235 protein-coding genes, 2 tRNA genes, 1 other RNA gene and 1 riboswitch (1 of these 239 running past the window's edge) are annotated in these 226,676 nt (G+C 56.8%); of the genes, 111 read left to right on the top strand and 127 right to left on the bottom strand.

The window, feature by feature from the left end:
- On the top strand, positions 1-860 hold the 3' portion of the coding sequence (locus BC777_RS15380; protein WP_100369094.1) for a CapA family protein. It extends 358 nt beyond the left edge of the window; only the last 860 of its 1,218 coding nucleotides appear in the window; the start codon falls outside the window, past its left edge; its stop codon occupies positions 858-860.
- Positions 861-868: 8 nt separating this feature from the next.
- On the opposite strand, the gene BC777_RS15375 is transcribed toward BC777_RS15380, so the two are convergent.
- The 12 genes from BC777_RS15375 to BC777_RS15320 all read right to left on the bottom strand — a co-directional run bounded on the left by BC777_RS15375 (position 869) and on the right by BC777_RS15320 (position 14,721).
- Positions 869-1,741, bottom strand: a complete 873-nt coding sequence (locus tag BC777_RS15375) for a dimethyl sulfoxide reductase anchor subunit family protein (RefSeq protein WP_100369093.1) — start codon at positions 1,739-1,741, stop codon at positions 869-871.
- Positions 1,741-2,502: a 4Fe-4S dicluster domain-containing protein gene (locus BC777_RS15370; protein WP_100369092.1), complete on the bottom strand. Its 762-nt coding sequence runs from the start codon at positions 2,500-2,502 to the stop codon at positions 1,741-1,743. The genes BC777_RS15375 and BC777_RS15370 overlap by 1 nt, the downstream gene beginning before the upstream one ends.
- The gene (locus tag BC777_RS15365; RefSeq protein ID WP_100369091.1) at positions 2,499-2,681 is read right to left on the bottom strand and encodes a hypothetical protein; all 183 of its coding nucleotides are present in this window, start codon (positions 2,679-2,681) and stop codon (positions 2,499-2,501) included. The genes BC777_RS15370 and BC777_RS15365 overlap by 4 nt, the downstream gene beginning before the upstream one ends.
- Entirely contained in the window at positions 2,678-3,304 is a 627-nt protein-coding gene (locus BC777_RS15360; RefSeq protein ID WP_100369090.1) for a LysE family translocator, read from the bottom strand. The genes BC777_RS15365 and BC777_RS15360 overlap by 4 nt, the downstream gene beginning before the upstream one ends.
- Positions 3,301-6,123, bottom strand: coding sequence for a molybdopterin oxidoreductase family protein (locus tag BC777_RS15355; RefSeq protein WP_100369089.1), 2,823 nt, complete (start codon positions 6,121-6,123; stop codon positions 3,301-3,303). The genes BC777_RS15360 and BC777_RS15355 overlap by 4 nt, the downstream gene beginning before the upstream one ends.
- Before the next feature lie 12 nt (positions 6,124-6,135).
- Positions 6,136-6,900 (bottom strand): sulfite exporter TauE/SafE family protein, encoded by a 765-nt coding sequence (locus BC777_RS15350; RefSeq protein WP_100369088.1) that lies wholly within the window; start codon positions 6,898-6,900, stop codon positions 6,136-6,138.
- The gene (locus BC777_RS15345; protein ID WP_100369087.1) at positions 6,901-7,965 is read right to left on the bottom strand and encodes an acetate/propionate family kinase; all 1,065 of its coding nucleotides are present in this window, start codon (positions 7,963-7,965) and stop codon (positions 6,901-6,903) included.
- Positions 7,962-8,897: a phosphate acyltransferase gene (locus BC777_RS15340; RefSeq protein WP_100369086.1), complete on the bottom strand. Its 936-nt coding sequence runs from the start codon at positions 8,895-8,897 to the stop codon at positions 7,962-7,964. Before BC777_RS15340 ends, BC777_RS15345 begins: the two co-directional genes overlap by 4 nt.
- 1 nt (position 8,898) lies before the next feature.
- Positions 8,899-9,645: a sulfite exporter TauE/SafE family protein gene (locus BC777_RS15335; RefSeq protein WP_100369085.1), complete on the bottom strand. Its 747-nt coding sequence runs from the start codon at positions 9,643-9,645 to the stop codon at positions 8,899-8,901.
- A 2-nt stretch (positions 9,646-9,647) separates the two neighbouring features.
- Positions 9,648-11,420, bottom strand: a complete 1,773-nt coding sequence (gene xsc / locus BC777_RS15330) for a sulfoacetaldehyde acetyltransferase (RefSeq protein ID WP_100369084.1) — start codon at positions 11,418-11,420, stop codon at positions 9,648-9,650.
- A gap of 160 nt (positions 11,421-11,580) precedes the next feature.
- The gene (gene pdxR / locus BC777_RS15325; RefSeq protein ID WP_100369083.1) at positions 11,581-13,041 is read right to left on the bottom strand and encodes a MocR-like pyridoxine biosynthesis transcription factor PdxR; all 1,461 of its coding nucleotides are present in this window, start codon (positions 13,039-13,041) and stop codon (positions 11,581-11,583) included.
- 297 nt (positions 13,042-13,338) lie between these two features.
- Positions 13,339-14,721 carry an aminotransferase family protein gene (locus tag BC777_RS15320; RefSeq protein ID WP_100369082.1) on the bottom strand — a complete coding sequence of 461 codons (1,383 nt, stop codon included), beginning with the start codon at positions 14,719-14,721 and terminating at the stop codon, positions 13,339-13,341.
- A 481-nt stretch (positions 14,722-15,202) separates the two neighbouring features.
- Here BC777_RS15320 and BC777_RS15310 point away from each other — a divergent pair, with 481 nt between their 5' ends.
- From BC777_RS15310 to BC777_RS15300, 3 genes are all read left to right on the top strand, one after another.
- The gene (locus BC777_RS15310; RefSeq protein ID WP_100369080.1) at positions 15,203-16,210 is read left to right on the top strand and encodes a taurine ABC transporter substrate-binding protein; all 1,008 of its coding nucleotides are present in this window, start codon (positions 15,203-15,205) and stop codon (positions 16,208-16,210) included.
- A gap of 102 nt (positions 16,211-16,312) precedes the next feature.
- The gene (locus BC777_RS15305; RefSeq protein ID WP_100369079.1) at positions 16,313-17,116 is read left to right on the top strand and encodes a taurine ABC transporter ATP-binding protein; all 804 of its coding nucleotides are present in this window, start codon (positions 16,313-16,315) and stop codon (positions 17,114-17,116) included.
- Positions 17,116-18,450, top strand: coding sequence for an ABC transporter permease (locus tag BC777_RS15300; protein ID WP_100369078.1), 1,335 nt, complete (start codon positions 17,116-17,118; stop codon positions 18,448-18,450). The genes BC777_RS15305 and BC777_RS15300 overlap by 1 nt, the downstream gene beginning before the upstream one ends.
- Here the strand turns inward: BC777_RS15300 and BC777_RS15295 are convergent.
- A complete protein-coding gene (locus BC777_RS15295) occupies positions 18,447-18,917 on the bottom strand; it encodes a HugZ family pyridoxamine 5'-phosphate oxidase (protein ID WP_100369077.1) in 471 nt (156 codons plus the stop codon). The two genes, BC777_RS15300 and BC777_RS15295, sit on opposite strands and share 4 nt — an antisense overlap.
- Entirely contained in the window at positions 18,917-19,345 is a 429-nt protein-coding gene (locus BC777_RS15290; RefSeq protein ID WP_100369076.1) for an excinuclease ABC subunit B, read from the bottom strand. Before BC777_RS15290 ends, BC777_RS15295 begins: the two co-directional genes overlap by 1 nt.
- Positions 19,346-19,715: 370 nt before the next feature.
- Here BC777_RS15290 and BC777_RS19710 point away from each other — a divergent pair, with 370 nt between their 5' ends.
- Both BC777_RS19710 and BC777_RS15280 read left to right on the top strand, forming a co-directional pair.
- The gene (locus BC777_RS19710; protein ID WP_100369075.1) at positions 19,716-19,976 is read left to right on the top strand and encodes a DUF3800 domain-containing protein; all 261 of its coding nucleotides are present in this window, start codon (positions 19,716-19,718) and stop codon (positions 19,974-19,976) included.
- Positions 19,977-19,991: 15 nt separating this feature from the next.
- Complete coding sequence (locus BC777_RS15280; protein ID WP_100369074.1) at positions 19,992-20,549, top strand: DUF3800 domain-containing protein; 558 nt, start codon at positions 19,992-19,994, stop codon at positions 20,547-20,549.
- A gap of 17 nt (positions 20,550-20,566) precedes the next feature.
- On the opposite strand, the gene uvrB is transcribed toward BC777_RS15280, so the two are convergent.
- On the bottom strand, positions 20,567-22,768 hold the full coding sequence (uvrB, locus tag BC777_RS15275; protein WP_100369073.1) for an excinuclease ABC subunit UvrB: 2,202 nt from the start codon (positions 22,766-22,768) through the stop codon (positions 20,567-20,569).
- 115 nt (positions 22,769-22,883) lie between these two features.
- A complete protein-coding gene (locus tag BC777_RS15270; RefSeq protein WP_100369072.1) occupies positions 22,884-23,744 on the bottom strand; it encodes an aminoglycoside phosphotransferase family protein in 861 nt (286 codons plus the stop codon).
- 221 nt (positions 23,745-23,965) lie between these two features.
- Between BC777_RS15270 and BC777_RS15265 the strand changes: the two genes are divergently transcribed.
- From BC777_RS15265 to BC777_RS15255, 3 genes are all read left to right on the top strand, one after another.
- Entirely contained in the window at positions 23,966-24,364 is a 399-nt protein-coding gene (locus BC777_RS15265; RefSeq protein ID WP_133122575.1) for a DUF6636 domain-containing protein, read from the top strand.
- A 74-nt stretch (positions 24,365-24,438) separates the two neighbouring features.
- Positions 24,439-25,674: an aminopeptidase gene (locus BC777_RS15260; protein ID WP_100369070.1), complete on the top strand. Its 1,236-nt coding sequence runs from the start codon at positions 24,439-24,441 to the stop codon at positions 25,672-25,674.
- A gap of 98 nt (positions 25,675-25,772) precedes the next feature.
- Positions 25,773-26,084 carry an ETC complex I subunit gene (locus BC777_RS15255; RefSeq protein WP_100369069.1) on the top strand — a complete coding sequence of 104 codons (312 nt, stop codon included), beginning with the start codon at positions 25,773-25,775 and terminating at the stop codon, positions 26,082-26,084.
- A gap of 5 nt (positions 26,085-26,089) precedes the next feature.
- On the opposite strand, the gene BC777_RS15250 is transcribed toward BC777_RS15255, so the two are convergent.
- On the bottom strand, positions 26,090-27,040 hold the full coding sequence (locus BC777_RS15250) for a TIGR01777 family oxidoreductase (RefSeq protein WP_100369068.1): 951 nt from the start codon (positions 27,038-27,040) through the stop codon (positions 26,090-26,092).
- Between the two features lie 108 nt (positions 27,041-27,148).
- On the opposite strand from BC777_RS15250, the gene BC777_RS15245 reads away from it, so the two are divergent.
- The 4 genes from BC777_RS15245 to BC777_RS15230 all read left to right on the top strand — a co-directional run bounded on the left by BC777_RS15245 (position 27,149) and on the right by BC777_RS15230 (position 30,304).
- Positions 27,149-27,225: transfer RNA gene (locus BC777_RS15245), tRNA-Arg, on the top strand.
- 459 nt (positions 27,226-27,684) lie between these two features.
- Positions 27,685-28,344 carry a sugar transferase gene (locus tag BC777_RS15240; RefSeq protein ID WP_100369067.1) on the top strand — a complete coding sequence of 220 codons (660 nt, stop codon included), beginning with the start codon at positions 27,685-27,687 and terminating at the stop codon, positions 28,342-28,344.
- A gap of 95 nt (positions 28,345-28,439) precedes the next feature.
- Positions 28,440-28,697, top strand: a complete 258-nt coding sequence (locus BC777_RS15235; RefSeq protein WP_100369066.1) for a spike base protein, RCAP_Rcc01079 family — start codon at positions 28,440-28,442, stop codon at positions 28,695-28,697.
- A gap of 2 nt (positions 28,698-28,699) precedes the next feature.
- Complete coding sequence (locus BC777_RS15230; protein ID WP_100369065.1) at positions 28,700-30,304, top strand: hypothetical protein; 1,605 nt, start codon at positions 28,700-28,702, stop codon at positions 30,302-30,304.
- 30 nt (positions 30,305-30,334) lie between these two features.
- Here the strand turns inward: BC777_RS15230 and BC777_RS15225 are convergent, their stop codons facing one another.
- Positions 30,335-32,281, bottom strand: coding sequence for a GumC family protein (locus BC777_RS15225; protein ID WP_100369064.1), 1,947 nt, complete (start codon positions 32,279-32,281; stop codon positions 30,335-30,337).
- A 138-nt stretch (positions 32,282-32,419) separates the two neighbouring features.
- Here BC777_RS15225 and BC777_RS15220 point away from each other — a divergent pair, with 138 nt between their 5' ends.
- From BC777_RS15220 to BC777_RS15195, 6 genes are read left to right on the top strand one after another with little or no spacing between them, the layout of a single operon-like run.
- The gene (locus tag BC777_RS15220) at positions 32,420-33,682 is read left to right on the top strand and encodes a lipopolysaccharide biosynthesis protein (RefSeq protein ID WP_168769183.1); all 1,263 of its coding nucleotides are present in this window, start codon (positions 32,420-32,422) and stop codon (positions 33,680-33,682) included.
- On the top strand, positions 33,667-35,010 hold the full coding sequence (locus BC777_RS15215) for an oligosaccharide repeat unit polymerase (protein WP_245834404.1): 1,344 nt from the start codon (positions 33,667-33,669) through the stop codon (positions 35,008-35,010). The genes BC777_RS15220 and BC777_RS15215 overlap by 16 nt, the downstream gene beginning before the upstream one ends.
- Positions 35,003-35,572 carry an acyltransferase gene (locus BC777_RS15210; protein ID WP_100369062.1) on the top strand — a complete coding sequence of 190 codons (570 nt, stop codon included), beginning with the start codon at positions 35,003-35,005 and terminating at the stop codon, positions 35,570-35,572. Before BC777_RS15215 ends, BC777_RS15210 begins: the two co-directional genes overlap by 8 nt.
- Positions 35,569-36,705, top strand: a complete 1,137-nt coding sequence (locus BC777_RS15205) for a glycosyltransferase (protein WP_100369061.1) — start codon at positions 35,569-35,571, stop codon at positions 36,703-36,705. The genes BC777_RS15210 and BC777_RS15205 overlap by 4 nt, the downstream gene beginning before the upstream one ends.
- Positions 36,702-37,619 (top strand): glycosyltransferase family 2 protein, encoded by a 918-nt coding sequence (locus BC777_RS15200; protein ID WP_100369060.1) that lies wholly within the window; start codon positions 36,702-36,704, stop codon positions 37,617-37,619. The genes BC777_RS15205 and BC777_RS15200 overlap by 4 nt, the downstream gene beginning before the upstream one ends.
- Positions 37,616-38,371 (top strand): glycosyltransferase family 2 protein, encoded by a 756-nt coding sequence (locus BC777_RS15195; protein ID WP_100369059.1) that lies wholly within the window; start codon positions 37,616-37,618, stop codon positions 38,369-38,371. The genes BC777_RS15200 and BC777_RS15195 overlap by 4 nt, the downstream gene beginning before the upstream one ends.
- Here BC777_RS15195 and BC777_RS15190 read toward each other — a convergent pair.
- From BC777_RS15190 to BC777_RS15125, 14 genes are all read right to left on the bottom strand, one after another.
- Positions 38,362-39,303: a phosphatidate cytidylyltransferase gene (locus tag BC777_RS15190; RefSeq protein WP_100369058.1), complete on the bottom strand. Its 942-nt coding sequence runs from the start codon at positions 39,301-39,303 to the stop codon at positions 38,362-38,364. The two genes, BC777_RS15195 and BC777_RS15190, sit on opposite strands and share 10 nt — an antisense overlap.
- A complete protein-coding gene (locus tag BC777_RS15185; RefSeq protein WP_100369057.1) occupies positions 39,300-39,941 on the bottom strand; it encodes a lysophospholipid acyltransferase family protein in 642 nt (213 codons plus the stop codon). The genes BC777_RS15190 and BC777_RS15185 overlap by 4 nt, the downstream gene beginning before the upstream one ends.
- 86 nt (positions 39,942-40,027) lie before the next feature.
- Positions 40,028-40,306: a hypothetical protein gene (locus tag BC777_RS15180; RefSeq protein ID WP_100369056.1), complete on the bottom strand. Its 279-nt coding sequence runs from the start codon at positions 40,304-40,306 to the stop codon at positions 40,028-40,030.
- A gap of 36 nt (positions 40,307-40,342) precedes the next feature.
- On the bottom strand, positions 40,343-41,023 hold the full coding sequence (locus BC777_RS15175; RefSeq protein ID WP_100369055.1) for a PspA/IM30 family protein: 681 nt from the start codon (positions 41,021-41,023) through the stop codon (positions 40,343-40,345).
- 98 nt (positions 41,024-41,121) lie between these two features.
- Positions 41,122-41,721 carry a TetR/AcrR family transcriptional regulator gene (locus BC777_RS15170; protein WP_100369054.1) on the bottom strand — a complete coding sequence of 200 codons (600 nt, stop codon included), beginning with the start codon at positions 41,719-41,721 and terminating at the stop codon, positions 41,122-41,124.
- A gap of 114 nt (positions 41,722-41,835) precedes the next feature.
- Positions 41,836-42,240 (bottom strand): GNAT family N-acetyltransferase, encoded by a 405-nt coding sequence (locus BC777_RS15165; RefSeq protein WP_168769182.1) that lies wholly within the window; start codon positions 42,238-42,240, stop codon positions 41,836-41,838.
- Between the two features lie 25 nt (positions 42,241-42,265).
- The gene (locus tag BC777_RS15160) at positions 42,266-43,495 is read right to left on the bottom strand and encodes a mandelate racemase/muconate lactonizing enzyme family protein (RefSeq protein ID WP_100369052.1); all 1,230 of its coding nucleotides are present in this window, start codon (positions 43,493-43,495) and stop codon (positions 42,266-42,268) included.
- Between the two features lie 57 nt (positions 43,496-43,552).
- Positions 43,553-44,632 carry a zinc-binding dehydrogenase gene (locus BC777_RS15155; protein WP_100369051.1) on the bottom strand — a complete coding sequence of 360 codons (1,080 nt, stop codon included), beginning with the start codon at positions 44,630-44,632 and terminating at the stop codon, positions 43,553-43,555.
- Positions 44,633-44,708: 76 nt separating this feature from the next.
- Positions 44,709-45,926, bottom strand: coding sequence for a TCR/Tet family MFS transporter (locus BC777_RS15150; protein ID WP_100369050.1), 1,218 nt, complete (start codon positions 45,924-45,926; stop codon positions 44,709-44,711).
- Positions 45,927-46,006: 80 nt separating this feature from the next.
- Positions 46,007-46,795 (bottom strand): 3-oxoadipate enol-lactonase, encoded by a 789-nt coding sequence (pcaD, locus tag BC777_RS15145; protein WP_100369049.1) that lies wholly within the window; start codon positions 46,793-46,795, stop codon positions 46,007-46,009.
- Positions 46,788-47,987: an endonuclease/exonuclease/phosphatase family protein gene (locus BC777_RS15140; RefSeq protein ID WP_100369048.1), complete on the bottom strand. Its 1,200-nt coding sequence runs from the start codon at positions 47,985-47,987 to the stop codon at positions 46,788-46,790. The genes pcaD and BC777_RS15140 overlap by 8 nt, the downstream gene beginning before the upstream one ends.
- Entirely contained in the window at positions 47,984-48,955 is a 972-nt protein-coding gene (locus BC777_RS15135) for a threonine ammonia-lyase (RefSeq protein WP_100369047.1), read from the bottom strand. Before BC777_RS15135 ends, BC777_RS15140 begins: the two co-directional genes overlap by 4 nt.
- Positions 48,952-49,770, bottom strand: coding sequence for an alpha/beta fold hydrolase (locus tag BC777_RS15130; protein ID WP_100369046.1), 819 nt, complete (start codon positions 49,768-49,770; stop codon positions 48,952-48,954). The genes BC777_RS15135 and BC777_RS15130 overlap by 4 nt, the downstream gene beginning before the upstream one ends.
- Positions 49,770-50,447 carry a haloacid dehalogenase type II gene (locus tag BC777_RS15125; protein ID WP_100369045.1) on the bottom strand — a complete coding sequence of 226 codons (678 nt, stop codon included), beginning with the start codon at positions 50,445-50,447 and terminating at the stop codon, positions 49,770-49,772. The genes BC777_RS15130 and BC777_RS15125 overlap by 1 nt, the downstream gene beginning before the upstream one ends.
- Before the next feature lie 130 nt (positions 50,448-50,577).
- On the opposite strand from BC777_RS15125, the gene BC777_RS15120 reads away from it, so the two are divergent.
- On the top strand, positions 50,578-51,012 hold the full coding sequence (locus tag BC777_RS15120) for an FKBP-type peptidyl-prolyl cis-trans isomerase (protein ID WP_100369044.1): 435 nt from the start codon (positions 50,578-50,580) through the stop codon (positions 51,010-51,012).
- A 40-nt stretch (positions 51,013-51,052) separates the two neighbouring features.
- Here BC777_RS15120 and BC777_RS19705 read toward each other — a convergent pair whose 3' ends face one another.
- Genes BC777_RS19705 through fabA form a run of 4 tightly spaced genes read right to left on the bottom strand, consistent with a single transcriptional unit; the run spans position 51,053 to position 54,313 of the window.
- Positions 51,053-51,682 (bottom strand): YdcF family protein, encoded by a 630-nt coding sequence (locus BC777_RS19705; RefSeq protein ID WP_100369043.1) that lies wholly within the window; start codon positions 51,680-51,682, stop codon positions 51,053-51,055.
- Between the two features lie 56 nt (positions 51,683-51,738).
- Positions 51,739-52,530: an enoyl-ACP reductase FabI gene (locus BC777_RS15110; RefSeq protein ID WP_100369042.1), complete on the bottom strand. Its 792-nt coding sequence runs from the start codon at positions 52,528-52,530 to the stop codon at positions 51,739-51,741.
- A gap of 4 nt (positions 52,531-52,534) precedes the next feature.
- A complete protein-coding gene (fabB, locus tag BC777_RS15105) occupies positions 52,535-53,764 on the bottom strand; it encodes a beta-ketoacyl-ACP synthase I (protein WP_100369041.1) in 1,230 nt (409 codons plus the stop codon).
- 39 nt (positions 53,765-53,803) lie between these two features.
- Positions 53,804-54,313, bottom strand: coding sequence for a bifunctional 3-hydroxydecanoyl-ACP dehydratase/trans-2-decenoyl-ACP isomerase (gene fabA / locus BC777_RS15100; protein WP_100369040.1), 510 nt, complete (start codon positions 54,311-54,313; stop codon positions 53,804-53,806).
- 150 nt (positions 54,314-54,463) lie between these two features.
- Here fabA and irrA point away from each other — a divergent pair, with 150 nt between their 5' ends.
- Positions 54,464-54,880 (top strand): iron response transcriptional regulator IrrA, encoded by a 417-nt coding sequence (gene irrA, locus BC777_RS15095; RefSeq protein WP_100369039.1) that lies wholly within the window; start codon positions 54,464-54,466, stop codon positions 54,878-54,880.
- Between the two features lie 79 nt (positions 54,881-54,959).
- Positions 54,960-55,493: an REP-associated tyrosine transposase gene (locus BC777_RS15090; RefSeq protein ID WP_100369038.1), complete on the top strand. Its 534-nt coding sequence runs from the start codon at positions 54,960-54,962 to the stop codon at positions 55,491-55,493.
- Here BC777_RS15090 and BC777_RS15085 read toward each other — a convergent pair.
- The gene (locus BC777_RS15085; RefSeq protein ID WP_100369037.1) at positions 55,432-56,295 is read right to left on the bottom strand and encodes a hypothetical protein; all 864 of its coding nucleotides are present in this window, start codon (positions 56,293-56,295) and stop codon (positions 55,432-55,434) included. The genes BC777_RS15090 and BC777_RS15085 overlap by 62 nt on opposite strands.
- Before the next feature lie 113 nt (positions 56,296-56,408).
- On the opposite strand from BC777_RS15085, the gene miaB reads away from it, so the two are divergent.
- From miaB to trpB, 18 genes are all read left to right on the top strand, one after another.
- On the top strand, positions 56,409-57,716 hold the full coding sequence (gene miaB / locus BC777_RS15080; protein ID WP_100369036.1) for a tRNA (N6-isopentenyl adenosine(37)-C2)-methylthiotransferase MiaB: 1,308 nt from the start codon (positions 56,409-56,411) through the stop codon (positions 57,714-57,716).
- 146 nt (positions 57,717-57,862) lie between these two features.
- Complete coding sequence (locus BC777_RS15075) at positions 57,863-58,876, top strand: PhoH family protein (protein WP_100369035.1); 1,014 nt, start codon at positions 57,863-57,865, stop codon at positions 58,874-58,876.
- Entirely contained in the window at positions 58,873-59,361 is a 489-nt protein-coding gene (ybeY, locus tag BC777_RS15070) for an rRNA maturation RNase YbeY (protein WP_100369034.1), read from the top strand. The genes BC777_RS15075 and ybeY overlap by 4 nt, the downstream gene beginning before the upstream one ends.
- Positions 59,362-59,394: 33 nt before the next feature.
- Positions 59,395-60,282, top strand: a complete 888-nt coding sequence (locus BC777_RS15065) for a CBS domain-containing protein (RefSeq protein WP_100369033.1) — start codon at positions 59,395-59,397, stop codon at positions 60,280-60,282.
- The gene (lnt, locus tag BC777_RS15060) at positions 60,275-61,774 is read left to right on the top strand and encodes an apolipoprotein N-acyltransferase (protein WP_100369032.1); all 1,500 of its coding nucleotides are present in this window, start codon (positions 60,275-60,277) and stop codon (positions 61,772-61,774) included. The genes BC777_RS15065 and lnt overlap by 8 nt, the downstream gene beginning before the upstream one ends.
- 33 nt (positions 61,775-61,807) lie before the next feature.
- Positions 61,808-61,855: riboswitch (SAM-SAH riboswitch) on the top strand.
- A 7-nt stretch (positions 61,856-61,862) separates the two neighbouring features.
- Positions 61,863-63,044: a methionine adenosyltransferase gene (gene metK, locus BC777_RS15055; RefSeq protein WP_100369031.1), complete on the top strand. Its 1,182-nt coding sequence runs from the start codon at positions 61,863-61,865 to the stop codon at positions 63,042-63,044.
- 120 nt (positions 63,045-63,164) lie between these two features.
- Positions 63,165-63,878, top strand: coding sequence for a tRNA (guanosine(46)-N7)-methyltransferase TrmB (gene trmB, locus BC777_RS15050; RefSeq protein WP_100369030.1), 714 nt, complete (start codon positions 63,165-63,167; stop codon positions 63,876-63,878).
- Positions 63,879-63,984: 106 nt separating this feature from the next.
- Complete coding sequence (gene aroA, locus BC777_RS15045) at positions 63,985-65,337, top strand: 3-phosphoshikimate 1-carboxyvinyltransferase (RefSeq protein WP_100369029.1); 1,353 nt, start codon at positions 63,985-63,987, stop codon at positions 65,335-65,337.
- Positions 65,334-65,942: a (d)CMP kinase gene (cmk, locus tag BC777_RS15040; RefSeq protein WP_100369028.1), complete on the top strand. Its 609-nt coding sequence runs from the start codon at positions 65,334-65,336 to the stop codon at positions 65,940-65,942. The genes aroA and cmk overlap by 4 nt, the downstream gene beginning before the upstream one ends.
- Positions 65,943-66,028: 86 nt before the next feature.
- Complete coding sequence (locus BC777_RS15035) at positions 66,029-66,547, top strand: hypothetical protein (RefSeq protein ID WP_100369027.1); 519 nt, start codon at positions 66,029-66,031, stop codon at positions 66,545-66,547.
- 13 nt (positions 66,548-66,560) lie between these two features.
- Positions 66,561-67,187, top strand: a complete 627-nt coding sequence (locus tag BC777_RS15030; protein ID WP_100369026.1) for a chloramphenicol acetyltransferase — start codon at positions 66,561-66,563, stop codon at positions 67,185-67,187.
- A gap of 56 nt (positions 67,188-67,243) precedes the next feature.
- Positions 67,244-68,098: a class I SAM-dependent methyltransferase gene (locus BC777_RS15025; protein WP_100369025.1), complete on the top strand. Its 855-nt coding sequence runs from the start codon at positions 67,244-67,246 to the stop codon at positions 68,096-68,098.
- 232 nt (positions 68,099-68,330) lie between these two features.
- Positions 68,331-70,004, top strand: a complete 1,674-nt coding sequence (gene rpsA, locus BC777_RS15020) for a 30S ribosomal protein S1 (RefSeq protein ID WP_100369024.1) — start codon at positions 68,331-68,333, stop codon at positions 70,002-70,004.
- 356 nt (positions 70,005-70,360) lie between these two features.
- Complete coding sequence (gene ihfB, locus BC777_RS15015; protein ID WP_100369023.1) at positions 70,361-70,642, top strand: integration host factor subunit beta; 282 nt, start codon at positions 70,361-70,363, stop codon at positions 70,640-70,642.
- A gap of 72 nt (positions 70,643-70,714) precedes the next feature.
- Positions 70,715-71,071 (top strand): lipopolysaccharide assembly protein LapA domain-containing protein, encoded by a 357-nt coding sequence (locus BC777_RS15010; protein WP_100369022.1) that lies wholly within the window; start codon positions 70,715-70,717, stop codon positions 71,069-71,071.
- Positions 71,071-71,718 (top strand): phosphoribosylanthranilate isomerase, encoded by a 648-nt coding sequence (locus tag BC777_RS15005; protein ID WP_100369021.1) that lies wholly within the window; start codon positions 71,071-71,073, stop codon positions 71,716-71,718. Before BC777_RS15010 ends, BC777_RS15005 begins: the two co-directional genes overlap by 1 nt.
- Before the next feature lie 55 nt (positions 71,719-71,773).
- Entirely contained in the window at positions 71,774-71,986 is a 213-nt protein-coding gene (locus BC777_RS15000) for an N-(5'-phosphoribosyl)anthranilate isomerase (RefSeq protein ID WP_211095385.1), read from the top strand.
- A 143-nt stretch (positions 71,987-72,129) separates the two neighbouring features.
- Positions 72,130-73,353, top strand: a complete 1,224-nt coding sequence (trpB, locus tag BC777_RS14995) for a tryptophan synthase subunit beta (protein ID WP_100369020.1) — start codon at positions 72,130-72,132, stop codon at positions 73,351-73,353.
- Here the strand turns inward: trpB and BC777_RS14990 are convergent.
- The 5 genes from BC777_RS14990 to BC777_RS14970 all read right to left on the bottom strand — a co-directional run bounded on the left by BC777_RS14990 (position 73,350) and on the right by BC777_RS14970 (position 78,361).
- The gene (locus BC777_RS14990; RefSeq protein WP_100369019.1) at positions 73,350-73,733 is read right to left on the bottom strand and encodes a DUF2237 family protein; all 384 of its coding nucleotides are present in this window, start codon (positions 73,731-73,733) and stop codon (positions 73,350-73,352) included. The two genes, trpB and BC777_RS14990, sit on opposite strands and share 4 nt — an antisense overlap.
- 74 nt (positions 73,734-73,807) lie before the next feature.
- Entirely contained in the window at positions 73,808-74,848 is a 1,041-nt protein-coding gene (locus BC777_RS14985; protein ID WP_100369018.1) for a DUF2332 domain-containing protein, read from the bottom strand.
- Positions 74,845-75,519, bottom strand: coding sequence for an aminoacyl-tRNA hydrolase (pth, locus tag BC777_RS14980; protein ID WP_100369017.1), 675 nt, complete (start codon positions 75,517-75,519; stop codon positions 74,845-74,847). The genes BC777_RS14985 and pth overlap by 4 nt, the downstream gene beginning before the upstream one ends.
- Before the next feature lie 211 nt (positions 75,520-75,730).
- Positions 75,731-76,390, bottom strand: a complete 660-nt coding sequence (locus tag BC777_RS14975; RefSeq protein ID WP_100369016.1) for a 50S ribosomal protein L25/general stress protein Ctc — start codon at positions 76,388-76,390, stop codon at positions 75,731-75,733.
- A gap of 138 nt (positions 76,391-76,528) precedes the next feature.
- Positions 76,529-78,361: an autotransporter family protein gene (locus BC777_RS14970; RefSeq protein ID WP_133122574.1), complete on the bottom strand. Its 1,833-nt coding sequence runs from the start codon at positions 78,359-78,361 to the stop codon at positions 76,529-76,531.
- A 209-nt stretch (positions 78,362-78,570) separates the two neighbouring features.
- On the opposite strand from BC777_RS14970, the gene BC777_RS14965 reads away from it, so the two are divergent.
- The gene (locus BC777_RS14965) at positions 78,571-79,710 is read left to right on the top strand and encodes an MFS transporter (protein ID WP_100369014.1); all 1,140 of its coding nucleotides are present in this window, start codon (positions 78,571-78,573) and stop codon (positions 79,708-79,710) included.
- Between the two features lie 79 nt (positions 79,711-79,789).
- Here the strand turns inward: BC777_RS14965 and BC777_RS14960 are convergent, their stop codons facing one another.
- From BC777_RS14960 to trpA, 4 genes are all read right to left on the bottom strand, one after another.
- On the bottom strand, positions 79,790-80,068 hold the full coding sequence (locus tag BC777_RS14960; RefSeq protein ID WP_100369013.1) for a hypothetical protein: 279 nt from the start codon (positions 80,066-80,068) through the stop codon (positions 79,790-79,792).
- A gap of 226 nt (positions 80,069-80,294) precedes the next feature.
- The gene (locus tag BC777_RS14955) at positions 80,295-80,498 is read right to left on the bottom strand and encodes a hypothetical protein (protein WP_100369012.1); all 204 of its coding nucleotides are present in this window, start codon (positions 80,496-80,498) and stop codon (positions 80,295-80,297) included.
- A gap of 143 nt (positions 80,499-80,641) precedes the next feature.
- Positions 80,642-81,805 (bottom strand): alpha-hydroxy acid oxidase, encoded by a 1,164-nt coding sequence (locus BC777_RS14950; RefSeq protein ID WP_100369011.1) that lies wholly within the window; start codon positions 81,803-81,805, stop codon positions 80,642-80,644.
- An 85-nt stretch (positions 81,806-81,890) separates the two neighbouring features.
- On the bottom strand, positions 81,891-82,682 hold the full coding sequence (trpA, locus tag BC777_RS14945) for a tryptophan synthase subunit alpha (protein WP_100369010.1): 792 nt from the start codon (positions 82,680-82,682) through the stop codon (positions 81,891-81,893).
- A gap of 137 nt (positions 82,683-82,819) precedes the next feature.
- On the opposite strand from trpA, the gene ychF reads away from it, so the two are divergent.
- Genes ychF through BC777_RS14930 form a run of 3 tightly spaced genes read left to right on the top strand, consistent with a single transcriptional unit; the run spans position 82,820 to position 84,576 of the window.
- Entirely contained in the window at positions 82,820-83,917 is a 1,098-nt protein-coding gene (ychF, locus tag BC777_RS14940) for a redox-regulated ATPase YchF (RefSeq protein WP_100369009.1), read from the top strand.
- Between the two features lie 57 nt (positions 83,918-83,974).
- Complete coding sequence (locus BC777_RS14935; RefSeq protein ID WP_100369008.1) at positions 83,975-84,199, top strand: AbrB/MazE/SpoVT family DNA-binding domain-containing protein; 225 nt, start codon at positions 83,975-83,977, stop codon at positions 84,197-84,199.
- On the top strand, positions 84,196-84,576 hold the full coding sequence (locus BC777_RS14930) for a type II toxin-antitoxin system death-on-curing family toxin (RefSeq protein ID WP_100369007.1): 381 nt from the start codon (positions 84,196-84,198) through the stop codon (positions 84,574-84,576). Before BC777_RS14935 ends, BC777_RS14930 begins: the two co-directional genes overlap by 4 nt.
- On the opposite strand, the gene BC777_RS14925 is transcribed toward BC777_RS14930, so the two are convergent.
- The 6 genes from BC777_RS14925 to BC777_RS14900 form a co-directional block, all read right to left on the bottom strand.
- The gene (locus tag BC777_RS14925) at positions 84,573-85,421 is read right to left on the bottom strand and encodes an EamA family transporter (protein WP_100369006.1); all 849 of its coding nucleotides are present in this window, start codon (positions 85,419-85,421) and stop codon (positions 84,573-84,575) included. The genes BC777_RS14930 and BC777_RS14925 overlap by 4 nt on opposite strands.
- An 81-nt stretch (positions 85,422-85,502) precedes the next feature.
- Positions 85,503-86,339, bottom strand: coding sequence for a TIGR03915 family putative DNA repair protein (locus BC777_RS14920; protein WP_100369005.1), 837 nt, complete (start codon positions 86,337-86,339; stop codon positions 85,503-85,505).
- Complete coding sequence (locus BC777_RS14915; RefSeq protein ID WP_100369004.1) at positions 86,339-87,574, bottom strand: putative DNA modification/repair radical SAM protein; 1,236 nt, start codon at positions 87,572-87,574, stop codon at positions 86,339-86,341. The genes BC777_RS14920 and BC777_RS14915 overlap by 1 nt, the downstream gene beginning before the upstream one ends.
- A gap of 75 nt (positions 87,575-87,649) precedes the next feature.
- On the bottom strand, positions 87,650-88,570 hold the full coding sequence (locus tag BC777_RS14910) for a glycosyltransferase family 92 protein (protein ID WP_100369003.1): 921 nt from the start codon (positions 88,568-88,570) through the stop codon (positions 87,650-87,652).
- The gene (locus tag BC777_RS14905) at positions 88,567-89,715 is read right to left on the bottom strand and encodes a capsular polysaccharide export protein, LipB/KpsS family (protein WP_100369002.1); all 1,149 of its coding nucleotides are present in this window, start codon (positions 89,713-89,715) and stop codon (positions 88,567-88,569) included. The genes BC777_RS14910 and BC777_RS14905 overlap by 4 nt, the downstream gene beginning before the upstream one ends.
- The gene (locus BC777_RS14900; RefSeq protein WP_100369001.1) at positions 89,708-90,739 is read right to left on the bottom strand and encodes an N-acetylneuraminate synthase family protein; all 1,032 of its coding nucleotides are present in this window, start codon (positions 90,737-90,739) and stop codon (positions 89,708-89,710) included. Before BC777_RS14900 ends, BC777_RS14905 begins: the two co-directional genes overlap by 8 nt.
- Positions 90,740-90,869: 130 nt before the next feature.
- Between BC777_RS14900 and BC777_RS14895 the strand changes: the two genes are divergently transcribed.
- Positions 90,870-91,577, top strand: coding sequence for a phosphatase domain-containing protein (locus tag BC777_RS14895; RefSeq protein ID WP_100369000.1), 708 nt, complete (start codon positions 90,870-90,872; stop codon positions 91,575-91,577).
- On the opposite strand, the gene BC777_RS14890 is transcribed toward BC777_RS14895, so the two are convergent.
- Positions 91,574-92,287 (bottom strand): acylneuraminate cytidylyltransferase family protein, encoded by a 714-nt coding sequence (locus BC777_RS14890; protein WP_100368999.1) that lies wholly within the window; start codon positions 92,285-92,287, stop codon positions 91,574-91,576. The genes BC777_RS14895 and BC777_RS14890 overlap by 4 nt on opposite strands.
- A gap of 3 nt (positions 92,288-92,290) precedes the next feature.
- On the bottom strand, positions 92,291-94,012 hold the full coding sequence (gene metG / locus BC777_RS14885) for a methionine--tRNA ligase (RefSeq protein WP_100368998.1): 1,722 nt from the start codon (positions 94,010-94,012) through the stop codon (positions 92,291-92,293).
- A gap of 135 nt (positions 94,013-94,147) precedes the next feature.
- Here metG and BC777_RS14880 point away from each other — a divergent pair, with 135 nt between their 5' ends.
- The gene (locus BC777_RS14880) at positions 94,148-94,612 is read left to right on the top strand and encodes a hypothetical protein (RefSeq protein WP_100368997.1); all 465 of its coding nucleotides are present in this window, start codon (positions 94,148-94,150) and stop codon (positions 94,610-94,612) included.
- Here BC777_RS14880 and BC777_RS14875 read toward each other — a convergent pair.
- Complete coding sequence (locus BC777_RS14875) at positions 94,609-95,832, bottom strand: MFS transporter (RefSeq protein ID WP_100368996.1); 1,224 nt, start codon at positions 95,830-95,832, stop codon at positions 94,609-94,611. The two genes, BC777_RS14880 and BC777_RS14875, sit on opposite strands and share 4 nt — an antisense overlap.
- A gap of 546 nt (positions 95,833-96,378) precedes the next feature.
- Between BC777_RS14875 and BC777_RS14865 the strand changes: the two genes are divergently transcribed.
- Positions 96,379-97,422, top strand: a complete 1,044-nt coding sequence (locus BC777_RS14865; RefSeq protein ID WP_100368994.1) for an aldo/keto reductase — start codon at positions 96,379-96,381, stop codon at positions 97,420-97,422.
- A 38-nt stretch (positions 97,423-97,460) separates the two neighbouring features.
- On the opposite strand, the gene BC777_RS14860 is transcribed toward BC777_RS14865, so the two are convergent.
- Positions 97,461-97,904, bottom strand: coding sequence for a GNAT family N-acetyltransferase (locus BC777_RS14860; protein ID WP_100368993.1), 444 nt, complete (start codon positions 97,902-97,904; stop codon positions 97,461-97,463).
- A gap of 256 nt (positions 97,905-98,160) precedes the next feature.
- Between BC777_RS14860 and bcoG the strand changes: the two genes are divergently transcribed.
- Genes bcoG through BC777_RS14840 form a run of 4 tightly spaced genes read left to right on the top strand, consistent with a single transcriptional unit; the run spans position 98,161 to position 101,321 of the window.
- Positions 98,161-99,075 (top strand): 3-dehydrocarnitine:acetyl-CoA trimethylamine transferase BcoG, encoded by a 915-nt coding sequence (gene bcoG / locus BC777_RS14855; RefSeq protein WP_100368992.1) that lies wholly within the window; start codon positions 98,161-98,163, stop codon positions 99,073-99,075.
- An 11-nt stretch (positions 99,076-99,086) separates the two neighbouring features.
- On the top strand, positions 99,087-99,599 hold the full coding sequence (locus BC777_RS14850; RefSeq protein ID WP_245834401.1) for a lipocalin family protein: 513 nt from the start codon (positions 99,087-99,089) through the stop codon (positions 99,597-99,599).
- Between the two features lie 3 nt (positions 99,600-99,602).
- A complete protein-coding gene (locus tag BC777_RS14845; protein ID WP_100368990.1) occupies positions 99,603-99,857 on the top strand; it encodes a hypothetical protein in 255 nt (84 codons plus the stop codon).
- Positions 99,858-99,860: 3 nt separating this feature from the next.
- Positions 99,861-101,321, top strand: a complete 1,461-nt coding sequence (locus BC777_RS14840; RefSeq protein WP_100368989.1) for a carnitine 3-dehydrogenase — start codon at positions 99,861-99,863, stop codon at positions 101,319-101,321.
- Here the strand turns inward: BC777_RS14840 and BC777_RS14835 are convergent.
- Positions 101,318-102,166 (bottom strand): helix-turn-helix domain-containing protein, encoded by an 849-nt coding sequence (locus BC777_RS14835; protein ID WP_375342424.1) that lies wholly within the window; start codon positions 102,164-102,166, stop codon positions 101,318-101,320. The genes BC777_RS14840 and BC777_RS14835 overlap by 4 nt on opposite strands.
- 95 nt (positions 102,167-102,261) lie before the next feature.
- Here BC777_RS14835 and BC777_RS14830 point away from each other — a divergent pair, with 95 nt between their 5' ends.
- Together BC777_RS14830 and BC777_RS14825 are read left to right on the top strand one after the other, a co-directional pair.
- Positions 102,262-103,149, top strand: coding sequence for a fatty acid desaturase (locus BC777_RS14830; protein WP_100368987.1), 888 nt, complete (start codon positions 102,262-102,264; stop codon positions 103,147-103,149).
- Between the two features lie 23 nt (positions 103,150-103,172).
- Positions 103,173-104,075, top strand: coding sequence for a DMT family transporter (locus BC777_RS14825; protein ID WP_100368986.1), 903 nt, complete (start codon positions 103,173-103,175; stop codon positions 104,073-104,075).
- Here the strand turns inward: BC777_RS14825 and BC777_RS14820 are convergent.
- The gene (locus BC777_RS14820) at positions 104,072-104,782 is read right to left on the bottom strand and encodes an NUDIX hydrolase (RefSeq protein ID WP_100368985.1); all 711 of its coding nucleotides are present in this window, start codon (positions 104,780-104,782) and stop codon (positions 104,072-104,074) included. The two genes, BC777_RS14825 and BC777_RS14820, sit on opposite strands and share 4 nt — an antisense overlap.
- Positions 104,760-105,149, bottom strand: a complete 390-nt coding sequence (locus BC777_RS14815; RefSeq protein ID WP_100368984.1) for a DUF983 domain-containing protein — start codon at positions 105,147-105,149, stop codon at positions 104,760-104,762. The genes BC777_RS14820 and BC777_RS14815 overlap by 23 nt, the downstream gene beginning before the upstream one ends.
- Positions 105,150-105,327: 178 nt before the next feature.
- On the opposite strand from BC777_RS14815, the gene BC777_RS14810 reads away from it, so the two are divergent.
- The 4 genes from BC777_RS14810 (at position 105,328) to BC777_RS14795 (ending at position 107,290) form a co-directional block, all read left to right on the top strand.
- The gene (locus tag BC777_RS14810) at positions 105,328-105,795 is read left to right on the top strand and encodes an EF-hand domain-containing protein (protein WP_100368983.1); all 468 of its coding nucleotides are present in this window, start codon (positions 105,328-105,330) and stop codon (positions 105,793-105,795) included.
- A 74-nt stretch (positions 105,796-105,869) separates the two neighbouring features.
- Complete coding sequence (locus BC777_RS14805; protein ID WP_100368982.1) at positions 105,870-106,463, top strand: RNA polymerase sigma factor; 594 nt, start codon at positions 105,870-105,872, stop codon at positions 106,461-106,463.
- Positions 106,444-106,806, top strand: a complete 363-nt coding sequence (locus tag BC777_RS14800; RefSeq protein ID WP_100368981.1) for a hypothetical protein — start codon at positions 106,444-106,446, stop codon at positions 106,804-106,806. The genes BC777_RS14805 and BC777_RS14800 overlap by 20 nt, the downstream gene beginning before the upstream one ends.
- Positions 106,799-107,290 carry a periplasmic heavy metal sensor gene (locus BC777_RS14795; protein ID WP_100368980.1) on the top strand — a complete coding sequence of 164 codons (492 nt, stop codon included), beginning with the start codon at positions 106,799-106,801 and terminating at the stop codon, positions 107,288-107,290. Before BC777_RS14800 ends, BC777_RS14795 begins: the two co-directional genes overlap by 8 nt.
- On the opposite strand, the gene BC777_RS14790 is transcribed toward BC777_RS14795, so the two are convergent.
- A complete protein-coding gene (locus BC777_RS14790; protein ID WP_100368979.1) occupies positions 107,279-108,670 on the bottom strand; it encodes a diguanylate cyclase in 1,392 nt (463 codons plus the stop codon). The genes BC777_RS14795 and BC777_RS14790 overlap by 12 nt on opposite strands.
- Positions 108,671-108,766: 96 nt before the next feature.
- Here BC777_RS14790 and BC777_RS14785 point away from each other — a divergent pair, with 96 nt between their 5' ends.
- The 4 genes from BC777_RS14785 to BC777_RS14770 all read left to right on the top strand — a co-directional run bounded on the left by BC777_RS14785 (position 108,767) and on the right by BC777_RS14770 (position 112,158).
- On the top strand, positions 108,767-109,045 hold the full coding sequence (locus BC777_RS14785) for a DUF3572 domain-containing protein (protein WP_100368978.1): 279 nt from the start codon (positions 108,767-108,769) through the stop codon (positions 109,043-109,045).
- A 90-nt stretch (positions 109,046-109,135) separates the two neighbouring features.
- Positions 109,136-109,840, top strand: coding sequence for an HAD family hydrolase (locus tag BC777_RS14780; RefSeq protein WP_100368977.1), 705 nt, complete (start codon positions 109,136-109,138; stop codon positions 109,838-109,840).
- A gap of 83 nt (positions 109,841-109,923) precedes the next feature.
- Complete coding sequence (locus tag BC777_RS14775) at positions 109,924-111,483, top strand: trimethylamine methyltransferase family protein (RefSeq protein WP_100368976.1); 1,560 nt, start codon at positions 109,924-109,926, stop codon at positions 111,481-111,483.
- Between the two features lie 198 nt (positions 111,484-111,681).
- Positions 111,682-112,158, top strand: a complete 477-nt coding sequence (locus BC777_RS14770; protein ID WP_100368975.1) for a CAP domain-containing protein — start codon at positions 111,682-111,684, stop codon at positions 112,156-112,158.
- Between the two features lie 15 nt (positions 112,159-112,173).
- Here BC777_RS14770 and dtd read toward each other — a convergent pair whose 3' ends face one another.
- The 13 genes from dtd to BC777_RS14705 form a co-directional block, all read right to left on the bottom strand.
- A complete protein-coding gene (gene dtd / locus BC777_RS14765; protein ID WP_100368974.1) occupies positions 112,174-112,611 on the bottom strand; it encodes a D-aminoacyl-tRNA deacylase in 438 nt (145 codons plus the stop codon).
- On the bottom strand, positions 112,608-113,513 hold the full coding sequence (locus BC777_RS14760) for a carbohydrate kinase family protein (RefSeq protein WP_100368973.1): 906 nt from the start codon (positions 113,511-113,513) through the stop codon (positions 112,608-112,610). Before BC777_RS14760 ends, dtd begins: the two co-directional genes overlap by 4 nt.
- A 17-nt stretch (positions 113,514-113,530) precedes the next feature.
- Positions 113,531-114,625: a TFIIB-type zinc ribbon-containing protein gene (locus BC777_RS14755; protein ID WP_100368972.1), complete on the bottom strand. Its 1,095-nt coding sequence runs from the start codon at positions 114,623-114,625 to the stop codon at positions 113,531-113,533.
- Positions 114,626-115,048 (bottom strand): hypothetical protein, encoded by a 423-nt coding sequence (locus BC777_RS14750; RefSeq protein ID WP_100368971.1) that lies wholly within the window; start codon positions 115,046-115,048, stop codon positions 114,626-114,628.
- Positions 115,045-116,151 (bottom strand): SPFH domain-containing protein, encoded by a 1,107-nt coding sequence (locus BC777_RS14745; RefSeq protein WP_100368970.1) that lies wholly within the window; start codon positions 116,149-116,151, stop codon positions 115,045-115,047. Before BC777_RS14745 ends, BC777_RS14750 begins: the two co-directional genes overlap by 4 nt.
- Before the next feature lie 118 nt (positions 116,152-116,269).
- Entirely contained in the window at positions 116,270-117,106 is an 837-nt protein-coding gene (locus BC777_RS14740; RefSeq protein ID WP_100368969.1) for a hypothetical protein, read from the bottom strand.
- 41 nt (positions 117,107-117,147) lie between these two features.
- On the bottom strand, positions 117,148-118,077 hold the full coding sequence (locus BC777_RS14735; RefSeq protein ID WP_245834399.1) for a DUF2927 domain-containing protein: 930 nt from the start codon (positions 118,075-118,077) through the stop codon (positions 117,148-117,150).
- 36 nt (positions 118,078-118,113) lie between these two features.
- Entirely contained in the window at positions 118,114-119,307 is a 1,194-nt protein-coding gene (locus BC777_RS14730) for a toxic anion resistance protein (RefSeq protein WP_100368967.1), read from the bottom strand.
- Positions 119,307-120,203 carry a 5-bromo-4-chloroindolyl phosphate hydrolysis family protein gene (locus tag BC777_RS14725; protein ID WP_100368966.1) on the bottom strand — a complete coding sequence of 299 codons (897 nt, stop codon included), beginning with the start codon at positions 120,201-120,203 and terminating at the stop codon, positions 119,307-119,309. Before BC777_RS14725 ends, BC777_RS14730 begins: the two co-directional genes overlap by 1 nt.
- Positions 120,203-120,406 (bottom strand): hypothetical protein, encoded by a 204-nt coding sequence (locus BC777_RS14720; RefSeq protein ID WP_100368965.1) that lies wholly within the window; start codon positions 120,404-120,406, stop codon positions 120,203-120,205. The genes BC777_RS14725 and BC777_RS14720 overlap by 1 nt, the downstream gene beginning before the upstream one ends.
- Positions 120,407-120,461: 55 nt before the next feature.
- Positions 120,462-121,283 carry a TerC family protein gene (locus BC777_RS14715; protein ID WP_100368964.1) on the bottom strand — a complete coding sequence of 274 codons (822 nt, stop codon included), beginning with the start codon at positions 121,281-121,283 and terminating at the stop codon, positions 120,462-120,464.
- A gap of 65 nt (positions 121,284-121,348) precedes the next feature.
- On the bottom strand, positions 121,349-122,149 hold the full coding sequence (locus BC777_RS14710) for a pseudouridine synthase (protein WP_100368963.1): 801 nt from the start codon (positions 122,147-122,149) through the stop codon (positions 121,349-121,351).
- A gap of 9 nt (positions 122,150-122,158) precedes the next feature.
- Positions 122,159-122,902 (bottom strand): class I SAM-dependent methyltransferase, encoded by a 744-nt coding sequence (locus tag BC777_RS14705; protein WP_100368962.1) that lies wholly within the window; start codon positions 122,900-122,902, stop codon positions 122,159-122,161.
- A 59-nt stretch (positions 122,903-122,961) separates the two neighbouring features.
- On the opposite strand from BC777_RS14705, the gene BC777_RS14700 reads away from it, so the two are divergent.
- The 7 genes from BC777_RS14700 (at position 122,962) to rnpB (ending at position 127,839) form a co-directional block, all read left to right on the top strand.
- Positions 122,962-123,408 carry a nucleoside deaminase gene (locus tag BC777_RS14700; RefSeq protein WP_100368961.1) on the top strand — a complete coding sequence of 149 codons (447 nt, stop codon included), beginning with the start codon at positions 122,962-122,964 and terminating at the stop codon, positions 123,406-123,408.
- Between the two features lie 3 nt (positions 123,409-123,411).
- Positions 123,412-124,065, top strand: a complete 654-nt coding sequence (locus BC777_RS14695; RefSeq protein ID WP_100368960.1) for a ceramidase domain-containing protein — start codon at positions 123,412-123,414, stop codon at positions 124,063-124,065.
- Between the two features lie 33 nt (positions 124,066-124,098).
- Complete coding sequence (gene gatC / locus BC777_RS14690; protein WP_100368959.1) at positions 124,099-124,386, top strand: Asp-tRNA(Asn)/Glu-tRNA(Gln) amidotransferase subunit GatC; 288 nt, start codon at positions 124,099-124,101, stop codon at positions 124,384-124,386.
- Entirely contained in the window at positions 124,386-125,873 is a 1,488-nt protein-coding gene (gene gatA, locus BC777_RS14685; RefSeq protein WP_100368958.1) for an Asp-tRNA(Asn)/Glu-tRNA(Gln) amidotransferase subunit GatA, read from the top strand. Before gatC ends, gatA begins: the two co-directional genes overlap by 1 nt.
- A 40-nt stretch (positions 125,874-125,913) precedes the next feature.
- Positions 125,914-126,684, top strand: coding sequence for a hypothetical protein (locus tag BC777_RS14680; RefSeq protein ID WP_100368957.1), 771 nt, complete (start codon positions 125,914-125,916; stop codon positions 126,682-126,684).
- Complete coding sequence (locus BC777_RS14675) at positions 126,599-127,444, top strand: N-acetylmuramoyl-L-alanine amidase (protein WP_281251807.1); 846 nt, start codon at positions 126,599-126,601, stop codon at positions 127,442-127,444. The genes BC777_RS14680 and BC777_RS14675 overlap by 86 nt, the downstream gene beginning before the upstream one ends.
- A gap of 12 nt (positions 127,445-127,456) precedes the next feature.
- Positions 127,457-127,839, top strand: an RNA gene (gene rnpB, locus BC777_RS14670) — RNase P RNA component class A.
- Between the two features lie 90 nt (positions 127,840-127,929).
- Here the strand turns inward: rnpB and BC777_RS14665 are convergent.
- The 3 genes from BC777_RS14665 to BC777_RS19570 are packed head-to-tail and all read right to left on the bottom strand — an operon-like array spanning position 127,930 to position 128,888.
- Positions 127,930-128,529: a short chain dehydrogenase gene (locus BC777_RS14665; RefSeq protein ID WP_100368955.1), complete on the bottom strand. Its 600-nt coding sequence runs from the start codon at positions 128,527-128,529 to the stop codon at positions 127,930-127,932.
- Positions 128,526-128,702 carry a MerR family transcriptional regulator gene (locus BC777_RS19575; protein ID WP_245834420.1) on the bottom strand — a complete coding sequence of 59 codons (177 nt, stop codon included), beginning with the start codon at positions 128,700-128,702 and terminating at the stop codon, positions 128,526-128,528. The genes BC777_RS14665 and BC777_RS19575 overlap by 4 nt, the downstream gene beginning before the upstream one ends.
- Before the next feature lie 21 nt (positions 128,703-128,723).
- Positions 128,724-128,888: a MerR family DNA-binding transcriptional regulator gene (locus tag BC777_RS19570; RefSeq protein ID WP_245834397.1), complete on the bottom strand. Its 165-nt coding sequence runs from the start codon at positions 128,886-128,888 to the stop codon at positions 128,724-128,726.
- A gap of 300 nt (positions 128,889-129,188) precedes the next feature.
- On the opposite strand from BC777_RS19570, the gene rpmG reads away from it, so the two are divergent.
- Complete coding sequence (rpmG, locus tag BC777_RS14655) at positions 129,189-129,356, top strand: 50S ribosomal protein L33 (RefSeq protein ID WP_008233681.1); 168 nt, start codon at positions 129,189-129,191, stop codon at positions 129,354-129,356.
- 60 nt (positions 129,357-129,416) lie between these two features.
- Here rpmG and BC777_RS14650 read toward each other — a convergent pair whose 3' ends face one another.
- The 4 genes from BC777_RS14650 to BC777_RS14635 form a co-directional block, all read right to left on the bottom strand.
- On the bottom strand, positions 129,417-129,881 hold the full coding sequence (locus BC777_RS14650; RefSeq protein WP_100369340.1) for a cupin domain-containing protein: 465 nt from the start codon (positions 129,879-129,881) through the stop codon (positions 129,417-129,419).
- A complete protein-coding gene (locus BC777_RS14645) occupies positions 129,881-130,279 on the bottom strand; it encodes an MAPEG family protein (protein WP_168769181.1) in 399 nt (132 codons plus the stop codon). The genes BC777_RS14650 and BC777_RS14645 overlap by 1 nt, the downstream gene beginning before the upstream one ends.
- A 71-nt stretch (positions 130,280-130,350) precedes the next feature.
- Positions 130,351-131,088, bottom strand: a complete 738-nt coding sequence (locus BC777_RS14640; RefSeq protein ID WP_100368954.1) for a Bax inhibitor-1/YccA family protein — start codon at positions 131,086-131,088, stop codon at positions 130,351-130,353.
- Positions 131,089-131,241: 153 nt separating this feature from the next.
- Positions 131,242-131,463, bottom strand: coding sequence for a DUF1127 domain-containing protein (locus BC777_RS14635; RefSeq protein WP_100368953.1), 222 nt, complete (start codon positions 131,461-131,463; stop codon positions 131,242-131,244).
- A 114-nt stretch (positions 131,464-131,577) separates the two neighbouring features.
- Here BC777_RS14635 and BC777_RS14630 point away from each other — a divergent pair, with 114 nt between their 5' ends.
- On the top strand, positions 131,578-132,456 hold the full coding sequence (locus BC777_RS14630) for a LysR family transcriptional regulator (RefSeq protein ID WP_100368952.1): 879 nt from the start codon (positions 131,578-131,580) through the stop codon (positions 132,454-132,456).
- On the opposite strand, the gene BC777_RS14625 is transcribed toward BC777_RS14630, so the two are convergent.
- A complete protein-coding gene (locus BC777_RS14625) occupies positions 132,446-133,405 on the bottom strand; it encodes an NADPH:quinone oxidoreductase family protein (protein ID WP_100369338.1) in 960 nt (319 codons plus the stop codon). The genes BC777_RS14630 and BC777_RS14625 overlap by 11 nt on opposite strands.
- 270 nt (positions 133,406-133,675) lie before the next feature.
- Here BC777_RS14625 and BC777_RS14620 point away from each other — a divergent pair, with 270 nt between their 5' ends.
- The 4 genes from BC777_RS14620 (at position 133,676) to BC777_RS14605 (ending at position 136,823) form a co-directional block, all read left to right on the top strand.
- Complete coding sequence (locus BC777_RS14620; RefSeq protein WP_100368951.1) at positions 133,676-134,047, top strand: helix-turn-helix domain-containing protein; 372 nt, start codon at positions 133,676-133,678, stop codon at positions 134,045-134,047.
- A 75-nt stretch (positions 134,048-134,122) separates the two neighbouring features.
- Positions 134,123-134,932, top strand: a complete 810-nt coding sequence (locus BC777_RS14615; RefSeq protein ID WP_100368950.1) for an inositol monophosphatase family protein — start codon at positions 134,123-134,125, stop codon at positions 134,930-134,932.
- Positions 134,925-136,265: an 8-oxoguanine deaminase gene (locus BC777_RS14610; protein WP_100368949.1), complete on the top strand. Its 1,341-nt coding sequence runs from the start codon at positions 134,925-134,927 to the stop codon at positions 136,263-136,265. The genes BC777_RS14615 and BC777_RS14610 overlap by 8 nt, the downstream gene beginning before the upstream one ends.
- 78 nt (positions 136,266-136,343) lie before the next feature.
- Positions 136,344-136,823, top strand: coding sequence for a CAP domain-containing protein (locus tag BC777_RS14605; protein WP_100368948.1), 480 nt, complete (start codon positions 136,344-136,346; stop codon positions 136,821-136,823).
- Here the strand turns inward: BC777_RS14605 and guaD are convergent.
- Entirely contained in the window at positions 136,820-138,112 is a 1,293-nt protein-coding gene (gene guaD / locus BC777_RS14600; protein WP_100368947.1) for a guanine deaminase, read from the bottom strand. The genes BC777_RS14605 and guaD overlap by 4 nt on opposite strands.
- A gap of 102 nt (positions 138,113-138,214) precedes the next feature.
- Here guaD and mgtE point away from each other — a divergent pair, with 102 nt between their 5' ends.
- Both mgtE and BC777_RS14590 read left to right on the top strand, forming a co-directional pair.
- Positions 138,215-139,585 carry a magnesium transporter gene (mgtE, locus tag BC777_RS14595; protein ID WP_100368946.1) on the top strand — a complete coding sequence of 457 codons (1,371 nt, stop codon included), beginning with the start codon at positions 138,215-138,217 and terminating at the stop codon, positions 139,583-139,585.
- The gene (locus tag BC777_RS14590; RefSeq protein WP_100368945.1) at positions 139,585-140,124 is read left to right on the top strand and encodes a 5-formyltetrahydrofolate cyclo-ligase; all 540 of its coding nucleotides are present in this window, start codon (positions 139,585-139,587) and stop codon (positions 140,122-140,124) included. Before mgtE ends, BC777_RS14590 begins: the two co-directional genes overlap by 1 nt.
- Positions 140,125-140,429: 305 nt before the next feature.
- On the opposite strand, the gene BC777_RS14585 is transcribed toward BC777_RS14590, so the two are convergent.
- The 4 genes from BC777_RS14585 to rpmB form a co-directional block, all read right to left on the bottom strand.
- A complete protein-coding gene (locus tag BC777_RS14585) occupies positions 140,430-140,888 on the bottom strand; it encodes an NUDIX hydrolase (protein ID WP_100368944.1) in 459 nt (152 codons plus the stop codon).
- 68 nt (positions 140,889-140,956) lie between these two features.
- Positions 140,957-143,362 (bottom strand): ATP-dependent helicase HrpB, encoded by a 2,406-nt coding sequence (gene hrpB / locus BC777_RS14580; RefSeq protein WP_100368943.1) that lies wholly within the window; start codon positions 143,360-143,362, stop codon positions 140,957-140,959.
- A 93-nt stretch (positions 143,363-143,455) separates the two neighbouring features.
- Positions 143,456-144,304 (bottom strand): polysaccharide deacetylase family protein, encoded by an 849-nt coding sequence (locus BC777_RS14575; RefSeq protein WP_100368942.1) that lies wholly within the window; start codon positions 144,302-144,304, stop codon positions 143,456-143,458.
- A gap of 142 nt (positions 144,305-144,446) precedes the next feature.
- Positions 144,447-144,731, bottom strand: a complete 285-nt coding sequence (rpmB, locus tag BC777_RS14570) for a 50S ribosomal protein L28 (protein WP_100368941.1) — start codon at positions 144,729-144,731, stop codon at positions 144,447-144,449.
- Positions 144,732-145,063: 332 nt separating this feature from the next.
- Here rpmB and BC777_RS14565 point away from each other — a divergent pair, with 332 nt between their 5' ends.
- Complete coding sequence (locus BC777_RS14565) at positions 145,064-147,097, top strand: beta strand repeat-containing protein (protein WP_100368940.1); 2,034 nt, start codon at positions 145,064-145,066, stop codon at positions 147,095-147,097.
- Positions 147,098-147,155: 58 nt separating this feature from the next.
- Here the strand turns inward: BC777_RS14565 and meaB are convergent, their stop codons facing one another.
- On the bottom strand, positions 147,156-148,151 hold the full coding sequence (meaB, locus tag BC777_RS14560; protein WP_100368939.1) for a methylmalonyl Co-A mutase-associated GTPase MeaB: 996 nt from the start codon (positions 148,149-148,151) through the stop codon (positions 147,156-147,158).
- Between the two features lie 39 nt (positions 148,152-148,190).
- On the bottom strand, positions 148,191-148,865 hold the full coding sequence (locus tag BC777_RS14555; RefSeq protein WP_100368938.1) for an NAD-dependent deacylase: 675 nt from the start codon (positions 148,863-148,865) through the stop codon (positions 148,191-148,193).
- Positions 148,866-148,968: 103 nt separating this feature from the next.
- On the opposite strand from BC777_RS14555, the gene BC777_RS14550 reads away from it, so the two are divergent.
- A complete protein-coding gene (locus BC777_RS14550) occupies positions 148,969-149,397 on the top strand; it encodes a low molecular weight protein-tyrosine-phosphatase (RefSeq protein WP_100368937.1) in 429 nt (142 codons plus the stop codon).
- On the opposite strand, the gene BC777_RS14545 is transcribed toward BC777_RS14550, so the two are convergent.
- Positions 149,360-149,680 carry an arginine transporter gene (locus BC777_RS14545; protein WP_168769180.1) on the bottom strand — a complete coding sequence of 107 codons (321 nt, stop codon included), beginning with the start codon at positions 149,678-149,680 and terminating at the stop codon, positions 149,360-149,362. The genes BC777_RS14550 and BC777_RS14545 overlap by 38 nt on opposite strands.
- A 180-nt stretch (positions 149,681-149,860) precedes the next feature.
- Here BC777_RS14545 and BC777_RS14540 point away from each other — a divergent pair, with 180 nt between their 5' ends.
- Together BC777_RS14540 and lepA are read left to right on the top strand one after the other, a co-directional pair.
- A complete protein-coding gene (locus BC777_RS14540) occupies positions 149,861-151,447 on the top strand; it encodes a DUF4034 domain-containing protein (RefSeq protein ID WP_100368936.1) in 1,587 nt (528 codons plus the stop codon).
- 105 nt (positions 151,448-151,552) lie between these two features.
- Positions 151,553-153,352 carry a translation elongation factor 4 gene (lepA, locus tag BC777_RS14535; RefSeq protein ID WP_100368935.1) on the top strand — a complete coding sequence of 600 codons (1,800 nt, stop codon included), beginning with the start codon at positions 151,553-151,555 and terminating at the stop codon, positions 153,350-153,352.
- A 119-nt stretch (positions 153,353-153,471) separates the two neighbouring features.
- Here the strand turns inward: lepA and BC777_RS14530 are convergent, their stop codons facing one another.
- The 3 genes from BC777_RS14530 to BC777_RS14520 all read right to left on the bottom strand — a co-directional run bounded on the left by BC777_RS14530 (position 153,472) and on the right by BC777_RS14520 (position 155,769).
- Entirely contained in the window at positions 153,472-154,398 is a 927-nt protein-coding gene (locus tag BC777_RS14530; protein ID WP_100368934.1) for an RNA-binding domain-containing protein, read from the bottom strand.
- 162 nt (positions 154,399-154,560) lie between these two features.
- Positions 154,561-154,917, bottom strand: a complete 357-nt coding sequence (locus tag BC777_RS14525; protein ID WP_100368933.1) for a hypothetical protein — start codon at positions 154,915-154,917, stop codon at positions 154,561-154,563.
- A gap of 114 nt (positions 154,918-155,031) precedes the next feature.
- Entirely contained in the window at positions 155,032-155,769 is a 738-nt protein-coding gene (locus tag BC777_RS14520; RefSeq protein ID WP_100368932.1) for an alpha/beta fold hydrolase, read from the bottom strand.
- A gap of 91 nt (positions 155,770-155,860) precedes the next feature.
- On the opposite strand from BC777_RS14520, the gene BC777_RS14515 reads away from it, so the two are divergent.
- A complete protein-coding gene (locus BC777_RS14515; protein ID WP_168769179.1) occupies positions 155,861-156,217 on the top strand; it encodes a hypothetical protein in 357 nt (118 codons plus the stop codon).
- Between the two features lie 39 nt (positions 156,218-156,256).
- On the opposite strand, the gene glyA is transcribed toward BC777_RS14515, so the two are convergent.
- Positions 156,257-157,552 carry a serine hydroxymethyltransferase gene (gene glyA / locus BC777_RS14510; protein WP_100368930.1) on the bottom strand — a complete coding sequence of 432 codons (1,296 nt, stop codon included), beginning with the start codon at positions 157,550-157,552 and terminating at the stop codon, positions 156,257-156,259.
- Between the two features lie 185 nt (positions 157,553-157,737).
- On the opposite strand from glyA, the gene BC777_RS14505 reads away from it, so the two are divergent.
- Together BC777_RS14505 and BC777_RS14500 are read left to right on the top strand one after the other, a co-directional pair.
- Entirely contained in the window at positions 157,738-158,502 is a 765-nt protein-coding gene (locus tag BC777_RS14505) for an NAD kinase (RefSeq protein ID WP_100368929.1), read from the top strand.
- A 230-nt stretch (positions 158,503-158,732) separates the two neighbouring features.
- Positions 158,733-161,000: a polysaccharide lyase family 7 protein gene (locus BC777_RS14500; RefSeq protein WP_168769178.1), complete on the top strand. Its 2,268-nt coding sequence runs from the start codon at positions 158,733-158,735 to the stop codon at positions 160,998-161,000.
- 64 nt (positions 161,001-161,064) lie between these two features.
- Here the strand turns inward: BC777_RS14500 and prpE are convergent, their stop codons facing one another.
- Both prpE and BC777_RS14490 read right to left on the bottom strand, forming a co-directional pair.
- Positions 161,065-162,957, bottom strand: coding sequence for a propionate-CoA ligase PrpE (prpE, locus tag BC777_RS14495; protein ID WP_100368927.1), 1,893 nt, complete (start codon positions 162,955-162,957; stop codon positions 161,065-161,067).
- Between the two features lie 173 nt (positions 162,958-163,130).
- Positions 163,131-165,410 (bottom strand): NADP-dependent malic enzyme, encoded by a 2,280-nt coding sequence (locus BC777_RS14490; protein WP_100368926.1) that lies wholly within the window; start codon positions 165,408-165,410, stop codon positions 163,131-163,133.
- Positions 165,411-165,533: 123 nt separating this feature from the next.
- Between BC777_RS14490 and BC777_RS14485 the strand changes: the two genes are divergently transcribed.
- From BC777_RS14485 to upp, 6 genes are read left to right on the top strand one after another with little or no spacing between them, the layout of a single operon-like run.
- Positions 165,534-166,616, top strand: coding sequence for a cupin domain-containing protein (locus BC777_RS14485; RefSeq protein ID WP_100368925.1), 1,083 nt, complete (start codon positions 165,534-165,536; stop codon positions 166,614-166,616).
- A 59-nt stretch (positions 166,617-166,675) separates the two neighbouring features.
- On the top strand, positions 166,676-167,068 hold the full coding sequence (locus BC777_RS14480; protein WP_100368924.1) for a cytidine deaminase: 393 nt from the start codon (positions 166,676-166,678) through the stop codon (positions 167,066-167,068).
- Between the two features lies 1 nt (position 167,069).
- Entirely contained in the window at positions 167,070-168,371 is a 1,302-nt protein-coding gene (locus tag BC777_RS14475; protein ID WP_100368923.1) for a thymidine phosphorylase, read from the top strand.
- Positions 168,371-169,546 (top strand): phosphopentomutase, encoded by a 1,176-nt coding sequence (locus tag BC777_RS14470; protein ID WP_100368922.1) that lies wholly within the window; start codon positions 168,371-168,373, stop codon positions 169,544-169,546. The genes BC777_RS14475 and BC777_RS14470 overlap by 1 nt, the downstream gene beginning before the upstream one ends.
- Positions 169,543-170,532 carry an adenosine deaminase gene (locus BC777_RS14465; protein WP_100368921.1) on the top strand — a complete coding sequence of 330 codons (990 nt, stop codon included), beginning with the start codon at positions 169,543-169,545 and terminating at the stop codon, positions 170,530-170,532. Before BC777_RS14470 ends, BC777_RS14465 begins: the two co-directional genes overlap by 4 nt.
- Positions 170,529-171,161, top strand: a complete 633-nt coding sequence (gene upp, locus BC777_RS14460; protein ID WP_100368920.1) for a uracil phosphoribosyltransferase — start codon at positions 170,529-170,531, stop codon at positions 171,159-171,161. Before BC777_RS14465 ends, upp begins: the two co-directional genes overlap by 4 nt.
- Here the strand turns inward: upp and BC777_RS14455 are convergent, their stop codons facing one another.
- Together BC777_RS14455 and BC777_RS14450 are read right to left on the bottom strand one after the other, a co-directional pair.
- Positions 171,162-172,178, bottom strand: a complete 1,017-nt coding sequence (locus tag BC777_RS14455; RefSeq protein ID WP_100368919.1) for a hypothetical protein — start codon at positions 172,176-172,178, stop codon at positions 171,162-171,164.
- A gap of 322 nt (positions 172,179-172,500) precedes the next feature.
- Entirely contained in the window at positions 172,501-174,126 is a 1,626-nt protein-coding gene (locus BC777_RS14450) for an AMP-binding protein (protein WP_100369336.1), read from the bottom strand.
- 93 nt (positions 174,127-174,219) lie between these two features.
- On the opposite strand from BC777_RS14450, the gene BC777_RS14445 reads away from it, so the two are divergent.
- Both BC777_RS14445 and BC777_RS14440 read left to right on the top strand, forming a co-directional pair.
- Positions 174,220-175,113 carry a DMT family transporter gene (locus BC777_RS14445; RefSeq protein ID WP_100368918.1) on the top strand — a complete coding sequence of 298 codons (894 nt, stop codon included), beginning with the start codon at positions 174,220-174,222 and terminating at the stop codon, positions 175,111-175,113.
- Positions 175,110-175,745, top strand: a complete 636-nt coding sequence (locus tag BC777_RS14440) for a sulfotransferase family 2 domain-containing protein (protein WP_100368917.1) — start codon at positions 175,110-175,112, stop codon at positions 175,743-175,745. The genes BC777_RS14445 and BC777_RS14440 overlap by 4 nt, the downstream gene beginning before the upstream one ends.
- 36 nt (positions 175,746-175,781) lie before the next feature.
- Here the strand turns inward: BC777_RS14440 and BC777_RS14435 are convergent, their stop codons facing one another.
- The 7 genes from BC777_RS14435 to BC777_RS14405 form a co-directional block, all read right to left on the bottom strand.
- Positions 175,782-177,980 (bottom strand): 3-hydroxyacyl-CoA dehydrogenase NAD-binding domain-containing protein, encoded by a 2,199-nt coding sequence (locus tag BC777_RS14435; protein WP_100368916.1) that lies wholly within the window; start codon positions 177,978-177,980, stop codon positions 175,782-175,784.
- Between the two features lie 60 nt (positions 177,981-178,040).
- Positions 178,041-178,499: a DUF6841 family protein gene (locus BC777_RS14430; RefSeq protein ID WP_100368915.1), complete on the bottom strand. Its 459-nt coding sequence runs from the start codon at positions 178,497-178,499 to the stop codon at positions 178,041-178,043.
- A 5-nt stretch (positions 178,500-178,504) separates the two neighbouring features.
- Positions 178,505-179,716 carry an acetyl-CoA C-acetyltransferase gene (locus BC777_RS14425; RefSeq protein ID WP_100368914.1) on the bottom strand — a complete coding sequence of 404 codons (1,212 nt, stop codon included), beginning with the start codon at positions 179,714-179,716 and terminating at the stop codon, positions 178,505-178,507.
- Between the two features lie 26 nt (positions 179,717-179,742).
- Complete coding sequence (locus tag BC777_RS14420) at positions 179,743-180,363, bottom strand: glutathione S-transferase family protein (protein WP_100369335.1); 621 nt, start codon at positions 180,361-180,363, stop codon at positions 179,743-179,745.
- Between the two features lie 322 nt (positions 180,364-180,685).
- Positions 180,686-182,461, bottom strand: coding sequence for an acyl-CoA dehydrogenase C-terminal domain-containing protein (locus BC777_RS14415; RefSeq protein ID WP_100368913.1), 1,776 nt, complete (start codon positions 182,459-182,461; stop codon positions 180,686-180,688).
- 43 nt (positions 182,462-182,504) lie between these two features.
- Positions 182,505-182,906: a MerR family transcriptional regulator gene (locus tag BC777_RS14410; protein ID WP_100368912.1), complete on the bottom strand. Its 402-nt coding sequence runs from the start codon at positions 182,904-182,906 to the stop codon at positions 182,505-182,507.
- A gap of 324 nt (positions 182,907-183,230) precedes the next feature.
- Positions 183,231-183,599 carry a MerR family transcriptional regulator gene (locus BC777_RS14405; protein ID WP_100368911.1) on the bottom strand — a complete coding sequence of 123 codons (369 nt, stop codon included), beginning with the start codon at positions 183,597-183,599 and terminating at the stop codon, positions 183,231-183,233.
- Between the two features lie 134 nt (positions 183,600-183,733).
- Between BC777_RS14405 and BC777_RS14400 the strand changes: the two genes are divergently transcribed.
- From BC777_RS14400 to BC777_RS14390, 3 genes are read left to right on the top strand one after another with little or no spacing between them, the layout of a single operon-like run.
- A complete protein-coding gene (locus BC777_RS14400; protein WP_100368910.1) occupies positions 183,734-184,174 on the top strand; it encodes a PaaI family thioesterase in 441 nt (146 codons plus the stop codon).
- Positions 184,171-184,665, top strand: a complete 495-nt coding sequence (locus tag BC777_RS14395; protein WP_100368909.1) for a PaaI family thioesterase — start codon at positions 184,171-184,173, stop codon at positions 184,663-184,665. Before BC777_RS14400 ends, BC777_RS14395 begins: the two co-directional genes overlap by 4 nt.
- A complete protein-coding gene (locus BC777_RS14390) occupies positions 184,658-185,995 on the top strand; it encodes an MATE family efflux transporter (RefSeq protein ID WP_100368908.1) in 1,338 nt (445 codons plus the stop codon). Before BC777_RS14395 ends, BC777_RS14390 begins: the two co-directional genes overlap by 8 nt.
- Here BC777_RS14390 and BC777_RS14385 read toward each other — a convergent pair.
- On the bottom strand, positions 185,972-187,024 hold the full coding sequence (locus BC777_RS14385; protein ID WP_100368907.1) for a quinone-dependent dihydroorotate dehydrogenase: 1,053 nt from the start codon (positions 187,022-187,024) through the stop codon (positions 185,972-185,974). The two genes, BC777_RS14390 and BC777_RS14385, sit on opposite strands and share 24 nt — an antisense overlap.
- Entirely contained in the window at positions 187,021-187,353 is a 333-nt protein-coding gene (locus tag BC777_RS14380; RefSeq protein ID WP_100368906.1) for a DUF952 domain-containing protein, read from the bottom strand. The genes BC777_RS14385 and BC777_RS14380 overlap by 4 nt, the downstream gene beginning before the upstream one ends.
- Before the next feature lie 155 nt (positions 187,354-187,508).
- Between BC777_RS14380 and BC777_RS14375 the strand changes: the two genes are divergently transcribed.
- On the top strand, positions 187,509-189,071 hold the full coding sequence (locus BC777_RS14375; RefSeq protein ID WP_100368905.1) for a bifunctional metallophosphatase/5'-nucleotidase: 1,563 nt from the start codon (positions 187,509-187,511) through the stop codon (positions 189,069-189,071).
- 92 nt (positions 189,072-189,163) lie between these two features.
- Here the strand turns inward: BC777_RS14375 and BC777_RS14370 are convergent, their stop codons facing one another.
- Positions 189,164-189,871 carry a COG3904 family protein gene (locus BC777_RS14370; protein WP_245834395.1) on the bottom strand — a complete coding sequence of 236 codons (708 nt, stop codon included), beginning with the start codon at positions 189,869-189,871 and terminating at the stop codon, positions 189,164-189,166.
- Positions 189,872-189,918: 47 nt separating this feature from the next.
- Positions 189,919-191,175, bottom strand: coding sequence for a hypothetical protein (locus BC777_RS14365; RefSeq protein ID WP_245834393.1), 1,257 nt, complete (start codon positions 191,173-191,175; stop codon positions 189,919-189,921).
- Between the two features lie 227 nt (positions 191,176-191,402).
- Between BC777_RS14365 and BC777_RS14360 the strand changes: the two genes are divergently transcribed.
- The 4 genes from BC777_RS14360 to BC777_RS14345 all read left to right on the top strand — a co-directional run bounded on the left by BC777_RS14360 (position 191,403) and on the right by BC777_RS14345 (position 196,273).
- Positions 191,403-191,476 (top strand) — tRNA-Gly (locus BC777_RS14360).
- Positions 191,477-191,573: 97 nt separating this feature from the next.
- Positions 191,574-193,364 (top strand): ABC transporter transmembrane domain-containing protein, encoded by a 1,791-nt coding sequence (locus BC777_RS14355; RefSeq protein WP_100368903.1) that lies wholly within the window; start codon positions 191,574-191,576, stop codon positions 193,362-193,364.
- Positions 193,365-193,477: 113 nt separating this feature from the next.
- A complete protein-coding gene (locus tag BC777_RS14350; protein WP_100368902.1) occupies positions 193,478-195,364 on the top strand; it encodes an acyl-CoA synthetase in 1,887 nt (628 codons plus the stop codon).
- Between the two features lie 36 nt (positions 195,365-195,400).
- Positions 195,401-196,273 (top strand): NAD(P)-dependent oxidoreductase, encoded by an 873-nt coding sequence (locus BC777_RS14345; protein WP_100368901.1) that lies wholly within the window; start codon positions 195,401-195,403, stop codon positions 196,271-196,273.
- 268 nt (positions 196,274-196,541) lie between these two features.
- On the opposite strand, the gene BC777_RS14340 is transcribed toward BC777_RS14345, so the two are convergent.
- From BC777_RS14340 to BC777_RS14300, 9 genes are all read right to left on the bottom strand, one after another.
- Complete coding sequence (locus BC777_RS14340; RefSeq protein ID WP_100369334.1) at positions 196,542-197,063, bottom strand: chemotaxis protein CheD; 522 nt, start codon at positions 197,061-197,063, stop codon at positions 196,542-196,544.
- Positions 197,060-198,043 carry a CheB methylesterase domain-containing protein gene (locus BC777_RS14335; protein ID WP_133122573.1) on the bottom strand — a complete coding sequence of 328 codons (984 nt, stop codon included), beginning with the start codon at positions 198,041-198,043 and terminating at the stop codon, positions 197,060-197,062. Before BC777_RS14335 ends, BC777_RS14340 begins: the two co-directional genes overlap by 4 nt.
- A gap of 182 nt (positions 198,044-198,225) precedes the next feature.
- Entirely contained in the window at positions 198,226-198,609 is a 384-nt protein-coding gene (locus BC777_RS14330; protein ID WP_100368899.1) for a DUF8776 family protein, read from the bottom strand.
- A complete protein-coding gene (locus tag BC777_RS14325; RefSeq protein WP_100368898.1) occupies positions 198,606-198,992 on the bottom strand; it encodes a response regulator in 387 nt (128 codons plus the stop codon). Before BC777_RS14325 ends, BC777_RS14330 begins: the two co-directional genes overlap by 4 nt.
- Entirely contained in the window at positions 198,989-199,888 is a 900-nt protein-coding gene (locus tag BC777_RS14320; protein ID WP_245834391.1) for a CheR family methyltransferase, read from the bottom strand. The genes BC777_RS14325 and BC777_RS14320 overlap by 4 nt, the downstream gene beginning before the upstream one ends.
- A complete protein-coding gene (locus tag BC777_RS14315) occupies positions 199,885-200,352 on the bottom strand; it encodes a chemotaxis protein CheW (RefSeq protein ID WP_100368897.1) in 468 nt (155 codons plus the stop codon). Before BC777_RS14315 ends, BC777_RS14320 begins: the two co-directional genes overlap by 4 nt.
- Positions 200,339-202,417 carry a chemotaxis protein CheA gene (locus BC777_RS14310; RefSeq protein ID WP_100368896.1) on the bottom strand — a complete coding sequence of 693 codons (2,079 nt, stop codon included), beginning with the start codon at positions 202,415-202,417 and terminating at the stop codon, positions 200,339-200,341. Before BC777_RS14310 ends, BC777_RS14315 begins: the two co-directional genes overlap by 14 nt.
- Before the next feature lie 3 nt (positions 202,418-202,420).
- On the bottom strand, positions 202,421-202,789 hold the full coding sequence (locus BC777_RS14305) for a response regulator (RefSeq protein WP_100368895.1): 369 nt from the start codon (positions 202,787-202,789) through the stop codon (positions 202,421-202,423).
- Entirely contained in the window at positions 202,786-203,073 is a 288-nt protein-coding gene (locus tag BC777_RS14300; RefSeq protein ID WP_100368894.1) for an STAS domain-containing protein, read from the bottom strand. The genes BC777_RS14305 and BC777_RS14300 overlap by 4 nt, the downstream gene beginning before the upstream one ends.
- Before the next feature lie 220 nt (positions 203,074-203,293).
- Between BC777_RS14300 and BC777_RS14295 the strand changes: the two genes are divergently transcribed.
- Both BC777_RS14295 and BC777_RS14290 read left to right on the top strand, forming a co-directional pair.
- Entirely contained in the window at positions 203,294-205,270 is a 1,977-nt protein-coding gene (locus BC777_RS14295) for a YjbH domain-containing protein (protein WP_168769177.1), read from the top strand.
- Positions 205,267-205,929 carry a YjbF family lipoprotein gene (locus tag BC777_RS14290; RefSeq protein WP_133122572.1) on the top strand — a complete coding sequence of 221 codons (663 nt, stop codon included), beginning with the start codon at positions 205,267-205,269 and terminating at the stop codon, positions 205,927-205,929. Before BC777_RS14295 ends, BC777_RS14290 begins: the two co-directional genes overlap by 4 nt.
- A gap of 68 nt (positions 205,930-205,997) precedes the next feature.
- On the opposite strand, the gene gspD is transcribed toward BC777_RS14290, so the two are convergent.
- From gspD to BC777_RS14245, 9 genes are all read right to left on the bottom strand, one after another.
- Positions 205,998-208,349, bottom strand: coding sequence for a type II secretion system secretin GspD (gspD, locus tag BC777_RS14285; protein WP_100368891.1), 2,352 nt, complete (start codon positions 208,347-208,349; stop codon positions 205,998-206,000).
- Positions 208,350-208,434: 85 nt separating this feature from the next.
- Positions 208,435-209,073: a prepilin peptidase gene (locus BC777_RS14280; RefSeq protein ID WP_100368890.1), complete on the bottom strand. Its 639-nt coding sequence runs from the start codon at positions 209,071-209,073 to the stop codon at positions 208,435-208,437.
- Complete coding sequence (locus BC777_RS14275) at positions 209,070-209,903, bottom strand: type II secretion system protein GspK (RefSeq protein ID WP_100368889.1); 834 nt, start codon at positions 209,901-209,903, stop codon at positions 209,070-209,072. Before BC777_RS14275 ends, BC777_RS14280 begins: the two co-directional genes overlap by 4 nt.
- Entirely contained in the window at positions 209,900-210,562 is a 663-nt protein-coding gene (locus BC777_RS14270) for a hypothetical protein (protein ID WP_100368888.1), read from the bottom strand. Before BC777_RS14270 ends, BC777_RS14275 begins: the two co-directional genes overlap by 4 nt.
- Positions 210,559-210,951 (bottom strand): PulJ/GspJ family protein, encoded by a 393-nt coding sequence (locus BC777_RS14265; RefSeq protein ID WP_100368887.1) that lies wholly within the window; start codon positions 210,949-210,951, stop codon positions 210,559-210,561. The genes BC777_RS14270 and BC777_RS14265 overlap by 4 nt, the downstream gene beginning before the upstream one ends.
- Positions 210,948-211,370 carry a pilus assembly FimT family protein gene (locus tag BC777_RS14260; protein WP_100368886.1) on the bottom strand — a complete coding sequence of 141 codons (423 nt, stop codon included), beginning with the start codon at positions 211,368-211,370 and terminating at the stop codon, positions 210,948-210,950. Before BC777_RS14260 ends, BC777_RS14265 begins: the two co-directional genes overlap by 4 nt.
- Entirely contained in the window at positions 211,348-211,800 is a 453-nt protein-coding gene (gene gspG / locus BC777_RS14255; protein ID WP_100368885.1) for a type II secretion system major pseudopilin GspG, read from the bottom strand. Before gspG ends, BC777_RS14260 begins: the two co-directional genes overlap by 23 nt.
- Positions 211,754-212,989 (bottom strand): type II secretion system F family protein, encoded by a 1,236-nt coding sequence (locus BC777_RS14250; protein ID WP_100368884.1) that lies wholly within the window; start codon positions 212,987-212,989, stop codon positions 211,754-211,756. The genes gspG and BC777_RS14250 overlap by 47 nt, the downstream gene beginning before the upstream one ends.
- Before the next feature lie 4 nt (positions 212,990-212,993).
- Positions 212,994-214,688: a GspE/PulE family protein gene (locus BC777_RS14245; protein ID WP_168769176.1), complete on the bottom strand. Its 1,695-nt coding sequence runs from the start codon at positions 214,686-214,688 to the stop codon at positions 212,994-212,996.
- A gap of 308 nt (positions 214,689-214,996) precedes the next feature.
- Here BC777_RS14245 and BC777_RS14240 point away from each other — a divergent pair, with 308 nt between their 5' ends.
- Genes BC777_RS14240 through BC777_RS14220 form a run of 5 tightly spaced genes read left to right on the top strand, consistent with a single transcriptional unit; the run spans position 214,997 to position 221,107 of the window.
- Positions 214,997-217,648 carry a DUF1800 domain-containing protein gene (locus BC777_RS14240; protein WP_100368882.1) on the top strand — a complete coding sequence of 884 codons (2,652 nt, stop codon included), beginning with the start codon at positions 214,997-214,999 and terminating at the stop codon, positions 217,646-217,648.
- 32 nt (positions 217,649-217,680) lie between these two features.
- Positions 217,681-219,033 carry a DUF1501 domain-containing protein gene (locus BC777_RS14235; RefSeq protein ID WP_100368881.1) on the top strand — a complete coding sequence of 451 codons (1,353 nt, stop codon included), beginning with the start codon at positions 217,681-217,683 and terminating at the stop codon, positions 219,031-219,033.
- Positions 219,034-219,069: 36 nt separating this feature from the next.
- Positions 219,070-220,122, top strand: a complete 1,053-nt coding sequence (locus BC777_RS14230) for a PilN domain-containing protein (RefSeq protein WP_100368880.1) — start codon at positions 219,070-219,072, stop codon at positions 220,120-220,122.
- A complete protein-coding gene (locus BC777_RS14225) occupies positions 220,119-220,649 on the top strand; it encodes a GspMb/PilO family protein (RefSeq protein ID WP_100368879.1) in 531 nt (176 codons plus the stop codon). Before BC777_RS14230 ends, BC777_RS14225 begins: the two co-directional genes overlap by 4 nt.
- Positions 220,646-221,107: a hypothetical protein gene (locus tag BC777_RS14220; RefSeq protein WP_100368878.1), complete on the top strand. Its 462-nt coding sequence runs from the start codon at positions 220,646-220,648 to the stop codon at positions 221,105-221,107. The genes BC777_RS14225 and BC777_RS14220 overlap by 4 nt, the downstream gene beginning before the upstream one ends.
- Here BC777_RS14220 and BC777_RS14215 read toward each other — a convergent pair.
- A complete protein-coding gene (locus tag BC777_RS14215) occupies positions 221,086-221,523 on the bottom strand; it encodes a recombinase family protein (protein ID WP_100368877.1) in 438 nt (145 codons plus the stop codon). The genes BC777_RS14220 and BC777_RS14215 overlap by 22 nt on opposite strands.
- A gap of 299 nt (positions 221,524-221,822) precedes the next feature.
- Here BC777_RS14215 and BC777_RS14210 point away from each other — a divergent pair, with 299 nt between their 5' ends.
- The 5 genes from BC777_RS14210 to BC777_RS14190 form a co-directional block, all read left to right on the top strand.
- The gene (locus BC777_RS14210) at positions 221,823-223,889 is read left to right on the top strand and encodes a type VI secretion system Vgr family protein (RefSeq protein ID WP_100368876.1); all 2,067 of its coding nucleotides are present in this window, start codon (positions 221,823-221,825) and stop codon (positions 223,887-223,889) included.
- The gene (locus BC777_RS14205; RefSeq protein WP_100368875.1) at positions 223,882-224,484 is read left to right on the top strand and encodes a DUF4123 domain-containing protein; all 603 of its coding nucleotides are present in this window, start codon (positions 223,882-223,884) and stop codon (positions 224,482-224,484) included. The genes BC777_RS14210 and BC777_RS14205 overlap by 8 nt, the downstream gene beginning before the upstream one ends.
- On the top strand, positions 224,484-225,212 hold the full coding sequence (locus tag BC777_RS14200) for a hypothetical protein (protein ID WP_133122569.1): 729 nt from the start codon (positions 224,484-224,486) through the stop codon (positions 225,210-225,212). The genes BC777_RS14205 and BC777_RS14200 overlap by 1 nt, the downstream gene beginning before the upstream one ends.
- Positions 225,212-226,189: a hypothetical protein gene (locus BC777_RS14195; protein WP_100368873.1), complete on the top strand. Its 978-nt coding sequence runs from the start codon at positions 225,212-225,214 to the stop codon at positions 226,187-226,189. The genes BC777_RS14200 and BC777_RS14195 overlap by 1 nt, the downstream gene beginning before the upstream one ends.
- A gap of 2 nt (positions 226,190-226,191) precedes the next feature.
- On the top strand, positions 226,192-226,676 hold a 485-nt coding region (locus BC777_RS14190), incomplete at its 3' end, for a hypothetical protein (protein ID WP_133122568.1).

The following is a 226,676-nucleotide window of genomic DNA, read 5'->3' as shown; positions in this document are numbered from 1 at the left end:
CGATAGAAGATTTGCTTTTTGATGCCGATTTGTCGATTGCCAACTACGAATCTCCTGTCACGACACAGCCGCTGGTGGATGAAGTGATCGGCGATGCCGGGCCGCCCACAGAATGCGCCTCAGAGGTCCATTTCGAGGCGTTGACCAGCCACAAGGGTAAGTTCATCGATGTCTTGAATGTGGCCAACAACCACATTTTCGATATGGGTGCCGAGGGGGTGAAGACAACGCTTGCTGCCTTGGCGAAACGCAATATCACCCCCCTTGGTATCTTTGATGATCCATCGCAGCAGACGACTGCGAAAACGGTTGAAAAGAATGGTATCAAGCTTGGTTTTGCGAGCTGTACATTCGGGACGAATGGTCATCCGCCACCTGATGATACGCCGCATAGCGTGAACATTGCCAAGCTGACGTCCAAACATGCGGCACCTGATCTAGCCTTGCTCAAGGCGCAGATATCGCACGCCAAAGACGCAGGGTGCGATCTGGTCGTCGCTGTTTTGCATTGGGGGCATGAGTTCGAACTTTTTCCCCGCCGCGCGCAGCAATTGGCGGCGCAAGAGCTGGCTGATTTCGGGGCCGACATCATCGTGTGTCACCACCCCCATGTCGCCCAGCCCATTGAGCTGTATCGCACTAAATCCGGCGACCGGACGGTGCCAATCGCCTACTCACTTGGCAGCCTGTTGTGGGGCTTTGCGCATGAGAAAATTGCGTCCAGTACAATTCTGCAGGTCGATGTGCAAAAAACCAATGGTAAAACGGCGATTTCCAGTTTCACGGCAACACCCGTGCGGTGGCATGCCGAGAAACGGGGCGATACCGTGGCCCAGAGGGTGACTCGGGTTAACGTTTAACGCGCGTGCTATCGTTTTCCGTAGTACAGGCCGACCACATGTTCTGCCTGCGCAAAGAACAACCAGCGTAGTGTCAGGACACCAGCGATATGGCTCAGAACAGCGACGGCGGCCAGAATGTGACTGAACGGCAAAAGCAGCAGGATCACAGGCAGGACAAAGGCCAGTCCGATTGTGATGATCCGTAACTGGTCCGCGTGTTTGCGGCCCACCTGATGGATAAACTCGCGCATCAGATAGTTGGTGCCAGTGTGCGGCGGCTCAAATGCGCGGACTTTGCCAATGTGACCGAGGCCCGTCGCGGTGGCCATGTCGGTACCAGAGGTTTTGAACCGCGTATCGCCCACGCCCCATGCAAAGATTTGCAGGATACCACCTGCGATCAAAAGGACAGCGGCGATGCGGATTTGGCCTGACAACAGCGCGCCGCCGCTAATGGACAAAAGCAGGTACATCGCCGGGGTCGTCCAGTGCCGCCAGCGGGGCACTGTCTTCATCTGCGCGTAGATCATGGATGTGGTAAAGACCACGCCGAGTGATGCGACGCCACCGATGATGCCGACCAATGCCAAACGTGTACCGGCAAAAACCAGCCCCGCCCCGTAGATCGCCATGACGATGAGGGCAATAACAGCGCAGACCCCTTCTCGGCTGAGCCAACTGGTTTTCCATTGGCTGAAGGCTTTGACCGCACGCTCCGGGTGCCCGAGATGGAAGGTTGACGCGATCAGGCCGCCAACAGCGAAAAGGTAAGCGAGAGTGAACCAGATGAAGGCGCTCATGCCTGTTGGCACGAGTACGCCGAGACCGAGCCAGAAGAGCAGGCCAAAGCCCAGACCAGAGAAAGTGTTGAAGATGATAACGGATGCTGCGGGATGCATTACTTTGCTCCTCCAGGCAGTGATGAGAGGGCCTTGTCGAGCCAGCCGACGAAACCCTTGCCATCGCTGGCAACGGGTTCAAGATAAGGGGCCAATACGTCAAATTCCGGCATTTCATCCTTGGGGCGTGGTGGCAGGTATTTGTTGACCGGTTTCGTGCCTTGTTCCGGCATCAGGTCAAACCCGCCGCGTTCGGCGACTAGTTTGGAGACATCACTTTCTTCATCGCCCAAGTCGCCAAAGTGCCGCGCGCCAGCGGGGCAAGTCCGCACACATGCAGGCTGGCGGTCTTCTTCGGGCAGGTTTTCGTTGTAGATGCGGTCGACGCAAAGGGTGCATTTCTTCATGACCCCTTCTTTGGCGTCCAACTCGCGTGCGCCATAAGGGCAGGCCCAAGCGCAAAGGCCGCACCCGATGCAGTCACTTTCGTTGACCAGCACGATGCCGTCCTCGGCACGCTTATAGCTGGCCCCTGTGGGGCAGACGGTGACACAAGGGGCGTCTTCACAATGCAGACAGGATTTGGGGAAGTGGATGAGTTGGGCTTCGCCTTGGTCCGGCTGCACCTCGTAGGAATGCACACGGTTGAGGAATGTCCCTGATGGATCAGCGCCATAGGCCTGTTGATCTGACAAAGGCGCGCCATAGTTTTCGGTGTTCCAGCCTTTGCAAGAGACAACACAGGCGTGACAGCCAACACAGGTATCAAGATCGATCACAAGGCCGAGTTTCTTGGCGGATGGCGGGGGAAGTTGGGTCATAGCGCTGTTCCTTTGGTCAAGGCAGGAGCCGCCGCCATTGCCGACTGGATCAACGGCGCATCAGTTTGGATCAGGCCGGTGCGTTCTGCGGCATCCCATGTCGCGATATACCAGATGAAGCTGCCCAAGGTGAGAATGACGAAGGCTGCGATCATTAAAAGTGTGCGTTTAGTGTTCATTTTGCAGGCTCCGTTTCGCCGCGTGTCGCGATGGCAATCGCTGCTGCAATGAGGCCAAGGCCAGACAGGATACTAAGCCATCTTTCGAATTTATGTCCCAACGCGGTCACCAGTCGTGATGCGAAGGTGCCCATCGCCAGCAAGATTGCACCGTCGATGATCAGGTAGGTTAGGCCAAGAATGGCCACCTGTGCTGCGACAGGGGCGGCCGGGTCAATGAATTGCGGAAAAAGCGCTGCAAAGAAAACGACAGCATAGGGATTGGCAGCTGAGGTCATGAAACCGCGGCGAAACAATGCCTGCCCTGATGGCACTGGCTTGGCGTCCGCTGGCCGGGTCGCATCGCGGATCATCCGCACACCCATCCAGATCAAATAGGCGACACCGGCCCATTTGATAACCGAAAATGCGTTAGCGGATAGCGCGATAATGCTTGCCAGACCGAACCCTGCGATCATGATCTGGATCGCATTTGCAGTCAGGTCGCCTGCCATGATCGGTGTGGCCTTTTTCAGCCCATGCTGGACCGCACCCCCGATGAAAAGCAGTTGGCTGGGCCCCGGTGGGTGCGCGAAAAACAAAAGGACCGTTCCAAGGTAGATGATGTAGGTTTCAATGCTCATTTGCCGACCTTCCAGTCCAACTCGCTCGGTCCCTTGCCGACGGGTGACTTGATCGCAGGCATCGCCGGCTGCGCTTCATTGGGTATGGCGGATTTCTCGATCTTGACCCGTAGATCAAACCAGGCCGCTTGGCCTGTGACCGGGTCAGAGTTTGCCCAGCGCAGACCGTCGCCTTTGGGTGGCAGCAATTCGTGGATCAGGTGGTTCAGCAGGAAGCCTTTGGTGGCTTCCGTGGCCCCTTCATCCAGCGCCCATGTGCCTTTGCGTTTGCCGATAGCGTTCCATGTCCAGACCGTATTTGCGTTCAATGAGGCTTGGTGTGCGACGGGGACGACGATGGAACCGTGGGTCGAACTGACCTTGGCCCAGTCGCCATCCTTGAACCCGTTTTCTTCCCAGATTTTGGTAGGCACATAAAGCGGGTTATGCCCGTGGATTTGTCGCAACCATGCGTTCTGCGTGCCCCATGAGTGGTACATCGCCATAGGTCGCTGGGTCAGCGCATGGACGGGGTATTCGTCGAGATCGACTTGGTCGTCTTCCAGCGGGCCGTACCAGATCGGCAGCGGATCCATTGTCAGTTTCAGCCGTTCGCGCAGGTGTTCGGGTGGTTGTCGTTCGCCGATACCTTCGGCAGCCGCCTGGAACTTGCGCAAGGGTTCGACATAGAGTTGGAAGATGTAGGGCTGGACAACATCGTAAAAACCCATTTTCACCGCCCAATCCTGATACTCCATGCTGAAGGGTTTGTAGTAGGCTGCGTTTTCCGGGACGTGTTCCAGCCAGAAGCCACCGTTTTCGATGTAGCGGTCCAATTGGTTCGGGTTCACCTCACCACGTCCATGATCATCGCCGTTGCCACGAAAGCCGGCCAGAGGGCCCACGCCGGGACGACGGATATGGTTGGTGATATAGTCGGCGTAGTCTTGATACTTTTGGCTGCCATCCTCGTTCACAAAACCGGGCATACCCAGGCGTGCACCCAGATCACATAACACTGACTGGAAGCCGCGCACATCGCGATCAGGTTCCACCACGGGCCAGCGGATCGCGTCTGCGACGCCGTCAGCCTCGCAAATCGGGCGGTCGAGTAGCGAGATGCAGTCGTGCCGTTCCAGATAAGTGGTGTCGGGCAGGATCAGGTCGGCGTAGGCCACCATTTCAGAGGAATAGGCGTCAGAGTAGATGATGTTAGGGATCACGTAATCGCCGTTCTCATCTTTGTCGGTCAGCATCTTATGCACGCCGCCCACATTCATGGACGAATTCCATGACATATTCGCCATATACATAAACAACGTATCGATCTTGTAAGGCACGCCTGCATGTGCGTTTGAGATCACCATATGCATCAGCCCATGGGCCGACATTGGATTTTCCCACGAATAGGCTTTGTCGATGCGGGTGGGGTTGCCTTCGGTATCCAGCAGCAGGTCCTCCGGGCCATGCGTATAGCCAAGATGTGGACCGTCTAGGGCGGCACCAGGGGTCACTTTGCCGTGCGGCTTAGGATGTGCCGTTGCAGGCTTGGGGTAGGGCGGTTTGAAGCGCATCCCGCCGGGCACTTCGACCGAGCCGAGCAAGATTTGCAGCACATGCAGCGCGCGACAGGTCTGGAAGCCGTTGGAATGGGCCGAGATCCCGCGCATCGCGTGGAAGGATACCGGGCGTCCGACCATCTTGTCGTGCTTTTTCCCGCGGAAATCGGTCCATGGCCGGTCCAGTTCAATCGCCTCGTCAAAGGCGACGCGCGCAAGGTCAGCGGCAAGCGCACGGATGCGCTCGGCAGAAATGCCGCAGCGTTCGGCGACGGCTTCGGGTGCGTAGGCGTCCGAAAGGTAGCGGTCGGCCATCTGATGGAAGACCGGGCGGTGTGTGACGCCTTTGGCACGGTGTGTGGCGGCTAGATCGGGCTCTACCCCTTTGCCGTTCCAAGGGGCCAATTTGCCGGTGTTGCGGTCAATAACTTGCGGTTGCCCTTCGGCGTCACGCAGGAACAGACCGAATTGCTCGGACTTGGGGTCTTCGTTCACCAGCACGGATGCGTTGGTGAAACGCGCGAGGTAATCCAGATCGATCTTGCCCGCCCTCATCAGGCAATGAACCATCGCAAGGATGAACAAACCGTCCGTACCGGGTGTGATCCCAACCCAATCGTCAGCCACGGCATTATAGCCCGTGCGGATCGGGTTCACGCCGATCATGCGCGCGCCGCGTGCTTTGATCTTGCCGATGCCCATTTTGATGGGGTTGCTATCGTGGTCTTCGGCCACACCAAAGAGCATGAAAAGCTTGGTATGATCCCAATCAGGTTGGCCAAATTCCCAAAACGCGCCGCCCATGGTGTAGATCCCCGCGGCCGCCATATTGACCGAGCAGAAACCGCCATGCGCCGCAAAGTTCGGGGTGCCGAACCCTTGCGCCCAGAAGCCGGTAAAGGATTGCGATTGATCACGGCCTGTGAAGAACGCCAGCTTTTCTGGGTGTTTCTCGCGGATCGGTCGTAGCAAATCCGTGGCCATGGTTAGTGCTTCTTCCCACGAAATTTCTTCAAACTCACCTGACCCACGCGCGCCAACGCGCTTCAATGGCGCGCGCAACCGTGATGGCGCGTTGTGCTGCATGATGCCGGCGCTGCCTTTGGCGCAAAGCACACCTTGGTTGACGGGATGGTCCTTGTTGCCTTCGATATAGGCGACCTTACCGTCCTTCATATGTACGTTAATCCCGCAGCGGCAGGCGCACATGTAACAGGTCGTCTTGCGGACCTCGTCCGAAACCTTGGGCGATGTATCAAGTGGGGGCTGATCAAGGGACATCTAAAGGACCTTTCAGGCGAATTGCGTACGGACAAGGGCAGTGCCGGCCAAAGCGCAGAGCAACGACAGACAGAGAGGGCGATAGTAGGCGGCGAAACGTGGTATGAATAGCCGTTGGCCGATCATCACACCAATGGTGGTTGGTATCGCAAGGCTGAGGCCGCGTGCGACCGCTGTGCCATTCATAACGCCGAACCAGATAAGTGTTATAACCGTTGTAAGTGAGCTGATGAAAAGAAACAGCACTAGGGCTGCACGCATTTTTGCCGCCGAGGCGTCTTGGGACAGTACATAGATGGCAATGATCATGCCTCCAATGCTGGCTAGCCCGGTTACGACACCCGCCGCAAAGCCGGAGCCGTAAAGCCCAAGTTTTGTTGCGAGAAATGCAAGGCGAATCTTGGCCAGTTGGGTGATCGCCAGTACGATGATCAGGATCAGGACGATCAGTTGACTGGCTTCGACCGATATTGATGTCGTCAACAAAACGCCAAAGGGGACACCCAGCGTTGATCCGATAACCAAGCCCAGTACGACGCCGCGGTCTGCTTCTTGCCAGCCTCCCCTAGCCATCAGAAGCGAGGCGGTCATTTCCAGCCACCAGCAGATCGGGATCAATTGCACGGGGGGTAAGATAATCACAGCACTTGCCATTACGATAGCTGAGAGCGCAAAGCCCGAGAATCCACGCACGATGCCTGCGACCACAACGATGACGGTCAGGATCAAGAATTCCTGTCCTGTCAGATCAACGGCTGTGAGCAGGCTTTCAAACATTCAGCGCCCCTCTGCCATCAAGGCGAGTGCATCACGGGCGATTTGTTTTTCTTCGTCGGCGGCAATGACATGCACAGGTACATCACCAAAGCAGGACAGCAACGCCATTATCCGATCACGAATTGGGGCGGCGTTTTCTCCTATCCCACCGGTGAACGCGACCGCATCAAGGCCACCCATCGCAATGATGGCAGACCCGGCGTGACGTGCGGCCCAGTAACAGAAATGTTCGACTGCAAATCTGGCGGCGTCATCGTCACGCTCGAGCAACGTCTTCATGTTGTTGTCACCGGCAAGCGCTTGCAGGCCGCCATTTTTGTTGAGCATCCGATCGGTTTCATCCTCACCCAGTGATTTCGACATACGCAGGACGGCTGCACCATCGATGTCGCCTGAACGGGTCCCCATCGTTAGGCCAGAAAGCGGCGAATAACCCATAGATGTAGCAATCGACTTGCCATTGTGGATGGCGCAAAGGCTGGCCCCATTTCCCAGATGGAAGGCGAGCAGATGTTCGGGCAGCGCATCGCCAAAATCAGCGACCATGTTGGCATAGGACAACCCATGAAACCCGTAACGTCGGATGCCTGCGTCGTGGTGCGTTTGCGGGATCGCATAGCGGGTCGCGACCTTTGGGTTTGTCGCGTGGAATGCGGTGCCAAAGCTGCAATATTGCGGCAGATCGGGTGCGATTTTTTGCAGCGCATAGACACCGGCAAGGTTGTTGGGGTTGTGTAAAGGTGCCAGCGGGATCACGCTTTCGATGGTCGCAATCACCGGCGGGCGCAGCCGCGCTGGTTGAGTCATCACAGCGCCGCCATGCACGATGCGGTGGGCTGCAGCGGCGAAAGCGGTGATTGGATAACCTGCATCGGCCAAAGCCGCTAACATCAGTTCAAGCGCATGGGCGTGGTCGCGGGTGGTGATCGCTGTTGTGGTTGCTCCCAGCTTGAGTTCGCCTGCCGTGCCAAGGTTCGTCACGCGGCCAGAGATGAGAGAATTCAAGATTTCATCAAATACCTCGATTTTTAACGAGGAGGAGCCAGCGTTCAGAACAAGGATCATGTCGGCAATCCACAGCTGATTGCGGCAAGGGCCGCTGAAGCGATCCGGGCTGCCGGAGGATCAGCGCGCGAGGTTAGCAGGATTGGTACTTTGGCACCGGTCACGACCCCTGCGGCACAGCCGCCAGTCAGATAAACGAACGCTTTGAAAAGCGCGTTGCCAGAGACAATATCTGGTACGATAATTGCATCTGCCTGACCTGCAACGGGATCATCCGTCAGTTTCTTGGTGGCCACTGCACTGGGTGACATGATCAGGTCCAGTGCCAATGGGCCTGACACATCAGCATTCTCGATGTTCGCGCGCGCCCAATCCGCAAGGGCCCGTCCATCCACTGAACTTGGCACCGCTGGGATGACGCTTTCTGTTGCCGATAAAATAGCGATCTTAGGCCGTGCGTTGCCAAGCTTGGCCAGCAGCTTTTGTACTTCGATGATGGACGACTGGCGCGTTTCCAGATCAGGGACCACGTTCACCGCTGCGTCCGAAATCAGCATCGGTTTGCCGCCATCTGGGTGCGAGATATGGAAGATATGCACAAAGCGTTGCCCTGTGCGTAGTCCCGCGTCACGGCTGACGGCGGATTTCATAAAGACATCCGTGTGTAGCTGGCCTTTCATCAGGACGTCAGCTTCACCTGCACCGCAGAGGCCAGCGGCGGTTTTACCCGCCTCGTCCTCGCCTGTAGTGTCGTGCAGGGCGTAGCCTGAGATATCCCAATCCAGTTTGTCCGCCTCTGCGCGGATCATATCCGCCTCACCCACGAAGACCGGGATCATGATGCCTGCTTTGGTCGCGTCCTCTGCCGCTTCCATCGGCAGGGGCGATCCTGCGCGGGCGATGGCGACGCGCGGTGCGCCAAAACCTTGGGCGCGGGCAATCAGGTCGGCGGGGGCAACAGCTTCGCGGTTGGAAAGAAATGGGGAACTCATGTCATATCCTTATAATGGCGCGCATCAGTCCCAACAGGGATAGAGCTAACAGCAGCATCACCGCAAAGCGCCGAAATGTCGAAGGGGAAGCGGATAAAAACTGACGCCCGCCCAGCCAGACACCTAAGGCGAGCATCGGAAAGGCCAATACGATGCCGCGTGCGGTATCCCATGTGACCAGACCGCCCGCCCAAAGAAGAGGCATTGTGATCATATCGAGGCCGGTGAGATAGACGATCATGGTGGCGCGAAACACCGCCGCTTCCATAGGCTGTGCCGACATGAAGGCGGCGACCGGCAAGCCGCCGATCCCGGCGCTGTTGCAGATGCCCGACAGGACGCCGACACCGCCGTGCCCCAACGGGCCGATCCGCGCCCGCAACGTCCAGCCTGACAACAGAACAAGCGATAATACCAGAATGATCCCCGAGATGATGATGCGCACCGTGCCCTCGCCCACCGACAGGATGAACGAAACCGAGAAAGGGAGTGCGATTGCAGCCCCCACCAGCAGCCATAAAATCCGACGCCAGTCGATGTAGCCGCGAATGCCGCGGGCTTGAAAGACTGTCATCAACATTTCGCATGCAAAGACCACCGGAATGAGAGGGAGCGGGTTTGTCACAAGGGCCGCGAAGGCAATGAAGATCGCTGAGAACCCAAAACCTGAATAGCCCCGGACATAGGCGGCCCCCAGCAAAGCAATTGCAAGGGCCGCCGCTGTGCCGGGGCCGAGGTCGAATGGCAAGCTTACTCAGCCGCCATGTCGGATGCGTCGATGCCGGCCACTTCGACAGGTTTCTTCATCGCATCACGGCGGAACGGCTCACCCAGTTCCTGATTCAGGATGACTTCGATCAAGGTGGTTTTGTTGTTCTCCATTTGATCAACGATTGCTTGCTTGAGAACTTCGGTCAGTTCTTCCATGGAGCGGGCCTCGACGCCCTGCAGGCCACAGGCTTTGGCGATGCCAGCGTAGGATACTTGTGTGTCCAACTCGGTGCCGACAAAGTTGTCGTTGAACCAAAGGGTTGAGTTCCGCTTTTCAGCGCCCCACTGGTAGTTGCGGAACACGATCTGCGTGATTGCGGGCCATTCACGGCGACCAATCGCTGTCAGCTCGTTCACCGAAATGCCGAATGCGCCGTCGCCAGCAAAGCCGATCACAGGTACATCACGTTGGCCGATTTTCGCACCGATAATGGCGGGCAGACCGTAGCCACATGGGCCAAAAAGACCCGGCGCCAAATACTTACGACCTGTTGGGAAGCTTGGGTAAGCATTCCCAATCGCGCAGTTGTTGCCGATGTCGGATGAAATGATCGCATCCTCAGGCATTGCCGCCTGAATGGCGCGCCATGCCATGCGTGGAGACATCCAGTCAGGACGGGCTGCACGCGCACGCTCGTTCCATGTGGTGCCGGGATCGTCCTGCTCGTGATCGAGCGAGGTGAGTTCCTGCGCCCAAGCAGATTTGGTCTGCGCGATTGTGTTCTTACGCTCATCACGGCCTGCATCGCCTGCTGTGTCAGCCAGCTGTTCGGTAATACCCATCGCAACCTTTGCTGCGTCGCCTACGATACCAACGGTGACCTTCTTGGTCAGGCCGATACGGTCAGGGTTGATGTCGACTTGAATGATCTTGGCGTTTGTGGGCCAGTAATCAATGCCGTAACCGGGCAGGGTGGAGAATGGGTTCAAACGTGTGCCCAATGCCAGAACAACGTCAGCTTTGCTGATCAGTTCCATGCCAGCTTTCGATCCATTATAGCCCAAAGGACCAGCGAACAGCGGGTGGTTGCCGGGGAACGCATCGTTGTGCTGATAGCCAACGCAAACAGGCGCGTCGAGTTTTTCAGCCAGCACACGGGACGCTTCAATGCCGCCTTCGGCCAGAACAACGCCAGCGCCGTTCAGGATGACTGGGAACTTCGCAGAAGACAGCATTTCGGCCGCCGCAGAGATAGAGTCTGTACCGCCAGGGGAAACTTCAAAGTTAATTGGCTCGGGGATTTCGATGTCGACCACTTGTGTCCAGAAATCGCGTGGGATGTTGATCTGGGCTGGGCCGGATAAACGGTGCGCTTTGGAGATCACGCGGGCCAGAACTTCGCAGATGCGTGTCGGATCGCGGACTTCTTCTTGGTAAGCCACACAGTCAGCGAACAAGTTCATCTGTTCCATTTCTTGGAAACCACCTTGGCCGATTGTTTTGTTGGCCGCTTGTGGCGTGACCAGCAAGCATGGTGTGTGGTTCCAGTAGGCGGTTTTAACTGAGGTCACGAAGTTGGTAATGCCGGGACCGTTTTGCGCGATCATCATCGACATTTCGCCAGTCGCACGGGTGTAGCCGTCAGCCATCATGCCAGCGGTCATTTCGTGCGCGCAGTCCCAGAAAGTGATCCCGGCTTTGGGAAAGATGTCGGAAATAGGCATCATGGCAGAGCCGATGATCCCGAATGCGTTACGGATGCCGTGCGCTTGGAGCGTTTTGACGAAAGCTTCTTCAGTGGTCATCTTCATGGCGATGGGTCCTTCCCTAAAATTCCATAGAAAATCAGGGGCGCAGAATCCCCTTCTTCGTTGCGGTAACATTAAGTTCTGTCGGTTGCAGGCGTTAGGTCCAATTGTACATCGCCCCTAATGCCAGAGTAAATTTTTTTGAGACTTAATGTCTCAAAAATTAGCTTTGTCGGATTGCCTCTCCAATGAGCCGTATGCCTTCGGGGATGCGCGATGCTGGAATGGATGAATAAGCGAGGCGCAGATACTCTTGCGGCGGGGCTTCACCCGCAAAAAACGGCGCGCCGGGTTCCACCAATACGCTTTGCGGCTGTAGTTGGGCGGCCAAGGTGGTTGTATTGATGCCGGACGGCGCTTTGACCCAGACCGATGATCCCCCATAGGTGCCTTGCCCTGCGATTGTCAGCCCCTGCGCGGTCAGCGCATCCACCATGACCTTGCGCCGCTCATGATATGTTTTGCTCATCCGGCGGACCAGCGCGTCATAATGCCCTAACGACAGATAATAGCTGACGGTGCGTTGAATATGCCCCGGCGGATGCCGCAGAACCGTGGCCCGCAGCGCACGGGCCTCGCGGATGAAGGGCGCAGGTCCAACCAGATAACCAAGCCGCAGACCCGGAAACAGCGATTTGGAAAAGGAGCCGACGTAAATGACGCGACCATTTTTATCGAGTGACTTGAGCGAGGGAGACGGCGATTTGAGAAATGACATTTCAAACTCATAGTCATCCTCAACGATCACGAAATCCTCGGCCTCTGCCTTGTCTAACAGTGCTTGCCTGCGCGCGAGCGGCATTGTTGCGGCTGTTGGGCACTGGTGGCTGGGCGTGGTAAAGACAACATCGGTTTGGTCGGGCAGGTCCGCCGGTGGCAGCCCATCTTCATCAACCGGAATGACGCTTAATTGGCAACGAGACTGGGTGAGGATCGTGCGGAGTGCAGGATAACACGGATCCTCAATCGCTGCGCGGCGTCGGCTGTTCAGCAGTACTTGTGCCGAGAGCCAAAGTGCATTTTGCGCGCCCATCGTGACCAATATCTCATCTGGGTTTGCAAGGATGCCTCGGCGCGGCAGCGTTTGCCGCGCGATGAAGTCAACCAGTTGCGGATCATCGCCGTCAAAGTAATCCGAGGTCAACGCCCCGAAGTCACGCATCCCTAGCGCACGCAGCGCGCAAAGCCGCCAATTGGCGCTGTCAAACAACGTCTTATCGGTTTGCCCATAGATAAATTGATACCTGTAATCCGCCCAATCCGCAGGCTTGTCGAGGCTCAACCCCGGCGTAAAGCGTTGCCCGATGGTGCGTGTCCAGTCGACTGTGCCCGTCGTAAAACGCTGTGCCGGAAATGCTGGCGGTTCGGGTGCGTTCTCAGACACGAAATACCCTGATCGCCCGCGCGATGTCAGATAGTCGTCGGCGACAAGCTCTGTATAAGCGAGTGTTACGGTGATCCGACTGACGCCCAGGTGTGCCGCCATCTTGCGTGAAGAGGGCAGGCGTTCGCCCGGCCTGATGCGCCCTGCCAGTATCCCCTGCGCCACCATCTGTTGAATACGTGCCTGAAGGGTGCCTTCAGCAGAGGGGTCAAGAAAAAAAGTTTCGACGGAAATTGACATAGTCTGGCCTTAGATACGCTCGCAGATTGGACCTATGCGCTGAGAACTGCAAGCTATGCCGGACTGCCACTGCGCTTCTTTGCCGGACAAGCGGTTGTTTTTTGCGACGGAAAGGCGTCGCTGGTACGTTTGATGATCACACCAACCGGAGATCGTCCATGAAACTGTTGCAGATTGCGTTCATTGCTGTACTTGGCAGCCTTTGCCTTGCGACCTATGCAACGTCGAAGACGCTTCACGCACCCTGCACGGAAATAGAGCTGGTGCAGACATTCAGCCTGCCTGCACCATACGATATTAGCCCAGAACGCGGGTGATCGCTTCATCCACGCCAGCCGTGACCTGATCAAGATCATCGGCGGTGGCAATCAAAGATGGTGCGAATAGCAGCGTGTTGTTGTAGCCGGGCAATGACCGGTTTGTCGCACCGATGATGATGCCCTGCGCCATGCAATCTGCCACGATTGCGCCGACATACTTTTCATCCACAGGTTCTTTCGTTTGACGATCCTTTACCAGTTCAGCCCCAGCAAATAGGCCCATCCCGCGTACGTCGCCGATCCATTTGTGCTTTTCCATCAGACTGTGCAGGTTGCCTTGTAGATGCTCACCCATCGCAACAGAGTTTCCGCGCAAGTCTTCTTCTTCGATAATCTTCATGTTCTCAATCGCGGCGGCAGGGCCAGCGGTGCAGCCACCAAAAGTCGAGATATCGCGGAAATAACCCAGGTGATCGCTGTCGTCCTTGAACATATCGAACACGCGGTTCGTGGTGACACAGCAAGAAATCGCAGCATAGCCAGAGGCCACACCCTTGGCCATCGTTACAATATCAGGCTGCACGTCAAATTGCTGATAGCCGAACCAAGTACCGGTACGGCCAATACCGCAAACGACTTCGTCGATGTGCAGCAGAATATCATACTTTTTGCAGATTTCCTGTACCCGCTCCCAATAGCCTTTTGGCGGGACAATAATGCCGCCGCCCGCCGTGATCGGCTCAAGGCAAAGCGCGCCGATGGTGTCAGCGCCTTCGGCAAGGATGACATCCTCAATCGCCTGCGCAGCTTTTGCGCCATATTCTTCACCCAGTGACCCATCTTGCGACCGGTACTCAAGGCAATGTGGCACCCGGACAAAACCGGGGGTGAAGGGGCCGTATTGGGCGTTACGTTCATCCTGCCCACCTGCCGACATCGCCGCGATGGTCGACCCATGATAATCACGTTCGCGGTAAAGGATCTTTTGCTTCTTGCCGCCATAGTGTTTGTGACTGATCTGGCGGACCATCTTGAACGCCTTCTCATTCGCCTCAGACCCAGAGTTGGCATAATAAACGCGATCAAGGCCGGGCATTTTGTCGATCAGCATTTCCGCAAATTGCGCACCGGGGATCGTGCCTGCGGTGCCACCGAAAAAGCACATCTTGGTGACTGCATCTGCCATCGCTTGGCCGATGCGTGCGCGGCCATAGCCCACATTCACCGTCCAAACGCCGCCAGACACTGCGTCGATGTGTTCTTTGCCTTTAATGTCCCATACCCGCAGGCCTTTGCCTTCAACGATGATGCGCGGGTCCACAGTTTCGTAGGGCTTGTGCTGGCTTAGGTGATGCCAGACATGTGCCCGGTCAGCTTCGATCACGTTCTCGGGATCGTTTGCGAATGTCTGCGTCTCCATGTCCGATGCTCCATCAATGTGTGGGGGCGGGCTGCGCGAATCCAAATCTGCATCGCCCGATTTCTGACACCTTGCCTAAATCTCTGTCACTCCCAATAGGGCCAGTTTGATTGCATGAGTATAGCCAAAACAAGCGTCCAGATCAATGAAATTGGACCTGACAACACTATAAGTAGATGAAAAACAATATAAATACTTTGTACGGAAGGAACCGTTGCGCCGTTTCAGTCGGTAAGCGCCCAGATATCCATGATTGACCTATGCGCATGAATTTCTTTCGCTACGCATCGACTTGCCGCTTCTCTGAGCATTCGGAAAAGCGCGAGGCCAATCTGGCGTCAGTTTGCGGCGTCAAACAACCGGCTGCGCATGTTCTGACTTGGAAACCGGGATCATTCATGCTCAGCTATCACTGTAAGGCGGGCAAACCGTCGTTAAATGGTGGCCCTTTGATCGGGGGTCGCGACATGGGAGATCAAGAATGACTATGAAGAATGCACTGATGGGCGCTGCGGCTGGCGTCGCATTGATGACAGGGGCCACAACCGCGATGGCCGAAGGACACGGCGAAATCACTGTCGCCTACTTCCTTGAATGGCCGATGCCATTTCAGTTTGCCAAGGTCAACGGCACATATGACGAAGCGATGGGAGTGACAATCAACTGGGTTAGCTTTGATAGCGGCACGGCCATGTCTGCTGCAATGGCATCTGGTGATGTGCAAATCGCTGTCAGCCAAGGTGTGCCACCATTCGTTGTCGCAGCTTCCGCTGGTCAGGACCTTCAGATCCTTGATGTCGCCGTGTCTTATGCTGAGAATGACAACTGCGTCGTCTCGTCCGGCCTTGAGATTGACGCTGACAGCGCCGACGAACTGGCAGGCAAGAAAGTTGCTGTCCCGCTTGGTACCGCTGCCCACTATGGTTTCCTGCGTCAGATGGACCACTTCGGCGTAGATCTTGCGTCGCTTGACGTGGTTGACATGGCGCCAGCCGAAGGTGCCGCCGCCTTGGCTCAGGGTCAGGTTGATATGTCCTGCGGTTGGGGTGGTGCGCTGCGCCGCATGAAAGAGCACGGCAACGTGTTGCTGACAGGTGCTGAGAAGGAAGAACTGGGTATTCTGGTCTTTGACGTGACTTCTGCACCTGCAAGTTTCGTTGCCGAAAACGCAGAACTGGTTACAAAATTCCTTGAAGTAACTGCCGAGGCCAACGCGGCATGGAACGATGGGTCCGGAGTTGCTGAAATGCTGCCAGTGATCGCAAATGATGCTGGTATGGACGAAGACGCGACTGCCGAAACCATGGCGACATTCGTGTTCCCTGATGTGGCAACACAGCTGTCTGACGCGTGGCTTGGCGGCGCGGCACCTTCGTTCATGAAGGGTGTGGCTGATGTGTTTGTCGAATCCGGGTCGATCCCATCGTCGCTGGATAGCTACGAAGAAGCTGTGAACACAGGCCCACTGATGGCTGTTAGCGACATGTAAATCACCTAGGCTGGCGTCGCGGTTGCGCGCCAGCCTTTCTTTCCCATGATAATCCTTGCGGTCGCCAGGCAAGTATTTTCAAGGGAAATAACGGGATAAGCCATGTCAGGGTTACAAATAGATAGATTGTCGATGCGGTTCGACCTGCCCAATGGGTCTTCTGTGCAGGCGTTGAAAGACGTGTCACTCGACCTCAAGGCAGGTGAGTTGTTGTCGGTTCTAGGCCCCTCGGGCTGTGGTAAGACAACGCTTTTGAATATCGTAGCAGGTTTTCTGGCTCCGACCGAAGGGCAGATTATCCTCAACGGGCACAAGGTCACAGGACCGGCAGCCGAACGCGGGATGGTGTTTCAGCAAGGTGCTTTGTTCGAGTGGATGAGCGTGCGTGAGAACGTAGGCTTTGGTCCATCAATGAAGGGGATGCCCAAGGCCGAGAAGGCCGAGATTGTTGATCACCTGCTTGATGTCGTCGGCTTACAGGACTTCAAGGAAAAGGCTGTCTACGAACTGTCGGGTGGAATGCAGCAGCGAGTGGCCTTGGCCCGCTGCCTTGCCAATGAACCCGACGTGATCTTGATGGATGAGCCGCTTGGCGCATTGGACGCCCTAACGCGCGAGAAAATGCAAGGGCTGGTGCTTAAGCTGTGGAAAGAAACTGGCAAGACGATCATCCTGATCACCCACTCGGTTGAAGAGGCGCTTTTGCTGGGTGAACGTTTGCTGGTCATGGCACCGCGTCCGGGGCGTATTCACACCGAATACCGTCTGCCATTTGCTGAAATGGGTGTGGGTAAAGACCTGCGCGAAGTGAAGAAGCACCCTAAATTCGGGGAAGTCCGCGAAGAAATCCTCGGGATGATCTGGGACATGGAAGAGGAAATCATGGGCCGGACGGAGGACGCGTAATGGAACTTCTAGGAAACCTCTGGGGTGAACTTTGGGCCGTATTGACGACACTCTTTGCAGCGGCCCCCTATGTGATTGGTTATATCCTGATCATCCTGTTGATGATGGTGATCTGGAGCGGGGTGAAACGCCTTGTGACCCCGAAGAGTGACTATGGATCACTCAAAACAGTGACATTTGGCGACGAAAGCGCTGTGACGTCGAACACGGCTGCATCTGTTGTCTCGATCGTGCTGATCTTCGTGTTTTGGGGTGCCTTTACGGGATCCAAACTGCTGCCGGGGTTCTTGCATGCGCCCGGACCATTTGTGGGCGACGGAAGCTTTGAATACACCATCACGACGCCTGCGGGTGACAGCGATACGGCAACCGTATCGGTCGTGGTTCACCCCACAGGTGAAGAGGTTGATGCGCCCGAAGTTACAGAAGGTGATGGTATTGCCAAGAATGACGCGGTTGCGATCCCGGTCTACCGCAGTGAGTTGCTGCGCGTTGACAACAATGATGAAATGGGCCGCGACGAAGAGACATTTATCACCGCCGTTGATGGTGTCGCCATCGCACCCGGCGGGTCCGTTGATGTGGCCTTTGGGCGCGTTGCGATGTCTGACAAAGGCACGTTGAACATCATCCCGGCGACCGGCGTTCAGATGGAGCCGATCTGGCTGCCCTCGCCCGAAGCAGTATGGAGCCGTTTGGGTGAAATCGCGACCGTGGGCTACCGCAACTCGACCTTGGCCGAGCATCTTGGGTATTCTCTATTCCGCGTGATTGTGGGCTTTTTCCTTGGTGCTTTGGTTGGTATTCCCCTGGGCTATGCGATGGGTCTGTCGAATTGGTTCCGGGGCTGGTTTGACCCGATCGTGGAATTCATGCGCCCTGTACCACCCTTGGCGCTGATCCCGCTGGTGATCATCTGGGCTGGCATCGGTGAGGTTGGTAAAATCATCCTGCTATTCCTTGCAGCCCTTTGGATCATGGCGATTGCGGCCCGTTCGGGTGTGTCGGGCGTGCGGATTTCCAAAGTGCATGCGGCCTATTCGCTGGGCGCGTCCAAGTGGCAGATTATGCGCCATGTGATTATACCAAATTCCCTGCCAGAAATCTTTACTGGTGCGCGCGTTGCTATGGGCGTGTGCTGGGGTACGGTTGTTGCGGCTGAACTGGTTGCAGCCGAAAAGGGTGCTGGCATGATGATTATGGTGGCGTCGAAATTCCAATCCACGGACATCGTCCTGATGGGTATCATCCTGATCGGTATCATCGGCTTCAGCATTGATATGCTGATGCGGCAGGCCGAAAAATGGCTGGTGCCGTGGAAGGGTAAGGGCTAAGCGCCAGCCCTCAGATCATAAGGCAACAAATGATACGCCTTGCCGAAGCCCCCGTTCAAGTGGGCTTCGGTTGTTTTTAGGCGGTACATCTGAAAATCGGTGAATTCGTAGTAGAGTTTTGCCTTGGGAATAGCGGTCAGCCAGGCTGGTTTGATCGCGGCTTTGTCAGCGCATTCTGCGTTGCAAATCAAGGTCATACGCGGATGAGTGAGCGGGTCGCCCGTGTCTTCGGGCTCACCGATCAGGGCCGCGCAAGCGGGGTTGGTTTGGATGGCCTTTGTGTGGAGCGATAGCGTGGAAATCAGGCTGAGAAACGCACCATCATTCCAAATCATTGCAACGCGGGCAACGTAGGGCGCGCCTTCGTGCGTGACGGCCAATGCGCCGTAGCGCACTTGTTTTAGTAAGTTCTGCGCCAGTCGGCGGGCGTCATCATCTGTTGGATTTATCGGATCGCGCTCGGCCATCAGGCGAGGTTGGCCGCCGGGCAATCGCGGAATGCGATGATCGCCGGGCCGATCCCTGTGAGATCGACGCCGACTGTCGTATCGCCCAGCATCGCATAGGCGCGTGTGTTGAACTCTAACCCATCGAGGACATTGCCGAAACCACGGTCTTTGACGGTAATGCTGCGCCCATCCGGGCTGATGCTGTGGCGGTCGGTCTGGATGCTGATGGGGCGGTCATTGGCGAAGGCCATGCCAAAGATCGGGTCCGTGGGCCATCGCCCATCGGGCAGAGTGACGGTGATGGTGTATTCGGTAATCGCGGGGTCATAGGTGACGGTGATATCGCCGGTGTCCGACGTGTCCGTCAGGGTACAGATCGGGCTTGCCGAAAACTCCCACCCGGTGGCGGGGGAGGCGAGGAGGAGGCAGGCGAGTAAGGTACGCATGAGGGGGATGTAGCGGGATCGACGCTGCGGACAAGCAACGCGCGGTGGGGTCGGCGCGCGGCGGCGGCCTCGGCCCGGGGAATTATGTGTTAACGCTGGGTTTTGTGGGGGATTGGGGCGTATGCAGAGCGTACATATGCCGTACAGAACTTGTATGTACGCAGTATGCGGTTTGGGTGGGTTAAGGCGGCGCGCGGTGGATGTGTGAAAGGTTGGTTAAGGTTCTGGGCAGGCGTTGAGGTCCCGGATCAAGTCCGGGACAGTGAGGTAGGGTGGGTTGTACCCACCTTCGTGATGGCGAGTGGGTTTCACCCACCCTACGGTTGCATTGAACCGCGAATTATGAGGGTTGTCCGCACCTTAAGGTTGAATGACAATAGCTAAGTATTTGTTCCAGGACATAGCATTGGTTTGCCATATTTTCATAGATGAAAGCGGTGAAGCCGGTATCTCCAAGGTAAGAACCGACACTTCACATGGATCATCGCCGTATTTTGTCTTGGCTGCCGCAGTGATGCCGCAAGCTGTCAGGATTCAAGCTGAGAAGACGCTAAGTGCTGTCGAGTCAGCGATACCGAAAAAGTGGAGTCATGCAACCGATCTTACACATTCCCAAACCGTATTCTGGTAGCGAGAAGCGGCAAAAGTGAACTTGCGTTTCTTTGCTGTCATATCCAACAAAAGTACACTGGGCGCATACTCGGACCGGATCGAAAAAGACCCTGACAAGTTTTACAACAAATGCGCTGTTTATCTTCTGGAACGAATTGGGAAGTATCTTCTGGCTAAGGGTATGGCGGATGAACCGCCAGACGTTTTTTTTGAGCGCCGAAACCATGACTACGATGCAATGCGCCGTTACATTGGTAAGATCAAAGATAATCCGCTTCATAGCGACGCTAATTATCTGAAGATATTCAATCCATTTGCCATAGTTGCTCGAGCGAAAGGAGAAGAGCGACTTCTAAAGTATGCAGACTTGGCGGCACACGCCACATACCAGTGTTCCAACAAGACACCTTCAAATCACTTCATCCCTGAACCAAGATATCTTGAGGAAATCTCAGCAAGATTTGGTGCAGATGAAAAAGGCCGGATCATTGGGACCGGTATCAAGTGCATTCATAGCCTATCTGACTTGGAACTAGATAAAGACGTTGAGGCGAAAGTATCCAGACTAAGAGCTCTTCCGATGCAGCGCTGATCACACTCGGTAGCCGATCACCTCTTCTTCCCCCCATACCGGCTCTTCCCGCCACGCATGCCACCACGCCCACCGGTACTCCGCCCCGACGCTTTCTGCGCATCATCAACCGCCTTATCCACCGCCTGCTGCCGCGCCAGCGGGTCGTCCGCGACCGTCAGTTCCACCGTTTCCAGCCGTTTCACCTCGTCCCGCAGTCTTGCTGCCTCTTCGAACTCCAGGTTCTCGGCCGCTTTGCGCATGTCGGTCCGTAGGCCGTCCAGCACCGCTTGCAGGTTCGCTCCGGCCATCGGTTTGTCCACCTTTGCCGTCACCCGGTTCATGTCGACGTCGCCTTTGTAGAGGCCTGCCAGAATATCCTCGACGTTCTTTTTGACCGTCTGCGGGGTAATCCCGTGTTCTGCGTTATAGGCCAGTTGTTTGACGCGCCGTCGTTCGGTTTCCTTCATCGCTCGTTCCATCGAGCCGGTGATGCGGTCGGCGTACATGATCACGCGCCCTTCGGCGTTGCGCGCGGCGCGGCCGACGGTTTGGACGAGTGAGGTCTCAGAGCGCAGGAAGCCTTCTTTATCGGCGTCGAGGATCGCGACCAATCCGCATTCGGGGATGTCGAGCCCCTCGCGCAGCAGGTTGATCCCGATCAGCACATCGAAGGCCCCCAGCCGCAGGTCGCGCAGGATTTCAATGCGCTCGATCGTGTCGATGTCGCTGTGCATGTAGCGGACCTTGATGCCCTGTTCGTGCATGTATTCGGTCAGGTCTTCGGCCATGCGTTTGGTCAGCGTGGTCACTAGCGTGCGGTAGCCGTCGGCGGCGACTTTGCGCACTTCGTCCAGCAGATCGTCGACTTGCATGTCCACCGGGCGGATTTCGATTTCGGGGTCGATCAGGCCGGTGGGGCGGATGATCTGTTCGGTGAAGACGCCGCCTGCTTGTTCCAGCTCCCATGCCGCCGGGGTTGCCGAGACGAAGACGGATTGCGGGCGCATGGCGTCCCATTCTTCGAACTTCAGGGGCCGGTTGTCCATGCAGGAGGGTAGGCGGAACCCGTGTTCGGCCAGCGTGAATTTGCGCCGGTAGTCGCCTTTGTACATGCCGCCGATCTGGGGGACGGAGACATGGCTTTCGTCGGCGAAGACGATGGCGTTGTCGGGGATGAATTCGAACAGGGTGGGGGGTGGTTCGCCCGGCGCGCGCCCTGTGAGGTAGCGCGAGTAGTTTTCAACCCCGTTGCAGACGCCTGTCGCCTCCAGCATTTCCAGATCGAAGTTGCAGCGTTGTTCCAGCCTTTGTGCTTCCAGCAGTTTGCCTTCGCCAACCAATTGGTCCAGCCGCATCCGCAGTTCTTTTTTGATGCCGATGATGGCTTGGTTCATCGTGGGGCGCGGCGTGACGTAGTGGGAGTTCGCGTAGATGCGGACCTTTTCGAAGCTGTCGGTCTTATCCCCGGTCAGCGGGTCGAATTCGGTGATGGTTTCAAGTTCTTCACCGAAGAAGGAGAGTTTCCATGCGCGGTCATCCAGGTGGGCGGGCCAAACTTCCAAGCTGTCGCCGCGCACCCGGAAGGTGCCCCGTTGGAACGCCTGATCGTTGCGGCGGTATTGTTGTGCGATGAGGTCCGCCATGATCTTGCGCTGGTCGTATTCGCGGCCCACGTGGATGTCTTGCGTCATGGCACCGTAGGTTTCGACCGAGCCGATGCCGTAGATGCAGGAGACCGAAGCCACGATGATCACGTCATCCCGTTCGAGTAGCGCCCGCGTGGCCGAGTGGCGCATCCGGTCGATCTGTTCGTTGATCTGGGATTCTTTCTCGATATAGGTGTCAGACCGCGCGACATAGGCTTCGGGTTGATAGTAGTCGTAGTAGCTGACGAAATATTCGACCGCATTGTCCGGGAAGAACCCTTTGAATTCGCCGTAAAGCTGGGCTGCCAGAGTTTTGTTGGGCGCAAGGATGATCGCGGGGCGCTGTGTTTCCTCGATCATTTTGGCCATGGTGAAGGTCTTGCCGGTGCCGGTGGCGCCCAACAGGACTTGGTCACGTTCGCCGTTCAAGATCCCTTCCGAGAGCTCTTTGATTGCCGTGGGTTGGTCGCCTGCCGGCGCGAATTCGGTCTGCAACACGAATTGCTTACCGCCTTCCAGCTTTTCGCGGGTTTTGACGTCAGGGGCGGGGTTAGACAGGTAGATATGCTGATCAGTAGCGGCGTCGGCCATGGCACGCGGTCCTTTGAGTTAACCGTATATTTGACCTGTTTCGGTAAGGGTTCAAGGGTAGCTGCTGACAGGATTTGTCAGGAGCCGTTGCAGATGTGGTGTATCGTTCGTGACACTACAGCGCCGCCTCTGCCTGCATCAGGAGATCAATGCGTTGGATGCGCTGATCAATGGTTTCCGGTGTCAGGCCGGGCTTCATCAAGCTGGGGATCATGTTGAGGATGTTGAATTGCAGGATGATCTGACGATCGTACCCCAGTTCTTCGGTAATGATCGCAATCTGATGCTGTATTCGGCTTTCAAAACCCTTGAGATCGGTTTCTGATTTTGGTTCTGCAAACAGGTTGCGGCATTCAAAGAGCGGGTGCACCCTGATCCCTTTGGGATCAATGGCGCGGGGGCCATTGGGTGTCATGATGATGTTGCCATAATGCAAATCACCATGAATGATCCGTTCGGATTGGCGGTTATTGAACTGCCCGTCCAGCAAGGAAAGGGCATGATCCAGCACGCGTTCGATATCGGGGTTGAAATTGGCGCGTCGGTGAGACTGGAGCCTTTGTTTCAAAAGGGGCGCAAGTCTGCGGTAGGCGAAGGCCCAGCGGAACGGCACGTCGCTGATCTTCTTGACAAGCGCGCAGGCGTGTCGCGTTGCAGTGTCATAGTCGCCTGAATGGTACGTTTTGGAGAGCGTTGGCCCGCTGAGCCATTCGATGAGAATCGCGGCGCGGCGGAAGTCGCTTTTGAGGATGCCAGCACCGATGCCCGGTTGAAGTCCGTTTGAGAAAGCAACCGCTGCGCGTTCGTTTGCATAGCCGATTTCACTGTAAAGCTTGAACGCCGCCGGGCCGTTTGGGCTATCAACCTTGTATACGGTCGCGCGTTTTGATTGGCGCACCAATGTCGCATTGGTGAGGCCCCAACGCCGCGTCAGGACATCGAAGGTGTTTTTGGGGGGCGGAATTATGAGTTTCACGAAGTATCACTTATGTCGTTTGCAGCTTGCGTCAGCCTGGTCGCCGCAATTTTTGAATGCATAATCAGGGTCAGTCATGGGATTACCAAAGTCAATCTGCGCACGCTGCAGCGACCTGTGAAAAAATCAGATATCGCGATAGTTTGAATTTTCTATTGGTCTGAGATCGTGTTAATTCTGAGGGTATGTTTGGTCTGAATTTCCTCTTTTGTCTACGACAAATGATTTGTGCGTTCTTGCTGGGTGTCGCGAGCAATGCGGCGTGGGCGGTCGATATCTCTTTCCAATCGCCGTCGGGTAATATTCGCTGTGATATGTCGCGTGATGCGCCTCTTGCGGTCCGCTGTGATCTGGGTGTTGAGCGACAAAGTTATACCAACAGGCCTGAGTCCTGTGACGGTGTATGGGGCACGTCTTTTGGTCTGGGCCAAACCGGCACGGCCCAGCTCATTTGTGTGACCGGTGCTGACCTGACATCAGAAGGGCGTGCGGTATTGCCTTACGGAAGCCGTGCCATTCTTGATGGGATCACCTGTCGCTCAGAACCCTCTGGGGTGATATGTGTCAATATCGCGGGCAATGGTTTTGAAGTGCGCCGGGCGCAGCAACGGATGTTTTGATCGTACCGTATTGCGTTGACCATTGAACCTTCATACCTCACCTGATGTAGATCAAAACGAAAGAACCCAGCCCCATGTCTGACCATATTGACCCTGCAAAACTTGATCGTCTGGCCGAAGTCGCCGTACGGACCGGTGTGAACCTGCAACCGGGGCAGGATTTGGTGATTACCGCGCCGATGGCCGCCCTTGATCTGGTCCGCCGGATCACCGTGCATGCCTATAAGGCAGGTGCCGGGATTGTGACGCCGTTTTTCAACGATGATGCCATCACGCTGGCCCGCTATGAACATGCCCCTGATGAAAGCTTTGACCGTGCGCCGGACTGGTTTTTCGAGGGGATGGCTGCCGCGTTCAAAGGTGGGGCTGCGCGCATGGCGATTACCGGGGACGATCCGATGCTGCTTGCCGCACAGGACCCGGCAAAGGTGGCGCGGTTGAGCAAGGCAACCTCAATTGCGGCCAAGCCTGCGATGAACCCGATTGTCGGGTTTGAGGTGAACTGGAACATCGTTGCCTATCCGGGGGCGGCTTGGGCGTCCAAGGTTTATCCTGATATCCCGGTGGAAGAGGCGCAGGGTAAGTTGATGGATGCGATCTATGCCGCGTCGCGTCTGGATGGTGATGATCCGGTGGCGAATTGGGCAGCGCATACGGCGACGTTAAAGGAGCGGGTAGATTGGCTGAATGCGCAGGATTTTGCGGCGCTGCATTACACCGGGCCGGGGACCGACCTGCATCTGGGGCTGGCGGATGGGCATATCTGGAAAGGGGGCGCATCGCCCGCGCTGAATGGTGTGACCTGCCAGCCGAATATCCCGACCGAAGAGGTCTTTACCTGCCCGCATGCCTATAAGGTCGATGGGACCGTGGCCGCGACAAAGCCGTTGGCCCATCAGGGGAGTGTGATTGAGGATATCGCAGTACGGTTTGAGGCGGGCCGTATTGTTGAGGCGACAGCCAGCAAGGGTGCTGATGTGCTCAATGCGCTGCTGAAGACTGATGATGGGGCCAGCCGGATTGGTGAGGTGGCTTTAGTGCCGCATTCAAGCCCGATCAGCCAGTCGGGGACTTTGTTTTATAACACTTTGTTTGATGAGAATGCTTCTTGTCATATTGCCCTTGGACAGTGCTATGCAGATACCATTGAAGGTGGATCCGAGCTGTCGCCCGAGGAATTGAAGCAGAAGGGCGGCAATCAGAGTATTATTCATGTCGATTGGATGATGGGGTCTGATGCAGTGGATATCGATGGGATCACCAAGACGGGTGAGCGGGTGCCTGTCATGCGCAGTGGTGAATGGGCCTGAGGCCCCAGAATTTGCGAAGATCTTGCAGGTGAGACATGGCGAAGCTTGCGCAATGATCTGATTTTGCACATATAGAATGCAGCCAAGGGAGAGCCGTCATGCGCGCACGAATCTATAAGCCAGCCAAAACCGCCATGTCCTCTGGCACGGCCAAGACAAAGCATTGGGTGTTGGAGCATGTGGCTGAAACGGCACGCGAGGTTGATCCGCTGATGGGCTGGACGTCTTCATCCGACACGCAGGCGCAAGTGAAGCTTGAGTTTGATACCAAAGAAGCAGCTTTGGAATATGCCCGCGACAACGGGATTGATGCCGTCGTGCGTGAGCCCAAGTCGCGCAAGGCCAATATCCGTCCCGGCGGCTATGGCGAAAATTTTGCGACTAACCGCCGTGGCGCATGGACGCACTGAGGCGTCTAGAACGTAATTTCGACCAGATTTTCCATTGCACTGTCGATGGTGGGGTATTGGAATGTGTATCCCATAGCCAGCGTGCGTTTTGGCACGACATTTTGACCTTCGAGCAGAATTGATGCCCGCTCTGGCCCAATGACGGCGCGGATCAGGCTTGCAGGAATGGACCAGACGACCGGACGTCGGAGCGCCTTGGCAAAGGCTGCTGTGAAGGCCGCGTTGCTGACAATGCCCGGTGATACAGCATTGTAGCGCCCAGTGGCACTTTCATCGTCGATGACCTGCGTAAGAATACCGACCATGTCGTCTATATGGATCCATGGAAAGGGCTGCGTCCCTTTGCCCAAACCAGCCCCGAGGCCCAAGCAGAAAGGCAGTCTGACAATCGGCAATAACCCCCGGCTGCGCCCGATCCGCCACAGGCGGCCCCAGAACCCACCACGATCCACTTTGCCAAGAACGATCCCGATGCGGACCCGCACATGGCGGACCCGGTCATGGTCAAGGTGATCTGCGGCCTTTTCCCATTGCCCGACCAGCTCTGCCGGGAAATCAAGGCCCATTGGCGCGCTGTCTTCGTCAAGTTGGGGGTAATCAACGGCACCGGTTTGGGTGCCGTAGAAACACTTGCCCGCGGTCGAGACAAAGACGTCAGGAGCATTTTTGCTGGCATTTATGGCATCCACCAGTTGTTTGGTCGTGTCGGTGCGCGACGTGATGACCTCTTGCCGATAACGTTCGGTCCAGCGCCGACCCGGTTGCAGGATATGTTCGCCTGCAAGGTTTACAACTGCGTCGCAATCAGGAAGCCCATCTGCGAGGCTATCCCATGTGATCCGCTGATCACCGCCCGTGCGTGACAGTACCGTCACCCGGTCGCCGCGGTCCCGGAGCGCCTGTGCAAGAGCAGAGCCGATAAAGCCGCTCCCGCCGCCGACAATAATATGCTTCATTACAAAATGCCTTTTGCCGTTATGTTTTATGTGTAGACCTGCTGGTGCGATGTGGCAAACTTGGGTATTGCCAAAGCCCCTTGGCCCACGCCATACCAAGACCCGTGCGGTCCGATAGCTCAACTGGATAGAGCAGCTGACTTCTAATCAGCAGGTTGAGGGTTCGAGTCCTTCTCGGATCGCCAATTTCCTGATCGGCTTTCGCAGTCATTCATGTGACCTGTCACCCAATTACTCTACATTGCCGTTGCCGCAAGATTTCCCGTCATGCTGCTTGCTCCGCCGCATGCAAGTGTAGAAAGGTACAGACTTATTGAGCGAATATGATCCTTTTGCGGGGTATGCTGGTCCATCATATTTTGGATTTGCAGTATGTTGCGTCGGAACGAAGACCGGAATGACAAGAATGTTTGGTATGGGTTATGTCTTACGTTGTGAATTGCATATTCCATGACGTTACTGCTGGATCACTATGGTTTCATAGAGAGCCGTTCTAAATTTATAAAATATCTAAACTATACAGCATTTTGTGGTGAATTTTTGATGTAGCTTTTCGTCATTAATAGGACATTAACTGGTTCCGGTCAAACTACCCACGAGTGCGGGCCTAAGGTGGGTCCGTTATTTTTGGATCGTTTGCGGCAGTGTTACATTTTGATGAAAAAGACTTTCGGCGTGAAGCAGCGCATGGGCAAATTTTTGACAGTCCGCCGAACCGAACGACAGTTCCTGTTTCAAAGCGAGTCTTTGATGTGGGGGTTTCGATCCTATTGCTGCCGGTGCTGGCCTGTGTGGCGCTTGCGCTTTTCGTGATTAATCCGCTTTTGAATCGTGGCCCGCTGATGTATTTTCAGCGCCGCATGGGGCAACGTGGCCAACCGTTTCGCGCTTTTAAGTTTCGGACAATGAGGCCGGTCGCGGCATCGGCACGTGGTGCCTATGATCGTTTGGAAGAAGACCGTATTTCCCGGATGGGTCGTATTTTGCGCAAGGTCCGGATTGATGAGCTGCCACAAATCATCAACGTCCTGCGTGGCGAGATGAGCATGATCGGCCCGCGTCCTGATCTTTATGATCATGCCTGTGTCTATCTCGACTCGGTGCCCGGCTATGCGGCGCGCCAGCAGATGCTGCCTGGTATCAGCGGCTATGCGCAGACCGAAGTGGGGTATGTGGATGGCAAAGAAGGTATACAACGCAAGGTCGCGGCAGACCTTTATTATGCGATGCACGCCAGCTTTCTGTTTGATCTGTGGATTGCTTGGCGTACGGTCTGTGTGATCGTTGGGCGCAAAGGCCGTTAGATTGAGGCGTTGCGTCGTCTGACGTACGGTCGTCAAGGCGGTTGGTAAGGTCTGGCCTTTAGGCATTGGGGATCATTCCCAACCGGAGATTCCGAATGCCTGATCCCTTTGATACCGACTATGTAAATCTGACATCCCCCGCCGTTGCCCATTATGCGATTATACCTTCTGATGCGACGGATCTGCCGGTCCGGCCACGGGCGATTTATGTCAACACTGCGGGGACGGCTACGTTGCAAGACAATGATGGTGCGGCCGTCACGTATGATTTGGCGGCGGGTACGATCTTGTCTATCCGTCCAACCCGCGTGCTGGCAGCGGGAACGACCGCGCAATTGGTTGCGTGGTACTAAGCATGATCGGTTTTGAACTTTCGCCGGGGGTGGGGCAGGGCCGCAGGCCCGCACCGCGCCCGCTGGCGTCTTTCTTTGCAAATGGCGGGGGCCAATCCGTGGCCCTTGCCCCCGGTCTCGATGGCGGACTGACCTTGTGGACCGAAGTAGGCCCCAATCACGCCGCCCGCCTGCGCCTTGACCAGCAGGACGCGGGGACGCGCCTGTCCTGGCGCGAAACGCAATTGGCAGAGTTGCGCAATGTGTACACCGTCAGCATGATGACCCTGACGGGGAGTTGGTCGCAATTGCAAACCTCTGGCTCTGGTCGCGCGGCCAGCTATACTGGCAATCGCGCGATCAGCAGTGGTTCTGCCGGTGCGACTGCAACGGTGCAGGTTGATCGTGACCGTCCCTACGATCTGTGGATCAACTACACTGGCCGGACCAGCGGCGGCTATGTCAGGGTCGAGATTGATGGCGCGCAAACGCTCGTCAACGAAATCGCCGATCCTGCAGGTTTGGGTTTTAAGGCGTTCTCGAGCTACGCGCCCACCGATCTGACCCGCCGCCAGACAATCAAGGTGGCCAGCGGGCTGACCGGCCCGCATGACGTGAGCCTGCGCTTTGGTGGTGCTGCGACCCCCGGTGGTGGCGCGATCATGTTGGAGGCTGTGACCACAAGCGGATCTTTGGATGACCCCTATATCCTGCCCCCGGTCTGGCAGCCTAACACCACCTATCAGATGGGTGATGAGGTGCAGTTTGGTGGGATGTATTACGCCGCACGCGCCAATGGCAGCAGCGGTGCCACCGGACCAACCCACAGCGCCGGTATCGCTTCGGACGGTGCTCTTGACTGGCGGGCCGACAACCGCCCGACTTATCCTGAGTTCACGATCATCGACTATGCATCGGAACGTGAATATGCCGCCCGCGTTGATGTGGCCGGTGACGTGATTGAGGTGGGCGGGCAAACCCACGGACATGACGCGTTGGTATCTCAAACGATTGCTGTGGATGGCGTGCCTTGGGTGCCAGTGACCGGCGGTCATGGCCTTACCGTTGGTACGCAGATTTCCATTGTTGAGGAAACGATTTGGCAAACCGGCGGCAGCGGCCCGCTGGCCAATTGCCAGACCAGCCGCAGTATCACACCCGGCACGATTCAGCATAATATGCAGGTTGATATCACCGTGGCCTCAATGGATGTCGAATGGCTTTATGCGGGGATGTTACCCTTTGTCCGCTGGGAAGGCGAAACCGCATCAACCGTGGTCGATACGCTGGAAGCACAGGATGGGACGGTCGTGACGCTGGCCAACTATGCCGGGCAAACGGATGATGAGATTGATTTTCCAATGGTTCATAGGTTGGGTTTGGTTGGCACGACGCCAGTGGTTGATTTTGTCTATGGTCATGAAGCAGGCGCATTGCCGGTTGCGGGCAATAGGCTGGATCAATTTGAAGCATTTGTGCTGCCCAATATTGATGGTCGCACGGCAAGCGGGTCAACCGACTGGCCTGCCAAGGCTTATATCCGCGCCAGTCCGCAGAGTGGGCTGACCCTGCAAAGCGGCGATATTGCGCATTTCTACAATCGGCATGTTTTGGCAGCTGTGACGTGATGGGGTGGGGGCTGCAATCTGTGGCCCCCATCACACGGGTTGGGCGGTATGCAACAGGCTGACGCAAGGATCACTGGACAGTTTGCGCATCTTGCGTAGATGAACCTTGGACAGGATCAACCCAGTGGCCGGACAACCGACATCTTCCAACGCTTCCAACCCGCGCAGCAGGATATCCCGCGGGGTTTTGGACCAGCCGACAGCATAAAGGATGGCATCAGCATGGCTGGCGAACAGCTTTGCCAGAGGGCCGTGCAAGACAGGTGGCCCATCAATGATGATGTGATCGTAGTGTTCTCTGAGCATGTCCAACCGATCAGCAAGGTCATCGGCGTTCAGTGGTTGGTGCTGGTCTGAAATGCCCGGCATTATTAGAATATCCGCACCCAATGCGCTGCTATGGATCTCTGCCCCTTTCACATCAGCGTTCCCTATCAAGGCCCTGAACTGCCTGTCGTGATCATCCGCACCAAGCACCACGACGTGTTTTCCCGCCTGCGCCAGTGCATGCGCCAAAAACAAAGCATGTGCGGCTTTGCCTTCGGCCCCAATGCTGGATGTCGACAAGATTACTTGTGCGGGTTTTGTCCGAGTGACCAATGCGAGTGCTGTGCTGAGCGCATATGCGGTCTGTGATACCTCTGACTGGGGCGGTAATGGAAAGGCGTTACGCCCTTTGCGTAGCCGCTTCAGCGCGCTGGTCGAGAATTGGGCCAGCACCGGCAGCCCGGTTGCATCGCGCAGGCTGCGCGCATCGACGATGCCTTTGTGTGTTGTGCGCCGGATCACAACCAGCATCACGCCCAGCGTGCCGCCCAGCATTGCTGCAATCATTAGGATCAGCATCTTGCGCGGCCCAATATATGCGCCGCCGGATGCGGGTGCGATCCGTTGCGCGCTCGGCGTGCTTAGCCCTTGTTGCATGCGGTTTTCCTGCAGCCGTTCCAGAAATGTTTGATAAAGCTGGCGCGTTGCATCGGTCTGTAATTGCAGCTGATGCAGCTCCGCCAATCCTGCCGACTGCGCTGCAAGTTGGGTGCTGAGCCGGTCTTTGAGGTCTGCAATCGTGCTGATCTTGTCGCGTATCTGTCCGATCTCCGCCCTGTTGCGTGCTGTGCTGTTATCGGTGGCGTTTTCCAGTGTGGTAAGCGTGTTTTGCGCTGCTATCAGGTCCTGATCTGTGGCCAGCACTTGCGCACTCAACGCGTCCAACCCGCCGTCTTGCTGGAGCTGTGCCGTTGCAACCAAAGCAGCGATTTGCATTTCTTGTGTGTCGAGTTGATCGCGCAATGTCGCGACCTGTGATTGCAGCCAGATCTCAGCCTCGGCTTGTGTCTGGGCTTGCAGGGCTTGCGTCTGCGCAAGATAGAGAGCAGCCGTGGTGTTTGCCAGCAAGGCGGCCTTATCTGGGTCGCTGCTGCGCGCGGAAATTTGCAGAATGTATGTGTCAGGCCGGCGCGTGACCGTCAGTTGGCCGCGCAGGTTCTGGATTGTCTTTTCGTGGATTGCGGCCCTATCAGGTGTTTGTGCTGTCGTCCCTGCCAGAATGTGCCGCGCCTGCGTGCGCAGATTGCGCAAGGAAAGGGGCGATTGCGGTGACAGATATCTGTTCAGTTCAGGATCAGATAAAAGCCCCAGTTCTGCGATGACATCTGTTAACACTGCGTCTGATGTCACCAATGCGATCTTGGTGTTCAATGCGGCCTCATCGCTTTCAGGCTGTTGTGGTGTGCGTCCCGTTGGGTCGCCAGTCGTACCCATTTGCAATGTCGCCATGGCCACATACTGCGGGGTGGCGATGCGGAAGGCATAGTATCCTGCCAAGGTGATCGTTAGCGCCATTGTAAAAAGGATCACCCATTTACCATGCCAGAAAGCGCGTAGTAGGCCCGCAATATCCAACGTGGGGATGTGATCTGCCCCGTTTGCCCAACCGTTCTGCAGGCTCGGTCCGGCCACCTGGTCGTGTTGTCTCATGTCAAACCGCGCCTTGGTTGTTCTGGTCCGTCACCGGCAAGACACCACAAAGGAGTTAACCTTTAATTAATCACAATGAATGAGGACTAAAGCTGGCGTCATCTTTGGTTAATGGCGCACGCAGATGGTTATCGTGTGATGTCGGGATCAAAATTCGCAAATCTGGTAAAGCAAACGGCCGTGCATACGATTGGTTTGCGTACTGCGGTCGTGGCGGTCAACTTTGCTATCATGCTGGGTCTTGCCGGGCTTTTGGGGTTTGAAGCCTTTGGCCGTCTGGCAGCCCTTTGGGGGGCTGCACTGGTGGCTGGGACGGTGCTGTCACTGGGTGGGCCGGTGATCCTGCTGCGTCTGCTGACCGATGGAAAGGGTATGCGCGCCCGTGACATCTGCAAAATTGCGCTGATCTATCCGGCATTTCTTGCGCTGGTCATGTACGGTATCGCCACTGCGCTGTGGCCGCTGTGGCCATGGGCCGCGATCTTCAGCGCTGGGTTCGCGGCCAATGCACTGGCTTGTCTGGCCAGTGCGATGCGCGCGTTGGGAAGCGTGCAGGCATCAATGGCGCTGCGCGACGCTGGCCCGCAGGTTGCGCTGGGGCTGGCAGGTCTTTTCGGGTTTGACGCTGCGGCGGATCTGATTGTCGCAACGGCCGCATTGAGTATGAGCCTGCTGACCTTGGCTGGCCTCTATTGGGTGTGCCGGCACAGGGGCTTTTTTGTCATGCTCACAACGAAGGCGCGTCCTTATTGGAGTATGTCGCTTTGGGCATCGTCTGTTTTGGGGATGGTGGTCGCGCAGATTGATCTGATCATTGGCGGTGCGGTGATTTCCGCTGAACAATTGGGCGTCTATGCCGTTTTACGCCGCGTGGCTAATTTGGTTGCATTGCCTGTGACCGTGGCAACATGGGTCAGTGCGCCATCTGTTTCGGCAGCCCATGGTGCAGATGATACAAAGGCGCTTGCCCGCGCTAGTGCCGATGGCAGCAAGATCGCCATGTTGCCGGGATTGGCGCTGTTTGGTGTTGGCGTGCTGGCAATGCCATTGCTGCCATTGGTGTTGGCACAACATGTCGAGGCTGGGGTACGCATGATCTTTGCAATCCTGTTGCTTGGGGCGTTGGGGCAGGTTGTCTTTGCGTCCAGCTTTACGGTCGCCACCCTGTGTGGCGTGCCACGCTATGCCATGGCTGCGCGACTTGGGATGGTTGTGATGTATCTGCTGTGGTTCGCGTGGTGGGGCCCTGCATTGACGGTGACGATGAATGCCGTGGGTTACATCGGTGCGTTGACCTTGGGCGGTGCTGCCCTGTGGTGGGTCGTCTGGCGTCAGTTGGGCGTGGATACATCTGGCTTTGTCTTACTGCGGACGCGGAGGTGGGTATGGAAAACCTCTTGATTGTTGCATTGGCATTGGTCTGTACGGTCATCCCGTTTTGGATGGGCGGGCGCTATGGCCTGCTGCACCTTGTGTCGCCGATGCATTTTCTGGGCTATTTCTGCGCCTTTGGCTTTCTGGTGAAGGTCGCCGTTTACGGCGGACGACCAGAATATGCATTCTACAGCCGCTATATTGATACGCCGGGTGCCATGCAGATTGGTGCGATTTATCTGGCCGGGTTCATTTTGCTGATGTGTCTGGGCTACCGCTGCGCTGTGCGGCCGTTTGATCCGCCACCTGCCATAAGCGAAGCGCGCATCGTGGCGGGGGGATTGATAGGCCAAGGTTGGCTTTTCGCCGGGGCCTTTGCCGTGGCGGGACTAACTTTTGCGTTGTTGTTGCAGGCTCGCGGGATATCGCTGTTTTCGGCAGATTTGCTGACAGCGTTCAACGCGGACAAGCAGATCAACGTCAACAGCGATGGGGTCGGTGCGACGCTGGCGGGGATCAAGACATTATTTGTCGTGCCCAAGTTTGCCTTTGTCCTGCTGCTGGCCCAAGGTCTGGTGCAGCGCGCGCGGTGGCTTTTGGTCCAAGCCTTTGTGCTGGCGATGCTACTGGTCGGGATTGCGCTGATTTCCGGCGATCGGTTTGAACTGGTGGAGCTGTTGGTTTTTGGCAGCATTACCTATCTGATGCTGGGAGGGCGGATTGGGTGGCGCAGCTTGATCTGCATGACAGCTGCCGCCGGTCTGGTGTTGTGGCTAAGCGCTTATATGACAGCCTTGCGTGGCACCGATGCGGGGTTGCTGCATCAAATTGTCGGATCGACCTATTTTCTGGATATCAATGCGGCGGTCATGGTGACCGATCAAGTGAAACCGGTGTCTTATCTTTGGGGCGAAACCTATGGTTGGTGGACCTTTGGCTGGGTGCCACGGGCGATCTGGGTAGATAAGCCTGCGATTGATCTGGGCGTCTTCCTCAAGCGCGATGTGATGCAGGTGGCGACCGGCGGTGCGTTCAATGTCACGGGTCCGGGCGAAGCGTTCATGAATTTCGGCTGGGCAGGCAGCTTTGTTGGCTTTGCGCTGGGCTGGGTCTATCGCCGCGCCGAAGTGTTGCTTTTGTCGGCCAGATCAGGCCTGCGCCACGGCAGTTTCTATCTTTATCCGCTGACCCTTTATCCTTTTGTCCAAGCCACGCTGCATTCATCCTTCAGCGGTTTCATCGTTGGTGCCGTTGCGCAATTGGTTTTGATCTTTGCGATGATTGCCGTCTTTGTCCCCCGGTATCGCAGCCATCAGATGACGCGTTTCAGATCAACGGAGGTGGCGCATGTTTAAGCTATGGTTCTGGATGATACGCGTTGTCGCGGCCCTATACCGACGCGCAGGTCTGTTGATCGCCACCCGTTTACACCGGGCCAGTCTGGCGCGGGTCGGTGCGGGCACCCGGTTTCAGGCTGGCGTGCGTTTTGACCGCCCTGACCGGGTTGAGATCGGGGCAGACTGCTATTTCTGGCAAGGCGTCGGCGCGTCGGCCGAGGGGGATCATGCGTCGCTCAAGATCGGTGACCGGGTGCAGGTGAACCGTTGCGCGCTGCTTGATACGGTGGGCGGCCTGACACTGGCCGATGATGTGATGGTGTCGGAACATGTCGTTATTTCGACCCATGACCACGGACGTGACCCACGTGCGATACCTGTGCCGGTGCCCAAGACAATAGGTGCCGGTGTCTGGATCGGGATGCGCGCGGTGGTTTTGCCGTCTTGTCGTCATATTGGGGCTGGCGCGGTAATCGGTGCCGGGGCGGTTGTGACCCGCGACGTGCCAGCGGGCGCAATTGTGGCGGGCAACCCCGCACGGGTGATCGGCCAGCGCGACGTCAGCGAGGTTGCGGCATGAAAGTGTTGCATGTGGTGCCGACGTTCTATCCGGCAACCTATTGGGGTGGCCCTATCTGGTCGACCAAGGCGATTTGCGATGGGATTGCTGCGTTGGAGGATGTGGAACTGCGTGTTCTTACGTCTGACGCCGCCGGGCCAGCGATCCATGATCGCGTGGTGCCCGCCAACTTGCCTTACCCGGTGCATTATGCCCGCCGTTTTGCGGGACATTGCATTGCTCCGGGGCTTTTGGCGCATTTGCCCGCTGCGATCGGCTGGGCGGATATAGTGCATGTCACGGGCACCTATAACATGCCGACGCTGCCTGCCTTTGTGTTGGCGCGCGCTTTGGGCAAACCGGTGGTCTGGTCCCCGCGTGGCGCGTTGCAAGCGACCGAGGATTGGGCCGATGCGCCCAATTTGGCGATGAAACGCGGGTTTGAGCATATCGCGCATGTCCTGCGCCCGTGCAATGCGGTGCTGCACGTCACCGCCGCGCAAGAGGCACGCCACAGCCTGCGCAGGCTGGGTGCGATGGCCCATGTGGTTATTCCCAATGCCGTCGATGTACCTGCACATGTGCCAGACCGCAGGCCGGATGGGCGGGTCCATCGCTTGATGTTTCTCAGCCGTTTGCACCCCAAGAAGGGGTTAGAGGCGCTATTTGATGCGATGGCGCATTTGCCTGCTATGTTTACGCTCGACATTTATGGCACCGGGGACGCGTCCTATGTGCGGATGCTTAAGACGCGTGCACGGCTGTCCAATGGACGTATCCGCTTGCATGGCCATGTTGAGGGGGCGGCGAAGGCTGCTGCGTTTGCAAAGGCTGATATTTTTGTGCTGCCCTCACATTCCGAAAATTTCGGCATCGTGGTGGCCGAGGCATTGGCCCATGCCGTGCCGGTTCTGACGACGCAAACGACGCCTTGGCAGGACTTGGACCGATATGCATGTGGGCGCTGCATTGATTTACCCCGCTGCGACTTGGCCGCCGAGATCATGGCCATCGCGGCGGGTGATCTGGCGGATATGGGCCAGCGTGGGCGTGCATGGATGCGCCGCGACTTTTCGACCGCTGCGATGGTGGATGGGTTTGAGGCGCTTTACCGCGGTTTGGTTGCGCGAAAGCGGCAAGAGGCCGCCGCATGACGCAACTGACCGTGATTATTCTGACCTTTGATGAGGCTAAACATATCGCACGCGCAATCGCCTCGGTCCGGGATTTGGCCGATCGCATTTTGGTTGTCGATAGCGGCTCAACTGATGCAACTGTGCGCATTGCATCGGATCTGGGCGCGGAGGTGCTTTACCACCCGTGGACCAATCACGCCGCGCAGTTCAATTGGGCTTTGGACCAGATTGCAGGACAGCCGGGATGGGTTTTGCGGCTGGACGCGGATGAGGTTGTGACAACCGCGCTGGCGGTCGAGATATCGGCGGGACTGCCGGATGTGGCTGGTTGCTATGTCGGGCGCGGCATTAAATTCATGGGTCAACTGGTGCGTCATGGCGGTGTTTTCCCGGTGCCGACCCTGCGCCTGTTTCGCAACGGACGCGCAAGGTGCGAGGCGCGTTGGATGGATGAGCATATCCTGGTGGATGGTCCGACCGCGAATTTGCGGGGCCAAATCATTGATGACAATCGCAATCCACTGGATTGGTGGGTGGCCAAGCACAACGGCTATGCCAGCGGTGAGGTCGTGGATATTTTGAACCGGGAGCATGGGTTTCTGCCCGTCTCGCACGATTTGCCGGGACGCGGTAGTGTGGCTGCAAAACGCTGGATCAAGCTGCATCTTTACAGGCGTCTGCCTGCTGGGCTGCGCGCCGGGGCGTATTTTCTTTATCGCTACATCCTGCGCGGGGGCTTTCGTGATGGTGCGCAGGCGCGGGCGTTTCATGTGCTGCAGGGGTTTTGGTATCGTTACTTGGTGGATGTAAAATTGGCAGAGGTGAAACGCCATATGGCCGCGACAGGTGTTGCGCCAGCGGAGGCAATCCATGCTGTGCTGGACATTGATGTGACCCCACCCCGGCGTGCTTCAAAGAAGGTTGCCGCATGAAGATTTCGGTTGTCACCGCCGTCCTGAATGGCCGAGAGACGCTGCCCGCGATGTTGGGTAGCCTGACGGCCCAAACCTACGCAGATATAGAGCATGTGGTGCAGGATGGCGGCTCTGACGATGGAACCTTGGAGCTTCTTGAGGCGCAGGGGCATCCGGGTATGGTGCTGCAATCGGCGCCCGACAGCGGCCTTTACCATGCGATCAATCAGGGTATCCGCCGTGCGTCCGGTGATGTGATCGGGTTGCTGCATGCGGATGATACGCTTGCTGATCCCGACGTGCTGGCATGGGCGGCAGATGCATTGGCCGACCCCGCAATCGACGGGGTTTACGGTGATCTGCAATATGTGGCCCGTGATGACCCTTCCCGCATTATTCGGGACTGGCGGGCCGGTCCCTATGCTGTCGCCCATCTGAAACGCGGTTGGATGCCGCCGCACCCCACGCTTTATCTACGGCGCGAGGTGTTTGCGCGTTCCGGCCTCTATGACACCAATTACCGGATCGCAGGCGACTATGAGGCGATGTTGCGGTTCCTGACGGCGGGGCAGGTGCGGCTGGGTTATATCCCGCAGGTCATGGTGCGCATGAAAATGGGCGGCGTCAGCAACCGGTCTTTTGCCCATATGATCCGCAAAAGTCGCGAAGACTACCGTGCCATCCGGCGGCATGGTGTTGGGGGCGTAGGCACGTTAGTGGCCAAGAACCTTTCCAAACTACCGCAGTTCATCGGGCGTGATCAGGTGTAGAAATACTTGGTCAGGTGATAGAAAATCGGGGCAGCAAAGATCACGCTGTCGAGTTGATCCACAAAACCACCCTGACCAGGGATCAGGTGCGACCAGTCTTTCACGCCGCGGTCACGCTTGATCGAGGCGACAACCAGACTGCCAAACATACCAACCAATGATGCGGTGCCTGCCATCGCCATAGCCCCGATGACGCCGAAGGGTGTGATCCAGTTCAGCAGCGCACCGACCAGCATCGCGCACCCTACGGCGCACAAAACACCTTCCCATGTCTTGGGTGATAGGCCCGGTGCGATTTTGGTGCGCCCGATCCGGCGGCCAAAGAAGTATTCCAGCAGGTCACCGAACTGCACCACCATCACAAGGAAGGCCACTAGCAGCAGCGACCGGTCGCCGTATCCGGCGATATCAAGGTTCATCAATGCGGGTACGTGGCTGACACAGAACACCGCAATCATCAGCGCCCATTGTGTTTCGGCCACACGCATAAGGAAGCGGTCAGGGTTGCCGCGCAGAGCCGAGACGATCGGCAACAGCAGGAATGCATAGACCGGGATGAAAATGGCATAGAGCCCATCCCAGCCAAGCCCGACAAAGACATATTGCAACGGCAAGACGGCAAAGAATGCGAGCGCCAGTGACAGGTGATCGGCCTGCGCTTTGGTCGTGAGCGTCAAGAATTCGCGTAGTGCAGCGAAGGAGGCAAAGGCGAAAAGTACCATGACGCCGATGCGGCCCATCAGCAGGGCAAAGCCCACAAAGGCAACCATGCCCCACCAGCTTTGGACACGGGTCATGTAAGTATCAAGGACGGGGTTCACGAACCCCGGTTCCTCACGCGCCCGCAAGACTTCACCAAGGAATGTCAGGGCAATCAGGATCCCGAAACTGCCGATCGTCAACAGTAGGATGTCGGTCATCGTATCGGTCATGTCCGCACCTCTGGGCGCTGGGCCAGCAAGGCATCTGAGGCGCGTCTCAGAAAGTCATCTTTGCTTTCGCCCTCGCGCACGTGGATCGGTTCGCCGAAGGTCACCGTGCAGATCAGCGGCAGGGGGATGATTTCGCCCTTGGGCATAATCTCGGTCAGGTTGGCGACCCATGTGGGCACCAGATCAACCTCTGGCCGGGCCACGCCCATGTTATAGAGCCCCGCTTTGAACGGCAGCAGTGGGTCGTCGGTCATGTTACGGTTGCCTTCGGGGAAAATGATCAGCGACGAGCCTTCGTCGAGGGCCGCAATGATCTTGTCCATCGGCTTGTCTTTGACCTCTGGGCGGCGGTCGACCAACACGCAGTTGAAAACCTCGGGCCCGACAAAGGCGCGCACTTTGTTTTTCAGCCAATAGTCCGCCGCGGCGACCGGGCGGACGGTGCGCCGCATCGCGGGGGGCAGGACCGACCAGATCATCGGCATATCGGCGTTACTGGTGTGGTTGGCGAAATAGACGCGCTGGCGCGGAACCGGTTCGATCCCTTTCCAGTCGGCACGCACGGCGGTGATCGCGCGGGCAAAGATACGGATGGATTGCCCAAAAATCCGGGCTGCAAACTGACGCAAGAACTTCATGGGACTGACTTTGACGAAGGGTGGGGCGTTTGAAAAGGGAAAAGCCCCACCCCCGGGGAGAGGGGCAGGGCAATTATATCAGGCTATCAGAGGGGTTCGCCGACATAATCCTCAAGCAGTTTTTCGTTTTTGGCGGCTTCAAGGCGTTGGATGCGATCCTCTGACATACGTTCGTCGAAGCGGTATTTGACGAAGTTCACCAGTGACAGGGTCAGCATCATGACCGAGATGGCCCAGAACCCTTTGGTCGATAGCGGCACATCTGGTGACAGGTACAGCGACAAGGCAAGCATACCGTAGGAAACACCTACACCCAGCAGGTTGACGAACATGATCAGGCCGTTGTCGGAATTCTTATTTAACATTGGATTATCCTTTCAGGAGTAGGGGAGGAGGGGTGATTATTTCTTGGTTGATTTCAGGCGGGCGAGGACATCATCTGCCGTCGACCGTGTCGCGTCGCCAAAGCCTGCGTCGGCCATGCGGTTGGTCAGGCTGTCGCCATCCAGATCGCTGTTGATCTCGGCCAGGATCTCGGTCCGTTCAAACGGGTCGTCTTTGCCAAGAACGCGGTTGATCAGTTCTTCGGCCTCTTCGACACTGCCGTTTTGAACGCCGGTTTTGACCATCTGCACCTGAATATTCTGTTCGCGGCGCACCGCACGGGCCTGAATGGCACCTTGTTTCAGGTCGATGATTCGGCGATGGCCGCTTTCGATGGATGTGCGCAGGCGCATGACCTTATGCTCCAAACGGTCGAGCGTTTCGGTGCGGACTGTCAGTTCGTTTTCCATATTGGCAATCGCGCGAGCGGCCTCTGCCGCCATGTCGTCGCGGTCATTGTCCAGCGCATCCTTGGCGCGTTTGGTCAGGTCGCTGATGCGGGTCTTCAGGGCCGCGTGCTGCTTTTCCTCGGACCGCTGACGCTGGATCAGGCTGGCAAGGGTCGCTTTGGCGGCGCGCAAGCTGTTCTCGCTCTCGCGGATTTTTTGGTCGATCAGCTCGATCGCAAAGGCATCGCGGACCCGGTCTTCAGCGCGGGCGTTCTGACCGTTGATCAGTGTGGCAAGTGTTTTGAACATCGTTGTCTCCGTTTCATTTCAGTGAGTGAACACTGTTCATGAATTAGAGATAGCGAATGCGATTTCATATTACAAGGAAAAAATGAACATTGTTCAAATTATTTCGGATTGCCCGCGAACTGCCTTAAAACAAGGGCGATCATGCGGTCGATATTGTCGGTCGAGACGCCTGCGCTGGCTTCGTCCAGCCCCAAAAGTACAATGCCATGCACCGAAGAGAAGAGCGCGCGGGTTAAAAGCGCCAGTTCTTCGCCGTCCCGATCCGGGAAAATCACCGCCAGCGGATCAGAGATATAGGCAAAGAGCTGTCCCATCTCGGCCAAATACCAATCAGGTGCCGCTTCACCCGGCGCACGTTCCACATCAAACAGTGCGCGCCAGCTGAGGTGGTTGTCAGCTGCAAAGCGGTGATAGGCTTGCGCCATGACGACCAACTGTTCCACCGGGTCTTCGGGCGCGTCGGCAAGGGCTTCAGCCACGTCCGCGCCCAAGCGGTGGAAGGTACGCGCGTTCACCGCCAGCGTTAGGTCAGTCAGATCACCAAAGACGTTGTAGATAGCGCCGACAGCGCATCCAGCTTCCTTGGCCAGATCGCGGGCGCGTAGGGCGCTGAGGCCGGTTTGCGCGATGGTGCGTTCGGCAATGATGATCAAACTGTCGCGTAGTTCCTGCCGCCGGATTTCGGTTTTCGTAGCCATGTCATATCTACCTTGGATGAACGCAGTTCAACCATACGAGAGGAGACCGCTGTTGGAAAGAGGTCAGGAGCGGATGCTACACACGATCCACGAAGGTGCAGCCCGCAGTCCGGACTAGAGCGATTTCTGCATCTCAACCCGATAGTGACCTTCGGGGAAGTCAAACCGCGAAAACTCTGTGTAGCCGTGACGCCGATAGAAACCTTCTGCTTGCCAAGAGTAGGTGTAAAGCATGGCTTTTGTCGCACCGCGATTGCGCGCTTCGTGTTCGATAGCCTCCAGAAGCCCAGATCCCACGCGCTTGCCGCGCAAACTGTCATTGACCCACAATCCGCGCACCTCAAGCGCGCCAAGGTAAACATGACCGCGCCCGCCGGCGATGATGCAGCCCTTGTCACGCAAGACCATGCTGAAGGTCTGCATCTGCCAGCCGCTGTGGTCTTGATTGTACTGCGCAAACCGCGACGCATAATCCGCATATTCATCGGTATCGGGTTCGATGCATTCAAATTCCGTCAATTGATGCGCCCTTATGTCATAAGGTTTATCTCTTCACCGGCGCGCCACCAGCAAAGCTGTTCACATCATGATATCCAATGGGGTCTTCCTGCATTTGCAGATGCAGCCCATCGCCCTCATAGGGATGTGCCCGCGCGAGCTCCTCATCAAAGTCAATCCCTAGGCCGGGCGCTGTTGGGACCGGGATATAGCCATCCTCGACCGTAATACTGCCTTTGATCAGATCATTGTGGAACGGCGTTTCAATCGTTTCGGCCATCAGGATGTTGGGGATCGAGGCCGCCAGTTGAATGTTTGCCGCCCATTCGACGGGCCCTGCATAAAGATGCGGGGCCATTTGCGCGTTATAGACCTCGGCCATCGCCGCGATCTTCTTTGTTTCCCAAATGCCGCCGGATCGTCCCAGTGCAGGTTGCAGAATGGTGGCGGCACCTGACCGCAAAACAGGCGCGAACTCGGCTTTTGTTGTCAGGCGTTCACCGGTGGCGATGGGTATGCTGACAGCGGCTGCAATCTTGGCCATCTCGGCCACGTTGTCTGGTGGGATCGGTTCTTCGTACCAAAGCGGGCTATAGGGTTCGAGCGCCTTGCCCAGCCGGATCGCACCCCCGGTGCTGAATTGGCCATGCGTGCCAAAGAGCAGATCAGTCCGGTCGCCCACTGCCTCGCGGATCGCTTGGCAGAAGGCTGTGGACAGCGAGATATCATGCATCGACGGCATGTGCCCCCCGCGGATGGTGTAAGGCCCCGCGGGGTCGAATTTGACCGCCGTATACCCCTTTTCGACCATATCGAGCGCGACCTCTGCGGCCATATCGGGGCTCGCCCAGAAATCAGGCAGCGGGTGCGAGGGGCGGGGGTAGAGGTAGGTATAGGCGCGGATGCGGTCGTTCATGCGCCCGCCGATCAGGGCATGTACGGGGCGGTTGCGGTCTTTGCCCAAAATGTCCCAGCAGGCCATTTCAAGCCCGGACCATGCGCCGATCACTGTTAGATCAGGGCGTTGGGTGAAGCCCGCGGAATAGATGCGGCGGAACATCAACTCGATGTTCTCGGGGTTTTCGCCGGCCATGTGGCGTTCAAACACGTCGTTGATCACTGCCTTCATCGCCTCGGGGCCGATGGAAGAGGCATAGCATTCGCCGTAGCCCACAACGCCAGTGTCGGTCGTCACTTTTGGGATGATCCAATAGCGCCCGCCCCAGCCGGGGGCAGGCGGAGCAGTGATAATGATATCAAGATCGGCGAGTTTCATGAGGGCTGCCTTTCCAAATCGTAAGGTGGATCATGATCCACCTTACCTTTCGCGCAGTCAATCGAACACAATCACATTGCGCTTGGCTGATCCGGTTTTGGTATCCTCAATCGCTTCGTTGATCTGCTCCAGCGACCAACGCCCGGAAATCAGTTCGTCCAACTTCAATCGCCCTTGCTCGTAAAGGTCTACCATCCACGGAATATCCCGCGCGATCACTACATCGCCCATCTTTGATCCCACCATGCCTTGTCCTGTCGCGGCCAGCATCACCGGTTCATAGCTGGACATGGCACCGGAATGCGGCATGCCCACCATGATCACCTTACCGCCGTTGGCCAGATACTGCGGCGCCGTATCATAGGCGGGAATTGCCCCCACGGTGACAAAGACCGCATCAGCCCCGCGCCCCATCGCGGCTTTGGCCAGCCGCCATGGTTTCTCTGCGGTGGCAAGTACGCCGTCAGTTGCACCAAACTCTTGCGCAATCGCCAGTTTTTCTTCCGACATGTCCACCGCAATGATCCGCCGCGCCCCGGCAATCCGCGCGCCCTGGATCGCATTCAGCCCAACGCCCCCTGCGCCAATTACCACAACATCCTGCCCTGCACGCAAGCCAGCCGCATTTACCACAGCACCGACGCCGGTGATCACACCGCAAGCAAGCAGTGATGCCGCCTCCATTGCGATCCCGTCTGATAGCTTCACGACCTGACTTTGATCAACCACAACCCTTTCTGCAAAACCGCCTGTTTGCATTGCCTGATGCATCGGTTCATCATGTGCGCCCATGATCGGCCCGCTTGCCATATCGCTTTCGCAGGCCACAGGTTTGCCGCCCGCGCAGGATGGGCACGTCCCGCATGCCCGGATCAATGTCACGACGACCGGATCGCCCACGCCAACATCGCGCACGCCTGTGCCTACAGCACTGATGTGGCCCGCCGCCTCGTGCCCGTACACCGCAGGCAGTGTCCCACCCCATGCGCCATCCATATACGATATGTCCGAATGGCAGATCGCGCAGGCCTTCAGCGTCACCTCGACCTCGCCCATCGCGGGCGCTGCAAGTGTGACCGTCTCAATGGTCAGCGGTGCGCCAAATTCACGGCAAACGGCGGCTTTGATTTTCGTCATCATGGTCGTCCTTGGTTCATGTCGTATAGGTGAGACTGCGGCGCGGGTTGGGGCCATGCAAGTCTGAAAACGTCCTTTATGTCGCGCGGGCGCGCTTTGGCCGTGGGGTTTGCATAAAGACGGCGATACAGCCGATGGTCAGCAGGGCCGACAGCAGAAACGGTGCACCGGGCAAATAGAATGCTGCACTGTCTTTGGTAAAGAACCAGAATGTTTGTGTGACCAGCAAGGGTGCGATAATCGTGGCCACTGCGTTGATCGACGTGACGGTGCCTTGCAATTCGCCCTGCTGGTCGTCAGAGGCCGTGCGCGACATGATCCCCTGAAGGGCCGGACCAGCGATGGATCCCAGTGCCGTCAGCGGTGTCAACGCCAGCGCGACCCATCCGTTGGCAACGAAACCAAGAGCCACAAAGGCAAGCACATCTACCGATAAGCCAAGGATCACGGCCTTGCGTTCTCCGACCCGGTTCAGGATCGGGCGGATCAGCAAGCCTTGCACAATTGCAATGCCGATCCCGAACAGCCCCAATGATAGCCCGATCATACCCGGCCCCCAGCCAAACCGCTCGGCACCGAAATAGGCCCACACGCCCGGGTAGACAAAAAAGGCGATCGTATAGACGAAGGTGATCAGCAATAGCCGTTTCAGACCGGGCAGGGACCCGATGTTGCGGAACGCGCCAAGCGGATTGGCGCGCCGCCATTCAAAGGGACGGCGGATACGGTCAGTCACGGTTTCGGGCAGCACGAAGTAACCAAAGATGGCGTTTGCCGCAGCAAGGGCCGCCGCAGCCCAAAAGGGCGCGCGCGTCCCGTATTCTGCCAAAGCACCACCGATCAAAGGCCCCAGCACGAACCCCAACCCAAAGGCTGCTCCGATCAGGCCAAAGTTGGCCGCTTTTTCTTCGGGCGCGGAAATATCCGCCATGTAGGCCGCCGATGTTGATTGTGTCGCAGCCGTGATTCCGCCGATCAGCCGCGCGATGATCAACAGCCAAATCGTATGGGCCAGTGCCATCAGAACATAGTCAAAGGCCATGATGACAAGCGAAATGATCAGGACCGGTCTGCGTCCATATCGGTCCGAAAGGCTGCCAAGCGTCGGTCCAAACAAAAACTGCATCGCCGCAAAAATAGTTGCAAGAACACCGCCCCAGACTGCCGCGGCCCCCAGGCCCTGGCCTTCGACCTCTTGAATCAGATCAGGCATGACGGGCATGATCAGCCCGATCCCCATACTGTCCAGCATGACTGAGATCAGGATAAAGGTAACAGCAAGACGTTTATTCATCAGCGCAGGATTAAACCGAATGGTTCACTTTGCAAGCGCCGTGTGGCGGTGACGTAAAGTGGATCGACTTTACCTACTGCTTAAAGATGCCCAATGCTTTGAAGAAATGCTGTCAGATGCCCAGCGAAGGCCTCTGGCTGTTCCACACAAGGCAAATGGCCCGCCCGCCGCATCAGCACGAATTGTGATCCGGGGATCAGATCAACCGTCTCGCGTACCAGATCAGGCGGGGTAGAGCCGTCCTCTGATCCCGCAATCCCAAGTGTCGGAATGCGCAATCCGCTGGTGGGTGTATAGAAGTCGGTGCCTGCGATCGCGGTACATACACCGCAATAGCCTTCAACCGATGCTTGGCTCAACATGTCTTGCCAAGGGGCCATCGCAGGGCTTTCGTAGAAGTCACGCCCGAACCAGCGTTTCACAATCGGATCAGCCATTTGACCCATGCCGTTGCGCTGAACCGCGTCAATGCGCTCTTGCCAAAACGCCGGGTTGCCGATCTTGGCGGCGGTGTTCGACAAGACCAAGGACCTTACGATATCTTCCCGTTTCACTGCTAGCCCTTGCCCTATCATGCCTCCCACGGAAAGCCCGATAAAGACCGCATCACGAACTTCTGCAGCATCGCAAACGGCTTCTGCGTCGCTGATGAGTTGCCCCATGGTATAGGGCGCGTCCGGCACCTCGGACTGGCCATGTCCGCGCATATCGTAACGCAGGATGCGCAAGTGATCAGGCAAATAGGGTAGAATCGGGTCCCACAGGTGCAGCGTTGTCCCCAGCGAATTGGAAAAAATCACCGCAGGTCCGTCTGTCGGCCCTTGCCGTTCATAATGCAGTGTGACGCCGTCGCGCGCGATCTCAGGCATCGGGATCGCCCAGCACCATATGCGCCATGATCTGCCCATGATCCGAGGCCAGTTTATTATAAGGCGCTTCCGGGTGTGACCCATCGGTGAGGTGGTCGTTCAGTGCGCTGAAGTATTCCATTTCGCCGATCTTGCCTGCGAACTCTGGCAGGAAATGCCGTGACATCAGGATCTGGTCGATGCTTTCAAAGACACCGCCAAAGGCCGCCGTATAAACCATATCGCGTAGTGACTTTTTCACGAACAGCTTCTCGGCAGAATACAGTCGGACCTTGTTGATCTTTTCCTGAATAACCTCGTTTTCAGCGTCTGAATAGCGGTCCCGCCTTGTCTGCGCATCATGTCTGCGCATCCATGCGTAGTTCTTAAACGGGGCCTCGCCGCTAATAATTTCCGACGACACGGCATGTTCATTATCGTTAAAATCGCCCAGCACCATCACTGGGTTACCTACTTCCAGTTCTGCAAGAACAGCGCGGCGTAGCACCCAAGCCTCGGCCATGCGCCGCAGGGCAGACCGCAGCGACCCCATCGCGCGGGTGGCGGGATCGTAGTTCACAAGATCAGCAGCTGGCGGAAAGGCGGCCCCCGCTGGTCGGGGCAATTCGCCGAGTTTGGATTTAAGGTGGCAGTTGAAGACAGTCACCGTTTCGCCATCCACCGGAATGCGTACCTTCAGGATCGGACGGCTGAGGCGTTTGATTTGATACGATCCGCCATCGCTGCCATCTAGATCGCTGAATGGAACCATCAGCGGTTCCGGCAAATCCTGAATGATTTCTGGTTGCCCCACAAACCCAAGCCGCGACAGCACAGCGACACCGGGGCGGCGTTGGCCCGGCCCGCCATCAAAGCTGTTTGGGGCAAAGGCCAGCCCTGCCTCTGTATAAGGTTCAAACGCCAGTTTGCGGAAAATCGCCTTACGCGCATAGCCTTTTGACCGGTCTGGGATTACAGCATCATTGGCAGCCTGTCCAAGCTCATCGGTTTCGATGATCACATCGCGCAAGGCGGCTTCGGTGAAGATTTCCTGAAAGCAAACGATATCGGCGTTCATTGTCAGTAGTTGGTCAGCCAACCACGCCCGTTTCCATGCATATTCTTCAGGGGTGTATTGCTCGAACCGGTAGTATTCCTGATCCGCCTCGATCAGGTTCTTGACGTTGAAACTGGCAATCGTGAAACGGCTCATGCAAGGGTCTCCAGAGCTTGGGCAAAGATATCGGCGTCGACGTTGCCGCCGGTGGCTACTGCGATCACGGCATCGCCTTCAAAGGTGTCGGCATGAAACAATGCAGCGGCAAGGGCTGCAGCCCCTCCAGGTTCAACAACGATACGCAGGCGATCAAAGGCCAAACCCACTGCGCGCATACATTCATCCTCGCTCACGACAACGCCGGGCCCGCAGTGTTTTTGCATAATCGGGAAGGTCAGATCGCCCGGTTGCTGTGTCACGATCGCGTCGCAAAGCGACCCGCTGCGCCGAGTGTTGCTTTCAATTCTGCCACTGGCCAGTGAGCGGGTGACATCGTCAAACTCTTCTGGTTCAGCGGGCCGCACGCGCAGACCTGGCGCGTCTGCCGCCAAGGCAAGCGCAATCCCGGACGTCAGCCCGCCGCCCCCGCAGCACACCATGACATCAGCCTTTGTGACGCCCAAGGCATTCATTTCTTCAGCGATCTCAAGCCCGGTCGTGCCTTGGCCAGCAATGACTTGTGGTTGATCATAGGGCTTGATCAGTGTCAGGTTCCGTTCTTGCGCCAATTGTGCGCCGATTGCGTCGCGGTCCTCTGTTTCGCGATTGTAAAGAACGACCTCTGCTCCCAGTGCGCGGGTGTTCTCGATTTTAATCGCGGGAGCATCATCCGGCATGATGATGACGGCAGGTGCGCCAAAGTCGCGTGCGGCAAGGGCCACGCCTTGCGCGTGATTGCCGCTTGAGAATGCGATGACGCCGGTCTTCAGCGCATTATCGGTCAGAGCTGAGACAGCAGACCGCCCACCACGGAATTTGAACGAACCTGTATGCTGCAGGCATTCGGCTTTCACGAACACGCGCCGCCCTGCGATCTCGTCAAGAAAGGGCGACGTCAGGATCGGCGTGCGCCTTGCATGCCCTGCGATGCGCGTTGCCGCCGCGCGGATCATATCGATGTTCATTGCATCTTCTCCAGCCAACGATGCAAGGCGTCTACAGCACCGGGTTCATCAAGGAAGGGAACGTGGCCGCGCCCTGCGATATCAACGCGGATCATATCGGGGCGGCGGCGGGCCATTTCATCGGCGGTTTCAATTGTCAGAAGGTCTGAATTCGCGCCGCGGATCAAGGCAAGCGGCAGGTCTGTCAGCGCATCAAATAGCGGCCAAAGATCCGGCGTCAGTTTCACGTCCGCCGAGAGTACAGCATCGCGCAGTTTTGGATCATAGCGAATGACAAGCCCTGCGTCGGTTTGCTTGTAATGCGCCTTCACCTCGGCCAACCACCGATCCATGGGGACATCTTGAAAATGGGACCAAAGCTTTGCCCGTGCCTCGGCTGCCTCTGCATAGGTATTTTGTGCGGGATTGCGCCCGATATAGTCTTTGATGACCGCAATTCCCTTATCGTCAATCACCGGCCCGATGTCATTTAGCGCCACCCCCATCAGTCGGTCCTTGGCCGTCGCGGCAAGAAACATCGCAATCAATCCACCGCGTGAGGTGCCAAGGACTGCTGCTCTTTCAAGCCCTAGATGATCCATCAGTGCCAGCACATCCGCTGCCTCTTGCGGGATCGTATAGGTCGCGGGGTCAGCCCAGTCCGATTGGCCACGACCGCGATAATCAGGTCGGATCAGGCGGACGGGCAGGTGGGGGGCAACGTGATCAAAGTCAGCGCCGTTGCGCGTGAGACCCGCAAGCGCGATGAGCGGCAGGCCTTCGCCTTCGTCAGAGTAATGCAAGTTCAGACCGTCGGCGGAGGTGTAGCTGGGCATCAGGTCAGCTCCGGTATGGTGGTCAGGTCATGCAAGACGTGGTGGGGTTGAGCATAGAGCCTGTCTATAGGCTCACCCGCGCGGTTGACCCATGCGGTCTGAAAACCATAGCCCGCAGCGCCAGCCGCGTCCCAGCCGTTTGATGACACGAAAAGAACCTCATCTTTGGTGCAGCCAAAGTGTGCGCCGACCAGATCATAAACACGGTCGTGCGGTTTGAAGATGCCAACATCTTCGACGCTCAGCACCGCATCCAGAACATCACTAATCTGGGCCGATGACACCGCACCGTTCAGCATATCCGGCGATCCGTTGGACAGGATCGCGGTCGCCTTTCCTTGTGCTTTCAGGGCCGTCAGCATTGCGGGCACTTCTGCGTAGGCAGCGAGCTCCCAATAAAGCTCCAGCAGCCGCGTGCGGGTGGCCATCGCGATGACACCATTTGCCTCCATCGCCCAGTCGAGCCCATCCTGTGTCACCTGCCAGAAATCGCAGTGCCGCCCCGCCACCGCCCGCAGCCAGGTGTATTGCAATTGCTTAAGCCGCCAATCACGGGCGACCGCCGGCCAGACCGCGGCTAAATCTGCGTGGGCGGGGTCTTTGGCCGCCTGCATCGCGGCGGCGTTCACATCGAACAGCGTGCCATAGGCATCAAATACAAATGTGGTGATAGGCATTGGGTCTCTCCTGCGTACCGCCATCGTGTCACGGCAGCGTCTTGCCGAAAAGAGGCAATGCATTTGCAAACCCACATCCCAGCGCGTAGCGTGCCTGCGACCAATTTCCCTTGTAGAGAGCGATAGACCCATGAGCCAAGCAAAAGCAGGCGACACCGTACGCATTACCTATGTCGGCACTTTGGATAACGGCGAGATGTTTGACAGCTCCGAAGGGCGTGATCCGTTGGAGTTTGTGCTTGGGTCTGGTCAGGTGATCAAAGGCCTTGATAGTGCGATTGGCGGGATGTCTGTGGGTGACAAAAAGGATATCGCTGTGCCCTGCGCGCAAGCTTACGGGGAACATAATCCAGCCGCGCGCCAGACCGTGCCACGCACACAAATCCCCGCAGATATCCCAGTTGAGCCGGGTGTGAAGTTGCAAATGCAGACGCCAGAGGGCCAAGTGCTGCCCATTATGGTGGCAGAGGTGACAGAGACGGAAGTGACGCTCGATGCTAACCACCCGCTGGCAGGGCAGGACCTGAACTTTGCGATTGAGATTGTGGGAATTGATGCGGTGTGATGGGTGACATCATCCATCCTATAAGCTGACCGTTCAATGGTTACGTTTGTAAATGGTCAACGAACCCAGCATTTATAAGCGCGTCAAATGCCCGGCTCACATGCGGGGGTATATTGACCTCAGCTTGGAAGCCTAGCGCTGGGTACCTTCTGATGCGCTCAAGGTCGCCAACCATTTCGCAAATCAATGCGCGCATATCGTGATGTGCAAGTGGTTGATCCTCGAATGTGGTTTTTGGCGCCGTCACCAAACTCTGCACTGCCGGCCATTGTTTCTGAGCCGTTGCCGCACACCGGCGTTGCGTCTGGGGCTTTGTCACAAGGATCACGCGCTGCGCTGACGGTACAAGTTTTGCACTGAATTGAATATTCTCGCCGATATTTTTTGCGTGAGGCTCAACCACAATAGCCTTTTTGGGAACACCGTTGGCGATGGCTTGGGCTTGGAATGACTTGGCTTCGCTGTCTGGAAATAGCGCTTGGGTCCAGTTTCCTGATGCGCCAGTGAAAATGATGTGTGGCGCCAGCCCGCGTTGAAACAGTTCTGCGCAGCGCGATGCGACGCGCGTGTCGTAGGACCCCAAGCCGATGATGACGTCAGACGGAACGAGAGTGTCGTAAACGCAGTGAAAGTCCCAAAGCGCTTGTGCAGCTCTTTGAACTTCCGGCAACCCTGCTCTCCCTTGGTTTTGCAAGACGGGTGATTTTACCTATCTGGCACTGCGCGCTACACCAAATGATCGGGTTGCGGCATCCCCAGCACATGATATCCGCCATCAACCCGGATGATTTCTCCGGTCGTGCAGGCCCCGGCATCTGAGGCAAGATAGACAGCTGTACCGCCCACGGCCTCCAAGGTCGCATTCGACCGCATTGGCGCGTTTTGGTCGGCGTGTTTATACGTCTTCCGCGCCCCGCCGATCGCTGCCCCTGCCAGCGTTTTCATCGGTCCGGGGCTGATCGCGTTCACGCGGATGCCTTGCGGCCCAAGATCGTTGGCCAGATATCGGGTGGCTGATTCCAATGCTGCCTTTGCCACACCCATGACGTTATAGAATGGGGTCACGCGGTTGGACCCTTGGTAGCTCAGTGTTAGCAATGTGCCCCCGTCGGGCATCATTTGCGACGCGCGGTTCGCCACGTCGATGAAAGAATAACAAGAGATCGCAAGCGAGTTCTTGAAGTTGTCCCGGCTGGTGTTGATGAACCGTCCTGTCAGTTCGTTTTTGTCCGAGAATGCAATGGCGTGAACGACAAAATCCAACGTACCCCAGCGATCCTTCAGCGTTTCAAACGCGAGGTCCATACTGGCGTCGTCGGTCACGTCTACATCGACCATGATGTCTGACCCGACAGATTGCGCCAAAGGTGCCAATCGCTTGCCAAAAGCGTCGCCCTGATAGCTGAACGCCAACTCTGCCCCTGCCTCAGCCATCGCCTTGGCGATGCCCCACGCGATGGAGCGTTCATTGGCGACACCCATGATCAGCCCGCGTTTGCCTTTCATCGAGATCGTCATCTGCTTACCCTTTGAACCTGGAAAGAAGCATGGAGCCGTTGGTGCCGCCAAATCCGAAAGAGTTGGTCATCACCGTATCCAGACCTGCGTTTTCAATCAGATCAGTTGCGATCTCAGTTGGGTCCAAGTCAGGGTCGAGATTTTCGACATTGATCGACGGAGCGATAAAATCATGTTCCAACATTAACAGGCAATAGATGGCCTCTTGCGCGCCCGTCGCCCCTTGGCTGTGGCCTGTCATCGACTTGGTTGAGCTGATCGGTGGCGTTGTGCCTTGGCCAAAGACACGGCGTACCGCTTCGACTTCGCCCACATCGCCCACCGGGGTCGACGTGCCATGTGCGTTGATATAGCTGACCTTGCGGTCGTCGGGCAGGGTTTTCAGCGCGCCGCGCATGGCCCGCTCACCGCCTTCGCCGGAAGGGGCGACCATATCGGCACCATCCGATGTGGCGGCAAAGCCAGTGACTTCAGCGTAAATCTTGGCCCCGCGAGCCTGCGCACTTTCCAAGCTTTCCAGTACGACCATCGCACCACCGCCAGCAATGACAAAGCCATCGCGATCCGCGTCAAATGCGCGGCTCGCGCGTTCGGGCGTGTCGTTATATTTGGACGACATCGCGCCCATCGCGTCAAACAGGCACGATAGCGTCCAGTCGAGTTCCTCACCGCCACCGGCGAACATGATATCTTGGTTACCCAAAGCGATTTGACCGGCAGCCATCCCGATGCAGTGCAAAGATGTCGAGCAGGCCGAGGTGATCGAAAAGTTGATGCCCTTGATCTTATAGGCCGTCGCAAGGTTGGCACTGACGGTTGAGGACATTGCTTTAGGCACAGCAAAAGGCCCGATCCGTTTGGTCGCACCCGTGTTTTTGACAATCTCATGTGCTGTCAAAAGAGCCGAGGTCGACGGGCCGCCAGAACCCGCAATCAAGCCAGTCATTGGGTTCACAATGTCATCTTCGCCCAATCCGGCGTCTGCAATTGCCTGACCCATCGCGATGTGCGCGTATGCCGCACCCGGCCCCATAAAGCGTAGGGTGCGCTTGTCGACATGCTCTTTGATATCGATCTTGAGCGTGCCAGCGATCTGGCTGCGAAAGCCGTGCTCAACCATCTCGGGCGAGGCTTCGATCCCGGACTGGCCGGCCTTGAGCGCGGCAAGCACCTCATCGGCATTATTTCCGATCGGTGATACGATCCCCAGACCAGTGACAACAACACGGCGCATTGGCACCTCTCCCCTTTTGTTGGACGTCAGTGTGAAAGTTTAGCTTTCAGACAATGCGACCTTCATATCTGTGACTTGATAGATCACCTCGCCGTCGGCCTCAACAATACCGTTCGCCACACCCATGGTCAGCCTGCGGGTCTGAATAGCTTTGGTGAAATCGACCTTATAGGTCAACATCTTACGGTCCGGACGGACCATTCCGGTCAGTTTTACTTCGCCCACCCCCAACGCATAGCCGCGCCCCAGCCAGCCGCGCCAGCCAAGGTTGAAGCCAGTGAGTTGCCACAGACCATCAAGGCCAAGGCAACCGGGCATGATGGGGTTGCCGGGGAAGTGACAGTCAAAAAACCAAAGGTCGGGGGTGATATCGAATTCGGCAACCACATGGCCTTTGCCGTGCTCACCCGCATCGCCAGAGATATCAGTGATACGGTCCATCATCAGCATGGGCGGGGCAGGCAGCTGCGCGTTGCCTTCACCAAACAGTTCGCCACGCGAACATTTCAGTAGATCGTCTTTATCAAAAGAGGTTGGGTAATCGGCCATCTGACTGGTCTCATTTTTATTGACTGCACTCCCTGACCTCTATCACTCCGCGGTTTATGAGAGCAAGTCTGTGCTTTTTCTGACTGTTTTCATTTGATCCGAGGGATGTTCTTCCCATATACATGAGAATAGATGTCAAAAAGGACAGTCATGTCGGACTTAGCAATTGAACGCAGCACGCAGTGGCTGGCCGGGGCGGGGCTTCGTCCAACACGGCAACGTATGACGTTGGCGTCTTTGCTGGTGGGCGACGGGCAAGATCGGCATGTGACGGCGGAGAGCCTGTTTGAAGCCGCATCGAATGCGGATGAGAAAGTGTCATTGGCGACAGTTTATAATACACTCCGCGCGTTTTGTGATGCCGGGTTGATGCGTGAGATTACGGTGGATGGGTCAAAGAGTTACTTTGACACCAAGATGACCGATCACCCGCATTTCTATTGGGAAGATAGCGCGAAGCTGACCGATGCACCGTCAGAACAGTTGGAAATTCGCCATTTGCCCGATGCGCCTGATGGGGCAGAGATTGCATCTGTGGATGTTGTGATCCGGTTGCGACGGAAGTGAAATGTATGGTGGATCATGATCCACCTTACGGTTTGCAAAGTTTCATAAAAAGTTAACCTTACTGAACGACATTGTCGCAATGTCGAATTACCGCCGTTTACGCGTGCCTGGGGGCACCTATTTTTTCACCGTCCGCTTGCAAGATCAACGATCTGACCTGTTGGTGACGCATATTGATCTGTTACGCGATGCCACACGTGTTTGCCGTAAACGCTGGCCCTTTGCGATTGATGCCGCGGTGATCCTGCCTAACAAGCTACATATGATCTGGACTTTGCCGATGAACGATCACGACTTTTCCAAACGCTGGCGGATGATCAAATCCGGGTTTTCGCGTCATGCGCCCGCACCAGCGCATATTCCCAAAAGCCATCAAAAACGTGGTGAGAAGGGCATCTGGCAGCGTCGGTTTTGGGAACATATGATCCGGGATGAGGATGATATGGCGCTTCATATGCACCTGATCCGATCCGCGCCGATACATGCCGGTTTGGTCAAGCGGCCAAGTGATTGGCCCTATTCCTCGCTCAATCGCGCGCGCGAGCAGGCGCTTAGAACCACTGCCCCGGCTCCATCAATCCCAAATCCAAAAGCTGCTGCGATTGCCAGCTGAAACGCGTGGACTGTGGCCAGTGGAATGTATTGATCACCGCGCGGCTACCGGGGTTGCGGCGGAGCGCCTTAGCGGTACGGAACGAACAGATCGCGGCAGTGAGGTTGTTATGCCATGGGCAGGCGTAGGTGTTGTATTCTGCCAGATTGAATGATCGGTCCGGCAGCATTTGCAGCCCTGGCTGCGCACGAAAGAAGGATATTCGGTCGGTGCGTTGCCGGGCTTTGGCAATATGCTCCTCGAACCGCCAACGCAGGCCACCGAAGACATTGACCTGCCTCTCTAATGTGTCACCCTCGCTGTTTTCGCGGGCAAGCGCGTAATACCCGGACTTATCAAAATAGGCATCTTCACGATCAACCCCATCCGGATGTGTTGTCAGATCTTTCGCATAAAGATCAACAATATAGCTCATCACCGTGTCACGCCGTTCTTCGCCCATAAAGGTAAGCACCTCGCCCACGCTACGGTGTTCGCAAAACGGAAAGAAAAGGTACTCTGCGTTGTGACAAAAGTAGAGCCAATGTCCCGGCAGCGCATTGATCATCACATTCGCGATTGTCTGCAAGGCATCCTCGGCGCTTACATCAAAGTCTACCCGGTGCAAGTTGTCAGTACAGTCGGCAGGCAAAACCCGTTCCGGCACACAAAATGCAATCAAATGCGCAAAACCTGCCTTTGTATGGTGAGCGATAGTGCTTGCGACCTCGACATCATCCTCGATCAGAAGCAGCGCGACCGGACCCTTTGACAGGGATTGTTTGGCATCATTGGCCAAGGCCGAGAGGGAGGGGTAATGCATTCAGGCTCGCATCATTGAACAACGCACGCAAAATCAATGATATCGGGCCGCATTGCAAGCGTTCCGCCAAGTCGCTAGAAGGCGCGAGTTATCCCAACACATGAGCCTGTCCGATGTCCGCGCCAAAAAAGCTTTATATTAAGACCTATGGCTGTCAGATGAATGTCTATGACAGCGAACGCATGGCAGAGGCGCTCGGCGGGAAGGGCTATGTCGAGACGCAGACGCCGGATGATGCGGATATGATTCTGCTGAACACCTGCCACATTCGTGAAAAAGCGGCAGAGAAGGTTTATTCGGAGTTGGGCCGCTTCAAGGCGCTGAAGGCCGCCAACCCTGATTTGAAGATCGGTGTGGCAGGTTGTGTGGCGCAGGCTGAGGGTGAAGAGATCATCAAGCGCCAGCCGATGGTCGATTTGGTCGTTGGTCCCCAAAGCTATCACCGCTTGCCTGCGATGGATGATGCGATCCAGACCGGGGCCAAAGCGCTAGACACTGATTTCCCGGATGACGATAAGTTCGATACGCTGAAAACGCGGGCCAAGGCCAAGCGGGGGCCGACGGCATTTCTGACGGTGCAGGAAGGCTGCGACAAGTTTTGCGCTTTCTGCGTTGTCCCTTACACGCGTGGCGCCGAAGTATCACGCTCCGCGGACCGGATCATTCGTGAAGCGCAAGAGTTGGTCGAAAGCGGTGTGAAGGAAATCACGCTGTTGGGGCAGAACGTAAATGCCTATCACGGGCATGATGGTGGTCTGGCTGGGCTGATCTGGGCTTTGGATAAGGTGGATGGGTTGGAGCGTATTCGCTTCACGACCTCGCACCCGAACGACATGGATGATGCCTTGATTGACGCGCATGGCACCTGTGACAAGCTAATGCCTTACCTGCACTTGCCGGTTCAGTCTGGATCGGACCGTATTCTCAAGGCGATGAACCGCAAGCACACGGGCGAAAGCTATCTCCGCCTGATTGAACGTATTCGCGCAGCGCGCCCGGATTTGCTGTTGTCGGGTGACTTTATCGTGGGCTTTCCGGGCGAAACTGATCAGGATTTTGAGGATACCATGCAGTTGGTCCGCGATGTGCACTATGGGCAGGCTTATTCATTCAAGTATTCCACCCGTCCCGGCACCCCTGCGGCAGAGAAGCCGCAATTGCCCGAAGATGTGATGAATGAGCGGCTACAGCGCCTGCAGGCACTTTTGCGTGAGCAGCAACAGGCGACGCAAGCATCCATGGTCGGTCGCGAGGTGAAAGTTCTGTTTGAAAAGGCAGGGCGGGAGCCGGGGCAGGTGATTGGTAAGTCCGAGTATCTGCATGCGGTTTATGCGGACGCGCCAGCAGATATCATCGGGCAGGTGCGACGGGTGAAAGTGGTGCAAGACAGCCCGAATTCGCTGAAGGGTGAATTGCTGTAAGGTGGATCATGATCCACCTTACCTGACGCCTCTGTAAGCACTTTCAAAAGAATTCTGCGTCAAACCGGTGACAATTGCCTCTCACACCTTGCGCCTTGCGGTCAGAGTTGCCACGATAGCTATATATAGATGAAAAGGAGAGCTGATTGGCCACTGGTGCCCTGACCCCACCCGCTGAAGCTGCAACTGAATCCCTGTTGGAATTCCCGGACAACTTTTTGCTGATCGACCTTTGCGGTGAATATGACCGCAACCTGACCACCATCGAAGACAGATTGGGCGTACAAATTTTGCGCCGTGGCAACCAATTGGCTGTCATTGGCGAAGACGAGGCACGCCACGAGGCGACCCAGGTGTTGCAGGCGCTTTATAGCCGTCTAGAGGCTGGGCGTGCGCTGGAGCCCGGTGATCTGGACCGCGAATTGCGTATGGGTGCCGAGCCGATGTTCGATCCTGCCCGCGATGGCGACCAGATCGAGCTGTTCAAGGGTGAGACGGAGCGGGTCGAAATCAAGACCCGCAAGAAGCTGATCGAGCCGCGCACCGATGCGCAGAAGGCCTATGTCAAATCGCTATTCGCCAATGAGCTGGCTTTTGGCATAGGTCCTGCCGGTACGGGTAAGACCTATCTCGCCGTCGCTGTGGGCGTGAATATGCTGATCAGCGGTCATGTGGACAAGATCATCCTGTCCCGTCCGGCGGTCGAGGCGGGCGAGAAGCTGGGCTATCTGCCCGGCGATATGAAGGACAAGGTCGATCCTTACATGCAGCCGCTTTATGATGCACTGAATGATTTCCTGCCGGGCAAGCAATCGGCCAAGATGATCGAGGAAAAGGTGATAGAGATTGCGCCTTTGGCCTTTATGCGTGGCCGCACCCTGTCCAACGCGTTTGTCGTGCTGGATGAGGCGCAGAACGCGACAACAATGCAGATGAAGATGTTCCTGACCCGCTTGGGTGAAGGCAGCCGTATGGTGATTACGGGTGACCGCACGCAGATCGATCTGCCGCGCGGTGTGAATTCGGGTCTGTGGGATGCGGAGCGTTTGCTGAAAAGCATCGACAAGATCAGCTTTAACTACTTCACCTCCAAAGATGTGGTGCGCCACCCCCTAGTTGCAGCCATCATCGAAGCCTATGAGGCGGACGACCCCAAGTGACCGTGGACTGCATTGTTGAAGAGAAACGCTGGGGCGATATTGACGCCTTGGCTGTTCTTGCAAGTGATGCTGTGTTGGAACGATTGGGAATTGAACCATCGGTCTTTGAGATTAGCCTCCTTGCCTGCAATGACGCCCGCATTGCCGTTTTGAACGAGGGTTTCCGAGGTAAACCCCAGCCTACCAATGTGCTGAGTTGGCCGTCGGATGAACGCGCCGCCGTGGCCGATGGTGAGATGCCTTTGCCGCCTAATGTTGGACCAGATCAGGAACTTGGTGACATCGCTATCGCGTATGAGACCTGCAAACGCGAGGCGGATGAAGCAGGCAGACCGATGCGTGATCACACGCTTCATCTGCTGGTACATGGCACGCTTCATCTGCTTGGGTTCGATCATGAACGTGACCGTGACGCCACCCTGATGGAGGGGTTGGAGACAGAGATACTTGGCAAATTGGGTATTCCTGACCCATATAGGGTTTAACGGGGCCGTTGGGCCCACATAGGTAAGGACAAAATGGGCGACACTGGCGACGTACCGTCTAGCGCTGCGCAAAGCGCGCAGTCGGATCAAACGATGACTTCACCGGGGCTCTTGACCCGCCTCCGCAGCGCATTCCGCCCACCGGATGAACCTTTGGTGCATGACGATGCGCCCGATCCCACGATCAAACCTGCGGGATCTGTTCTGGGCATGCTTAATCTACGCCGGATGCGGGTTGAGGATGTGTCCGTTCCCAAACCCGATATCGTGGCGGTTCCTGTCACCATTACCAAAGATGAGTTGGTTGAAGTTTTTCGCGACAGTGGCCTGACCCGCTTGCCTGTCTATGATGGTACGCTGGATACGCCGATTGGTATTGCCAACCTCAAGGATTTTGCGCTGCGTCATGGGTTTAACGGCAAAAGCCCGTCCATGGACCTGCGCGCCATGGTGCGCCCTTTGATCTATGTCCCCCCCTCCATGCCTCTTGGTGTGTTGCTGCAAAAGATGCAGGCAGAGCGTATTCACATGGCACTCGTGATTGATGAATATGGCGGCACTGATGGGTTGGTCACCATTGAAGATGTCATCGAACAGGTCGTGGGCGAGATTGAAGACGAACATGACATTGAAGAGGCCAAAAGCTGGGTCATGGAAAAACCGGGCTGCTATCTGGCGCAAGCCCGCACCGATTTGCATGATTTCGAGGCCGAGATCGGGATGACCCTAACGGACCCCAAAGAGGTGGACGAAGAGGAAATCGACACGCTGGGTGGTCTTGTCACGATGCTGGCTGGCCATTTACCCGTGCGTGGCGAACTGATTGTGCACCCCGATGGGCCCGAATTTGAGGTCGTCGATGCTGATCCTCGCCGTGTAAAGCGCTTGCGCGTGCGCTTGGCTGCGGCGCGCAATGGCTGACAGGTTGGCGCAGTTTGCGGCCTGTACAGTATGGGTGCGGGTGATTTTGCTTGCGCTGTTGGGTGCGGCGGCTGGGCTGGGGCAGGCCCCGTTTGATCTGTGGCCCGCGACGGTGCTGGCGCTGGGCGCGCTTTTTGTCATCTACCCCAGCAGTCTGACAGGGCGGCAGGCGGTCTTGCATGTCTGGGCGTTCGGCTTTGGGTATTTCGCTTTCAGCCTGCGCTGGATCGTTGAACCTTTTCTGGTCGATATCGCGCGCCATGGCTGGATGGCCCCTTTCGCCTTGGTGTTGATGGGGGCGGGTGGGGCGCTGTTCTGGGCATTGGCGGCATGGCTGGCGTCACGCCTGTCGCCGGGCCGTATTGGTGTGCTTGGGCTGTTGTTGGTCGGGGCAGAAGTCCTGCGGTCGCTAATCCTGACAGGCTTTCCCTGGGCCTTGCTTGGTCATGTTTGGGTGACAACCGGGCTTGCGCAGGTGGCTGCATTTGGCGGTCCCCACTTGCTGACACTTTTGACGGTGATCTGTGGTCTGGCCGTCGCTGGGCTTGCCCGTGCGGAGCGCATCCTTGGGCTGGTCACGCTTGGCTTGGTTGTCGCACTTTCCTTTGTGATGCGTCCCGGTACGGTCCCCCAGCCGACGGATGACCTGCCTGTGGTCCGACTGGTTCAGCCCAATGCGCCGCAGCATCAAAAATGGGACCCGGCCTATTCCGACATATTTCTCAACCGGCTTTTGCAACGCAGTGGCGCGGGTGATGTCCCTGATTTGATCGTCTGGCCTGAGACATCCATCGCCTATCTGCTGAACCACATCGAAGACGATTTGACGCTACTGTCGGATGCCGCCCGCGGCACCCCTTTGGTCTTTGGTATTCAGCGCCGTGATGCGCAAGCGAGGGCCTATAACAGCCTTGTTGTCATGGGGCCGGGCGGGCAAGTGCAAAGCCTTTATGATAAGCGCCATCTGGTGCCTTTTGGGGAATACATCCCCGGTGCGCGGTTGTTGGGCCAGATAGGGGCCAGCGGCCTTGCGCGAAACCTTGGAACCGGATTTACACCGGGGACTACGCCAGGACCGGTGCAGATACCGGGGGTTGGCCCGGCTGTCCCGTTGATTTGTTACGAGGGCATTTTTGCAGAAGAGATTGCCTATGGAGATACCCGTCCGCGCTTGCTGCTGCTGATCACGAATGACGCGTGGTTCGGACAGGCCGCCGGGCCGCATCAGCATCTGGCCCAAGCCAGATTGCGTGCGATTGAGCAAGGCCTGCCAATGGTGCGTGTGGCCAACACCGGGATCAGCGCGATGATTGATGCGCGGGGGCGGATCACGGCCTCACTGCCTTTGGGTGTGGATGGCGCTGTTGATGCGGCGTTGCCGCCTGTGTCGCCAGCCACAACCTATAGTCTTTGGGGCGATATGCCGATCATTGTGTTGCTACTTTCGTTAACCTTTGTGGCTTATTTCAATGGGAAACGCGATAGCGATTGACCTTCGCATGGCCACACCCTATGCGGGTCCGCAATTCTGTCACAACGGCTTCCTGACGTGGCAGGGAATTATAATGGAGCACATCCCCATGGCGCGTAATAACTATATTTTCACCTCGGAATCTGTGTCCGAGGGTCACCCTGATAAGGTCTGTGACCGTATTTCGGATTCGATTCTTGATGCTTTGTTGACCGAGGAACCCGAAGCGCGTGTCGCTTGCGAGACCTTTGCCACAACGAACCGGGTGGTGATTGGTGGCGAAGTGGGTCTGTCTGATCAGTCCAAACTGAAAGACTACATGGGCCGGATTGAAGATATTGCGCGGTCCTGCATCAAGGATATCGGGTACGAGCAGGACAAATTTCATCACGCGACCTGTGAGATCACCAACCTTCTGCATGAGCAGTCTGCTCATATCGCCCAAGGCGTCGATGCGGCTGCCGATAAGGACGAGGGTGCCGGTGATCAGGGCATCATGTTTGGCTATGCCACGACCGAAACCAAAGAGTTGATGCCGGCGCCAATTCAATACGCTCATGCTATTCTGCGCCGCCTTGCAGAGGTACGCAAATCCGGGGAAGAGCCGACCCTGCGCCCGGATGCCAAGAGCCAGGTTTCACTGCGCTATGAGAATGGCAAACCGGTTGAAGTGACATCCATCGTGCTGTCGACCCAGCACCGTGACGAGAGCCAGACCAGCGCGGATATTCGCGCTATTGTCGAACCTTACATTCGCGAGGTCTTGCCTGAAGGCCTGATCACGCCGCAGACCGAATGGTGGGTGAACCCCACCGGCATTTTCGTGATTGGCGGCCCGGATGGGGATGCGGGGCTGACAGGCCGCAAGATTATCGTAGATACCTATGGCGGTGCTGCCCCGCATGGGGGCGGTGCCTTTTCGGGTAAGGATCCGACCAAGGTGGACCGTTCTGCCGCTTATGTATCGCGCTATCTGGCCAAGAATGTCGTGGCTGCCGGGATGGCGGACCGCTGCACGATCCAGCTGAGCTATGCGATTGGTGTGGCCAAGCCGTTGTCGATTTATGCGGATACGCATGGCTCGGGCGAGGTTGAACCAGCGGCGATCGAGCGTGCGATTGCGGATGTGATGGATTTGACGCCGCGCGGTATTCGCGAGCATCTGGGTCTGAACAAGCCGATCTATGAACGCACAGCGGCTTATGGGCACTTTGGCCGTGCGCCTGATGCCGATGGCGGGTTCAGCTGGGAGCGGACTGATCTGGTTGATGCGCTGAAGCGCGCTGTCTGACGCGTGGGGTGGATCAAGATCCACCTTACGTTTCCGCGCTGTTGCGTTGTAACATGTAAGGTGGGTCTTGACCCACCCACCTGATTGCGTAGTTCCGTTGCACTTGTTAAGGCCGCGCCCATGAGCAAGACCAACCATCCTTCCGGCGCGCCGTGGCGCAATTTCTACGGCCGCTTCAAAGGCAAGACGATCCGTGCATCCCAGCACGACTATCTTGAAAATGACCTTGCCCCTTTGTCGCCAGGCCGGATCAGTTGGGAGGAGAACCCTGAACGCGTGCCGCTTGATTTGACGGGTGCCTTTGGGGCGCGGGAAATATGGCTTGAGATAGGCTTTGGCGGTGGCGAGCATCTGATCCATATGGCCGAGACTTATCGCGATGTTGGCCTTATCGGGTGCGAGCCTTTCATCAACGGCGTGGCCATGCTTTTGGGGAAGATCCGCAAGGCGGATGTTGATAACCTGCGCGTGCACCCCGGCGACGTCCGCGATTTGTTCGATGTTTTGCCTGATGCAACAATTTCTAAGGTCTTTCTCAATTACCCTGATCCCTGGCCCAAGAAGCGCCATCATCGCCGCCGCTTTGTAACGCCGGAGCATTTGGCGCCGCTACATCGTGTGATGAAACCGGGGGCCGAGTTGCGGGTCGCCACGGACATCAAGGACTATGTCCGCCAGACGTTGGAACAGGTGCCTGCACATGGGTTTGATTGGCTGGCCGAGGGTCCTGACGATTGGCGCACCCCTTGGGACGATTGGGTGTCCACCCGTTATGAGCAAAAGGCCCTGCGTGAAGGCCGCACGCCCCATTATCTGACCTTCTGCCGGATGTGAGTGCGGGACCCTCCGGGGGGAGTTTTTTGACCAAGATGAAGGGCTGAGCGATGGACCCTGCCTTGGTGCTGGTCTATCAACCGTCTGAATTGAGAAGGAATGTCCTATGTCCGGTCACGGCACACCCATCCCCATGACATCGCGCCCATGTGGCCCGCTGACCGGTGCCGCCCATGTACCAGGTGACAAGTCCATTTCCCACCGGTCCTTGATCCTCGGCGCCATGTGTGTGGGTGAGACACATATCACCGGCCTTTTGGAGGGGGAAGATGTATTGGACACGGGCCGTGCGATGGAGGCGCTTGGCGCGACCGTCATCAACCATGGTGATGGTGCATGGAGTGTGAAGGGCGTCGGCGTTGGCGGCTTTGCAGAGCCTGATCAGGTGATTGATTGCGGCAACTCTGGCACTGGTGTGCGTTTGATTATGGGGGCGGTAGCGACCGCACCCATTTCAGTGACCTTTACCGGCGATGCGTCGCTTAATGGCCGTCCGATGGGTCGGGTGACTGATCCGCTTGCCTTGTTTGGTACGCAGGCCGTTGGCCGTGCGGGTGGGCGTTTGCCTATGACTTTGATAGGTGCCGCTGATCCGGTGCCGGTACGCTATGTTGTTCCGGTGCCATCGGCGCAGGTGAAGTCTGCTGTGTTGCTGGCGGGCTTGAATGCCCCAGGCCAGACTGTCGTGATCGAGAAGGAGGCAACCCGCGATCATACCGAGCGCATGTTACAGGGCTTTGGCGCCTGTCTGACTGTTGAGGAAACGGATGAGGGCCGTGTCATCACGTTGGATGGCCAGCCAGAGCTGACCCCGCAAACCATTGTTGTTCCGCGTGATCCTTCCTCTGCGGCCTTTCCGGTCTGTGCTGCCATTATCACACCTGGTTCTGATGTGTTGGTGCCGAATATCGGGCTGAACCCCACGCGCGCTGGTCTCTTTACCACGCTGCAAGAGATGGGTGCAGATCTGGTCTATGAAAATATGCGCGAAGAAGGTGGCGAGCCTGTTGCGGATCTGCGCGCCAGGTTTTCACCTGATCTGAAGGGCATTGCCGTCCCGCCAGCGCGGGCAGCCAGCATGATTGACGAATATCCTGTGCTGTCGGTTGTGGCGTCGTTTGCGCAAGGTGTCACCGATATGCAGGGCGTCAAGGAACTGCGCGTCAAGGAAAGTGACCGCATTGATGCGATGGCCAAGGGCTTGCGCGCCGCGGGTGTGACAGTTGATGAAGGCCCCGATTGGTGGAAGGTCACCGGGTTGGGCCATGGCAATGTGCCCGGTGGTGTTACTGTGGCCAGTCAGTTGGATCACCGTATTGCCATGGCGTTCATGGTGATGGGCATGGCCACCCAAAGGCCGATGAGCGTGGATGATGGCAGCCCAATTGCTACGTCTTTTCCGATCTTTGAGGATTTGATGGGTGGTTTGGGTGCCCAAATCATGCGGACCAATAGATGAGCTTTATCGTCGCCATTGATGGCCCTGCCGCTGCAGGCAAGGGGACAATTTCCAAGGCAGTAGCGGCCCATTTTGGCTTTGCGCATCTGGATACGGGGCTGCTTTACCGGGCAGTGGGCGCAAAGGTGATTGCGGGGGCTGATCCGATTGCGGCGGCGCAGTCGCTTGATCCGGTTGATCTGGAAGATGACAGTTTGCGCACGCCACAGGTGGCGCAGGCTGCCAGTGAGGTTGCAGTGATTGCCGAGGTGCGTGCAGCCTTGGTCGCTTTTCAGCGGGGGTTTGCGGCGCGTGATGCTGGCGCCGTTTTGGATGGCCGCGATATCGGGACAGTGATTTGCCCCGATGCCCATGTGAAACTCTTCGTGACGGCCAGTGCAGAATGCCGGGCGAAGCGCCGGTTTCAGGAACTGGCGGGCAAGGGTATGGACGTAAGCCTTGAAACTGTTCTGGCGGATGTCAAAGAACGTGATGCGCGGGATCGCAACCGCGACGCCGCCCCTTTGGTGCCTGCTGATGATGCGACGCTCTTGGATACCTCGGATTTGTCTGCGGCACAGGCCATTACTGCGGCGATCAAGATTGTAGAGGCTGCTCGCGCATAAACAGGTCATGTTGCAATCCTTCACCAAAGCTTGCGTTGATGGCATGTGAAAAGCCAGCTTAGGATGGCGCAACAAGGAGTTGCCTCATGATCCGTATCCTCGCCATTGTCGCATTTTTGCTGCCTGCCTATGCACATGCGCAAGAGACCGAACCTCATATGACTCTGCCGCGTATGGCCGAAATTGTGCTGGCACTTGATCCAGAAGCCCAGCTTTCGGGTGCCGGGTTTTCGCTGACGATTGATGACATCCCAGTATTAATTGTAACGGATGTGCGCGCCAATCGCATGCGTGCCATGGTCCCGATCCGGTCGGCCGAGACGATGACCGCAGATGAAATGCGCCGCGTGATGCAGGCCAATTTCGACAGCGCGTTGGATGCCCGCTACGCTGTGGCGCGGGGCCAGTTATGGGGCGTCTTCCTGCATCCGTTCAAGGAGTTGGAACGTAATCAGTTTATTTCTGGCGTCGCCCAGACGGTGAATGTGGCCAAGACCTATGGCTCGCTTTACAGCAGTGGGGCAGGGCAGTTTGGTACGGGCGACAGTGGTGATCTGCAACGCGAATTGATCGAAAGACTTCTGGAGCAGGGCGAAGAAATCTGACACCACTGGTGGTATGACCCACAGAATCGTTGATTTGGAAACCTGGCCGCGCGCTGCGCAGTTTCGTTTCTTTCGAACTTATCAGCAACCGCACTATGCGACGACGAGCCGGTTGGATGTGACGCATCTGATGGGGCGCAAGGCGGATGGTCTATCGCCCTATCGGGCTTGTCTTTATGCGATTGGTGCTGGGCTGCATGCCGTGCCTGAACTTTGTATGCGGTTTCGCGGTGATGTTGTGGTGGCCCATGATATGGTCACACTATCGATGACAGTGCCAACTGAGGCGGGAACCTTTGGGTATGCTTACGTTCCGTTCGTCCCCGATTTTGACCGTTTTGATATCAAAGCCAAAACCTTGATTGATGCGGTGGCAAAGGGGGGCGTGTTGCAGGCCAATAGCGGTGAACGCGATGATCTGGCCTATCTGTCTTGTATGCCATGGCTGGATTACACTGCCATCAACAATGCGTTGCCGGGGCCAGATGATTGCATCCCCCGCGTCACATGGGGCAAATTTGTCGAACGTGATGGGGTTTGGGACATGGCGATGACGCTGGAGGTGCATCACGCATTGGTTGATGGCGCGCAGGTGGGGGCCTATTTTGCGGCCGTGCAGGGCGCTTTGGCACAGGTTTAGCGCGGCTCGTGATATTTCCTCTTTCGTCGCGTGGCCCTTTCCACTACGCAATTGTGATGGCACGCAAAAAGATAGATACGCGCGGTTTGGGTCTGGATATCGGCCTTACTTTTTCAAAATGGCTCACCGGTGCCGAGAACCTGCATTATGGCTATTGGGACGGGTTAGAGGTTTGTGCTGCGAATTTTGGTGTTGCACAGGTGGCCTATACTGACCTTGTGTTTGAACGCCTGCCCAAGGCCCCATGCCGGATCCTTGATATCGGCGGTGGCGCAGGCGAGACGGCGCGCAAGCTGATCGCCATGGGACATCAGGTTGAGATAGTGATACCAAGCGCGTTTCTGGCCAGCCGCTGTCGCGAGAACGCGCCCGAAGCTGTGGTGCATGAGGCCACGTTTCAAGACGCGCAGCCGGAAGGCCCCTTCGATGTCTGCCTGTTTTCGGAAAGCTTTCAATATATCCCGCTGGACCAGGGCATCGCGAAATGTCTTTCGCTTTTGGCCCCTGGCGGGCGCATCGTGATCGCTGATTGTTTTCGCAGTGAGGGATTCAAATCCGATACGGTACAGGCAACGGTTGGCGGCGGGCATCCGATCTTGGCGTTTCGTGATCTTGTTAAGTCATTGAAACTGCAAGTCAGTCAGGAGATTGACATCACAGCACAGGTCGCCCCTTCGATTGACCTCGAACAGGGGTTGTTCAATGTTGTGGGCTACGCGGGCCAGCGCGTTGATGCGGAAATGGCGGCCCACCGGCCGCGGGTGCGCAGTGTGTTGCATTGGGTCTGGCGCCGCTTGATGAGCCAACGCAAGCGGGCACGTCTTGATCAACGGCTGAACCACAAAACGCGCAATGCAGCGCATTTCTCGGCGAATAATACCTATCTGATGCTGGTGCTGACACCTGCATGAGTGGTTGATGCTTTGTGCAACGATCCCCTTGCAAATATGATAGAACCGGCCTATACGCGCGGCTGTCGAAGTGTCGAGACAGGCGCGGGCGTGAGACTTGAGCGGGGTCGGTGAATAACCGGCCCTGTTGTTTTATTCCCGCATTGGCGCATTCGTCCAATCGCAACCCCAAAGACCGGCGGAGACAACCGCGCGGCCCGTATAAAACCAAACGTTAGGAAAACGACGCCACATGGCTAACACAATGGAAGAGTTTGAAGCACTCCTGAACGAAAGCTTCGAAATGGACACACCCGCTGAAGGGTCAGTTGTCAAAGGCAAGGTTATCGCAATCGAAGCGGGCCAAGCCATCATCGACGTGGGCTACAAGATGGAAGGCCGCGTAGATATCAAAGAATTCGCAAATCCCGGTGAAGAGGCTGAACTGGCTGTTGGTGACACTGTTGAAGTGTTTCTGCGCCAAGTTGAAAACGCCCGCGGTGAAGCTGTTATCTCTCGCGAGATGGCGCGCCGTGAAGAAGCATGGGATCGTCTGGAAAAAGCATATGCTGACGAAGAGCGCGTCGATGGCGCAATCTTTGGCCGCGTCAAAGGTGGTTTCACCGTGGACCTTGGCGGCGCAGTTGCCTTCCTGCCCGGCTCTCAGGTTGATGTCCGCCCTGTGCGTGACGCGGGCCCATTGATGGGTCTGAAGCAGCCGTTCCAGATCCTGAAAATGGACCGTCGTCGTGGCAACATCGTTGTATCGCGTCGTGCGATCCTTGAAGAGTCACGCGCCGAACAGCGTGCTGAAGTCATCGGTAACCTGACCGAAGGTCAGGAAGTTGACGGCGTCGTCAAGAACATCACCGAATACGGTGCGTTCGTTGACCTGGGCGGTGTAGACGGTCTGTTGCACGTCACAGACATGGCATGGCGCCGTGTGAACCACCCATCCGAGATCCTCACGATTGGTGAGACGATCAAGGTGCAGGTCATCAAGATCAACAAAGAAACCCACCGTATCAGCCTGGGCATGAAGCAGCTGCAGGAAGATCCATGGGATGCTGTTGAAGCCAAATTCAGCCTCGGTTCCGTACATCAGGGCCGCGTGACAAACATCACCGACTACGGTGCGTTTGTTGAGCTGGAAGCTGGCGTTGAAGGTCTGGTGCACGTGTCCGAGATGTCCTGGACAAAGAAGAACGTACACCCCGGCAAGATCGTCTCTACTTCGCAGGAAGTCGAAGTCATGGTTCTGGAAATCGATAGTGCCAAGCGTCGTGTTTCCCTTGGTCTCAAGCAGACACAGCGTAACCCATGGGAAGTCTTTGCAGAGCAGTTCCCAGAGGGCACTGAGGTTGAAGGCGAGGTTAAGAACATCACCGAATTCGGTCTGTTCGTTGGCCTCGAAGGCGACATCGACGGCATGGTGCACCTGTCTGACCTGACATGGGAAGGCCGCGGCGAAGACGTCATTGGCGATTTCCGCAAGGGTGACGTGGTACAGGCCAAGGTTGCCGAAGTTGACGTTGAGAAAGAGCGTATTTCGCTTTCCATCAAAGCGCTTGACGGTGATCCGTTTGCAGAGGCCGTTGGCGGCGTGAAACGCGGTTCGGTCATCACTGTTGAAGTGACCAAGATCGAAGACGGCGGCATTGAAGTTGACTATGAAGGCGCAAAATCCTTCATCCGTCGCTCCGATCTGTCCCGCGACCGTGCCGAGCAGCGTCCAGAGCGTTTCGGCGTTGGCGACAAGGTTGACGTGCGCGTCACAAACATCGACAGCAAAACACGCAAGCTGGGTCTGTCGATCAAAGCGCGCGAGATCGCAGAAGAGAAGGAAGCGGTTGAGCAGTATGGCTCAAGCGATTCCGGCGCCTCCTTGGGTGATATCCTTGGTGCGGCTTTGAAGGGTGACGAATAAGTCAAACCTGACATTATGAAGAATAGGCCCCGCTGCAGGTGACTGCGGCGGGGTTTTTTGTGGGATGGTATGCGATCCCTCAGCACTTCTGTTCTGGACCATGATTTGTGCCGGTTTCGCAGCCCACCAGATGCGGCGAATCGGCACGGTGCGATGACGACGCATTTTTGCCGCTTAACGGTTGGTTTGTGGTCAATGCTTGCTGATCCGCTCAATTAGTGCCCGCTGACGACACTTTTAGGTAAAAAACTAGCGTATCGGGCTATTTCGTCGCCGCCTCAAAATGCCTATAGTCTTTTGAAAAGCGGGCACAAACCTGAAGCCGTGTGCGCGCTGACTGGTTGGGAGGCCAAATTATGATCCGTTCCGAACTGATCCAGAAACTTGCCGACGAGAACCCGCATCTTTATCAACGAGATGTTGAAAAGATCGTAAACACCATATTTGAAGAGATTATAGAGGCGATGGCGCGTGGTGACCGGGTCGAATTGCGCGGATTTGGCGCGTTTTCGGTCAAGAAACGCGATCAGCGGATTGGGCGGAACCCCCGCACCGGTGAGGCCGTTGAAGTTGATGAAAAGCACGTCCCGTTCTTCAAGACAGGCAAGCTGCTGCGTGACCGGTTGAACGGTAACTAGGACCGATCGCTTTGCTTGGTTTTGCAATGAAAAGCAGTTCACCGTCGCCTTCATCTGCGTTAGGCTAAGATCATGAAAACAATTCGCTATGTATTTTGGGCCATTATTGGCCTTTGTCTGATCCTGATTGGTCTCGCCAATCGTGATATTGTTACAGTGCGTGCCATGCCGCAGGCGATGGGTGACTTGCTGGGGATTTCGCCTGATATTCAGCTGCCGCTTTTTGTGGTGATCTTTATTGGTGTCGGCGCTGGCTTGATGATCGGATTCTTGTGGGAATGGGTTCGCGAACATCGCATCCGGGCTGATGCACGGGGCAAGGCCCGCGAAGTTGAAAGCCTGCGCCGCGAGGTAGATCAACTGCGCGGAGCGGCGGCCGGCGCCAAAAGCGATGATGACGTTCTGGCGCTTCTTGAAAAGACAGGCTGATGCCAACCAACACACGGGTGAAGATCTGCGGGTTGCGTGATGCATCAGCGCTAGAGGCGGCCGTTGATGCCGGTGCCAACTATGTTGGGTTGGTGTTCTTCCCGAAATCCCCACGTCACGTCAGCCTGGCACGGGCCGCAGCACTGGCGCAGACCGCGCCGCTCGGTATGGCCAAGGTCGCTTTGGTCGTTGATGCGGATAACGCCTTGCTAGATCAGATCACAGCGAATGTGCCGCTTGATATTTTGCAACTGCATGGGGCTGAAACGCCCGCGCGCGTGGCAGAGGTCAGGGCGCGTTATGGTTTGCCTGTGATGAAGGCGGTCGGTATCGCTGATAAAGGTGATCTGGCGGCACTTGATACCTATGTACAGATAGCGGACCAAATTCTTGTGGATGCCAAACCGCCCAAGGATGCAGACCTTCCAGGTGGCAATGGCTTGTCGTTTGACTGGCGTTTGATTGCCGGGCGTCGCTGGCCGGTGCCATGGATGCTGGCCGGTGGGCTGACCCCTGAAACTGTGAGTGAGGCGATTGCGCTGACGGGGGCCAAGCAGGTTGATGTGTCGTCCGGGGTTGAGTCTGCACCTGGTGTCAAAGATGCGGCGCGCATTGCGGCATTTTGCGCAGCAGCGCGGGCGGATTAACGCGTCATTTACCTTGCGTGTGGATGTTATGCCTATGCAGCACGCAACTCTTCCAATGTCACCCGAAACTTGGTTTCGGCATTTGTTCTCGGCTCAATCGGCGCGCGATGGCGGTGTTGTACGCCGTAAGGTGCGCGATATGGAGCGGATGGTTGGCCGTGATGTGTTTACCGCTGAAATCAGACGGCGCGGATACTCTGCGGTTGAGAATGCGGGTCAGGTTATCGTGTTTTGCAATGCAGAACCTGTGCGGGTGGTCGTTGGGTAATCAATTCCTATTTTAGGAATTGTGCCAAATCCTCGATGAGGATTTGTTTTCAGACTTTCATTGAAAGTCTGCGACCGGATGGCGGCTTTACCAATCTGATAGGATTGGCTAGGTCTGGCCGGTGCGTAAATAGCAGGTGTCTCATGGCCAACGATCTTTTTAACAGCTTCATGACCGGTCCCGATGAAAAGGGCCGATTTGGTGACTTTGGCGGGCGTTTTGTCTCTGAGACATTGATGCCGCTGATCCTTGAGTTGGAAGCGCAATATGAACACGCCAAGACGGATGAGACTTTCTGGGCTGAAATGCATGATCTGTGGACCCATTATGTTGGCCGACCCAGCCCGCTTTATCATGCCGAACGCCTGACGGAACATCTGGGCGGTGCCAAGATTTACCTGAAGCGCGATGAGCTAAACCATACCGGTGCGCATAAGATCAACAATGTGTTGGGCCAGATCATTCTGGCCCGCCGCATGGGCAAGACCCGCATTATCGCGGAAACCGGTGCAGGCCAGCACGGTGTTGCAACTGCGACGGTCTGTGCGAAATTTGGTCTCAAATGCGTGGTCTACATGGGCGCACATGATGTCGAGCGGCAGGCCCCCAACGTCTTCCGCATGCGTCTGTTGGGCGCTGAGGTTGTGGCGGTAACGTCGGGCCGTGGTACGTTGAAAGACGCGATGAATGATGCGCTGCGCGACTGGGTCACAAATGTGCGCGACACATTTTATTGCATCGGTACTGTTGCAGGCCCGCATCCATACCCCGCGATGGTCAGGGATTTTCAGGCCATCATCGGCAAGGAAACCAAAGAGCAGATGCACGCCGCCGAAGGGCGTTTGCCGGATACATTGATTGCCGCCATTGGCGGCGGCTCAAACGCGATGGGCCTGTTTTACCCGTTTCTGGACGACAAAGAGGTCAATATCATCGGGGTCGAGGCCGGCGGTAAGGGCGTGAACGCGAAGATGGAGCATTGCGCGTCGCTCACTGGCGGGCGTCCCGGCGTGTTGCATGGTAACCGCACCTATCTGTTGCAGGATGATGTGGGTCAAATTCTTGAGGGCTTTAGTATTTCAGCTGGTCTGGATTACCCCGGTATCGGGCCGGAACATGCGTGGCTGCATGACATTGGTCGCGCGCAATATGTATCAATCACAGATGTCGAAGCGTTGGAGGCTTTCCAACTATGCTGCGCACAAGAAGGGATTATCCCCGCGTTGGAACCTTCGCATGCTTTGGCTCATGTGATGAAGATCGCGTCGGACCTGCCAAAGGATCACCTGCTGGTGATGAATATGTGTGGGCGTGGTGACAAGGATATCTTCACCGTGGCCAAGCATCTTGGCTTTGACATGACCTAACTGGCTGATGTGTCGGCGGCATAGCCCCGCAGAATATCGATTGATACGATTTCCAAGGCACGCACATGGGTTGCGTGCAAGTTGACCTGTGGGGCGCAGCCTTCTTCATGCGCTTGCAGGAAACGGCTGGCGCAAAGGCACCAACCGTCGCCTGCCTTCAATCCGGGAAAGCCGAATTCGGGCCGTGGTGTGCTTAGGTCATTGCCGACGTATTTGGAAAAAGCCAGGAATTCGTCGGTCATCACTGCGCAAACGGTGTGGCTGCCTTGGTCGGCGGCACAGGTGTCGCAGGCCCCGTTGCGGAAAAACCCGGTCATGGGGGCAGTAGAACAGGTCGCTAACGCGCTGCCCAGCACATTAAAAGAGGGGTCTTTTTCCATCGCCGTCCTGCCTTTCACTACCTTAAGGACAATGTAGTTGCATCTTGTGGAAATGCCATGAATGGGGCCTGACATTAGGTCAGACCGTTATCGTTCCATTTTACCCAGCGGCCGTGAAAATCGGCCCGCCCAAGGTGCAGCGTCAGGTCACCGGGCCATACCCGCAGTGTCAGTGCCGCTCCGTGCCCGCTGCCATCGTTTTCCATGCCAAACCATGCCAGCGGCGCCTCTGCGCTGGCGGCACGTCCGGCTGCTTCAATCAGGGCGGTTCCTTCGGCCTTCTTGTCATCAGGAAAGTATTGCCAGGCTACGGTGCTGTAGATCAGATGCGTCTGCCCGGTCACATGGGCCAGCCGTGGTTTGAGCCAATCAATCGCATCGCCTTGATCGACGGGCGTTCGCGCTGCTGCGATCGCGGCCCGCGTCAGCGCCATACGTTCAGGTTGATCCGGCCAAAGATAGGCTTGCAAACGTAAGGCATCATCCGGGTTTGTTGGGCTCAACGGGTTCAGATCGACCCCACCGCGCGACGCAATTGTCACCGGTGTTTGTGGCGGATAAGGTCCGGTCCATTCTGGCTTCAGCGTCAGCACTGGGTTTGCCGCCCCCAATGCAACCTTTTCCAGCTGCAAACCATATCCATCCCAATGCAGGTTCAGCCCGCCGCTGGCACCGAGTTCCGACGTCCGAAGCGGCAAACCAAAGCGCTGCGCCAAGAGATGCCCCACCGGGATCAGTGTGACTGAGCGGCGCACTTCGTTTGTCTGGGGTGCACTATCAAGCCACGTATTGATGTGATCGGCGTCCGATACAAGACATGCACAGATAGCGCCCCAGAGCGTTTGATCATCGACATCGTTTGGTGGGTAAACGGGCCCAAGCCCCACATGCCCTTTTAAGTGCAGCGCATGTAGTGCGCCCGCAAGCCGCAATGGGACGGATTGCCCCGCTGGGGTAATATCACCTTGCCACGCAAAAATGCGGTCTGTGACCGGCCCGGCGGGCCATTCCTGCGTGCCGCAGAGCGCCATTAGTCGCCCCATGAAGGGTGAGCCAAGGCCGGCGCAGGCTTTGGATTGGTGAGAGAAAGCCTCTTGGATTGCCGCGGGCGTCATCGGAATTTATCGACAAGTTTTTGCATCGCAGAGCGTGTGTCTACCTGTGGCTCTGGCGCGGGCGGCGGTGCTTTGGGTTTTGGCGCTGATTTGGAAGATCGCGGCGGTGCAACCCGCAGGGCAATCGCGTTGAGGAACTTGCCGCCATCGCCTGTAATCAAGTCGGCGATCCCGTCGCTGACGCCGCGCAACTCGTCATCCAGCCATTCCGCGTCCGCCTTTGGAAAATCACGCAGCACATAGCCAGGCACCGCATCTTTATGACCAGGGTGCCCAACACCCATGCGTACGCGGTCATAATCAGGTCCAATATGCCCGTGGATCGAACGTAAACCATTGTGGCCTGCATGCCCGCCGCCTGTCTTCAGGCGCACTTTGCCGGGAGCCAGATCAATTTCATCATGAAAAACAATCACGTCCTCCGGGGCGAGTTTGAGATAACGCATCGCTTCGCCCACTGACTGGCCAGAGAGGTTCATGAATGTTTCTGGCTTAAGAAGCGTTACCTTCTCAGATCCGAACCGCCCATCACAGGTTTGCCCCTGAAATTTGGACCGCCAACCGCTGAAACCATGATCTGCGGCAATGCGGTCCATTGCCATAAAGCCGATGTTGTGACGATTAAGCGCGTATTTCGCGCCCGGATTTCCAAGACCAACAAGTAATTTCATGCGCGCAACATAGCTTATGCCGCAGTGCAGCGCCAGAGCGTGTGAAATAGATCCAGTCTTACCTCAGCACGGTGACGTCAGGTGATTGTGGACACGGGATAGCTATGCCTTTGTGGACTGCGCGATGGAGACTATACACTGGCCCTCATCAAACGAAAAAGGGCGCTCCGTAAGGAACGCCCTTTCAACATCAATGCAAAAGCGTCGATTGTTACTCTTCAGCTGCAGCCTCGTCGCCAGCAGTTGGCACTTCGTCCGCTGCAACGTCTTCGCCTTCTTCCTCATCGTCGGCCAAGAGTGCGCGTGGTGCCTGTACGTTGGCGATAACAAAGTCACGGTCGGTGATCGCAGGTGTTGCACCTTCAGGCAGTGTCACGTCGCTGATGGAAATCGTATCGCCGATCTGGACGTCGCCCAGATCAATCTCGATGTGTTCCGGAATGTCGCCCGCCAGAACGTTCAGTTCGACTTCGTTACGCACAACAGTCAGAACGCCGCCCTTTTTCACGCCGGGGCAAGTATCTGCATTCAGGAACTCGACCGGGATAAAGATGTTCACACGGCTTGTGCGCTTCAGGCGCATCAGGTCGATGTGTGTTGGCAGGTCCTTGACCACGTCGCGCTGCACGCCACGGCAAATCACACGGACGTCTTCCTGACCCTCAATCTTGAGGTTGTGCAGCGTGGACATAAAGCCACCTTTGCGCAGTTTTGTCAGAAGGTAGTTGAAAGGGATGCTGATGGATTGCGGGTCTGCGCCGCCACCATAAACAATGCCAGGTACGTCGCCTTCACGGCGAGCTTGGCGGGCGGCCCCCTTGCCTGTCCCCGCGCGTACCTTGGCGTTCAGATCTGGGATCTTTCCAGCCATAGTATTTCTCCGATATGTAGGGGCCCGCCTCCAAGGGTGTCCGAGCCCGATGAAGCCCGCCGTATAGGCGGGATTCGTGCTTTTGAAAAGGGGTTTCTACAGGCACCGCCGCAGTCTGCGGCAGTGCCGTGCGATCTCTTAGAAACTGAAGCTTACGTTCAGGCCGGCGGCAACTGCGTCGGTTTCGTTTTCGCCGAACTGATACTCTAGATCACCTACAACGCTGAACTGTGCGGATTGGCTGAACACAGCCCGCGTGCCGACAAATCCACCCAGATAGTTGTCGCTATCACTGACGTCAAAATCTGCGGTGATGCCGTCCAAGGTCGCGCTGATGTCGTCCTCAAAACTGGTGCGCGCGTCAATCCCGCCGCGGAATGCCGTATCCACGCTGCCCAGCAGATAGCGGGTGGTCAGTTCGGCGCGGCCCTTGAGCGTTTGTGCGCTGCGGTCATCGACCTCAAGGTTCGCGCTGGTCGTGCCATCTTCGGTGTAGCCGTCAAAGTTGACAGCCGTGTAGGTCGCGGTGACCGAGGGGGTCAAAGCGACGTTGCCCAGCATGAAGGCTTGGGTTGCGGCATTCACCGATGCGCTGACAAATTGGCTGTCAAAGCGCGCTGTCGCGGTCTCAAAGCCCGCCAGATTGTCGATCACCAGCCGGTCGCTGTCATAGCTGCCGACCCCGGCGAGCACGCTGCCTGTGAGGTGAACCTGATCAAAGCTGCGGTTTAAGTAGGCCCCGGCGAACAGGCTTTCGGTGTCGGTGTCCTGTGAATCTGCGTCAGTTTCGATGTGTCCGGCAGACACACCGCCGACAAAGCCGACCCGGCCAGCGCTGGTATCGCGATCATACCCTGCGATCAGCCCGGCGAAGTTGTGGGAATAGGCCAATGCGGCCCCATCATCGCCAACATTGCGCGCCTGCCCAAACAGGCTGGCCCATGCGCCAGAGGTGGGGGCAACGGTGCCTTGGGTGGCCAGATCGGTGACGGGGGCGAACCGGCCCGAGATTTCCGCATGGGCACTGTTGCTCAGCGCGCCAACCGCTTCGTTCAGGACGGATATGCCGGTGGTATCAACGGTGGTGATCCCATCGTCGGTTGCAAAGAAGGCCAGATCATCATCGAGGTTAAGGGTCTCAACCCCAACAAAGGCCAGCACTGCCGAGGCGTTGCCTGCTGCGATATCCAACCTGTCTTCGCCTGCGCCCAGATCGATGGCCCCGATGATCTGCGATCCTGCGCCAAGGGTCACGGTCTGTGTGCCCGCGCCGCCCTCGATGGCAAAGCCTGCCGAATTCGTCGAGGACAGCAGCCCGGTATTCGTCAGAACCGTACTATCGCCGGTCATCTCAATGGCAGCGCCGGATCCTCCGGCGACGAAGATTTGACCACTGTTTGTGATCTGGGCGTTGTTTCCGTTCGATTCGATCCCGTCGGTACCCACTGTCGCAATGCTGCCGCTGTTTGTAATTTGAGCGTTGGCGCCGGTCGAGCGGATCCCGTCGGAGTCTGCTGGTGTAATGCTGCCGCTATTTGTGATCTGGACGTTGACGCCGGTCGAGCGGATCCCGGCTTCCGCGGCAATGCTGCCGTTGTTTGTGATCTGGGCGTCATTGCCGCTCGATTCGATCCCGGCGGAGTTTGACCTAATGCTGCCACTGTTTGTGATCCGGGCGTCATCGCCGTTCGATTCGATCCCGTCGCTGCCAGCCGTAACCGCACCGGCGTTTTCGATGATCACGTCATTGCCATCGGCCAAGATCGCGTCGTCTGCCACATCCAATATCCCGCCGGCATCAATCGTCAGGTTGTCGCCGTCGTCATCCAGCACCTGCTGATCGGTCACTACCTCGCCCTCCCCAATCACGGTCGCCTCCTGGGCCGTGGCGGGTGTGAAAGTTGTAAGGCCGATGGCCAAGGCGAGAGCCGATGTTAATGTGTGTGGTTTGGTGAATTTGAAGTGTGTCATGTGTTGTGCCGTCACTTGTTTTCTGGACTTCAATGATCGTCCTTTTTGTCTACGCACCACACGCGCGGATTATTCCTGAAAATTCAAAATAATTTAAGCACTGCCGCATGTCTGGCACGACGTTATCCTTTCACTTTGACATAACTGTTGTTCTGGCCGCGCTACTTTGGAACTTGCTTTGAGACAGGCGCAGATGCAGGCATGCCGTCATGTCTATTTTAACTGCTCTTTGTGTGTCGCGCCGCCCTGCCACTGCCTTTGTGGTGGTCGGCATGTTTTGGGGCTGCTTTGCGGCTTATGTTCCTGTGATCAAAGGCCAGTTGGGCGCGTCGGACGCGCTTTTTGGGACCTTGCTGTTAGGCTCTGCCACTGGGCTGGTTTCGGCGATGTGGCTGGCGCCGCGTGCTGACCGTATCTTAGGTGCGCGTGGCATGCAGGTGGGTGCTGCGATGCTGGCGGTGGCGTGGCTGCTGCCAGGGCAGATTACCGTGCCTCTTGTTTTTGCCAGCGCGATGGCTTTCGTTGGTCTGGCCTCTGGTTTGCTAGATGTAGTGATGAACGCCCGCGTAAGCGAACTCGAGGCCAAACATAACCGCCCCTTGATGAATGCGAACCATGCGATGTTTTCTGTCGCCTACGCCTGCGGGGCGTTATGTGTTGGGTTCACGCGAGAGGCGGGCCTGCCACCGACGCCTGTCTTTGCGGGCATTGGCGCGCTTGTCTTATGCATGCTGCCGTTGATGCGGATGGATGTGTCATTCGTCGAAGCCGCCGAAGGCTATGAAGGGCGCTACCCGCTATGGCCGATTGTCCTATGTGGCGCGATTGTGCTGGTGGCCTTTATGTCAGAAGCCACGGTCGAGGCATGGTCTGCACTGCATGTTGAGCGCACCTTGGGCGGTGGCGCTGCGGAAGGGGCTTTGGGCCCGGCTATGCTGGGGATCACCATGGCCATCGGGCGGTTTTCCGGGCAGGCAGTCGCGGAACGCATCCGCGAGGTTCCTCTGGTTGTCGCTGCCTCTGTGATATCGGCGATGGGTGCCGCGATTGCTGCGCTGGCACCGTCACCTCTGTTTGCCTATCTTGGGTTCGGCATTTTGGGACTGGGTGTTTCCGTGATCGGGCCGATTGGACTCGCGCTGGTGGGTAAACTGGTCGCCCCGCACCTGCGTACAGAGGCGATCAGCCGCACGGCAGTAATCGGGTTTTCGGGGTTCTTTTTTGCGCCAATGCTGATGGGGTTGCTGTCAGACGCATTTGGTCTTCGGATGGCGTTTCTGGCGGTGGCGGTCTTGTTGTTAAGCGTGCTGCCCCTTGCCGTGATGGCACGGCGTTTGCCGATGCAGTAAACTTGGGCAACAAAGAAAAAAGGCGCCACCTAACATGGTGCCGCCCTTTATTTGCAAGTAATTGCAGGTTGGGATCGAATTAAAAATTGATACCGGGCTCTTCGGGCTCTTCGATCTGCTCGTCAGAGTCGTCTGGCTCATCGTCGTCATCATCATCGTTGTTCACAGCAGCCGCGATCAGCAGTGCTGCAAGAATGCCGACGACGATATATGTTGGATCAACAGAAGAGCCTGCAACAGGTGCGACGGCTTCTTCCATGACGGGGGCTTCGACGATTTCATCGGCAAGGCCACCTGCAAAAGCGGATGTTGTACAAAGGGCCAACGCGGCGGCAAGCGCCGTTGTTTTAGTGAACATAATGTTTTCCTCACTCGTTAAAGACGGCTATTCGTTAACTTTGTATTAACGCTCGTCGTTCCATTGATCCCAAATTGTCTGCGAAAGGTCAACAGTTTGCCGTTTGAAAGGGGCTTTCGTACCTTAGCGGTCAGAGTCCACAGCCCTACTGCAATAAGGCTAATGCCTTATCGCAACCTTTGTGCAAGATGTTGTTATCTCTGCAGAAACCTGCAGAGCATTTGCTTCATTCGCTTACCGCGGCACCGATCAAGATGGCCGCAAGGATACCAACAACGACATAGACGGGCTCAAACGAAGGTTGGGGCGGTGCGGCTGGTTCGGCTACGGTTACATCCGGTTCAATGATCGTAGGTTCCAGACTGCCTGCAAATGCGGTGTTGGCTGCGAGAATGGATGCAGCGGCGATGGTCATTAATGTGGTACGCATAATTGTGCTCCTGTTGAAATACGTCCCGGTTTGGTGGCACAAAACGTTAATAATCGCGACATGTCGAGCGTGTGAACGTACATACACGTACTATTAGTGCAAATGCATGTAAAACTGTTGTTATTAAAGCGGCCCTGGCCGGATTACTGCCAGCGCCCTTCAAAATTCTCTGGTATAAGCAGGATATCCCGATCCAGTTCCTTTACGTCCCGCCGCCCACACAAGGCCATTGTTGTATCCAGTTCCTTGTGGATGACCTCTAGCGCCGTTTTCACACCCTTTTCGCCCATAGCACCCAACCCGTTCACAAAGGCGCGCCCGATATAAGTGCCTTTCGCACCCATCGCCAACGCCTTGAGCACGTCTTGGCCCGATCTGATCCCGCTGTCGAGGTGCACTTCGACCTTGTCACCTACAGCATCCAGAATGGCGGGAAGGGCGCGGATGGAAGATAGAGCACCGTCAAGCTGGCGACCGCCATGATTGGACACGATGATTGCATCTGCACCCAGTTCGGCGGCTTTCTTGGCGTCTTCCGCGTCCAGAATACCTTTCAGGATCACTGGACCGCCCCACATTTTCATCAGTTCTGCGACGCGGTTCCAGTCCAGCGTCTGATCAAATGCCTCTGCCGTCCATGAGGCAAGCGAGGACGGGTCTGCCACGCCTTTGGCATGCCCTACGATATTGCCAAAGAAACGGCGTGGCGTACCCATCATTTCAAGCCCCCAAGACCATTTCGTTGCAAGATCGGCCATGCTGGCCAATGTGAACTTTGGTGGCGCAGACAAACCGTTCTTAAGATCTTTGTGCCGCTGTCCCATAATCTGTAAATCCAGCGTAATCACGATGGCAGAACAGCCGGCATCGCGTGCCCGGTCAAACAGACGCTGCATGAAATCATCATCTTTCAGTGTGTAGACCTGAAACCAGAAGGGTTTGTTGGTCCGTGCGGCCACATCCTCGATTGAACAAATCGACATTGTAGAAAGCGTGAATGGCACGCCAAATTTCTCGGCAGCGCGTGCGGCTTTGATCTCACCATCGGCGCATTGCATGCCCGTAAGCCCAACCGGGGCAAGGGCCACGGGCATAGACACATCTTGCCCAATCATCTGGCTGGCCGTCGTTCGGTTTGTCATATCCACCGCGATCCGCTGGCGCAGGCGGATCTGGTCAAAGTCGGATGTGTTTTCGCGAAAGGTCTGCTCTGTCCAACTGCCGCTTTCCGCGTAGTCATAGAACATCTTGGGCGTGCGACGTTTATGCATCCGCTTGAGGTCAGCGATAGTTGTAATGACAGGCATGGCAACATCCTTGAATTGGTAACTATTTGTTACCGATTTAAGGGTTTTGCGCAAGTGTTTGCGTTGACGTGGATCAAACGGGGGGTCAGCCCCGATGCGTGCCCTCCGCCAGTGATTTCACGAATGCCAAAACATCATCAACGCTTTCGCCCGCACCAATCTTTTCCACAATGGCAGAGCCCACAACCGCGCCATCCGCGATCTTGGCAATCGCTTCGGCGGCGTCCGGTGTCTTGATCCCAAAACCCACAATGACTGGCAAATCCGTCTGCCCCTTGATCCGCGCGACCTCGGGGCCGACATCGCCTGCCTGCGCTGCGGCAGTACCCGTAATGCCGGTGACCGAAACGTAATAGACGAAACCGGATGTATTTTGCAGCACTGTCGGCAAACGCTTGTCGTCAGTTGTTGGCGTGGCTAGGCGGATAAAGTTGATGCCTGCCTTTTGCGCCGGTATGCACAGTTCATCATCTTCTTCGGGCGGCAAATCCACAATAATCAAACCGTCAATACCTGCTTCTTTAGCATCGACGAGAAACGCATCAACCCCGCGTGAATAGATCGGATTGTAATAACCCATCATCACGATCGGCGTGGTGTTATCTTCTTTGCGCAAATCGCGGGCGTACTGCAGCGTCTTCTCAAGGTTCTGTCCCGCTTCCAACGCGCGCTGCCCCGCCAACTGGATTGTCGCGCCATCCGCCATCGGATCAGTGAACGGCATGCCAAGTTCGATAATATCAACGCCCGCGCCGGGCAGACCTTTGACGATCTTGAGGCCGGTTTCATAGTCAGGATCACCTGCCATGACATAGGCTACAAAAGCTTTCTTACCCTCAGCGCGCAACTGCGCAAATTTCGCGTCGATTCTGCTCATCTTGGTCCCCGGACTGCAAACTTGACGTGGTTTGCTTGAAGGAATGCAGAAAATCAATGGCAGAGTGCCCGATCCCTGCGCTTGCGCCTGTGACCATCCACCCCTAGAAGCGCGTTCAGGATCAAAGGAGAGCCGCGATGGGTTTCAAGATGGGTATTGTGGGTTTGCCGAATGTGGGCAAATCGACCTTGTTTAATGCGCTAACCAAGACGGCTGCGGCGCAGGCGGCGAATTTTCCGTTTTGTACGATTGAACCCAATGTCGGCGACGTGGCGGTCCCTGATGCGCGGCTTGATAAGCTGGCCGCGATTGCGTCTTCGAAACAGATCATCCCGACCCGGATGACCTTTGTTGACATTGCGGGCCTTGTTAAGGGCGCCAGCAAAGGCGAGGGGTTGGGGAACCAGTTTCTGGCCAATATCCGCGAATGCGACGCTATCGCCCATGTACTGCGCTGCTTTGAAGATGATGACATCACCCATGTTGAAGGCCGCGTTGATCCCGTTGAAGATGCCGAGGTTATTGAGACCGAATTGATGCTCGCTGACTTGGAAAGCATCGAAAAGCGGATGCAGAATCTTGTGCGTAAAGTGCGCGGTGGGGATAAAGAGGCTGTGCAGCAGGTGCGCTTGCTGGAGGCCGCGCAGGTGGCGTTGGAAAACGGTAAACCGGCCCGTACGGTTGAGGTGGATGCAGAGGACGCGAAAGCGTGGAAGATGCTGCAACTGCTGACCACAAAGCCGGTCTTGTATGTCTGTAATGTCGAGGAAGACAGCGCTGGTACAGGCAACAGCCAATCGGCGCGTGTGGCTGAAATGGCTGCGGCCCAAGGCAATTCACATGTCGTTATTTCTGCCCGGATTGAAGAAGAGATCAGCCAGTTAGAGGTCGATGAGGCCGAGATGTTCCTTGAGGAAATGGGTCTGGAAGAAGCGGGTCTGGATCGGTTGATCCGCGCAGGCTACGAGCTGCTGCATCTGCAAACTTATTTCACCGTCGGCCCAAAGGAAGCGCGCGCCTGGACAATCAAGGAAGGCACATCAGCGCCGCAAGCAGCCGGTGTCATTCATGGCGATTTTGAGCGCGGCTTTATCCGGGCCGAAACGATCGCCTATGATGACTTCGTCTCGCTGGGCGGTGAGCAACCGGCCAAGGAAGCAGGCAAGATGCGGGCAGAAGGCAAAGCCTATATCGTCAAGGATGGCGATGTGATGCACTTCTTGTTCAACACCTAAGGCCAGCTTGATTTTGCGTTTATACATACGTATATACGCCAGATCAGGAGACACACCATGTTCGAGACCAAAATCCGCAAAGTTGGCAATTCCGCTGTTCTGACCCTGTCAAAAGAGGCGCTTGCCGTGCTGGATGCGGCCGAAGGCGATACCATCTATCTGGTGCGCACCGATGATGGCAGCCTAGCGTTGCGGCGACACGAGGACGATTTTGCTGATGCGATGGAAGCGGCCGAGATTGGTGGCCGTAGGTTCAGCAAGGCGATGGACGCGCTTGCATGACGCGGACTGCACCCCGTTGGGTGCCGCTTGCTGCCGTAAAGGCCATTCACGACCGGATGATCACACGCCACGGCGGAACACCCGGCATGCGCGACGCGGCCCTGCTGGAGATGGGCTGCGCCCGTCCTTTGAATCTCTGGGCCTATGGCGAACCTGACCTCTTTGAACTGGCTGCGGGTTATGCGTTTGGGATCGCCAAAGCGCATGCATTCATTGATGGCAATAAGCGTACTGCGTTCCAGACTGCATTCGTGTTTCTGTATCTGAATGGTGTGGATTTCCACGGCGCGGATGCAGCTGTCGTTTCCATGATGGAAGGCCTTGCCGATGACACCGTGCCAGAGGCTGAATTTGCACGCTGGCTGCGCGGCGCCTAGGGCCGCGCCAATCGCAGCAAGGCGGCCCCGATCAGTACGGTCATGGTGGAAAGGACTTTCATCAGGTCCAAACGCTCTTTCAAAAAGAAGACGCCGATCAGAAGTGCAAAGACGATGCTGGTTTCGCGCAAGGCCGTGACCAGAGCGATGGGCGCTTGTGTGAAGGCCCAGGTCACAATCGCATAGGCGATAAACGACGCACCGCCTCCCAACCAGAACAGCTTGTGCCCATTCTGCCAAAGTTTGCCAAACGTCTGTGGCGCACGCATTGCGACGATCGCCCCTAGCGCGATCGTGTTGCCAATGGCCAGCCACCCGAAATACGCCAGTGACGTGCCACCCGCCCGTGCGCCCATACCGTCGACAATTGAGTAACCGGCGATAAAGCAGCCCGTGATCAGCGCAAACATTGCGGCCTTGCCATTTCGCAACCCATCGGCGCGGCGCACCAGAGCAAGGCTGACGATACCGATGCCAATGATCAGAACGGCGACCAATTCGGTGCCTTTCAACGTCACGCCAAGCACCGTGATTGATACGAAAGCCACGATGAGCGGCGCAGACCCGCGCGCAATTGGGTAAACTTGGGTCAGATCACCTGCGCCATAAGAATAAAGTAGAAAAAGCTGATAGCCGAGGTGAAGCAGGATCCCTGCAGCCAGATAGGGCAGCGCTTCAACCCCCATTGGCGGGGCGATCAGGATCGCTACGATGGCAAAGGGTGTATGGCCGAACATCACTGCCGTCAGTGACACCAATTTGTCAGCGCCGCCTTTGACCAATGCATTCCATGCCGCGTGCAATATGGCCGCTCCGATGACGGCAAAAAAAACGGTGATCGTCACGGGAAAACCCCTTTGCGTCATAAATCATGCGCTCATGCAGGCACTTAAGCCCAGATCACTATGAACCGCAACGCGGGACGTTTAATCCTCTGCCTGATCACCGCGCAATTGTCGTTTGATCTTTGCTGCGCGTTCGGGCGGGAGCGTCGGCGCCTTGTCACGCATTTGCTGCACCTTCGCCTCAGCTCCGGCGATCAGCCCTTGGATATGCTGCGCTTCTGGTAGGTTCTTCCAGTATTTCTTGGGCATTTCAGATGTCATCGCGCTCACCTTCAACCGTGCGGGGTTGAAGATGTTGCAAAAATATGTGCCCCACAGCGCCTCTGCCGCGTCTTCTGGCAAGTCGGGTTTTGGCTGGCCGGGGTGGAACGACAGATTGCCGTCAACGAATTGTGCTGTCACATCCGGCGTGGCGATCATCCAGTCCATATCTGCAAAGCGGCGGGCAAAGAAGGGGGCTGTCGGTTCAACCGTATGATGTGTGGGTTCGAACCAGGCCGCAAAGCTACGCCTTTCGCCCTTTTGACGAAGATCACGAAAACGCACAAAGGCTTTCATCTTGTGCTTGCACCGATGCACCCCTTTTTCCATCTGACGTAGTTTGGCCAATTCAGCATCAGCACGGTCCTGCATCAGGCCGGGCTGGTGCCGTAACCGCCACAGCAGCGCATAAAGCCGGGCAAAGCGTTGCGGATCTTTGTGCCAGACCACCCAATTGGCCATCTCAACAAAGCTTTGGGGGGCTTTGATCCGCCGCGTCAGAGGCGGGAGCGTTGTGCCCGTCGCGAAAAGCTCCCCCATCTCATTATCAAAATCCCAAAGCACCTTGTCAGGCGACACACCCGCACCGATCAGCCGTTTGGCTGCATCGCGCCACGCGATATCGGTGCCGATCCGGGGCAGGGGGACGGTATACATCAAAACAGGCTCAGTTGTTCTGGCGGCGGGGCAAAGCGCGCGCGCAGGCCTGCGCTGTCGGTCAGGCCACCGGGCGACCAATCAACCGCCACGATGAAAGCCCGGGCCTTTTTCAGTGACGCGCCCATCCGCAACAGATCATCATAGCGCAGACGGCGATGCCTGCGTGTGGACAGGATGCGACCTACGGTGCGGGTCCCAAAGCCGGGGATACGTAGCAGCATTTCCTTGCTGGCCCGGTTCACGTCCACAGGAAACTGGGCGCGGTTTTGCAAGGCCCATGCCAGTTTTGGATCAACCTCCAGATCAAGGTTGCCATCAGGGCGCGAGGCGGTGATTTCATCAACACCGAACCCATAGAACCGCAAGAGCCAGTCGGCTTGATAAAGCCTGTGTTCGCGGACCAATGGCGGCCTGATCAATGGCAGCTTTGCTGTCGCATCCGGGATAGGCGAAAAGGCTGAATAATATACCCGCTTGAGCTTGTACTCCCCATAAAGCTGGGTCGATTGGCCAAGGATCGTTGCATCTGTTGACCCATCAGCACCAATAATCATCTGTGTTGATTGCCCCGCTGGCACGAAACGCTTGCCGCGTTTGCCAGTATAGCTGCGTTCTCCGGCCACATCCTTGCGTGATTTCACATCACCCATGGCTTTGCGGATGGTGGCAGGGTTCTTTTCCGGTGCGTAGGCTTTGACGCTATTGTCGGTGGGCAGTTCGACGTTGATGGACAGACGGTCGGCGTAAAGTCCGGCCTGCTCGATCAACTCAGGTGCGGCATCGGGGATTGTCTTAAGGTGGATATAGCCGCGAAAATTCTCGACCTCGCGCAGGCGCTTGGCGATGCGCAGCATGTCTTCCATGGTCTTGTCGGGTGACTGGATTATGCCAGACGACAGGAACAGCCCTTCGATATAATTGCGCCGGTAAAACTCAATCGTTAGCTGGACGACCTCATCGGGCGAAAACCGCGCGCGTTGCACGTTGGAAGACACGCGATTGATGCAATAGGCGCAATCGTAGATGCAAAAATTCGTCATCAGGATTTTCAGCAGGCTAATGCAGCGCCCATCGGGGGCATAGGCGTGGCAGATGCCGGACCCTTCGGTTGATCCTAACCCCTTGCCATCCCGACTATCCCGCCGCGTCGTGCCGCTCGACGCACAAGAGGCATCGTAACGGGCAGCGTCACTGAGGATCGCGAGCTTCTGAGAGAGATCGAGGCGGGCCATTTGTTCATGTTATGTTCTTTTTTCGAGGCTCGCAACCCACAGTGCACAGCCAACCAATGCGACATTTTGTGCGCCTCAAAATGCGTTGCGCAAATCGTCGGTTGAGGTGATGTTGTGCCGGGCGAGAAAGTCCGCCGCTGCATTGTCTATGATCGGCTCACTTTCGATCAAATCGCGTTTTTGCAGGATTGCCTGCTTGCGTTGTTCCTGTGCTGTCTGCGACACGCTTGATCCGTTGATCTTGGTCCACATTTCCTGCTCTGACAGCAGGTAGTAATGATTAAGCTGGATAATATCATGGCAAACGAAATCGCCGCCGCGTGCCTTGTTTGTAGCTTTGATGCCTTTGGTATTGACCGTATGGTGCGTCATCCCGCGTGTCTCAAAGCGGTGGGGGTTCACCATTGTCACCTCGCATGGATCAACAATACATTTGAAATTCAGCAACGGTCCATGGCTGACAGGTGCCCGCGTGCGAAAGGCGAAAGGCACCGCGTCTTGCGGGGTGATATCATGCCCGTCGTGTCCAAACATTGTCCACGGCAATGAAATGTTGGGGTAGGGCAAACCTTCCAAGGCGGCATGCAGTGTCAGTGCCTCGCGCGGCACAAGAAATTCATCAGTATCGATAAAGGCCATGCGCTGAAACTGATGACCATAGGTGCAAACCGCATGGGCATAGGCCAGGCTTTGTTGATGCAGCCGCATACCTGTTTTGAATTCAGCCGCGTTGAGTTTCCATGGCACAACTGTGATATCCAGCCCTTTGAAAGCGCGTGCAATCTCGACTGTGTTGTCGGTTGATCCGTTGTCATACAGGATGACATGTGATGCCCCCGCGATGGCATGAAAAGCCAGCCAATCCCAAATGCGGGCGGCCTCGTTTTTCGCAATCAGGACGATGGCGAGTGGTGCGCGATTGGCTGCGGGTTCCGGGGGTGTGATCGCGATCCGCGTTGCGAGTTTTGGGATTTTCGCACCAAAGGGCCAGATCATACTGTCACCTCTCGTTCGCGCTGTACCGTCGCGAATGGTCCTGTGCCTTGCAGCCGATCAAGGATGGTCTGGGTCGCGGTATCGCCGTCTGTCTGGTCGATCGCAGGGTAATAGACCTGATCAAGAAAGCTCATCACCGCGTTGCGTATGTCAGGATCAAAGGACCAGTCCGCAGCCTTGGTCATTGCGTCGGTCAGGCTGGCCTGATCTGGGGTGGTCGCAGCCATGCCGGGGATCGCCCAGAAACATTGCCCGCAGGCGACGACGGGTTTGTCAAAAAACATCGCCTCCAACCCTACGGATGAATTGATCGTTACTACCCCCCGGCTGGCTGCGACCTGCGCAAAAGTATCGGTGGTGTTGTCGAGGTAAATCGGGGCATCGACGTCGCGCAGCATATCCGCAACGAAGGCAGGTGTGCTGGGATGCTCTTTCAGGCGCAGGTGCCAGCCATCAGGGAGGGCCTGGGCGGCCACGATAAGGGCATCAACAAAGGCTGGGACGGTACGGAACTGCCCGCCAAACAAGCGTAACTGGCTGTCACCGGGGACTTGCAGCGGGGCAAAGACAAAGGGTTCTGACAGGGGCGGAAGCTCCGCAGTGGGGGCAGGCGGCTGATCCGGCATGCGTTGTTTGATCCGCGCACCCAGCGCGCGCCAAGCGTCGGTATCTTTGCTGCTTTGGGCCACCCAAGCCTTGTAAGGTGTGGCCACACGCGGCAGGCTATTGGCATAGTTTACACCTGCGGGGTCCACCGTGATCCGGTCTGGGAAGGGGCCCAGTTCAAAGAACAGCGTTTTGGCACCTGCGTCTTTGGCCGCATCCATATAGACCCGGCGCGATCCGTTCAGCCCGTTCCACGCCACAGCGATGTGATCTTTATGCCGCTCGAAATAACGGCGGGTGCCATTGTATTGCAGGCGTAATAGGGCGGTCAGGGCACGGCGTTTCAGGCCCTGCGCATAGCTGCTCCGCATTGCCAGAAGTGCTGTCTCGGCGCGCGCATGTGTTTCGGGCCAATCAGAGAACCCTAATTTGGGCAGTAACCGCCACTCTATGGTGCCCAACGGGCCAAGCGCTGCGGCGATCCTTGCGCGTTTTGTCTTGCGCGGATTAAGGCAGACGAACGTGAATGGCCTAGCCATCCAAATCAGCCCACGTCAGCTGGGTGTTGCGGGTGACAGCTTTGGTCAGCGTTTTGCCAATCACCTTGTCAAAGTCATAGCCCGCTATCTCGCCCGAACCGGGGCGACGCGCCCAGATATCGGCCTCGGCAATCACATGGCCCGCGGGCAGATCACGATCTGCCACCACGGATGCACGGGCAAAGCGATAAACATCTTCCTCGGCGCTGGTGCGCTGCTTGGGATTGTGCAATGCGATATGGATTTCGCGGGATCGGTCGATGATATGCCGCAGTTCTGACGGATCCATTGAGTTGATAATGTCCGGCCCCTGACGATAGCGGGTGTCGGTGTAATGGCGCTCAAGGATACAAGCACCCAGTGCGACAGACGCCAGCGCCATCTCTGGTCCGATTGAGTGATCAGAAAAACCGACAACGGCATTCGGGAAAGCGGCTCTCAGATCCGTCACACCTTGCAGCGAAACGATTTCCGGAGGGGAAGGATAGAGGTTCGTGCATTCCAGCAGTGCATATTCAATCCCTGCTTCATCCAAGATAGCCACCGATGCACGGATACTTTCAATGCTTTGCATTCCCGTTGACATGATCACCGGCCTGCCCATGCGCGCGATGTGGCGGATCAAGGGCAGGTTGTCGGCCTCACCCGACCCAATCTTGAAGGCGGGCACATCAAGGTCATTCAGGAAGTCTGCCGCCGCGCGCGAAAACGGCGTCGAAATCCAGATCATGCCAAGGCTTTCGGTATAGCGTTTCAGCTCTGCCTCCTCCTCCAACGACAGGGCGCATGCTTCCATCACATCCCAGATCGAGACATCTGCGTTGGGCGGAAAGATCTGCTTGGCCTCTTCGGTCATTTCATCAGCGATGATATGTGTCTGGTGCTTGATCATCTCACAGCCTGCGCCAGCGGCAAGGCGCACCATGTTCTTGGCCACCTCCAGATCGCCGCCATGGTTGATCCCGATCTCTGCAATCACCAGCGGCGGGTATTCAGGTCCTATCTTGCGGCCAGCGATGTCCATGGTGGGTCTCCTGCATTTGTAAATGCTGCGTGTCTATGAGGTTTCACGCTTAGGGGCAATTGGATCAGGCCCATTGCAATGCGGATACACATGGTCCAAGTGACACAACGACGTCAAGAATGAGCCCCTCATGATCCGCAAGATATACAAAGCCTTGGACCGCAAAGAGCGTGAACTGCGCAAGTCTTTCGGGCATGACATCACCGATCCGAACGAGCGTAAAAAATCTTACTGGCATGTGCGTTGGCTGGATCACGGGATTTTCCGGATCTTCTGGCATAATTTCGAAAAGGTCAGCGAGGGCGTTTATCGGTCCAACCACCCCGATCACAAACGGTTCAAGGCTTATGCGGGTATGGGCATCAAAACGGTGCTGAACCTACGCGGGGTCGCGGAACAACCGCATTATCTGTTTGAGGTCGAAAGCTGCGCGAAATTGGGTCTGACGCTGGTGACCATCCAGATGTCAGCACGCAAAGCGCCAAAGCGGGCACAGTTGATAAAAGTGTTGGATGCTTTCAACACAATAGAACGCCCGGTTCTGATCCACTGCAAATCCGGCGCTGACCGTACAGGTTTGGTGGCCGCGCTTTATCTTATGGTTCATCAGGGACAATCGGTTGAGGTGGCGCGCAAACAGCTGAGTTTTCGGTATCTGCACATCCGGCGGTCATCGACCGGTATTCTGGATCATTTCCTTGATGTCTATGCCGCGCGCAACAGCCAAGCGCCTGTCGCCATCACAGATTGGATCAAAAATGAATATGATCGTGATGCCCTGATGGCCAGCTTTGCGGCCAAGCAGGCGGCACTCAAGCCCTGGCAGGGATGGCGTTAGGCCGGGTCGCGCAGCCCGTCTGCAATCTGTTTGCCCAGCAAGTAATCGATCACGTCCCAATCAAATGGGCTATCCACATCAAGGCTGCGTTCATTCGGTACGATCAGCGGGATGACATGCCCCTCAAACAGCTTTGACGCTGTGCGCAGATAGGACGGCTTGACCACATAGACCAGCCCCACATGGTCATAGACCATCGGTGCTTGTTGGCGGGCGACAACACCGTGGGGCAGGGGCTTTGAGACCTGCAATGCGCCACTCGCATCTTTTTCCAGCATATTGAAATATGGGTTCTTACGGCTCTCGCAGCATGACATCACCATATCGGGTTGCTCTGCCTCAAACAGGTCAAGGCCCGCTTCGATATCTTCGGGCAGGCGCAAGGGGGACGTGCAGTCAAGATCAAGGAACGCCTTGGCGGGGCCTGTCTGTTTCTCAACCTCGCCCAAAGCATGCTGCCAGACGTCCCATTTCGCTGCCGTATCCGTCGCCAGTTTCGCGGGGCGCAGCCCGATATCAAGGCATCCGCGCTTCAGCCCATGTTCGTACATCTCGGGCGAGTCGGTTGACACTACCACGTGATCAACCCGGTCCGATGCGAGCAGCTGATCCAGTGACCAGTCAATCAGGTGCTTGCCATGGAGCATCCGAAAGTTCTTGTTTGGCACGCCCTTGCTGCCTGCGCGCGCGCCGATGTGACCGATGATCATGGCTTATTCCCCTGCATCGCGTGTTCCGGCAAAGCGTGCGGACCAGTCTTCGCGCTCTTCGTCGGTGATCTTGCGGAACAGGTTCTCGGGCACGGTAAAGGCGTGCCCTGCGGGCAGGGCCTCGACCGCAGCAGCGACATCTGTGGGCCAGCTATCATCATCCGTTTGCATCGCGTCGATCATCGATTTGGACGCATCGGGAATAAACGCTGCCGACAGCACCGCGTAGATGCGGATCAGGTTCAGCGCGAGGCGCACTTGCATCGCCGCTGTTTCGGGGTCGGTTTTAAAGGTTGTCCATGGCGCATTGGCTTGTAGATATTCGTTGCCGAGCACCCAGATGGCGCGCAACTCAGCAGCTGATTTGCGGACTTCCATTGCATCCATATGGCCTTCATAGGCGCGGATACGGGCCGTCAGGTCCGCGATTAACTGTTCTTCAGCAGGCCCGTATACGCCGCCTTCTGACACAGCTTCGCTGAATTTTGAGCGACAAAACTTAGTGATCCGGCTAACAAAATTGCCCAGAACGTCGGCTAAGTCCTTGTTCACGTCCGTCTGGAAGTTTTCCCAGGTGAATTCCGCGTCCGAAGACTCCGGCGCATGCGATAAAAGCCACCAACGCCAATAGTCTGCAGGCAAAAGCTCCAGCGCCTGATCCATGAAAACGCCGCGTCCACGCGAGGTGCTGAACTGGCCGCCATCGTAGTTGAGGTAGTTGAACGACTTTATGTAATCGACCAGTTTCCATGGTTCCTGACTGCCCAGAATAGTGGCTGGGAAAGACAGGGTATGGAACGGTACGTTATCCTTGCCCATGAACTGGGTATAGGTGACGTCATCGGCACCCTGATCGGTGCGCCACCAGCTGGCCCAATCAGACCCCTTACCGGCGTCTTCCCATTCCTGTGCGCAGGCGATGTATTCGATGGGGGCGTCGAACCAGACGTAGAAGACCTTGCCCTCCATGCCGGGCCAAGTCTGGTCGCCTTGCTTGACCGGAATGCCCCAATCGAGATCGCGGGTGATACCACGGTCTTGCAGGCCGTCACCGTCGTTGAGCCATTTCTTGGCAATCGACGTGGTGAGGATCGGCCAGTCTTTCTTGCTGTCGATCCAGGCGGCCAAATCATCTTTCAGTTCGGACTGACGCAGGTAGAGGTGTTTGGTCTCGCGCACCTCCAATTCTGTCGAACCAGAAATGGTGGAGTGGGCGTTAATCAAGTCGGTTGGATCAAGCTGCTTGGTGCAATTATCGCACTGATCGCCGCGCGCGCTTTCAAACCCGCAATTCGGGCAGGTGCCTTCGATATAACGATCCGGCAAAAAGCGACCGTCGGCCACGGAATAGACCTGTTCTTCGGTGACTTCCTTGATCAAACCTACTTCGGCTAGCCGGGTGGCGAAGGCTTGGGTCAGCTTGTGGTTCTGCGGGCTGGAAGAGCGACCAAAGTGGTCAAAGGACAAGCGGAACCCATCCGCGATCTTGGCCTGTACCTCGTGCATTTCGGCACAGTATTCCGCGACTGGCTTGCCTGCCTTTGCTGCCGCGAGTTCCGCAGGCGTGCCGTGTTCATCAGTTGCACACAGAAACAACACCTCATGCCCGCGCTGACGCAGGTAGCGGGCGTAAAGGTCGGCGGGCAACTGGCTGCCCACTAAATTGCCAAGGTGTTTGATCCCGTTGATATAGGGAATGGCAGATGTAATCAGATGGCGGGCCATAACGTTCGTCCTTGCAGATTTGCAGCCTATCTAGCGGGGTGGGCGGGCATATGCCAGATGTTGCTGACGGACTGGCGTTTTCGCCTGCAGAGCGCTAAACCTGCTGCAATACCCCAAACAATGAGGAGAGCACCCATGAAACGCCTGATCGCCTTTATTATCGCCGCAACACTCGGCTCTGCTGCTAGCGCGCAGGACACTTATCTGGGTGTCGGGGTTGAATATCATTACCCGCACGCGGGTGATGGACAAAGTGTGGCCTCTGGTATCGCTGGCATTGGTTTTGACACAGGGCTCTTCGGGGTTGGTGCAGAGGCCGAATATGGATTTCGCGTTATGGGCGGTAACGACTATGACACAGCGCGTGTGCGGGGTTGGGCCAGCTATGACTGGGCGGAATATTCATTCCGTTTGTCCGGTGGCGTGACCGAGTATTACTTTGATGACGACACTGCGGGCGGTTTCAACTTTGGCATTGGTGCGGACCGTGATGTGTCTGAAAACCTGACGCTGCGGGGCGAATTTATCCGTGATATCATGGACAATACCTTTACCGATGCGGTGACAACGACACGGATCGCAATGCTCTACAAGTTCTAGCGTTCTCGGCTGCGTTTCAGCAAACGACCAATGCCAAAGCTGGTGCGGGGCGCGTAGACATAACGCGTCCTGTCCTTGGGCGCTTTACGCACTCGCATGCGGGACAAGCCAAAGACAACCAAAAGCACGTGACCGGCTGAGACAACGTAAAACAGCGCCGCTGGCCCGAAGACCTCGATAAGTATCGACGTTGTAAAAGGTGCTGCAATCGCACCGACGGCGAAAAAAAACATCAAGGCGGCTGAGAGTTCGACCCGCTGATCTGATGTCGCAAAGTCATGTGCGTGGGCCGTTGCAACCGAGTATATTGGAAAGGTCGTTAGACCAAACAAGAACGCTGCCGTGAGAATAAGTACGGTCCCTTGCCCTGCTGTCGCGACAGTGAAAGTGCATGACACGACCGCCGCGACCGACAGCCAGATCATCACCCAACGCCGGTCGTATTTGTCGGCCAACCAGCCCACGGGATATTGTGCAATCGCGCCGCCCGCCACAAAGGCCGCAAGGAAAGACCCAATCTGGTTCGCAGTCAAGCCGACCTCTTGGCCGTAGATCGGGCCAACCATACGGAAAGACGCGCTTGAAAGGGCAGCGACCAAGACAGCGGCGACAGCCAGCGGGGAGCAGGCCCAGGCAAGGGCAGGGCGCAGCCGTGTGGCGCTGGGCGTTTCCGGTTGCGGCATACGGGTTATCGCCAGCGGCAACAGAGAGGCGCAGCATAGTATCGTCAGGATGTTATAGGCGATATAGGTTTCAAGGTTTGCCAGCGCGCCGATCATGAACTGTGCGACAAAGGACGCGCTGGTGTCCGCGATGCGGTAGCTGGCCATGGCCCGCCCGCGCGTTTCATTGGTCACTTTGGCCTGCAACCACGCCTCGATCACAGTGTAGCAACCTGCCACGCAAATGCCTGATCCGATGCGAAAGAACGCCCACATATATGGATCGGTCGTGACCACATGGGCCGCCAGCCCAATGGCCCCCATCGCGGTGAACGTGGCAAAGGCCCGGCTATGACCGACACTGCCCATCAGACGCGGCGCCCACCAGCAGCCGATGAAAAAACCTACAAAATGGGCAGAGCCCAGAAAGCCGACTTGTGCTTGGGAAAAACCAAGCTCCAATCCAGTGAGCGCATCAAGCGGGCCAACGCCCCCCGACGATAGTTGCAACAGGGCGACCGACATGAAAAGCGCCGCGAAGGAGAGGAGTATTCGCATGGGTTGAGCTATGCGCCCAAAGGTGCGGTGCCGCTAGGCTATAATCGACGATTGACGTCGCATTTGCCGCTACTCACAAAAATGATTGGCGACGAGGGACAGCCTAGTCTGATCAAATGGCCAATATGTGGTTTCGCGCAAACAAACAATATCGTCGGTTGCTGGACGGTGAAGTTGCCCACGCGCTACCGCAGACTGGTTCTGCCCGTCAAAAATAACGCCAATGTGTTGGCGTGTGCCGTATTCTGTCGTGTGAGCTGTGACACCAGTCACTTTGCCTTGTTTGAATGAGGTTTGTGTTGGAACCCTCACGAATAGAATAAAGACAATTAGAATGATGACCGTACTCCCTGCAATGCCGCGCCAAGTCCCAAAGCGCATTCGCCACATTTCACGGTTCAGGCGTGTATGGACATCTCCAGATTGGTTTCGCTTTAACATGGAACTGATCTTGGTGCGGCCCGTCAAAAATGTCGATAGTTATGCCCTTGCCGTTACTGATATGCACATTAGGGTCTGCCCAATAGAAAATTTGAGGCAGAACGAATGAAGCAACTCCCCCTTGGTCGCACCGATATTATGGTCAGTGAATGGTGTCTGGGCACGATGACCTTTGGCAATCAAACGCCGGAGGATGACGCACATCGGCAGATTGATATGTCGCTGGATGCGGGTATCAATTTTCTCGATACCGCCGAGATGTATCCGGTGAACCCCATTCGGGCCGAAACCGTAGGGCTGTCCGAGCAGGTCATCGGAAACTGGATCGCAAAGACCGGGCGCCGGGATGAGATTGTGGTGGCGACCAAAGTATCCGGCAACAATCCCGGTTGGGTGCGTGAAGGGCGCGGCTATGATGGGGATGTGATCCGCGAGGCGGTGGATACATCGCTTAAGCGGCTACAAACGGATGTGATTGACCTTTATCAGATGCATTGGCCCATTCGCGGGTCGTATATGTTCCGACAGAATTGGACCTATGATCCATCCGGGCAGAACCGCCAGCAGACGATGGATCATATGATGGACGTGCTTGAGGCGCTGGGTGAGGCCGTCAAAGCGGGCAAAGTCCGCGCTATTGGTATGTCGAATGAAAGCGCGTGGGGCATGACCAAGTGGATTGATCAGGCTGAAGCCGCCGGGCTGCCGCGTATGGCCTCGGTCCAGAATGAATACTCATTGCTGTGCCGCATGTGCGACACTGATGTGGCCGAGATGTCGGTCAATGAGGATGTGACCCTATTGTCCTTTTCCCCGTTGGCGTGCGGTCTCTTGACCGGGAAATATCAAAATGGCGCAGTGCCGGAGGGGAGCCGCCTTTCGATCAACGGTGATCTGGGCGGGCGGGTGACAGATCGAATGTGGCCCGCGGTGCAGGCCTATCTTGATCTGGCAACAAAGCATGGGCTGGATCCGTTGCATATGGCGATGGCATGGCAACGGACGCGGCCCTTTGCCGTATCTGCCATCTTTGGGGCGACAACGGCGGATCAGCTCACGCGGATCTTGTCTGGTAAGGATGTCGTATTGTCAGATGCGCTGATAGCCGAGATTGATGCGGTGCATCAGCAACATCCGATGCCCTATTGATGAGGTAAGGTGGATTTTCAATCCACCTTACCTGGCGCTTACAAAGCGATCATAAACCGCGGTCCTGACGTGGCTTCGATTTCTTCCAGCCCCATCGCGCGGTAGGCGGCGACGGCCCCCGGATTGACCGGGGATGTGCCGATCACCAACCGACACGCCCCCTGCGCGCTCGCAAAGGACCGGCATTTAGCCACCAGCGCCTTGCCGATCCCGCGTCCGCGCGCGGGCTCTTCCACGAAAAGGTGCGCGATGTCATAAAGATCGCCCGCATACATCGGCCGCCAATGCCGCTCAACCACGGCATAGCCCACTGGCTGCCCCTTTTGCCGCGCAAGGAATGCCACCAATGGGCCGTCGATGAACTGTGCCTGCGTATCCGCAAGCCCCATCTGGCAGCTATCGCCATGAAAGGTGCAAAGTTTTCGGATCATCCGCAAAAGCGCGGGGATGTCTTTTGGGGTTACGGTTGATATGTCCAGCATGGGTCGTATCCTTGCGATGGGCCCGCAAGGGCGCGCAACTGATCATTCACCCCTGCGGGCGGCTGTTGGTTTCAGATGTCGTCAAAAAAGCCCAGCCGCCGTCATATGGCGCTGGTAAAATAGACCGCTGTAAGATGTGGCGTTCCGTTCATGAACAGGTGGATGCCCGCAAATGATACCCGCTGTCAAGAATTCCGTCTTGTCAGTAGCGGGCATATCGGCAAATGTCCCGGCAACACGGACAGGGAGACGACCGATGCCACTTGAGATGAACCGCGAGGTCTTTATCACCTGTGCCGTCACCGGTTCTGGCGCGACCCAGGATCGCAGCCCCCATGTGCCCCGCTCACCCCGGCAGATTGCCGAAAGTGCGATTGATGCGGCCAAGGCGGGTGCTGCTGTTGTGCATTGCCACGTCCGTGATCCCGACACCGGCGTGCCGTCGCGCGACCTGGCGCTCTATCGTGAGGTGACTGACCGTATTCGCGATACAGAGGTTGATGTGGTTCTAAACCTGACTGCCGGTATGGGCGGTGACATCGTTTTTGGTGGTACGGAAGCTCCGCTGCCAACGATTGCCGGGACCGATATGGTTGGTGCCAGCGAACGCGTGGCCCATATCGCAGCATGTCTGCCGGAAATTTGCACCCTTGATTGTGGCACGATGAATTTTGCCGAAGCCGATTACGTGATGACCAATACCCCCGGTATGCTGGTGGCCATGGGGCAAATGATGACGGATCTTGGCGTGAAGCCAGAGATTGAGGCCTTTGACACTGGCCACCTGTGGTACGCCAAGCAGTTGGTCAAAGACGGCGTGCTGGACAGCCCTGCGCTGGTGCAGCTTTGCATGGGTGTGCCATGGGGTGCGCCTGATGATCTGAACACCTTTCTGGCAATGGTGAACAACGTGCCGGATGATTGGACCTTCTCGGCCTTTGGTTTGGGGCGCAGCCAGATGCCGTATGTCGCGGCATCCGTTCTGGCGGGTGGGAATGTCCGTGTGGGGTTGGAAGATAACCTGATGCTGGATCGCGGAGTACTGGCTACAAATGCGCAACTGGTTGAGCGGGCGGCAGGCATCATCGAAAATCTTGGCGCCAAGGTGATCGGCCCTGCCGAGGTGCGCGCCAAGCTGGGCCTGACCAAGCGTGCCTCGGTATCGGCATGAGGGCATTGGCTTTGACCCTTCTGCTCGCAGGCTGTGCAGCACAGGACAGCGGTGGCCTGTTCTCGGTCTACCGTGATACCGAAGTGCCTATCGCTTCAAAGGCCGTGTTTGAACCTGAGCGCTATTTGGGCGTCTGGCACGAGGTTTCCCGCTACCCGGTTCCGTTTCAGGACGGCTGCGTGGGGGTCACCGCCGAATATGGATTGCGCGAAGATGGTTTGCTTTCGGTCCTCAACATCTGTCGTGATGAGGCGGGGCAAGAAACATCGCGGATCGCCGGTACTGCCGAAATCGTGGGGCCGGGGCGGCTGAAGGTCCGCTTTCCATCCGTGCCATTTGTGGCCGCTGACTATTGGGTGCTTTGGACGGATGAGGATTACCGCACCGCTGTCGTGGGCGCACCAAACGGGCGTTCAGGCTGGATTTTGAACCGCACCCCGGACATTCGCGCCGACAGGTTGCAGGCCGCGCGTGATGTTTTGGCATTCAACGGCTATGATCTCAGCCGACTTAAGGAGTTTTAAGTGATGAGACGTTTGATTTTGGGCAGTGTGATAGCCTTGGCCGCTTGTGAAGGCGGCACTTTTGCCGGTGGCGGTGGTGCGGGTATGCGTGAGTTCATGGTGATCGGTGGGCGCATGTCCTTTGAGGATTGCCGCGCGCGCGGTGGCTTGATCATCCGCGACAGCAACACCGCGATGGTGGCTTGTGATCCATCCATTCGCCGCGAGCCTGTTCCGGCAGATGAATTTGACCATCCCGATTTTCAACCGGCAGGCTAGGCCATGACAGCGCAAACCGCAGCTATCATTGGCGGTGGCGTGATTGGCGGCGGTTGGGCCGCGCGGTTGTTGCTGATGGGCTGGGATGTGCGGGTCTTTGACCCTGATCCAGAAGCCGCGCGCAAGATTGCCGCTGTGTTGGACAATGCCCGCCGGGCGCTACCCGGTTTGTCAGATGTGGCCTTGCCGCCAGAGGGGCGTCTGAGCTTTCATAATACTATCCCTGCTGCAGTGGCCGATGTCGCGTGGATACAGGAAAGCGTGCCAGAGCGGTTGGAGATCAAGCACAAGACTTATCAGACGTTGCAGGAACATTGCCCGCCTGATGCCGTGATCGGATCCTCCACCAGTGGCTTTAAACCGTCTGAGTTGCAAAACGGTGCGATGCGCCCCGAACAGATCGTCGTCGCTCACCCGTTTAATCCTGTCTATCTGTTGCCCTTGGTCGAACTGGTTCCCAGCCCAAAGACCGCCCCAGAAATCACCCAGCGCGCCAAGGATATCCTCACCAGCATCGGGATGCATCCATTGCATGTGCGCGCCGAAATCGACGCACATATTGCGGATCGGTTATTAGAGGCCGTCTGGCGCGAGGCGCTTTGGCTCATAAACGATGGTATCGCCACGACGGAGGAGATCGATAATGCGATCCGTTATGGCTTTGGTCTGCGCTGGGCGCAGATGGGGTTGTTTGAAACCTACCGTATCGCGGGTGGTGAGGCGGGGATGCGTCACTTTATTGAACAGTTCGGCCCGTGCCTGGAATGGCCATGGACCAAGCTGATGGACGTGCCAGAGCTGACAGATGGGTTGATTGATGCCGTGGCTGATCAGTCTGATGCACAATCGGGCCAATACACGATCCGCGCGCTGGAACGGGCGCGCGACGATAATCTTGTTTCCATCCTGCGCGGGCTGAAGGCGCAGGATTGGGGGGCGGGCAAGCTGCTCAATGAACAAGACCGCCGCGTTGAGGGTGCGGTTAAGCTGCCGGATGACCTAAGCGCGCCGATTGTGACGGTGGAACGCGCTGTGCCGCTGGATTGGACCGACTACAACGGGCATATGAACGAAGCACGGTATCTACAGGCCTTTGGCGATGCGACCGACCGGATGATGCTGCTGGTTGGGTGTGATGCGGATTACATCGCCACAGGTGGCAGTTATTTTACCGCCGAAACCCATATCTGCCATCTTGATGAGGTGCATGCCGGGGCGCTGATCCGGATTGAAACGCAGGTGTTGCATGGTGCGGGCAAGAAGATGCATCTGTTCCACCGCATGTTCACTGGCGACCGCGCATTGGCGACAGGTGAACATATGCTGATCCACGTCAGCCTTGAAACGCGTAAAGCGTCCGAACCGGCACCTGCATTGGCGGCAACACTGGCGAAAGTGGCTGAGGCACACGCAGCTTTGCCGACGCCCGAAGGTGCCGGAAAAGCCGTGGGTGTGCGGGGCTAGCCCATTGTCGCGATGAGCTGGTCGAAGTATGTGCCGATATCGCGCTGGCTAACGCTGGCGGTACGCACCAATTCGTCGAAATGGCCCGTAATGGCGGCGACCCGTTCCGTATCGCGGAAGACCAGATAGTTTTGCCCGATATAGATGACAGCCAATAGTGGGCCGAAGACAGTGACAGGCGCCGAATAAAGTTTGCGCTGGTCAAAAAGATGCAGCCGCAGTGCGGGATAGAGCTGCGCGTGCAGATCGCGAAATTTCTCAAGCTGGGGTTTGCGCAAATCAGACGAGAGATCGCGGTAATAGCCATCGCCACGCGCAAAGCTTTCAATCTCGGACAGCGGGATCGCGATTTCATAATCGGACCGCGCGCGGCGCATCCATTCCAGACGGTCATTACTGGCCCCCATCGCCTGCTCGGTCGTTTTGCCGAGTGAGGGTGCATATTCCCAGCGCAGGATGTCGTCAGTCTTTAGCATATCAGGCAGGCCCGCCGGGACATGGCGGATTTTGTAGCCTTCCGCCTCTTGATGCCACGCAAATATCTTCTCATCGACCAGCGCGCGGGGGGCTTGAGTCATGGAAATGGCGCTTGCCACCAAATCCTCGGCCTGTTCCGGCCTGTCCGACAGACCAAGAAGCCAGTCGGCGCTGACCCCAAGCACCGCCGCAGAGGCGGCGACAAGCTGGCCGTTGGGCAGACGCGCACCGTCATCCTTGATCAGTTGCGACAGGGTTGAACGGTCAACACCTGCTTGTCTGGCCAATGCGCTTTGGGTGATGCCCGTTTGCGCCATCCCTGCTTGCAGGCGGTTGCGAAAGACTGCGGCCCGCTCTCGTTTGTCCATAATTATCAGCATAGCAGAAATTAATCACGTTTTGATGGTTTTGTGAACTACTCTCAGAATGGTTGACCCATGCTGGGTCGCATAATTTCTGCCATATGGAACAGAGAACAGAACGCCCCCGCACAAAGACGGAGTGGCCAACGATACTACTGATCATTGCGTGTTACGCCCTATGGGCCTTGGCTTTGTGGATCCTGCCATTCTGGAGCGGCATTCCAATCGCGGCCTTGACGATCGCGTTGCATGCGTCGTTGCAGCACGAGGTTATTCACGGCCATCCATTCGCGCGGGCATGGCTGAATGATCTGATCATCTGGCCACCTTTGACCCTGTTCATCCCCTATACCCGCTACAAGGCAACCCACCTTGCGCACCACCATGATGAAGTCATTACTGATCCCTTTGACGATCCGGAAAGCAACTATCTGGATATGGGTCTGTGGGAACGCTTGCCACGGCCATTGCAAATCATCTTGCATACCAACAACACCATCGCCGGGCGGCTGACGCTGGGGCCGTTGATTGGTACTATTGCCTTTGCGGTCAGTGAGTGGCGTAAACGCGACGCTGCGTTGATGCGCGGATGGCTGATCCATCTGCCGGCGGTCACAGTGGTATTGGCCCTTGTCTGGTTGTCACCCATGCCGCTTTGGGCTTACGTCGTCGCCGCCTATCTTGGCATGTCGGTCCTGAAACTGCGCACCTTCCTTGAGCACCAAGCGCATGAACGCGCCAGTGGACGCAGCGTGATTGTTGAGAAAGGTGGCATCTTTGCTTTTCTCTTTCTCAACAATAACCTGCATGTCGTTCACCACATGCATCCCCGCGTCGCGTGGTATGATCTGCCTGCGCTCTACAGATCGCGAAAAGATCATTATCTGCGGCGCAATGGTGGTTATTACTTTACGTCCTATCGTGAGGTGATTGGCCGGTACCTGTGGACAGCCAAAGACCCGGTCGCACACCCGCTCTGGCGGCGGTAGCATTTTGTGGGCATAGGGGACGAATGGAACTCTGGATCCCCATCACCATTGGCGCTGCCACCGCCCAGACCCTGCGGTTCATGCTGCAAAAGCGGTTGAAGGGCATGGCGCTTTCGACGGCAGGGGCCACCTTTGCGCGGTTTATCTATTCGTCACCTTTGGTCGCAGTTATCGCGATCACATATGCAAACATTTCAGGGCAAGGGATGCCCTATATCCCACCGGCGTTCTGGCCTTATGCGATTGCGGGCGGCACGTCGCAAATTTTGGCGACGATGTGTGTGGTCGCACTGTTCAGCCACCGCAACTTTGCCGTTGGGATCACGTTCAAAAAGACCGAAGTGCTGCTTAGCGCGCTTTTTGGCTTCCTTATTCTGGGCGATACTTTCACCACGCTGACAGTCCTTGCAATGTTGATCGGGCTGGCGGGGGTCTTGCTTCTGTCGGATCCGCCGGGGGGTGTTGGCCCTTGGCACCAACGTATCTTTAACCGCGCCACTGCACTGGGGCTTGGGGCGGGTATGCTGTTTGGCATTTCAGGAAACGGCTATCGCGGGGCATCACTGTCATTGGCCGATGGCGATGTGTTTTACAGGGCAATCATCACGCTGGCACTGGTCACGGCTTTTCAGACACTTGCGATGGCGCTGTGGCTGGCATGGCGCGAACGAGGCGAGATTGCCCGCGTGCTGGCGTCGTGGCGCGTGGCGGGGCTGGTGGGTATCACCAGCATGATCGGGTCGATCTGCTGGTTCACCGCGTTCACTTTGCAAAACGCGGCTTATGTCAATGCGGTTGGGCAGATTGAACTGCTGTTTTCGCTGATGGTCGGGGCATTCGTGTTTGGTGAAAAAGTAACAGTGCGCGAATGGCAGGGCTTGGGTTTGTTGACGGTCAGTATCATCATGCTGGTCCTGCTGCTTTAAAGCGGGCTGCGGCCATCCAAGCGGCTGACCAGATGCGCCTCATCGTCATTGCGAAAGAACGGCACGTTGGCGGGCGGACCGCCACGTTTGATGTGGCTGATCAATTCGGCCAGCACGATTTGGGTGATGAAGGGCAGATCGTAGCTGCGCGCCTCTGCCAGTGGGACCCATTGCAGATGTGCTAACTCATCCTCGGCATTCGAGAAATCATCAGGGTCGGTCCGCAATTGTGCAGCGTCAGTAAGAAAGAACCGTGCATCAAAGCGGCGCGGGCGGCCTGCGGGGGTGACAGCGCGAAAGAACACCTGCAACGCAGCGGCATTGGGGATATGACCGGTCGCTGCGAAACCGCGCCAGCCTTGGGGCGGGTCACGCCAATCGCCCGGATGACCAAGAATCTGTCCGGTTTCTTCCCAAAGCTCGCGTATGGCAGCCGCAGCAAGCGCGCTTGCCGAAAGGCGGCTTTCGCTGGCAAGGCGTGCTGTATCCAGATCAGTAAGTGCGGTTGCGGGAACTGTTGCGTCATTGGCGTCCACGGCACCACCAGGAAATACGAATTTGCCGGGCAGAAACGCGGCAGAGGCACCGCGCTGCCCCATCAGGACGGCCGGTCGCTTGTCGTGATCGCGCAGCACGATAATCGTCGCGGCATCTCTGATCGCGGATTTGTCGATCGGTTCGTCCTCAACCGTTGTGGCCGAACCCATGCATCCGGCGCGCCCATTGAATGGCAACAACCATGCCCTTCATGCGCGGCAAAAGATAGAGCGAGAGTGCGACCGCTCCGATGGTCAGGGACGTGGCCATGACCCAGGGTTCTGGTCGGAACTGGACCCACATAAAGTGGATGACAAAGCCAAGGATGTGACCGACCAGCAGGATTGTCAGATAGGCAGGGCCATCGTCAGCGCGGTGATGGAACAGTTCTTCATCGCACGAAGGGCAGGTATCGGCGACCTTGAGATATTTGACAAAAAGACGGCCCTCACCACAGCTAGGGCATTTGCAGCGCAAGCCACGCAGCATGGCAGGTTTGGTCGGGCGATCATCGATATGCGCTTCAGCGTTGGACATAGGCGTGCTCCATCCTGATGCTCTTCACATGCCCCATTGGCGTTCCTTTGAAAAGGGGGTGCATGCCTTGGCGTCAACCTAAAATTTCACAGACCCAACGACGGAACTGCAAAACATGCGCGTTGAAGGAGGGTAAGCAGCGCACAAACGCTGTGAAAAACTGGATAAGGAAACAACAATGAAGACCAAGATTTTGATGGTAGCGCTTCTTTCAGGCCTCGTGATGACATCCGGAGCAGTGCAGGCGCAACAAGAGCGCGAACGACCAGATTTTGAAACGCTCGACCTGAACGGTGACGGTGCTTTGACGCTGGATGAGATGCAAAGCCGTGGTGAGGCGCGCTTTGCTGATCTGGATACGGACGGCGACGGCGCATTGTCGGTTGAAGAAATGACCGCGCAAGCGAATGCCCGTGCCGAAGAGCGTGCAACCACCATGATTGAACGTTTTGACGACAATGGTGATGGTCTATTGCAGGAAGACGAAATGCCAACACGGCAAGAACGCCGCGCTGCACGGATATTTGACCGGGTAGACGCGGATGGTGATGGCTCAATTTCTGCTGAAGAGTTCACTCAGGCGCAAGAGCGCATGGGCGAACGTGACGGTGAGCGCCGTGGCTCTGGCCCCCGCGACCGGGGCTAAGCAGCAGTTGGCAGGGGGCGCCTCAACCCCCTGCCAATTGCCACTCAGGCTGAAGTTGGCTAGCAATACCACACATGAACGCATCGCTAGATCCTTTCGCGGGCGCCCCGGACGAGGCGCTCTTGGTCGCATACGCCAATGGCGATGGGCATGCGGCACGGCTTTTGACCGCGCGCCTTTTGCCGCGCATTCTTGCGCAGGCCACCCGGATGCTGGGCACCCGGACAGAAGCCGAGGACGTTGCCCAAGATGCGATGATGCGCTTGTGGAAAATCGCACCCGACTGGCGCAGCGGCGAGGCGCAGGTGACTACCTGGCTTTACCGTGTCGTGTCCAATCTTTGTACCGACCGGCTGCGCAAACGGCGCGGCGGGGTGTCGCTCGACCAGGTAGCAGAGCCTTTGGATACAACGCCCAGCGTCGCGGCGCAGATGCAGACAAAAGCGCGTATGACCGCGCTGTCGGATGCTTTGGCGGAATTGCCGGAACGGCAAGCGCAAGCGGTGTCGCTGCGACACCTCGAGGGGTTATCTAACCCCGAGATTGCGCAAATCATGGACATTAGCGTGCGGTCCGTGGAAAGTTTGACAGCACGCGGGAAACGGGCCCTTGCCGATATCATGGCAGGGCGGAAGGCAGAACTGGGGTATGATGATGAACCCGCATGATGACATGCTAGACGATCTTTTTGCGATGGCGCGTGGTGAAAAACCGGTGCCGGGCGATGATCTGGTGGCGCGCGTGCTCGCGGATGCCGATGCGATACAGCCGGGTGTTGTCACTGCCGCCACCACCTCGCAAAAAGGACTGTGGCCACGATTGTTGGAGGCCGTGGGCGGATGGCCTGCGATCAGTGGGTTAGCGGCGGCGACCGTTGCCGGGATCTGGGTTGGTATTGCCCCACCATCCTCGGTCGAGGATATGACCGCGTCCTGGATCGGTGATGAGGTGCATGTCAGTCTGTTCTCTGCGGATCTGATGCTTGATGAAGGGGCATTGCCTGATGGCTGAAGAGAAACAAAGCGCAGTACGCCCTAGTCGGCTTTGGCGATCTGTGCTGGTGATTTCATTGGCGCTGAACCTTGCCGTTGTCGGTTTGGTTATCGGCTTGGCAACATCTGGACGGCTGGGCGATGGGCCGCCGCGCAGTTTCAGTCTGGGTCTGGGTCCGGTGTCGCAGGCACTTGAACCAGAGGAGCGCCACCGTATTGGGCGCCGTTTGCGCGAAGACCGCAACTTGCGCGACCTTGATTTGCGCAGTAGCGCCAACCAAATGGTTGCGACATTGCGCGAAGAGCCATTTGATCCTGATGCATTCCGCGCACTGTTGGATGAACAAACAGCGCAGATGGCCGCTTTTCGCGCTGTGGCACAGACGGCAGCGCTTGAGCAGATTGTGCGCATGACGCCAGAGCGTAGACAAGCCTTCGCAGATCAGCTGATGGAAGAACTTTCCAAAGAAAAGCCGTCGCGCGAACGTAATTCAGGCGGCTGATTTACTCATCGCGACTTGGTCACGGCCAGCGGATTTGGCGGCGTAAAGTGCCCGATCCGCCTGATCGCACATCTTGTTCACGGCGATCGTCTCGGTCTTTGTTTGCCCACTGACAGCCACCCCAACTGAAACGGTCATCTTGATGGCGGGCAGATCATCGCCCAATTCAAAAGGCGTTGTATTCACCAATGCGCGTAACCGATCTGCCGCCAGCCGCGCATCAATGACCGATGTGCCGGGCATAGCGACCAGGAATTCTTCGCCCCCCATGCGCGCAACAAGATCCACCGCGCGTAGATTTTCGCGCAAGCGGTCTGCCAGTTCCACCAAAACCCGGTCACCTGCTGCATGACCATGGGTGTCATTCACAGCTTTGAAATGATCGATATCAATCATCATAACGGCCAACTCGCGCTTTGATTTGCGGGACTGTTCGGCCAGACGAGCAAGGTGCGGTTCCACGTAACGGCGGTTGAAAAGACCAGTGAGCGGGTCGGTGACGGCTGCATTCAGGCCATTGCGCACGGTGTCGCGCAGTTTGTCATGTTTGCGCTTGCGCGCGATGAGGCGCTTCGCCCGCAGGGTGATTTCTGCAGTGTCACCGGTGTTGGGCATCACGTCATCGGCGCCCAGATCAAGAAACATCGCCGCAATTTCCGGTTTGTCGCTGGGGACCACGACCAATTGCATTGCCAACCGCGTTTGCGCCCGCGCCCGCAAGTCGGAGACCAACCCGAAAAGCCCGCCTTGCCCGACGTCCGTGTCGCTCGCATCAACAACAAATAAATCGTGTAATGTCTGTGTATCTTGTGACTGCAACGCATCACATGGGCTCAAGCTATGAATGGTGCTGTGCAGCCCTTCTTGCAGCGCGGTTTTCAGGCCATCGCTTGTTGACCCACTGGCAGCCAGTACGGCGACCTTCGCGGCCCCGTCAAAGTCAGTGCGATTCTCTTCGAACCCCAGCGCCCGGCTGGTCCCTTCGCGCAATTGCAATTCTTCACTGGTGCTACGCACCCGCAACATGCTGCGGATACGAGCCAGCAACAGCGCATCATTCACCGGATAAGGCAGCACATCATCCGCACCGGCATCAAGTGCCGCAAACCGCGCCCTCGAGGTATCTGCCACGCCCACCGCAATGATCGAAATTGTTGCTGTGTCTCGTGCACGGCGCAGATCATGACAAAGGCTGTGTTGGTCCAGAACATCGTCTGACAGGTTCATTAAAATGAGATCTGGGCGGTTTTCGTCGATGATGCGCAATGCCTCTTTCTTGCTCGCACAAGCATCTACGGCGAATTGCGCCGCTAACATTTTTACTTTCAACACGATCCTGTTTGTCGCAACAGTGTCTATGATCAGTACCCGGCCCGGCATTTCTTGCCCCTATCTCAGAGCCCATGGCTCGATTCCATGCCATCAATGTCCGGGCTAATGGTTAAGAAACGGTTTCCGCCAACGTAAGGAAGATGAATGCAACAAGAACAGGCCGAGGTAATTGCCCTTCAGGGCTTGGCATGGCTGGCCGCAAACGATGAATTATACCCCATTTTTCTGGGGGCTTCGGGCGGTTCAGTCGATGATCTGCGTGACCGCGCCACCGATCTAGCCTTTCAAGCCGCCGTACTGGAGTTCATTACGATGGACGACGCCTGGGTTGTCGCATTTTGCGACAGTATTGGGCTGGGATATGATCAGCCCTTGCGCGCCCGCTATGCCCTGCCGGGTGCAGAAAGCGTCCATTGGACATGAGATTTGGGGCAGTGACCCGGATGTCTTGGGCTATTGATACAGCCGGGCAGGTCAGGCCCCCGAAAATGCGCAACAAGGTGTAACAGGCAGATGATCAAAGGCATTATCTTCGACAAGGACGGGACGTTATTTGATTACGACGCAACATGGGGGGCATGGACCCGGCAGATGTTGGAGGCCGAGACCGGCGGCGATCCGGTTTTGTTTGAACGGTTGGCGGATGTTTTGGGCTATGACGCGGCGACGGCGACATTCCGTCCCGATAGTATGGTGATTGCGTCGACCGCCGGAGAACTGGCAGACATGATCCAATCGGTTCTGCCTGAGGTGGAGACGGGTGCTTTGCTGTCGCGCATGAATGCGGCCGCAGCGGAGGTCCCCCAGATTGAAGTTGTACCGCTGCAAACATATTTCACGGGCCTACGCGCCTTGGGCCTACGTCTGGGCATCGCCACCAATGACGCCGAGGCACCGGCCCGCGCACATTTGGACCGGGCGGGCGTGACGGCGCATTTCGATTTTATTGCAGGCTATGATAGCGGGTACGGGGGCAAACCGGCCCCCGGCCAGCTCCAGATCTTTTGCGCGCAGACCGGGCTGGAGCCGGCGCATTGCCTGATGGTGGGTGACAGCACGCATGATTTGCGTGCGGGGCAGGCGGCAGGGATGCGCACAGTCGGGGTTTTGACCGGGCCTGCCGCAACGGCTGAACTTGCTCCTTTCGCGGATGTTGTCTTGCCAGATATCGGGGCGATACCGGACTGGCTGATAGCAGAAAATCTATTTGCGCATTGAAACCGACACCATGTGTCGGTTTTCCGTCATCACCTGCCACCGTGCTTTGCAATGCTGATCCTCGATAAACGAGGAATGGACCCATGGCAGATGGCAACAAACCACGCAGGCGTGGCGGTGGGCGCGCAGGGGCGGCGCACAGGCGGGGGACTGCCGCGATTGAACAGATGCCATGGCGTGTCCCCGTCAATACAGATCGCCCGACAGAGCCTTTGGGCGCAGACGGCGTACAGGCGATCCATGATGGGGCGATGCGTATTCTCGAAGAGATCGGGATTGAATTCCTCAACGAAGAGGCCCTTGCGATCTTCAAAGAGGCAGGCTGCACCGTCAATGGCACCAATGTGCGGATGGGCCGTGATTGGGTCATGGAAATGCTGGGCCATGCGCCTGAGCAATTCGACATCACGCCGCGCAATCCAGATAAGAAAATCGCGATGGGGGGCAAGCATATCCTGTTCGGGAATGTTTCATCGCCGCCGAATTACTATGATCTTGAGATCGGCAAAAAGGTCTCGGGCAGTCGCGCACAATGCGCCAATCTGCTGCGGTTAACGCAATATTTCAACTGTATCCATTTCGCAGGTGGCTATCCGGTGGAACCGGTTGATGTGCATGCCTCGGTACGTCATCTGGATGTTGTCTACGACAAGATGACGCTGACTGACAAAGTGGCCCATGCCTATTCACTGGGCAAGGAACGTGTTGAAGACGTGATGGAGATGGTCAAAATCGCAGGGGGGCTGAGTGAAGAAGACTTCGCATCCAAACCCCATATGTATACCAACATCAACTCAACCTCGCCACTCAAGCACGATGTCCCCATGATCGATGGCTGCCTGCGTTGCGTGCGCCGGGGGCAGGCGGTGATTGTGACGCCGTTCACCTTGGCGGGGGCGATGGCACCGGTCACAATGACGGGTGCGGTAACCCTGTCGATTGCCGAGGCGATCAGCGCGATTGCGCTGTTCCAATATGTACGCCCCGGCGCACCTTGCGTGATCGGAACGTTCACCAGCAACGTCGATATGAAATCCGGCGCGCCTGCTTTTGGGACGCCTGAATATATGCGGGCGACCCAGATAACCGGTCAGATGGCCCGGTTCTATGGGCTGCCGATGCGGGCGTCGGGTGTGTGTGCCGCCAATGTACCCGATGGGCAGGCCATGTGGGAGACATCGAATTCGCTGTGGTCTGCGGTGCAGTCAGGAACGAATGTGGTCTATCATGCGGCGGGTTGGCTAGAAGGTGGGCTGATCGCTTCGCCTGAGAAGTTTGTGATGGACTGCGAAGTGATCCAGATGATCCAGCGGTATATGGAACCGCAGATTGTGGCGACAGGTCCAAACGATATCGCGATTGAGGCGATCAAAGAGGTAGGCCCCAACGGGCATTTCTTTGGGATCGAACACACCCAAAAGCGCTATGAAGAGGCGTTCTATCAGCCCTTCGTGTCGGATTGGCGCAACTTTGAGGCTTGGGAAGCGGCAGGTGGTATCTGGACGGCAGAGCGGGCGCATCGGACGTTCAAGGATATTATCGCACAGTTTGAAGAACCACCCATGGGTGTGGCTGTGAAGGAGGAGCTCAAAGATTTTGTGGCTCGGCGCAAGGCAGAGGGCGGCGCGCCGACAGATTTCTAGGGCAAGGCTGTGGTGTTATGATGCAAGGGATCGATTTGTAAGGTGGATCATGATCCACCTTGCCTGTTGCAACGGCTTTGTTATATTTTCGACGTATTCGGCACGTAATTGCCGCCCGGATGCCGCAGCACCGCCTTAGCGTTGCCCTCATCATATGACAAATCTACCTTAGATGTAATTCGGGACGGGACAGACCAAATGAATCGCTTTGCAAGCTTTGCGGCAGCTGTGGCCTTTGCTTTTGTTGGAACAACTGCCGCTGCAGCCACCTGCGTGGCACCAACAAATGTGAACCAACTTGCAACAGAGATTGCAGCCGGTCTGAACCAAAGCCGCCGCGCGAATGGTGAAGCACCCTTGCGTTTCAACCGCAAGCTTGGCCAAGCCGCTATGGTGCATGCCTGTGATATGGGCGTGAATGGTTTCTTCGATCACCGCGGCACAGATGGTTCGCGCCCCCAGTCGCGCGTGCAGGCTGCAGGTTATGATGATTGTATCGTGGCGGAAAACCTGGCTTGGGGGTATCCCCGCTCTGAACAGATTGTAAATGGCTGGCTAAATTCCCCCGGCCACCGTCGCAATATGCTGCATCCACGCATTGAAGAGTTTGGCGTCGGTATCACCGAAGGCCCCAAGGGCCCGTATTGGGTGTTGGTCGTCGGCAAGCAGTGCTAGCGGGTTTCACCCACCCTACACATCCAGCCAAATTGTCACCGGTCCGTCGTTTGTCAGGCTTACAGCCATGTCGGCGCCGAATGATCCGGTGGCAGTTGTAATCCCCAAATCCCCCATATCCGTGATGAATTGTTCATAAAGCGCGCGTCCGATATCGGGCCTTGCCGCTGTTGAAAATCCGGGCCTGTTCCCGCGCGACGTGTCGGCGGCCAGTGTGAACTGGCTTACGATCAAGGCCGCGCCGCCCACATCCAGCAGTGATGTGTTCATTTTGCCCGCGTCATCGGGGAAGATCCGCAACTTAGTGATTTTTGCTGCCAAGGCTTTGGGCGTGGCCGGGTCATCGCCTTCCATCGCGCAGACAAGGATCAACAGTCCCTTGCCGATTTCGCCGATCACATCGCCATCCACCCGGACCGAGGCCTCAGTGACGCGCTGAATCAGCGCTCTCATAATTCGGAGGCCCAGGGTGGGTTAGCCCCCGCACGGCTGACCGTGATTGCCGCGACCTTGGCCCCAAAGGCAGCAGCAGCACGCAAACCGTCCTCGCCGGCATGTGTGATGCCATCTTTCGTCAGATGCCCGCTGGCATGCAATTGCGCCATGAACCCTGCACTAAACGTGTCGCCCGCGCCGACCGTATCAACAACTTCGGCCTTTTGGGCGGGTTCATCATAGGTGCCGTTTGCTGTCACGATGCTCACGCCTTCGCCGCCGCGGGTGAGCAAGACAACCTGTGCCCCTGTGCTGTCCAGCAGGGCCTTTGCATCGGTGTTACCAACAATCCATTCCAGATCCTCATCAGAGGTTTTGATAATATCAGCTACCCCCAACATGCGCGTCAGCCGGGCGCGATAGGCATCTTCATCTGTAATGAAGGAAGGGCGGATATTGGGATCAATCATCGTCAGCCGCTGTGGCGCTTCGCGCAGCATCATCGCCTCATAGGCAGCACCGCATGGTTCAACCACAAGGCTGATCCCCCCAAAGAACAGGGCATCAGCTTGTGTTTCGGGCAAATCCGCCTCGGACAACATCCGCCCGGCGGTGTTTTCATCATAGAAGGCATAGGATGCATGCCCGTCTGTGAGTGTGACAAAGGCAAGGGTTGTTGGCCGGTCGGAGATCGCAGCAGGGCTGCTATCGACCTGCGATGCGGTCAGCTGTGCGCGCAGGACGTCCCCAAACAGATCCGACGAGAGGCCAGAGAAGAATTGTACAGGGGCGTCCAGCCGCCCCAAAGCCACGGCCGTGTTAAACACCGATCCACCGGCATGCGGCGCAAAGGCGTTTTCACCTGCCGTCGTCTCGCGCGGCAACATATCAATCAGGGCTTCACCACAGCACAGGATCATCGGGGCACCTTCCAGTTTTACTGGCTGTTAGCGATAACAAATCCAACGCCAAGCGCAAGGATTAGTCCAAGGGTCACCGCAAAAGCAATCTTCCACGCCGAATATGGTCGCTCTCCCTGCACCCGGCCCGTCCGCCCGTTCACAACGAAACGATAGGTCTCGCCGCGGTATTTGTAAGCGGCCAACCAGATAGGCAGCAGGACATGTTTGAAGGTCACATCCCGCACGTCCGTATCCACCGAATGCACCCGCTGCGCGTCACCGCCAATGTCGTATTTCACATCCCGTTGGATCATCCGGTCCATATAGGCGCGGGCCTCCGTAAATCCGTCGGCCAGTTCCACCTGATACCCCTCGGCCCGAAACCCGGCAAGGTATTCGGGGTTGTAAGGCTCCAGCGCGGACAGATCCCAAGGTTCCAAGCCATCCGTGTATGTCTTCGGCAACGAACGTGAAGCAAGCACCAGCACATCATCAAAGAACCGCGCTACCCGGCCAGAGGCAGGCCGCCAGCGTGTCTTGCGCACCCGTACGTTGCGGCGCTTGCCGTCGCGGACGACGGTTTTGGTCACATAGTAATGCGTGCCGCGCTGGCCGGTGTAGCGGCTTTTGGTATCGGCATCGAAGGTCCAGTACGGGACATAGATGCCGTTCATCTTACGTCCTTTGCGGGCATAATCAGTCAGCCCATTTGGCGCGAACCATAAGCCGCCCAGCCATGCTGCCATCGCATCATGGGCCTGCCCTTCTTCCAGTGCGAAAGGCAGCAAGCCGCGCGGTTTGATATGCCGATGCGTGCCTGTGTCAGTAACAACCGGCGTCGCGCAAAACGGGCATTCGGCGGCGTGAATGTCAGGATCAAACTCTGTCTGTGCGCCGCAGTTGGGGCAGGCGTTGACGCGGGTTTCTTCGATGTCTTCGTCGGCCAGCCTCTGTTGCACCGCGCGCTGAAAATCAAGCTCGACAATGCTGCCTTGCCATGGTCCTGCGCCCTCGATCGCCTGTACATTGCCGCAGTGGTCGCAAGTCAGGTGATGATCGCCTGGATCAAACCGCAAATCCGACCCGCAGGTATCACAGGGAAAGCGGTGTTCGTTCTGCCCATCAGCCATCTAAAGTATCTTATGCATAAAGCGCGGCATCATCACGCGCAGCGCGCCGTCAAACAGGACATTATGCCGCCAAAAGTGAAACAAGCCATGCATGGTGCCAGCGGCAAGCAGAACAAGTAGCGCAACCCAGCCTGTATCGTGCGGCATCCATCCAACAAGGGCTGCGGCGTTCAACGCAACGGTCCCCGCCAGAACTGCGTACATGCCGCGATGCATCCACGGATAGGCCGTGCGCAGTGTACCGATCAGCTTCGGTCCCGGTTTGCACATCATGCCTTTGGCAAGCGCCATGCCAACCCAGACCGCGCCGCCCAGCACAAAGACCCAACGGACCCAAGCTTCTGACGTGCCACCTTTGACCATAGCCAGTACCAGCATCAGCGTCGACCAATGCAGCAGAATTGTCAGTCTGCGCCGTGTCATGTGCCGGGGGGTGGTGGTGGCATGATGGTGAACAGTTGGGCAAGTTCCGTCACCTCACTCGCAGCCATCCAACCGTCCTGGCCTTGGGTCCAGACCATACTATCGCGGTCCAGCTTGCCTTCGGTGACCATGCGGCCCATCGCCGCCTTTGAGAACGGACCGGTAACTTCGCCGTCTTTGGCCACATGCCAGACGTGCTCAACCGGTGGTGGTGGCGGCGTCGCTGCGGCAGGTTGCTGCTGTCCCCAAGGACCTGGGTTCATCATCATATTGCCCATCGCCATGCCCATTCCAGCACCCATACCGGCAGCCATACCACCACCCGCAGGGTTGTCAGCGGCAGCGGTCATCGCTTCAGCGGCAGAGTATTGTGTAAATTTGCCCAAATCCCCCGCGAGGCCCATGGATGTGCGCTTGTCCAACGCCTCTTCCACCGCAGGCGGCAGGCTAATGTTTTCGATATAAAGCTCTGGGATCGTCAGCCCATATTGCTTCATCGTCGGATCAATAGCCGACGCGATCAGCTTGCCCAGATCAGACGTATTCGCCGCCATATCCAGCACCGGAATGCCGGACTGTGCGATCACGCGGCTGAATTCCTGTACGATGATATTGCGGATCTGATAGCTGATCTCATCCATCGTAAATTCGCCGTCCGTGCCCACAATCTCACGCAGGAATACCGCAGGGTCCGCGACCTTGACCGTATAGGTCCCAAAGGCGCGCAGACGCGTGGGACCGAATTCGGGATCACGCACCATGATGGGGTTCTTGGTGCCCCACTTGAGGTTCGAAAACCGGGTCGTGTTGACGTAGTAAATCTCAGATTTAAAAGGGCTTTGGAAACCATGGTCCCAGTGCTGCAGGGTCGTCATGATTGGCATGTTGTTGGTTTCCAACATGTAAAGGCCGGGGGTAAAGACATCGGCCAGTTGCCCTTCATGCACAAATACCGCCGCCTGACCTTCGCGCACGGTCAGCTTGGCGCCATATTTGATCTCGTGGCCTTCACGCTCAAATCGCCAGACCATCGTGTCATGCGTGTTATCGGTCCAATGGATGACGTCGATGAATTCACCGGTCAGAAAATCGAAAATGCCCATGTTTACTACTTCTCTTAAGGTTTGACGGCAGATGTGGTCTTAGATGGAGTGGGTCGCAAGGTTGATCTATTTGCCCATGTTTGTACACATCCCAGATCAACCCTGAAAGGGTATCCATTCAACTATTCTTTGATGCCCAAGTATCCGCTTGTACGCTTTTGGCATCTTTGACGACGACCTTGAACTGCGAGAACGCGCGAACTGCCAGTAACACTATGGCGGTGAAGCCTATAATATAATGCGCAGGATCCGCGAAGTTTGATGGGAGTAGCAATAGCCACCCCGTCACAAAGATCACAAGGCGCAGGGCGCGGATAGGCAACCCACTGTGCAGGACGCCGGTGTAACGGTAGACCATATAAGGCACCCAACGCCGCAGGATTTGCGCAAGTAATAGGGCGGCACCTGCCGGCGTCAGTGAGACAAACCCGATAGGGAACCCGTATTTAAGTACTTGCAGCGGAAGATACAGAAACACTCGCGACACCTTGTCAATCCGGCTATAGGCCCAATATGTCAGCCGCAGCGCGATCAACACAGTCACCCAAATGACGGTGGCCATTAGGATACCTGAGGTCTGCATGCCCATAAAATGCCAATCAGCTGCTTGGCTGATCGCCCAGATGCCCCCGGCGCCAAAAACCGCTGCATAGACCCAAGAAACCGGTTCAGAGAATTTGTCACGCAACGCAGCAAATCGCGGCGGTGTCCTGCATTCGGATTCTATTGTGGCAGAGATCAGATCGTTCTCGTAATAGCCAACTTCGTAGATCATCCAAAAAGAGATGTGCAGCAGGGAAATTCCAATGGCACCCCAGATGGGGGTTTCCAGCACAAGTGCGAAGGCGACGAGGATGATAAGCAAGTCATCACCCAGGTTATCGAACAGAAACGATAGGCGGCCAGCCGTATTGCGCTTGCAATGAATGCAGTACTCAAAAGGATATTGCGGCATTGGGTTTCGCCTCAATGGTCAAGTTCCGCCCGTGTTCTGCACTAGCTTGATCCAGTCTCAAGATACTCACGCGCAATCTGGCGTGCAATCGGGGCGGCCACCGCAGGCTCCATCCCCGTTTGCAAGCGTGGATCGTAGAGCATCCGCAATAACAACTCATCATGGGTGGTGAGCAGTGCGAATTCCTCATCGTCGTTAAAGATGGAAGGGCGCGCGCCGGGGCTGTCGTTGGCAAGCCCCATACCTTGCGCCAGTTCTTCATGCACGCAAGCGCTGCGCATCAAAGTGGGGTGTTCGGCACGGATCATGGCGACGGCTTTGACATAGCTTGACTGACCCGGCGCGAAGGTGCCGATCACGACGCAAAGCTGATCGCGGGGCAGGTTGACGAATGTGCGCACCGTCGCATCCGAAATGCTTGGGATGAGTGCGCGCAAGCGGGGTGCATATGTGCGACGGTCATCCTCGCCCAGAAACAACACGCGGAAGTTGGGATTTTGGTCTGTGATTGTGATCGGCACCCCCGTTGCCCGGCCAAGGCGGGCGGCATAGGCGCTGACACTCGCCAGATCAGCGTCGCGCTGGGCCAGTGGCACCGTATCGCCAAACTCCACCGACATGCGGATCGGACCGGTCCAGCGTCGCAGCTTTGACACGGTCGCCTGCGGGCGTTGGAAATCGCTATCGTCGCGATATTCGTTAAACAAGGCGATGCGCACAAAGTTGCGGGCCAGTTGCGTGTCGGTGAACGGCGTGTCAGGCCCGCCGCCGTCGCCCCGCAGCAGACCCTGCGCAAGCAGGTCGTTTTGCAGGCGCGTATAGTATGTCGCAAGGTCGCGGCTGGCCTGACTGGGTGGGGTGACTATTGGCTCTGTCGGTGGTTCGGACGCCTCGACAGGTGGCGGTTCTGGGGGGGCGACAGGTGGCGTTGTTAGCTCACAACCCATCAGAGCCGCCGCAAGGGCGAGCATGAGAACATGCTTTGTCTTGCCCCCAATCCCCATGCGTTAGTCAGCGCCTGCAGCAGTGCCAATAGTATCGCCCGTACCTGTGCCGCGCGCCTTGGCTGAAGCAAGCGTTTCCTTCAACTCTTGTTCCATCTTTTGCAGTTCAACTTCGGCCTCAGCGCGCTTGCGCTTACCTTCGTCAGCGATCTCAAGGCTTTCGTTGATGGTGGCGATCAGGTTGGCGTTCGCCTCTTTCACTGCGTTGATGTCGAAGACGCCACGCTCCATCTCCTCGCGGATGGTCTTATTCGCAGAGCGCAGGTTTTCAGCGTTGGCCTTGAGCAGCTCATTTGTAAGGTCATTCGCATCGCGGACAGCCTCTGCTGCCTCGGATGAACGCTGGATCGTGACGGCCTGCGCCAGTTGGGTTTCCCACAAAGGCACGGTGTTCACCAAGGTCGAATTGATCTTGGTGACCAATGATTTGTCGTTTTCCTGCACCAGACGGATGGAAGGCAGCGATTGCATCGTTACCTGACGCGTCAGTTTCAGATCATGCACCCGGCGTTCCAGATCATCACGGGCCGACCGGATATCGCGCAGTTCCTGCGCTTTCATTACGGCCTGATCTTCGGGTGCGGCCTGCACCTCGGCCTCTTTTGCAGGGATCGTTGTGGCATCCAGATCAGCGATCTTGGCCTCACCCGCGGCAATATAGAGGCCTAGTTCGTCATAGAATTGCAGGGTCTTGTCATAGAGCACATCAAGGCTTTCGATATCTTTCAACAACACATGCTCATGTTTGAGCAGATCATCGGTGATGTGATCAATCTGGCCTTGGACTTCTTCGAAACGGGCCGCGAATTTCGCCATAGGTGCGGCACGTCCCAAAAGACGTTCCCACCAACTACGCTCACGACGCACATCCAATTCGGAGATTGAAAAGCCACGGATCGTGGTGACGATATTACGCAAGCTATCGCCGGCAGGGCCGACATCTTTGTTGCGCACACCGGCCAGCATCGACTGGCTTATTTCTTGCAATTCCGCCTGAGCAGATGAGCCGAAAGAAACGATGGAATTGGTGTCTTCGATGTTAATCTCAGCCACACGCTTTTCAATCTCGGCGCTTGTGGGCGGATCGGCCGCCTCTAGCGTCACCAATTCCCCTTTGGGTTCGGGCAGGACGACTGCGGTCACTTTTTCGACCTCGGCAAGGGCCGCTTCGGCCTTTTGGCGGACGGTGTCTGACATTATTCGTTCCCTTTCGTTTTCAGGTTCACACCTTCGCGCTGAAGGCGGTCACGGAGTACGTTGATTTCAATATCCATATCGCTGCGGTCATCCAACAGCATCTTATCGGTACGGGCGGCAAAGTTCTGTTCCAGATCGCCCAAAAGCGCTTCGTAATTCGCCCGCACATCAGCGTCCTTTTTGCGGCTATACAGATCAACAAATTTGATCGTCGCATCGCGTGCGCCCATCAGATAGACGCCCAAAAATTTGCGGGCACCAGTCAGATCGCGGGGGTCTTCTTCGACCGTGCGGATCATGCGGCGGGCGATAATCTGGAAATCCTCAACCCGGGCGGTGAGGCGGCGGTCAGACACCGCCTCAATCTGCGATTTCATCACATCCAGATAGGCTTCGGCTTCGTCCACAACACGGGCGACGCGGTCTTGTTGGAAAGTGTCGATACCTTCCATGCGCTTGTCGGCCATTGGATCGATGCCGAAGGTGGCAGTATGCAGGCCCGCCGCCGCAATGCCATAAAGGACAGAGCCTATGGTGCCGCTATCCCCGGTATAGGCCGCAATCGCGACGCCAACGCCGGTCAGCATCGAAGCCAGCATTTTGCGCGGCAGGGCAGGGCGGCGTGCGACTTTACGTGCGTTGTAAGCGGCCTCAGCCTCCAGCCCTTCTTGCAACAGCCATGCAGCAAGGGTGAGGATCGCTGCGCCGACAAGGGCTGTGACCAACGTGACAGGCCCTTCATTCAGCGATGTGGCCGCCAGAATAATCGCAGGCACATATAGCAATTTGACGCGACCACCGGACACCGCGACCCGTTGGTCAATTTGCACGGTATCACGCGGACCAGAGGACGGCTGCCCGTCGGGGCTGAATTTGCCACCAAAGCGCTTAGCCATCAAACGCCCCCCAGCCAGCCGGTTGTCACACCAAACAGCAGAACAACCAGCAACACATAGGTGATCCGTCGAAATTTCGCAGGCATATCGTCACTGTCCTTTCCAGCGGTCGTTGCGCTGATGGCCATGATGGTTCCCAGCGCCACAATGGTAACAACTGCAACCACTGCGACAAAGGCCACAACAAGGATCAATCGCACCATTTTTGTTTACTCCGCCAGTTTCTTTCCTGTTTCAGATAGGGTGGAGGTGGTGAATTTACGAGTGTTTCTGCAATGCTGCACGCTCTGCATCCAGTTTTCGACGATAGCCGGATTGGATCACTTCAACAGCAACCAGCACCACCACAGAGAAATAGAATGTGGATTTCGACATCGGGATGATATCCTGACCAAAGACCATGATTTGCAGGCTGTCATCATGCATCGCGTGGGCCGCAGCTGGGCCAGCTTCGCCCAGCAGAACAACACCAACGATCAGCAGGATGAAAAGGCCCAGAACCTCATACATCCGGTTCTTTTCCAAGAAACGGGTCACTCCGTCAGCAAGCAAGAGCATCGCCAGACCTGACAGGATGATCGCAAAAGCAAGGATTGGGAATACGTCGGTAATCGCCAGGGCAGAAAGCACAGAGTCGAAAGAAAAGATCAGGTTCATTACAACGATCAAGACAACCACCTGCACTGCGGATTTGGACCCTTTGCCTTCGACATCATGGCCCAGATCATCCATCGACAGCATATGCCCGATTTCCTTGACGGCTGTGTACATGATGAAGGCCCCACCAAAGACAAAGACGATGGTGGCAAAGTTCACGCCGCCCTCAATCACGCCTTCCCAATCTAGAATAAAGAACGGCTCCGACAACGCATCAATCAGCTGAATCATGGTAAAAAGCAGCACAACCCGCAGGGCGACGGCGATGATAATACCCCATGTGCGCACAGATTTTTGTTGTGCGACAGGTGCGCGTTTACTCTCAATCGAGATGTAAAGCAGGTTGTCGAAGCCCAATACTGCTTGCAAAAAGCACAGCATGATCAGGTTGATAGCGTTTTCGAGCGTTAGCAAGTCGGCCAAAGCAATGTCCCCCGGTAGATTATTATTATGTCACACCATGCACAACGCATGAGGCAGAACAAGGTTCAACTGGACCGCTTTTTCCCCTTTGTGGGGCGATTAACTGGCTTTCTGACCCGTTTTGGCGTCGGTTTGCCGGAAATACCGAGTTGATCACGCACAACACGTTGTTTCAGTTCTTCCACTTCGCCCTGTTTCAGAGCCGCCAATTGGAACGGGCCATAGCTTACCCGGATCAAGCGGTTCACAGTGACCCCGATTTCCCCCATCGCGCGGCGGATTTCGCGGTTCTTGCCTTCACGCAGGCTGACGGTCAGCCAGGCATTGGCCCCTTGTTGGCGGTCAAAAGTGACGACCATGGGTTGATATCGGATACCCTCCACCTCGATGCCCGCACGCAATTCATCCAGTTTAGCCTCGCTAACAGACCCATTGATACGCACACGGTAGCGGCGCAGCCAGCCGGTTGAGGGCAGCTCCAGCTTGCGTTTCACCTCACCGTCGTTGGTCAGCAAAAGCAAACCTTCGGAGTTCAGGTCAAGGCGTCCGACCGACATCACGCGTGGCATGTTTTCCGGCAGCGACGCAAAAACGGTAGGGCGGTCCTTCTCATCCCGCTCGGTTGTCACGAGCCCCGCAGGCTTGTGATAAAGCCAAATCCGCGGCGGTTCGGGCTCGCCGACTTGCTTGCCATCCACGACAACCCTGTCATCAGCAGTCACGTTCAGTGCAGGGCTGGTGATGGTCTTGCCATTCACGCTCACGCGTCCGTCTTCGATCATCCGCTCGGCTTCGCGGCGGCTGGCAATCCCTGCGCGAGACAGAACTTTGGCGATCCGATCGCCGGGGGGTGGGGTGACTGACATAGAGTCCCTTTAGTCCTGCTCTGCTTTTCCCGCAATCGGCTTTTTGCCAGACACACTGCTGGCACATCCAAAAAAATGCTGGCGGAGGTTCACGTCCAGCCCTTCCGCGCGCAACGCATCTGCCATCTGGCCACAATCCCGAAAATTGCGTGTATAGGTCCCGATCATGCTGAAATCCTGCGCACCTTTGAGAAAAAGACGCTCTACCAAAGGCAGCATGCGATCCAGATAGAACCGATAGAACGGGCGCAACACCCAGCTTTTCGGATCAGAGGCCTCGATCAATGCAAACTGTCCGCCGGGCTTGAGAATACGTGCGATTTGACGCGCGAGAACCCTTTGCTGATCGGCGTTGAATGTCTTCAGTCCAAATGTCGAGATCAGCATGTCCGCATGGGCGGCTGGCAGATCGGTTTGCAGTGCATTTGCTTCGATATGGGTGATCTGATCTGCGCGGTCAGCGTGCAGGCGTGCGACCGCGTGCACATGCATCTGGTGCGAGATGTCGACGGCGATAATCTGGTTAGCCTTCGGAAAGCGGACCAGCAGATGCGGCCAGACCTCTCCGGTGCCTGCCATCAAATCCACAATATCGGGAACATCAGAGGGCCCGTCCTGCAACAGTGCCACACATTGCTTACGCCATCGTTCGATGAAACCAAGTGAGGTGACCGCACTCCACCAGCGATAGTTGCTCGAACAGCGATCAAAAAGATCCGCAACAAAGGCAGGGTCATAGATATCTTTGGTCATGCCCGCTCCGATCCGGCTTTGGGCTTGTGTGACACATCAGGGCACGCCATGAAAGCGGCATGGATTTTCGCAGTTATATGGACGTTGCCATGAAAGAGGCGCGCGCGGCAGGTGCACGCGGTGAAGTGCCGGTGGGTGCGGTTATCGTCGGGCCACATGGGGTGGTCGCGCAAGCAGGCAACCGGACACGCGCATTGAACGATCCCATAGCCCATGCCGAAGTCTTGGCCATCCGTGCCGCCTGTGCCGCGCTGGGGCAGGAGAGGCTGACAGGCCACGACCTATACGTGACTTTGGAACCATGTCCCATGTGTGCGGCTGCTATCAGCAATGCCCGGATCGCGCGGCTGTATTACGGGGCGGCGGACCCGAAATCCGGTGGGGTTGTCCAAGGCCCGCGGGTGTTCAGCCATCCGCAATGTCATCATGTGCCAGAGGTCTACGACGGGATTGATGCCGCAGCGTCCGAAACCCTTCTAAAAACCTTCTTTGCAGGACGCAGATAAGGCATGGATTGGTTTCAACAGGTTGACGGCTATTGTGAACGGACGGATTTCAGCTACTGGTCCGAGCCGCTGAATGCGGTTACCAACATCGCCTTTATCATCGCTGCTCTCATCCTGTGGCGACGCGGCGCAGGCGTGCCGTTGGCGCGGTTTCTGACGGCGGTGCTGTTCATGATTGGGGTGGGCAGTTATCTGTTCCACACACATGCCACGATCTGGGCGCTGCTTTTGGATGTAGCGCCGATTGGTGCGTTCATCCTGATCTACCTCTTCGGGGTCAATCGCGACATCGTGCCGATGCGGGGGTGGATTGCCTTTATTGCGACGCTTGGGTTCTTTCCTTACGCCATCGGCGTCGTCTGGGTCACAGCCCAAGTGCCGTTCTTTGCTATTTCCAACTTTTACTGGACGGTGCCACTGCTGTTGGTGATCTATGCTGTCCGCCTGCGCGACAGGCCGCAGATCGTGTCCGGTTTTCTGATCGGTGCAGCTATTCTAACAGCTTCGATCACCTTTCGATCGGTTGATGAAATGCTGTGCGACAGCATCAGCTTCGGCACGCATTTTGTCTGGCATGTCCTGAATGGCATCATGTTGGGTTGGATGATCCATGTTTATATCCGCCATATGCTTGCGACTGCCCCCGCAGAGCGCTAAACGCGAGGCAAAGATTTACCGGAGAGTTTCCACATGTCGATTGACACCGAAACCGCCCGCCGCGTGGCCAAGCTGGCCCGCATCAAGGTGGAAGACGATGCACTGCCAGCACTGGCCTCTGAATTCAGTGCGATCCTTGGGTTTATTGAGCAGCTCAATGAGGTTGATGTTGAAGGGGTCGAGCCGATGACCTCTGTAACACCCCAGCGTCTGAAGCGCCGTGATGATGTGGTGACGGATGGAGACCAGCAAGAAGCTGTGTTGAAAAACGCCCCCGATGCCCGAGAAGGGTTCTTTGCTGTGCCGAAGGTGGTTGAATAATGTCTGATCTGACCAAACTGACCATCGCACAAGCCCGCGACGCCATGCGCAAGGGTGACACCACCAGTGCGGAGATTACATCTGCCTGCCTAACAGCCATTGAGGGTGCAGACGCGCTGGGTGCTTTCGTGCATCATACACCTGACATCGCGCAGGCTCAGGCGGCCGCCGCTGATACTCGGATCAAGGCGGGTGATGCGCCTGATATGTGCGGTATTCCGCTGGGGATTAAGGACCTGTTTTGCACGAAGGGTGTGCCGTCACAGGCTGCGTCCCGCATCCTTGAGGGCTTCAAGCCGGAGTATGAGAGCACCATCACCAGCCAGTTGTTTGACGCAGGTGCGGTCATGTTGGGCAAGCTCAACATGGATGAATTCGCGATGGGCTCATCCAATGAAACCTCTGTCTATGGCAATGCAGTGAACCCATGGCGGCGCGGCAATGATGATACGGCACTCACACCGGGTGGGTCTTCCGGTGGGTCTGCGAGTGCCGTCGCTGCGGACCTCTGCCTCGCTGCGACCGGCACAGACACCGGCGGGTCCATCCGCCAGCCTGCGGCCTTTGTCGGGATCACCGGCATGAAGCCCACCTATGGCCGCGTGTCCCGCTGGGGTATCGTTGCTTTTGCATCATCCCTTGATCAGGCCGGTCCAATGACCAAGGACGTGCGCGATGCCGCCATCATGCTGAAGGCAATGGCCGGCCATGATCCGTTGGATAGCACCAGCGCTGATCTGGCGGTGCCGGATTTTGAAGCGGCGCTGACTGGTGACATTCGTGGCAAGACTATCGGTATCCCGAAAGAATACCGTATGGAGGGTATGCCTGCTGAGATTGAAAAACTGTGGGAAGACGGCACGACAATGCTGAAAGACGCAGGGGCCAAGATCGTCGATATCACATTGCCACATACCAAATATGCACTGCCCGCCTACTACGTGATTGCCCCGGCGGAGGCATCATCCAACCTAGCCCGCTATGACGGTGTGCGTTTTGGGCACCGGGCCAGACTGGCACAGGGCGATGGCATCACCGAGATGTATGAAAAAACCCGTGCAGAAGGGTTTGGCCATGAGGTTCAGCGCCGTGTCATGGTCGGGACTTATGTGCTCTCTGCCGGGTTCTATGATGCGTACTACAACCGTGCCCGCCGTGTGCGTGCGTTGATCAAGCAGGACTTTGATACCGTCTTTGCCGATGGGGTCGATGCAATCCTGACGCCTGCGACACCTTCGGCGGCCTTTGGCTTGGGCGAAATGACGGATGCCGATCCGATCCAGATGTATCTTAATGACGTGTTCACGGTGACGGTGAACCTTGCCGGTTTGCCTGGAATTGCAGTGCCGACGGGGCAGGATGCGCAGGGTTTGCCGCTTGGGTTGCAGCTGATTGGGCGCCCTTGGGAAGAGGGCGATTTGCTGAACGTGGCCTATAGTCTTGAGCAATCTGCCGGATTTGTAGCCAAACCCACGAAGTGGTGGTAATCTGCATGAAAATAAGCGGCAGTCTAACGGGTATGGTATCATGAATTCGCGTATAGTTATTGCAGTCATTTTGATCGGGCTTGCGGCCTGCACCCCGCGTGTTGTGCCCACAGAACGTGGTGTTGGATTTGATGAATACTCCAGGTTCGAGCTTGAGCGCGCGCGACGTGAGGCGCAATTGTCAGCACCGCGTGGCACCATTGTGCCGCCTGCGCAGGTCAGTTCTTTGCCAGTATCAGGTCAGACGATTGATCAATCGCAAGCAATCCCGTCCAGCGCATTGGCTGCCGCCGGCATCGGAACGCAGGCAACCACTGATACGTCAACCCAAACATCTGCCGTGGCGGCTGATCCTTTGCGCACCCAGGGTTTGCAAGCCTCGCCTAGCAACCCTGCACCTGATTTGGTGAATGCCGGGACAGGTCTGTCTGACGAGCAAAGTTTCGATGCGGTTTCTGAGCGCGAAACAATCGAAAGCGATGCCCAACGCCGCGCGGCACAGGCCGCAGCACGCGAGCAGATCACCCCCACTGCGGTGCCGCAGCGTCCGTCCAATACCGGGCCGAATATTGTCGAATACGCTGTAAATGCACCTAATGTGAAGGGGCAGGAATGGTACAGCCGTTCGCTCTTGTCCGGTGATAACCGGTTCCGCCGGAACTGCGCGGAATATGCAACGCCGGATGATGCGCAGCGTGATTTCCTTGCGCGCGGTGGACCAGAGCGTGATCGCCGCGGGATCGACCCAGATGGAGACGGGTTTGCCTGCGGATGGGATCCTGCACCCTATCGCTTTGCCGCAGGACAGTGAGGTTGCACTGCCACCCGGCTATCGTCTGATTGCGGGGTGGGGCGATGGTCAGCCAGGACCGCGACGTTCACCCAATTTCGGACCACGCCGCGCGGGTGCACAGCCTGACATCGTAGTGATCCACTATACCGCGATGCAAAGCGCCAATGCCGCCTGTGATGTGCTTTGCGACCCCAAGGGGGAAGTGTCCGCCCATTATCTGATTGATGAGACCGGACATGTGATCAGTCTGGTCCCTGAAGCGATGCGCGCCTGGCATGCCGGGGCAGGCGCATGGGGGGCAACGCAGGATGTGAACAGCCGATCAATCGGGATCGAGCTGGCGAACACCGGGTTCACGCCTTTCGCAGCAGCGCAGATGGATGCTTTGAGCGATGTTTTGCATGCGATCAAGCAGCGGTGGGACATACGGCCCGAAAGGATCATCGGGCATTCCGACATGGCACCGGGACGCAAGATTGACCCCGGCGCGCGGTTTGACTGGCGCAGGTTGGCGCTTGAGGGGCTGTCTGTTTGGCCCTCATCAAGCGCTTGCGCGCATTCTTCGGAAGTGGCCTTGCAAGGTGCGGATGAGGCGCGGTTTGCGGCAGCGATGAAAACCTTTGGCTATACTGCGGTAGAAGATGCCGATCTGCTGCTAAAAACCTTCCGGCTGCGGTTTCGGCCCCATGCGAATGGTCCATTGGACATGATCGATCTGGCAATGATTGCAGATCTCGCTCAGCGTTTCCCCGTTGACGTGAACGCAAGCAACGCCTAACCCCGCATTTGCGCGGATGGCTGGATGGCTGCGGCGAGCTTCGTCGAGGAAAGTCCGGACTCCAAAAAGCACGGTGCCGGGTAACGCCCGGCGGGGGTAACCCCAGGGATAGCGCCACAGAGAACAGACTACCCCGGTCCGCCGGGGAAAAGGTGAAACGGTGGGGTAAGAGCCCACCGCGCAAGCGGCAACGCAAGCGGCACGGCAAGCCCCACCGGGAGCAATGCCAAATAGGGACCTCGCGTCGCAAGACGGGGATGCTTGAACCCCAGACGGTCCGGGTTGGCAGCTAGAGGGCGCTTGGTAACAGGCGACCTAGATGAATGGTCATCTCGGGTGAATTGCCTTTGGCAAATCACCTAAGACAGAATCCGGCTTATAGGCCATCCGCGCATAATAATCTGGTGTGTCAGAAGGTGTGGTTTGCGGGACTCAGCGCCATTTCGCTGCGCTTGCGCCAAAGTCCGGTTTTTCGCGTTGGCTGGTTAGTCCACGATAACAACCTGTCCGGTCAAGGCACCTTCTACGCATTTTGCGTAGGCCAGCCCGACATCATGGGATGAAACCGGCTTGTGACCCTGAAACCATGCGCCATAGCGAGGCGCGGACACGTCGAGCATTCCGGGACTGACGACATTCACTCTCAGCCCCCGTGGTATCTCAATCGCGGCACCTTTGACGAAGCCCGCCAACGCACCGTTTGCGGTCGCTGCATTTGTCCCCATGCGGATTGGGTCACGATCAAGCACGCCGCTTGTCAGCGTGAATGACCCGCCATCAGCGATGAAGTCGAGGCCAGCCAAAACGAGATTAACCTGTCCCATGACCTTTTGCTGAAGACCGACCATGAATGACTCCTGATCCATCTCCGCCAAAGGCGCGAAGGTCGCATCGCCCGCACATGACACAACTGCCTCAAAATCGCCGACTGCCTCAAATAGTGATTTCACCGCGGATATGTCGGCCACATCAACGCGATAGTCTCCGCCGGAGCGACCAACTTTGATGATTTCATGCCTTTGCTCAAGCTCCTTGCAGGCGGCTTGTCCAATATCGCCAGCCGCGCCAACCATGATTATTCTCATCTCTGATCCTTCATTATCTCATCATATTTTTTCAGTTTTCGGTCCAGGATAGTGCGGCAGAGGTCCAACTCTGCCTGGCGGTCTTCAAGGCTCTGTTTATGTGCAAGGAGTGCGGCCCTGCGCTCGGGGACTGTGCTGTCACCTGATGCATAAAGGTCTGCGAACGCCCGCATTTCTGCCATGGACATCCCGGTCTAGCGCAATGATGCAAGCAACATCAGCCATTCTGAGTCCGTCGCTGAAAACCTGCGTTTCCCGTTCGGTCCGCGCTCTATAGAAGGACACAGCCCCGATTTCTCATAGAAACGTATCGTGGGGGTACTTAGCCCCGTGCGGTCAGCAACTTCTGAAAGTTTCATGCGATCTGATCCTTCTGTCAAGCTTCATACCGACCTGAAGCGGCTTTAGGTCAAACGCTTTTTTCAGAATTGTCGTGGAAGCCGACATTCGTGCATCTCGCTGCATTTGTGACTCTGGACTCAAAGCGGTCACTTATCTCCATCCCAAGTACGAAAAAACTCTGTTTTGTCCGGCATGCCCCATATCACAACGCTGACGTTGCTTTCTGGTTGACTCGCGCACGCGCACGGGTAAAAGGCAGCTTCAACGAGATTAACGCGATGTGCCGCGCGCCGGCCCGCAATCAGAGGATATGAGACATGGCGAAGCCGACCACAATCAAAATCCGCCTGAACTCCACCGCGGGGACCGGGCATTTTTACGTCACGAAAAAGAACGCACGTACCATGACTGAAAAGATGGTTATCAAAAAATACGACCCCGTCGTGCGCAAGCACGTCGAGTATAAGGAAGGCAAGATCAAGTAATTGATCGCCTGACGATGATACGATCAAGCCGCACTCTTTGAGGGCGGCTTTTTTGTTGGGTCAGCCCTGCGGCGCGTCCGCGGGTTTGCCGTCCAGCGTATGATAGATGCGGGTCTTGGTCGCCCGATCAAAGGTCAATCTACGGTCGTGATCTGGATAGGTCACCAGATCCCGCGGGCTGCGGGTGCCGACAACCAGATAGGTCACATCGGCATCGCTGGTGTTTTCCAGAAAATGCCCGGCAGGGGCGTTGGCTGGAAAACAAGCCGCATCGCCTGCGCCGATTTGCGTGACGGTATCGCCTTCATGCACCAAAACCTTGCCTTCGATGACAAAGACAAATTCGTCCTCCTCGACATGCCAGTGTTTGAGCGATGAACGTGACCCTGGCGGTAATGTTTCGGTGAATGCACCAAACTGTGTCAGGCCACCTGCATCGCTGTAAAGGGCGGCCGTGTAGGGCCCCAAGGCATCGGGTGTTTCGGGCTGCTCAATCGGCGCATCCGATTTGCGGATAATCGGCATCAGAGGATCACCGCGAAAAGCAAGGTGATAAGCAAAGTGATCTGCGCCAGCAAGGTCAGACCCATCCCAGCCAGCCGCAGCCGCCAATGCGTGCCATCATGGGCAAAATAGACCGCATGCAAGAAACGCCCGATGATCAGCGTTACCGCACTCAGGGTCAGCAGTGTTGCATTGCCGCTCTGAAGCTCTGCCAGACCCATGAGGATCAGTGCGATGGGCAATTGTTCCACGGCATTTGCATGGCCCCGGATCGCCTTGGCGAGTGCGCGGTGATCACCGCCACCATCACCCAGCACAACCCCACCACGGCGGCGCAGCTGAATGACCTTGATCGTCATAAGTAAGATAATGAGGCCCGCACAGAGTGCGGTGAGTGACGTGATGGGAAGTGAGATCATGGTATGACCTGTTCGCAAAGAAAAAGGGCTGATGTTGCCATCAGCCCTTAGATCGTCGGAAAGTTCAATGTTTATTCGCGGCTGCCAAAGAGTTGCAGCAAGAACATGAACATGTTGATGAAGTCGAGATACAGGTTCAAAGCACCCATAATTGCAGACTTTGCCAACCATTCCTGATCGCCATGCGCGGCATGCGCGATATAGTCATTCTTGATCTTCTGCGTGTCATAGGCAGTCAGCCCCGCAAAGATCAAAACACCCAGAATCGAGATTGCAAACATGATTGCAGGGGACTGCAGGAAGATATTGACAACCATCGCAACGATCAGACCGATGACACCCATGATCAGGAAAGTACCCCAACCAGAAATATCTTTCTTTGTGGTGTAACCGTAAAGGCTCAGACCCGCAAAAGCGATCGATGTGATCAAAAACACGTTTGCGATGGATAGCCCAGTAAATGCGACAAAGATCCATGCCATGGATAGGCCCATCACAGCGGCAAAGACGTAAAAGAACGTTTGTGCTGCAGCGGCTGAGAAGCGGTTAATCATTGCGCCGAACATAAAGATCATACCCAGTGGCGCAAACATCACAATCCATCCCAGAATATTTGGGGATAACGTGATTGGGTCGCGGAAAACCCCAAGCAATGCAGGTGATGTACCCACTGCCCAAGCGACAGCAAATGTCAGCAGCATACCCACCGACATTGTGCCGTAGACTTTGTTCATGTGGGCGCGAAGACCCTCATCAATTTCAGCCGCGCGGACCCCGCCGACCGTCCGGATAAGTTGTTCTTGAGCCATTTTTGACCTCCAAATAAAACAGCGGCGCCGCAAATTGGCGTCCTCGCGGTAGATATTGGCAGGTAACGGGGGTTTTTCAAGGTTGGACTGCGTTGTTTTGTAGGTTTCTGATCGTTTTGGGCGGGAATGTCGCAGGTGGTTCAAATGCGGGCATCAGTTGCGCCAGTGATCCGGGGCATCCCAGCTTGTTTTGCGGCTTTCTGCAATGGCCTCACTGCGGCTGACCCCAATGTCATGCAGCATGTGATCGTTAAGTTGCGCAAGCTGATTGCGTTGACGGCGCAGTGCGAACAACCCATTGACCTTTGCCCAGAAAGAACGCGGCTTCGCGCGATGGGGCACACATATGTTCTGCTGGCTTGCCACGATACTCATGTCATTTCCTTTCGTGATGATTTGATGCTTTTGTATTTCGATGATTGATATATGAGTGATTTGCGATCATAATGAAAATGAATGTTTTTGAATTCATAAATCAGGATTTGTGATATGCCTCGGAACCTTGACCTTACCGCCCTGCGCTCCTTTGTGGCCGTCTCAGACGCAGGCGGCGTGACCCGTGCAGCGGGGATGCTGAACCTGACGCAATCAGCGGTGTCGATGCAGCTTAAGCGGCTGGAAGAAGCGCTTGATGTGCCATTGCTGGACCGTTCTGCCCGCACGATTGCGCTGACGCCGGCGGGGGAACAATTGCTGGGTTACGCGCGGTCTATGCTGAAAACCAATGATGAGGCGTTGAACCGGTTGACCGCAACCGAATTTGAAGGCGAGATCAGATTGGGCGTACCGCATGATGTGATCTATCCGGTTGTGCCTGCTGTCCTTAAACGCTTTGCCGCCGATTATCCGCGCATGCAGGTGCGCCTGATCTCAATGCCGACACGCAAACTGTTGGATATGCTGGGGCGGGGCGAGGTTGATGTGATCCTGACCACCGAGGAAACCTGCGGACCGGGTGGGCAGGTTTTGGTCGAACTGCCGCTTTTGTGGGTTGGTGCGCGCGATGGGCAGTCCTGGCGCAAGACGCCCTTGCCGATCGCTTTTTGCAAGAACTGTATTTTCCGCAGTGGTGTGTTGCAGGCGTTGAACTCAGATGGGATCGATTGGACGATGGCAGTTGATTCCGAATTGGATAACGCGGTCGAGGCCGCAGTTAGTGCTGATCTGGCCGTTCATGTGGCGCTTGAAGGTAGCCTGCCGCCGCATACAGTTGCGATTGACCACGGTGGTATTCTTCCTGCGTTGAAGCCGCAGAACATCAACCTCTATGTGCTCAAGCCCGAAGATCAGGTCAGTCAGGCAATGGTCGAGATCGTCCAGCAGTGCTATGCCGCGCCCCGGCTCAAGCCGCAGTTGGTCAAGGGGTAACGACGACCTTGCCTGTCGACTTGCGGCTGCGCATCAGTTCCAGTGCATCAGCCGCCTGATCAAGCGGCACCCGATGGCTGACATGCGGTTTCAGCTTGCCTGCCGCATGCCATGCCATCAACTCAGCAAGGCTATCGGTCAGCGCTTGCGCGTTGAACGCAAGATAGCCGCCCCAGTAAAACCCGACCACCGTGATGTTTTTGACCAACAGGATATTTGCGGGAATTTGGGGTACACCACCACTGGCAAAGCCAATAACGATCACCCGTGCTTCGCGGTTGCAGGCCCCCAAGGCCGCTTTAAAGGCGTCGCCGCCCACCGGATCATAGACAACGTCGGCACCTCCCAATGCTTTGACCGCCGATTTGATATCATCCGTGTCGCTATCAATCAGATGATCCGCACCTGCTGCCTGCGCGATGGCCAGTTTTGCGGCCCCCCGGGCGACCGCGATCACGGTTGCTCCCATGGCCTTGCCAACCTCAACGGCGGTCAGGCCAACACCACCTGCAGCGCCCAGCACCAAAAGCGTCTCGCCCTTTTGCAACCCAGCCCGGCGTGTAAGGGCCAGATGCGATGTGCCATAGGCCACCATGAAACCGGCTGCGATGTCGTCAGGCATCGTATCGGGCACAGGGCGGCACATGGCAGCAGGGAAAACACCCTTTTCAGCCAGCCCACCTTGTCCGCCAAATACTGCCACTCGCGTGCCAATCGCGGGCTCCGACACGTCCGGCCCATGCCCGATCACCGTGCCGCACACCTCCATTCCGAGGGTAAAGGGGGGCTTTGGTGTATCCTGATAGGTGCCTTTGGCCATCAAAAGATCAGCAAAATTCAACCCACAGGCCGCAATCTCAAGCAGAACTTCGCCCGTACCCGGCGTGGGATCGTCAAATGTAACAAGCCGGGGGTTTTCGTCAAAAGCAGTGACTTGAAATGCACGCATCGGCATCTAATCCTCAAAATTGTGTCTTACTGGCCCTTATCGGATGCAAAGCGTCGTTTGTAAAACGACGAAAATTTGAACACTATTAGGGTGAATATCGATATATACCTGTCCTTAAGGTAAGGTCGTGCGCTGCAACCGTTGCGTGTTTTGTGTTAATACTGTTTTGCACGTTTCAGGAACTGGCGACGCGTCATACCGCATCGCCGCAACACATGTTGAAAGCCAAGACAGAACGTCCGCAAGGCTTTTCAGGAATGAGGTAAGACAATGAAACACCCCGTTGACGTACATGTCGGTAAACGTATCCGGCATAGGCGCTGGATGAATGGAACGACGCAACAACAGCTTGCAGAAGCGGTTGGGATCAAGTTCCAGCAGATCCAGAAGTATGAGACCGGTATGAACCGCGTCAGCGCATCCCGCCTTTGGGATATCGCTAAAGTATTGGGCGTAGATGTTTCCTTCTTCTTTGAAGGTTTGGATGTGCGACCCGATCTTGAGGCGCAGAACTCGGACATGCCGGGCGACATCCTGACAGATAAGGAAGCACTGGAACTTTTGCGGTCCTACTATGCCATTCCAGAAAATCAGCGCCGGCGTTTGTTTGATCTCGCCCGCGTTTTGAGTGAGGCAGCTTAGCCCACGACTTGACCTGTCATACTGCGCCGCGTTACCGCGAATGCTAACGGCGGCGCAGTTGAAGGATGAACCTCAGTGACAGTTTCACAAACAACCCAAACGGAACTGGTGCGCGTCGCACATGCACTGGCTGATGCCGCCAGACCCGTTACCTTAGCGCATTTTCGCGCATCAGGGTTGCAGACCGACAACAAGAATGACGCAGGGTTTGATCCGGTGACCGTGGCTGACCGTGGCGCAGAAAAGGCGATGCGGGACGTGCTGGCCGAGTTGCGCCCGGATGATGCCGTTCTGGGCGAGGAATTTGGCCACCAAAGCGGGACCACAGGGCTGACATGGGTGCTTGACCCCATCGACGGGACCCGCGGCTATATCAGTGGCACACCAACGTGGGGTGTTCTGATCTCGGTCGCAGATGACCAAGGCCCGCTTTTTGGTCTGATCGACCAGCCCTATATTGGAGAGCGGTTTGCCGGTGGCTTTGGCGTGTCAGAGGTTGATGGCCCAACTGGGCAGTCGGTTTTGCGGTGCCGCGCGCCACGTCCTTTGGCACAGGCGACCGTGCTGACGACATTCCCCGAAGTTGGCACCGCGCAAGAGGGCGCGGCGTTCCATGCTGTCGCGAACCGCGCGCGGCTGACCCGTTATGGTATGGACTGCTATGGCTATGCGTTGGTAGCTGCCGGGCAGGTGGACCTTGTGATAGAGGCTGGGTTGAACGCCTACGATATTCAAGCCCCGATCGCGGTGATCCAAGCCGCTGGCGGCATTGTGACAGACTGGCACGGCGGCCCTGTACACAATGGGGGGCGGGCACTTGCCGCGGCAAACGCCGACATTCATGCAGAGGCGCTTGCAATACTTCAGGACAGTTTTAGTGGCTGAGACCCTGATCAAAGATGCCGATGTCATCGTCACAATGGATGAGACAAGGCGCGAATTGATTGGTGCCGACGTGTTGCTGCGTGATGGGGTTATCGCAGAGATCGGGGAAAACCTGTCCGCAGATACAGCACAGGTCTTTTCCGCCAAAGGCAAGATCATCACCCCGGGTTTGGTCAACACACACCACCACCTTTATCAAACACTGACACGCGCGGTGCCGGGCGCGCAGGATGCGCTCTTGTTTGGATGGTTGCAGCGGCTTTACCCGATCTGGGCGCGGTTCGGTCCTGAAGAGATGTATGTCTCTGCCCAAATCGGTCTGGCCGAACTGGCGCTTTCGGGGTGCACGCTGACCTCGGATCATTTGTATCTCTACCCCGGTGGGGCGCGTTTGGATGACACGATCGCAGCAGCGCAGGATATCGGCCTGCGGTTTCACGCCACGCGCGGCGCAATGAGCATCGGGGAAAGCGATGGTGGCCTGCCGCCAGACGCTTTAGTCGAAGATGAGCGCGCTATTCTGGAAGACAGCATTCGCGTGATCGACGCGTTCCATGACCCCAATCCCGGCGCAATGGTGCGTGTGGGCGTGGCCCCTTGTAGCCCGTTTTCAGTGACACGCGATCTGATGCGCGATGCCGCCATTCTGGCGCGCGACAAAGGTGTGATGATGCATACACATCTGGCTGAAAACGGCGAAGACATCGCCTATTCGCTGGAAAAATTCGGCTGCCGCCCCGGTCAATACGCCGAAGATTTGGGGTGGACGGGCGACGACGTGTGGCACGCCCATTGCGTGAAACTGGACGCGCAGGAGATTGATTTATTCGCACGCAGCCGTACGGGCGTGGCCCACTGCCCCTGTTCCAATTGCAGGCTGGGTTCCGGGATCGCACCGGTCCGACACATGCGTGATGCTGGTGTGCCCGTGGGCTTGGGCGTGGATGGGTCTGCAAGCAATGATATCGGCAATCTGATCGGTGAGGCGCGTCAGGCCATGCTCTTGCAGCGGGTGCAAAACGGGGCAGACGCAATGTCCGCACGCGAAGCGCTTGAGATCGCAACACGTGGCGGGGCCGCGGTGTTGGGACGCGATGACTGCGGGCAGCTGGCGATCGGCAAACGCGCGGATATCGCGATTTGGGATAGGGCAGCGATTGAAAGTGCGGGCTCCTGGGACCCAGCCGCGCTGCTGCTGGCAGGGCCAATGAAGGTCGACGCCCTGTTTGTTGAAGGCCGCCAGATTGTGGCAGAGGGGCAGGTCATTTCGGTCGATCTGCCAAAAGTGATCGCACGGCAAAACGCCCTCGCAAGAGGTCTTGCCGATGGGTAGATCACAACAAAGTCTAGGCATATTCCGGGGTCGTACCTAATGTGCTAGCTTACAACGCACTCACAAATATGGTTTATCATGAAGAAATTACTCATCCTTTGCATCCTAACCACGTTGACGGCCTGCACCGTCTCGTCTTCTTCGCAAACAACACCTGCGCAGGTGTCGTCTGCGCCAACGGGTGTGGCCACGGGGTTCACTGCGGACATTAACGCCTTTCGCGCCAGTCAGGGCCGCGGTCAACTGCAGCCCAATGCGGCACTGACCCGTGCAGCACAGGCCCATGCCGAGGATATGGCGCGCCGGGGTTATTTCTCGCATACGTCAGTTGGTGGTCCGAATGGTGATAATTTTCAGGCGCGGGCACGATCAGCGGGTTGTGCGATGCGTACAGGTGCCGAAAACATCGCAACGGGCCAGCGTAGCGAGGCCGGAGTATTTGAAACGTGGGAAAATTCAGCAGGCCACCGCCGCAACATGTTGGGTCGCAGCTATACGCAATATGGGCTGGGCCGGTCTGGCAATATCTGGGTATTGAAACTCTCGGCGCAGTGCTAGGTTTGACGGCGCTTTCCAGCGATCCAGACATCCCGCACAGCACGGTCGTCGCCCATCATGATGGTGGGAAAAACGGCATCCCAAATGTCCTGCGCGCGCATTGCACGCTGGGCGATGGCGGGGGTTGATTGCAGGTCAAGCACAGTGATGTCTGCGGCAGCGCCTGCGCCAAGATGCCCGATCTCGCCTGACATCTTCAATGCGTCAGCTGACCCTTCTGTCGCCAACCACATCAGTTGGGCGGGATGCAAAGCCACACCGCGCAATTGCCCGATTTCATAGGCCGCAGCCATGGTCCGCAGCATCGAAAAGGACGACCCGCCGCCTGTATCCGTGGCCAGACCGATGGACAGCGCTGACTTTGCCAGCCCCATAAGATCAAACAAACCCGACCCGATGAAGGTATTCGATGTCGGGCAATGGATCACTGCCGCACAGACCTCGGCCAACCGCGCAACCTCGCGTTCTTGTAGATGGATGGCATGGCCATAAAGGCCATTTTGCCCCAACAACCCAAACATCTCATAGGTATCCAGATAGTCGCGGGCTTGCGGGAACAGCTCTTGCACCCATTTGATTTCCGGCAATTGCTCGCTCAGATGCGTTTGCATCAGGCATTGCGGATGCTCAGCCCAAAGCGCACCAAGGGCGGTCAATTGGTCCGGCGTAGACGTTGGTGAAAACCGCGGCGTGATCGCGTAACTGGCGCGGCCCACCCCATGCCACTTCTCAAGCAAGGTCTTGCTGTCATCATAAGCGGATTGCGCCGTGTCGCGCAGCGTGTCGGGCGCATTGCGATCCATGCAGGTCTTACCTGCGACCACAGCCATATTGCGGCGCGCTGCTGCTTCGAAAAACGCATCCACGCTCTCTGGATGGATCGTGCAAAAACTGGTCAGAGTTGTAGTGCCATGCGCCAGCGCCAAATCAAGCGTGCGGCCAGCCACATCATCGGCATAGGCCCGTTCGCCAAAGCGTGCTTCTTCAGGAAACGTATAGGTATTGAGCCAATCAATCAGCTGTTTGCCCCAGCTCGCAATAATCCCGGTCTGCGGGTAATGCATATGGGCATCAACAAACCCGGCGCTGATCAATGCATCGCCATAGTCCGTCACAGTCGCCTCGGGGTGGTTGGCGCGCAGTGCTGCGCCACTGCCCCGCGCAATGATCCGGTCGCCTTCAAGCAACACACCACCTGCGCTGTCAAAATCGACAGCGTCCGCCCAGTCCCCCAGTAGGGGATTGCCTGAAAACCCAAGGGTTTGGCCCAGAAGTAAGTGCTTTGTCATACATTCAGCATATGTGTCTGCAACAATGGGGTAAATTGCAGAAATCCGCGTTGTGCCGCTGGTCTGAACGATTATGCTGCCGCAAGCTCTAAAGGATGACGCATGGCCGAACCTGAAACTACAGAAGACGAAGCATTCGGCATTACCGACCGGTTGGTCAGTGATGTACTTGATGCGGTCGGGCGTGGTGACGGGACCTATCTGAGCGATGTGCTTGACCCGATGCATGCCGCTGACGTGGCGCATTTGCTTGAACAGATTGACGCGCGCGACAGGCGTGCGCTGTTGGTAGCCTGGCCCGGTGGTCTTGAGGGTGAAATCCTTTCGGAACTTGACGAAGAACTGCGCGAAGAGGTTATCGAACAGCTCGCGCCGTCCGAACTGGCCGATGCGGTGCGCGATCTGGAAAGCGACGATGTTGTTGACCTTGTCGAATATCTGGATGATGCGCAGCAGGAGGCGGTGCTGGACGCGCTGGATGCGAGCGACCGTGTGGTCGTTGAACAGGCGCTTACCTATCCCGAAGAATCCGCCGGTCGCCATATGCAATCCGAACTGGTGCGCGCACCAGAGCATTGGACGGTGGGCGAGGCCATTGATTATCTACGGTCCGATGTGGTGCTGCCCGAACAGTTCTATCATATTATTCTGGTTGACCCCCGGCTCAAGGCGACAGGTTACGTCACCCTTGGCCGCATCCTCAGCCATCCGCGCGACACCCCGCTGCGCGACCTGACCGAAGACACATTCCGCACCTTCCATGTGGCACAGGACGTCGAGGAGGTCGCGCAAGCGATCAACCACTATCACATGATCACCGCACCCGTGATCGACGATGATGAACGGATCGTGGGTGTCATCACCATCGATGACGCCATGGCATTCCTTGAGGAAGAAGCCGAAGAAGACATCCTGCGCTTGGCCGGAATCAGCGAAGGCAGCTTGTCAGACCGGGTCATTGCCACCACCAAGCGGCGTTTCCCGTGGCTGGCTGTCAACTTGGTGACGGCTATTTTTGCATCATTGGTAATCTCGCTCTTTGAGGAAACCATCGCTGGCCTGGTCGCCTTGGCCGTGCTGATGCCCATTGTCGCCTCAATGGGTGGCAACGCCGGCACGCAATCGCTGACGGTCGCGGTGCGCGCGCTTGCAACGCGTGATCTGACCACCGCAAACGTTTGGCGTGTGATCAAACGCGAGGTGCTGGTGGGGCTGATCAACGGTCTGATTTTCGCCGTCGTCATGGGGGTGGTGGGTGTTGTCTGGTTCGGCTCTCCCATGCTGGGCGTGGTGATCGCCGTGGCGATGGTGATCAACATGGTTGTGGCGGGGCTTGCCGGTACGGTTATCCCGGTTGTACTGGAAAAGTTGGGGGTCGACCCCGCGCTGGCCTCTGGTGCTTTCGTGACCACGGTGACGGATGTGGTTGGGTTCTTTGCTTTCTTGGGTCTTGCCGCAATGTGGCTGCTGTGATGGACAAATCCGCCGCCCGCACGGCCGCCTTCGCCCGGCGCAAAGCGGCCCACAGCCCTCATGCTGCGACCGCAGGCTACCTGAGCGAAGTTCTTGCCGGTCACCGCGGTGTCGCTTTGGCAGGCTATATGGCGATGCGCACCGAGATTGACCCGACACCAGCGATGGAAGAGGCCGCAGCGCATGGTCCTGTGGGCGTGCCCGTGATCATCGGGGCAGGGCAGCCGCTCAAGTTTCGCAGGTGGGAGCCGGGTTGCACCCTGATCAAAGGCGACTTTGGCGCGATGATCCCCGAAAACGGCGACTGGATGACACCCCAGATTGTTATCGTCCCTCTGGTTGCCTTCGACCGTCAGGGCGGGCGCCTGGGCTATGGGGGTGGGTTTTACGACCGTACGCTGGAACAGTTGCGCGCCGCACAACCGACGATGGCGATTGGTTTCGCCTATACCGCACAGGAAGACACAGCACTCCCGCTTGAGCCGACTGACCAGCCGCTTGATCTGATCGTGACCGAGCAAGGGGTGATCACGCCCTGAAATCCGGACGTAGTGTTAAGGCCGGTCCTGACCTCAAGGTTCTCCCAGCAAGTGGCCGCTAAGACTGCCACACTGCATAGGTGCCAAATTACCCTTGGTTTGTTGGCGGTCGCGACCTTCTGCACATTGGATCAGTTTTCATCCCCGTGCCGTCAAAACATCGGCTCATTAGTGGGCGCCATTGGTTGAACAGCCGTTCAATGCCGCTGGGCACAGGTCATATTCTTAAAAAGAACTGGCGGCTTTGCAGCAACGTATTGGCACTCCAAACGGGTCACGTCACCGACAAGGACGTCGCTTAAGCTTTATTTTAAAGCCTGCAAAAGCGCCTTCAGCCCCAAATCGTCAACCTTTTTTGCAGCTTTACTAAGTGACACCCACTTGCGTTTGCGTAGCGTGGCTTCAGGATAGGTTTTGGTCATCTCTTTCACGTCGATCCGGTAGACGCTGACATGGCAGGTCGCCACGCGGCCATCATCAAACCGCTTTTCGGTCACGTAACCACCAATAGGGGCTTTGCTGACCTTGCCTTTGCGCAGCCCTGCTTCTTCCCAAGCCTCAATTTTGGCGGTTTCGGCATCGGTATGCCCATCCATGGGCCAGCCCTTTGGAATGATCCAGCGCCCGCGCGAAGACTTCACCAAAAGCACCTCTGGCCCTGATTTCCCATCACGCAGACACAAGGCACCGACCTGCGCAATTGCAGTCGGATCAACAACACGGACCCCAAGGCCCGTCCAAAAGGAGCGGTCTAGATTACTCATGTACCTGCCAATAGACTATTTTTATTACATTTCTTTTAACACAAACCGAATCAAAGCGCAAATCGGCCTTAGGTGCCGCGCGGTTTCGCGCGCAATGTGGGGTCAGCTTGGGTGGGGTCCTCCGGCCATGGATGGCGTGGGTAACGGCCCCGCATATCGCGTCGCACGTCCATATAGGACGTGGCCCAGAACCCGACAATATCCTGTGTGACCTGCACCGGTTTTTGTCCCGGTGACAAGAGCGTCACGCGCAGCGGAGTACGGCCAACGACAGGGTGGGTGGTGACGCCAAACATCTCTTGCAGGCGCAGGGTGATACCGGGGGCTTCGCCATCATAGTCTATGGGTATCTTGCGACCCAAAGGGGTTTTGAAATGGGCAGGGGCGGCCCGGTCAAGCCGCTGCATCTGATCCCACTCCAGCATGGCGCGCAAGGCAGGCAGGATATCGAAGCGTTTCCAATCCTCGGCACTGCGCACGCCGGTCAGATGCGGCAAAAGCCAGTTTTCAAGGGTATCCAGCAGCGTCGCATCATCCATCTGCGGCAGATCGTCAACCAAAGCCACCCTTGCCCGGAACCGTTGCGCCGCAGCCGTTGGGCGCAATCCTAATTGCCGGACGCCTTCCAACATTGCCTCGGCGATGGCATCGGCCGGGGCGTCGGACCATTGCCTGTCATCCAGCACCAAAGCGCCAAAGCGTTCTTGTTGGCGGGTGATCACGCGGCGTTCGCGGCGTGACCATTCGCAGACATCATGCCATGCAATCTGGTCAGCAAAGATATCGCGCAGCTCGCGTTCGGCAATGGTGGCGGCCTGTCTGATCCGCGCCTCGCGCGTGTCGCCATCCAGATCAGTGGCAACGATCAAGCGCTGCCCTGCAAGCGGATCGGCCGTGTCCATGATGGCCCCTTTGCCCCCTGATAGAACATAGCGCGGCTCATCACCCTTGCGGCGCAGCCCGACCCTGTCGGGATAGGCCAAAGCCGCCTGTTGCCCAAGGCTAAGCGGGGCGGCATCGGGCAGGCCTTTGGCCAGGCGTGGAATTTCAGATGTGATCTGTGCGATGGCAGCATGGTGTTTTTCGCCCGGTCCACTGTCGCGCCCGGCCAAGGCGGCAATACGCAAGGACAGATCAACGGATGCACCCCGCAACGGATCGCGCGCGGCAAGCAAGGCCGCCAGCGGGGCCGCGGGCTTGCCCGCCGTCTGCAACATATGCGCAAGGCGCGGGTGGAGCGGCATAGCGGCCAAAGCACGTCCATGTGCCGTGATCCGCCCCTGCGCATCCAGCGCGCCAAGCCCGGCAAGCAAGGCGCGTGCTTCGGCCAATGCACCGGGCGGCGGTGGGGTCAGAAAGACCAGATCACTACTGCCCCAGACCGCGAGTTCAAGCGCAAGCCCTGCCAGATCTGCCGCTTCGATCTCAGCCGGGGCAAAGGCGGGCAAGGCCCCATGCTCGCCTTTCGTCCAAAGGCAAAAGGCATCGCCGGGGGCGACACGGCCCGCCCGGCCTGCACGTTGGGTGGCCTCGGCCTTGCTGACCCGCTCGGTCACCAATCGGGACATGCCAGAGCCCGGATCAAAACGCGCGCGCCGGGCGCGGCCCGCATCAATGACGACGCGGATATCTTCAATCGTGAGCGAGGTTTCGGCGATAGAGGTAGAGAGCACGATCTTGCGGCCCTCGCTGACGGGCGCGATGGCTTTGCGCTGCTGAGCAAAGGGCAGGGCACCATAGAGTGGGCGGATATGACAACCGGGTGGTACGCGACCTTCAAGCTGGGATGCGGTGCGCCTGATCTCGCCCTCGCCGGGCAGGAACACAAGAACGCCACCTGCGGTCCGCTCCAGTGCATTGCTGACAAGATCGGCAGTGGCGGCCTCAATGCGTTTGTTTTTGGGTAAGGCCGTGTCCAGAAAATGGGTAGTCACCGGAAAGGACCGGCCTTCGGAGGTGATGATGGGCGCATCATCCAGCATCGCAGCCACCGGGGCCGCGTCCAGTGTGGCGGACATGACAAGTATGACCAGATCAGGGCGCAAGATGGCGCGAGCCTCCCACGCAAGCGCCAACCCCAGATCGGCATTCAGGGAACGTTCGTGAAATTCATCAAAGATGATCGCACCGACGCCAGAAAGGTCAGGGTCGGATTGGATCATACGGGTCAGGATGCCTTCGGTCACAACCTCTATCCGGCGTCCGGCTTTGCTGTCACCGCGCATACGGTAGCCGACGGTCTGGCCCGGTGTCTCTCCCAACCCTTCAGCCAGACGCTCGGCTGCGGCGCGGGCGGCCAGACGGCGGGGTTCCAGCATGATGATCTTGCCGTCGGTGATGCCCGCCTCAAGCATGGCCAAGGGAACGCGGGTGGTTTTACCGGCGCCGGGTGGCGCTTGCAGCACGGCGCGGCCGGCTGCGGCAAGGGCGGCTGTCAAGGCTGGCAGCACGGGGTCAATCGGTAAGGCGGTCATGGTGCAAGCTTTGCCATAAGGTGGGTCAAGACGCCACCTTACGTGCACCACCGTCGTAAGGTGGATTTCAATCCACCCCACCCAGACCGGCGCTCATTCGCTTTTTCGGCCCATAACCCGCTCAATCTGCGATAAACCCCGCGCCCCGGCATAAAGATCAGGGGCGGTATAGATTGGATCCATCATAGCCTCGTCCACCGTGATAAAACGCCAACCTGTTGTTGCATACCAGTCAAGCAGTTCCCCCAGATGATCGGCATTGATCTGGTTCATATGCAAAAGCAGAATGTGTTTCACATCGCGGCCCATTGCTGTGTGGGCAAGCGCTTGAAAGTGCATTGTGCGCTCTTGCATATGGGCGATGTATTGGGCTGCGATCAATTGTGCCGCCTCATCATCACCGGCGGCCAGCGCATCAAGATAGTCTGCGTTAAACCGCCATTCGTCGTTGTCGATTGTGACCGGTACATTCACATACCCTAACCCGGTCAACACGGCGTCGGCATCGGCTTTGGCTTGCTCTGTTTCACCTTCGCGCAGATAGGGAAACCTGTAAAAGCGGGCCGCATGTATCCACTCGGTCAAGACCGCGTCGGTGCGTGAAACTTCTGCGCGAAATTCATTGATCGACAATGTTCCGTAGTCGGGGTGCGACCAGCTATGATTGCCAATGGTGTGCCCTGCTGCCGCAAATGCAGCAAGTGCGGGGCGTGACTGTTCAGTGATCTGACGCCCGACAACGAAACCTGTCGCCTTAATCCCATGCGCCGCCAGCGCCTGATTGATTGCGACAACAATGGCTTGGCCTTCTTGCGGCGTGGTGCGGGACGGCAAAACATAGGGCAGGTCATCTAGCGTGATCGCAATCTCCCCAGCGAAGGCGACGATCGTGTTGCTGGCCATCAAAATGAAAGCTGCGATTGCGTTTATTATCTTGCGCATTCCCGTGATCCCTCTGGGTTTACCGAGGTCAGTGCTTGTTCGGTATCTGGCACTGCCGCTCTATGTCATAGCACACCGGCAAAGAAAAACCCGGCAGCGCGAAGGCAACCGGGTCAGACGTTCTTACACAGTGCAATGTGCCTTACGCAGCAGTTGCTTTTGCGATTTCTTTCTTGATCTTCAGCGCGTCATCGGAAAGTTCCGCATCCTTGGCTTTCGCCATGAAGGCGTCCAGACCACCGCGGTGATCGACAGTACGCAGTGCTGCGTTCGAGATTTTCAGCTTGAAAGACCGGCCCAGAACGTCGGACTGCAATGTCACATCCTGCAGGTTCGGCAAAAAGCGGCGGCGGGTACGGTTCTTGGCGTGGCTGACATTGTTGCCAGACATCGGGCCTTTTCCAGTCAGTTCGCAACGGCGCGACATGAGCGTTTTCCTTGTCCTGTGGACATCAGCCACCCGATTGGTGGGACATCCGTTCATACGGGGTTATGCCCCGCATCCGCAGGGTCGTGAATAAGATCAGCGCGAGATAGGCGGATTCCTTGATCACGTCAACCCGGTTTGGGCGCCCGCCGCATCAATTCAACCCAAGCCCGCGGTCCGGCGACAATATCAAAGTTACCAGCGCAACACGGCGGGATGAAGTGTGATGGCGCCAAGTCGTTCAACTTTTCAAGAACAAATCTTTCCGGTCGTGCGTAACCCCAGTGAGCCGTCGTTGGCCGCGCCATCCAATAGTCTCACTAGGAAACCACATGTCACTGAAATTTGCCTTAGATCTTTGCACACCAACACACCGATTTTACAACGTTTCTTGGACCGCACTGATCATTGCCACACTCAGCTATCAACCTGCCACAGCCCAACAGGCGATCGTGGTCGCAGATGGCGAAACGGTAACAGAGACCGTCACACTAGACGAAGACGGCTCCACATTGCTGGTCGAGGAGGGCGGCACCATCGCGGCCGATGGCAATGATGATAATGGGGTGGTATCGAACGGTGACAATGTCACGATCACGATAGATGGCACCATTTTGACCGACACGTCAAACGGCGACGGCATTGAAGCCTTCGGCGACGGCGTTACGATCACGAACAACGGCAACATCGAACTTGACGGGTTTGTTGCAACCGGAATCCAGTCCGAGGGCGACGATGCGACGATCACGAACAATGGCACAATTACCGCCCAGTACGACGGCATACGGTCTCTTGGCGACAACGGCGTCGTTTTCAACAATGGCCAGATTGTCAGCACGGATTTCGCCAGCGATGGTATCGACGCCGGCGGAGAGAACTCAGTGGCGACGAACGGCGTCGATGGCGTGATTATCACCGAGGATTCCAGTTCACAGGGTATTAAAACAAGCGGTGATTTCGCTGCGGCCATCAACCACGGAACGATTGTGACCGAAAGTACGACCTCCGAGGGTATCTTGATCACTGGCCAGCAATCCGAGGCAATCAATACCGGCAGTATCACGACACAAGACAACGACTCTAATGGGATTCAAGCCACCGGCGCCCAAAGCACTGTGATGAATTCCGGCACGGTTACGACATTTGGCGCAAGGGCCGATGCTGTGATGCTTGATGCAGAAGGGGTCACACTAACCAATAATGGCCTGCTTTCGGCGACAGGCGCAAACAGCAACGCCATTGCAGGCAGCGAAGGTGCGCAGACTGTTACATTGGGTGCGACATCGCAGATTATTGGCACCATTGATCTGGGTGAAGGCGAAGACACGCTTAACATTGAAGCGGCCGGCACGTCCGGCGTGATGACCATTCTGGGGGTCGAAACGCTAAACGTTGACGACAGGGCCGTGCTGAATGTGGTGACCGAGATCGATGGCGAAACCAACAGTGCAATACATATTATCGACGTTACCGGCGCATCGCTGGTCAACGATATATCGGATGCCATTGCCAGCGATGCCCATCGGACATTGCAGGCCAACGCTGGTATTGATGGGGCATGGGCCAGCATCTTTGGTGCGGCCCGCACGCGCGGCAATGATGGCAGCACCTTTGCTCATGACCACAGTTTCGCTGGTCTGTTGGCAGGGTATGAGACAACGCTGTCAGGCTATCGCACGGGCATCGTCGCCGGTGTCGCGGCATCGGAAATGACGACCGAAACCGACACGACCCAAATTGACAGTGAAAGCGCCTTCGGCGGCCTGTATTTGGGCATGTCGCGGGGCGGGATTGACCTGACGGCCAGTTTGCTGGCCGGTCAGGACCGTCATGAAACCGAACGCGGGCTCTTTGACAGCACAACGGGCACCTTTGAAACGGCAACCGGCAGTTTTGACAGCAATTTTGTCAGCGCCGGTCTGACTGTTGCTGGTCAAGCGTTTGATCTTGGTGGGCTAAACGTCAAGCCTTCGGGCATGGCCAGCTATACGGTCAATGCCATTGACGGCTACACCGAAACCGGCACCACCCAGTCCAACCTGACCTTTGATGACCGCATCGCGCAAACCCTCAGCATGCGTGGGCAACTGGAAACCTTCACCAACCTTGGTCCGGCTGACATCAGCTTTCGGGCTGGCATTGATGGACGTTTCAGCGATGAGGACGATATCGGGATCAGCATCGGTGCAGACAGCGCCAGCTTTGCGGCAACAAACAGCACAAGCTTCTTGGGTGGTTTTGTCGGCGCGCGTACCACATTTGCGCAAAGCGATAGCCTGACCTTGGCTGGTGATGTCGAATACGGGTTTGCAGACGGTCAGGAAAGCACAGTCGCCGCAAGCCTGAACGTCAGTTTTTCCTTCTAGGAACTGGAAACAACGCCTCTACCGCTTTGCGGTGGCAGGGGCCGTGCCGCGACAGCCGCTAGCGCAGCCGGTCCTTCAGTGGGCGCAACACCTCTGCCGCTGCTGCCGCTGGTGTCATTCGCCCGTCTTTCACATCCGCCTCGGCCGCTTTCATACGTGTCGCGGTTTCTGGATCGTCTTGTAGCAACGCAAGCAGTCCTTGTCTGACGTCCTCGCCGAACCAGAAACTGGCCTGCGCCTTGCGTGTGGCATCCCAAATCCCGTTTTCGCGCCGCCAGGACATGAGTGTCTCCATCTCTTGCCAGGCTGTTTGCAGCCCGTCCGCTTCCAAGGCGGAAATGGTCAGGGCTTTGGGAAATCCTTCGGGGTCTTGCGCGCGTTTGCGCAGCAACCGCAAGGCACCGGCATAATCCGCGCAGGTGCGTGTGGCCTGCGCTTTCAAGTCACCATCGGCCTTGTTCACAAGGATCAGATCCGCCATTTCCATAATGCCGCGCTTGACGCCCTGTAATTCGTCGCCACCCGCCGGGGCCAACAGCAGCACGAAAAGATCCGCCATCTGGGCGACGACCGTTTCAGACTGGCCAACGCCAACGGTTTCAATCAACACCACATCAAAGCCAGCCGCTTCGCAAAGCGTTACCGCTTCGCGCGACCGGCGGGCCACGCCACCCAATTGCGTTTGGCTGGGCGAGGGGCGGATAAAGGCGTTCGGATCGCGGGCAAGGTAATCCATGCGGGTCTTGTCACCCAAAATCGACCCGCCTGAGCGTGTGGACGACGGATCAACCGCCAGCACAGCCACACGTTTGCCCATGCCGGTCAGCATCAGGCCAAAGCTTTCGATAAAAGTCGATTTACCAACGCCGGGTGTGCCTGACAGCCCGATGCGCAGCGCTTGCTTGTCGGTTCCCACGGCCTCTAGCAGTTTTAGCGCATCCGCACGATGATCAGCACGCCCGCTTTCGACAAGTGTGATCGCGCGCGCCAAAGCCCGTCGATCGCCCGCCTGCACACCTTGCGTCAAAGCTGAAATATCTGTGGTCTTGCTCATGGGCACCTTCTTATCGGGCAGGGTGCAAAGGTCCAGCCCTCACAGCAATTCGGCCACCCATGCGGGGACCACTTCTGTGGCCGGGCCAAAGCGGTGGCTAGCAAAGGCGTTGGCGCGGGCCGAAGGCGCGAGATTGATCTCAAGCGTGTCGCCGGTTGCCTGTTCGACCAGACCGGCGGCGGGATAGACCTCTGCCGATGTGCCAATGGCCACAAAGAGATCGGCGGCCGTAACGGCGTCGAGGATCGCGTCCATATGGTAGGTAATTTCACCAAACCACACGATATCGGGCCGGGTGGCCGCAGCCCCGCAGGTCTGACAGCAATCACTGGGGTGCATCGCCAGCGGCGCATCCCAGCGGGCGTTGCAGCTGGCACATAACGCGCGCATCAGTTCACCATGCATATGGATCACAGCTGGTGATCCTGCACGGCTGTGCAGATCATCCACGTTCTGGGTAATCAGCGTCAGGTCATGGTCTGCCATGGCGAGTGCAGCCAATGCGGTGTGGGCCGCGTTCGGCGTGGCCTGCACGCAATTGGTACGGCGGGCGTTGTAGAAGTCATGCACAAGGGCCGGGTTGCGGGCAAAGCCTTCGGGCGTTGCAACCTCATTCAGGTCGTATTTGGTCCATAGGCCGTCCTTGTCTCGAAAGGTGCCCAAGCCACTCTCGGCCGAAACTCCGGCCCCAGTCAAAATCGCGATCTTCATCATACCAGTTTGGCAGCGGTCCTAAGAGAACGGCAAGCGATTTGTGCGCGCGTGTGCTATGGGATGGCGGTGCCAATCAGGGCGCTAAAAATAAAGGGTTGTGTTTATGCGGGTCGTCTTTGTTTGCTTGGGAAACATCTGTCGTTCACCAGCTGCGGAGGGTGTCATGCGGCAACTTGCGCCCGATATTACGCTCGATAGTGCAGGGACTGGCGGCTGGCATGTGGGTGACGCGCCTTATGGGCCAATGCAGGCGGCCGCGCGGGCACGCGGTATTGACCTGAGTGGTTTGCGTGCGCGGCAGTTCACCAGCCTTGATTTTGATAACTTTGATCTGATCATCGCGATGGACCGGCAAAACGAAGCGGATATCGCGCGGCTACGGCCAGCAGGCAACGAGACACCTGTACAACTCATGGCAGATCAGGATGTGCCTGACCCTTACTACACCCGCGACTTTGACGCGGCCTTGGACATCATCGAAGAGGCGGCTACCCTTATGCTGGCACGCATATCTCTGATGCGAGATCGGTGAAGGCGCGGTAGCGCAGCCAGAACCGTTCATCGCTGCTGCGGTCCGACTGGCGGGTATCCTGGGCCAGTTGTGGGTCTTCAAAAAATGTCGCGGCGCGGGCCTGATCGCTGCCGGATAGTGATTGGTTGGCGACTTGCTGCACACACGAACAAAGGGCAGGAGAGGCTGCGCTGCGGTCAGCGTCAATGCATGCGCGGCTGATATCACCTGTCGCACCACGACCGCTGCCTCCGCCACATGCCGCCACTGATGCCAAAGCACCTGCCAATAAAAAATACCGCATTCGCCTATCCTCTGCCCGGCCCCCGGGTTTGCCCCGGATGGTCCACGTTAGGTTATGCCCCACAAGCCAGAGTATGGCGGGGGTGGGGGGTGGATGCAATGCGCATGATTTCAGTGTCTTTGTGGTTGCAAGGCGGTTGCCGAAAGGTCAAAGTTTTATCAACCAAAAGGGGTATTTTGCATGCGGCTCTTTCTTACCGCCTGTCTTTTGCAATTTCTGGGTCTGCAATTGCATGCCGAAACAATACCGGCGCAAATACGGGCCTATGCGTATGACGGTGACGTTCAGGCACTTGAAGGCAGCTTTGAACAGGCGCATGCGGCATCACTGGCCGCCCCTTCTGACTTTGATGATTTGCGCTCATTGGTCAGTGCCATCACGACATCGCATCCGACCTTTTTTGAAACGACCGATGCTTGGCTTGCGGCATATCCGAATTCCCCCTACGCAAATACGGTGCGCGCCTTCCAATACCGTAACACCGGATGGTCCATTCGGGGCTCTGGTCCGGCGCGAAACCAAACACGCGATGCGCTAGCGTTGTTTCGTGACTACCAACTGGCAGCCTATGATCACGCCCGAGCTGCCTATCTCGCGGCACCGGACTTCGTGCCTGCTAGCGATGCGCTCTTCCGGGTACAGCCAGCGACCAAGGAGATTCCACGATTAGGTTATTTTTCGCTCGTTGCGGATGTGATGCGTGCCACACCCAATATTGGATCGCTTCATCGCGCAGCCGGGTTTGCACACCCCGGTTGGGGTGGCAATGGTTTGCAAGACATCACGTTTCTCTGTGAAACCTATGCAAGCATGATGTCTGATCCGGAGTACGACGAAGATATCTGCCGGGTCCATCTGGCCTATGTTTCGGGATGGCGAGATGGAGAATATCCGCTTGTTTGGGAAGGTATCGGCGACAGAACGCATCCTACAATTGCACGTGCCTGGGCCCATCGTGTCACGGCAGGCTCCTACGCGAGGCGTTCGCCTCATGATATAGCAGTCGTCGAAAACTATCTGGCAGGTGTCGGCCAGACCGACGCTGAGATGGCTGAGCGTTTCATACTTAGTTTTGACGTACGCAGCGCGGAACGCACCAAGATACTGAGCGATATGGCTGACGCAATCTGGGCGCACGCCCGTTCAGAAATTGAACACGATCCGTTCAACGTGCGCTTGATTGACGATCTGCTAAGACGTTCAATGGTGTTGCAGTCGAATATCCGAGAGGAGGGGCCCCAAAGACTGAGTGAGCAAAACGCCCTCATCCTGAAAGCGCGCCGCGCTGTAGCGAGTCCATTTGCAAGCGAAGACTGGATCGCGGTGGGCGATGCTCGGAAGCATTCGGTCGACGATCTTATCGCAAATCGCGCGATGCCCTATTACCAAAATGCGCTTTTCTATAGCGATCATGGCCTGCATGTGCTCGATCAAGTTCTATTCTATACGGTGGATGTCCTGCAAACCGGATATATGATGAAGCATCGCGATGTGAACATTAGCGTGACGCCGGACTTGCCAGAAGAACATATTTGCCAGTTTATCCGCGTTGACAGGATCGCGACGCACCAGTGTCGGAGTGCCGGGCAGGGGGCAGCAAACTGCCCAGACGTCAAATCACTGATTCCAGACTACGATCGCCTGCTGTCAGAGGCGATTGCAACGGGACTATGTGAAGATGTGCTGAATGCCTCGTTTGGCGCATTGAAGTACGAACCAACCCAGATCATGATGGATGAGTTATCCGAACCGCTCGATTGGGATTGAGGTAGTCCATGCCTCACGTCCTAATAAAACGCAGTCCATGATCAAGCCTGAGACTGCGGCAACATCTACATTGACGGCACGCGAAAACCCCCTCATATCCCTGCTATGACAGACCTTTCGCATATCCGCAATTTCTCGATCGTGGCCCATATCGACCACGGTAAATCGACGCTCGCTGACCGCCTGATCCAATCCACCAACACGGTGGCGGATCGTGATATGAAGGCGCAGCTTCTCGACAGTATGGATATCGAACGCGAACGGGGGATCACGATCAAGGCGAACACTGTGCGCATTGATTACAAAGCGGACAACGGCGAGGATTACGTTCTCAACCTGATCGACACCCCCGGCCACGTCGATTTCGCCTATGAAGTTTCGCGCTCCATGCGGGCTGTCGAAGGGTCCTTGCTGGTCGTCGACAGCACCCAGGGGGTCGAGGCACAGACGCTTGCCAATGTCTACCAAGCCATTGATGCGGATCATGAAATCGTCCCCGTCCTGAACAAGATCGACCTGCCAGCGGCGGAATGCGACCGGGTGGCTGAACAGATCGAAGATGTGATCGGGATCGACGCATCCGGTGCGATCCAAGTCAGCGCCAAAACCGGCATAGGCATCAAAGATACGCTGGAGGCCATCGTCAACCTGCTGCCTGCACCGCAGGGCGACCGCGATGCGCCGCTCAAGGCGATGCTGGTGGACAGCTGGTACGACAGCTACCTCGGCGTCATCGTACTGGTCCGCGTCATCGACGGCGTGATGAAAAAGAACGACCGGGTCAAATTCATGTCGAACGGCACGATCCACGGCATCGACAAGATCGGGGTGTTCCGCCCGCAGATGCAGGATGTGGACGAACTGGGGCCGGGCGAGATCGGGTTCATCACAGCCTCCATCAAACAGGTGCGCGACACACGAGTGGGCGATACGATCACGTCTGAGCGCAAAGGGACCGGGGTCGCGTTGGACGGGTTCAAGCCAGCGCAACCGGTGGTCTTCTGCGGGCTCTTCCCGGTGGATAGTTCCGAATTCGAAGACCTGCGCGACGCGATTGAAAAGCTGGCGCTGAACGACGCCTCCTTCAGCCACGAAATGGAAACATCGGCCGCCCTCGGCTTCGGCTTCCGCTGCGGCTTCCTCGGGCTGCTCCACCTCGAAGTCATCCGCGACCGGATCGAGCGGGAATATGACATCGACCTGATCACGACAGCGCCCTCGGTGATCTACCACGTCTATATGCGCGATGGTGAGATGATCGAACTGCACAACCCCGCCGACATGCCCGACATGACGCATGTGGACCATCTGGAGGAGCCACGGATCAAGGCGACGATCCTTGTGCCGGACGAATATCTGGGCGATGTGCTGAAACTCTGCCAGGACCGGCGCGGCGTGCAGCAGGACCTGACTTATGCAGGCTCCCGCGCGATGGTGGTTTATGATCTGCCGCTGAACGAGGTGGTGTTCGACTTCTACGACCGGCTGAAATCGGTGACCAAGGGCTATGCGTCCTTTGATTACCAGATGACGGGGTACCAGCAGGACAATCTGGTGAAAATGTCCGTGCTGGTGAACGACGAACCCGTCGATGCGCTGTCCATGATGGTGCACCGCGACCGGGCCGAGATGCGGGGGCGGGCGATGGTCGAAAAACTCAAAGACCTGATCCCGCGCCACATGTTCAAAATCCCGATCCAGGCGGCAATTGGCGGCAAGGTGATCGCTCGCGAGACGCTATCGGCGCTGCGCAAAGACGTGACGGCCAAATGCTACGGCGGCGACGCGACACGGAAACGCAAACTGCTGGACAAGCAGAAGGCCGGTAAGAAAAAGATGAGACAGTTCGGGAAAGTGGATATCCCGCAGGAAGCGTTTATTTCCGCTCTTAAAATGGACAGCTAGCTGGCCATTTTTGGAGCGCGTGCGGGAAAGCGTTTGGCGTAGCCAAATGCGGCCGCACTCGGTTGCATGTTAGGGTGGCCCGGCGTTGAAGATGGATGGGTGAGTGACAGGATGCCGGTCTAGTACATCGCTTCTTTCCAAGCCTTTCGACATTTTGAGAAGTAGTCACTGTCGTTTTCAAAGCGCTGTACGATTAGGTCGACAAAGTCCTGACTGTATTGCGGACTGGACCCTTCATGTGGCTTGGAAACAAAGTCGGGGCGACTTTCTTCATTGATGTTTTCGCACAGTTTTACCGTCTGGACGTCATGACTATTGATGAGTTTATCGATACCAGTTCTTCGGATCACTTCTTTTATTAGTTGGTTCTGCTTGTACGGAAATCCGTCGCTTAGTTTTGGCAGATGAAGGGCGGGAGCATTTGGATCATTGGTAATTCGTACTCCCGCTTGTCCTCCACCAGCTTGCGTAATGACGACAGAAGAACCGTGAGGTGCCTCCACGACTTTCCGAATATTTCCCAACCAATCTTCACGCACACGGTCTAACTCCCTGCGAAGAAATTCTTCAAGATCAGCTCTGGTGCAAGGTTCGCTCTTTGAGCCATGTCGGAAATACACCGTGCCTTTGCTGAACGCTGTCTTTTGATTGCCATCCTGGACTTCATATGTCCCAACTTTGGCAAAAACCAAAGGAACGTGGACCCTACCAATCAGGATTGCAGGAAAGGGTTTTTTATCCCGGACAACGGAGATTACCGACATCTTTATAAAGTCCGTCGCGGTATACTTTCTTACTTGATCAGCAAGTGAAGCGCTGTCGAGCTCGTAGAGCGTATCGCAATCAATTCCAGATGGCGTGCCGTCGTCGTTGACGCCAAACACAAGGATTCCGCCTCGTGTATTGGCGAACGCTACAATGTCTTTTATTGTCTCCGCCCAGAAGGCGGCCTTCTTTTGAGGCGAATATTCGCGTTTGAAATCGAGGAGATCACTTTCTTCGTTGGTACTCTGTGCCAACTCGATCAATTCCTTTGGTGCGCTCAAGTATTCGTTCCTCGGTTACTGGCTTCTGTGCGCTCCGATACTGCATGCTACGTAAACAATTAAAAGTTTAACGCGCTTTAGGTTGATACCCCTAGGTTGAACGAAAATCATGAGGTCGGTTGAAATCGATTTGATGGAAGCACTGCGCTTTGTGGTTAGAAATCACCCACCCTTTACCTCCCGCCACCCATCCTCATCCACCGCTTTCAACCGCTTGAGCGCCGCTTCCGCCTCTGCCCGCAGCGCCTCTGTCGCGTCGGCCTTTACCGCTTCCACCTGTTCCACCAGCGCGTCGATCTCGGGCAGGGGCGTGTCGGTGGCCGCCGACAGCGCCTGCAAGGCCTCCAGCACTTTGCCCAGTTGCGTGCCGTAGCTCGCGACCTCGCGCACGACCCGTTCTTCAATCGCGGGACTGCCTTTGATCTCAGGGGAGAGAAAGCTGGGTGTGATCTCTTGCGTCACATCCCCGGAAAAGGGCGCGCGGATCACGGTGGACCAGATGTCAAATGGGGTCAGCATGGCAATACTCCTGTTTCAAATGCCAGAAGTATCGCTGCGGTGCAGAAATTCTGTCAAGGGGGACTGAATTACACCCTGTACGTACAGCGTATGTACAGATTCTGTACGCCGTCTTTACGCCAGAAACGCCGCAACCGCCGCCTCAAATTCCCGCGGCTTTTCGGCGTGCAGCCAATGCCCCGCGCCGGGGATTTTGGCGAATTTGGCGGCTGGGAAAAGCGCCTTGATCTGCGGTCGCGCGTCGCGCTGCACGTAGTCAGAGTTGGCACCGGACAGGAACAGCGTCGGCCCGTCGAACTGGCCTGATACCTCGGGAAACCCGATAATCTTGTCCATCTCGGCGGCCAGCACATCCAAATTCAACCGCCAGCGTTTCTCTTTCAGATCAAGGCTTTGCAGTAGAAAATCATCAACCCCCGGTTCCAGATCACCCAGTTGCGCCTTGGCGTCGGCGCGGCTCTCCACGTTCGCCAAATCAACCCGCCGCATCGCCTCAATCGGCCCCATCTGGTTGTGGCCATAGGTCACCGGCGCGATGTCGGCCACGATCAACCTGTTGACAAGATTGGAGTTTTTCAGCGCCAGCACCATCGCGGCCTTGCCCCCCATCGAATGCCCCAGCACATCCGCAGGCCCGTCCAGTACCTTGGCCAGATCATCTGCAAGGTCATGATATGTATGGGAATTGTCCCAAAAACTGCCCGCATGATTGCGCATATCCACCGCGATCACCGTCCGCTCCGCCGACAACCGTTTCGCAATCACCCCCCAATTGCGCGCCGACCCAAACAGCCCATGCGCAATCAGTAAGGGCGTACCCGCCGGCCCGTCATATGTCACCGTGTTCAACATGCATCTACTTGCTATCCTTCCGCGCGCTCAGGTGCCAGAGGGATTGAGCATCCCTCAGCAACCAATTACCCGAAAGATCATGGCGAAGACGTTGCAACAGATGGTAGACGAGGTGCGTGAGGCGATGGAAAGCGATCTGCACGTGCGCGGTCGTTCACTTGAGGTGCAGATTCGCAAAGCTGGTCGTTTGTTGCCGCGCCGGGTGCGGCAGGATGCGACCTATCTGGCGCAAGGCGTGGCCGTCGCTGCCAATCCTAAGTTGGCCCGCATGGTTGATATGGCTAAGGCCCGGCAGGCCCACCGTAGGATCGTGGCCTATCTTGGCACCGTTGATATTGGTGCACAGCGGCGGAATGCGGCGCTCAATTTGGTGGCGTCGATTGCCTTTGCTTTGCTGATGACAGGTGTTTTGCTGCTGTTCGTCTTATGGCAGCGCGGGTTTATCTAGGCCCCGTTTGGCCCGGCGGCGTCGCCGGGCCAAGATGATTTAGAGTGTAGGGTATATTGGGAAACGGTCGCAGAGCGCTTCGACTTCAGCCCGCACTTTGGCTTCAACAGCACCGTTGTTGTCTTCGCCATTCGCGGCCAACCCTTCGGTCACTTCCACGATCCAATCGGCAATCTGGCGGAACTCTGGTTCGCCAAAGCCGCGCGTGGTGCCCGCGGGGGAGCCGAGGCGGATACCGGATGTCACCATCGGCTTTTCGGGATCAAAGGGAATACCGTTTTTGTTGCAGGTAATATGGGCGCGGCCCAAGGCCTTTTCAGTGGCATTGCCCTTCACGCCCTTTGGGCGCAGATCAACCAGCATCACGTGGCTGTCCGTCCCGCCTGTGACGATATCCAGACCGCCCTTCATCAGTTGATCTGCGAGCGCCTGGGCGTTTTTGACCACCTGTTCCTGATAGGTCTTGAACTCAGGGCGCAAGGCTTCGCCAAACGCGACAGCCTTACCGGCGATCACATGCATCAATGGCCCGCCTTGGATGCCGGGGAAGATGGCGGAGTTGCATTTCTTGGCAATCGCCTCGTCGTTGGTGACGATCATGCCGCCGCGGGGACCTCGCAGGGTTTTGTGTGTCGTTGTCGTGGCCACATGCGCATGAGGGAATGGCGACGGGTAAAGACCCGCTGCGACCAGACCTGCGAAATGGGCCATATCGACCAAGAGATAAGCCCCAACGCTATCGGCAATCTCGCGCATTTTGGCAAAATCGATGATGCGCGGAATGGCAGAGCCACCGGCGATAATCATCTTGGGCTGGTGTTCGGTGGCAAGGCGTTGCACCTCATCATAATCCAGCAGGCTGTCTTGCTTGCGCACGCCATATTGCACCGCGTTGAACCATTTGCCTGATTGGTTGGGTTTGGCACCATGGGTCAGGTGGCCGCCTGCATCCAGTGACATGCCCAGGATGGTATCACCGGGCTGCAGCAGCGCCTGGAACACACCCTGATTTGCTTGGGAGCCGGAGTTAGGCTGCACGTTGGCAAATTCACAATTGAACAGCTGCTTGGCGCGTTCAATGGCAAGGTTCTCGGCCACGTCAACATGCTCGCAGCCGCCATAGTAGCGACGACCGGGATAGCCTTCGGCGTATTTGTTCGTCATCACGCCGCCTTGTGCTTCCATAACGGCAGCTGAGACGATGTTCTCGGATGCAATCAGCTCGATCTCTTTGCGCTGGCGCTTGAGCTCTGCCTGCATGGCTGCGTGGATTTCCGGATCGCGGGTCTCCAGTGTTTCGGTGAAAAAGCCGTTGTCGCGGACTGTGACGTTCATGGATGCATCCCCCATCAAGGTGCCAGAAGCTGAAAGTTGCGCCCTCATACCCTATGATAGCCCACGCAAAAAGCATCAAAACGACCAAGACGATTATGAGGCCGTCACAAGGGTTTCTTATCGGCGGCTTGCGTTTCGGGTCTGATCACCGCACAACTTATCGGAACTGTTAAGGAAATTGCGCCATGCCCCGCCCCAAGATCGCCTTTGTCGCCAGCCCTGTGCCCATCGCGCAGGCCGCACTGCGCGAATTGGCCGCAAAGCACGGGGATGTGGCGCAGGCCGAGGCGGATGTGATTGTCGCCTTGGGCGGTGATGGTTTCATGTTGCAGACCATGCATGGCACTCAGGGGCTCGACGTGCCGGTCTATGGGATGAACCGGGGCACGGTTGGCTTCCTGATGAACGAATACCATGAGGGTGACTTGCAAGCCCGGCTGGATGAGGCCGAGGAAGAGGTGATCAACCCGCTTGCCATGACTGCGCTGGGCGTGGACGGGGCGATGCATGAGGCTTTGGCGATTAACGAGGTCAGCTTGCTGCGCGCAGGTCCGCAAGCGGCGAAGCTACGGATCACTGTGGACGAGCGGTTGCGAATGAATGAGCTAGTCTGCGACGGAGCGCTGGTGGCGACGCCTGCCGGGTCGACGGCCTACAACTATTCCGCCCATGGCCCGATCTTGCCCATTGGCTCGGACGTGCTGGCGCTGACCGCGATGTCGGCATTCCGTCCCCGGCGCTGGCGTGGGGCGCTGCTGCCCAAGAAAGCGGTCGTGCGGTTTGATGTGATTGATCCGGGCAAACGGCCCGTGATGGCAGATGCCGATGGGAAATCTGTGCGGGATGTGGTGAGCGTGGAAATCCACTCAGAGCCGTCAATCCGGCACCGGATTTTGTTTGATCCGGGGCATGGGTTGGAAGAGCGATTGATCAGAGAGCAATTTGCTTGAAGCGTTTATACGCCAATAACAAGGCCGGCTGACAAAGCGCGCGTAGGGTGGGTCAAACCCACGCATTTCCAACATTCGAACAATACGCGCGCATGGGTTTCACCCACCCTACACAAGGCATTGGCCGATCCGCTGTCATAGGTGACTTTCAAATTCAGCCTAAAGTAGTATACTAGATGCCTAGTATGTTGTGATTGGGATGTTACCGCATGCAAATCAGGGAGGGATCAATGAAACAGTTTGCAGCCAAGCTAACGTCAATCTGCCTTACGGGCGTGCTGGCCACGCCTGCGCTGGCCAATGTCGCCTGCGAGGCGAATGATCGTTTGACGATCATTTCGGCCACGGATGATGGATTCTATGATGAGGCCCACGCACCACATAATGTGATTGATGGTGACTTTGACCCCGCCTCGCGATGGTCAAATGAATCGCAAGGCACGCCGAAAGCATTGCTGTTGGATCTGGGTGCGGTTCAAACCCTCAAGGGGATCAACATTGCATGGTACCAAGGCGACACGCGCCGCTCACAATTCGCGATAGAGACCTCGGTTGACGGCACCCTGTTTGAACCGCTCTTGCCGTTTCAGCAATCCAATGGCGGGACCCTCGCATTTGAGCCTTATGCATTCGACGACGTCGACGCGCAGTTTGTACGGATCATCGGCAACGGCAATGAAAGCAACAACTGGAACTCGATAGTCGAAGTGGCTGCTTTGGGGTGTGGCGTTCCGGTCGAGGCCCCGACAGAGCCGGTTCTGACCGAACGACGCGGGCAGGGGATGTTTGAACTCCGCCCTGATCTGCCGCCCGGAGAGAACTTTGATCTCTCAGGCTGGTATATCACAACACCCGCCGATGATGACGGTGACGGCCGTGCAGACAGTGTCTACGAAAATGAACTGGCTGCAGGCTGGACTGATGAGCGCTATTTCTACACCGATCCGGCAACCGGTGGCATGGTCTTTCGGTCCACCCCTGCGGGGGCAAAAACCTCGGCCAATACAAATTACACCCGGACCGAGCTGCGCGGCATGTTGCGCCGGGGCGATTACAACATCGAAACCCGGATCGACGGTGGCTATCCGAACCTGAACAACTGGGTGTTTTCGTCAGCACCCGCCGAAGCACAGGCTGCGGCGGGCGGTGTTGACGGCATCCTGCGTGCGACGCTGGCCGTTAATCAGGTCACACGCCAAGGGCGCGGTTTTCAGGTGGGTCGCGTAATTATCGGCCAAATCCACGCTAAGGATGATGAACCGATCCGCCTGTATTATCGCAAACTGCCGCAGAATAAATATGGCTCCATCTACTATGCCCATGAACCCGCCACAGGCCGGGAGGAATGGGTCGAGATCATCGGCAGCCGCGCGGACCGCGCGCCAAACCCCGATGATGGGATCGCGCTGGACGAGGTGTTCAGCTATGAAATCGAAGTGCGCGGCGCGCCAGAGGGCGACCAGATTATTCCCATGCTGCACGTCAAAATCATCCGTGATGACGGCACAGAGGTTGTGGCAGACCCCTTTGATATGCGTGACAGCGGGTTCAGCGTTGCCGATGAATTCATGTTCTTCAAGGCGGGTGCCTATAGCCAAAACAACTCCAGCCCCGAACCGGAAACCGACTTTGACAGGGTGATTTTCTACGAACTGGATTACGAACATGGGCCTGCGTCTGCTGCGGATGGGATCCAACCTGTGGCCGCTGCGGCCCCGGTTGAAATCCCGCCTGCAACAGCCGGTGTCGTCTTTGACGACAGCTTTGCCGATGGTAGCCGCGATGATGGTGCCGATGCGACCGACACGAACTGGTGGCATACGACCAACAGCAGCAGCCTGGATATCGCGCCGGGTGCGCTGGGGCTGGTGTCAGGCGGGTCAGGGCGCGGTATCCGCACGACTTTTGCGCCGCAGATGCTGGCGGAGGGTCAGACGCTTCTGGCCACCTTCAGCTTTACGACACCAGAAACAATCGGCGAGGATCGCGATTCTGCTTTCCGCATTGGGATGTATGACAAATTGGGGCGCGCTGCCCTTGAAGGTGATCTTTCAGCATCTTCCAGCGCGCCAAATACCACCTATGATGGGTTGCCGGGTTACATGATCGACTTTGACATAAATCTGGCTGATGCCGATGCGGCGAATATCGACATCCGCAAGCACACCGATGACACCCGTGGCAGGCTCTTGGGTACCACCGGGGGATATGCGCATTTGGGTGGCGGCGGGACGCCTTATCAATTCCTGCCAAACCAAGCCTACACCGGCACCATGGCGGTGACCCGTATGGCAGAGGGCGTGCAAATTGCTGGCACACTCAGCGCAGATGGTGAGACCTTGAGCGAATTCGCCATTGTTGATGAAAGCAGTGACCTGACGACGGTGGGCATGCTGGCGTTTCACGTCAACAGCAACACTTTCGGATCATCGAAAGAGCGTGACACAGATGATAATGGTCTGGAGTTTACGAATGTGCGGGTGGACGTGATCGAGTAATCGGACGCGCACCACATCAAGGTAGGCCACAGGCGAAACGCCTGTGGCTTACCCTGCATTCGACCTAGCCTTGCGCGTATCCCAAAGGGATCAATGCGGCCTTGATTTCATCCAGAATGACCGGGTCATCAATCGTCGCAGGCATCTTGAAGTCCTGCCCATCGGCAATCTTCACCATCGTGCCACGCAGGATTTTGCCAGAGCGTGTCTTGGGCAATCGATCGACCACAGCGACCAGCTTGAAGGCCGCAACCGGGCCGATGGTCTGGCGTACTGAGGTGACGACTTCCTTTGCGATCTCGTCATGCGGGCGGTCGCAGCCTTTGTTGAGGCAGACGAACCCCATGGGCAGCTGTCCTTTGAGTTCATCGGTCACACCGATCACGGCGCATTCACCGACATCAGGATGGCCCGCCAAGACTTCTTCCATTGCGCCGGTAGACAGCCGGTGTCCGGCCACGTTGATCACGTCATCGGTGCGCGCCATGATGTAGAGGTAGCCGTCCTTGTCAATCATGCCTGCGTCACCCGTCTCATAGTAGCCGGGGAAAGTGTTGAGGTACGATTTGATGAAGCGGTCTTCGGCATTCCAAAGTGTCGGCAATGTGCCGGGGGGCAAGGGCAGTTTGACGGCAATGGCGCCGAGTTCACCCGGTTTCATTTCATGCCCGGCCTCATCGAGGATTTGCACTTCGTAACCCGGCATCGCCACGGTGGGTGATCCGATCTTGACCGGCAGCGCCTCGATCCCCGCAGGGTTACCTGCGATGGTGTAGCCCGTTTCGGTTTGCCACCAGTGATCGTAGACCGGCACGCCCATGACGCGCTGCGCCCATTCGATGGTGTCAGGGTCGGCGCGTTCGCCCGCCAGATAAAGCGCGCGCAGGCCGGAGATGTCGTAGTTCTTGATCATCTCGCCGTGCGGGTCTTCGCGCTTGATGGCGCGGAAGGCGGTGGGGGCGGTGAAGAAGGATTTGACGTTATGTTCCTCGATCACCCGCCAAAAGGTACCCGCATCGGGAGTGCCGATGGGCTTGCCTTCAAAAACGACCGTAGTGTTGCCGTGGATCAGCGGGGCGTAGCAGATGTAGGAATGGCCAACGACCCAGCCGACGTCGGAGGCAGCCCAGAAGACCTCGCCCGGGTTGACGTCGTAGATAGCCTTCATGGTCCAGTTCAATGCAACAAGGTGCCCGGCGGTGGGGCGCACGACGCCCTTGGGTGCCCCGGTGGTGCCGGACGTGTAGAGGATATAGGCCGGGTGGTCGCCCTTGACGGGGACGCATTCGGCCGGTTCAACACCAGCCTGAAAGCCGTGCCAGTCATAGTCACGGCCGGGGGTCAGGTCGGCCACCTCCTGTTCGCGCTGGAAGATAACGGTGAAATCCGGTTTGTGGTTTGCCAGTTCAATCGCACCGTCCAGCAGCGGTTTGTAATGCACCACGCGCCCCGGTTCGATCCCGCAGGAGCCTGCGATAATCGCCTTGGGCGTCGCATCGTCGATCCGCACAGCCAGTTCATTGGCCGCGAAGCCGCCAAAGACGACAGAGTGGATGGCACCAAGGCGGGCGCAGGCCAGCATCGCCTCTAGCGCTTCGGGGATCATTGGCATGTAAATGATGACACGGTCGCCTTTTTCAACGCCCTTCGCACGCAAGGCCCCAGCGAGCGAGGCGACCCGCGTTTGCAGTTCAGCATAGGTAATCTCGCGTTTGGTGTGGGTGACCGGACTGTCGTAGATAATGGCCGCCTGATCGCCGCGCCCGTTTTCAACATGGCGGTCAACCGCATTGTAGCAGGTGTTCACCTCGGCATCGGTGAACCAGCGATAGAGGGGGGCATTACTGTCGTCCAGCGCTTTGGTCGGCGGTCTAATCCAGTCGATTGTCTTGGCCTGATCCATCCAGAACCCTTCTGGATCATTTTTCCAAGCGCCATAAACATCAGCGTAGCCCATCGTGTCCTCCCAAACAGCAATTGAGAAAAGTGTTAAGGGTGCCGCCTGAGGACGGCAAGGGAAACTGCTCTTTGTGTTGGGCGGGCTGTAAAAATCTTGACCGCACGCCTGCTAGGATGTCTTTGGGATGCCTCCGGCGGAAGTTTGATTGGACGAAGAAAGATGAGGGGAGTTTAGCCGTAGTGGGCGACAGGGGTGCCTGCGACAGCTGACATATTCAGCAGCCCGCGCGCCGTGATCGAAGGCGTCACGATATGGCAGCGGTTGCCCATGCCCATCAGGATCGGGCCGACCTCAAGCCCCCCGCCTTTCATCTTGAGGATGTTGCGCACACCAGAGGCCGCATCTGTGTTGGCAAAGACAAGCGTGTTGGCGGCACCGGGTAGATGGGCTGCGGGAAAGACGCGGTTGCGTAGTTCCACATCAAGTGCGGCGTCGACATGCATCTCACCTTCGTAATCAAAGTCGCGAGGGGCGCTGTCGAGAATGTCCATCGCGGCACGCATTCGTCGCCCGCTATCGCTGTCGAGGTTGCCGAACTGGCTGTGTGAACACAGTGCTATCTTTGGATCAACACCAAAGCGGCGCACATGGCGTGCGGCACCGATAACTGTTTCGGAGATTTGCTGCGGGGTCGGTTCGGGATGCACCTGCGTGTCAGCCACGAAGAGTGGCCCGTCTTCGAGGATCATCAGCGACAGACCTGCAATCGGGTGGAACGCCTTGGTGCCGAGAACCTCGCATATGTACTTCAGGTGCCAGAGGTATTGCCCAAAGGTGCCGCAGATCATGCTGTCAGCTTCACCGCGTTGCACCATAACGGCGGCAATTGCGGTGGTGTTGGTGCGCATAATCGCTTTGGCCAGATCCGGTGTGACACCCTTGCGTGCCATCAGATCGTGATAGGTGCCCCAATAGTCGCGGTAGCGCGGGTCGTTTTCGGGGTTCACGATACTGAAATCAACGCCGGGCCGGATTTTCAGGCCTGCGCGTTCGCAGCGTCGTTCAATCACCTCGGGCCGTCCGATCAGGATAGGGGTGTCGGTCGTTTCTTCCATAATCGCCTGGCTGGCGCGCAGCACGCGCTCATCCTCGCCTTCAGCAAAGACGATGGTGCGTTCGGCGGTACGCGCGGCATCAAAGACGGGTCGCATGATCATCGCGGATTTAAAAACAGAGCCGTCAAGATTGGCTTTGTAGGCGTCCATATCTGCAACAGGGCGCTTTGCGACGCCGGTTTTGATCGCGGCTCCGGCGACGGCGCTGGCGACCACGCCCATCAGGCGCGGATCAAAGGGTTTGGGGATCAGGTAATCGGCCCCGAATGTCAGTTGCTCGCCTTTGTAGGCGGCTGCGGCCTCGGCGCTGGTGGTCGCACGGGCAAGGGCGGCGATGCCTTCGACACAGGCGATTTTCATCTCGTCGTTGATCTCGGTCGCGCCGACGTCCAGGGCGCCACGGAAGATAAAGGGGAAGCATAGAACGTTATTGACCTGATTGGGAAAGTCGCTGCGGCCGGTGGCGATGATCGCATCCGGATTGGCAGTGCGGGCGTCATCGGGGCTGATTTCGGGATTAGGGTTTGCGAGGGCAAAAATGATCGGGCGGTTGGCCATTTTCTTGACCATGTCTGGTTTGAGGATGTTCGGGCCAGAGAGGCCGAGGAACAGATCTGCGTCATCAATGACGTCATCCAGCGTGGCCGTCGTCGTCCCTTGTGCATATTCTGCTTTTTGCGGCGTCATGTCCTTTTCGCGGCCTTGGTAAACAAGGCCTTCGATGTCGCAAAGGTAGACGTTCTCGCGTTTCACCCCCAGTTTCAGCAGCATGTTCAGGCAGGCGATGCCGGCAGCCCCGCCGCCAGTGCTGACGATCTTGATGTCTTCGAATTTCTTATCGGCGATGCGCAAGGCGTTCGTGGCCGCCGCCCCGACGACAATCGCTGTGCCGTGCTGGTCGTCATGAAAAACGGGGATGTTCATCCGCTCATTACACAGCTTTTCAACGATGAAACAGTCAGGCGCCTTGATATCTTCCAGGTTGATCGCACCGAAGGTGGGTTCCAGCGCGCAAACGATATCGGCCAGTTTTGCGGGATCGGGTTCGTTCAACTCGATGTCGAAACAGTCGATATTGGCGAATTTCTTAAACAGAACCGCTTTGCCTTCCATTACCGGCTTGGAGGCCAGCGCGCCGATATTGCCAAGCCCCAGAACGGCCGATCCATTGGTGACAACCGCTACCAGATTGCCGCGCGAGGTATAGTCGCGTGCGGTGTCAGGATCGGCTTTGATCTCGGTACAGGCTTCCGCCACGCCGGGGGAGTAGGCGCGGGCCAGATCGCGGCCTGTTGCCAGCGGTTTGGTTGCGCGAATTTCGAGTTTTCCGGGTTTGGGGAACTTGTGATAGTGAAGTGCGGCCTCTCTCAGGCTGTCTTTTGCATCATCTGCCATCGTGTTCTCCAAATATAGTTTAGCATTAAACCATTTTGTTTCCCTTAAGGAAACTATATGCTGTGGTCAATCGCGATGCGCCTACTCTTGCAAATAATACATGGCAAGGACAGGGTGTAAAACATGACGAATACACATGAAATACGGGCTGAAGTGTACCTGCATACAACGGACCTGCGCGCCGACCTTGGGTTTTTTGGTGATACCTTGGGGATGCGGCTGGAAATGATTTACCCTGCCGATGACCCTACGGTTGCTGTTTATGCGGGACATGGGCTGCGGGTGCGGTTGCAACAGGGTGTCGGCGTGAACCCAGACCTTAGGATTGCGACAGATGATACGGGTTTCGCTGGCGGCGAGACGGAATTAACCTCGCCGGGTGGCACCCGCGTTGAAGTGCATCCATTGAACCCGCCGTTGGAATTGCCGCAGACCGACCATGCTTTTGTCGTCCGTCGTTTGGCCGATCAGGCACCTTGGGTCATTGGCCGCGCGGGCATGCAGTACCGCGATCTGATCCCCAGTCGTCTGGGCGGGTCCATCATTGCAAGCCATATTCGTATTCCCGATGGTGGCCCGGTCCCGGATATGGTGCATTTTCACAAGGTGGGATTCCAACTGATCTTTTGTTATCGCGGCTGGGTTGACGTTGTTTACGAAGACCAAGGTCCGCCGATCCGTTTGACCGCCGGGGATTGCTTTATTCAGCCGCCAGAAATCAGGCATCGGGTGTTGGAAGCCTCAGACGGGATCGAGGTGATCGAAATCGGTGTCCCGGCCGAACATATCACAGAGATTGATCATGATATGGAACTGCCGACCCCACATCTGCGCCCAGATCGCGAATGGCAAGGCCAGAAGTTCGTGTTCAATAAGGGCGCAAAAGCTGATTGGCAGCCTGCGCGATTGCCCGGTTTCCTTGCGCGCGACACGACGATTGCGACCAATACCAAGGGTGTCGCAGGTGTGACCGTTATCCGCAAAGGGCAGGGTGATACTGTGTGGTCATGCCATGACGCGGATATTCATTTCACCTTTGTCATGGAAGGGACGATGACGCTAGAGGGTGAAGGGAAAGAGCCTTACCAGCTTGCCCCTGGTGATGCTTTTGTGATCCCGCCCGGCATGCAGACACGCTATGCCGATGCTTCTGACGATCTGGAACTGCTTGAAGTGGCGTTACCGGGTGTCTTTACGACGGCCTAACGCACTTGCATCCCTGCGCGTCCCGTCACACTCTGGCAGGACGATTTGTTGGAGGCCCTATGTCATTGATCGACAACGCGCGCGCGGTCCGGGAAAACGCCCATGCGCCTTATTCAAAGTTCAAGGTCGGGGCGGCGCTGACCGCGACGTCTGGCACCGTTTACGTTGGTTGCAATGTTGAAAACGTGGCCTACCCGGAAGGGACCTGCGCCGAGGCGGGCGCCATCGCGGCGATGGTCGCGGGCGGCGACACGGCGATTGCCGAGATTGCCGTGATTGCGGACAGTCCCAAACCGGTCAGCCCCTGTGGTGGCTGCCGCCAGAAGATTGCGGAATTTGCGCAGGGCGATGTGAAAGTGACCCTCGCCACGACCGATGGTGTCGTACATGAAACCACCGTGGCCGCACTCTTGCCCGGTAGTTTTGACGCCGACTACATGAGCCGGGTCTAATATGGACGCCCGCGCCATTATCGCCAAAATACGTGGGAAAGAGACCCCAACTCAGCAGGAACTGGCGTGGTTCGCGCAAGGCCTGTCTTCGGGGGCTGTGAGCGATGCGCAGGCAGGCGCCTTTGCAATGGCGGTGGTTCTGAATGGTCTGACCGACGAAGGCCGCGTTGCCCTGACCCAAGGGATGCGCGACAGCGGCGATGTGATGAAATGGGACTTGCCCGGCCCCGTGATTGACAAGCATTCAACCGGCGGAGTGGGCGATTGTGTCTCGCTGATCCTTGCGCCTGTATTGGCGGCCTGTGGGGCCTATGTCCCGATGATTTCGGGCCGTGGGCTGGGCCACACGGGCGGGACGCTTGATAAGTTGGAGGCGATACCGGGGCTGAATATCAACGTATCTGAAAAACAGTTGCGCCTGATCACCCGCGAAGTCGGCTGTGCGATTGTCAGCGCAACAGGCCAGATCGCCCCGGCCGACCGCCGCCTTTATGCAATCCGGGACGTAACCGCGACGGTCGAGAGCATTGATCTGATCACGGCCTCTATTCTGTCCAAGAAGTTGGCTGCCGGATTGGAAAGCCTCATTTTGGACGTCAAATGCGGTTCTGGTGCCTTTATGAAAACCCCCGATGAGGCACGCGCCTTGGCCCGTGCTTTGGTTGATGCGGCCAATGGGGCCGGGTGCAAGACTGCCGCCTTAATCAGCGATATGAGCCAGCCGCTGGCCCCCGCGCTGGGCAATGCGGTTGAAGTTGGTATCTGTATGGAAGTCTTGGCTGGCGATCGGACAGTGGCCCCCCGACTACATGATCTGACGGTCGGGTTATCGGCGCAGCTTTTAATGATGCAAGGCGAAGATAGGGCGACAGCGGTGGAAAAGGTAAAGATGACAATCAGTTCTGGTGCCGCCATGGAGCGCTTTGCCCAGATGATCGCCGCATTGGGCGGTCCGCCCGATATGGCGCATGACTGGCACACCCATTTACCCAAAGCACCCGTTGTGGGCGAGGTGACGGCGCCGACGACAGGGCATATATCCGCTATTGACGGCGAGGCATTGGGCCTTGCCGTGGTTGCTCTGGGGGGTGGACGTCGCGTTGAAATAGACCGGGTGAACCCCGCGGTCGGATTGACTGAGATGGTTGGACTTGGCGTCGCTGTCACACGCGGTGACCCTTTGTGCATTGTTCATGCCGCCGATGAGGATACCGCCGTGGAGGCCGCGATGGCGGTACAAGCCGCGGTCACGATTGGTGAACCGGCAACGCCAGGTCCTTTGGTTATTGAAGGGATAACGTGATGCCCCGTGCATTTGTGATTGTCATTGACAGCGTCGGGATTGGTGGTGCACCGGATGCAGATCAGTTCTTTAACGGTGATTTGCCTGATACCGGGGCAAATACGGTGGCGCATATTGCCCGTGATGCCGGGCTGCATCTGCCGACCTTGGACGCGCTGGGCCTTGGTGCCGCAGTCAAACTGGCGTCCGGTGAAGATACCCCCGGTCTGGGGGCTGCGCCAACAGGTGCATGGGGTGCGGCAACCGAAGTGTCGCGCGGTAAGGATACGCCCTCGGGCCACTGGGAATTGGCTGGTGTACCTGTGCCATGGGATTGGCATGTGTTTCCAGATACGGACCCGGCCTTTCCTGATGATGTGACGGCTCTTATATGCAAACTAGCTGGCACTGACGGTATTTTGGGCAATCGCCACGCCTCTGGCACAGCCGTGATCGAAGATGAGGGTGCTATGCACCTAAAGACTGGCTGGCCAATATGTTATACGTCAGTCGATAGCGTGCTGCAGATCGCTGCCCATGAAAAGACCTTTGGGCTTGAGCGGCTGATGACCCTTTGCAAAGACCTCGCACCGACACTGCACGAGATGAAAGTGGGACGCGTGATCGCACGGCCTTTTGTAGGCGAGGTTGGCAGTTTTACCCGCACGGCCAATCGCAAAGACTTTGCCATCGCACCACCGTCACCAACGCTATGTGACTATGTGCATGAAGCGGGCCGAATGGTTCACGCGGTGGGTAAGATTGGTGATATATTTTCAATGCGCGGCATTGATGATCTGCGCAAGGGGCGCGATGTAGCCCTTATGGGGCACATCAATGATCTTGCTAAAGAGGCCGCCGATGGCTCTTTCGTCTTTGCCAATCTGGTGGAGTTTGATAGCGAGTATGGGCACAGGCGTGATCCGGCGGGCTATGGCAAACATCTGGAATGGTTCGACGCGTGCCTTGCAGATTTGCTGCCGAAACTGCGCGATGATGATTTGTTGATCGTCACAGCCGATCATGGCAATGACCCGACATGGGCGGGCACGGATCACACCCGCGAACGTGTGCCGGTATTGGTGCATGGGCTGGGCTCCAAAGCGCTGGGACAACTGGCATTCGTTGATGTGGCCGCTTCGGTCGCGGCTTATTTGAATGTGACATATGCAGGCCAAGGAAAGAGCTTTCTATGAGTTTTCAAACATTGCCGAAAGTGGAACTGCACACGCATCTTGAAGGCTGTGCGCCGCCTGCGTTCATCAGGGGGCTTGCGGCAGAGAAGAAGATCGATATCAGCGGGATATTCGCTGATGACGGGGGCTATGCTTTCCGCGATTTCGATCATTTTCTTCAAGTTTACGAGGCGGCCTGCACCACATTGCAAAGCCCCGAAGACTTCCGCCGCCTGACCATGGCCGTACTGGAAGAAACAGCCGCACATGGTGTCGTCTACATGGAGACCTTTGTATCACCTGATTTTTGTGGCGGCGGTGATCTGGCGGCATGGAAAGACTATCTGGCAGCCATGGAAGATGCGGCGCAAGAAGCAGAAGATAAACTTGGCATCACGCTGAAAGGGATTGTCACGGGCATCCGTCATTTCGGGCCAGAGGCCTGCAAGCCTGCGGCAAAATGCGCGGCTGAAACCTTTGGCGATTTCATCACCGGTTACGGCATGGCGGGCGGTGAAATGGTGGGGCGTCCTGCGGACTATGCCTATAGCTTTGACATGGCACGCGAGGCGGGGATCCCGTTGACGTGCCATGCGGGAGAATGGGGCGGGGCGACGATGGTGGCCGAGACGATCCGCGATTTGAAGGTGGCACGCATTGGCCATGGCATTGGGGCCGTCGATGACCCTGCGCTGATTGACGAAATCCTTGAGAAAGACATCGTGCTTGAAGTTTGCCCCGGCTCGAACGTGGTGTTGAAAGCTGTCAACGGCTGGAACAGCCACCCCATTGCAAAGCTGCGCGATGCCGGTGTGAAAGTCACCGTTTCGACCGATGATCCACCGTTCTTTCACACGACCATGACCGCGGAATATGCCATGCTGCACCAAACCTTTGGCTGGGAGGAAGAAGAGTTTGCCATGTTGAACAAAACGGCCCTTGCCGCAGCTTTTTGTGATGACGCCACAAAGGCCCGCGTGGCCAAACGACTGGAGCCCGCCCAATGACCGATCATGTCACCCATGTCACCCACCCGCTGGTGCAACACAAGCTAACGTTGATGCGGCAGACGGGTACCTCCACGGCGGTGTTCCGACAGTTGCTGCGCGAGATTAGCCAGCTACTCGCCTATGAGGTTACCCGTGGGTTACCTATGACGACAAAGCGGATTGATACGCCGCTGGAGCCGATGGATGCGCCCGTCATCGACGGCAAGAAACTTGCGCTGGTCTCAATCTTGCGCGCTGGTAACGGGCTTCTTGATGGTGTGTTGGAACTGATCCCGTCCGCGCGTGTCGGATTTGTCGGGCTCTACCGGGATGAAGCAACGCTTAAACCTGTGCAATACTACTTCAAGGTACCGACAGAGCTTGAAGACCGTTTGGTAATTGCGGTTGATCCCATGCTGGCCACTGGCAACTCCTCGGTCGCGGCGATTGATCTGCTGAAAGAGGCGGGGGCCACGAACATTCGCTTCCTTTGCCTGCTGGCGGCACCCGAAGGGATTGCGCGGATGCAAGAGGCGCATCCTGATGTGCCGATTGTAACAGCAGCCATTGATAGCCACCTCAATGAACATGGCTATATCGTGCCGGGGCTGGGCGATGCGGGTGATCGGATGTTTGGGACGAAGTAATCAGATATTGCAGATATTCTGCAAGCTGACCCAATCACTGTCTTGCAAGATCAAAGGAATGCTGCGTTCTGCCAAAGGATCAGTGCCAAGATCAGGCATCGTGCCCGTGCGCGCATCGATAGTCGTCAGGTAAGGCCCCTGCGGGATTTCCGCATCAGCCAGAACGCGGCGCAGCCTGCCGGGGTCTGGTGTCGTAACATCGTTCTGCGCAAGTGCTGCAACATTGCTTTGTAGGATTTCGCTGGGAATTTCCCCGGTCGTGAGCAGTCGGAAAGTGGTGCCAAGCCCTTCCTGTCGTAGCAGGCTTTCAAGCGGGTCCACATCCGCGAGGGCAGCGTGGCTTGCCAAAATAAAACCGGCGGCGACCGCCGGATCATCAGAAAGTTGCAAAACCTCATAATCCAGCACAATCAAATCACCTGGCAGGGCAAGCGCGCCTTGCCGCAAATCAGGTACGACGATGATTTGTGTCACGGTCATAGGGCCAAAAAGACGCTGCGCAAGCCGCCTTGCCGCCGCATCCGCGCGCGGGGCCTTGCAAGCAGCCCCGGTTTGGATTTGCAGATAGCCCAGCATCTCGACACCGATTTCGCTGCGTTTTGAGGTCGGCACAACGGCAAGCGTCTGACGGGTCAATGCACCGGGAAGCCAGAAAATAGCCAGTGCTAAACTCAGTATAATCAGCCCGGCCGTCAGCCAGTGGCGCAGTTTGCCGGGTTTGGGGCGGGCCTTGGCCAGCGCTTTGCGCACTTCCTCTATGGCTTCGATCATTGTTGTATCGGCGATCTCCAGTATCTCGCTGGCGTCTTCATCTGGGGCGTAGATCGCAGGCACCTCATCGGGGTTTTGCCGGATCAACGCAGGCAGCGACCAATGGGCCAAGGGGCGGCCGGTGGCATCGGCAATCACCAATGTCGCGTCACCAAAGGAGATACTCACATCACGGCGCTGCTCATCGGCTGCGGCGCGCCACAGTGCCTCGCTTTCCAACCGGACATATCGGTCAAGTGCCGTCATCTGCTCATTGCCCTTTTTTGCCAAGCGTAACGTGGGTGGCGCGGAATGTCATGTTGGAAACAAATATCTAGCGGTGGTGCCGGTTGAAAGCGCGGACCCTCTGGGGGAAGTTTGATTGGACGAAGAAAATCAAGACTTCTTTAACCACGATGGGATACGCGTTGAGGTGCGGTACAGGCGGAAGCGTTGATGGCCGTGACGTGGAAAGTCGCGCTGTCGGGGATCTGACCAGATCTGCCTGTAGTGGGCAACTCGCCAGCGCGCACGTCCATCGACTTTCTATGTCCAATCAAACTTCCGCCGGAGGCATCCCTGTCTTTGCCTAAAACGCCTTGGCTTGCTTTCTGAGTTCAAACTTTTGGATCTTTCCGGTCGATGTCTTCGGTAACTCCTGAAACACCACCTTCTTGGGGCACTTGAAACCTGCCAGCCGCTCGCGGGTAAAGGCGATCATCTCGGTTTCATCTGCGTGCGCCCCGTCTTTCAGTTCCACAAAGGCACAGGGCACCTCGCCCCATTTGTCATCGGGTTTTGCCACCACTGCGCAGAGATTAACTGCCGGGTGGTGCATCAGCGCCCCTTCGACCTCGACCGAACTGATGTTTTCACCGCCAGAGATGATGATATCCTTCGCCCTGTCCGAGATCTGGATCGATCCACCCGGATGCTGAATGGCAAGGTCTTCGGAATGGAAGTAACCGCCCGAAAATGCCTTTTCGGTTGCCGCTTCATTTTTGAGGTAGCCTTTCATCACCGCGTTCCCGCGCATAACAATCTCGCCTTGCGTGGCGCCGTCGCGGGGGACCTGCCCCATATGGTCATCAACTACGGTGACATCTTCCATCATCGGAAAGGCCACGCCTTGGCGCGCTTTGATCGCGGCCTGCTCGTCTTCTGGCAGCCCGTCCCAGTTGCTGTCCCAGATGCATTCGGTAACGTGTCCGTAGGTTTCGGTTAGGCCGTAGACCTGTTTGACGTTGAAACCCAGTTTGCCAATCGCAGCTAAGGTCGCAGGGGCAGGGGGTGCGCCTGCGGTAAAGACCTCGACCATATGCCCAAAGGGACGTCGTTCTTCCTCTTTCGCGTTTACGATCAGGTTAAGCACGATCGGTGCGCCGCCAAAATGCGTAACGCTTTCATCGGCAATGGCATCATAAACTGCGCTGGCCGAGATATCGCGGCAGCACACCACCGTGCCACCCAAGGCGGGCATCATCCACGTATGGTTCCATCCGTTGCAGTGGAAAAGTGGTACGATCTGCAAGTAGCGCATAAAGAGCGGCAGTTCCCAACTGATCGGTGTGCCCATCGTCATCAGATAGGCACCGCGGTGGTGATAGACCACGCCCTTGGGCCGCCCCGTTGTCCCTGAGGTGTAGTTGAGTGCGAGGCTTTCCCATTCATCCTCGGGCATCATCCAAGCGAACTCGGGATCGCCGGTTGCGAGGAAATCTTCATAGTTTTGCTGCTCGGCCATCGCGTGCACGCCAGCCTCATCATCGGGAACTTCGATGATCAGCGGCGCTGGCCCTTCCATAAGTTCGATGGCGGACATGGCCATGGGCAGGAACTGACTATCGACCAAGGCGACCTTGGCTTCGCCATGATCAAAGATATAGGCGATGGTGTCGACATCCAGCCGCGTGTTGATGGTGTTGAGTACCGCCCCGCAGGCAGGCACCCCAAAGGCGGCCTCTGACTGCGCGGGGATATTGGGCAGGATCGTCGCGACAACGTCACCCGGTTTCACACCAACCTTGGTCAGGGCCGAGGCCAGCCGCGAAACCCGCCGATAGTATTTCGCATAAGTGAGCCGTGTTTTACCGTAGACAACCGCTTCGCGATCCGCAAAGATCAGTGCGGCCCGTTGTAAATGAGACAGCGGCGTCAGTGGCACATAGTTGGCCGCACGTTTACCCAAACCTGTTTCGTCACGCATCCATCCCATGTTGCCCTCCCGCAGCATATGTTGCTTTGAGGGCTGAGTATTGCGCCATGTTAGCGATTTTTGAAAGCTAGAATTGAAGGCAGAGGATTTTCCATGACACAAGCGATTGCCCCAACCCGAGCGGCCTTGTCGATTTTGGTAGGCATGGCCGTGCTTGGGTTGAGTGATAACTTCATCCTATACATCACCGATGCAAGCTCACTTTGGCAGTTCCATTTGTTGCGCAGTCTGACAGCTTTGTTCGTTATGGGTGTGATTGCCATGGCGGGCATGGGCGTGATCTGGCCCAAGCGCTTTTGGGCCGTAGGCGCGCGCAGTGCCATTCAAGGCATCTCGATGTTGATCTATTTTGGCTGTCTGGCGATCTTGCCGGTGAGTCTGGTTGTGGCCGGGTTCTTTACCTCACCACTCTTTGTGTCCCTCATCGCGGCCGTTTTTCAAGGCAGGCGCATCACAGCACTGCATGCCCTTGCGATCTTTCTGGGGTTCGCTGGTGCGCTTTTGGTCATCAGGCCAGATCCGGCCAATCTTGATCTGGTGGCCTTCGTGCCGATTGTTGCGGGTCTTTGCTATGCCATCGGTGCCGTCGCGACCCGCGCATGGTGTGAGGGGGAAGGGACGCTTTCGTTGACAGCGGGTTTCTTTGTCATGCTCGGGCTGATGGGTGCGGTGGGCTGTCTGGTATTTCCGGGCGTAGGCAGTGGTGTAGATGATTTCGCCGCACGCGGATGGATGCCTGTGAACATTGATATGCTGTTCTGGATTGCGCTTCAGGCCATTGGCACATTGATCGGCATCATGTGCCTGTTTCGCGGGTATCAGATTGGCGAGGCAAGTTCGGTAGCTGTCTTTGAGTTTTCCTTGCTGATCTTCGCGAGTGCCTGGGCATGGTATTTATGGGATCAGGCGATCACCCCATTGGCCTTATGTGGGATGGCACTGATTGTTGTTTCGGGTGCGGTCATTGCGTTGCGGCAGCCGGGATGATTATTTCTGCCAAGCGCTCTTACGTCTTTGTGCATATTCCCAAGACGGGCGGGACCAGCCTTGCTCTTGCATTAGAGGACCGTGCGGCGGCGGATGATATTCTGGTGGGCGATACGCCGAAGGCGCGCAAAAGGCGCGCGCGTCAGATTGCGTTAAAAGCACCGGGCCGATTGTGGAAGCACAGCACCTTGCGCGATGTGGCTGGGCTTTATCCGGAAGGGGCGTTTATCTTTACCTTGGTTCGTAACCCATGGGACCGGATGGTGAGCTATTATCATTGGTTGCAGGATCAAAGCTTCGATCATCCAGCGGTTCGGGTTGCCAAAGCCACGACGTTTGCAGGCTTCCTGCGCGATACATCTGTGCAGGAGTCTGTTCGCAGACACAGCTATGCCACGTATGTGATTGATGCCAATGGCCATGATCACTGTGACCTCTATGCGCGGTTGGAACACCCCGAAGATCTGGAGCCGCTGTGGAAACACTTGGGTTTTCAGCTAAGTGTTCCGCATGTCAATCGCTCGGATCGTGATGTGGACTGGCGCATCTATTATGATGCAGAGGGCTTTGATATTGTGCAGGAAATTGCGGCCCAAGATATCGCGCGTTTTGGATATCAGACCACATTATAGGTGGCGTACCCCCCGCTTGAGGGTACGCCGTTTGGTTCAAGCAGCCTTTGCCGCAGTGCCGAAACGCTTGTAAAAGTCCTGACCTTTATCAGCCATCTCACGCAGTAGCGCCGGTGTCTTGAATCGTTCGCCGAACGCCTCGGTCAGCTGATCGCAGCGCTCGGCTGCGTAAGGAGCGCCGATGATGTCGAGCCAGCTAAATGGGCCACCCGACCAAGGCGCGAAGCCCCAGCCAAGGATCGCACCGACGTCGCCTTCGCGGATGTCTTCCAGCACGCCTTCTTCCAATGCGCGGATGGCTTCGAGTGTTTGTGCGAACAGCAGGCGGTGCTGTACGGTGGTTAGGTCTGGCTGTTCGTCGGCGACAGGGTATTGAGCGGCCAGCCCATCCCACAGCCCCTGACGCTTGCCTTTGTCATCGTAGCTGTAAAATCCCAAGTTCGATTTGCGGCCCAGACGTTCCTGATCGAACATCCAGAACAGAACCTCATCCACTTCGCCATCGGGGTAGTCATCGCCCATCGCAGCCTTTGTCGCCTTGGCGATTTTCACGCCCAGATCGACAGAGGTTTCATCGACCAGTTGCAACGGACCCAGCGGCATGCCGACCAGTTTGGCCGCATTTTCGATCAGCGCAGGTTCGACGCCTTCCTTCACCATGCGAATACCTTCGTTGATGTAAGGAATGATGCAACGGTTGGCATAGAAGAAGCGTTCGTCGTTCACGACAATCGGTGTCTTCTTGATCTGGCGGACGTAATCCAATGCTTTGGCCACAGCCACATCGCCGGTTTCCTTGCCTTTGATGATCTCGACCAGCAACATCTTGTCCACGGGGCTAAAGAAGTGGATGCCGATGAATTTCTCTGCATCGGCGGAGGCTTTCGCCAGTTCCGTGATCGGCAGGGTTGAGGTGTTCGTTGCAAAGATGCAATCAGGGCCGGTGACGGCCTGTACCTTGGCGGTGACGTCAGCTTTGACGCCGACATCTTCGAACACGGCTTCGACGATGAGGTCGCAGCCCTTGAGCGCGTCATAATCGGTCGTTGCGTTGATCAAGCCAAGCACGGCGTCTTTCTTTTCCTGCGTAACCTTCTTGCGCGCCATGCCTTTATCCAGATGCGCGGTGGTATAGGACTTACCCTTGTCGGCCGCTTCCTGCGTGCTGTCGATCAGCACCACTTCGATACCGGCCAAAGCAGAGACGAGCGAGATACCAGCGCCCATCATGCCTGCCCCGATGACACCGACCTTCTTGACCTTCTGGTCCGGTGCTTCTGGGCGGTTGGCGCCTTTTTCCAAAGCTTCCTTATTGATAAAGAGGCTGCGGATCATGGCAGAGGATGATGGGTTCATCAGAACGTTGGTGAACCACCGCGCCTCGATCTTGATGGCGGTGTCGAAGGGGACCAGTGCGCCTTCGTAGACCGCGGAGAGCAGGGCCTTGGCAGCGGGGTAGACGCCTTGGGTCTTGCCGTTGACCATTGCGGAGGCACCAACAAAGGTCATGAAACCAGCAGGGTGATACGGTGCGCCGCCGGGCATTTTGTAGCCCTTTTCGTCCCATGGCTTGACGATGGAAGGTTCGGACAGAACCCATGCTTTGGCGGCGGACAGCAATTCGTCTGCGGGTACAACCTCATCAACGACGCCAGCAGCTTTCGCTTTCTTCGGATCGTTCAACTTGCCTTCCAGCAGCAGCGGGGATGCCCCCATCGCACCCAGCTTGCGTGACAGGCGTGTCGTGCCGCCTGCGCCAGGGAAGATGCCGACCAGAATTTCGGGCAGGCCAATCTTGGCCTTTGGGTTGTCAGCGGCAAAGATGCGGTGACAGGCCAGTGGGATTTCCAAGCCGATCCCGAGCGCCGTACCGGGCAGGGCGCAAGCAATGGGCTTGCCGCCCTTGTTGGTCTTGGGGTCCATGCCCGCGCGTTCGATCTTGCGCAGCACGGCGTGCATATCCATGACGCCTTCAAAGAGACCACGTGCCGGATCGTCGCCTGCGCTTTCCTTCATCTTGGCAATAATGTTGAGGTCCATACCACCGGCAAAGGACCCTTCCTTGCCGGACGTAATAATCACGCCCTTAATGCCGTCATCAGCAAGCGCTTGGTCAATCAGCGCGTCCAGATCAAGGAAGCCTTGCTGGTTCATCACGTTCATGGATTTGCCAACAGTGTCCCAGACGATTGTGGCAACGCCGTCTGCGTCAGTGTTCATTGTGAAATCGGTCATGTCTGTCGTTCCTTTGTGGTCTTGGTCCGAGCCCTACCGGCTACGTTTGACCTCAGATAATTATGTGTTGCGATGCTTTGTGTCAGCGGCGGCAATAGCCATGGCCTGCCCGTCGTTTGGTTCAAGGGCGTATTCGCTCGCAGTCACTTTCCATTTGTCATCAATCTTTTCGAGCACCGAGAACCCAGGGTAAGGCCCGCTGAGGCGCTTACCATCTTTGAGTACTTCGCTTGTGTGTGTGGCTTCGACGCGGGTTGGCGTTTTGTATTCCGCCACCACGCATCTGCGCACCATATGCGTCGCCCCGATGCCTTGCAGATGTTTATGCATCTCATCAAAGGCGCGGCGCATATCCTCGGCTGTTTCCATGTAGATTGGGCCTGCCATCGTCGCCATGTGCTGAGGGGTGTGAAAGACGGATGCAAACGCATCAAAATCACCCTTCATCAGCGCATCGCCAGTAATGTCGAGCAACGCCTGTGACACGTCGCTTGCAGCAATCTGCATGTCGTTCGCCATGATGATTACACCCGTTCGATGATTGTTGCCGCCCCCATGCCGGATGCGATGCACAATGTGGCCAGACCTGTGCCTTTTCCGGTCCGCTCCAACTCATCCAACAATGTGCCGATGATGATCGCACCTGTGGCGCCCAACGGATGGCCCATCGCGATGGAGCCGCCGTTCACGTTGACTTTGCTATCATCCACATCAAAGGCCTGCATGAAGCGCAGCACGACGGATGCAAAGGCTTCATTGACCTCAAAAAGATCGATATCGCTGATGCTCATACCACTATCAGCCATGATCTTCTCGGTCACGGGAACCGGGCCTGTCAGCATGATTGTGGGGTCGGTGCCGATTTTGGCGGTTGCCTTGATCCGGGCGCGGGGTTTGATGCCATTGGCCTCACCCCATTCCTTTGATGCGATCAGAACGCCAGCAGCACCGTCAACGATCCCGGATGAGTTACCGGCATGGTGGATATGGTTGATCTTTTCCAAATGCGGGTACTTCATCAGGGCGACTTTATCGAAGCCGGGCATCACCTCGCCCATCGCCTGGAACGCCGGGTTCAGGCCACCCAGCGACTGCATATCAGTGCCGGGGCGCATGTATTCGTCGTGGTCAAGAATAGCGAGGCCGTTGATATCGCGCACAGGCACGATGGATTTGTCAAAACGCTTGTCATCCCAAGCGGCTTTGGCACGCTTCTGGCTTTCCATGGCAAGCTGGTCGGCATCGTCACGGCTGAAACCATATTCAGTCGCGATAATATCAGCGGAAATACCTTGCGGGACAAAGTAAGTGTCCATCGCGATGGATGGATCAACGGCAATCGCCGCGCCGTCGGACCCCATGGCAACACGGCCCATCATCTCGACACCACCCGCGATATAGGCCTGACCAGCACCACCCTTCACTTGATTTGCGGCGAGGTTCACAGCTTCCATACCGGAAGCGCAGAACCGGTTGATTGCCAGACCGGGGATTGATTGATCCAGATCAGAGGCCAGAACGGCCGTCCGTGCAAGGCAGCCGCCCTGTTCGCCAACTTGCGTGACATTGCCCCAGATCACATCTTCAACGGCATGGCCTTCGAGATTGTTGCGCTCTTTGAGCGCATTCAACACGCCCGCAGACAGGCGCGCAGATGTCACCTCATGCAGGCTACCGTCTTTGCGCCCTTTGCCGCGCGGGGTACGAATGGCATCGTAGATATAGGCTTCGGTCATAGGGTCCTCCAGGTATTTAGTCCGCGTCAGCCAAGGGCGCGCGGCATCAGGTCATAAGGGTGTTTCCAGCCGGGCTGATCTGCGATTGCAGTCAGCCAACGGTTGATATTGGGGTAATCGGCACGGTCGAAGGTGAAATCTTCGGTGTAAAACAGGTAACCAGCGCAAGCGATATCGGCGATTGTGATGTCATCGGCAGCGAGCCATTGGGTCTCGCTCAATTGCGTTTCCATCACCTTCAAAGCAGAGGCGAGGCGCATGGCCATGAAGTTGTTCACATCTGCATTGCGCTTGTCCTCGGGCAGAAAATTCATGTTGAACCGCAAAGGGCCAGCCACGCCGGACAGTTTGTGATTGTCAAAAAACATCCAACGCAGCACATCACGGCGCTCTGCCGCGGATTTGCCGCCCAGTTTGCCGGTTTTTGAGCTGACATAGTCCTGGATCACTGCGGATTGGCTCAACACCAGATCGCCGTCTTCCAGCACAGGCACCTCACCCATCACATTCAGCGCGCGGAATTCGGGGGTGCGTGTGGCACCTTGAAAGAAGTCCACAAAGACAGGCTCCCACGCTGCATCGGCAAGGGTCAGGGTCAGGGCTGCTTTATAGGCATTTCCGCTTTCGCCAAAGCAATGAAGCTTCATCATGTTGTGCCCCCTCCCAGAGGTCCGACCATAAGGTGACGGTCGGTATTTGAGTTTTTTGGCCAAGATGAAAGGGGAGCGTTGCGCGCACAACGAAACGTTAACCCTCTTGGCCGATTTTGCAGAGGCGCCAATAGCTGGAGAGCGATTTGGCGTCCAAGGTGAAGCCCCGGTGCTTGTCGAAAGGCCGGGGTGGAGCTCCCTTCTTCATCTTGGCCGAAAAACTCCCGCCGGAGGCTCCAACCCTTTGTGAAAGCGCGATGCTTTTTGCCATGCGCCAATTGTCGAACGTGTAAGGTGGGTCTTGACCCACCCCACATTTTTAGAAGTTTGCAGCCTCTAACGCCATGATTGTATCGCCGCCTGTGTTGATGCGCGCAAGGTGCATCGCCGTGGCAGGCAATTGGCGCGCCATGTAGTAGCGGCCAGTTGCGATCTTGGTCTCGTAAAACGCGGTGTCAGATGCCCCGCTTTCAAGAGCGTCCATTGCTGCTTTCGCCATGCGTGCCCACATCAGGCCAAGGCAGACATGCCCCATCATATGCATGAAATCATAAGACCCAGACAACGCGTTGTTCGGCTTGGTCGCGTTCTGCATGAAGTACATGCCAGCGGCCTGCAAATCCTTGGACGCAGCTTTCAAAGGTGTGAGGAACTCTTTGTTCAGTGCCTCATTCCCTTCGTTTTCCTTGATGAAGGTCTTTACCATCTCGAAGAAGGCCATCACATGCTTACCGCCGTCTTGCGCCAACTTACGACCAACGAGATCCAGCGCTTGCACACCATTGGCCCCTTCATAGATCATCGCGATCCGCGCATCGCGGGCGTATTGGGACATGCCCCATTCTTCGATATAGCCGTGACCACCGTAAACCTGCTGTGCCGCAGTGGCATACTCAAACCCTTTGTCGGTCAAAAAGCCTTTGATGACAGGCGTCATCAAGGAAATCAGGCCATCGGCATCAGCGTCTTTGTTCTTATGAGCCTGATCAATCAACATCGCACCCCAATAGGTGAAAGCGCGTGCGCCTTCGACAAAGGACTTTTGATCCATAAGGTTACGACGAATATCCGGGTGTACAATTAGCGGATCGGCAGGGCCATCAGGGTTCTTGACACCCGTGACGTCGCGCCCTTGCAGGCGGTCGTTGGCATAGGCCACAGCATTCTGATAGGCGCTTTCGGCTTGGGCATAACCTTGCAGGCCCACACCCAGACGCGCTTCGTTCATCATGGTGAACATGGCACGCATGCCTTTGTGCTCTTCCCCTATCAGATAGCCTTCGGCTTCGTCATAGTTCATCACGCAAGTCGAATTGCCGTGGATACCCATTTTCTCTTCGATCTTGCCACAGGTCGCACCGTTGCGGGCACCCAAGGAGCCATCATCGTTCACAAGGAACTTTGGCACGACAAAGAGGGACACGCCTTTGATCCCCTCAGGGCCACCTTGGATTTTGGCTAGCACGAGGTGGATGATGTTATCTGCCATGTCGTGCTCACCAGCCGAGATGAAGATTTTCTGGCCAGAGATTTTGTAAGAGCCATCACCGTTTGGCACAGCTTTCGTACGCATCAGACCCAGATCAGTGCCGCAGTGTGGTTCTGTCAGGTTCATCGTGCCGGTCCATTCGCAGGACACCATTTTTGGCAGGAACTTTTGTTTTTGCTCATCAGACCCGTGCGCGTAGATTGCGGAGTAGGCGCCGTGGGTCAGGCCCTGATACATGTTGAAGGCCATGTTCGCGGACACAAACGGTTCCTGTGCCGCCGTATGCATGACATAGGGCAGGCCTTGGCCGCCATATTCAGGATCACAATCCATCGCGGTCCAGCCGCCGTCCTTCATTTGCTGGAAGGCTTCTTTGAAACCTGTCGGTGTTCGCACCACACCGTTTTCCATCACGCAGCCTTCGGTATCACCCACGACGTTCAGCGGGTGCAACACCTCGGTGGCCACCTTGCCGGCTTCTTCGACAACAGCACTGGTAAAGTCACGGTCAAGGTCTTCGAACCCCGGAATGTCCTGCTCGCTGACCTTTAGAAGGTCGTGCAGTACGAACTGAATGTCTTTGGTAGGTGCGTTGTAGATCGGCATCTGGTGTCTCTCCGTTTCGTCGTTTTGGGTGGTCGTGCCCCGTTTAGGCAGCGACCGTTTTCTCTTTGGACAACTTGGCCAGCTTTTCAGCGCCCCAAGCCATTTGTTCTTTCAGTTCACCAATTGCCTCGTCCAACTCGGCCTTCTGGGCCTCCATGTCGGCAAGGTGGCGTTCGGCCAAGATGTATGTTTTCGACAGCTGCGCTTCTTGGCCGTCATTCATGTGGTATAGATCAAGCAATTGGCGGATTTCTTCGAGGCTGAAGCCAAAGCGCTTGCCGCGCAGGATCAGTTTCAACCGCGCGCGGTCGCGCTTCGTGAAAAGGCGCTTTTGGCCTTCACGGATCGGGAACAGCAGTTCCTTTGCTTCATAAAAGCGAAGCGTACGTGGTGTCACATCAAATGCGTCACACATCTGCCGAATGTTCAGTGTCTCAGTCGTCATCTTTTCATTCCTCTCATGCGTGTTTCAATGGCACGCACTTGCGAAGGATGGATTTACTATACAAGCAAAGTTGACGTGCACGTAAACGTAACGTGGCGTCACGGCGCGGTTGACGAAAGGTCAGCGAAAGTAACGCCAGGTCAGGCGCAATAAAAAAACGGGGAAAAATTTCATTTATTCCCCTCAAAGCGCTTTTATAAGGTGTTTTGGCACGATCCGCGGCGGTGAACCGGCGGGCCCTAGACCGTTATTGTGCGTTTTTTCTTACGCAAGGGCGCCCCCTGAATGACAGGATTGTGACGCGCTGATGCACGTCTGCCAAGCTTACCCTAGCGTTTTCGCCGTCGTGTCCCGCAGGGACTGTAGCTCAGCAATCGTGTCTTCGAGTTGCTGTTTCTGCTCTGCCAGCTCAACCAATTGCCGATCTGCAAGGGCGACCCATTCGTGCATTTGCGCAGTTGTGCCTTCCTTTTCGTAAATCAGCAGCCATTGCCTGATGTCTTCAAGCGAAAATCCAAATCGTCGCCCCCGCAGAATCAGCGTCATACGCGCCAATTCCTTTGCCCCATAAAATCGCGAGCGCCCTTCTTTGTCCGGGTGCAGTAGTTCAATATATTCGTAGTAGCGCAACGTGCGTGGCGTTACGTCGAATTTCGCGCACATCTCTTTGAATGACAGGCGTGTGTCCGACATGTATTTCTCCCTTACCTCAATCGTAGCGGGAACAAGGAATTGGGGCAACTGCCCGATGCGTCATAATGTAACAACGGCAGTGGCCAAGCGCGCCAATCAAGGATACGCAAAGGCAATACCGAACAGGAGGCAACATGTCTGACGCACAAGAGAGACGCCGCGACGTGTTGGCGCGCCAGTTCATTGAGGCCATTCCCTATGCGCAAGAGCTTGGGATGCAGTTGACCGAGATTGCCGATGGTCGCGCTGTCATCGGAATGGACTATGACGCCCGCATTATCGGTGATCCTGAAACTGGCGTTATTCATGGGGGTGCCGTCTCTGCCCTGATGGATACCTGTGCTGGTGCGGCCGTTATGGCGCATCCGGCGGCGGCAGTTGCTACAGCGACCCTTGATCTGCGCATTGATTATATGCGCTCGGCAACGCCCGGTGATCGTATTACGGCTACGGCAGAGTGTTATCATGTCACCCGCTCGGTCGCCTTCGTGCGTGCCACGGCAGTGGATGGCGACCCGTCGCGTCCGGTTGCAACGGCCACCGGTGCCTTCACTATCGAGAGGGTTAAGTCATGACTCCTCAACCCGAACCTGTTCAAATCGTCAAGCAACGCCGCGATGCGACTTTGCAAAAGCTCGCCCATGGCGTGCCTTTCGTGCAGTTTCTCGGCATCCAGATTGACCGCAGAGGGGATGAGCTGACCGCCATTCTACCCTATGCCGACAAACTCATCGGTAACCCGATGTTGCCTGCCATCCATGGCGGTGTCACGGCGGCGTTTCTGGAAGTCACCGCCATTATTGAACTCAGCTGGCAGATGATCTGGCAAGATATGGAGGCAGGCAAATTCAGCGAGGATGCGCCACGCATACCTCTGCCTAAGACGATTGACTTTACGGTGGACTATCTGCGTTCTGGTCTGCCACGTGATGCCTATGCGCGTGCACGGGTCAACCGTTCTGGTCGCCGCTATGCCTCTGTGCATGTAGAAACATGGCAAGATAACCGCAGCAGGCTTTTTGCCTCTGCAACAGGGCATTTCCTGATGCCCCCGCGCGATGGCTGAGGCTCTGACGCATGCCCGTGTTTTGGCAATTGCACTGCCCATCGTTCTGTCGAACGCGACCGTTCCGATTTTGGGCGTGGTGGATACCGCAGTGGTTGGTCAGTTGGGCGAGGCTGCTCCAATTGGCGCGGTCGGGATCGGTGCGATCATCCTATCCAGCGTCTATTGGATTTTCGGGTTCCTTCGGATGGGCACGACAGGCCTGACATCCCAAGCCAGCGGGGCAGGGGACGCGGATGAAGTTGATGCATTGCTTTCGCGCGCCTTGTTGATTGGACTGTCTGCAGGTGCGGTGATGATTACCGCCCAAGTAGCCATATTTCAGGCGGCTTTTTGGTTGTCACCCGCAAGTGCCGAGGTCGAGGCTTTGGCGCGGGATTATATGATGATCCGCATTTGGTCCGCCCCTGCAACAATTGCCCTTTACGGGATCACCGGCTGGTTGATCGCGCAGGAACGCACCAAGGCTGTTTTGGTGCTTCAAGTCGGCATGAATGGCGCGAATATCGCGTTGAGTTTCTATCTGGGGTTAGAGCTTGGCTGGGGCGTTAAAGGCGTCGCTTGGGCGACTTTCATGGCCGAGTGGGGCGGGTTGGCGCTTGGCCTGTGGTTTTGTCGCGGTGTTTTCAGCCGTACGGCTTGGCGGTCGGTGGCCGCTGTATTTGATGCTGTACGACTCAAGCATATGGCGTTGGTCAACTCGGATATTCTGATCCGGTCGGTCCTGCTGCAAGCGATCTTTGTCAGTTTTCTGTTCTTTGGCTCCGACTTTGGCGATGTCCAACTGGCGGCCAATCAAATCCTGATGCAGTTTCTGCAGGTCACGGCCTATGCGCTGGATGGTTTTGCCTTCTCAGCAGAAGCACTGGTAGGCCAGGCGCTGGGCGCACGGGCGCGAGCTGCCCTGCGCCGAAGCGCGGTTCTGAGCAGTTTTTGGGGCGGGGTGGTTTGTACGGTCTTGGCCATTTCCTTTGCTGTGTTCGGTGGCGCAGTCATTGACATCATGACCACCGCATCCGAAGTGCGCGAGGCGGCGCGCGTGTATCTGCCGTATATGGTTGCCGCCCCAATTGTTGGTGTCGCGGCATGGATGTTGGATGGCATCTTCATCGGGGCAACACGGACCAAAGACATGCGCAACATGATGATTGTCTCGACAGTGATCTATTTTGCGACGGTCATCCCACTGATGGCGATGTTCCAGAACCACGGGCTTTGGCTTGGTCTTTTGCTGAGCTTTATCTTGCGTGGAGTCACGCTCGGGTGGAAGTACCCGGCGTTAGAAGCAGAAGCCGACAAACCAGCATCAGGTCCAGTCGCTGCGGCCTGATCCGACGGCATCAGCAACATTTGCAAATCCATCACGGGCCAGCAGGTCATCAAGGCCCTGCACGATCTCTGACACAAGAGAGAGGCCGCCATATACCAAGCCCGTGTAAAGTTGGACGGCAGAAGCGCCCGCCCGGATTTTCTGATAGGCTTGTTCGGCATTGGAGACGCCGCCGACGCCGATGATCGGTAGCGTGGTGAGGCCTGCAAGTTCCGCCAGAACCCGTGTGGATTTCTCAAAAAGTGGCTGACCAGAAAGACCACCCATTTCTGCTTTATGTGGTCCGTGCAAGCCATCACGGTCCAAGGTTGTGTTCGTCGCGATAATCGCATCAATGCCCGAAGCATTCGCAACGTCTGCAACTTCTCCGATTTCATCAGCGCCCAGATCTGGGGCGATTTTGAGGAACACAGGGATCGGTCGCGCGAGGGCTGCACGTGCATCCATGACACCCGCCAGCAATGCGGCCAGTGCTGCCTTGCCCTGTAGGTCGCGCAGTTTTTCGGTATTCGGCGAAGAAACATTGACCGTCGCAAAATCAACGACAGGGCCGCAGCGGGTCAGGACTGTCGCAAAATCTGCAGCTTTGTCATCACTGTCCTTATTCGCCCCAAGGTTCAGACCGATTACAGCACCCGTTGGACGGGTGGCCAGACGGTCCGCAATCGTATCCATCCCGTCATTGTTAAAGCCAAAGCGATTGATCGCAGCCCTGTCCTGTGTCAGCCGAAACAGGCGTGGTTTGGGATTGCCGGGTTGCGAGCGGGGTGTTGCGGCGCCGACTTCCAGAAACCCAAAACCCGTTTTGGCCAATGCGTGCAGCGCGGTGGCGTTCTTGTCAAAACCTGCGGCCAAGCCAACGGGGTTTGGCAAGGACAAGCCCGCAATGGTTGTTTGCAAACGGTCCGAAGTCACCGGGCCTATGCGTGGCCCCAATCCAACGTTCAGCGCTTTCAACGCCAAAGCATGTGCCGTTTCCGGGTCAATCTGGCGCAGCGCTGTCAGGCCGATCTGTTCAAGCACTTTCATGTCAGATCCGGGAATTGATGTACGCCGCCTACTATTGGGAGCGGCTTTGACCAAACCACATCATCCATCCGCATTCTGCGGTAAAGGTGCGGGAATAAAACACCCTCGCGGGCAGGCTCCCATTTGAGGGAGTCCAGCCCATCAGCCTCAACCGCCAACAGAACCAGCCCCTCAACATCGGAAAAGTATTTTGCGGCCGTCGCGGCCACGGTCTGGGCGGTCGAAAAATGGATATAGCCATCATCTACATCAATCGGCGCACCGACAGTTTCGCCGTCCGCCTGCAACGTAGCCCATTCATCGGCCCGGAATATCTTGTAAATCAGCATGGGGACGTCATGGCCTTTGCGTAAAAAATCGTCAAGCAGATGCTCAGTTTGGGTAAGCGCACGATCGTGTCGCAAGTTGACGAAGGATAACGTTTGACTCTCCCAAACCGCCTCGCCAAGCTAAAATGATTCCAACCTTTGGGGGACCCAATACAATGATTTTACGTTTGATGACGACAACCTGTGTGCTGGCTATGACGGCAAGTGTCGCGGCTGCTGACTATACCTTACATATCATCCACACCAATGACCTGCACAGCCGGATCGAGCCGATCAACCGCTTCGATTCGACCTGTAGTGCCGAAGATAATGCCGCTGGCGAATGCTTTGGCGGGGTCGCGCGGGTAATGACCAAAATCAATGAGTTGCGCGAAGAACTGGCAGACGAAAATGTTGTCGTTTTGGACGCAGGCGACCAGTATCAGGGCAGCCTGATGTACACGACCTACAAGGGCGACGTCGAAGCCGAGTTCATGGAGCAGATCGGCTACGATGTGATGGCCGTGGGCAACCATGAGTTTGATGATGGCGATGAGGGTCTGCGCAAGCTGACTGATGCGGTGTCTTTCCCTGTCATCTCTGGCAACATCGATGTGTCCAGCTCAAACATCCTCGCCGGACAGGTTGAGAACCATGTTGTGCTGGAAGTTGGTGGCGAACGCATTGGCATTATCTCGGCCTTGGCGGCAGATACTGTTGAAACGTCCAGCCCATCTGACGCTGTGATCTTTACAGAAGAGGCTGAAAGCCTTGCGGCTGATGTTGCAGCACTGGAAGCCGAAGGCGTGACCAAAATTATCGCGCTGACGCATATGGGCGTGAGCAAGGACATGGCAGTTGCCGAAGGTGTTGCCGGTCTTGATGCCGTTGTTGGCGGTCACTCGCATACTTTGTTCTCGAATACGGAAGAGGACGCGATGGCATATCCAACAATGGTCAACGGCGTGCCTGTGGTGCAAGCTTATGCCTACTCCAAATACGTCGGGCATCTCACGCTGGTCTTTGATGATGCGGGCAACGTCACGTCTGCAACGGGCGATACCATCCTGCTGGATGCCAGTGTCGCCGAAGATGAAGCCGCTGTTGCGCGTGTGGCCGAACTTGCGGGACCTATCGAAGAGATGAAGTCCCGCGTTGTGGCTGATGCGGCCGAAGCGATTGAAGGCGATCGTTCCGTTTGCCGCGCGATGGAATGCCCGATGGGTAACCTCGTGGCTGACGCGATGCTTGACCGTGTTGCGGATCAGGGCATCCAGATTGCGATCCAGAATGGTGGTGGCTTGCGCGCATCTATTGATGCGGGCGAAATCACAATGGGTGAAGTGCTGACCGTGCTACCGTTCCAGAACACGCTGTCGACATTTGAAGTCACGGGTGAGGCAATTGTCGCAGCGCTTGAAAACGGCGTCAGCGAAATTGAAGAAGGCGCCGGGCGCTTTCCGCAAGTTGCAGGCATGTCCTTTAGCGTTGATGCCACTGCAGAGCCGGGTTCACGGATATCTGATGTGATGGTGGGCGACACGCCCATTGATCCGGCCGCGACCTACGGTGTTGTTTCTAACAACTACATCCGCAACGGCGGTGATGGCTACAGCATGTTCGAAGATGCGATGAACGCCTATGATTTTGGCCCCGATCTGGCCGATGTCACCGCGGAATATATTGCAGCGAATGCGCCATATCAGCCTTATACTGACGGGCGCATCACGATGAAGTAAGCGTGGTAGAGCGCAAGTAATTACGCGCTGCGGGGTGACCCGCAGCGCGTTTTTTTTATGCTCGTTATGCAGACGCCTCGTTTGGCAGCACGCTATTGTGGCACGTCCGAGACGACATTCCAGTCGGTCAATTCGGTCTGCGTCAGAATATAAATCTCGTTTGCGGGGGTGGCGAGGGCGGGTCCCATGATGCGCAGGTCGATCCCCATTTCATCAAGATGGGCCAGTACCTCTGCCTGACCGCTTTGAATGTCCTGTGTCGCCAGAAATGCTGGCAGAATCGTGGACTCTCCAAAACTATGCTGATGCACGCCCAGCCGCGCGCCCGTATCGGTACTGCGCTGCACACCGCCGACAAAGATATATGGGCAGGCTGACAGGCACACACTTTCGTCGGCAATCTGCGTGGCCACCTCCAGTTGACGCAGCACACGACCGATTTCCAAAGCGTCTGATACGCTGCCGCCGGGGCTATCAAGGCGCACAGTTTCAGGTGCGATGCGCTGTAATTCTGCGGTGATACGCACACCATCACCCGGCGCGATGGCGCCGCGCAGGGTAACTGTATCAATGCGTTGTGTGGTCAAGGTCAGCTGACTTGGCATGTTGGGGTCAATGCCCGCGCCAGGTTGGGTGGGGTTTGACGGCTGATAACGGCGGGTTTGATCGCCCGGCTGCGTCGGGCGGTTCAATGCGGGCGCATCGGATGCCTGATTAAACAACGTCGGTAACATACCCGCGACATCGGCCAGTATCAAAAACAGGGCGATCACAACCTGCCCACCCAACAACCAGCGCATCGTTCGGCGCTCGGTCCAGGTAGGAGGGTTGGTCTTTACGTCATCTGTCATTCGACAACACGCGGTGTCGGTGGCCGTTCGCTTGTGTCATGTGGCGTTTCCGAAGGCTCTGTTTGCATGGCGCGCATTGCGATCACAGCCGCCTGTAGTTCTGCCACCGTCAGTGCGTTCTGAGGGTCCGCTGGTTCGCGTCCAGCTCTGATAGCGGCCTGCGCAACCGCCACGATCATCACCAAAACCGCTGGCAAAAGGTCAATCGCAATCGCCCCGGCCCAGGACGGTGCAAAATTACGCGCATAACGTATGACTGCATCAGCGGTTGAAATCGGCGTATAGATCACTTCGGAAGCAGGCGGGAGTGCGAGCACATCAGAGGCCGCCGCTTGCAACGTATCCGCGCGCTGCGCGAGCACTTCAAGCAATGATGTGATCGTGGCTTGCTGTGCGGCCTGCCCGCCAGCGTTGTCCGCGTCCAGCCGCGGCAAGACAACCGATTGCGCCAAATCACGCGCAGCACGGTCCACCAATGGGGCGACAGAAAGCTGCCTGAGGGTTGTGATTACACCTGCCAACCTGACCGCTTCTTCCGAGAACTGCACGGACCTGTCCTCGACCGCGCCGGGCGCGACGGTAAGGGCACGCATGCGGCTCAGGATGGCATTCCCTTCTGCGAAAGCCCCGGCAATCGGCGTTTCTTGCGCACGGATCAACTGTTCAAGTGCTGCTAACTCATCGGATTTTTGTGTCAGTACCCGGAAGACCGCACCGCGCCCGGCCAGCCCTGACAAACCGCCGCCGGCCTCTTGTTCGGACAGGTCCGCGAAACTCTGTCGGGTGCGTCCGACATCAAGCCCAAGCGCTTGTCCTTGCAATGTGATTTCATGGGCACGTTCCAGCGATGACTGATAGTCCTGCACGGTACGCGCCAAGTGCTGTTCCACTGCAGCAGAGCCCGCAAGGGCCGCTGCATTCAGCCAGGATGACATCGCAATAATGGCACCAGACCCGATCACCATTGCCAGAACCAGCCAAAGCCGTGTTGCCGCCGTGCGCATCACTGGCAGCAGGCGCAAAAGATACGACCAGAAGACAAAAATGCCCGTGGATACAGCGGCTGAATAAGCAATCGCCGCAAATAGTGACAGCGCACCACTGTCATCAAGCAAACCCCGCACGCCAAGATATGTATAAATACCGGATGCGACCGCCAGAATACCAAGCGCCGCAGAGGTAAAACTATCAAGCCATGTCAGATGTCCTTCGACATCGCGTGCATGGCGCAGCCCATTGGTGTCTTGGTTCAAAATCAGTCTCCGCTTGTAGAAATACGTCAGGGTTGCGCTGTTTTGGTTATTTTCAATGCTGGATACCATGGCGCAGGTTATCCGCGAGAGTCCACCGACATACCGCAACTGTGATCAATCATACGCCGCAAGTTGCGCGAGGGCTCTCTAGTTCTGGCAAACCGGGGTACCGCAGATGAGTACATCTTGACCTCGCCTGAAAGGTCAAATAGCACACGTTCAGCAGCGCGGGCGTTGTGTAATGGTAAGACCTCAGCCTTCCAAGCTGATGATACGGGTTCGATTCCCGTCGCCCGCTCCAGCCTCCCTTTCAATCAAAATAGCGCTGATGCGTTTGGTCGCCTTGTGAAACGCTCGGTTCAGTTTTATGTCCCTCGGGACGCAATGAAGGACCGCCAATGGCCGAGACCCAAAAACCCAAACCAGAGGACCGTCCTGTCGGTAAACGCGTCTCCGCACTCAAGGCGCTGTGGCCATTTATGAAGCCATACCGATTGAACATGATTGGCGCGACTTTCGCGTTGGTGTTCACGGCGATGGTGTCTCTTAGCCTGCCGATTGCAGCAGGGCAGGTGGTGGACACATTTGGTTTGGCCAGCGGTGAAATCAGCCAGCATTTCGTCACGATGCTGACGATTGCTGTCCTGCTCGCCTTTGGGACGGCGCTGCGATATTATCTCGTGACGCGCCTTGGCGAACGGGTTGTGGCCGATATTCGCAAGGCCGTTTTCAATCGCATGATCAGCATGAGCCCCGCGTTCTATGAAAAGATCATGACTGGCGAAGTACTGAGCCGGATTACCACGGATACCACGCTGATCCTGTCGGTCATTGGCAGTTCGGTATCTATCGCGCTGCGCAACATCCTGATCTTCATTGGCGGTGTGATTTTGATGCTTCTGACCTCTGTGAAGATGAGCGCGATGGTGCTTTGGCCGATCCCGGTTGTTCTGTTCCCGATCCTGTTTCTGGGGCGGCGCGTGCGCAGCCTGTCCAAGGAAAATCAGGACCTGATCGCCGAAAGCAGCGGCGACGCGTCCGAGCAGCTATTATCGGCACAAACCGTGCAGGCGTTTACGCATGAGGAACTGAGCCGCGCTAAATTTGATGAGGTGACCGAGCAAAGTTATCGCTCCGCCCGCCGTCGGATCATGACCCGCGCGGCATTGACGGCCATCGTGATTTTCATGGTCTTTGCGGCCATTGTGCTGTTTTTGCAGATGGGATCGCAGGATGTCGTCGCCGGTCAGATTACCGAAGGTGGGCTTGTGCAATTCATGATCTACACGATCATGGTCGGCGGTGCCGTTGCCGCATTGTCAGAGGTTTGGGGCGAATTGCAGCGCGCCGCAGGTGCCACCGAACGGTTGGTTGAATTGCTGACAGCAGAAGACACGGTGCAGGACCCGGCACAACCCAAGGCACTGCCAACCCCGGTCAAAGGCGCGCTTCATTTTGAGAACCTGCAGTTTCACTACCCCTCGCGTCCGCAAGTGTCTGCGTTGGATGGAATTGATCTGAAGATCACACCAGGTGAAACCGTGGCTCTGGTCGGGCCGTCCGGGGCAGGCAAAAGCACGATCATCCAGATGGTGCAGCGCTTTTATGACCCTCAGGATGGTACCGTGCTGCTTGATGGTCACGACCTGCGCGATCTGGACCGATCTGATTTTCGCAAGCATATTGCCTTGGTCCCGCAAGACCCTGTTATCTTTGCTGATACGGCGCGCGAGAATATTCGTTTCGGGCGCCCTACGGCCTCGGATGCCGAGGTCGAGGATGCTGCAAAGGCCGCCGCTGCCTATGATTTCCTGACCGCTTTGCCTGACGGTTTTGACAGCTATGTGGGCGAACGTGGTGTCATGTTATCGGGGGGGCAAAAACAGCGGATCGCGATTGCCCGCGCAATCCTGCGTGATGCACCGGTCCTGCTGCTGGACGAGGCAACAAGCGCATTGGATGCTGAAAGCGAATATGCCGTCCAACGCGCTGTGGAAGAACTTGCGCGGACAAGAACTACGTTGATCGTGGCTCACCGGCTTGCCACCGTCAAAAAGGCGGATCGTATTGTTGTTTTGGAAGACGGCAAGATCGTCGCCCAAGGCACGCATGACGCGCTGGTGGCGCAAGGTGGGCTTTATGCACGGCTTGCCCGATTGCAGTTTACCGAAGGCGTCGCAGCAGAATAGCTGCGCTTTTTCGTAGCGTAAGACTTGTGATCACGTCAATTTTTCCCCAACCTGCGACGTCAGGGAGGCCGCGCAGCGCTGCACGGTAAAAGAACAAATAGGGAGGAGACGGCATGGCATTTGCAAGTGTCGCAGATCGGGACGCCATTGAAAATGAAAAGCCGTGGGAGGAGCGTAACACGCCGACCACGACCTATGCGTTGCTCACGCAGACGGCGTCCAGACATGGGTCACGCAAAGCAATCAGTTTCAGCCTTCTCTCTGATCCGAACGCGAAATGTGAAACGCTTAGCTGGGATGAGCTGCGGAACAAAACCGGGCAGGCGGCCAATATGTTCCGTAACCTTGGCGTTGGCGAGAAAGACGTCGTCGCCTACCTGATGCCCAACGCGACTGAGACGATCCTGACCTATCTTGGCGGGCAGGTGGCGGGGATCGTCAACCCGATCAACCCGTTGCTTGAAGCCGAGCAAATCGCTGCGATCCTGCGCGAGACGAATGCAAAAGTACTGGTCACCTTGAAAGCCTTCCCCAAAACCGACGTCGCCCAAAAAGCGGCCGAGGCGGTGCGTCTGGCCCCCAATGTGACCCATGTGCTTGAGGTGGATCTGCATCGCTATCTGACCGGGCTAAAGCGCCTCATCGTGCCGCTGATCCGGCCCAAGAACCCCGTCGCGCACAAGGCCAAGGTCCTTGATTTCAACGCAGAGATGGACAGGCAGCCCACAACGCTGAGCTTTGAAGATAGCAAGGTGGACCGGGTTGCGGCCTATTTCCACACCGGTGGAACCACCGGCATGCCCAAGGTCGTGCAACACCGCTATTCTGGCATTGTTTATAACGCATGGCTGGGTGACCGCCTGCTTTTCACCGAAGAAGACGTGCAAATCTGCCCGCTGCCACTGTTCCACGTTTTCGCGACAATTGTGTCCCTTGGGGCATCGCTGGGATCAGGTGCGCAAATCGTCTTTCCCACGCCGCAAGGATACCGCGGCGAAGGTGTTTTTGATAACTTCTGGAAGCTGGTCGAGAAACACAAAGTTACCTTCATGATCACGGTGCCTACAGCGATGTCAGCACTGATGCAGCGTAAGGTGGACGCGGATATCTCGACCCTGCGTTTGGCGTTCTGCGGATCAGCACCCTTGCCGCTGGAACTTTACCGGCGATTCGAGGAAGCGGCAGGCGTGACCATCTGCGAAGGTTACGGGCTGACCGAAGCGACTTGCCTTGTGTCCATCAACCCGCCCGCCGGGGAAAAGCGCGTGGGCTCCATCGGCCTACCGTTTCCTTACACGCAAGTCAAAATCGTCAACCCCGCTGATGGTGAAATCATGGACGTGGATGAGATCGGCGAAATCTGCATCTCGAACCCCGGTGTCTTTGACGGGCAGACCTATACCGAGGCCGATAAGAACAAGGACTTGTTTTACCCTGGCCCGCAATCTGACGTGCAGTTCTTGCGAACGGGCGATCTGGGGCGGGTTGATGCAGATGGCTATCTTTGGATCACTGGCCGTGCGAAGGACCTGATCATTCGCGGCGGGCACAACATTGACCCCGCCGAAATCGAAGAGGCCTTGGCGGGGCATGATGCCGTCGCCTTTGCCGGCGCGATCGGGCAGCCCGACCAGCACGCGGGCGAGGTGCCCTGCGCCTATGTTGAACTCGTTGACGGGGCCGAGGTAACGCAAGATGAGCTGATGGCGCATGCCAAAAAGCATATTCATGAACGTGCGGCCCATCCCAAGCACCTTGAAGTCCTAGATGAATTGCCAAAAACAGCCGTCGGGAAAATCTTTAAACCCGACCTGCGCAAACGTGCAATCTCACGGATCTATAATGCCGCTCTGGCAGATCTCGCTGCGGAGGTGCAGGACGTTAGCGAGGATAAAAAACGTGGGCTGGTAGCGTATATTGCCAAGACAGGCGATGCATCGGACGTTGAAATTGGCCACGCATTGAACGCCTACACTATCCCTTGGGAAATGGTGGACTAGGTTAGCGGTCAAGCAAAGCAACAAAGGACAGCTGCGATGACAAAACTTGCATTCTTGGGTCTGGGGGTCATGGGATACCCGATGGCGGGCCACCTTCAGGCGGCGGGCCATGATGTGACGGTGTATAACCGGACGACCGTGAAAGCCGAAAAATGGGTCGCCCAGCATGGCGGAGCGATGGGCCAAACGCCGCGCGCCGCGGTTGAGGGTGCGGCGTTGGTCATGGCCTGCGTCGGCAATGACGATGACCTACGGTCTGTTTGCCTGGACGATGATGGTGCCTTTGCCGGGATGGCTGCCGGATCGATCTTTGTGGATCACACGACAGTATCTGCCGCGGTGACGCGCGAACTGCATGATGTTGCCGCTGAAAAGGGGATCGCCTTTGTCGATGCGCCCGTCTCTGGCGGGCAGGCAGGGGCTGAAAACGGGGCTCTGTCTGTGATGTGCGGTGGTGCGGCGGAAAGTTATGCCAGTGCCGAGGCTGTGATTGCGGCCTACGCCAAGCTTTGCCGCCGGATGGGGGACAGTGGTACCGGGCAAATGACCAAGATGTGCAATCAGATCGCCATCGCCGGACTGGTTCAAGGGCTGTCAGAGGCGCTGCATTTTGCGCAGAAAGCGGGTCTTGATGGCGAAGCTGTGGTCGAGGTGATCAGTCAGGGTGCAGCGGGCAGTTGGCAAATGTCGAACCGCTATCAAACGATGCTAGCCGACGAATGGGAGCATGGGTTTGCGGTTGACTGGATGCGCAAGGACCTTGGTATTTGTCTGGATACGGCCGACGAAAACGGGGCCAGCTTGCCTGTCACGGCGCTGGTCGATCAGTTCTACAAGGATGTGCAGAAACTGGGCGGTGGACGGTGGGACACCTCATCATTGCTCAAGCGCTTGCAGGCGATGGGCTAGTGTGTAGGGTCAGGCCCCGTCCATCCTGCACCCTCAGTTTGTCAGATCGGCCCGGTGGATTTTGTTGCAAGGCCTTGAAATAGAATAGCTATTCTTGCGGCTTTGCGCGTCGCCACCGGGTCAATCCCTCCAATCCAAAAGACGGTGTTTTCACTTCATTTCAGAGGCATGCGCCGTTTGGACTTTGAATCGCTATGCCTGCGCAGCGCTAACCACGAATACTTCGTGAACAACGCCGCTGACGGCGCAGGATGAATGGGGCCTGACCCTAGAACAACGTGATGTCTGATGGCGGCACGACGGCTTTTTTCTCGACCATCAGGTCGGGTGTTTCGCCGGCGATTTGCAGCTGGCGTGCCGCACCGGTTGTTGGTGTGAACTGCACCCGGCGGGCCTGTTCGCCACCAAGGCTGTGCGATATGCAGGGGATTCCCTCTTGCTTCAGAAAATCTTGCGCAAAGGTGGCGTTTGATTGCCCAATATCGCGCGCATGGGCCGTCATGCGTGCGCCACCAAACAGCTTGCCTTGTAACCGGTAGCGTTCGGCGCCCGCGCGTAACAACTGGTTTATCAACAACTCCATCGCGTTCACGCCATAGCGCATGTCACCACCGCGCGTTTCTCCTGTCCCGGCAAGCAAGAAATGGTTCATGCCCCCAACGCCTGCCTCTCGGTCATAAAGACAGACCGCAACGCAGGACCCCAACACCGTTGACATGACCACGCTGGGGTCGCCCGATACCGCATAGTCACCCTGCACGATTGTCACGACGTTCTGCGCACTGCTCATGCGCGTTGCCTTGCGCGGCATGACTTCAGTAAGGCGGGCCCAATATCCTGAATAGGAAGTTGTGTGCAAACACCACCCATTTCCATCGCGACGCGTGGCATGCCGTAGACCACGCAGGTCTTTTGATCCTGCCCTATTGTATGGGAACCAGCCTGCCGCAGTTTGGTCAACCCCGCCGCCCCATCTTTGCCCATACCTGTCAACAATGCCGCGCTGACCTTGGGCGCGTGCGGCAGGGCTGATGTAAACAGCGCGTCAACGGATGGGCGATGTCCCGATACCGCAGGATCGTCTTGCAGTATTATGTCCGGCTTTTGTTTCGGTGAAACAGTCAGATGCGCGCGATCATCGGGGGCAAGATAGACATGCCCGGGTGCAAGCGACATGTGGTCCTGCGCGGCAATCACGGTGGCGGGGGACGCACCATTCAGCAGTTTGATCAGACTTTTTGCAAAACCTGCGCCGGTATGCTGCACGATCAAAACAGGTGGACAGTGGCGGTCAAAATGCCGCGAGACGTTTAATAGAGCATCAATACCACCGGTCGAAGCACCGATCAAAATCATGCGATTTTGGTCGTAGGCCGCACTATTTGGCGTGCTGTGATCGTAATGTTGCGCAGAAAAATCTGTCGGTTGTCGTGTCTTGTCTATCTTTTGGATCGCGCCACCAAGTTGGTCATCCGGGACCATACTGATCTGCGCAAACAAAGGATGCGCGCGCGGGACCTCGTGGCTGGCTGCAAGCACGATACAAGCGATGTTCATGATCCTAAACAGCGATGCAAGCAGCTCAAATTCGGCAAGTTCAGCCAGATCTTCTGCGATGATCACCAAGTCAGGTTCATAATGTTCTGCAAGATTATAGGTATCCGTCAATGTGGATGCTTCCAAGACGTCAGCATCTGACATCAGTGCGATGACCTGATGCTTTACTCTTGCAAGGCGCAACAAAGATGGGTGCGCAATAAGAATTTTCATGTCTTGTCCAAACACCTCGAAACCGATGGGCAAAAGCCATCTTGGAAAAATAAGTCTCCGACAGTCTCGGAAGATAGCGCCAGGGGACGCATGGCGCGTGATAACTGTTACGCTGTGCTTTGCCGTTGTCGGTCATCATCAACCGGCATTTGCAAATCCGTTAGGTCACGCGCAGGCGTGCCTCAAAAAAGTTCAATCTCCTCGTGTGATTTCTGCCTATCTTGTTGCTTTGTCAGTGTTTCAGTCTGGCAGATCGCATCGCGCAGATCTTGTAGCTTCATCGGATCACTTATGTTTGCCCGTCCGACCGTCAGACCCTCAGGCGTCGCATCAGCGAGCCGATCCAACAGCGCGGCAATTTCATCGGTGGCTTGTTTGAGAAAATCGAGTGCCTGCAAATTTTGAACACGACCGGCGGCCTGCGGTACTTGCCGATAATCGTCGAGGATTTGATGTTCAAGATCCAATACGATCTCTCCTAATTGCATCACACTCCGCCCTGTCTGGCGCAGGGTCTGCGCCAGACCAAGCTGCAGGAATGGGGTATCGTCTGGTACGCTACTCACAATCGACCCACCACGCTTTCAATGCATTTCTTCATGCTGTCGGTCGTAAACGGTTTCTTGATAATATTATTAAGTCCCAGCGCCTTTCCCTTGCTTACCAGATCCGGGGTCGGATTGCCGGTTACCAATATGAACCCAACGCGTGCGGTTGTCTTGTTCTGCCGCAGGGCCTGCAGCAACTGTAAACCATCCATGCCGGGCATATTGTAATCCGACAAGACCAGATGAACCGGGTCGTTGACTAATTTGGCGTAAGCAGCACGCCCGTCATTTTCGGCCTGGTTTTTCCAAATGCCCATTTCTTCGATGGCCTGTACCAACAGGCCACGGCTGACGCCCATGTCATCGACAATCATCACCCGCAAAGAGTCTTTCAAGCTCAATTTTCGTCTCCTTTATCGCGGTGTTTATTTGTTGTTTGTTTTTGGTAGGTAGTAATGCCAACACTTTTGAAGTCAGCCTCGGCCGGGCCACTTAACCGTTCGGAATGGCCGATCATCAGATGCGCGTCATTGCCCAATGCCGCCGCAAACCGTTGCCACAAACGGGCCTGAGTTGTTTTGTCAAAATAGATTGCTGCATTTCTGCAAAAGATAACGTCAAAACAGCGCTGCATCGGCCAATCTGCAATCAAATTCAATTCTCCGAACGAAATCATAGCTTTCAGTGCGTTATCCATTTCAAATTCATCTGCGCGGGCTGTGGCCACCCTTGTGAGGCAGCGACACCAATTTTCAGGAATTGCCTGAATTTGCTCGGCTGGGTAAAGCCCGTCGCGTGCGGTTTTGACCACTTGTGGGTCAATGTCTGTTGCGAGGATTTTGACGTCATATTTACGCAGTTCCGGGTCGATATCGAGCAATGTTGCAGCAATAGAATATGCTTCTTGCCCTGTTGAACAGGCAGCAGACCAAAGGCGTACGGCATCTCCGCTCTTGGCTTTTGCTGTCAAGGTTGGTGCAATCACCGTCTTTAGATATTCAAAATGATGCACCTCACGAAAGAAATGCGTCACGTTGGTTGTCAATGCCGATAGCAGGTGGGTTTGCTCACTATCGCCTTCAGTGCGATTAAGCAGATCGCAATAGTCTTCAAAACTACCTAAATTGAGGGCACGCAGTCTTTTGGCGAGGCGAGAATGCACCAGTGCTTTCTTGGAAGGTTGCAGAAAGAGGCCATATCGCGCGTTCGCCAACTCAGAAATCATGCGAAAATCGCGATCTGAAAATGCGAATTCCTGTCGCGCATCTGGCGAGGTTTTTTGTATATCCTGCATCATGCTGCCGTTGCCAGGCTTGATTGTAGCAGCGCATCGAGATTGATGATTTTGATCATATTGTCACCAACAGGAATGATGCCATCAACCGCGCGGGTGGTGGCGTCTTCTTCGGTTTTGGGTGTTTCACGTACCATATCGGTCTGCGCACCCAAGATCTCAGATACGGATTCGACCAGCAGTCCGACAATCCGTTCTTCGATTGCAGTGATGATGATCACATGCCGTTCGGTTGGGGTGATCGTGCTGAAGCCAAGTTTTGCGGCGAGGTCGAGTATTGGAATAACCGCGCCGCGCAAGTTTATGACGCCTAAAACATAAGCTGGCGAATGCGGCAGCAACGTCACGGGTGACCAGCGACGTATTTCACGGATTTGCGTAATCTCGATGCAGAAGCTTTGTCCGCCTGCCACGAGTGTGACAAATTCCATCTGCTTTTCAGATCTCGGATCGTCATCTTGTTGCATGTGACACCTCATTTTGCGCCTTGCGTTGTGCGTTCACTTCGCTCGCGGGTACGGCGGAAATCGCATCAGGATCAATAATCAACGCGATTTTGCCGTCTCCAAGAATAGTGGCGCCGGAAATGCCCGATATCTCACCGTAGCTGCCTTGCATGCTTTTCACGACGACCTGGCGCTGGTCCAAGATATCGTCAACGGCCAACGCGCATTGGCTGACAGATTCAGTTTGCAGCAGAAGCAACACGCGGTCAGTCAGGGATGTTGCGTTTGGCGTGACACCCAAGCGGCTTGCCAGATCAATGATCGGCACATACTCGCCACGGATACGCAGCAGATGATTGCTGAGCCCGATTTCGGCAATATCAGCGGGGGAAGGGCGTATCGTTTCAAGAATGCTAGCGATCGGGACAACCATTGTTTGCCCGCCGATGTGAATAATCATGCCGTCCATTACGGCCAACGTCAAAGGTAGTGTGATCGAAAAAGTCGTGCCCTGACCCGCCACGCTGCTAATCGCGATCCGCCCCCCAAGGGCGGTAATCGCGGTTTTGACAACGTCCATGCCGACACCCCGGCCCGACAAGTTCGTCACGACTGATGCCGTTGAAAATCCGGGTGCGAAAAGCAAGTGATCAATCTCTTGCTCGCTCAATGCTGCGTCTTCCGTGATCAGACCTTTGTTTATGGCGATTTCTCTGATCCGTTTGCGGTTCAACCCTGCACCGTCATCGATAATTTCAATCACGATGCTGCCCGATCTCTGACTTGCGGTCAGGCGTAGTGTCCCTGTCTGGGGTTTGTCGGTTGCAGCGCGGTCTTCTGGCGTTTCGATCCCATGATCAATGGCGTTTCTGATCATATGTGTCAGCGGATCGGCAAGCCGTTCGACAACAATTTTGTCAACTTCTGTCGCCTCGCCTTCCGTGATCAGATTGACATCCTTACCGGTCGCATCTGCGGCTTCGCGACCAATGCGCAACATGCGCTGAAACAAGGGTTTGACCGGCTGGGCCCGGATCGCCATCACGCCTTCTTGAATTTCCCGCGCCAGCAGTTTGTAGTCGTCAAGGTCGCCATAAAGCTCTGCGCTGTTGGGCAGCTCGGCTTCGTCAATCCGCTGTGAGATCACCGATTGGTTGATGATCAATTCGCCCACAGCGTTGATTAGCCTGTCCACCCGTTCAGGATCGACCCGCAGGGTGCTAGCCGCCCTTTTGGCGGGTTTTTCAGTCTTTGCCGGCGTATCCGCAGGTGCGTCGGAAGCGGGGGCAGGTTCAACCGGTGTCAGGTCAACGGTGGGAACGACATCTGGCAGACCGATGTCAATTGCGGGTGCTGGTTCATCGACGTGGGCCTCGGTGATTTGAAGGTCGCAAAGGTCTTCTGCAAATTGAAAAACATCCCGTATTGCCAGATCGTTCTGCTGGTCGGCGACAGTGACTTGCCATGTCAGATACCCATCATTCCAAGTAAAGCCAGTAAAGTCTTCGGGCAGGTCGCTGGTTTCAACGCTGATCTCGCACGGGCCAAGCGCCTGTAGTGCCGCAATGAAGAGCGCGGGATCATTGCCCGTGGCGTAAAACTCCTGACCGGGCCGAAAATGCACGACAAACCGTGCGCCACTGTCATCACCGTCAAATGACAGGCTTAATGCTTCAAATACAAATTCTTCCTCAACAAGGTCTTCGGCTCCAAGAAAAGACTGCAACTCTGCAATGACCGGATCGACCTGATCACGGTCTGCGGGTATGTCGTCGCGCGCCGCGTCGACCAGATTTGCCAATATATCGCCTGCGCGCTGCAATACGCGCAGGAGTTCATCATCCGTTTCGAGCTTATCGCTGCGCACTTCATCCAGTACGGTTTCAAACGTATGCGCAAATCCGACCAGATCATCGAGCGAGAACGCACCTGCGGCACCTTTGATTGAATGGACCGCACGGAATACCGCGTTAACGGTTTCGCCGTCGGCGCGGCCTTCGCGCATGTCTTCCAAACCGTCAGACAAGGCGACCAACAGGTCTTCGCACTCTTCAAAAAAGGCGTCTAAAATGGCTGAATCAGTCATTGATCAGGTCCCGGTCAGGCGTCGGATAACAGAGACCAAAGCCTCGTCATCAAAGGGTTTGACGATCCATCCTGTTGCCCCGGCTTTGCGTGCGCGTTCTTTCAAGGCTGCACCGCTTTCGGTTGTCAAAACCAGAACAGGCACGGCGCGGTTCACCGTGCCTTGCCGAATGTCATCAATCACGCCAAAGCCATCTTTATTAGGCATGTTGACGTCCGTAATCACCAGATCGGCGGCGGCATCCTGAAATTTGGCAACGCCATCAACACCGTCGACTGCAGTGGTGACGGCAAACCCTGCTTTTTCAAGCGTTGCCGTCAGCAAGGCCCGGATGGTGCGCGAATCGTCGATGGCAAGAATATGCGCGCTCATGCTGCCACCTGATCTTGCGACATCACATCAGTAAGGCCAAGCAAAGCGATCCCTTGTTCAAACCCTTCGGATGGGTTCGACAGTGTGAAATTCCGCCCATTTCGATGCCAACTGCCGCGTCCAACGACAAGCATCTGCGCAGTCAACCCGCTGAGCCGGTCAACAGCGCCGCAATCAATTTCAATATCCTGATCAGTTGTGCCGGCAAGAAAGCTATGCAGGCGTTCACAGTCCTCAATCTTCATAATCGGCGAAAGTTCAAAACGTGCTGTGTCGTCGGTCATATTTGGGTCACTCTCACTTCCTGACGAAACGCTGTAGATGTGCTTTGAAAGCGGTATGGCCGACTGCAGCTTAATTTCACGTAAACCCCCACCGATTTTTTACGCAGGCGGCGGTACGCACGCTCGGAATTCCCGGCAATACACTCGACAATGGGTCAGGACCTTGGGTAGGTTGACCGCAGAATTGAGGATCAGTGCCCTAGGGGTTGGAAAGTACCACATGAAAAGAACGGCCCAGGGTATTGCCTGTACTGCTTTGTTTGCGACCAGCTTGGCGTCTGGTCTTATGGCCGAAGGGGTCGGTGGTCTGTCGCAGGCGATTGATACGCCGAAGGCTGCGGACGGTATCGCAGATGATTTGACGATTTTGTTTGATTACCGCGAAGATTATCGCGCCCTGTCGTTTGGCCTACAACCCAGTGACCGGGTTGAAATCGGCCTCAGCTTTCCGACATACGACGATAATGACGGCAGTTCGAGTGGCAATGAGCTGAGTTTCGGACTTCGCTTCCTGAATGAAAGCACATATTTCCCGGCGCTGACCGTAGGTGTTGTTGGGATCGGCAGCGATGATCGCGGGTCGGGCGAATATATTCTGGCCAGCAAATCCTTCGGGGCGGTACAGGTGTCTGCCGGTCTGGGGTGGGGCCGTTATGCCCAAGAGGTTGCCGTTGATCGTGGACAGGATGACGATGTCTTTCAGACAGACCATTTGTTTGAAGGCGATACAGAGCCTTTTGCAAACATCACGTGGGATACTGGCATTGATGGTTTGACGGTGGCGGCAGAATATAGCGGCATCGCAGGGGCCCAGGAAGACGATACCTTTGCCGCAAGCCTGTCCTATACGTTGGTCGAGGGGTTCGCAGTCACCGGGTTGGTCAACAATCAAGGTGATGCTGGTCTGCGGCTTGAATTTTCAGCAAATCCCGCGCAACCCTTCGTGCAAACAGATATCGGGCGCGGGCCGCACCCTTACGCAGAAAACAGTCCTGCGCTTGCAGGTCAGCCGCAACCAAATGAAGCGCAGGTTTTTGCGGTTCTGCAAGAACGTCTTGAAGATGAAAACATTCAGATCAGACGTTTTTCCATGCGGGGTGATACGATTGATGTGACGGCAGCATCCAACACTGATCCTGTCTTCGCCCGGATCGTGGGTCGCGTGGCGCGCGTATTGTCGGCCATCGCACCAGCAAACATCACGACCTTCCGGGTGACCCAGAATACCGGCGCTTTTGACAGCAATGTTGTGGTGTTGGACAGGGCAGGTCTGGACGATGCTGTTGGCAAACCCAATGCTGCCGCGTTGGCATGGGATGCGACATCGTTTGAACCCAGCCCTCTCAACCGGCCAGCCGCATTAGGCGAAAGTGAATTCGAGCCGCGGTTTACATATGGGTTGGAGCCGACATTCAAAGCTGATTTTATTACGTCTGATACACTGGAACTTACCGGAACGCTCAACGCAAATGCGCGTTATACGTTTTCACGTCAGACCTTTGTGTCTGGTACTTTAGGGTATAGGTTCCTTAATCAGTGGGACCAAGAAGACCCTCCAGATGAGCCTGGTGTTCGCTCTGACTCCACATCTTATGAACCTGACATCGTTTTCCTGAAGTCACTCAGCTTGAGGCATCGCTTCCCTATTGCACCTGCGCTCTACGGGCGTGTTTCTGCGGGTCTATTCGAGCGGGCCTATGGCGGTGTGAGCGGTGAGGTGATCTGGCGCGACCCCGAACAGAACTTTGCCTTGGGGCTAGAGGCCACCTATGTCCAGAAACGCGCTTATGAGGGGTGGTTCGGGTTTGAGGACGCGGATGCCACCACAGTGATCGCCAGTCTTTATGCCAACGTCGGGCAGAATGGCAATTTTGTGATTGTTGACGCGGGGCAGCATCTGGCAGAAGACTTTGCCGTCGGGCTGACGGTTGGTCGCAACTACCGCAACGGGTGGCGGCTCGCCGCATCCACCGGGTGGAGCGAAGAGCGCGATAGCGCGCTGAAATTCGGGGCCGAGCTGTCCATTCCGTTATCATGGACATCCCCTGATGGTGGCACTGGCACAACGAACCTGTCGGTCGGCGGACAATCGGGTGATTTCGGATCGCGCGTCAGCGGAACCGGCGGACTTTATAGTGAGCTGAGGGCGTCTGACAAACGACGGATCGAGGATGGCTTTGGGGAGTTCTGGAATTGATCAAAGGTATTCTCTCTGCCAGTGCCGTCATGGCGCTTTCGGGTTGTCTGGGGACGTTGGTGCAGGTGCGCGACGCGATCCTCAACCCCCCAGAGCCTGTTGAAATGACGATCCCACAGGTCAACCGGGCCGCGATCGAACAGGCTGATCTTGCTGCCATTATGATGATCAGCCCGACGATTGGTGTCGCGACCGTCGGTATTGCGATCCAGATGCGTGACGGGCGGATCAATTACAGCGCCAACGATAACCGTGGTGTGACGCTGAACGGCGGATTGATCTATGGAACACTCGGGCTTGGGACGAACCTGCAAGCGGTAACGACGCAAAGCAATGATCCTCTGGTGACAGAGGCCCGTGCGCGAAGCTGGCCTGCCGAGGTCACGCGGACCTATCATCTGTCGCAGCGGGGGACGGCATTTACGAAGATCACGATGACCTGCCGCAATCAAGTCGGCCGGGAATTGGTGATCGATGTGGTGGGTGTCAATCGTAGCGTGGTCGAGGTTGTCGAAAGCTGCACGACCGATACAGGCGACAGCGTCAACAACATCCATTATCTTGATGCGGGCAGCGGGCGCATATGGCGGACAAGCCAATGGACGGGTCCGGTCCAAACCAACATCCAGGTTGATGTCATCGACCAGTTTGAGCCTTAAAAGAAAAGCACCGCCAAACCCATGGGCTTGGCGGTGCTTTCAATGCATTATCGTTCGAAGATGCGGGGTTACCCCCCAGTGCTAAAGCAATCTGAGCGAATGGTTACACACAGCTGACTGGCGCGGCTTGCATCCATCGGGCCGACAGCAACGCTGATTGTCCCGTTGTCATTGGTAAAGCGCGGTTGCAGCCCAGCCAGATCAGACCCGTTGCTGGCCAAAAGCTCTGACCAATGCGCGCGTGCAGCCTGTTCGTTGCTAAACGCACCAAAGTAGGTGAAATGCGTGCCGGTCGTGGCCGGCTGCGCTTGCACTGCCGTCTGAACGGCGGCCAATACGTCACCTTGTGCGCTTGCATTGCGTGTCTGCGTGGCCCGACGCGATGCAATATCGGCAGAGTTCGCGGTGGCCATGGATGGCGTGTTGATCGTGTTGCTGAGTGTGGCATCATCCAACCGGATATTCTGCATCCGCTCACGCAGGTTACGGGTGATCCGGCGCGTATCAACATTGCTGTTCACGATCCGCGGTGTGATCAGGACCAAAAGTTCGGTCTGGCTGTCGGTGCGTGACTGACGCCCGAACAAACCACCCCAGATTGGTTGCCGCGCAAGACCGGGCAAACCAGAGGTGCCGTTTGTGCTGCGCTGTTCAAATAGACCGCCAAGGGCAATAGTTTCACCGCTATCAACCGCAATTGCACTGGAAATAGTACGCTGCGAGATGATCGGGTTGCCGGTCGAACCATCGGTTTCACCAATTGTGCTGACCTCTTGCTGGATATCCAGCACCACCGACCCCGACGAATTGATGCGCGGGGTGACTTCAAAGATCACGCCAGTGTCGCGGAATTCCACGGTCGAAACGAAGACATCTGAATCGTCAGTAGCATCCGTCGCTGTCTGCACTGAAATTGGCACCTGATCACCCACGACAAGCCGTGCCGACTCGTTGTTGAGGATCATAAGGTTGGGCGATGAAACCACATTCACACTGGTCACATCCTCAAGCGCATCGACGATAACTTCGGGTGTGGCGCCGCCAAATACGGCGCTGAAACCCGGCACCTCCGACCCAATAGAGAGATCGGTGCTGGATCGTGTCAAAGCGCCTGTGTTCCCGTTATTTTCGAAGAAATACTGCACGCCATAGCGCAGTTCGTCGTTCAAAGAGACTTCAACGATTGTTGCTTCTACCAAAACCTGACGCGGTGGCACGTCCAAGCGGTGCAACATGCCCAAAACGCGCTGATATTCGTCGTTCGTGGCGTGGATCAGCAGGGTATTGGTGGCCTCACTTGCGACAATGCGGGTGGCATTTTGATCACCGCTGAAGCTGGCGTTCACAAAGTCGGCGCTTTCCGTGTTCGCAGTACCGCTATCAGCGGTTTCAACCTGCACCCCAAGAATTTGCGCCAATGTCGGCGCGATATCAGATGCACGTGCATATTTCATGTCATAAGAATAAACCTGCGCATCGTTCTGCCCTTCCTGTGTCAGGCGGCGGATCCATGTGGATACGTTTTGCAAGGCACTTGGTGTCTTGGCTACAGCCAAAATCGAGTTGTTTTCCGGGATCACTTCAAACACTACGATGGGTTCAAAGTTGGCATCTGTTTCAACAACAAGATCCAGACCGTTCACAATCGATTGGGCCGAGCGGCCACGGATCGGAAACACACCGACAGAGCGGTTTGCAAGCCAATCAACGTCAAAACTGGTGACCGTTTCTTGCCATGCGCGCTGATCAGCGGACGTCCCGGCAAGCACGATGATATTGCGCTGCGCATCGACACCGACAATGTTGCCACCTGCAAAAGGTTGCAGGATCGTCGCCATTTCCTGCGCACCGATATGGCGTAGCGGGATGACGCGAAGAGAGTAACCGATCGGTACTTCACGCGTCACGGACGCTCCGATGCTCAATTCGCCTGAGAGCGGAACAATCGCGAATGAATCGCCGCGACGGACCAAGGCTGCATTGTTCTGTTTCAAAGCGAGTTCAAAGACCTCAATCGCCGTTGTGCGGCTGATTGGCTGGCTGGACCGAATGTTGACTGTGCCGGTTACCGCAGGATCAAGCACGTAGTTTTCACGCAGCAACTCGCCCAGAATGGCGGCAGCGGCTTCGGCAATCGACACATCAACAAGGTTGAGTGAAACCGTACGTTCACCGGTGCTGTTTACAAAGTCGCTGTCGCGGAAAAGCGATTGGCGACCGGGGTAGATCGTGCCGTTTCCGGCTTCGACCACCTGACCGCTCACGATGCGGCCTTCTGAGCGGGCCGCGGTGCGCCCGTCACCACCACCAAGGATGGTACTGGCGCGCCAGCCTTCAAGATTATTTCTGTCGCGGTCGGCAAGTTCTGCACAGCCTGATAGGATCGCGGCAGACGCCACGCAAAGCATAAAGTTTTTCATTTTTTTCGCCTCAATAGTATGCGCTCAGATCTTTGCCCAATGCGCGCTCTTGCATATCGCTAGCATAAGGTCGTCGCGTAAGGGTCTAAAATAAAAGGAAAATGAAATACGCCAAAGATAGGTGTGTTCCAAATGCAACGCCATATCTTTGGCGAGTAGTGCGAAATCTGGCGAAACCCGCCCCCAGTAATCCGCTCAATGCCGCTAGGGTTAGGATGTAAAGAATCACCGGCATACCAGATAATGTGCCCAGCCCCGCAGCGAGCCAAATATCACCAGTGCCCAAAGCTGTGACACCGCGAGCAAGGCGAAAATACAGCTGTAAGGCGAAGAGCATCCCGCCTCCGACCGCCATGCCAGTAAGTGCCGCGCCTAAATTTCCTTCAAACGCTGCCATGGCGAACGCAAGTGCCAGTAATGGCAATGTCCATTCAAAAGGCAGCCAGCGCCATGCAAGATCCAGCCCGGCCAGTAAAAGGAGCAGGATCAGCACTGCGACCATACCGGTTGCGACCGGCCCAAGAACGAAAGCACACGCCAAACTGGCCATCACAGCCCCTGATCTCAGCCCCATAGCGACAGGCCCTTGCCAGCGTTTGACATCTGATGCTGGCATGATCAGCCGCAGCCCGGCACGCGTGGCCAGCATGAATGGCCCTGCCATCACGGCAAAACTGACGGCGGCAATGGCCGCAAGGGACAGAAGTGTGCCGCCCGTGATCACCGCACGATGCTCGTTGACAGAACATCATATCGCATCAACCCGCCGCGAAACGATAGCCCGCGTGTGATGACTTGTGCGCGCATTAATGCGCGACCGCCGGTGTTCAGCACCGCCTCGGCCTCGATCGTGTAGGCGGGGCCGGATTGTTCCACCAACCACACAGCCGCACTGCCAAGGATTGGCATAGGGCGGTTGGTTTCGCGCCGCGTGATGATTTCGGCAACATCGCTGGCCCCGATGCCGGGGATTGCGGATAAAACCGGGGCAGGTGCTGTGCGCGGGTTCACGCTGGGGCGAAAGTTCAATGTGGTCAGATAGCGCGATGCAGTGAGTGCGGTTTGATTGCTAAGCCCGGCATCGGTCAGCGCGGTATAGACCGTGCGCACCTCGCCCCGCGGGCCCTGCAGCAGATCAGGCAGCGTATCGGCAAGGTTGATCGCGTCAAAGGCGTCCAGCGCTTCGGCCTCGTTGATGGCGATCAGGGCAGGGGCCAGAATACGCGGCGGCATTTGCAGCACATCAAGCTTGCCGCCTTCATCATAGATACGATAGGTGATGTTGCCTTCGGCCATTTGCACCGTCGTGGGCGTGCCATCGCGTCGGGTGATGATCTGATCACGGTTGATCCGCCCAAGGTCTGCCATCGCGATATTTAACCCGCTGCGCGCCAATGCTTGGGCACGGACGGATGTGACCTCGGCGCGGACGCTCAGCGCTTCTTCCCTTGTGCTGGCCATGAATGCCGCAACTGCCAGCAAAAGGCCCAGCCCGATCCACAGGACCGTGATCAGAATATAGCCTCTGCTTTGTTTGCCTCTGCGCTGTGTCATCTTAGCGCGCAATCGTCATCATCCACACCGGCCAGGCCCAGTCTGGCAAGGCATGATGCGCTGCGGGTGGGATGGATGGGGGCGGTGATCATCCGCCGTGTGCCAACCTCAAGCCCGATGGCCAAAGGCAGGCCCTCTGCGCCGGACCCGGTCTCATAGCGCCAAACACCCTGTCCAGCAGGACCACTGGGGATCAGATACAGCAGTCGCATCGGCGTTGATGTTGTCACCACGTCGGTCTGGCGTGCGTTTGACGAGGTCACGCGTGCATCACGCAGGCCGGGGTGCTGTGCGGCGATCAGCACGAAACGGTTTGTGCCCCGCGCCTCGATCCGCAACTCGCCGACGTAAGGCCCTGCGGCGGGCGTGTTGTTGGTTTGCGCCACAACCATCCGTGCCGTCGAGGCGGTGCCGATCAGGCTGTTGCGGCTGTCTGCTATCCCTTGCGCGGTAACACCAGCGGCCCATCCGGTCATGGCCCGGCGCGCGGCAAGCCAATCCACCGCACTGGTTTGCGCGGCTGCCGCGCGCCGTTCGGTGGCTGCATTCAGCCCCCATGTCGCACTTGTCAGCAAGGCAACGGTCATCGCGGCGACCGCCAGAGCGACCAAAGCTTCGGCCAGAACAAATCCATTGGATGTGTGCCTGCGTCGCGTCATAGCGGTGTATCCTCATAGCGGATCGCGCGAAGCACGACCGGTGCTGCGCTGCCAGTGGGGTCGGTGACTGAGACCGACACAAAAATCAGCTCATTTTCATAGATCGTGCCAAGCTGCATATCTGCTGCGGGTACGTTTGATATCACCAGTTGCCAGGTCACCCCATCGGTCTGGCCACTGCTATTGCCAAGGCGTAACGGGATATCGACGCCCACCTGATCCAAAAGGGTGCTGGCGACCAAGACCATCCGCGCTTGCTCATCGGCACGCCGCTCAAGCAGGGCGCCCGTGGATAAGGCACTATAAAACCCGTTGATCACCACTGCCGCGATGGCCAGTGCGACCAGTGTTTCAATCAGGGTAAAGCCTTTCGCCGCAGACCGTCTCATTGGGTATCGACCCGTCCGGTCAGCCAATCCAGCGTGACGGTCCCTATGTGGTTGCCCTTGGCAACTTGCAAGGTCAGCCCGTCAGAGGCGCCGGTTGGCTGCAAAACGAGCTGCGCCTCATCAGGGGTCAGTACCATATCGCGCGTGACCTGATGCTGCAGTCCGCCTGCAGCAATGCGTCCTTCGGAGCCGACAACGACAATCTCAATCGGGCGGCCCAATTCCAACGCGCGCATGCGGGTCTGTTGCAGAAATAGGCTGATGTCAGCGGTCTCACGCGCGACCATGCGGCGGTCCGTGCTGCCAAGAGTGAAGACAGCAAGACTGCCAATCATCACAATGATTGCAACAGCGACCAGCACTTCGACGGTGGCAAGCCCGCGGGCATTGTGGCGTCTAGCGGCCGATATCGGCATCATTGCCTGTACCACCAGCCTGCCCATCCGCCCCCAGCGAGACAACACGCACCTGACCTTCTTCAACAACATAAAGAAAGTCACGGCTCCATGCGTCCATTGGCAAGGTGCCGTCACGCAGGTAGGGCCCGTTCCAGCCGGGGATCGCGCTGGTGTTGGTGACAAGCGCGCTCAAACCTTCGCTTTCAGATGGTATGCGTCCCGTGTCGATCGCAAAGATATCGATGGCCGTGCGGATCTGGCCGATCTGGGCTTCGGTCGTGTTCACCCGCGATGACTGTAGCTGACGCATGGCTGCTGGCCCGACCAGACCCACGATCAGACCGATTATGGCCACGGCGACCAGCATTTCGATCAATGAAAAACCGCTGCTTGCGGCACGCCGCCTAGAAGGCGATCGCGTTGACAGCAACAATGGCTGAGAAAAGCGCATAAAGGCTAACCCCTACTAATAGACCTACGAAGATAATCAACGCAGGCTGGAATAATGCAAGAAAACGTTCAAGATCGCGATCCGCTGCATCGCGCATTTCATCGGCGGCCCGTGTGATCATACCTGCCAGATCCCCGGTTTCTTCACCGATACGAACCATTTCTATGGCACCCGCAGACATGAAATCTGCGGTGCTGAGGGCCTGTGACAAAGCCTGACCGGTTTCAATATCGCTTGCCACCTGGGTCATGGCCGTTTTGATACGGCCCGGCGGCGTAGACGACAGGATGACCTGCAGCGCCGCACTTAACGTCACTTCACGGCGCAAGAGCGCACCAAGGCTGTGCAGAATGATCATCACCTGATTGCGCCAGATCACTTGATTGATCAGGGGTAATCGGGCTGCAATCCGGGCGATCAGCGGAACCGCCTTACCTTGCCTATGCAACCACCACAGTGTCACGACCACAAGTATCAGCCCTGTCACGATTAGCGGCCATATGGCCGAGAGTGACGCGGACACGCCAAAGATCATCCGGCCCAATAGTGGGACCATATCCATCCGGCCTTCGACCAGCGGGCGGAACTGCGGGATAACAGCGATCATGATCAATCCGATGGAAAGCAAGGCCACCAACAGCAAAAGCCCCGGATAAAGCAGGCCCACACCGATACGCCGCACCAGCATCAGGCGCTGTTGCAAGATATCTGCAGCCGTGCGCAACGCCTGCGGCAGATCACCTGACACCTCGGCACCGCGCACAAGCGCCAATGTCGCGGCATCCTTGATCCCCAGATGTGTCACCATCCCATCGACAAGCCCACCACCTTCGCGGATATGTACCCGCAGTTTGCCCGCCACGGCTGGTAGTGCGCCATCCTTGCCCTCAGCAATAATCGACAACGCGCGATCAAGGGGGATCTGGCTGGTGGTCAGCTTAGCCAGACGGGTGATCAGATCGGCCTGATTTCGCTGGGTCAGCTTGCGTTTGCTGACAGGTGTTTTGCCTGCGCTGGCAGATGTCTTTTGGGCGGCCTTGATGTCGATGGGGTAAAGCCCATCAAGCCGCAGCTTTTGGGTGGCATGCGCTGTGTCCCGCGCTGTCACGCGTCCTTTTTTGCGTGCCCCACCTGCGGTGCGGGCCGTATAGACAAAGGGCCGTTCAGATTGCAATGCAGGCTCGGCCATCCGCTCAGATCCAGAACGCGCCCGCGCCAAAGACGCGGACCAGTTCGTTCAGCGTTGTTTCGCCACGCGCAAAAAGCCCGACACCCTCAAGCCCCATGGTGCGCTGCTGCGTCTTGGCCTGATCGTCTGGTGCCATAGCCTCATTCGGGGTCAGCATTTCGAACAGTGCCTGTCGGCCCACATAACCGGTATTGTTGCACTGGCTGCACCCAACGGCCATATGCGGCTGCCACCCTTCTGGTGGGCCAAGACTTGGGTCGGCCTCATAGAAACTTTGCGCCAACGACCGGTAGTTTTCGTTTTCATGCAGGGCCACCGGGGTGGCACAATGGGTGCAAAGCGTGCGGATCAGCCGTTGGGCGCCGACCAGCCGCAATACGGATTGCAGCATATACTGCGGCACGCCCATATCGCCCAGACGCAAGACCGCCTCGGACGCTCGGTTTGTGTGTAGGGTGGAGAGTACCAAATGCCCGGTCAATGCCGCGCGAATGGCCAGTTCTGCCGTTTCGGCATCACGGATTTCACCCACCATCAGCACATCAGGGTCATGGCGCAGCACAGAACGAAGTGCGCTTGCGAATGTCCACCCCAGATCAGGGTTCACGTCAATCTGGATCAGGCCCTGGGTCTGAATTTCAACCGGGTTTTCGATGGTGATAATCTTGCGGCCCTTATCATTGATCTCGGCCAAAGCAGCATGGAGCGTCGTTGTCTTACCGCTGCCCGTCGGGCCGGTCACAAGGATCAGACCATTCGGCTGGCTCAGGGCATCTTTCATACGACCCAAAGCCAGATCAGGCATCGCCAGCCGGTCGAGCGCTGCAAGAGTTTTGCTGTTGTCGAGCAGGCGCAGCACGAGCGTTTCGCCATGCACCGTGGGCATGCTGGCCACACGAATATCGATGGTCCGTCCCGCCATCTGTTGCCGGATACGGCCATCCTGCGGCAAGCGGCGTTCGCTGATATCCATCCCAGCGAGAATTTTCAGGCGTGAGACCACACCTTCATAAAGGTGCCGTTCAACCGGATTGGCAGGCACAAGAATACCGTCGATGCGCAAGCGGACACGCGGGGTCTTGTCCAGTATCTCGACGTGAATGTCTGTCGCACTGCTTTCGACAGCCTTTGCAAATAATCCATCAATATAACGGACCGTTGGCGCGTTATTGGCCAACTCAAGCAGGCGGTCGGTATCATCGCCATCCTCAGCCACCGTCATCAAGGTCGCGGTCGTGGTCTCTTGCTCTTCGTCTGCGGCAGTTTCACTGCGGGCGAGTGCAGCCTCAATATCGCGGTCCGTTGCGATGACATAATCAATCTCGGACCCCAAGGTCATCTTGAGCGCGCGACGCACTTGGGCGGACATAGGATTCGCAATCGCAACCCTAGGTGGTGCATCTTCGTCAACAGTAAGCAGCGCAACGCTGTTTTGTTTCATGTAATCGGTTGAAAGGCGGCTGTCTTGTGGCAGGCGAAGCGGAAAATCATCCAAAGTCAGAAGGGGCAGGTCATGGTCCTCTGCAACGGCCTGTGCCCAGGTGCTTTGGGACACGATACCAAGCCGGTCAAGCACGACGCGCACTGGCTGTCCTGTCGATGTACAGATCTGCCGCACGCGCAGAACATCGGCGTGGCTCAATGTGCCGTCATGCAGAAAACGTGCTGGAATTTCAATGTCATCCAAGTGGACGGTCATTACTCTTGCCATCGTCTAACCAGTACCTTCCTTCATGATCGTCTCACGGTTCGCTGACCTGCAAAGCGCCGTCTGTACCCGCACCACACCGGCTGAATTGATCGCCTGTAATTGAGGCGAAACCATGTTGTCGTTTAGAGATTTTCGAAGTTTTCGGGCCAACTGGTGTATAATTATCTAAAACTGAGCAAATTTTCGCTCATTGCGCCGATGCAGCATCAAGATTTCGCCACATTTGCTCAATAACCATCATCGAATTAAGAAATTCTTGCGCCATAAATGGGGCAAATAATGATCAAGGGGATGTTGTGACTTATTTGAAAAATTTGAGCTGGCCGCTGTTGGCCGCCATGACCGTCGGCTTTACCACACCCGCCAGCGCACAAACGCAAGAGACGACGCCAACCACTTCGTTTACCGACATTATCGCCGAGGCAGAGGAATCAAAAGAGATCCTGCGGAAGCTCATTCTGCCAGCAACGGGCATGTATACGTTGCGGGCGCCTGCCAACAGTGGTGTCCAGCTGCGCATCAACGGTGAGGTGCTGATTGATGCAACCGGATCGCGCCTTGCCGAAGTGGGCGAGGAAATCACCGCTTTCGTCTCGCTTGACGTGGGTGCGCATGCGATCACCATTGCAGGCATTACAGAAGAAAATGCCAACATTGCCCTCATTACACTCAACATGGCGGGCCAAGCACCCGAACCTCTTTTTGCGCAGACCACAGAGCTTGATCATCTTGAGGCTGCCGAGATTTTGACGGCCCGCGCAGGCCTGCCTGCCTCAAACGGTGGTGGGGTCGACGCAACACCTGTGCTTGCATCCGGTGCAGCGCCGTTTACCCCATTTGCGATTGGTGGCGGCTCATCCGGCGGAGCGCGCGCCGCTGCAGCGGCTGCTGTAGATAAGAATGCGCAGATGGGTTCGGTGAATACCGGCATGCAATCGTCTGGTATGAGCGGCACCACAACGGCCTCAATGACCGGTGCGACAAGCACAACGGACAGCAGCAGCGGTACAACAACCACTGACACCACTTCCAGTGGTCAATTGGTCAGCTTTCCATCCACGATAAGTTCGGGAAGCAGTTCGGGTAGTGACGGCGGCGTAAGCACGCCAACAACGCCGACAACCGGGACGCCCACAACAGGGACGCCCACAACAGGGACACCAACACCAACGCCAAACCCCATATCACCGACAGTCGCACAGGTGACGCCACTAACACCCCCGACGGTGGAACTGACAGAAGTTATTCAACTGACGTCTGCGGGCAATGAAGAAGGTCTGGTTCCGAACACCGGAACAACGCTTTTTGGCGCGGTCATGGACGACAGTGTCTTTGATCAGATCGCCGTCACGTTTGACCCGCCACGTGATACCGAAACAACAGTCGCGGTTGGTACAGAAACCGGCCAGTTTGCTGTGCGTATGTTCCCCGAAGACTTTAGCAACGCCTCTGAGGTGACGGTCACACTTGTTGGTCAGCTGAGCACGAATGCCGAAGTGACAAGCGAACCGATCAGCTATGTCGTCACCGGTTCTCCTGTTGAGGATGGGGTCGGGCAGGCGCTGAGCCGTTTGACCTTTGGTGCCTCACCAGAGCTGTATGCGCGTGTGCGGGCCATTGGTTTTGAAAACTTCGTGCGCGAACAGCTTGATGCCGATAATATCAACGATAGTACGTTCAACGCGATGCAACCCGGAGAGTTGCTGAACGATTCAAGTAATACCAACTTCTTGAATTCATTGATGGATTATGACCTTGCGCATGCCGCTTTCAGTGAAAAGCAGCTACAGGAAGTCATGGGCCGGTTCTGGGCCAATCACTTTCATGCGATCACCAAAGGCACGCAGATCGTGCAGCAAAACCTGACCGATCGCGAATTTTTCCGCGAAAATGCCTTGGGCAATTTTGAAGACATGTTGCTGTACTCGGCGCGCAGTCCGCTGATGTCGCAATATCTGGACAATGACGCCAACCGCGCAGGTGGCCTGAACGAAAACTACGCGCGAGAAGTACTGGAGTTGTCTACGCTTGGTGTTGATGGTGGCTACACCGAAGAAGATATCATCGAGGTTGCACGGATCTTTACCGGTTGGAATTACAATTGGGTGAATGAGGGTTCCGACGACATGCGGGTCTATGAATTCGAATTCATGCCTGATCGCCATGACACTGGTGACAAGGTCCTGTCGGCCGGCTTCCTGAACACAACGATTGTGGGACGCGAAGGGGATGCTGGCGTGCAAGAGGGTGAAGAGTTGATTACGATGCTCGCCCAGCATGAATCCACACGGAACTTTGTCTGTGGCAAACTCGTCCAACTTCTGGTCGCGGATGAGCCCCCAGCTGGTCTGGTTGCGGCCTGCGCCGCCGCATGGGAAGCATCTGGTGGTGAAGTTGTGCCGATGCTGGAAGCAATCCTGCTGGACCCAAGCTATATCACGAGTGTTGAATATCAGCGGAACAAGGTGAAAAATCCATTTGAATTCGCGGCCTCGTTTATCCGTGCTTTTGGTGCGACCCCAGTTGAAGGTGAAGAAGCGACCTTCTACAGCCGCTTCCGCTCTGTCTACACGGATGCAGGGTATATCCCACTCTACTCTCCGGCGCCAACTGGTTTGCCCGAAGTGGGGACAGCATGGGTCAGCTCGGCCAAGATGGTTGCGGCTTATGAACGGATGAACACGATCGTTGAACGGCCTGACCTATACGGTATCGATCTTTTGGAAGCTGCGTTGGATGCGGGGCTGGAAACTCCAGAAGAAGTGGCTGGATATTTGCTGACTGTTGCAACTGGTGATCGGTTTACAAAGCTTGAGTTCGACAAGGTTGTACAGGTTCTCAACGGCAACGACAGTTTTGAACCACTGGATCCTGATGGCGATGAATCACAGGCTGTCAGACGGGCGCTTGCGACCATCATGGCGACACCAAGCTTCCTTATCCAATAACACCAACGCAGCATTCAATCGGAGCATTTATTATGGCTACGCGTCGAGACTTTATCAAATCACTTGCCTCTGCTGCGGCTGCTGCCGGGGTAGCAGGTGCACCGCAGTTTTCTTTTGCACAGGATGGAACGGGGCGGACGAAAACCTTTATCAAAGTGTTCCAGCGGGGCGGTGCCGATGGTTTGCACCTTTTCCCGCTCTACAATGATCCGGCTTATCTAGCTTATCGTGAAAACCTTGCGATTCTAGGCCCCAACGGCTCTGACGGTGACCGCGCGCTCAGCCTTGGGACAGCGGCTGCCGCAGATCGTGAAAGCACTGGCATTCGTGGGATGAACCCCAACATGGCCGCAATGATGGACATCTGGGACAGCGGCAACATGATGCTTGCCCCATCCACATCATTTGAAGGCAGCGGGCGGTCGCACTTTGACAACCAGCGCTGGATCGGGACGGGTGCGCGTAATAACATCATTGATGGCTACATGAACCGCTATATGCAGGAAGTCACAAAAGCTGCGCATCCCCTGCGGGGTCTGGTCGCTGGTAAAACCTCGATCAGCACCGAAATACGCGGTGAAATCAAAGTGCCTGCCATTGTGCAAAGCGGGGCCTATGATATTTCCAACAGCGATTTGGATAATTTCAACTGTGGTGATGGTTGCGACGACTTCCGCATGACATCAATCATGGAGGAAATTGCGTCACACGAGGTCGATCTGTCTGTCGCAGAAGGCAATATCAAGGACAACCAACTTGTCTTGCTGGAATCTATTCAGGACGTATCAGACGCAGCAGCGGCTTATGATCTAGATCCAAACGCGCCAACCTATTCAACCAGTTCACTGGGGCGTGGGTTGAAACTTTGCGCGCAATTGCTGAAACACGATCTGCCGCTTGAAATGGCAGCGCTCGACTGGAACATCGGCTGGGATACGCATCGCGACCAGATCGACATCGAGAATACGGTGAACCCATTCACAGACCAGAACAAATCCTACAATGCCAGAATTGCACAAGGTGCTGCGGATTTCCAACGGTTCTGGGATGATCTTGGACCAGCACTGATGCAGGATGTCGTCGTTCTTGTCGGCAGTGAATTCGGCCGCACCAAGAAGGAAAACGGCAGCGTGGGGACCGACCACGGTATCGGTGGCGCATGGTTTGCCTTTGGCGGACCGACAAGACAGGCGGTTGCACAGGATGTCAGCACAATTGACGATAGTGTGGTGTCAGAGAACTATCTGCCGCGTTTGACCAGCTACCGTGACATTATTGGCGAAATCATGGTCCGCCATATGGGTATGGAAGAAAGCCTTGTATCAACGGTGTTCCCCGATCATACGTTTAATGACCTTGGGCTGTTTCCGACAAGCACGTCCTGATCGTTAATGTATATGTAGGGCAGGATAGACGGACACGTGAACACAAAAAAAGACGCGCCTGCGGTGGAAAAGACATCTGTTCCATCCAGGCGCCGATTGAATAGACTAAGCAATCTTGCCTTGCAGGGCACGGTGGAATTGGCCGGGCCCGATGTAAACACCCGACCGATGTCGGACCACTTTGTCGTGTTCAGCGAAGATGGCGCGCAATTGCGTCAGAATGGATCGCGTGAAGCAACCCTCTTGAATGATGCCGCATTAGCGCGTCTCGCTCAGGAGCATGGCACGATCACGCTTGATCTGGTCTTTGCCGAAGACAGTTGTATTGATCTGTCGTTCAGCCTGCCGGACGCATTGTTGCCAGAGATGCGCCGGATCATCGAAAACGAAATTGCCTACCGCGCGCCATTTGCCGAAGACGCCTGTTTTTCGTTCTGGATCGCAGAAGAACAAAAAGACGGAACATGGCGGGCCCGTGCCGCAGTCATGCTGAAAGAGCCTGTCGTCAGCGTGCTTGATCAGCTTGCCAAACACGGGCTGTCCGCCGGAGTGGTGCGACGGGCTACGAAAGGTGCGCCATATGCGGCAACACCTGACTGGGCAGGGTACAGCGACAGCCAAAGACCGTCCTATGGCACCAAACATCTGCCCGCACCCCTGAAAATGGGGCTCTTGGGATCTGCGGTGTTTTTCGTGGCCGCCGCCGCCTTGCTGGTGTCGGTCAAGCTCTCTGCTGGACAATTACGCGACGAGGCAGACGCTGCGCGCGCCTTATTGACCGCACAGGCACAGGGCATGGCCGAGGTCCGAGGGTTGGATACATCGCTGGCGCAGGCCACTGACAAGCTGGCCATGGCAGGGACGCTCAGCGCGCTTTTGCCCGATGGGGTGTGGCTGGATCAGCTGATCGTCTCGGATGAAACCGTTACGCTTGTGGGCTTCGCGCCGTCAGCGGCGGATATCACAGGCGTTTTGGCCAGCTTGCCGCAACTGAGTGAAATCCGGTTCGGATCACCCGTAACGCGCGATAACAGCCAAGGTCTTGAACGGTTCCGCATCGTCGCTGATCTGACAGGGGCTGCAGGATGAGCAGCTTTCGCTTTATACAGCCTGCTCTGCCACGACGCATGGTGCTGGGTGCCGGATGCGGGGTGATTGCGCTGCTGACGCTTGCGGGCTTTGGCCTTGTCGCAGCGGCCCAAAACCAACGGGATGAAATTGCCGATCTGAATGCCACTATCGCGCGTGCAGAGGCCGCGGGACCGACCACCACGACTGGCCTGCCCGACAGCGCATTTTATACCGGCGATACACCGCAGCTGGCGCAGGCTGTCTTACAGTCAAACCTGCAATCCCTTGCTCAGGCCCATAGCATCAATATTGAGGTAATGCGCGCCGACCAAATCGACCAGATCGATGGGTTTGTGCGGTTGAACATGACGCTTAACGGTGTCGCGCCCGAAACTGAACTGGGGGCGTTCCTGCATGGCTTGGCCGTACTTGAACCGATAGTGGTGATCAATGAGATTTCGCTCCGTCGGGCCCGCCAAATGCGGCGCAATACGGAACGCCGGGTGTCTTTTCAACTTCAACTTTATGGGTTGTCGCAGCGATGATGGACAAGGCAAAAGAACGCACCATTGGGATCGTCGTATTTGCAACATTTTGCGTGCTGGCGCTCTGGATCTGGATACCGCAAACCCCCACGTCAACGGCGCCTGCATCAGGTCCGGGACGTGATGTCATGGGACGCCTTGCTGCCAGTCAGGAGCGGCTCGCCGATTTGATCGCCGTTACCAGCGAACGGCCCCTTTTTGACGCCACCCGGCGCCCTGTTGCCGCGCCAGAGGCCGCAGCCCCCGCAGCCCCGCCAGAACCCGTTCTGACGCTGGTAGGCATCCTTGGGATAGAAGATGAAAAAGTCGCTTTGGTACGCATCTCAACCAGTGCGCAACTCTATAGGCTGAACAAGGGCGATACGCTTGGCGCATGGCGTATACTGGATATCACTGCCAATTCGGTCACCGTCAGCAAAGATGGTGGCGATGCGGGTCAGTTGTTCATCGACCAGTGACAACACGATAACGAGACCTCACGCCTGCGAAACAGGGCAGGTGGTTCACTCAATCTTTGATTTAGGTGGTGTCCGGGGGCGAAAACTCCCACCATCTGCATCATCATGCGACCTGCGGGTGTGGTTGTGTCAATGGATTCGGTCACAGATCGGAAGCCTGCTCCAGCAGCATCAATCTTGGCCATGATGGCCAGAAGGTCTTTCAGTGAGCGGGACAACCGGTCCAGTTTCCACACAATCACCACGTCGCCGTCGCGGAGCTGGTCGAGCATCCGGTGCAGCTCGGGTTGATCCCAACAGCCACCGGACGCACGTTCCTCAAACATACGTTCGCAGCCGGCGGCGCGCAGCGCGTCGATCTGAGCGGCGGTATCCTGACCGCAATCTGTAGAAATACGAGCGTAGCCAAAGTTCATAATTCGGTCGTTGCGCTTTCCTGTTGCTCAATCAAGCTATTTCGCAACATATTTTTGCAACAACCCGCAATGGGGCAGGACAGGTTGGCTTAGACTGCCCTATAGCCTGTTTTTCATAGCTGTTTGTGTGGTTGATGGATTGGAGAGCGTCAGTGGGGCAAGGGCGTGTTGCGCAACTGACCGTTTTTGGACCGGCAATCTCGGATTTGAGTGTCGGATCATTCATTAACTCTCGCAGTCTTCCTATTGATTTCAGGATCATTCTGCGACAACCTAAACAAGAGTGACGTTCGGGGTAGATGCATTTGAACAAGATATTTTCCCAGGCCGACCGTCAGGGCCGACTGTCGACAATTCTTAGCAAGGACGCATTGGTCCTTCTGAGGATGGACGGCACCGAGGAGCTGTCGGGCGATTTTACATGGCGTGTTGAGGCGCTTTCGGATGATCCTGCCCTTGATCTGCACGGCTTGCTGGGCACTCATGCCACGGTTGAGGTTGATCACGCTGATGGCACCCGCGCCTTTGACGGCATTGTCTGCGAGGCCGAGGCGCGCGGCGCATCCGAGAACGGGCACCGCTATGATTTGATCCTGCGGCCTTGGCTGCATGTGGCGGGGCTGCGCCGTAACATGCGTATTTTCCATGATAAAACGGTGGTTCAGATCGTTGAAGAGGTGCTTGGCGCCTATGCCCACCTTGGCGATCCGCATCTCGATGTGCAGGTCACGGGTGAGTATCCGGTGCTGGAATACACCGTGCAATACGGCGAAAGCGATGCAGATTTTATGCGCCGTCAGTTGGAGCGCCACGGCATCAGCTGGTCCTGGCGGCACGTTGCGGGGTCGCACACTTTGCTGCTGACAGACGCCGCGTTCAGCCTGCCCGAGGTGCCGGGGGCCGCGCGCCCCTACTACGGCGTTGCAGGCTATCACAGGCACGAGGAAGAACACTTTCGCCTGTGGACCGCCGCCGAGCGGATCACTACAGGGGCTGTGCGCCTGACGGAATATAACTTCAAAACGCCCAGTGCATCGCAAGAGGTCGAACAGGCCGGCGAGGCGACCCATCCCAATGGGGATATGGAAAGCTATGACTGGCCGGGGGATTACCTGGATCAGGGCGCCGGGCGCGATGTTGTGGCCCGCCGCACGGACGCCGCGCGGGGGCAGGCCCCGCGGCACCGGGCCGAGGGCGATGTGGCCAGCCTTGGCGCGGGCTGGCGGGTGACTTTGAAGGGCGATGACGTGCCGGGGGCCACAGGGCGGACGTTTGTATGCCTCAAGGCCGAACACCGGTTCCGCGCGCAGGGCTACGGCTCAGGCGACAGCGGCGGTGACGAGACACCCTATGACGGGTCTTACGTGCTGATGCCCGACGACACGCCCTACCGGCCCGAGCAGCGCACCGTCGGACCAAAGGTGCAAGGCCCCGAAACAGCGGTAGTCGTCGGCGAGGGCGAGATCGATTGCGACGTACATGGGCGCATTCGGGTGCAGTTCCACTGGGATCTGGACGCGGCGCACACGATGTGGGTGCGGGTGTCGCAAAACTGGGCGGGCAAAGGCTGGGGCGGCATGGTGATCCCGCGCATTGGCATGGAAGTCATCGTCGAACACCTGCGGGGTGATCCCGACAAACCGATTGTGACAGGGTGCGTGTACAACGGGAAGAACACGCCACCCTATGAGTTGCCCGAGCATAAGACGCGGTCGACGTTTAAGACCGATACGCATCAGGGCGAAGGATTTAACGAGCTCAGGTTCGAGGATGAAAAGGACAAGGAAGAGATCTTTCTTCACGCCCAAAAGGACCATAACACCACGATCCTTCACAACGAGTCCCATCAAATTGGCAATGATCGCTCCAAGCTTGTCGGTAATGACCAAAAGGAGCGGGTCAACCGGGACAAGCAGATCGATGTCGGTCGCGATCACGTTGAGACAATCGGTCAGGACGAGAAGAAGACTGTGATGCGCAATGCCGAGCGACAGGTCGACAAGGACAGCTTCGACTATGTCAACAATCACCGCATCGAATATACCTATGCCAACCACCAAGAAGAGGTGGGCGCGCATCACTACATGAAGGTCGAGGGCGATTCAGAGGTCGCCGTCGGCCAAAAGCTCTTTACCCGTTCAAAGATGCAAGTGCTGCATGCCAAAGATAAATTCATAATAGGCGGCCCAGGCGGCACCATTGAGATCAACAGCTCAGGCGTCGTTATTCGCGCCAACAAGATTGACCTGAAGGGACCAGTCAATGTGACCGCTGGCGCGCCGGACCAGATTGCGAGCTTAGAAAGCGCAATCAATGAAGGCCTTGATCTAGCGGAAGTCTGCATCAGAAAGCTCACTGATGAATAACCAAACGGGGAAGATCAATCGCGCACACCAAACCGGGCGGGTTAAAAAGGTGCGTTTGCCGGATCCTCCGGCACCGTTCCTAGCGGACCTTTTCTTTGGCGCTTTGGAGCCTCGTGATGCAACCAAAACGGTCGTAGCAGGCAGTGGTCAGACCGAATTGAACGGCACTTTCATCTTGATTGAGGCCGCGCGCAGACCGGATATCGAAACCGTGCTGCAGGGCTTCAAGGTGGACTATCTGCCGCTTTACCAGGGCGTATCTGCGGATGAATACGCTTTGCATGCCCCCTATATCGCTCAGATCAAAGAAGGTAGCCGCGCAGCGGACTGGTTGATCGAGGAGAGCTGGGGCCAGGGTTGGGGCGTTTGGCTGCGCAGCGCGCGCTCTTTGGCTGAGTTGCGTAAGCACTTCCGCAAGTTCACCCAGCTTTACAATCCGACCGAAGATCGCTGGTTTGTGTTCCGCTTTTACGCGCCTGAAACGATGCGCCGCATTGTCCCTGCTTTGCCGCCGCGGGACTTTGCCGCGTTCACCCAAGAAATCGCCGCCTATATCACTCCCGATCCATCTGGCGAATGCGCGTTGTTGATCTGATGCAGCTGTTACCTGAGGTCATGCAAAGCTTCACGGCGGGACGGTTCGAGGATTTTCTCGAAGACGGAGCCTCGCAGCTTCAGCGCTTCTTCCCGCGCCGCTTCGAAGGTTTCCCGGATCTCGACGTGGCGCATGATGCTGCGCGCAACGTGGTTGGGCTGAGCTATGAAGCCGCATGCGATATTGGGCGGCGTAGTGGGTTGCTTGCAATGCGGATCGCATTTCTGCGGACGGCTTTTGGAATTGGGATACTCGACGACCCGCGCCACTCAAAGGCGAGGCAGCTTGTGCTGGACCAGATCGCGGCAGCCGCGATCAAGCCCAACACATCAATTGGCACCTATCTGACCGAGACAAAGCCCATTTGGGATGCCCCACCATTTGAGCGCCAGAAAGAGGGACTGCCGCGGCTGCTGGATGCGATGGACAACCGAGACCAAGACTGGGGAGTGATTATTGAACATCTCGAACGTGCCCACGCCGTCGAGAGCACCAGAGTTACCCGAAATAAGCTCGAGGCCTTCGCGAATGCCGCCTTTTCGAATGTGACGATGCTGGGCATGACCAGCCTGCGAACCATCCAATTGCATACACTTGTGGCCGATGGCCTTGGCTTGCATTTCTTTGATGACCCGCTGCTGCCAGATTGGGGGACGCTTTACCGCAGCAGCGATGAAACGGCCGTCGCTGATGCATTGCGTTCGGCCTTGATGGAAGGGTGGGTCTGATGGAGCCGATGGAACCAGTTAACGTCGCAGACAACGATCCTGGCGGCGACTGCCCAACAGGAACCTGCGGCACCGATACCTACGCGGCCTACGATCCAATGGATAGCTATGGCCCGATGGATGAAGCCCTCGGTCTTCCCCGGCCTGGCGAGGCGCTCACTCTGAGTGAGATCGTCGAGCAAAACGGGAACAGCTTCACGAAGTTCTGGTTGCGTTTCATGGACGCCTACGAACGCGTTTACGGCCGGGAGGATCGGATCAAGACAGCCGCCCTCTTCTCGCCCGGCGAAGGGCGGGAGGGATGGTACGAGATCGTTTGGAACCCTGTCGGGACGCCATATGGAGCATCTTATGGCTGGACCGATCACGTCTCGAGCGATCCGTGGCTCTTTTCCAACTACGAGCCCGCAATTTTCTACACTACTCTTGGGAATATCTTCACCTCCGTAAACAACATCTATTTCTCGCCGGACGTTGATCCCAACAGCCTGTCGAACGCCGAACTCGATCAGCTCGCGCGCCGACTGAAGCAGGCGATTGAGATCGAGCAGGACTTTCAGACCTGGGCGTCGTGGGCGGGCCACGCCGCACTGGTCGCCGTGACGGTGCTGGCCCTTGTGTCCGGGGTGGGGGCCGTCGTGGCTGCTGGATCCATCGCCCTGCGCGCGGCCGCGATCGTCGTGCTCGCCGTCGAGCTGTCGGACGCGGTGGCGCTCGGCTCTGGCTATATCGGCGTAAACGGCGGCGCTGGCGTCAACCCTCTGGAAGACGCGGCCGCCTTTCTTGGCGGTGTGATCGATGACGAGGACGGCGAGAAGGCCGCGCGCACGATGTATCAGATGGTCAACATCGGTGTCGGGCTCAAGGGCAAGTGGCGGGCGCTGGCCATCGTGCCTGCGGGTTTGAACTACGGTGATCCCGGCGCGCTCCTGCAACCGAGCGACGCCGAGACCGTCGAAGAATTCCGGGGCTACTAACGATGGGCCGCTACGACAAGCTACGGGCCGGAACGCTGGTCAATCTGGTTGGGGAACTGTCCCGGGCCGGGTTCAAGTTCGAGTTCCAGAAATATCCCAACCTGCGGAACAAGTGGAAGCTGATGTTCACCTGCCCGCCGGGAACGAAGGCGAACTTCACCACGGTGGTCGGCAACAACGAGGAGATGGTCAAGATCTCCGACGCTCTCGGCACGGGGGGGCGATCGTTTCTGTTCAACCTCTCAGGCGCCATTGGCCGGTTCGGGGAGAATGCGGCAATCCGTGCCCTGCGCGGGGGACAGATCGACCATGCCTTCACCGTCGGGGCCAATCGGTTTAACCTGAAGGACATGACCCTCGGCAGCACACTACAGCTTCAGAACCGGTCGGGCCATGGTCTTGACCTGGTGACGAAGATCACCGCGCCGCGCCCACCCGCGCCGCGTTGGGTCGCCATCGAGGTGAAGACACGCATGGGGAATGAGGT

The organism is Yoonia maricola (genome assembly GCF_002797915.1).
GTDB classification, from domain to species: domain Bacteria; phylum Pseudomonadota; class Alphaproteobacteria; order Rhodobacterales; family Rhodobacteraceae; genus Yoonia; species Yoonia maricola.
This window is presented reverse-complemented; position numbering and strand designations above follow the sequence as displayed.

Bases quoted from the DNA above. Each gene is read 5' to 3' on its own strand.
- BC777_RS14380 (WP_100368906.1), bottom strand. From the start codon at position 187,353: ATGCTGATTTACAAGATATTCCGGGCCGATGAATGGGCTACGTTGCAG.
- BC777_RS14630 (WP_100368952.1), top strand. From the start codon at position 131,578: ATGCCTCGGAACCTTGACCTTACCGCCCTGCGCTCCTTTGTGGCCGTC.
- BC777_RS14695 (WP_100368960.1), top strand. From the start codon at position 123,412: ATGGATTGGTTTCAACAGGTTGACGGCTATTGTGAACGGACGGATTTC.
- gspG (WP_100368885.1), bottom strand. From the start codon at position 211,800: ATGCGCTTTTCTCAGCCATTGTTGCTGTCAACGCGATCGCCTTCTAGG.
- glyA (WP_100368930.1), bottom strand. From the start codon at position 157,552: ATGAACGTCACAGTCCGCGACAACGGCTTTTTCACCGAAACACTGGAG.
- BC777_RS14590 (WP_100368945.1), top strand. From the start codon at position 139,585: ATGGACAAATCCGCCGCCCGCACGGCCGCCTTCGCCCGGCGCAAAGCG.
- BC777_RS15295 (WP_100369077.1), bottom strand. From the start codon at position 18,917: ATGGCCGAGCGCGATCCGATAAATCCAACAGATGATGACGCCCGCCGA.
- BC777_RS14315 (WP_100368897.1), bottom strand. From the start codon at position 200,352: ATGCAACAAGATGACGATCCGAGATCTGAAAAGCAGATGGAATTTGTC.
- trpB (WP_100369020.1), top strand. From the start codon at position 72,130: ATGGCCAACGATCTTTTTAACAGCTTCATGACCGGTCCCGATGAAAAG.
- BC777_RS15010 (WP_100369022.1), top strand. From the start codon at position 70,715: ATGAAAACAATTCGCTATGTATTTTGGGCCATTATTGGCCTTTGTCTG.
- mgtE (WP_100368946.1), top strand. From the start codon at position 138,215: ATGGCCGAACCTGAAACTACAGAAGACGAAGCATTCGGCATTACCGAC.
- BC777_RS15255 (WP_100369069.1), top strand. From the start codon at position 25,773: ATGCGCGCACGAATCTATAAGCCAGCCAAAACCGCCATGTCCTCTGGC.
- BC777_RS14410 (WP_100368912.1), bottom strand. From the start codon at position 182,906: ATGACGACTGAGACACTGAACATTCGGCAGATGTGTGACGCATTTGAT.
- BC777_RS14625 (WP_100369338.1), bottom strand. From the start codon at position 133,405: ATGCGTGCATTTCAAGTCACTGCTTTTGACGAAAACCCCCGGCTTGTT.
- BC777_RS15235 (WP_100369066.1), top strand. From the start codon at position 28,440: ATGCCTGATCCCTTTGATACCGACTATGTAAATCTGACATCCCCCGCC.
- rpsA (WP_100369024.1), top strand. From the start codon at position 68,331: ATGGCTAACACAATGGAAGAGTTTGAAGCACTCCTGAACGAAAGCTTC.
- BC777_RS15175 (WP_100369055.1), bottom strand. From the start codon at position 41,023: ATGTTCAAAACACTTGCCACACTGATCAACGGTCAGAACGCCCGCGCT.
- BC777_RS14455 (WP_100368919.1), bottom strand. From the start codon at position 172,178: ATGACGGCACTTGACCGATATGTCCGGTTGGAAAGCGAGGCACTGTGG.
- BC777_RS14775 (WP_100368976.1), top strand. From the start codon at position 109,924: ATGGCAGATGGCAACAAACCACGCAGGCGTGGCGGTGGGCGCGCAGGG.
- dtd (WP_100368974.1), bottom strand. From the start codon at position 112,611: ATGAGAGCGCTGATTCAGCGCGTCACTGAGGCCTCGGTCCGGGTGGAT.
- BC777_RS15215 (WP_245834404.1), top strand. From the start codon at position 33,667: ATGGAAAACCTCTTGATTGTTGCATTGGCATTGGTCTGTACGGTCATC.
- BC777_RS14745 (WP_100368970.1), bottom strand. From the start codon at position 116,151: ATGGGCATTTTCGATTTTCTGACCGGTGAATTCATCGACGTCATCCAT.
- BC777_RS15375 (WP_100369093.1), bottom strand. From the start codon at position 1,741: ATGCATCCCGCAGCATCCGTTATCATCTTCAACACTTTCTCTGGTCTG.
- BC777_RS15170 (WP_100369054.1), bottom strand. From the start codon at position 41,721: ATGGCTACGAAAACCGAAATCCGGCGGCAGGAACTACGCGACAGTTTG.
- xsc (WP_100369084.1), bottom strand. From the start codon at position 11,420: ATGAAGATGACCACTGAAGAAGCTTTCGTCAAAACGCTCCAAGCGCAC.
- BC777_RS15160 (WP_100369052.1), bottom strand. From the start codon at position 43,495: ATGAAACTCGCCGATCTTGATATCATTATCACTGCTCCGCCTGCCCCC.
- BC777_RS15345 (WP_100369087.1), bottom strand. From the start codon at position 7,965: ATGATCCTTGTTCTGAACGCTGGCTCCTCCTCGTTAAAAATCGAGGTA.
- BC777_RS15365 (WP_100369091.1), bottom strand. From the start codon at position 2,681: ATGAACACTAAACGCACACTTTTAATGATCGCAGCCTTCGTCATTCTC.
- BC777_RS14245 (WP_168769176.1), bottom strand. From the start codon at position 214,688: ATGACCGTCCACTTGGATGACATTGAAATTCCAGCACGTTTTCTGCAT.
- BC777_RS14795 (WP_100368980.1), top strand. From the start codon at position 106,799: ATGGCTGAAGAGAAACAAAGCGCAGTACGCCCTAGTCGGCTTTGGCGA.
- BC777_RS14710 (WP_100368963.1), bottom strand. From the start codon at position 122,149: ATGTCAGTCACCCCACCCCCCGGCGATCGGATCGCCAAAGTTCTGTCT.
- BC777_RS14915 (WP_100369004.1), bottom strand. From the start codon at position 87,574: ATGGCCCGCCTCGATCTCTCTCAGAAGCTCGCGATCCTCAGTGACGCT.
- guaD (WP_100368947.1), bottom strand. From the start codon at position 138,112: ATGACAAAGCACTTACTTCTGGGCCAAACCCTTGGGTTTTCAGGCAAT.
- BC777_RS14835 (WP_375342424.1), bottom strand. From the start codon at position 102,166: ATGGACAAACGAGAGCGGGCCGCAGTCTTTCGCAACCGCCTGCAAGCA.
- BC777_RS14880 (WP_100368997.1), top strand. From the start codon at position 94,148: ATGAAACGCCTGATCGCCTTTATTATCGCCGCAACACTCGGCTCTGCT.
- BC777_RS19575 (WP_245834420.1), bottom strand. From the start codon at position 128,702: ATGCGGGCGTTCGCAGACCTTTATGCATCAGGTGACAGCACAGTCCCC.
- BC777_RS14370 (WP_245834395.1), bottom strand. From the start codon at position 189,871: ATGCGCTGGTTGTTGGGTGGGCAGGTTGTGATCGCCCTGTTTTTGATA.
- BC777_RS15320 (WP_100369082.1), bottom strand. From the start codon at position 14,721: ATGGAGACGCAGACATTCGCAAACGATCCCGAGAACGTGATCGAAGCT.
- BC777_RS15005 (WP_100369021.1), top strand. From the start codon at position 71,071: ATGCCAACCAACACACGGGTGAAGATCTGCGGGTTGCGTGATGCATCA.
- gatA (WP_100368958.1), top strand. From the start codon at position 124,386: ATGTCTGATCTGACCAAACTGACCATCGCACAAGCCCGCGACGCCATG.
- BC777_RS14430 (WP_100368915.1), bottom strand. From the start codon at position 178,499: ATGGCGAACGACATGCAGATTGCTGCAAGCGACGTGTCACAGGCGTTG.
- BC777_RS14505 (WP_100368929.1), top strand. From the start codon at position 157,738: ATGCCCCGCCCCAAGATCGCCTTTGTCGCCAGCCCTGTGCCCATCGCG.
- BC777_RS15300 (WP_100369078.1), top strand. From the start codon at position 17,116: ATGGAACTTCTAGGAAACCTCTGGGGTGAACTTTGGGCCGTATTGACG.
- BC777_RS14790 (WP_100368979.1), bottom strand. From the start codon at position 108,670: ATGCCGGGCCGGGTACTGATCATAGACACTGTTGCGACAAACAGGATC.
- BC777_RS14355 (WP_100368903.1), top strand. From the start codon at position 191,574: ATGGCCGAGACCCAAAAACCCAAACCAGAGGACCGTCCTGTCGGTAAA.
- BC777_RS14480 (WP_100368924.1), top strand. From the start codon at position 166,676: ATGTCATTGATCGACAACGCGCGCGCGGTCCGGGAAAACGCCCATGCG.
- BC777_RS15155 (WP_100369051.1), bottom strand. From the start codon at position 44,632: ATGACGAAAATCAAAGCCGCCGTTTGCCGTGAATTTGGCGCACCGCTG.
- prpE (WP_100368927.1), bottom strand. From the start codon at position 162,957: ATGGGCTACGCTGATGTTTATGGCGCTTGGAAAAATGATCCAGAAGGG.
- trpA (WP_100369010.1), bottom strand. From the start codon at position 82,682: ATGAGCAGAATCGACGCGAAATTTGCGCAGTTGCGCGCTGAGGGTAAG.
- BC777_RS15065 (WP_100369033.1), top strand. From the start codon at position 59,395: ATGGGCGACACTGGCGACGTACCGTCTAGCGCTGCGCAAAGCGCGCAG.
- pcaD (WP_100369049.1), bottom strand. From the start codon at position 46,795: ATGCCTGAGATCGCGCGCGACGGCGTCACACTGCATTATGAACGGCAA.
- BC777_RS15030 (WP_100369026.1), top strand. From the start codon at position 66,561: ATGACCCACAGAATCGTTGATTTGGAAACCTGGCCGCGCGCTGCGCAG.
- BC777_RS15150 (WP_100369050.1), bottom strand. From the start codon at position 45,926: ATGAATAAACGTCTTGCTGTTACCTTTATCCTGATCTCAGTCATGCTG.
- BC777_RS14205 (WP_100368875.1), top strand. From the start codon at position 223,882: ATGAATAACCAAACGGGGAAGATCAATCGCGCACACCAAACCGGGCGG.
- BC777_RS14195 (WP_100368873.1), top strand. From the start codon at position 225,212: ATGGAGCCGATGGAACCAGTTAACGTCGCAGACAACGATCCTGGCGGC.
- BC777_RS19570 (WP_245834397.1), bottom strand. From the start codon at position 128,888: ATGAAACTTTCAGAAGTTGCTGACCGCACGGGGCTAAGTACCCCCACG.
- BC777_RS15210 (WP_100369062.1), top strand. From the start codon at position 35,003: ATGTTTAAGCTATGGTTCTGGATGATACGCGTTGTCGCGGCCCTATAC.
- BC777_RS14815 (WP_100368984.1), bottom strand. From the start codon at position 105,149: ATGTCCAACGCTGAAGCGCATATCGATGATCGCCCGACCAAACCTGCC.
- BC777_RS14555 (WP_100368938.1), bottom strand. From the start codon at position 148,865: ATGATGAAGATCGCGATTTTGACTGGGGCCGGAGTTTCGGCCGAGAGT.
- BC777_RS14295 (WP_168769177.1), top strand. From the start codon at position 203,294: ATGAAAAGAACGGCCCAGGGTATTGCCTGTACTGCTTTGTTTGCGACC.
- BC777_RS14845 (WP_100368990.1), top strand. From the start codon at position 99,603: ATGAGACGTTTGATTTTGGGCAGTGTGATAGCCTTGGCCGCTTGTGAA.
- BC777_RS14585 (WP_100368944.1), bottom strand. From the start codon at position 140,888: ATGAGTAATCTAGACCGCTCCTTTTGGACGGGCCTTGGGGTCCGTGTT.
- lnt (WP_100369032.1), top strand. From the start codon at position 60,275: ATGGCTGACAGGTTGGCGCAGTTTGCGGCCTGTACAGTATGGGTGCGG.
- BC777_RS14680 (WP_100368957.1), top strand. From the start codon at position 125,914: ATGAATTCGCGTATAGTTATTGCAGTCATTTTGATCGGGCTTGCGGCC.
- BC777_RS14985 (WP_100369018.1), bottom strand. From the start codon at position 74,848: ATGACGCCCGCGGCAATCCAAGAGGCTTTCTCTCACCAATCCAAAGCC.
- BC777_RS14935 (WP_100369008.1), top strand. From the start codon at position 83,975: ATGTTCGAGACCAAAATCCGCAAAGTTGGCAATTCCGCTGTTCTGACC.
- BC777_RS14200 (WP_133122569.1), top strand. From the start codon at position 224,484: ATGCAGCTGTTACCTGAGGTCATGCAAAGCTTCACGGCGGGACGGTTC.
- BC777_RS14485 (WP_100368925.1), top strand. From the start codon at position 165,534: ATGACGAATACACATGAAATACGGGCTGAAGTGTACCTGCATACAACG.
- BC777_RS14415 (WP_100368913.1), bottom strand. From the start codon at position 182,461: ATGCCGATCTACAACGCACCTACCAAAGACATTCAGTTCGTACTGCAC.
- BC777_RS14390 (WP_100368908.1), top strand. From the start codon at position 184,658: ATGGCTGAGGCTCTGACGCATGCCCGTGTTTTGGCAATTGCACTGCCC.
- BC777_RS14640 (WP_100368954.1), bottom strand. From the start codon at position 131,088: ATGGCTCAAGAACAACTTATCCGGACGGTCGGCGGGGTCCGCGCGGCT.
- BC777_RS15140 (WP_100369048.1), bottom strand. From the start codon at position 47,987: ATGAGCCGTTTCACGATTGCCAGTTTCAACGTCAAGAACCTGATCGAG.
- BC777_RS14760 (WP_100368973.1), bottom strand. From the start codon at position 113,513: ATGATCCTGTGCTGTGGTGAAGCCCTGATTGATATGTTGCCGCGCGAG.
- BC777_RS14730 (WP_100368967.1), bottom strand. From the start codon at position 119,307: ATGTCAGACACCGTCCGCCAAAAGGCCGAAGCGGCCCTTGCCGAGGTC.
- BC777_RS14270 (WP_100368888.1), bottom strand. From the start codon at position 210,562: ATGACGCGACGCAGGCACACATCCAATGGATTTGTTCTGGCCGAAGCT.
- BC777_RS14800 (WP_100368981.1), top strand. From the start codon at position 106,444: ATGATGATGAACCCGCATGATGACATGCTAGACGATCTTTTTGCGATG.
- BC777_RS14990 (WP_100369019.1), bottom strand. From the start codon at position 73,733: ATGGAAAAAGACCCCTCTTTTAATGTGCTGGGCAGCGCGTTAGCGACC.
- BC777_RS14895 (WP_100369000.1), top strand. From the start codon at position 90,870: ATGATCCGCAAGATATACAAAGCCTTGGACCGCAAAGAGCGTGAACTG.
- bcoG (WP_100368992.1), top strand. From the start codon at position 98,161: ATGCCACTTGAGATGAACCGCGAGGTCTTTATCACCTGTGCCGTCACC.
- BC777_RS15195 (WP_100369059.1), top strand. From the start codon at position 37,616: ATGAAGATTTCGGTTGTCACCGCCGTCCTGAATGGCCGAGAGACGCTG.
- BC777_RS14550 (WP_100368937.1), top strand. From the start codon at position 148,969: ATGCGGGTCGTCTTTGTTTGCTTGGGAAACATCTGTCGTTCACCAGCT.
- BC777_RS14970 (WP_133122574.1), bottom strand. From the start codon at position 78,361: ATGACACACTTCAAATTCACCAAACCACACACATTAACATCGGCTCTC.
- BC777_RS14865 (WP_100368994.1), top strand. From the start codon at position 96,379: ATGAAGCAACTCCCCCTTGGTCGCACCGATATTATGGTCAGTGAATGG.
- BC777_RS14575 (WP_100368942.1), bottom strand. From the start codon at position 144,304: ATGCGCAAGATAATAAACGCAATCGCAGCTTTCATTTTGATGGCCAGC.
- fabB (WP_100369041.1), bottom strand. From the start codon at position 53,764: ATGCGCCGTGTTGTTGTCACTGGTCTGGGGATCGTATCACCGATCGGA.
- BC777_RS14275 (WP_100368889.1), bottom strand. From the start codon at position 209,903: ATGACACAGCGCAGAGGCAAACAAAGCAGAGGCTATATTCTGATCACG.
- BC777_RS14735 (WP_245834399.1), bottom strand. From the start codon at position 118,077: ATGCTCGCCCTTGCGGCGGCTCTGATGGGTTGTGAGCTAACAACGCCA.
- ihfB (WP_100369023.1), top strand. From the start codon at position 70,361: ATGATCCGTTCCGAACTGATCCAGAAACTTGCCGACGAGAACCCGCAT.
- BC777_RS14875 (WP_100368996.1), bottom strand. From the start codon at position 95,832: ATGCGAATACTCCTCTCCTTCGCGGCGCTTTTCATGTCGGTCGCCCTG.
- BC777_RS14475 (WP_100368923.1), top strand. From the start codon at position 167,070: ATGGACGCCCGCGCCATTATCGCCAAAATACGTGGGAAAGAGACCCCA.
- metK (WP_100369031.1), top strand. From the start codon at position 61,863: ATGGCGCGTAATAACTATATTTTCACCTCGGAATCTGTGTCCGAGGGT.
- BC777_RS15355 (WP_100369089.1), bottom strand. From the start codon at position 6,123: ATGTCCCTTGATCAGCCCCCACTTGATACATCGCCCAAGGTTTCGGAC.
- BC777_RS14605 (WP_100368948.1), top strand. From the start codon at position 136,344: ATGAAGAAATTACTCATCCTTTGCATCCTAACCACGTTGACGGCCTGC.
- BC777_RS14910 (WP_100369003.1), bottom strand. From the start codon at position 88,570: ATGATCTGGCCCTTTGGTGCGAAAATCCCAAAACTCGCAACGCGGATC.
- BC777_RS14265 (WP_100368887.1), bottom strand. From the start codon at position 210,951: ATGAGACGGTCTGCGGCGAAAGGCTTTACCCTGATTGAAACACTGGTC.
- BC777_RS14830 (WP_100368987.1), top strand. From the start codon at position 102,262: ATGGAACAGAGAACAGAACGCCCCCGCACAAAGACGGAGTGGCCAACG.
- cmk (WP_100369028.1), top strand. From the start codon at position 65,334: ATGAGCTTTATCGTCGCCATTGATGGCCCTGCCGCTGCAGGCAAGGGG.
- BC777_RS14310 (WP_100368896.1), bottom strand. From the start codon at position 202,417: ATGACTGATTCAGCCATTTTAGACGCCTTTTTTGAAGAGTGCGAAGAC.
- pdxR (WP_100369083.1), bottom strand. From the start codon at position 13,041: ATGTCAATTTCCGTCGAAACTTTTTTTCTTGACCCCTCTGCTGAAGGC.
- BC777_RS15025 (WP_100369025.1), top strand. From the start codon at position 67,244: ATGGCACGCAAAAAGATAGATACGCGCGGTTTGGGTCTGGATATCGGC.
- BC777_RS14720 (WP_100368965.1), bottom strand. From the start codon at position 120,406: ATGGTGCGATTGATCCTTGTTGTGGCCTTTGTCGCAGTGGTTGCAGTT.
- BC777_RS15205 (WP_100369061.1), top strand. From the start codon at position 35,569: ATGAAAGTGTTGCATGTGGTGCCGACGTTCTATCCGGCAACCTATTGG.
- BC777_RS14305 (WP_100368895.1), bottom strand. From the start codon at position 202,789: ATGAGCGCGCATATTCTTGCCATCGACGATTCGCGCACCATCCGGGCC.
- BC777_RS15125 (WP_100369045.1), bottom strand. From the start codon at position 50,447: ATGCCTATCACCACATTTGTATTTGATGCCTATGGCACGCTGTTCGAT.
- BC777_RS14770 (WP_100368975.1), top strand. From the start codon at position 111,682: ATGAATCGCTTTGCAAGCTTTGCGGCAGCTGTGGCCTTTGCTTTTGTT.
- metG (WP_100368998.1), bottom strand. From the start codon at position 94,012: ATGGCCCGCCATCTGATTACATCTGCCATTCCCTATATCAACGGGATC.
- BC777_RS14520 (WP_100368932.1), bottom strand. From the start codon at position 155,769: ATGTTGAACACGGTGACATATGACGGGCCGGCGGGTACGCCCTTACTG.
- BC777_RS14225 (WP_100368879.1), top strand. From the start codon at position 220,119: ATGAGCAGCTTTCGCTTTATACAGCCTGCTCTGCCACGACGCATGGTG.
- BC777_RS14825 (WP_100368986.1), top strand. From the start codon at position 103,173: ATGGAACTCTGGATCCCCATCACCATTGGCGCTGCCACCGCCCAGACC.
- BC777_RS14440 (WP_100368917.1), top strand. From the start codon at position 175,110: ATGATTATTTCTGCCAAGCGCTCTTACGTCTTTGTGCATATTCCCAAG.
- BC777_RS15310 (WP_100369080.1), top strand. From the start codon at position 15,203: ATGACTATGAAGAATGCACTGATGGGCGCTGCGGCTGGCGTCGCATTG.
- upp (WP_100368920.1), top strand. From the start codon at position 170,529: ATGACCGATCATGTCACCCATGTCACCCACCCGCTGGTGCAACACAAG.
- BC777_RS14350 (WP_100368902.1), top strand. From the start codon at position 193,478: ATGGCATTTGCAAGTGTCGCAGATCGGGACGCCATTGAAAATGAAAAG.
- BC777_RS14250 (WP_100368884.1), bottom strand. From the start codon at position 212,989: ATGGCCGAGCCTGCATTGCAATCTGAACGGCCCTTTGTCTATACGGCC.
- BC777_RS14700 (WP_100368961.1), top strand. From the start codon at position 122,962: ATGGATTTTCGCAGTTATATGGACGTTGCCATGAAAGAGGCGCGCGCG.
- BC777_RS14345 (WP_100368901.1), top strand. From the start codon at position 195,401: ATGACAAAACTTGCATTCTTGGGTCTGGGGGTCATGGGATACCCGATG.
- BC777_RS15230 (WP_100369065.1), top strand. From the start codon at position 28,700: ATGATCGGTTTTGAACTTTCGCCGGGGGTGGGGCAGGGCCGCAGGCCC.
- rpmG (WP_008233681.1), top strand. From the start codon at position 129,189: ATGGCGAAGCCGACCACAATCAAAATCCGCCTGAACTCCACCGCGGGG.
- BC777_RS14540 (WP_100368936.1), top strand. From the start codon at position 149,861: ATGCGGCTCTTTCTTACCGCCTGTCTTTTGCAATTTCTGGGTCTGCAA.
- meaB (WP_100368939.1), bottom strand. From the start codon at position 148,151: ATGAGCAAGACCACAGATATTTCAGCTTTGACGCAAGGTGTGCAGGCG.
- BC777_RS14890 (WP_100368999.1), bottom strand. From the start codon at position 92,287: ATGATCATCGGTCACATCGGCGCGCGCGCAGGCAGCAAGGGCGTGCCA.
- BC777_RS15305 (WP_100369079.1), top strand. From the start codon at position 16,313: ATGTCAGGGTTACAAATAGATAGATTGTCGATGCGGTTCGACCTGCCC.
- BC777_RS14620 (WP_100368951.1), top strand. From the start codon at position 133,676: ATGAAACACCCCGTTGACGTACATGTCGGTAAACGTATCCGGCATAGG.
- BC777_RS15220 (WP_168769183.1), top strand. From the start codon at position 32,420: ATGTCGGGATCAAAATTCGCAAATCTGGTAAAGCAAACGGCCGTGCAT.
- BC777_RS15090 (WP_100369038.1), top strand. From the start codon at position 54,960: ATGTCGAATTACCGCCGTTTACGCGTGCCTGGGGGCACCTATTTTTTC.
- BC777_RS15120 (WP_100369044.1), top strand. From the start codon at position 50,578: ATGAGCCAAGCAAAAGCAGGCGACACCGTACGCATTACCTATGTCGGC.
- BC777_RS14840 (WP_100368989.1), top strand. From the start codon at position 99,861: ATGACAGCGCAAACCGCAGCTATCATTGGCGGTGGCGTGATTGGCGGC.
- BC777_RS14525 (WP_100368933.1), bottom strand. From the start codon at position 154,917: ATGCTGACCCCATTTGACATCTGGTCCACCGTGATCCGCGCGCCCTTT.
- BC777_RS15265 (WP_133122575.1), top strand. From the start codon at position 23,966: ATGATTTGTGCGTTCTTGCTGGGTGTCGCGAGCAATGCGGCGTGGGCG.
- gatC (WP_100368959.1), top strand. From the start codon at position 124,099: ATGTCGATTGACACCGAAACCGCCCGCCGCGTGGCCAAGCTGGCCCGC.
- BC777_RS15180 (WP_100369056.1), bottom strand. From the start codon at position 40,306: ATGTTAAATAAGAATTCCGACAACGGCCTGATCATGTTCGTCAACCTG.
- BC777_RS14635 (WP_100368953.1), bottom strand. From the start codon at position 131,463: ATGAGTATCGTGGCAAGCCAGCAGAACATATGTGTGCCCCATCGCGCG.
- fabA (WP_100369040.1), bottom strand. From the start codon at position 54,313: ATGGCCGATTACCCAACCTCTTTTGATAAAGACGATCTACTGAAATGT.
- BC777_RS14810 (WP_100368983.1), top strand. From the start codon at position 105,328: ATGAAGACCAAGATTTTGATGGTAGCGCTTCTTTCAGGCCTCGTGATG.
- BC777_RS14965 (WP_100369014.1), top strand. From the start codon at position 78,571: ATGTCTATTTTAACTGCTCTTTGTGTGTCGCGCCGCCCTGCCACTGCC.
- pth (WP_100369017.1), bottom strand. From the start codon at position 75,519: ATGAAATTACTTGTTGGTCTTGGAAATCCGGGCGCGAAATACGCGCTT.
- BC777_RS14740 (WP_100368969.1), bottom strand. From the start codon at position 117,106: ATGCCGCAATATCCTTTTGAGTACTGCATTCATTGCAAGCGCAATACG.
- BC777_RS14400 (WP_100368910.1), top strand. From the start codon at position 183,734: ATGTCTGACGCACAAGAGAGACGCCGCGACGTGTTGGCGCGCCAGTTC.
- BC777_RS15200 (WP_100369060.1), top strand. From the start codon at position 36,702: ATGACGCAACTGACCGTGATTATTCTGACCTTTGATGAGGCTAAACAT.
- BC777_RS15225 (WP_100369064.1), bottom strand. From the start codon at position 32,281: ATGAGACAACACGACCAGGTGGCCGGACCGAGCCTGCAGAACGGTTGG.
- BC777_RS14780 (WP_100368977.1), top strand. From the start codon at position 109,136: ATGATCAAAGGCATTATCTTCGACAAGGACGGGACGTTATTTGATTAC.
- BC777_RS14220 (WP_100368878.1), top strand. From the start codon at position 220,646: ATGATGGACAAGGCAAAAGAACGCACCATTGGGATCGTCGTATTTGCA.
- BC777_RS14645 (WP_168769181.1), bottom strand. From the start codon at position 130,279: ATGATCTCACTTCCCATCACGTCACTCACCGCACTCTGTGCGGGCCTC.
- BC777_RS14860 (WP_100368993.1), bottom strand. From the start codon at position 97,904: ATGCTGGACATATCAACCGTAACCCCAAAAGACATCCCCGCGCTTTTG.
- BC777_RS14705 (WP_100368962.1), bottom strand. From the start codon at position 122,902: ATGACCAAAGATATCTATGACCCTGCCTTTGTTGCGGATCTTTTTGAT.
- BC777_RS15340 (WP_100369086.1), bottom strand. From the start codon at position 8,897: ATGAGTTCCCCATTTCTTTCCAACCGCGAAGCTGTTGCCCCCGCCGAC.
- BC777_RS15035 (WP_100369027.1), top strand. From the start codon at position 66,029: ATGATCCGTATCCTCGCCATTGTCGCATTTTTGCTGCCTGCCTATGCA.
- BC777_RS14820 (WP_100368985.1), bottom strand. From the start codon at position 104,782: ATGGGTTCGGCCACAACGGTTGAGGACGAACCGATCGACAAATCCGCG.
- BC777_RS15360 (WP_100369090.1), bottom strand. From the start codon at position 3,304: ATGAGCATTGAAACCTACATCATCTACCTTGGAACGGTCCTTTTGTTT.
- BC777_RS14905 (WP_100369002.1), bottom strand. From the start codon at position 89,715: ATGGCTAGGCCATTCACGTTCGTCTGCCTTAATCCGCGCAAGACAAAA.
- BC777_RS15185 (WP_100369057.1), bottom strand. From the start codon at position 39,941: ATGAAGTTCTTGCGTCAGTTTGCAGCCCGGATTTTTGGGCAATCCATC.
- BC777_RS19710 (WP_100369075.1), top strand. From the start codon at position 19,716: ATGACAATAGCTAAGTATTTGTTCCAGGACATAGCATTGGTTTGCCAT.
- lepA (WP_100368935.1), top strand. From the start codon at position 151,553: ATGACAGACCTTTCGCATATCCGCAATTTCTCGATCGTGGCCCATATC.
- BC777_RS14545 (WP_168769180.1), bottom strand. From the start codon at position 149,680: ATGCGGTATTTTTTATTGGCAGGTGCTTTGGCATCAGTGGCGGCATGT.
- gspD (WP_100368891.1), bottom strand. From the start codon at position 208,349: ATGAAAAACTTTATGCTTTGCGTGGCGTCTGCCGCGATCCTATCAGGC.
- BC777_RS15085 (WP_100369037.1), bottom strand. From the start codon at position 56,295: ATGCATTACCCCTCCCTCTCGGCCTTGGCCAATGATGCCAAACAATCC.
- BC777_RS14500 (WP_168769178.1), top strand. From the start codon at position 158,733: ATGAAACAGTTTGCAGCCAAGCTAACGTCAATCTGCCTTACGGGCGTG.
- BC777_RS14260 (WP_100368886.1), bottom strand. From the start codon at position 211,370: ATGATGCCGATATCGGCCGCTAGACGCCACAATGCCCGCGGGCTTGCC.
- BC777_RS14930 (WP_100369007.1), top strand. From the start codon at position 84,196: ATGACGCGGACTGCACCCCGTTGGGTGCCGCTTGCTGCCGTAAAGGCC.
- aroA (WP_100369029.1), top strand. From the start codon at position 63,985: ATGTCCGGTCACGGCACACCCATCCCCATGACATCGCGCCCATGTGGC.
- BC777_RS14210 (WP_100368876.1), top strand. From the start codon at position 221,823: ATGCATTTGAACAAGATATTTTCCCAGGCCGACCGTCAGGGCCGACTG.
- BC777_RS14565 (WP_100368940.1), top strand. From the start codon at position 145,064: ATGTCACTGAAATTTGCCTTAGATCTTTGCACACCAACACACCGATTT.
- BC777_RS14435 (WP_100368916.1), bottom strand. From the start codon at position 177,980: ATGACCGATTTCACAATGAACACTGACGCAGACGGCGTTGCCACAATC.
- BC777_RS14755 (WP_100368972.1), bottom strand. From the start codon at position 114,625: ATGGCTGATGGGCAGAACGAACACCGCTTTCCCTGTGATACCTGCGGG.
- BC777_RS14490 (WP_100368926.1), bottom strand. From the start codon at position 165,410: ATGGCAGATGATGCAAAAGACAGCCTGAGAGAGGCCGCACTTCACTAT.
- ychF (WP_100369009.1), top strand. From the start codon at position 82,820: ATGGGTTTCAAGATGGGTATTGTGGGTTTGCCGAATGTGGGCAAATCG.
- BC777_RS14375 (WP_100368905.1), top strand. From the start codon at position 187,509: ATGATTTTACGTTTGATGACGACAACCTGTGTGCTGGCTATGACGGCA.
- hrpB (WP_100368943.1), bottom strand. From the start codon at position 143,362: ATGACCGCCTTACCGATTGACCCCGTGCTGCCAGCCTTGACAGCCGCC.
- BC777_RS14725 (WP_100368966.1), bottom strand. From the start codon at position 120,203: ATGGCTAAGCGCTTTGGTGGCAAATTCAGCCCCGACGGGCAGCCGTCC.
- miaB (WP_100369036.1), top strand. From the start codon at position 56,409: ATGTCCGCGCCAAAAAAGCTTTATATTAAGACCTATGGCTGTCAGATG.
- BC777_RS15130 (WP_100369046.1), bottom strand. From the start codon at position 49,770: ATGCCCAGCTACACCTCCGCCGACGGTCTGAACTTGCATTACTCTGAC.
- BC777_RS14320 (WP_245834391.1), bottom strand. From the start codon at position 199,888: ATGATGCAGGATATACAAAAAACCTCGCCAGATGCGCGACAGGAATTC.
- BC777_RS15250 (WP_100369068.1), bottom strand. From the start codon at position 27,040: ATGAAGCATATTATTGTCGGCGGCGGGAGCGGCTTTATCGGCTCTGCT.
- uvrB (WP_100369073.1), bottom strand. From the start codon at position 22,768: ATGGCCGACGCCGCTACTGATCAGCATATCTACCTGTCTAACCCCGCC.
- BC777_RS14650 (WP_100369340.1), bottom strand. From the start codon at position 129,881: ATGCCGATTATCCGCAAATCGGATGCGCCGATTGAGCAGCCCGAAACA.
- BC777_RS14785 (WP_100368978.1), top strand. From the start codon at position 108,767: ATGCAACAAGAACAGGCCGAGGTAATTGCCCTTCAGGGCTTGGCATGG.
- BC777_RS14425 (WP_100368914.1), bottom strand. From the start codon at position 179,716: ATGACCGAAGCCTATATCTACGATGCCATTCGTACCCCGCGCGGCAAA.
- BC777_RS14470 (WP_100368922.1), top strand. From the start codon at position 168,371: ATGCCCCGTGCATTTGTGATTGTCATTGACAGCGTCGGGATTGGTGGT.
- BC777_RS14665 (WP_100368955.1), bottom strand. From the start codon at position 128,529: ATGAGAATAATCATGGTTGGCGCGGCTGGCGATATTGGACAAGCCGCC.
- BC777_RS15190 (WP_100369058.1), bottom strand. From the start codon at position 39,303: ATGACCGATACGATGACCGACATCCTACTGTTGACGATCGGCAGTTTC.
- BC777_RS14805 (WP_100368982.1), top strand. From the start codon at position 105,870: ATGAACGCATCGCTAGATCCTTTCGCGGGCGCCCCGGACGAGGCGCTC.
- BC777_RS14405 (WP_100368911.1), bottom strand. From the start codon at position 183,599: ATGTCGGACACACGCCTGTCATTCAAAGAGATGTGCGCGAAATTCGAC.
- BC777_RS15260 (WP_100369070.1), top strand. From the start codon at position 24,439: ATGTCTGACCATATTGACCCTGCAAAACTTGATCGTCTGGCCGAAGTC.
- BC777_RS14420 (WP_100369335.1), bottom strand. From the start codon at position 180,363: ATGAAGCTTCATTGCTTTGGCGAAAGCGGAAATGCCTATAAAGCAGCC.
- BC777_RS14975 (WP_100369016.1), bottom strand. From the start codon at position 76,390: ATGGCTGGAAAGATCCCAGATCTGAACGCCAAGGTACGCGCGGGGACA.
- BC777_RS15290 (WP_100369076.1), bottom strand. From the start codon at position 19,345: ATGCGTACCTTACTCGCCTGCCTCCTCCTCGCCTCCCCCGCCACCGGG.
- BC777_RS15370 (WP_100369092.1), bottom strand. From the start codon at position 2,502: ATGACCCAACTTCCCCCGCCATCCGCCAAGAAACTCGGCCTTGTGATC.
- BC777_RS14955 (WP_100369012.1), bottom strand. From the start codon at position 80,498: ATGCGTACCACATTAATGACCATCGCCGCTGCATCCATTCTCGCAGCC.
- BC777_RS14450 (WP_100369336.1), bottom strand. From the start codon at position 174,126: ATGGGATGGATGCGTGACGAAACAGGTTTGGGTAAACGTGCGGCCAAC.
- BC777_RS14445 (WP_100368918.1), top strand. From the start codon at position 174,220: ATGACACAAGCGATTGCCCCAACCCGAGCGGCCTTGTCGATTTTGGTA.
- BC777_RS15135 (WP_100369047.1), bottom strand. From the start codon at position 48,955: ATGAACATCGATATGATCCGCGCGGCGGCAACGCGCATCGCAGGGCAT.
- irrA (WP_100369039.1), top strand. From the start codon at position 54,464: ATGTCGGACTTAGCAATTGAACGCAGCACGCAGTGGCTGGCCGGGGCG.
- BC777_RS14750 (WP_100368971.1), bottom strand. From the start codon at position 115,048: ATGACACGGCGCAGACTGACAATTCTGCTGCATTGGTCGACGCTGATG.
- BC777_RS14960 (WP_100369013.1), bottom strand. From the start codon at position 80,068: ATGTTCACTAAAACAACGGCGCTTGCCGCCGCGTTGGCCCTTTGTACA.
- BC777_RS14920 (WP_100369005.1), bottom strand. From the start codon at position 86,339: ATGTATACCGTCCCCCTGCCCCGGATCGGCACCGATATCGCGTGGCGC.
- rpmB (WP_100368941.1), bottom strand. From the start codon at position 144,731: ATGTCGCGCCGTTGCGAACTGACTGGAAAAGGCCCGATGTCTGGCAAC.
- BC777_RS14215 (WP_100368877.1), bottom strand. From the start codon at position 221,523: ATGAACTTTGGCTACGCTCGTATTTCTACAGATTGCGGTCAGGATACC.
- BC777_RS14900 (WP_100369001.1), bottom strand. From the start codon at position 90,739: ATGGACATCGCTGGCCGCAAGATAGGACCTGAATACCCGCCGCTGGTG.
- BC777_RS15110 (WP_100369042.1), bottom strand. From the start codon at position 52,530: ATGACGATCTCGATGAAAGGCAAACGCGGGCTGATCATGGGTGTCGCC.
- BC777_RS15350 (WP_100369088.1), bottom strand. From the start codon at position 6,900: ATGTTTGAAAGCCTGCTCACAGCCGTTGATCTGACAGGACAGGAATTC.
- BC777_RS14385 (WP_100368907.1), bottom strand. From the start codon at position 187,024: ATGAAAGTGCTTGAACAGATCGGCCTGACAGCGCTGCGCCAGATTGAC.
- BC777_RS14300 (WP_100368894.1), bottom strand. From the start codon at position 203,073: ATGACCGACGACACAGCACGTTTTGAACTTTCGCCGATTATGAAGATT.
- BC777_RS15000 (WP_211095385.1), top strand. From the start codon at position 71,774: ATGTCACCCGAAACTTGGTTTCGGCATTTGTTCTCGGCTCAATCGGCG.
- BC777_RS14340 (WP_100369334.1), bottom strand. From the start codon at position 197,063: ATGAGCAGTGCGCAGAACGTCGTGACAATCGTGCAGGGTGACTATGCG.
- BC777_RS14395 (WP_100368909.1), top strand. From the start codon at position 184,171: ATGACTCCTCAACCCGAACCTGTTCAAATCGTCAAGCAACGCCGCGAT.
- BC777_RS14235 (WP_100368881.1), top strand. From the start codon at position 217,681: ATGGCTACGCGTCGAGACTTTATCAAATCACTTGCCTCTGCTGCGGCT.
- BC777_RS14950 (WP_100369011.1), bottom strand. From the start codon at position 81,805: ATGCCTGTCATTACAACTATCGCTGACCTCAAGCGGATGCATAAACGT.
- BC777_RS14335 (WP_133122573.1), bottom strand. From the start codon at position 198,043: ATGAAAATTCTTATTGCGCACCCATCTTTGTTGCGCCTTGCAAGAGTA.
- trmB (WP_100369030.1), top strand. From the start codon at position 63,165: ATGAGCAAGACCAACCATCCTTCCGGCGCGCCGTGGCGCAATTTCTAC.
- BC777_RS14465 (WP_100368921.1), top strand. From the start codon at position 169,543: ATGAGTTTTCAAACATTGCCGAAAGTGGAACTGCACACGCATCTTGAA.